Annotated in this window: 196 protein-coding genes, 1 other RNA gene, 3 pseudogenes and 5 riboswitches; of the genes and pseudogenes, 126 read left to right on the top strand and 74 right to left on the bottom strand. The window is 41.0% G+C overall.

From position 1 onward, the window contains the following. Nucleotides 1-5 precede the first annotated feature (5 nt). On the top strand, nucleotides 6-86 hold the full coding sequence (locus tag BAA9072_RS24685; RefSeq protein WP_408015236.1) for a hypothetical protein: 81 nt from the start codon (nucleotides 6-8) through the stop codon (nucleotides 84-86). A 58-nt stretch (nucleotides 87-144) separates the two neighbouring features. Here BAA9072_RS24685 and BAA9072_RS13145 read toward each other — a convergent pair whose 3' ends face one another. After that, complete coding sequence (locus tag BAA9072_RS13145; protein WP_201715138.1) at nucleotides 145-999, bottom strand: STAS domain-containing protein; 855 nt, start codon at nucleotides 997-999, stop codon at nucleotides 145-147. A gap of 252 nt (nucleotides 1,000-1,251) precedes the next feature. Here BAA9072_RS13145 and BAA9072_RS13140 point away from each other — a divergent pair, with 252 nt between their 5' ends. Further along, on the top strand, nucleotides 1,252-1,641 hold the full coding sequence (locus BAA9072_RS13140; protein ID WP_230980855.1) for a thiol-disulfide oxidoreductase DCC family protein: 390 nt from the start codon (nucleotides 1,252-1,254) through the stop codon (nucleotides 1,639-1,641). 142 nt (nucleotides 1,642-1,783) lie between these two features. On the opposite strand, the gene BAA9072_RS13135 is transcribed toward BAA9072_RS13140, so the two are convergent. The 5 genes from BAA9072_RS13135 to BAA9072_RS13115 form a co-directional block, all read right to left on the bottom strand. Further along, entirely contained in the window at nucleotides 1,784-2,191 is a 408-nt protein-coding gene (locus BAA9072_RS13135; protein WP_201715136.1) for a secondary thiamine-phosphate synthase enzyme YjbQ, read from the bottom strand. 43 nt (nucleotides 2,192-2,234) lie between these two features. Continuing rightward, nucleotides 2,235-2,765 carry a 2'-5' RNA ligase family protein gene (locus tag BAA9072_RS13130; RefSeq protein ID WP_201715135.1) on the bottom strand — a complete coding sequence of 177 codons (531 nt, stop codon included), beginning with the start codon at nucleotides 2,763-2,765 and terminating at the stop codon, nucleotides 2,235-2,237. Nucleotides 2,766-2,777: 12 nt separating this feature from the next. Further along, on the bottom strand, nucleotides 2,778-3,071 hold the full coding sequence (locus BAA9072_RS13125) for a hypothetical protein (protein ID WP_201715134.1): 294 nt from the start codon (nucleotides 3,069-3,071) through the stop codon (nucleotides 2,778-2,780). A 91-nt stretch (nucleotides 3,072-3,162) separates the two neighbouring features. Then, on the bottom strand, nucleotides 3,163-3,888 hold the full coding sequence (locus BAA9072_RS13120) for a LamB/YcsF family protein (RefSeq protein ID WP_201715133.1): 726 nt from the start codon (nucleotides 3,886-3,888) through the stop codon (nucleotides 3,163-3,165). Nucleotides 3,889-4,343: 455 nt separating this feature from the next. Then, on the bottom strand, nucleotides 4,344-4,520 hold the full coding sequence (locus tag BAA9072_RS13115) for a hypothetical protein (RefSeq protein ID WP_201715132.1): 177 nt from the start codon (nucleotides 4,518-4,520) through the stop codon (nucleotides 4,344-4,346). A 458-nt stretch (nucleotides 4,521-4,978) separates the two neighbouring features. Between BAA9072_RS13115 and BAA9072_RS13110 the strand changes: the two genes are divergently transcribed. Both BAA9072_RS13110 and BAA9072_RS13105 read left to right on the top strand, forming a co-directional pair. After that, a complete protein-coding gene (locus BAA9072_RS13110) occupies nucleotides 4,979-5,659 on the top strand; it encodes a response regulator transcription factor (RefSeq protein ID WP_201715131.1) in 681 nt (226 codons plus the stop codon). Next, entirely contained in the window at nucleotides 5,656-7,065 is a 1,410-nt protein-coding gene (locus BAA9072_RS13105; RefSeq protein ID WP_230980854.1) for a HAMP domain-containing sensor histidine kinase, read from the top strand. The genes BAA9072_RS13110 and BAA9072_RS13105 overlap by 4 nt, the downstream gene beginning before the upstream one ends. A gap of 13 nt (nucleotides 7,066-7,078) precedes the next feature. Here BAA9072_RS13105 and BAA9072_RS13100 read toward each other — a convergent pair whose 3' ends face one another. Continuing rightward, nucleotides 7,079-7,591, bottom strand: coding sequence for an Hsp20/alpha crystallin family protein (locus BAA9072_RS13100; protein ID WP_201715130.1), 513 nt, complete (start codon nucleotides 7,589-7,591; stop codon nucleotides 7,079-7,081). Between the two features lie 548 nt (nucleotides 7,592-8,139). On the opposite strand from BAA9072_RS13100, the gene BAA9072_RS13095 reads away from it, so the two are divergent. The 3 genes from BAA9072_RS13095 (at nucleotide 8,140) to BAA9072_RS13085 (ending at nucleotide 12,538) form a co-directional block, all read left to right on the top strand. Continuing rightward, complete coding sequence (locus tag BAA9072_RS13095) at nucleotides 8,140-10,986, top strand: 2-oxoglutarate dehydrogenase E1 component (RefSeq protein ID WP_201715129.1); 2,847 nt, start codon at nucleotides 8,140-8,142, stop codon at nucleotides 10,984-10,986. Between the two features lie 19 nt (nucleotides 10,987-11,005). Then, nucleotides 11,006-12,235 carry a 2-oxoglutarate dehydrogenase complex dihydrolipoyllysine-residue succinyltransferase gene (gene odhB / locus BAA9072_RS13090; RefSeq protein ID WP_201715128.1) on the top strand — a complete coding sequence of 410 codons (1,230 nt, stop codon included), beginning with the start codon at nucleotides 11,006-11,008 and terminating at the stop codon, nucleotides 12,233-12,235. A gap of 165 nt (nucleotides 12,236-12,400) precedes the next feature. Next, complete coding sequence (locus BAA9072_RS13085) at nucleotides 12,401-12,538, top strand: hypothetical protein (RefSeq protein ID WP_201715127.1); 138 nt, start codon at nucleotides 12,401-12,403, stop codon at nucleotides 12,536-12,538. Nucleotides 12,539-12,610: 72 nt separating this feature from the next. Here BAA9072_RS13085 and sda read toward each other — a convergent pair whose 3' ends face one another. Further along, a complete protein-coding gene (gene sda / locus BAA9072_RS13080; protein ID WP_201715126.1) occupies nucleotides 12,611-12,745 on the bottom strand; it encodes a sporulation histidine kinase inhibitor Sda in 135 nt (44 codons plus the stop codon). A 385-nt stretch (nucleotides 12,746-13,130) separates the two neighbouring features. Between sda and BAA9072_RS13075 the strand changes: the two genes are divergently transcribed. The 3 genes from BAA9072_RS13075 (at nucleotide 13,131) to BAA9072_RS13065 (ending at nucleotide 17,150) form a co-directional block, all read left to right on the top strand. Continuing rightward, nucleotides 13,131-14,768, top strand: coding sequence for an AMP-binding protein (locus tag BAA9072_RS13075; protein WP_201715152.1), 1,638 nt, complete (start codon nucleotides 13,131-13,133; stop codon nucleotides 14,766-14,768). 181 nt (nucleotides 14,769-14,949) lie between these two features. Beyond that, on the top strand, nucleotides 14,950-15,825 hold the full coding sequence (locus BAA9072_RS13070; protein ID WP_201715125.1) for a gamma-glutamylcyclotransferase: 876 nt from the start codon (nucleotides 14,950-14,952) through the stop codon (nucleotides 15,823-15,825). A 698-nt stretch (nucleotides 15,826-16,523) separates the two neighbouring features. Next, entirely contained in the window at nucleotides 16,524-17,150 is a 627-nt protein-coding gene (locus BAA9072_RS13065; RefSeq protein ID WP_201715124.1) for a DedA family protein, read from the top strand. A 30-nt stretch (nucleotides 17,151-17,180) separates the two neighbouring features. On the opposite strand, the gene BAA9072_RS13060 is transcribed toward BAA9072_RS13065, so the two are convergent. Next, the gene (locus BAA9072_RS13060; RefSeq protein ID WP_201715123.1) at nucleotides 17,181-17,510 is read right to left on the bottom strand and encodes a hypothetical protein; all 330 of its coding nucleotides are present in this window, start codon (nucleotides 17,508-17,510) and stop codon (nucleotides 17,181-17,183) included. Between the two features lie 314 nt (nucleotides 17,511-17,824). On the opposite strand from BAA9072_RS13060, the gene BAA9072_RS13055 reads away from it, so the two are divergent. From BAA9072_RS13055 to BAA9072_RS13040, 4 genes are all read left to right on the top strand, one after another. Then, complete coding sequence (locus tag BAA9072_RS13055; protein ID WP_201715122.1) at nucleotides 17,825-18,028, top strand: DUF6501 family protein; 204 nt, start codon at nucleotides 17,825-17,827, stop codon at nucleotides 18,026-18,028. A 456-nt stretch (nucleotides 18,029-18,484) separates the two neighbouring features. Continuing rightward, nucleotides 18,485-19,366, top strand: a complete 882-nt coding sequence (locus tag BAA9072_RS13050; RefSeq protein ID WP_201715121.1) for an AAA family ATPase — start codon at nucleotides 18,485-18,487, stop codon at nucleotides 19,364-19,366. A 10-nt stretch (nucleotides 19,367-19,376) separates the two neighbouring features. Then, nucleotides 19,377-21,296 carry a nitric oxide reductase activation protein NorD gene (locus BAA9072_RS13045; protein WP_201715120.1) on the top strand — a complete coding sequence of 640 codons (1,920 nt, stop codon included), beginning with the start codon at nucleotides 19,377-19,379 and terminating at the stop codon, nucleotides 21,294-21,296. Between the two features lie 556 nt (nucleotides 21,297-21,852). Continuing rightward, the gene (locus BAA9072_RS13040; protein WP_201715119.1) at nucleotides 21,853-23,427 is read left to right on the top strand and encodes a cation:proton antiporter; all 1,575 of its coding nucleotides are present in this window, start codon (nucleotides 21,853-21,855) and stop codon (nucleotides 23,425-23,427) included. A gap of 173 nt (nucleotides 23,428-23,600) precedes the next feature. Here BAA9072_RS13040 and BAA9072_RS13035 read toward each other — a convergent pair whose 3' ends face one another. Both BAA9072_RS13035 and BAA9072_RS13030 read right to left on the bottom strand, forming a co-directional pair. Then, entirely contained in the window at nucleotides 23,601-24,740 is a 1,140-nt protein-coding gene (locus tag BAA9072_RS13035; protein ID WP_201715118.1) for a toxic anion resistance protein, read from the bottom strand. Nucleotides 24,741-24,757: 17 nt separating this feature from the next. Beyond that, a complete protein-coding gene (locus BAA9072_RS13030; protein WP_201715117.1) occupies nucleotides 24,758-25,387 on the bottom strand; it encodes a 5-bromo-4-chloroindolyl phosphate hydrolysis family protein in 630 nt (209 codons plus the stop codon). A gap of 258 nt (nucleotides 25,388-25,645) precedes the next feature. Here BAA9072_RS13030 and BAA9072_RS13025 point away from each other — a divergent pair, with 258 nt between their 5' ends. Beyond that, nucleotides 25,646-26,824 (top strand): D-alanyl-D-alanine carboxypeptidase family protein, encoded by a 1,179-nt coding sequence (locus BAA9072_RS13025; RefSeq protein ID WP_201715116.1) that lies wholly within the window; start codon nucleotides 25,646-25,648, stop codon nucleotides 26,822-26,824. Between the two features lie 49 nt (nucleotides 26,825-26,873). On the opposite strand, the gene yidC is transcribed toward BAA9072_RS13025, so the two are convergent. The 3 genes from yidC to BAA9072_RS13010 all read right to left on the bottom strand — a co-directional run bounded on the left by yidC (nucleotide 26,874) and on the right by BAA9072_RS13010 (nucleotide 28,624). Further along, complete coding sequence (yidC, locus tag BAA9072_RS13020) at nucleotides 26,874-27,635, bottom strand: membrane protein insertase YidC (protein ID WP_201715115.1); 762 nt, start codon at nucleotides 27,633-27,635, stop codon at nucleotides 26,874-26,876. Between the two features lie 35 nt (nucleotides 27,636-27,670). Continuing rightward, nucleotides 27,671-27,952, bottom strand: coding sequence for a hypothetical protein (locus BAA9072_RS13015; protein ID WP_201715114.1), 282 nt, complete (start codon nucleotides 27,950-27,952; stop codon nucleotides 27,671-27,673). A 216-nt stretch (nucleotides 27,953-28,168) separates the two neighbouring features. Continuing rightward, complete coding sequence (locus BAA9072_RS13010) at nucleotides 28,169-28,624, bottom strand: cupredoxin domain-containing protein (RefSeq protein WP_201715113.1); 456 nt, start codon at nucleotides 28,622-28,624, stop codon at nucleotides 28,169-28,171. Nucleotides 28,625-28,788: 164 nt separating this feature from the next. Here BAA9072_RS13010 and BAA9072_RS13005 point away from each other — a divergent pair, with 164 nt between their 5' ends. After that, nucleotides 28,789-29,139: a DUF1033 family protein gene (locus tag BAA9072_RS13005; protein WP_201715112.1), complete on the top strand. Its 351-nt coding sequence runs from the start codon at nucleotides 28,789-28,791 to the stop codon at nucleotides 29,137-29,139. Between the two features lie 40 nt (nucleotides 29,140-29,179). Here BAA9072_RS13005 and BAA9072_RS13000 read toward each other — a convergent pair whose 3' ends face one another. The 3 genes from BAA9072_RS13000 to BAA9072_RS12990 are packed head-to-tail and all read right to left on the bottom strand — an operon-like array spanning nucleotide 29,180 to nucleotide 32,955. Further along, on the bottom strand, nucleotides 29,180-30,319 hold the full coding sequence (locus BAA9072_RS13000; protein WP_201715111.1) for a Ger(x)C family spore germination protein: 1,140 nt from the start codon (nucleotides 30,317-30,319) through the stop codon (nucleotides 29,180-29,182). Beyond that, entirely contained in the window at nucleotides 30,316-31,428 is a 1,113-nt protein-coding gene (locus tag BAA9072_RS12995; protein ID WP_201715110.1) for a GerAB/ArcD/ProY family transporter, read from the bottom strand. The genes BAA9072_RS13000 and BAA9072_RS12995 overlap by 4 nt, the downstream gene beginning before the upstream one ends. 12 nt (nucleotides 31,429-31,440) lie before the next feature. Next, a complete protein-coding gene (locus BAA9072_RS12990; RefSeq protein ID WP_408015235.1) occupies nucleotides 31,441-32,955 on the bottom strand; it encodes a spore germination protein in 1,515 nt (504 codons plus the stop codon). Nucleotides 32,956-33,099: 144 nt separating this feature from the next. Between BAA9072_RS12990 and BAA9072_RS12985 the strand changes: the two genes are divergently transcribed. The 4 genes from BAA9072_RS12985 to recQ all read left to right on the top strand — a co-directional run bounded on the left by BAA9072_RS12985 (nucleotide 33,100) and on the right by recQ (nucleotide 36,241). Beyond that, a complete protein-coding gene (locus BAA9072_RS12985; protein WP_201715109.1) occupies nucleotides 33,100-33,231 on the top strand; it encodes a YuzL family protein in 132 nt (43 codons plus the stop codon). Nucleotides 33,232-33,451: 220 nt separating this feature from the next. Next, nucleotides 33,452-33,667: a cold-inducible protein YdjO-related protein gene (locus tag BAA9072_RS12980; RefSeq protein WP_201715108.1), complete on the top strand. Its 216-nt coding sequence runs from the start codon at nucleotides 33,452-33,454 to the stop codon at nucleotides 33,665-33,667. 144 nt (nucleotides 33,668-33,811) lie between these two features. Further along, on the top strand, nucleotides 33,812-33,946 hold the full coding sequence (locus BAA9072_RS24525) for a hypothetical protein (RefSeq protein WP_269139952.1): 135 nt from the start codon (nucleotides 33,812-33,814) through the stop codon (nucleotides 33,944-33,946). Nucleotides 33,947-34,114: 168 nt separating this feature from the next. Next, a complete protein-coding gene (recQ, locus tag BAA9072_RS12975) occupies nucleotides 34,115-36,241 on the top strand; it encodes a DNA helicase RecQ (protein WP_201715107.1) in 2,127 nt (708 codons plus the stop codon). A 73-nt stretch (nucleotides 36,242-36,314) separates the two neighbouring features. On the opposite strand, the gene BAA9072_RS12970 is transcribed toward recQ, so the two are convergent. Then, nucleotides 36,315-37,916 carry an ABC-F family ATP-binding cassette domain-containing protein gene (locus BAA9072_RS12970; RefSeq protein WP_034758938.1) on the bottom strand — a complete coding sequence of 534 codons (1,602 nt, stop codon included), beginning with the start codon at nucleotides 37,914-37,916 and terminating at the stop codon, nucleotides 36,315-36,317. Between the two features lie 376 nt (nucleotides 37,917-38,292). Here BAA9072_RS12970 and BAA9072_RS12965 point away from each other — a divergent pair, with 376 nt between their 5' ends. From BAA9072_RS12965 to BAA9072_RS12955, 3 genes are all read left to right on the top strand, one after another. Beyond that, a complete protein-coding gene (locus BAA9072_RS12965) occupies nucleotides 38,293-38,568 on the top strand; it encodes a YkvA family protein (RefSeq protein WP_201715106.1) in 276 nt (91 codons plus the stop codon). Between the two features lie 156 nt (nucleotides 38,569-38,724). Continuing rightward, nucleotides 38,725-39,153, top strand: a complete 429-nt coding sequence (locus tag BAA9072_RS12960; RefSeq protein ID WP_201715105.1) for a DUF4395 domain-containing protein — start codon at nucleotides 38,725-38,727, stop codon at nucleotides 39,151-39,153. A 422-nt stretch (nucleotides 39,154-39,575) separates the two neighbouring features. Then, entirely contained in the window at nucleotides 39,576-41,507 is a 1,932-nt protein-coding gene (locus BAA9072_RS12955; RefSeq protein WP_201715104.1) for an endonuclease MutS2, read from the top strand. Between the two features lie 401 nt (nucleotides 41,508-41,908). On the opposite strand, the gene BAA9072_RS12950 is transcribed toward BAA9072_RS12955, so the two are convergent. Then, a complete protein-coding gene (locus BAA9072_RS12950; RefSeq protein WP_201715103.1) occupies nucleotides 41,909-42,637 on the bottom strand; it encodes a ZIP family metal transporter in 729 nt (242 codons plus the stop codon). 136 nt (nucleotides 42,638-42,773) lie between these two features. Here BAA9072_RS12950 and BAA9072_RS12945 point away from each other — a divergent pair, with 136 nt between their 5' ends. Both BAA9072_RS12945 and BAA9072_RS12940 read left to right on the top strand, forming a co-directional pair. Further along, nucleotides 42,774-43,289 (top strand): YhcN/YlaJ family sporulation lipoprotein, encoded by a 516-nt coding sequence (locus BAA9072_RS12945; protein WP_201715102.1) that lies wholly within the window; start codon nucleotides 42,774-42,776, stop codon nucleotides 43,287-43,289. 117 nt (nucleotides 43,290-43,406) lie between these two features. Further along, the gene (locus tag BAA9072_RS12940) at nucleotides 43,407-44,621 is read left to right on the top strand and encodes an MFS transporter (protein WP_201715101.1); all 1,215 of its coding nucleotides are present in this window, start codon (nucleotides 43,407-43,409) and stop codon (nucleotides 44,619-44,621) included. A 76-nt stretch (nucleotides 44,622-44,697) separates the two neighbouring features. On the opposite strand, the gene BAA9072_RS12935 is transcribed toward BAA9072_RS12940, so the two are convergent. After that, on the bottom strand, nucleotides 44,698-45,990 hold the full coding sequence (locus BAA9072_RS12935; protein WP_201715100.1) for an NCS2 family permease: 1,293 nt from the start codon (nucleotides 45,988-45,990) through the stop codon (nucleotides 44,698-44,700). 82 nt (nucleotides 45,991-46,072) lie between these two features. Then, nucleotides 46,073-46,173, bottom strand: a riboswitch (purine riboswitch). 215 nt (nucleotides 46,174-46,388) lie between these two features. On the opposite strand from BAA9072_RS12935, the gene BAA9072_RS12930 reads away from it, so the two are divergent. Next, nucleotides 46,389-47,246: a CvfB family protein gene (locus BAA9072_RS12930; RefSeq protein WP_201715099.1), complete on the top strand. Its 858-nt coding sequence runs from the start codon at nucleotides 46,389-46,391 to the stop codon at nucleotides 47,244-47,246. A gap of 184 nt (nucleotides 47,247-47,430) precedes the next feature. Here the strand turns inward: BAA9072_RS12930 and BAA9072_RS12925 are convergent, their stop codons facing one another. After that, complete coding sequence (locus BAA9072_RS12925) at nucleotides 47,431-48,660, bottom strand: MFS transporter (protein ID WP_201715098.1); 1,230 nt, start codon at nucleotides 48,658-48,660, stop codon at nucleotides 47,431-47,433. A gap of 228 nt (nucleotides 48,661-48,888) precedes the next feature. On the opposite strand from BAA9072_RS12925, the gene BAA9072_RS12920 reads away from it, so the two are divergent. Next, nucleotides 48,889-49,944: a C45 family autoproteolytic acyltransferase/hydolase gene (locus BAA9072_RS12920; RefSeq protein ID WP_201715097.1), complete on the top strand. Its 1,056-nt coding sequence runs from the start codon at nucleotides 48,889-48,891 to the stop codon at nucleotides 49,942-49,944. A gap of 100 nt (nucleotides 49,945-50,044) precedes the next feature. Here BAA9072_RS12920 and BAA9072_RS12915 read toward each other — a convergent pair whose 3' ends face one another. Next, complete coding sequence (locus BAA9072_RS12915) at nucleotides 50,045-50,566, bottom strand: glycosyl-4,4'-diaponeurosporenoate acyltransferase CrtO family protein (protein ID WP_201715096.1); 522 nt, start codon at nucleotides 50,564-50,566, stop codon at nucleotides 50,045-50,047. Beyond that, on the bottom strand, nucleotides 50,563-51,681 hold the full coding sequence (locus tag BAA9072_RS12910) for a glycosyltransferase (protein WP_201715095.1): 1,119 nt from the start codon (nucleotides 51,679-51,681) through the stop codon (nucleotides 50,563-50,565). The genes BAA9072_RS12915 and BAA9072_RS12910 overlap by 4 nt, the downstream gene beginning before the upstream one ends. 217 nt (nucleotides 51,682-51,898) lie before the next feature. Between BAA9072_RS12910 and BAA9072_RS12905 the strand changes: the two genes are divergently transcribed. After that, nucleotides 51,899-53,404, top strand: coding sequence for a phytoene desaturase family protein (locus tag BAA9072_RS12905; RefSeq protein ID WP_201715094.1), 1,506 nt, complete (start codon nucleotides 51,899-51,901; stop codon nucleotides 53,402-53,404). Between the two features lie 181 nt (nucleotides 53,405-53,585). On the opposite strand, the gene msrA is transcribed toward BAA9072_RS12905, so the two are convergent. Beyond that, nucleotides 53,586-54,119 (bottom strand): peptide-methionine (S)-S-oxide reductase MsrA, encoded by a 534-nt coding sequence (gene msrA, locus BAA9072_RS12900; protein ID WP_201715093.1) that lies wholly within the window; start codon nucleotides 54,117-54,119, stop codon nucleotides 53,586-53,588. 260 nt (nucleotides 54,120-54,379) lie between these two features. After that, a riboswitch (cobalamin riboswitch) is annotated at nucleotides 54,380-54,578 on the top strand. A gap of 135 nt (nucleotides 54,579-54,713) precedes the next feature. Between msrA and BAA9072_RS12895 the strand changes: the two genes are divergently transcribed. The 15 genes from BAA9072_RS12895 (at nucleotide 54,714) to BAA9072_RS12825 (ending at nucleotide 67,258) form a co-directional block, all read left to right on the top strand. After that, nucleotides 54,714-55,679, top strand: coding sequence for an ABC transporter substrate-binding protein (locus BAA9072_RS12895; protein ID WP_201715092.1), 966 nt, complete (start codon nucleotides 54,714-54,716; stop codon nucleotides 55,677-55,679). After that, nucleotides 55,642-56,700 carry a FecCD family ABC transporter permease gene (locus BAA9072_RS12890; RefSeq protein WP_201715091.1) on the top strand — a complete coding sequence of 353 codons (1,059 nt, stop codon included), beginning with the start codon at nucleotides 55,642-55,644 and terminating at the stop codon, nucleotides 56,698-56,700. The genes BAA9072_RS12895 and BAA9072_RS12890 overlap by 38 nt, the downstream gene beginning before the upstream one ends. Next, the gene (locus tag BAA9072_RS12885; RefSeq protein ID WP_201715090.1) at nucleotides 56,697-58,166 is read left to right on the top strand and encodes an adenosylcobinamide amidohydrolase; all 1,470 of its coding nucleotides are present in this window, start codon (nucleotides 56,697-56,699) and stop codon (nucleotides 58,164-58,166) included. The genes BAA9072_RS12890 and BAA9072_RS12885 overlap by 4 nt, the downstream gene beginning before the upstream one ends. A gap of 1 nt (nucleotide 58,167) precedes the next feature. Continuing rightward, nucleotides 58,168-58,722 (top strand): bifunctional adenosylcobinamide kinase/adenosylcobinamide-phosphate guanylyltransferase, encoded by a 555-nt coding sequence (locus BAA9072_RS12880; protein ID WP_201715089.1) that lies wholly within the window; start codon nucleotides 58,168-58,170, stop codon nucleotides 58,720-58,722. Next, nucleotides 58,719-59,507 carry an adenosylcobinamide-GDP ribazoletransferase gene (locus tag BAA9072_RS12875; RefSeq protein WP_201715088.1) on the top strand — a complete coding sequence of 263 codons (789 nt, stop codon included), beginning with the start codon at nucleotides 58,719-58,721 and terminating at the stop codon, nucleotides 59,505-59,507. Before BAA9072_RS12880 ends, BAA9072_RS12875 begins: the two co-directional genes overlap by 4 nt. Further along, nucleotides 59,465-60,094, top strand: a complete 630-nt coding sequence (locus BAA9072_RS12870) for a histidine phosphatase family protein (RefSeq protein ID WP_201715087.1) — start codon at nucleotides 59,465-59,467, stop codon at nucleotides 60,092-60,094. The genes BAA9072_RS12875 and BAA9072_RS12870 overlap by 43 nt, the downstream gene beginning before the upstream one ends. Beyond that, on the top strand, nucleotides 60,046-60,474 hold the full coding sequence (locus tag BAA9072_RS12865; protein WP_201715086.1) for a bifunctional adenosylcobinamide kinase/adenosylcobinamide-phosphate guanylyltransferase: 429 nt from the start codon (nucleotides 60,046-60,048) through the stop codon (nucleotides 60,472-60,474). Before BAA9072_RS12870 ends, BAA9072_RS12865 begins: the two co-directional genes overlap by 49 nt. 15 nt (nucleotides 60,475-60,489) lie before the next feature. Further along, the gene (locus BAA9072_RS12860; protein ID WP_201715085.1) at nucleotides 60,490-61,080 is read left to right on the top strand and encodes a cob(I)yrinic acid a,c-diamide adenosyltransferase; all 591 of its coding nucleotides are present in this window, start codon (nucleotides 60,490-60,492) and stop codon (nucleotides 61,078-61,080) included. Continuing rightward, nucleotides 61,070-61,555, top strand: a complete 486-nt coding sequence (locus BAA9072_RS12855) for an ECF transporter S component (protein ID WP_201715084.1) — start codon at nucleotides 61,070-61,072, stop codon at nucleotides 61,553-61,555. Before BAA9072_RS12860 ends, BAA9072_RS12855 begins: the two co-directional genes overlap by 11 nt. Next, the gene (locus tag BAA9072_RS12850) at nucleotides 61,552-61,719 is read left to right on the top strand and encodes a hypothetical protein (RefSeq protein WP_201715083.1); all 168 of its coding nucleotides are present in this window, start codon (nucleotides 61,552-61,554) and stop codon (nucleotides 61,717-61,719) included. Before BAA9072_RS12855 ends, BAA9072_RS12850 begins: the two co-directional genes overlap by 4 nt. An 89-nt stretch (nucleotides 61,720-61,808) precedes the next feature. Next, on the top strand, nucleotides 61,809-62,267 hold the full coding sequence (locus BAA9072_RS12845; protein ID WP_201715082.1) for a hypothetical protein: 459 nt from the start codon (nucleotides 61,809-61,811) through the stop codon (nucleotides 62,265-62,267). A 175-nt stretch (nucleotides 62,268-62,442) separates the two neighbouring features. Next, nucleotides 62,443-63,396 carry an LCP family protein gene (locus BAA9072_RS12840; protein ID WP_201715081.1) on the top strand — a complete coding sequence of 318 codons (954 nt, stop codon included), beginning with the start codon at nucleotides 62,443-62,445 and terminating at the stop codon, nucleotides 63,394-63,396. A 456-nt stretch (nucleotides 63,397-63,852) separates the two neighbouring features. Further along, nucleotides 63,853-64,698, top strand: a complete 846-nt coding sequence (proC, locus tag BAA9072_RS12835) for a pyrroline-5-carboxylate reductase (RefSeq protein WP_201715080.1) — start codon at nucleotides 63,853-63,855, stop codon at nucleotides 64,696-64,698. Between the two features lie 120 nt (nucleotides 64,699-64,818). Continuing rightward, complete coding sequence (gene proB / locus BAA9072_RS12830) at nucleotides 64,819-65,928, top strand: glutamate 5-kinase (RefSeq protein ID WP_201715079.1); 1,110 nt, start codon at nucleotides 64,819-64,821, stop codon at nucleotides 65,926-65,928. Between the two features lie 67 nt (nucleotides 65,929-65,995). Next, nucleotides 65,996-67,258 carry a glutamate-5-semialdehyde dehydrogenase gene (locus BAA9072_RS12825; RefSeq protein WP_201715078.1) on the top strand — a complete coding sequence of 421 codons (1,263 nt, stop codon included), beginning with the start codon at nucleotides 65,996-65,998 and terminating at the stop codon, nucleotides 67,256-67,258. A 58-nt stretch (nucleotides 67,259-67,316) separates the two neighbouring features. Here the strand turns inward: BAA9072_RS12825 and BAA9072_RS12820 are convergent, their stop codons facing one another. The 8 genes from BAA9072_RS12820 to BAA9072_RS12785 all read right to left on the bottom strand — a co-directional run bounded on the left by BAA9072_RS12820 (nucleotide 67,317) and on the right by BAA9072_RS12785 (nucleotide 78,314). Continuing rightward, complete coding sequence (locus BAA9072_RS12820; RefSeq protein ID WP_201715077.1) at nucleotides 67,317-68,063, bottom strand: 3'-5' exonuclease; 747 nt, start codon at nucleotides 68,061-68,063, stop codon at nucleotides 67,317-67,319. Continuing rightward, nucleotides 68,063-69,979 carry a DUF294 nucleotidyltransferase-like domain-containing protein gene (locus BAA9072_RS12815; RefSeq protein ID WP_201715076.1) on the bottom strand — a complete coding sequence of 639 codons (1,917 nt, stop codon included), beginning with the start codon at nucleotides 69,977-69,979 and terminating at the stop codon, nucleotides 68,063-68,065. The genes BAA9072_RS12820 and BAA9072_RS12815 overlap by 1 nt, the downstream gene beginning before the upstream one ends. Before the next feature lie 183 nt (nucleotides 69,980-70,162). Then, complete coding sequence (locus BAA9072_RS12810; protein WP_201715075.1) at nucleotides 70,163-72,319, bottom strand: MMPL family transporter; 2,157 nt, start codon at nucleotides 72,317-72,319, stop codon at nucleotides 70,163-70,165. A gap of 126 nt (nucleotides 72,320-72,445) precedes the next feature. Next, on the bottom strand, nucleotides 72,446-72,982 hold the full coding sequence (locus BAA9072_RS12805) for a D-glycero-alpha-D-manno-heptose-1,7-bisphosphate 7-phosphatase (RefSeq protein ID WP_201715150.1): 537 nt from the start codon (nucleotides 72,980-72,982) through the stop codon (nucleotides 72,446-72,448). Nucleotides 72,983-73,145: 163 nt separating this feature from the next. After that, nucleotides 73,146-74,339 (bottom strand): class I SAM-dependent rRNA methyltransferase, encoded by a 1,194-nt coding sequence (locus BAA9072_RS12800; RefSeq protein ID WP_201715074.1) that lies wholly within the window; start codon nucleotides 74,337-74,339, stop codon nucleotides 73,146-73,148. 120 nt (nucleotides 74,340-74,459) lie between these two features. Further along, on the bottom strand, nucleotides 74,460-75,296 hold the full coding sequence (locus BAA9072_RS12795; RefSeq protein WP_201715073.1) for an alpha/beta hydrolase: 837 nt from the start codon (nucleotides 75,294-75,296) through the stop codon (nucleotides 74,460-74,462). 223 nt (nucleotides 75,297-75,519) lie between these two features. Beyond that, nucleotides 75,520-76,752 (bottom strand): aminopeptidase, encoded by a 1,233-nt coding sequence (locus BAA9072_RS12790; protein WP_201715072.1) that lies wholly within the window; start codon nucleotides 76,750-76,752, stop codon nucleotides 75,520-75,522. Between the two features lie 305 nt (nucleotides 76,753-77,057). Continuing rightward, complete coding sequence (locus tag BAA9072_RS12785; protein WP_201715071.1) at nucleotides 77,058-78,314, bottom strand: helix-turn-helix domain-containing protein; 1,257 nt, start codon at nucleotides 78,312-78,314, stop codon at nucleotides 77,058-77,060. A gap of 225 nt (nucleotides 78,315-78,539) precedes the next feature. Here BAA9072_RS12785 and BAA9072_RS12780 point away from each other — a divergent pair, with 225 nt between their 5' ends. Next, nucleotides 78,540-79,559: a threonine aldolase family protein gene (locus BAA9072_RS12780; protein WP_201715070.1), complete on the top strand. Its 1,020-nt coding sequence runs from the start codon at nucleotides 78,540-78,542 to the stop codon at nucleotides 79,557-79,559. A gap of 66 nt (nucleotides 79,560-79,625) precedes the next feature. Here the strand turns inward: BAA9072_RS12780 and BAA9072_RS12775 are convergent, their stop codons facing one another. Further along, complete coding sequence (locus tag BAA9072_RS12775; RefSeq protein WP_201715069.1) at nucleotides 79,626-79,961, bottom strand: YckD family protein; 336 nt, start codon at nucleotides 79,959-79,961, stop codon at nucleotides 79,626-79,628. A gap of 131 nt (nucleotides 79,962-80,092) precedes the next feature. On the opposite strand from BAA9072_RS12775, the gene BAA9072_RS12770 reads away from it, so the two are divergent. The 12 genes from BAA9072_RS12770 (at nucleotide 80,093) to BAA9072_RS12715 (ending at nucleotide 90,565) form a co-directional block, all read left to right on the top strand. Beyond that, entirely contained in the window at nucleotides 80,093-80,497 is a 405-nt protein-coding gene (locus BAA9072_RS12770) for a sporulation protein (RefSeq protein WP_201715068.1), read from the top strand. A gap of 602 nt (nucleotides 80,498-81,099) precedes the next feature. Continuing rightward, a complete protein-coding gene (locus BAA9072_RS12765; RefSeq protein ID WP_201715067.1) occupies nucleotides 81,100-82,839 on the top strand; it encodes a carbon starvation CstA family protein in 1,740 nt (579 codons plus the stop codon). Nucleotides 82,840-82,919: 80 nt separating this feature from the next. After that, nucleotides 82,920-83,177 (top strand): cory-CC-star protein, encoded by a 258-nt coding sequence (locus BAA9072_RS12760; RefSeq protein ID WP_201715149.1) that lies wholly within the window; start codon nucleotides 82,920-82,922, stop codon nucleotides 83,175-83,177. A gap of 21 nt (nucleotides 83,178-83,198) precedes the next feature. After that, nucleotides 83,199-84,188, top strand: coding sequence for an ArsA family ATPase (locus BAA9072_RS12755; protein WP_230980852.1), 990 nt, complete (start codon nucleotides 83,199-83,201; stop codon nucleotides 84,186-84,188). Nucleotides 84,189-84,288: 100 nt separating this feature from the next. Continuing rightward, on the top strand, nucleotides 84,289-85,542 hold the full coding sequence (locus BAA9072_RS12750) for a M24 family metallopeptidase (protein ID WP_201715066.1): 1,254 nt from the start codon (nucleotides 84,289-84,291) through the stop codon (nucleotides 85,540-85,542). 176 nt (nucleotides 85,543-85,718) lie between these two features. Continuing rightward, nucleotides 85,719-85,979 (top strand): metal-sensitive transcriptional regulator, encoded by a 261-nt coding sequence (locus BAA9072_RS12745; protein ID WP_201715065.1) that lies wholly within the window; start codon nucleotides 85,719-85,721, stop codon nucleotides 85,977-85,979. Between the two features lie 82 nt (nucleotides 85,980-86,061). Continuing rightward, a complete protein-coding gene (locus BAA9072_RS12740; RefSeq protein ID WP_201715064.1) occupies nucleotides 86,062-86,289 on the top strand; it encodes a sulfurtransferase TusA family protein in 228 nt (75 codons plus the stop codon). 49 nt (nucleotides 86,290-86,338) lie between these two features. Continuing rightward, entirely contained in the window at nucleotides 86,339-86,818 is a 480-nt protein-coding gene (locus BAA9072_RS12735; RefSeq protein ID WP_201715063.1) for a DsrE/DsrF/DrsH-like family protein, read from the top strand. Between the two features lie 51 nt (nucleotides 86,819-86,869). Further along, entirely contained in the window at nucleotides 86,870-87,442 is a 573-nt protein-coding gene (locus BAA9072_RS12730) for a sulfurtransferase TusA family protein (protein WP_201715062.1), read from the top strand. Nucleotides 87,443-87,469: 27 nt separating this feature from the next. Continuing rightward, entirely contained in the window at nucleotides 87,470-88,597 is a 1,128-nt protein-coding gene (locus tag BAA9072_RS12725) for an MBL fold metallo-hydrolase (protein WP_201715061.1), read from the top strand. Between the two features lie 55 nt (nucleotides 88,598-88,652). After that, nucleotides 88,653-89,429, top strand: a complete 777-nt coding sequence (locus BAA9072_RS12720) for a sulfite exporter TauE/SafE family protein (RefSeq protein WP_201715060.1) — start codon at nucleotides 88,653-88,655, stop codon at nucleotides 89,427-89,429. Between the two features lie 215 nt (nucleotides 89,430-89,644). Next, nucleotides 89,645-90,565, top strand: coding sequence for a DUF1002 domain-containing protein (locus BAA9072_RS12715; protein ID WP_230980851.1), 921 nt, complete (start codon nucleotides 89,645-89,647; stop codon nucleotides 90,563-90,565). Between the two features lie 42 nt (nucleotides 90,566-90,607). Here the strand turns inward: BAA9072_RS12715 and BAA9072_RS12710 are convergent, their stop codons facing one another. Next, on the bottom strand, nucleotides 90,608-92,011 hold the full coding sequence (locus tag BAA9072_RS12710; protein WP_201715058.1) for a sensor histidine kinase: 1,404 nt from the start codon (nucleotides 92,009-92,011) through the stop codon (nucleotides 90,608-90,610). Continuing rightward, on the bottom strand, nucleotides 92,008-92,694 hold the full coding sequence (locus BAA9072_RS12705) for a response regulator transcription factor (RefSeq protein ID WP_201715057.1): 687 nt from the start codon (nucleotides 92,692-92,694) through the stop codon (nucleotides 92,008-92,010). Before BAA9072_RS12705 ends, BAA9072_RS12710 begins: the two co-directional genes overlap by 4 nt. Before the next feature lie 252 nt (nucleotides 92,695-92,946). On the opposite strand from BAA9072_RS12705, the gene BAA9072_RS12700 reads away from it, so the two are divergent. From BAA9072_RS12700 to BAA9072_RS12690, 3 genes are all read left to right on the top strand, one after another. Next, nucleotides 92,947-93,339: a hypothetical protein gene (locus BAA9072_RS12700; RefSeq protein WP_201715056.1), complete on the top strand. Its 393-nt coding sequence runs from the start codon at nucleotides 92,947-92,949 to the stop codon at nucleotides 93,337-93,339. A gap of 243 nt (nucleotides 93,340-93,582) precedes the next feature. Continuing rightward, nucleotides 93,583-94,710, top strand: a complete 1,128-nt coding sequence (locus BAA9072_RS12695) for an MBL fold metallo-hydrolase (RefSeq protein WP_408015234.1) — start codon at nucleotides 93,583-93,585, stop codon at nucleotides 94,708-94,710. Nucleotides 94,711-94,794: 84 nt separating this feature from the next. Further along, nucleotides 94,795-95,181 (top strand): YidH family protein, encoded by a 387-nt coding sequence (locus BAA9072_RS12690; protein ID WP_230980850.1) that lies wholly within the window; start codon nucleotides 94,795-94,797, stop codon nucleotides 95,179-95,181. A 47-nt stretch (nucleotides 95,182-95,228) separates the two neighbouring features. Here the strand turns inward: BAA9072_RS12690 and BAA9072_RS12685 are convergent, their stop codons facing one another. Beyond that, complete coding sequence (locus tag BAA9072_RS12685) at nucleotides 95,229-95,489, bottom strand: hypothetical protein (protein WP_201715054.1); 261 nt, start codon at nucleotides 95,487-95,489, stop codon at nucleotides 95,229-95,231. Nucleotides 95,490-95,655: 166 nt separating this feature from the next. Here BAA9072_RS12685 and BAA9072_RS12680 point away from each other — a divergent pair, with 166 nt between their 5' ends. After that, nucleotides 95,656-96,537, top strand: a complete 882-nt coding sequence (locus tag BAA9072_RS12680) for an NAD(P)-dependent oxidoreductase (RefSeq protein WP_201715053.1) — start codon at nucleotides 95,656-95,658, stop codon at nucleotides 96,535-96,537. 254 nt (nucleotides 96,538-96,791) lie between these two features. Here BAA9072_RS12680 and BAA9072_RS24520 read toward each other — a convergent pair. Beyond that, nucleotides 96,792-96,931: pseudogene (locus BAA9072_RS24520) on the bottom strand (peroxiredoxin); the annotation flags it as partial. A gap of 184 nt (nucleotides 96,932-97,115) precedes the next feature. Between BAA9072_RS24520 and BAA9072_RS12675 the strand changes: the two are divergent. Both BAA9072_RS12675 and BAA9072_RS12670 read left to right on the top strand, forming a co-directional pair. Beyond that, a complete protein-coding gene (locus BAA9072_RS12675) occupies nucleotides 97,116-97,253 on the top strand; it encodes a hypothetical protein (protein WP_201715052.1) in 138 nt (45 codons plus the stop codon). 64 nt (nucleotides 97,254-97,317) lie between these two features. Next, nucleotides 97,318-97,839, top strand: coding sequence for a type 1 glutamine amidotransferase domain-containing protein (locus tag BAA9072_RS12670; protein ID WP_201715051.1), 522 nt, complete (start codon nucleotides 97,318-97,320; stop codon nucleotides 97,837-97,839). 66 nt (nucleotides 97,840-97,905) lie between these two features. On the opposite strand, the gene BAA9072_RS12665 is transcribed toward BAA9072_RS12670, so the two are convergent. Further along, nucleotides 97,906-98,202, bottom strand: coding sequence for a phage holin family protein (locus BAA9072_RS12665; protein ID WP_201715050.1), 297 nt, complete (start codon nucleotides 98,200-98,202; stop codon nucleotides 97,906-97,908). 203 nt (nucleotides 98,203-98,405) lie between these two features. Between BAA9072_RS12665 and BAA9072_RS12660 the strand changes: the two genes are divergently transcribed. Together BAA9072_RS12660 and ssrS are read left to right on the top strand one after the other, a co-directional pair. Beyond that, nucleotides 98,406-98,843: a peptidylprolyl isomerase gene (locus tag BAA9072_RS12660; protein ID WP_113967927.1), complete on the top strand. Its 438-nt coding sequence runs from the start codon at nucleotides 98,406-98,408 to the stop codon at nucleotides 98,841-98,843. 82 nt (nucleotides 98,844-98,925) lie between these two features. Continuing rightward, nucleotides 98,926-99,114, top strand: a non-coding RNA gene (ssrS, locus tag BAA9072_RS12655) — 6S RNA. 210 nt (nucleotides 99,115-99,324) lie between these two features. Here the strand turns inward: ssrS and BAA9072_RS12650 are convergent. After that, nucleotides 99,325-99,975 carry an MtnX-like HAD-IB family phosphatase gene (locus BAA9072_RS12650; protein ID WP_201715049.1) on the bottom strand — a complete coding sequence of 217 codons (651 nt, stop codon included), beginning with the start codon at nucleotides 99,973-99,975 and terminating at the stop codon, nucleotides 99,325-99,327. Nucleotides 99,976-100,128: 153 nt separating this feature from the next. Then, nucleotides 100,129-100,422 (bottom strand): DUF948 domain-containing protein, encoded by a 294-nt coding sequence (locus BAA9072_RS12645; RefSeq protein WP_201715048.1) that lies wholly within the window; start codon nucleotides 100,420-100,422, stop codon nucleotides 100,129-100,131. Between the two features lie 152 nt (nucleotides 100,423-100,574). On the opposite strand from BAA9072_RS12645, the gene BAA9072_RS12640 reads away from it, so the two are divergent. The 4 genes from BAA9072_RS12640 (at nucleotide 100,575) to BAA9072_RS12625 (ending at nucleotide 105,495) form a co-directional block, all read left to right on the top strand. Beyond that, on the top strand, nucleotides 100,575-101,363 hold the full coding sequence (locus BAA9072_RS12640; RefSeq protein ID WP_201715146.1) for an HAD family hydrolase: 789 nt from the start codon (nucleotides 100,575-100,577) through the stop codon (nucleotides 101,361-101,363). 148 nt (nucleotides 101,364-101,511) lie between these two features. Continuing rightward, nucleotides 101,512-101,967, top strand: a complete 456-nt coding sequence (locus BAA9072_RS12635) for a CoxG family protein (RefSeq protein ID WP_201715047.1) — start codon at nucleotides 101,512-101,514, stop codon at nucleotides 101,965-101,967. Nucleotides 101,968-102,110: 143 nt separating this feature from the next. Continuing rightward, nucleotides 102,111-104,690: a DEAD/DEAH box helicase gene (locus tag BAA9072_RS12630; protein ID WP_201715046.1), complete on the top strand. Its 2,580-nt coding sequence runs from the start codon at nucleotides 102,111-102,113 to the stop codon at nucleotides 104,688-104,690. 85 nt (nucleotides 104,691-104,775) lie between these two features. Continuing rightward, on the top strand, nucleotides 104,776-105,495 hold the full coding sequence (locus tag BAA9072_RS12625) for a DsbA family oxidoreductase (protein WP_201715045.1): 720 nt from the start codon (nucleotides 104,776-104,778) through the stop codon (nucleotides 105,493-105,495). 434 nt (nucleotides 105,496-105,929) lie between these two features. Here the strand turns inward: BAA9072_RS12625 and BAA9072_RS12620 are convergent, their stop codons facing one another. Next, the gene (locus BAA9072_RS12620; RefSeq protein ID WP_201715044.1) at nucleotides 105,930-107,060 is read right to left on the bottom strand and encodes a CAP domain-containing protein; all 1,131 of its coding nucleotides are present in this window, start codon (nucleotides 107,058-107,060) and stop codon (nucleotides 105,930-105,932) included. Between the two features lie 194 nt (nucleotides 107,061-107,254). On the opposite strand from BAA9072_RS12620, the gene speD reads away from it, so the two are divergent. The 5 genes from speD to BAA9072_RS12595 all read left to right on the top strand — a co-directional run bounded on the left by speD (nucleotide 107,255) and on the right by BAA9072_RS12595 (nucleotide 111,858). After that, nucleotides 107,255-108,067 (top strand): adenosylmethionine decarboxylase, encoded by an 813-nt coding sequence (gene speD / locus BAA9072_RS12615; protein WP_201715043.1) that lies wholly within the window; start codon nucleotides 107,255-107,257, stop codon nucleotides 108,065-108,067. Nucleotides 108,068-108,213: 146 nt separating this feature from the next. Next, entirely contained in the window at nucleotides 108,214-109,011 is a 798-nt protein-coding gene (locus tag BAA9072_RS12610; protein ID WP_201715042.1) for a TIGR00266 family protein, read from the top strand. A 129-nt stretch (nucleotides 109,012-109,140) separates the two neighbouring features. Next, nucleotides 109,141-110,235, top strand: coding sequence for a PRK06851 family protein (locus tag BAA9072_RS12605; protein WP_201715041.1), 1,095 nt, complete (start codon nucleotides 109,141-109,143; stop codon nucleotides 110,233-110,235). 240 nt (nucleotides 110,236-110,475) lie between these two features. Further along, nucleotides 110,476-111,228: an exodeoxyribonuclease III gene (locus tag BAA9072_RS12600; RefSeq protein ID WP_201715040.1), complete on the top strand. Its 753-nt coding sequence runs from the start codon at nucleotides 110,476-110,478 to the stop codon at nucleotides 111,226-111,228. Nucleotides 111,229-111,270: 42 nt separating this feature from the next. Beyond that, entirely contained in the window at nucleotides 111,271-111,858 is a 588-nt protein-coding gene (locus BAA9072_RS12595; protein WP_201715039.1) for a branched-chain amino acid aminotransferase, read from the top strand. A gap of 39 nt (nucleotides 111,859-111,897) precedes the next feature. Here the strand turns inward: BAA9072_RS12595 and BAA9072_RS12590 are convergent, their stop codons facing one another. Further along, on the bottom strand, nucleotides 111,898-112,452 hold the full coding sequence (locus BAA9072_RS12590; RefSeq protein ID WP_201715038.1) for a hypothetical protein: 555 nt from the start codon (nucleotides 112,450-112,452) through the stop codon (nucleotides 111,898-111,900). Continuing rightward, nucleotides 112,442-112,774, bottom strand: a complete 333-nt coding sequence (locus BAA9072_RS24255; RefSeq protein ID WP_230980859.1) for a hypothetical protein — start codon at nucleotides 112,772-112,774, stop codon at nucleotides 112,442-112,444. Before BAA9072_RS24255 ends, BAA9072_RS12590 begins: the two co-directional genes overlap by 11 nt. On the opposite strand from BAA9072_RS24255, the gene BAA9072_RS12585 reads away from it, so the two are divergent. Continuing rightward, entirely contained in the window at nucleotides 112,689-113,465 is a 777-nt protein-coding gene (locus BAA9072_RS12585; RefSeq protein WP_230980857.1) for a phosphatidate cytidylyltransferase, read from the top strand. The genes BAA9072_RS24255 and BAA9072_RS12585 overlap by 86 nt on opposite strands. A gap of 49 nt (nucleotides 113,466-113,514) precedes the next feature. On the opposite strand, the gene BAA9072_RS12580 is transcribed toward BAA9072_RS12585, so the two are convergent. Continuing rightward, on the bottom strand, nucleotides 113,515-113,820 hold the full coding sequence (locus tag BAA9072_RS12580; protein ID WP_201715036.1) for a hypothetical protein: 306 nt from the start codon (nucleotides 113,818-113,820) through the stop codon (nucleotides 113,515-113,517). 171 nt (nucleotides 113,821-113,991) lie between these two features. Here BAA9072_RS12580 and BAA9072_RS12575 point away from each other — a divergent pair, with 171 nt between their 5' ends. The 43 genes from BAA9072_RS12575 to BAA9072_RS24510 all read left to right on the top strand — a co-directional run bounded on the left by BAA9072_RS12575 (nucleotide 113,992) and on the right by BAA9072_RS24510 (nucleotide 153,221). After that, nucleotides 113,992-114,273 carry a DUF6509 family protein gene (locus tag BAA9072_RS12575; RefSeq protein WP_201715035.1) on the top strand — a complete coding sequence of 94 codons (282 nt, stop codon included), beginning with the start codon at nucleotides 113,992-113,994 and terminating at the stop codon, nucleotides 114,271-114,273. A gap of 248 nt (nucleotides 114,274-114,521) precedes the next feature. Continuing rightward, complete coding sequence (locus BAA9072_RS12570; RefSeq protein ID WP_201715034.1) at nucleotides 114,522-114,719, top strand: hypothetical protein; 198 nt, start codon at nucleotides 114,522-114,524, stop codon at nucleotides 114,717-114,719. Nucleotides 114,720-114,829: 110 nt separating this feature from the next. Next, nucleotides 114,830-115,966 carry a sensor histidine kinase gene (locus BAA9072_RS12565; protein ID WP_201715145.1) on the top strand — a complete coding sequence of 379 codons (1,137 nt, stop codon included), beginning with the start codon at nucleotides 114,830-114,832 and terminating at the stop codon, nucleotides 115,964-115,966. Further along, the gene (locus BAA9072_RS12560; RefSeq protein ID WP_201715033.1) at nucleotides 115,963-116,562 is read left to right on the top strand and encodes a response regulator transcription factor; all 600 of its coding nucleotides are present in this window, start codon (nucleotides 115,963-115,965) and stop codon (nucleotides 116,560-116,562) included. Before BAA9072_RS12565 ends, BAA9072_RS12560 begins: the two co-directional genes overlap by 4 nt. A 261-nt stretch (nucleotides 116,563-116,823) precedes the next feature. Then, a riboswitch (TPP riboswitch) is annotated at nucleotides 116,824-116,930 on the top strand. A 116-nt stretch (nucleotides 116,931-117,046) separates the two neighbouring features. Beyond that, a complete protein-coding gene (tenA, locus tag BAA9072_RS12555; RefSeq protein ID WP_201715032.1) occupies nucleotides 117,047-117,760 on the top strand; it encodes a thiaminase II in 714 nt (237 codons plus the stop codon). After that, nucleotides 117,753-118,331 (top strand): ECF transporter S component, encoded by a 579-nt coding sequence (locus tag BAA9072_RS12550; RefSeq protein ID WP_201715031.1) that lies wholly within the window; start codon nucleotides 117,753-117,755, stop codon nucleotides 118,329-118,331. The genes tenA and BAA9072_RS12550 overlap by 8 nt, the downstream gene beginning before the upstream one ends. 14 nt (nucleotides 118,332-118,345) lie before the next feature. Further along, entirely contained in the window at nucleotides 118,346-119,779 is a 1,434-nt protein-coding gene (locus BAA9072_RS12545; protein ID WP_201715030.1) for an ABC transporter ATP-binding protein, read from the top strand. Next, a complete protein-coding gene (locus tag BAA9072_RS12540; protein ID WP_201715029.1) occupies nucleotides 119,770-120,573 on the top strand; it encodes an energy-coupling factor transporter transmembrane component T family protein in 804 nt (267 codons plus the stop codon). Before BAA9072_RS12545 ends, BAA9072_RS12540 begins: the two co-directional genes overlap by 10 nt. Beyond that, nucleotides 120,563-121,204, top strand: coding sequence for a thiamine phosphate synthase (locus BAA9072_RS12535; protein WP_201715028.1), 642 nt, complete (start codon nucleotides 120,563-120,565; stop codon nucleotides 121,202-121,204). The genes BAA9072_RS12540 and BAA9072_RS12535 overlap by 11 nt, the downstream gene beginning before the upstream one ends. After that, nucleotides 121,197-122,288, top strand: a complete 1,092-nt coding sequence (gene thiO / locus BAA9072_RS12530) for a glycine oxidase ThiO (RefSeq protein WP_230980856.1) — start codon at nucleotides 121,197-121,199, stop codon at nucleotides 122,286-122,288. Before BAA9072_RS12535 ends, thiO begins: the two co-directional genes overlap by 8 nt. 2 nt (nucleotides 122,289-122,290) lie before the next feature. Further along, nucleotides 122,291-122,494, top strand: coding sequence for a sulfur carrier protein ThiS (gene thiS, locus BAA9072_RS12525; protein WP_201715026.1), 204 nt, complete (start codon nucleotides 122,291-122,293; stop codon nucleotides 122,492-122,494). A 1-nt stretch (nucleotide 122,495) separates the two neighbouring features. After that, nucleotides 122,496-123,260, top strand: coding sequence for a thiazole synthase (locus BAA9072_RS12520; RefSeq protein ID WP_201715025.1), 765 nt, complete (start codon nucleotides 122,496-122,498; stop codon nucleotides 123,258-123,260). Further along, nucleotides 123,257-124,279, top strand: coding sequence for a thiazole biosynthesis adenylyltransferase ThiF (locus BAA9072_RS12515; RefSeq protein WP_201715024.1), 1,023 nt, complete (start codon nucleotides 123,257-123,259; stop codon nucleotides 124,277-124,279). The genes BAA9072_RS12520 and BAA9072_RS12515 overlap by 4 nt, the downstream gene beginning before the upstream one ends. Nucleotides 124,280-124,297: 18 nt before the next feature. Beyond that, entirely contained in the window at nucleotides 124,298-125,107 is an 810-nt protein-coding gene (gene thiD / locus BAA9072_RS12510) for a bifunctional hydroxymethylpyrimidine kinase/phosphomethylpyrimidine kinase (RefSeq protein WP_201715023.1), read from the top strand. Further along, nucleotides 125,104-125,748 carry a thiamine phosphate synthase gene (gene thiE, locus BAA9072_RS12505; RefSeq protein WP_201715022.1) on the top strand — a complete coding sequence of 215 codons (645 nt, stop codon included), beginning with the start codon at nucleotides 125,104-125,106 and terminating at the stop codon, nucleotides 125,746-125,748. Before thiD ends, thiE begins: the two co-directional genes overlap by 4 nt. Before the next feature lie 108 nt (nucleotides 125,749-125,856). Beyond that, on the top strand, nucleotides 125,857-127,242 hold the full coding sequence (locus BAA9072_RS12500) for an L-cystine transporter (RefSeq protein WP_201715021.1): 1,386 nt from the start codon (nucleotides 125,857-125,859) through the stop codon (nucleotides 127,240-127,242). Between the two features lie 176 nt (nucleotides 127,243-127,418). Further along, nucleotides 127,419-128,192 (top strand): SDR family oxidoreductase, encoded by a 774-nt coding sequence (locus BAA9072_RS12495; RefSeq protein ID WP_201715020.1) that lies wholly within the window; start codon nucleotides 127,419-127,421, stop codon nucleotides 128,190-128,192. Between the two features lie 33 nt (nucleotides 128,193-128,225). Next, nucleotides 128,226-129,455, top strand: a complete 1,230-nt coding sequence (locus BAA9072_RS12490; RefSeq protein ID WP_201715019.1) for an acyl-CoA dehydrogenase family protein — start codon at nucleotides 128,226-128,228, stop codon at nucleotides 129,453-129,455. Nucleotides 129,456-129,474: 19 nt separating this feature from the next. Then, nucleotides 129,475-130,224 (top strand): SDR family NAD(P)-dependent oxidoreductase, encoded by a 750-nt coding sequence (locus BAA9072_RS12485; protein WP_201715018.1) that lies wholly within the window; start codon nucleotides 129,475-129,477, stop codon nucleotides 130,222-130,224. Between the two features lie 48 nt (nucleotides 130,225-130,272). Next, a complete protein-coding gene (locus BAA9072_RS12480; RefSeq protein WP_230980849.1) occupies nucleotides 130,273-131,868 on the top strand; it encodes a long-chain-fatty-acid--CoA ligase in 1,596 nt (531 codons plus the stop codon). A 34-nt stretch (nucleotides 131,869-131,902) separates the two neighbouring features. After that, the gene (locus tag BAA9072_RS12475) at nucleotides 131,903-132,469 is read left to right on the top strand and encodes a TetR/AcrR family transcriptional regulator (protein WP_201715017.1); all 567 of its coding nucleotides are present in this window, start codon (nucleotides 131,903-131,905) and stop codon (nucleotides 132,467-132,469) included. Between the two features lie 77 nt (nucleotides 132,470-132,546). Next, on the top strand, nucleotides 132,547-132,963 hold the full coding sequence (locus BAA9072_RS12470; protein ID WP_201715016.1) for an acyl-CoA thioesterase: 417 nt from the start codon (nucleotides 132,547-132,549) through the stop codon (nucleotides 132,961-132,963). 16 nt (nucleotides 132,964-132,979) lie between these two features. Further along, nucleotides 132,980-134,056, top strand: coding sequence for a phosphotransferase family protein (locus BAA9072_RS12465; RefSeq protein WP_201715015.1), 1,077 nt, complete (start codon nucleotides 132,980-132,982; stop codon nucleotides 134,054-134,056). 17 nt (nucleotides 134,057-134,073) lie between these two features. Further along, a complete protein-coding gene (locus BAA9072_RS12460; RefSeq protein ID WP_408015233.1) occupies nucleotides 134,074-134,847 on the top strand; it encodes an enoyl-CoA hydratase/isomerase family protein in 774 nt (257 codons plus the stop codon). An 11-nt stretch (nucleotides 134,848-134,858) separates the two neighbouring features. Continuing rightward, on the top strand, nucleotides 134,859-135,833 hold the full coding sequence (locus tag BAA9072_RS12455) for a quinone oxidoreductase family protein (RefSeq protein ID WP_201715013.1): 975 nt from the start codon (nucleotides 134,859-134,861) through the stop codon (nucleotides 135,831-135,833). A gap of 24 nt (nucleotides 135,834-135,857) precedes the next feature. Then, the gene (locus BAA9072_RS12450) at nucleotides 135,858-137,033 is read left to right on the top strand and encodes an acyl-CoA dehydrogenase family protein (RefSeq protein ID WP_201715012.1); all 1,176 of its coding nucleotides are present in this window, start codon (nucleotides 135,858-135,860) and stop codon (nucleotides 137,031-137,033) included. Nucleotides 137,034-137,054: 21 nt separating this feature from the next. Then, nucleotides 137,055-137,813, top strand: a complete 759-nt coding sequence (gene fabG / locus BAA9072_RS12445) for a 3-oxoacyl-ACP reductase FabG (protein WP_201715011.1) — start codon at nucleotides 137,055-137,057, stop codon at nucleotides 137,811-137,813. Between the two features lie 23 nt (nucleotides 137,814-137,836). Continuing rightward, on the top strand, nucleotides 137,837-138,286 hold the full coding sequence (locus BAA9072_RS12440; protein WP_201715010.1) for a MaoC family dehydratase N-terminal domain-containing protein: 450 nt from the start codon (nucleotides 137,837-137,839) through the stop codon (nucleotides 138,284-138,286). Beyond that, nucleotides 138,283-138,687: a MaoC/PaaZ C-terminal domain-containing protein gene (locus BAA9072_RS12435; RefSeq protein ID WP_201715009.1), complete on the top strand. Its 405-nt coding sequence runs from the start codon at nucleotides 138,283-138,285 to the stop codon at nucleotides 138,685-138,687. The genes BAA9072_RS12440 and BAA9072_RS12435 overlap by 4 nt, the downstream gene beginning before the upstream one ends. A 192-nt stretch (nucleotides 138,688-138,879) precedes the next feature. Then, a riboswitch (SAM riboswitch) is annotated at nucleotides 138,880-138,985 on the top strand. Nucleotides 138,986-139,071: 86 nt separating this feature from the next. Further along, complete coding sequence (locus BAA9072_RS24515) at nucleotides 139,072-139,227, top strand: YezD family protein (RefSeq protein WP_330999293.1); 156 nt, start codon at nucleotides 139,072-139,074, stop codon at nucleotides 139,225-139,227. 102 nt (nucleotides 139,228-139,329) lie between these two features. After that, entirely contained in the window at nucleotides 139,330-140,028 is a 699-nt protein-coding gene (locus BAA9072_RS12425) for a phosphoadenylyl-sulfate reductase (RefSeq protein WP_201715008.1), read from the top strand. A gap of 57 nt (nucleotides 140,029-140,085) precedes the next feature. Next, the gene (locus BAA9072_RS12420; RefSeq protein ID WP_201715142.1) at nucleotides 140,086-141,108 is read left to right on the top strand and encodes an inorganic phosphate transporter; all 1,023 of its coding nucleotides are present in this window, start codon (nucleotides 140,086-140,088) and stop codon (nucleotides 141,106-141,108) included. A gap of 43 nt (nucleotides 141,109-141,151) precedes the next feature. Beyond that, the gene (sat, locus tag BAA9072_RS12415; protein ID WP_201715007.1) at nucleotides 141,152-142,297 is read left to right on the top strand and encodes a sulfate adenylyltransferase; all 1,146 of its coding nucleotides are present in this window, start codon (nucleotides 141,152-141,154) and stop codon (nucleotides 142,295-142,297) included. Between the two features lie 13 nt (nucleotides 142,298-142,310). Continuing rightward, complete coding sequence (gene cysC, locus BAA9072_RS12410; RefSeq protein ID WP_201715006.1) at nucleotides 142,311-142,913, top strand: adenylyl-sulfate kinase; 603 nt, start codon at nucleotides 142,311-142,313, stop codon at nucleotides 142,911-142,913. 12 nt (nucleotides 142,914-142,925) lie between these two features. Then, a complete protein-coding gene (locus tag BAA9072_RS12405) occupies nucleotides 142,926-144,536 on the top strand; it encodes a nitrite/sulfite reductase (RefSeq protein ID WP_201715005.1) in 1,611 nt (536 codons plus the stop codon). A gap of 13 nt (nucleotides 144,537-144,549) precedes the next feature. Further along, on the top strand, nucleotides 144,550-144,774 hold the full coding sequence (locus BAA9072_RS12400; RefSeq protein ID WP_201715004.1) for a DUF3906 family protein: 225 nt from the start codon (nucleotides 144,550-144,552) through the stop codon (nucleotides 144,772-144,774). Between the two features lie 10 nt (nucleotides 144,775-144,784). Further along, entirely contained in the window at nucleotides 144,785-145,549 is a 765-nt protein-coding gene (cobA, locus tag BAA9072_RS12395; protein WP_201715003.1) for a uroporphyrinogen-III C-methyltransferase, read from the top strand. Beyond that, nucleotides 145,550-146,305 (top strand): sirohydrochlorin chelatase, encoded by a 756-nt coding sequence (locus BAA9072_RS12390; RefSeq protein WP_201715002.1) that lies wholly within the window; start codon nucleotides 145,550-145,552, stop codon nucleotides 146,303-146,305. It abuts the gene before it with no gap. Further along, complete coding sequence (locus tag BAA9072_RS12385) at nucleotides 146,286-146,837, top strand: precorrin-2 dehydrogenase/sirohydrochlorin ferrochelatase family protein (protein ID WP_201715001.1); 552 nt, start codon at nucleotides 146,286-146,288, stop codon at nucleotides 146,835-146,837. The genes BAA9072_RS12390 and BAA9072_RS12385 overlap by 20 nt, the downstream gene beginning before the upstream one ends. Nucleotides 146,838-146,953: 116 nt before the next feature. Beyond that, nucleotides 146,954-147,055: riboswitch (purine riboswitch) on the top strand. Between the two features lie 129 nt (nucleotides 147,056-147,184). Continuing rightward, a complete protein-coding gene (locus tag BAA9072_RS12380; RefSeq protein WP_201715000.1) occupies nucleotides 147,185-147,772 on the top strand; it encodes a xanthine phosphoribosyltransferase in 588 nt (195 codons plus the stop codon). Beyond that, a complete protein-coding gene (locus BAA9072_RS12375; protein ID WP_201714999.1) occupies nucleotides 147,772-149,076 on the top strand; it encodes a nucleobase:cation symporter-2 family protein in 1,305 nt (434 codons plus the stop codon). Before BAA9072_RS12380 ends, BAA9072_RS12375 begins: the two co-directional genes overlap by 1 nt. Before the next feature lie 171 nt (nucleotides 149,077-149,247). Then, nucleotides 149,248-150,810: a long-chain-fatty-acid--CoA ligase gene (locus BAA9072_RS12370; protein ID WP_201714998.1), complete on the top strand. Its 1,563-nt coding sequence runs from the start codon at nucleotides 149,248-149,250 to the stop codon at nucleotides 150,808-150,810. A gap of 1,127 nt (nucleotides 150,811-151,937) precedes the next feature. Beyond that, complete coding sequence (locus BAA9072_RS24510; protein ID WP_201714997.1) at nucleotides 151,938-153,221, top strand: collagen-like domain-containing protein; 1,284 nt, start codon at nucleotides 151,938-151,940, stop codon at nucleotides 153,219-153,221. A 569-nt stretch (nucleotides 153,222-153,790) separates the two neighbouring features. On the opposite strand, the gene BAA9072_RS12360 is transcribed toward BAA9072_RS24510, so the two are convergent. The 12 genes from BAA9072_RS12360 to BAA9072_RS12305 all read right to left on the bottom strand — a co-directional run bounded on the left by BAA9072_RS12360 (nucleotide 153,791) and on the right by BAA9072_RS12305 (nucleotide 168,385). Next, the gene (locus BAA9072_RS12360; protein WP_230980848.1) at nucleotides 153,791-154,276 is read right to left on the bottom strand and encodes a ribonuclease H-like YkuK family protein; all 486 of its coding nucleotides are present in this window, start codon (nucleotides 154,274-154,276) and stop codon (nucleotides 153,791-153,793) included. Between the two features lie 1,215 nt (nucleotides 154,277-155,491). Further along, a complete protein-coding gene (locus BAA9072_RS12355) occupies nucleotides 155,492-155,950 on the bottom strand; it encodes a staygreen family protein (RefSeq protein WP_201714995.1) in 459 nt (152 codons plus the stop codon). A gap of 73 nt (nucleotides 155,951-156,023) precedes the next feature. Then, entirely contained in the window at nucleotides 156,024-156,788 is a 765-nt protein-coding gene (locus BAA9072_RS12350) for a hypothetical protein (RefSeq protein WP_201714994.1), read from the bottom strand. A gap of 68 nt (nucleotides 156,789-156,856) precedes the next feature. Beyond that, the gene (locus BAA9072_RS12345) at nucleotides 156,857-157,270 is read right to left on the bottom strand and encodes an SWIM zinc finger family protein (protein ID WP_201714993.1); all 414 of its coding nucleotides are present in this window, start codon (nucleotides 157,268-157,270) and stop codon (nucleotides 156,857-156,859) included. A 63-nt stretch (nucleotides 157,271-157,333) separates the two neighbouring features. Further along, nucleotides 157,334-158,758: an alanine/glycine:cation symporter family protein gene (locus tag BAA9072_RS12340; protein ID WP_201714992.1), complete on the bottom strand. Its 1,425-nt coding sequence runs from the start codon at nucleotides 158,756-158,758 to the stop codon at nucleotides 157,334-157,336. Nucleotides 158,759-159,023: 265 nt separating this feature from the next. Beyond that, nucleotides 159,024-161,462: a DNA topoisomerase IV subunit A gene (parC, locus tag BAA9072_RS12335; RefSeq protein ID WP_201714991.1), complete on the bottom strand. Its 2,439-nt coding sequence runs from the start codon at nucleotides 161,460-161,462 to the stop codon at nucleotides 159,024-159,026. A 3-nt stretch (nucleotides 161,463-161,465) separates the two neighbouring features. Next, a complete protein-coding gene (parE, locus tag BAA9072_RS12330) occupies nucleotides 161,466-163,436 on the bottom strand; it encodes a DNA topoisomerase IV subunit B (protein ID WP_330999292.1) in 1,971 nt (656 codons plus the stop codon). Between the two features lie 290 nt (nucleotides 163,437-163,726). Continuing rightward, the gene (locus BAA9072_RS12325; protein ID WP_201714990.1) at nucleotides 163,727-164,134 is read right to left on the bottom strand and encodes a CoA-binding protein; all 408 of its coding nucleotides are present in this window, start codon (nucleotides 164,132-164,134) and stop codon (nucleotides 163,727-163,729) included. A gap of 202 nt (nucleotides 164,135-164,336) precedes the next feature. Next, the gene (locus BAA9072_RS12320) at nucleotides 164,337-165,236 is read right to left on the bottom strand and encodes an ABC transporter substrate-binding protein (RefSeq protein ID WP_201714989.1); all 900 of its coding nucleotides are present in this window, start codon (nucleotides 165,234-165,236) and stop codon (nucleotides 164,337-164,339) included. Nucleotides 165,237-165,260: 24 nt separating this feature from the next. Further along, nucleotides 165,261-165,917 (bottom strand): ABC transporter permease, encoded by a 657-nt coding sequence (locus BAA9072_RS12315; protein WP_201714988.1) that lies wholly within the window; start codon nucleotides 165,915-165,917, stop codon nucleotides 165,261-165,263. Then, nucleotides 165,914-166,897, bottom strand: a complete 984-nt coding sequence (locus BAA9072_RS12310) for an ABC transporter ATP-binding protein (RefSeq protein WP_201714987.1) — start codon at nucleotides 166,895-166,897, stop codon at nucleotides 165,914-165,916. The genes BAA9072_RS12315 and BAA9072_RS12310 overlap by 4 nt, the downstream gene beginning before the upstream one ends. Nucleotides 166,898-167,086: 189 nt before the next feature. Continuing rightward, entirely contained in the window at nucleotides 167,087-168,385 is a 1,299-nt protein-coding gene (locus BAA9072_RS12305; protein ID WP_201714986.1) for a purine/pyrimidine permease, read from the bottom strand. 202 nt (nucleotides 168,386-168,587) lie between these two features. Between BAA9072_RS12305 and plsY the strand changes: the two genes are divergently transcribed. Further along, a complete protein-coding gene (gene plsY, locus BAA9072_RS12300; RefSeq protein WP_201715140.1) occupies nucleotides 168,588-169,169 on the top strand; it encodes a glycerol-3-phosphate 1-O-acyltransferase PlsY in 582 nt (193 codons plus the stop codon). Nucleotides 169,170-169,407: 238 nt separating this feature from the next. Further along, nucleotides 169,408-170,565, top strand: a complete 1,158-nt coding sequence (locus BAA9072_RS12295; RefSeq protein ID WP_201714985.1) for a CapA family protein — start codon at nucleotides 169,408-169,410, stop codon at nucleotides 170,563-170,565. Nucleotides 170,566-170,635: 70 nt separating this feature from the next. On the opposite strand, the gene BAA9072_RS12290 is transcribed toward BAA9072_RS12295, so the two are convergent. After that, a complete protein-coding gene (locus BAA9072_RS12290) occupies nucleotides 170,636-170,896 on the bottom strand; it encodes a hypothetical protein (RefSeq protein WP_201714984.1) in 261 nt (86 codons plus the stop codon). 122 nt (nucleotides 170,897-171,018) lie between these two features. Here BAA9072_RS12290 and BAA9072_RS12285 point away from each other — a divergent pair, with 122 nt between their 5' ends. Continuing rightward, nucleotides 171,019-171,309, top strand: a complete 291-nt coding sequence (locus BAA9072_RS12285; RefSeq protein ID WP_201714983.1) for a HesB/YadR/YfhF family protein — start codon at nucleotides 171,019-171,021, stop codon at nucleotides 171,307-171,309. 51 nt (nucleotides 171,310-171,360) lie between these two features. Here BAA9072_RS12285 and BAA9072_RS12280 read toward each other — a convergent pair whose 3' ends face one another. The 7 genes from BAA9072_RS12280 to acnA all read right to left on the bottom strand — a co-directional run bounded on the left by BAA9072_RS12280 (nucleotide 171,361) and on the right by acnA (nucleotide 176,676). Further along, nucleotides 171,361-171,666 (bottom strand): hypothetical protein, encoded by a 306-nt coding sequence (locus BAA9072_RS12280; RefSeq protein ID WP_201714982.1) that lies wholly within the window; start codon nucleotides 171,664-171,666, stop codon nucleotides 171,361-171,363. 75 nt (nucleotides 171,667-171,741) lie between these two features. Further along, nucleotides 171,742-172,158: an acyl-CoA thioesterase gene (locus BAA9072_RS12275; RefSeq protein WP_201714981.1), complete on the bottom strand. Its 417-nt coding sequence runs from the start codon at nucleotides 172,156-172,158 to the stop codon at nucleotides 171,742-171,744. 187 nt (nucleotides 172,159-172,345) lie between these two features. Beyond that, a complete protein-coding gene (gene tlp, locus BAA9072_RS12270) occupies nucleotides 172,346-172,576 on the bottom strand; it encodes a small acid-soluble spore protein Tlp (RefSeq protein WP_201714980.1) in 231 nt (76 codons plus the stop codon). A gap of 76 nt (nucleotides 172,577-172,652) precedes the next feature. Next, nucleotides 172,653-172,796 carry an acid-soluble spore protein N gene (locus BAA9072_RS12265; protein ID WP_201714979.1) on the bottom strand — a complete coding sequence of 48 codons (144 nt, stop codon included), beginning with the start codon at nucleotides 172,794-172,796 and terminating at the stop codon, nucleotides 172,653-172,655. A gap of 105 nt (nucleotides 172,797-172,901) precedes the next feature. Beyond that, nucleotides 172,902-173,048: an FbpB family small basic protein gene (locus BAA9072_RS12260; RefSeq protein ID WP_201714978.1), complete on the bottom strand. Its 147-nt coding sequence runs from the start codon at nucleotides 173,046-173,048 to the stop codon at nucleotides 172,902-172,904. Nucleotides 173,049-173,244: 196 nt separating this feature from the next. After that, a complete protein-coding gene (locus BAA9072_RS12255; RefSeq protein WP_201714977.1) occupies nucleotides 173,245-173,832 on the bottom strand; it encodes a peroxiredoxin family protein in 588 nt (195 codons plus the stop codon). Between the two features lie 132 nt (nucleotides 173,833-173,964). Further along, nucleotides 173,965-176,676 (bottom strand): aconitate hydratase AcnA, encoded by a 2,712-nt coding sequence (acnA, locus tag BAA9072_RS12250; RefSeq protein WP_201714976.1) that lies wholly within the window; start codon nucleotides 176,674-176,676, stop codon nucleotides 173,965-173,967. A gap of 320 nt (nucleotides 176,677-176,996) precedes the next feature. On the opposite strand from acnA, the gene sspO reads away from it, so the two are divergent. Further along, nucleotides 176,997-177,146, top strand: a complete 150-nt coding sequence (sspO, locus tag BAA9072_RS12245) for a small acid-soluble spore protein O (RefSeq protein ID WP_201714975.1) — start codon at nucleotides 176,997-176,999, stop codon at nucleotides 177,144-177,146. Nucleotides 177,147-177,291: 145 nt separating this feature from the next. Here the strand turns inward: sspO and BAA9072_RS12240 are convergent, their stop codons facing one another. Further along, nucleotides 177,292-177,549, bottom strand: coding sequence for a hypothetical protein (locus tag BAA9072_RS12240; RefSeq protein ID WP_201714974.1), 258 nt, complete (start codon nucleotides 177,547-177,549; stop codon nucleotides 177,292-177,294). Between the two features lie 117 nt (nucleotides 177,550-177,666). Between BAA9072_RS12240 and BAA9072_RS12235 the strand changes: the two genes are divergently transcribed. Beyond that, the gene (locus BAA9072_RS12235; protein ID WP_201714973.1) at nucleotides 177,667-177,804 is read left to right on the top strand and encodes a small acid-soluble spore protein P; all 138 of its coding nucleotides are present in this window, start codon (nucleotides 177,667-177,669) and stop codon (nucleotides 177,802-177,804) included. 43 nt (nucleotides 177,805-177,847) lie between these two features. Here BAA9072_RS12235 and selA read toward each other — a convergent pair whose 3' ends face one another. Next, complete coding sequence (selA, locus tag BAA9072_RS12230; protein WP_201714972.1) at nucleotides 177,848-179,251, bottom strand: L-seryl-tRNA(Sec) selenium transferase; 1,404 nt, start codon at nucleotides 179,249-179,251, stop codon at nucleotides 177,848-177,850. A 101-nt stretch (nucleotides 179,252-179,352) separates the two neighbouring features. Between selA and BAA9072_RS12225 the strand changes: the two genes are divergently transcribed. Then, nucleotides 179,353-179,745, top strand: coding sequence for an Hsp20/alpha crystallin family protein (locus tag BAA9072_RS12225; RefSeq protein WP_201714971.1), 393 nt, complete (start codon nucleotides 179,353-179,355; stop codon nucleotides 179,743-179,745). 59 nt (nucleotides 179,746-179,804) lie between these two features. Here the strand turns inward: BAA9072_RS12225 and BAA9072_RS24610 are convergent. Continuing rightward, nucleotides 179,805-179,990, bottom strand: a pseudogene (locus tag BAA9072_RS24610) (Rdx family protein); the annotation flags it as partial. A 235-nt stretch (nucleotides 179,991-180,225) separates the two neighbouring features. On the opposite strand from BAA9072_RS24610, the gene selD reads away from it, so the two are divergent. Next, nucleotides 180,226-181,278, top strand: coding sequence for a selenide, water dikinase SelD (gene selD, locus BAA9072_RS12215; protein WP_201714970.1), 1,053 nt, complete (start codon nucleotides 180,226-180,228; stop codon nucleotides 181,276-181,278). A 51-nt stretch (nucleotides 181,279-181,329) separates the two neighbouring features. Here the strand turns inward: selD and BAA9072_RS12210 are convergent, their stop codons facing one another. The 4 genes and pseudogenes from BAA9072_RS12210 to BAA9072_RS12195 all read right to left on the bottom strand — a co-directional run bounded on the left by BAA9072_RS12210 (nucleotide 181,330) and on the right by BAA9072_RS12195 (nucleotide 186,358). Next, nucleotides 181,330-183,555: an AAA domain-containing protein gene (locus BAA9072_RS12210; protein WP_201714969.1), complete on the bottom strand. Its 2,226-nt coding sequence runs from the start codon at nucleotides 183,553-183,555 to the stop codon at nucleotides 181,330-181,332. 119 nt (nucleotides 183,556-183,674) lie between these two features. Further along, the gene (locus BAA9072_RS12205; RefSeq protein WP_230980846.1) at nucleotides 183,675-184,316 is read right to left on the bottom strand and encodes a lytic transglycosylase domain-containing protein; all 642 of its coding nucleotides are present in this window, start codon (nucleotides 184,314-184,316) and stop codon (nucleotides 183,675-183,677) included. A 151-nt stretch (nucleotides 184,317-184,467) separates the two neighbouring features. Further along, a pseudogene (locus BAA9072_RS24240) lies at nucleotides 184,468-184,548 on the bottom strand (YjcZ family sporulation protein); the annotation flags it as partial. A 274-nt stretch (nucleotides 184,549-184,822) separates the two neighbouring features. Beyond that, nucleotides 184,823-186,358 carry a glycine betaine uptake BCCT transporter gene (locus tag BAA9072_RS12195; RefSeq protein ID WP_201714968.1) on the bottom strand — a complete coding sequence of 512 codons (1,536 nt, stop codon included), beginning with the start codon at nucleotides 186,356-186,358 and terminating at the stop codon, nucleotides 184,823-184,825. A gap of 589 nt (nucleotides 186,359-186,947) precedes the next feature. On the opposite strand from BAA9072_RS12195, the gene BAA9072_RS24505 reads away from it, so the two are divergent. After that, complete coding sequence (locus tag BAA9072_RS24505) at nucleotides 186,948-187,076, top strand: hypothetical protein (RefSeq protein ID WP_269139950.1); 129 nt, start codon at nucleotides 186,948-186,950, stop codon at nucleotides 187,074-187,076. A 59-nt stretch (nucleotides 187,077-187,135) separates the two neighbouring features. On the opposite strand, the gene BAA9072_RS24605 is transcribed toward BAA9072_RS24505, so the two are convergent. Both BAA9072_RS24605 and BAA9072_RS12185 read right to left on the bottom strand, forming a co-directional pair. Further along, nucleotides 187,136-187,696 (bottom strand): 3D domain-containing protein, encoded by a 561-nt coding sequence (locus tag BAA9072_RS24605; protein ID WP_201714967.1) that lies wholly within the window; start codon nucleotides 187,694-187,696, stop codon nucleotides 187,136-187,138. A 298-nt stretch (nucleotides 187,697-187,994) separates the two neighbouring features. Further along, nucleotides 187,995-188,792 carry a 3D domain-containing protein gene (locus BAA9072_RS12185; RefSeq protein WP_201714966.1) on the bottom strand — a complete coding sequence of 266 codons (798 nt, stop codon included), beginning with the start codon at nucleotides 188,790-188,792 and terminating at the stop codon, nucleotides 187,995-187,997. 394 nt (nucleotides 188,793-189,186) lie between these two features. Between BAA9072_RS12185 and BAA9072_RS12180 the strand changes: the two genes are divergently transcribed. After that, on the top strand, nucleotides 189,187-189,342 hold the full coding sequence (locus BAA9072_RS12180; protein WP_201714965.1) for a hypothetical protein: 156 nt from the start codon (nucleotides 189,187-189,189) through the stop codon (nucleotides 189,340-189,342). 48 nt (nucleotides 189,343-189,390) lie between these two features. Here the strand turns inward: BAA9072_RS12180 and BAA9072_RS12175 are convergent, their stop codons facing one another. Continuing rightward, nucleotides 189,391-190,677 carry a globin-coupled sensor protein gene (locus BAA9072_RS12175; protein WP_201714964.1) on the bottom strand — a complete coding sequence of 429 codons (1,287 nt, stop codon included), beginning with the start codon at nucleotides 190,675-190,677 and terminating at the stop codon, nucleotides 189,391-189,393. Nucleotides 190,678-190,934: the final 257 nt, after the last annotated feature.

Genomic DNA, 190,934 nt, shown 5'->3' with positions numbered 1-190,934 from the left:
AATACGTGCGCTATTACAACCAAGACCGTATCCTAGAAAAATTAGGCTACCTGACGCCCAAAGAATTTGGGGCGCAAGCAGCCTAAAGAGGTGTTTTATATGTGTCTCAAATCGCTATGTCAGTCTAGGTTTCTGGTTTTATTATTAAACGGGAAGGACCACTTCATAATGAGAGAAGCCGATGTCTTCGAGGGCTTTTTTTAAGCTTGCACTTGTCTTCAGGTCCTCGAAGGTAATACCGAGGTTCCCTAACGTATGGGCCACTTCGGGTCTGATCCCCGTTAAGACAGATTGTACTCCCATCATTTTCAGGGCATTGATGATTTGAAAAATATTATGGGAAACCATCGTGTCCATAATGGACACACCTGAAATGTCAATAAATAAATAGTCTAATTGCAGATCAGAGCTTTTCTTCAATGCTGTTTCCATGACTGATCTTGCTCTATGTGTATCGATTTCCCCGATAAGCGGAAGTATCGCAATCTTATCTGCAATCGGTACAATCGGTGCAGAAAGTTCGTCCATGGCAGTATGGATGAGGGCAAGCTGATCCTTTTGGTGAGTGCGGGATACTTCGTTTAACAAATATGCAATTTCATCGAGAATGGGATTGATCTCTTTATTTACCTGAAGCATAAGGGAGGCTGATATTTGATTATCATGCAATTGTTCACTGAAAATATCCCAAATGGCAGTACGGAATGTCGATAGAATTTTCAGGGATTCATTCAGTGGCAGGCCTTTCTCAAGAGCCACTTTCCCCACTCTTTCTGTCCATTCCCTTATTCTTTGGAATGAGGCTTCTTTATCTACAATCAAGGACTCTCCAAGAATTTCGATTAATTGCATACGCCATTCTGTGACTTGTTCCATATCCACACCCGATAACGTAAGTTGATCAGAATATTTCTGTTCCTGGTAAAGAATAACACCTTGAGCAATCTCGGATTTATGGGAGACAATTTCTTGTCCCAAATATAGTAATTCGTCTCTCATTTTCTACAGCCAACTCCTTATACTGCAAGTTAATGTAATTATTTTCGAAGTTATCTCTATTAATGGTAATCTAGTATATCATAAAACGAAGCGGATTTATACTTTTCTAATGAGAGGTACCGATCAGACCATAAGGGGCAAAGATCCAATCACAAGAGGAGAAACAGGAGAACGAGTACTCTTTATAATTCTTTTTGATTGTATTATAGTGAAAGGTAATAAATATCTGTCTAATACAAGGGTGTGATTTACTTGCGGCTCATTTTGTTTGATGGCAAATGTAATTTTTGCAATAAAAGCGTCCGTTTTATCATCGGACGCGATCCTAAAGGTGCTTTTCAATTTGCTTCGCTACAAAGTGGTATCGGTCAGGAATTATTAGAGAAGCATAACATCCCTAAAACAACGGACAGCTTGGTGTTAATCGATGATGATCATGCATACATTGAATCGACAGCTGCCCTGAAAGTATGCTCTAAGTTAAAATGGCCATGGAAGGTTTTCAGCCTGTTCCTCATTATTCCAAAACCTTTGAGAGACAGCTTATATAGACTGATTGCCAAGAATAGATATAAATGGTTTGGGAAACAGGAATCATGCATGTTGCCATCGGAAAACATTCGGGATCGATTCATAGATTGAACGCTGCCAGGCGTAAATGAATGAGATGGGAAAGGTATTAATCCAGAGGGAAGAATGACGAAAAGACCACAGGCTAACTCTGTGGTCTTTTCGATCCTTATGTGCTTATAGAGTACTTAAGGTAATGATCATTGATATTTACCTATTCACTTGGAATGGTTTTAATGGTCACTTGTCTTCTTGAACGGGGGCCATCAAATTCACAAAGATATATGCCCTGCCAAGTACCAAGTGAAAGTTCACCATTTGTAACGATGACCGTTTGGCTATGGCCGACGGTACTGGTTTTCAAATGTGCAGCTGTATTCCCTTCACCATGGAGATCTGAAGTATGATGCCATGGGTATAGTTCGTCCAATCGACGCAGGAAGTCGGTTTTCACATCAGGATCGGCGTTCTCATTTACTGTGATACCGGCAGTGGTGTGTAGTGACTGTACCACCACAAGACCTTCTTTCATTCCTGTCCGATCAATGATCTCATTTACATAATTGGTGATGTCGATCATTTCATCACGTTTTTTGGTATCAACGGATATTGTATTAATCATATGCATACCCCTTTCCATGTAAGACCTATTCGTTTATTTTCCACTAATTATCAAGGTTAAAACTTTGTCCATTAAGCGGCATCCTGCCGATGATGTTTGAAACATCGTCTACATCTATTTCTTCTACGACAACTTCCTTTACCACAGTATGAAAGACTTCCTCCCAATCCTTATACCTTTCAACTGCACGAATGTAATCCCTCTTATTGTCCAACCGTCCAAGAGTGATGTGGGGAGTGTAAGTAAAATGATGATTCCGAAAAGGTGCAAGGATACCTTTATACAATTCATCGTGCAATTGAATGATGAAGTCATTGCCATTTTTAACATTTAAGAATAAACATTCCCCTGCAAAGCCTGTTACATCCCTTAATGTAAGGCTGAATGGAGAAATACATTCTGCTACGGACTCAACGTGATCAAGAATGTCATTCTGGGAAATGCAAGAATTAAACGGAAAAACAAGTGTGATGTGAGGTGGGATCTTATCTGACAGTGGATCATAATATTTTCTGATCTCCTGGATTTTTTCTAATGAATGGAATGAAGGAAAGAGGTGAATCGCCCTTTTCATCCTTTTGCTCCTTTATTGACAAGATGATTCCCGATTTTCAATGAGTATGTAGGATTTACGTTCGAATGAAGCCCTGAAACATTTACCCTCTGTGGTTTTATAAAGAGCATGATAGACTTTTTCTCCGTTATTTGCAGTCTGAGTCTGAATGATGCCGACAATGGCCGAATCCGGTGCAACCAAATGTATGGATGATTGAATATCTGAATGCAAAAGGAGCCGCTTGTACATGTATGCGAAAATGACAAATGCTACAAGAAGGAGGAACATCCACCTTAACCCCTTTAATAGAATTGTCTTGTTCATGTATGAGCCTCCGTCTCTCGCATAAATCGGATTTTTTACTGATACTTTACTTAGGTTGGTTAAGGAACAGAGTTGTTGAAAGCCCTGATTCTTAACTTAACTTTTTAAATAACCTTTTGGCCAGGGCTAGAGCCGCTTCGTTATCTCCGTGAAGGCAAACCGTATCTGCCTGGATGGGCACGCTTTTCCCTTCGATTGAAATCACTTCTCGTTTTTCTACCATTCGAAGAACCTGTTCTTCCACCAGGTCCTCATCATGAAGGACAGAATTTGGAAGAGATCGTGGAGTTAATGATCCATCGGATTGATAAGCTCTATCTGCAAATACTTCATGAGCAACATGCAAGCCGATTGCTTCTCCAGCACTAGTGAGTTCGCTTTGAGATAGACCGAATAAAGTCAGTGCCGGGTCAAGGTCGTAAACGGCTTCTGCAATCGCTGCAGCGAGTCTGCAATCCTTGGCTGCCATATTATACAGAGCCCCATGAGGTTTTATATGTGATAGATTGCCGCCCTGAGCCTTAACAAAAGCGTGAAGTGCTCCTATTTGATATTGAATGAGAGCATAGGCCTCGTCAGGTGAGATGTGCATCATTCTCCTGCCAAATCCCTGAAGGTCCGGTAAGCCGGGGTGGGCGCCAATATTTACATTGTGCTTCATTGCATTTGCAACCGTTCGTTTCATGACAAGGGGATCACCAGCATGAAAACCGCAAGCGATATTAACAGACGTGACATAGTTCATCATTTCTTCATCTTGTCCTATGGTATATGTACCAAAACTTTCTCCTAAATCACAATTTAGATCGATTTTCATTTTTTCATCCTTTCGAGCATAAAGATGTATTGTAACATTCTGAATTCTTCTTAATCATATCATAAAATGATAGATTTGTTTTTTTTCTTCTGCACTCTTTGATGGAAATAGAGATTTTCTCATCAAATTTTAATCTTGTTTTAATAGAGTTCACTTTTTCAGACGTTACAATAAACCTTGCTTATGAATAAGGATTTATCACTCCCTAAACAGAAAGAAAGTGGGGTAGCTTTCTAATCTGTTTAAATCTTTATTATGTAAGACCCATTCTAATTTCTTTCCTTTGAAGACAAAAGCCTTGCTGAAGCTTTTGTCTTCTTTTTTATCTACTTTTAGTAATTAGTGAATGTTAGGATGATGTTTAGTAATGGATCATTTTATCTTTCTTTATTATGATTCACATTATTTGGATTCATAGAGTTGTACTTTTTCCACAGTCAGTGGATGTATCCATATTATTGAGGATGATTGAGCTTTAGTTTAATTTTATAAATCCATACTTTCATTTTCCCTTCATTTCTTTCCCTCTTAGGGGGATTTTCCATGACCTTCGTCCGTAAAAGATAATAAATCATTTCTTCCGATAGAATGAGTATCAAAAAGAAAGAAACAATTGCAATAATCCATGTCATACATATCCCTCCCTTTTCTTTCTCCATGTTTATGGATATAACTACCACTTTATGAAGAAAATAAACGTTAGATACGGGAAACTGTAAAAAATAAACGATCATGGACTCCATTTCCTGAGCAACATTTTCGGCCCTACCAGGTATTATTTCCTTAATAGAAGAGTTTTCAAATCATGGTTTTAATTGTTTATAATATTATTATGTAAACAATTAAATATCTTAATAAAAACTTACCCTATTCTCATTGTATTTTAATCATAGTGGAGGAAAATGAAAGCATTGATAAAAGGGAGGTTAGAACCATGTGGATTCGAATTATTCCTATTTTATTTTTCAGTTTTACAGCCATTACCTTAATGACATATCAAGGCATTGAAATATTCCATGCGCTGAATGATTTTATTTTCAACAAAAGTAAATTAAAATAAATGGTATTAAGCATTAGAGCAGGTGATTGAGTGAAAAGGATCCTAGTCATTGAAGATGAAAAGAATTTATCCCGATTCATTGAATTGGAACTTAAATATGAAGGATATGAAGTGGGTCTCGCCTATGACGGGAGAGAAGGTCTGAATCAGGCACTGAATGAGGAGTGGGACATCATTTTATTGGACCTTATGCTTCCTGGTTTAAACGGATTGGAAGTGTGCAGAAGGATTCGCCAGGTAAAATCGATTCCTATCCTTATGATTACGGCAAGGGACAGTGTAATGGATCGTGTATCAGGGCTTGACAGCGGGGCGGATGATTATATCGTCAAACCTTTCGCGATTGAAGAGTTGTTAGCGAGATTAAGGGCAGTGTTTAGGCGAGCAGTTAAAGATGAAGCCGTTTTGTCTCAAACCACCTTCCACTATCGCGATATCATCGTGCAAAAGGAATCCAGACAGGTGTTTAAGCTGGAGGAAGAAATTGAAGTGACGAAAAGGGAGTACGATCTCTTACTTGCCTTTTTAGAAAACAAGAATATTGTATTGACCCGTGAAGTCCTATTGAATAAAGTATGGGGTTATGACTCTGAAGTGGAAACGAATGTAGTGGATGTTTACGTGAGGTACCTAAGGAACAAAATTGATTCACCCGACGAAGAAAGCTATATCCAAACCGTACGCGGAACGGGTTATGTGATGAGGACATGATCACATTCATCAATTCTTTCAAGCCTTCTTCCCTTAAAGTGAAGTGGGCAGTTGCTGCCGGTTCGGCGATATTCCTTGCGTTTTTCTTATTCAGTTTTTTTCAATACCACGCTATCAGTAAATGGATGCTTGATGAGGAAGAAAACAATTTTGGTCGGGTCCTGGATGAGATTACCGTATTCTTTAAACAAAGGGGATCCGATATTCAGCTCCAGGACATTTATGATAGCCGGGATCTGATGAAACAAATTGCTGAAAAAGACCAGACAATACGAATATTGGATCAACAAGGTGATCAAGTATTAGAAATCAGGGGAGAGAATGAATCTGCCTTTTACGTTCCTTTTCGACCGGTCAGAGATAAATCAGTGGAACTTATAGAATCTGAAGGAAATAAAATGCTCATTGGGCGTTCACCTATCCGATCTAGCCGATTCAATGGATATGTAGAAATCATACAACCTTTGAACCGTTATGAAAACATTATGAAAAATCTATTTTGGATGATGACCATTACAGGAATTTTGGCACTGTTAATTAGTGCAGTCGTTGGTTATTTCATGGCGAAAAACTTTGTAAGGCCGTTGAATAAGCTTTCTGAAACGATGAGATCAATTGAAAGAAAAGGGTTCCACGAAAGAGTGGAGATTGTAAAGGCTCATGATGAAATCAGTGATTTGTCTCAGATTTTCAATAAGATGATGAGTCAGATTGAAAAGTCGTTTCAGCAGCAACAACAATTCGTGGAAGATGCTTCCCATGAATTGAGAACACCCATTCAGGTATTAGAAGGACATCTTGCCTTATTGAACCGATGGGGAAAAAAGGATCCAACCATCCTGGAAGAATCCTTGCAGGTGTCACTAGAGGAGCTTGAGAGAATAAAACGGCTAGTAGGTGAGTTGTTGGAACTTTCCCGTGCCGACAGGGAAACATTCGATTTGGAACATGCCAGGGCTAATGTGCAGAAAGTAGTGGATAAAGTGATGAGGGACTTTCGGTTCCTTCATCAGGAATACACATTTTCATGTTTTGATGATTTATCCCATGAAGCTGTGGTCACCATTATGCCGAGGCATTTAGAACAGATCCTGATTATCTTATTGGATAATGCAGTAAAGTATTCTGATGAACATTCGCTCATTGAAGTGAAACTAATGGACAGTCAAGATGAAGTAATCATTGAAGTCAAGGATGAGGGGATCGGAATCCCGGAAGAAGATCTTCCTAAAATATTCGACCGTTTTTATCGTGTAGATAAAGCGAGAAGCCGTGAAAAAGGTGGATATGGACTCGGGTTGGCCATCGCCTCGAAGCTGATCCAAAACTATGACGGTGACATCTCTGCCTTTAGGAATCATCCTGAAGGGACCATCATACGATTATCCCTTAAATATATCCAATAATCATCGAGACGTCTCAATATTTTTCTGAGACGTCTATTTCTGTGTACTGCATGTCAATGCTTTTAGGTATTTTTAACTCTAAGATCCCTTCTTTGTATTGAGCTACGGCACCTTTCTTCTTCACCAGACAAGGGAGTGTGATCACCTGCCTTTCTCCATTGCCTGGGATGTTTTCTATGATCGCCTGATTTGACGTGTGGAAAATTTTTAGATGTTTCATCCATTCCTCACTTGGAACGTGAAATCGGATATAGATATCTTCAAAGGTTTCAAAGACGGTGGTAGGAATGGCAGAAGAAGATCGGGGAGCTTCCTCGTGGTTGTTATTATTACCATTATTACCCATTGGATTCGTGAAGGAATGTGTCCCGTTCATCATATCATTCGGATTCATCATGCTTTCCCACCCGCCCGGGAACATTTTCTTCATCATTCCTTGTATATAGGTATCCATTTCTTTCGGGTTCATTTGGTTCATTTGATCTTTCATACCTTTATTGAAAGGGAATAAACTCCATGGGAACATGTGAACCACCTCACTTTAAACATAATTGGCCAGTTGTACCCTTCTGATTGTATCCTATGCAATGGGTGGGCGATGAGTTCATTTTGGTGACGGGAATAGAGTCGGTCAACGGAAAAATCTTCAACTATTATTCTCTAATTATCTTACTAAATAAAAAATCAAAGAAAATAACAAAAAATATTTGGTTTTTTTAGGTAACAGTAGTAAGATGGTTTATGAAAAAAGTACTGTCACAAGGCGATATAAGAAGGTGAAAGAGAAAGCGCTTAATAAAATATTATTTCAGAATAGTCGATTTACAAAAAGTGTGTCCTCTAATTTATTATGGGAATATAAGTAATTTCCATATACAAATGGCGGAAAACAAAATTTTGAGAAATTTGTTATAAAGACTTTATCTTACCACTGCACAGTGATAAAATGTCCTTGTAAGCGTTTTAATGTAATAAAAATTACTATTCTTGCATAGTGAAAATCGATGATTGAAATGTAAGAATACATGATACCCAAATTATACTAACTGGCAAAATAGTTGGAGGTTTTTCACAATGAAAAAGCAATCTGCAAAAGGGGAACCGTGGCAATCGTTTTACGGACCTAACCTGGGTTATGTAATGGAGGTTTATGAACAATTTCTTGAGGATCCATCAGATGTGGACCCTGAATTAAAGGAGTTATTCGAACAATGGGGGCCTCCTACCGTTGAGGATGTAAAAGTCATCGCGAACGCTCAGCACGGAGATTCATCATTTACATTACCAGAGCAGCCTACAGCTTTGAGTAAAATGGTGGCAGCGGTTAAATTAGCAGATAATATTCGTACATATGGTCATTTGGCTGCGGATATTAATCCCCTGAACGACCGGAATAAGGACACAAGAAGAATTGAACTTTCTGAGTTTAATCTGACCGAAGAGGATTTAAAGCAGATCCCTGTTGATTTCCTATGCCCGAATGCACCTTCTCATATTAAAGATGGTCTACAGGCGATTCAACATTTAAGGCAGGTATACACGAACAAATTAGCGTTTGAATATGCTCATGTCCATGAACTTGAAGAAAAGAACTGGTTAAGAGAAAAAATTGAGTCAGAATCCTATTTTACTCCACTATCAAAGGAAAAGAGGCTTGCTTTATTAAGGCGTCTTGCCCAGGTAGATGGATTTGAAAAATATGTTCACCGTACGTTCGTAGGTCAAAAACGCTTCTCGATAGAAGGCTTGGATACAATGGTTCCATTACTTGATGAGATGGTTCGCTATTCAGTTGAATCAGGTGCTAAAACCATCAATATCGGTATGGCACATCGAGGACGCTTAAATGTATTGGCTCATGTCATCGGGAAACCGTATGAAATGATATTTGCAGAATTTCAACACGCACCAAGCAAGGATTTGATTCCTTCTGAAGGTTCGATTGGAATCACCTTTGGATGGACAGGTGACGTCAAGTATCATTTGGGGGCAGACCGTGAAATATCCCCACAACAGTCACCAACTGCCCGAGCAAGGGTAACGCTTGCTAATAATCCAAGTCACTTAGAGGTCGTGAGCCCGATTGTGGCAGGCTACACCCGTGCAGCTCAGGAAGTACGTGAAGACAGGGGATACCCTGAGCAGTCGCCCGAAGCCTCATATGCTGTCATGATCCATGGTGATGCAGCATTCCCTGGTCAAGGAGTAGTGGCAGAAACATTAAATATGAGTCAACTGCGTGGATATAATACAGGTGGATCGATTCACCTGATTGCTAATAATATGATTGGCTTTACGACTGAAAGCCGTGATTCCCGTTCAACCAAGTATGCATCTGACACGGCAAAAGGATTCGAGGTTCCTATTGTACATGTCAATGCGGATGATCCGGAAGCATGTCTTGCTGCTGCGGTCCTCGCCTATGAATATCGTAAAACATTCGGTAAAGATTTTGTCATTGACTTAATCGGCTACCGTCGTTTTGGTCATAATGAAATGGACGAACCGATGGTGACAAATCCATTAATGTATTCTGTCATTCAGAACCATCCCAATGTGAAGAAGATGTATGCTGACAAACTCATTGCCGAAGGTGTCGTGACGGATGCAGATGTCGAAAAGATGGATGCTGAAATCGAAGAAGAATTGAAAGCAGCTTATGATAAAGTCCCTGCGAAGGACGATGATCCCGATACAGTTCTCGCTCCTCCTGAGTACGTAGCGAATGGATTGCCGGAAATCAATACCAGTGTCGACTTTGATAAGCTCGAAGGATTAAACAGCGAATTACTTGTTTGGCCAGAGGGCTTCAATGTATTCAAAAAATTAGATCGCATCCTGAAGAGGCGCAGCCAGGTATTTGAAGGAAAAGGAAAGATTGATTGGGCACATGCAGAGACTCTCGCATTTGCTAGTATCTTAAAGGATGGCACACCGATCCGATTGACTGGTCAGGACTCTGAGAGAGGAACATTTGCCCAGCGGCATCTGGTACTCCATGATGAAAAGTCCGGTGAAGAATATATTCCTTTACACAATCTGAAAGACAGTCATGCATCATTTGTTGTTCATAATAGCCCCCTTACTGAAACAGCGGTCGTCGGATATGAGTATGGATACAATGTATTCGCACCTGAAACCCTTGTTCTGTGGGAAGCACAGTTTGGCGATTTCTCGAATATGGCACAAGTGATGTTTGATCAGTTTATTTCAGCCGGTCGGGCGAAATGGGGACAAAAAACGGGTCTGGTCATGCTATTGCCACACGGTTATGAAGGACAAGGACCTGAACACTCCAGCGCTCGTCTAGAGCGATTCTTGCAGCTTGGCGGGGAATATAACTGGACAGTCGCCAATTGTTCTACAGCCGGTCAATACTTCCATATTCTAAGACGTCAGGCAGCCATTTTACAAAAAGAAGAAGTGCGGCCGTTGGTCATCATGACACCGAAGAGTTTACTGCGAAATCAGTTTGCAGCTGTCACTGCTGAAGAAATAGCAGAAGGGGAATTCCATTCTGTCCTTGAACAAAAGGGGCTTGGGGAAAAACCTGATGCTGTCGAAAGAGTTGTATTATGCAGTGGGAAAATAGCAATCGATTTAGAAGAGAAGCTTCAGGACATCGACGAAAAAGATTGGTTACACATACTTAGAATAGAAGAAATTTATCCTTTCCCTAAGCGAGATATAACGGCTATTTTAGAGCGGTATCCAAACCTTAAAGAGATCGTCTGGATCCAGGAAGAACCAAAGAATATGGGAGCATGGACATTTGCAGAATCACGGCTCCGTGACATTGCACCAGAGAGTGTGGAGGTACATTATGTCGGCCGCCGCAGACGCTCCAGTCCTTCAGAAGGTGAACCAACTGTACACAAAAAAGAACAATCACGGATTATTAACGAAGCGTTAACCCGATAAGAAAGAGGAGGACATCACAGTGGCAGAAATTAAAGTTCCAGAATTAGCAGAATCAATTACAGAAGGTACGATTGCTCAATGGCTTAAACAGCCAGGAGATTATGTCGAAAAGGGCGAGTATATCGTCGAACTTGAAACGGATAAAGTAAATGTGGAAGTCATTTCAGAAGAAGCAGGTACGATCCAGGAGCTGAAAGCCGGTGAAGGTGATACGGTTGAAGTTGGTCAAGTGATTGCCATTGTTGGTGCAGGCGGAGAAGCACAGTCCACCTCAGAAGCGAAGGAAGAAGCACCTAAACAAGAAGAAAAGGAACAAAGTACTGCGGAAGAAGCACCTGTGAAAGAGGATAAAAAGAATCGTCCAATCGCTTCGCCGGCAGCACGAAAGTTAGCTCGTGAAAAAGGCATCGACCTCTCGGAAGTACCGACAGATCCACTGGGACGTGTACGCAAGCAGGACATTGAAGCATATAGCAATAAACCAGCAGAAGCTCCTTCAAAGCCTTCAGCCGAGAAGAAGAAGGCCACTGCCAAGAAAGATGATGGAAAGCCTGTAGTTCGTGAAAAAATGTCCCGTCGTCGTCAGACGATTGCGAAACGTTTAGTCGAAGTTCAGCAAACTGCTGCCATGCTAACGACATTCAACGAAATTGATATGAGTAAAGTAATGGAGTTACGCAAACGTAAAAAGGATAAGTTCTTTGATGACCATGATGTAAGACTTGGTTTCATGAGCTTCTTTACAAAAGCCGTGGTAGCAGCACTTAAGAAATTCCCATATGTGAACGCAGAAATTGATGGGGATGAAATCGTTCTTAAGAAATTTTATGATGTCGGCGTTGCCGTGTCTACGGATGATGGATTGGTTGTCCCGATCGTACGGGATTGTGAACGCAAGAATTTTGCGGAAATTGAAGGGGAAATTATGGAACTGGCTACTAAGGCCAGGAAAAACAAATTAACTCTTGGTGATCTGCAAGGTGGTTCATTCACGATTACGAATGGTGGAGTATTTGGTTCATTACTGTCAACTCCGATTTTAAATGGACCACAAGTTGGGATTTTGGGTATGCATAAAATTCAACTTCGACCAGTAGCCATCGATAAAGACACGATGGAAAATCGTCCGATGATGTACATTGCCTTATCATATGATCATAGAATCATTGATGGGAAAGAAGCAGTTGGATTCCTTGCAATGGTGAAAGACTTACTTGAGAACCCTGAAGATTTACTCCTTGAAGGTTAAACTATACTGATTGAATAATAAGAGATGAATGTTTAGCTGATTCATACGTCCAATTATGGAATATGAATCAGCTTTTTTTCACAATTTTTCACCTGATACATAAAATGTGGATAACTTAAATAGAATTTACCTAAGGAAACTTTTGGACAATAAAGGGGTGGAAGAATGAAATCCTATCAATCAAAAAAATGGATTCAGTATTCATACTTGCTTCATAAAATGGGATTGATTGATCCTGATCAGTTTAAACAAATAGAGGGCAATCAAGAAATGCTGGAAAAGAAAAAAGACAGACTCAGCTAAACGAGTCTGTCACATAAAAAGTATATCTCAGGGGGGTGAGATATAAGCCGGAATTCTTAGTTATTTCACTCGTTAAGATTTCCTAAAAGGTTTTAATCCACGGTTACGAATTTCTTTCTTAAGAAGCATAATCCAGTCCTGATCATTCCCTTGTTTCTCAGCATCACGATAAGCTGCCACCAACTGTTCATTACTTAAGATTTTCATGACCAACCTCCCAGTGTTTAAAATATAGAATTTTCTATATTTTCTATATATTCTACATAGAAAACCCTCATTTGAAAAGAGTTTTTTCGTAAATCACTTCTAAAGTAGTATTTTTAGTTTTTTTGTAACATTTAGTTTATATGAGACGATTTTTGTCTATATAATTTAGTTATCATATATTTTCTCTGTTGAAATTTGTCAAAGATGTATCGAAGCTGTCTTTGGAATCCACAATCATAAGTATAAACTAAATAGTTTGAAAATTATAATTTTTATGATACTATACACGAGTAGGGAACTGACATTTCACCTCTTGGATTACATACATTTAATGGGTTCCAATCTTTACATGGTCTAAATAAAGGGGGAAATTCATTTGGCGGAGATTTTACACACGACAGTAGGGGATCTTCTCGAAGAAAAAGCACGAATTCAGCCTGATATTGAAGCGGTGGTCTATGCAGACAGAGGGTTAAGGTGGTCATATCACGAGTTTAATCAACTGTGCAGAAAAGCTGCAAAAGGATTGATGAATCTTGGCATTAAGAAAGGGGATCACATCGCCATTTGGGCCTCAAATACACCTGAATGGTTAGTCAGCCAGTTCTCCACTGGGAAAATGGGGGCTGTCCTGGTCACTGTGAACACTAATTATCGAACGTCTGAATTGGAATATCTACTCAAGCAGTCTGACAGTCAGACGATTATTTTGATGGAAGAATACAGGGGCGCGTCTTATATAGACATGCTTTATGAGATCTGTCCGGAATTGAAATCATCCAAGCCGGGGGAGTTAAATAGTGCTAAACTTCCTTTTTTAAAGAATGTGATTGTTTTAGGGGAGAATTCCTATCCGGGTACATATAGCTGGCAGGATATTATGGAGAGTGGGAAAGAAGTGGAAGACAAGGAGCTGGACGAAAGGCTTTCTAACCTTTCACCCCACGATGTCATCAATATGCAATATACATCGGGAACGACTGGCTTTCCAAAAGGAGTCATGCTCACCCACTCTAATATCGTAAACAATGGGTATAACATTGCCGGCTGCATGAGACTAAGTAATGAAGATCGTTTGTGCATCCCTGTTCCATTTTTTCATTGTTTCGGGTGTGTGCTGGGAGTTCTCGCATGTGTTTCTGTAGGTGCTACAATGGTGCCGTTACAGGAATTCGATCCCCGGCAGGTCCTAAAGACCGTACAGGATGAGAAATGTACCGCCCTCCATGGAGTGCCGACCATGTTCATTTCCGAGTTGAACCTACCGGATTTCGATCAATATGATCTTTCTCACCTTCGAACAGGAATCATGGCAGGTAGTAATTGCCCAATTGAAGTAATGAAAGGTGTCATGGATAAAATGGGGGCGGATGAAATTACGATTGCTTATGGCCAGACTGAGTCATCACCTGTAATCACACAAACACGTACTCATGATCCGATTGAATTAAAGGTTGAAACCGTAGGGAAATCCCTTCCGAATGTTGAAGTGAAAATTGTAGAACCTGGTTCGAATCGGGAAGTCCCTAATGGAGTCCAGGGTGAATTGTGTACACGAGGATATCATGTCATGAAAGGCTACTACAAGAATGAAGAGGCTACGAGGCTTGCAATTGAAGAGAAGGGCTGGCTCCATACAGGGGATTTGGCTGTAATGGATGAACATGGTTATTGCAGAATTACTGGTAGGCTAAAAGATATGATCATTCGAGGTGGTGAGAATATTTACCCGAGAGAGATTGAAGAGTTTCTTTATTCCCACCCAAAGGTGCTGGATGTTCAGGTCATTGGTATTCCAGATGAGGTTTATGGTGAAGAGGTCATGGCATGGATTATTCTGAAGGAAGGTCAAAGGGCGACCCCTGAAGAAATCAGAGAGTATTGCACCGGTAAGATTTCCCGACATAAAATTCCAAGATATATTGAATTTACCGATTCCTACCCAATGACTGCTTCGGGAAAAATTCAAAAATTCCGATTAAGAGAGCAAGCGAAACAAACAGCTAGTCCAAAACGAAACTAAAAAATGAAAACGTTTCCTCCAAAAGGACATTCCCATTAAGAAAGGAATGTCCTTTTTAAGCATAGTAGAATACTGGGAGTAGAGTAAAACTGAAATTTCATAGGCCATTTGATAAAATAAAGAGGTGCTGCTGTTACTATAGTTTGTAAAAAAGTATGAAAACAAAGGAAGGGGTAAAACTGTGTACGTTTTTGTCTATGGTACGTTAAGAAAACATGAAAGTAATCATATATTATTAAAGGAAGCTTCACTTCTCCGGGAACAAGCATGGGTAGAGGGAGTCCTATATGAGACAAATAGAGGCTATCCCGCCTTGAAAGAAGGTAATGGCACGGTCTATGGAGAAATCTATAAGATTAACCCCGACATTTTATCAAAGGTTGATGAACTGGAGGATTTCCTCGAAGGTAGGGGAGAAAACCTTTATATACGTAGGCTTAAACAGGTTGAGACAGATACTGGTCCTCAGGAAGCATATGTTTATTATTCCGAAAACGAATCATTATTTCAACAATACATCCCATCAGGAGACTGGAAGGTACACCAATTTCTTCAAGGGAAGCCTGAAAGAATACTTTATTTTGCATACGGCTCTTGTATGGATGATGATCGGTTTAAAAAAGCCCAAGTAGACCTGCATTTCAAGCATTGTCTTGGAGCAGGTTTATTGGAAGGATACACAATGAAGTATCTCTTTCATGTACATGATGGTGGCCGTGGAGATATCATTGAAGATGGAGGGACCATGGAAGGTGTGGTCTATGATATACCACAGGAGGCAGTCGAATACTTGTTTACGAGGGAAGGGGTCTCCCCGGGTTGGTACAGAGCAGCTTTCATTGACATCGTGATTGGAGGTAAGGCATATAAAGATGTATTGACCTTTATTGTGAAGGCAAAGAACGACGAAACATGTCCTCCCGATCATTATGCAAGGGAAATCCTTCGGGGAAGCTACCCGCATGTAAGCAAGTCCTACCATGAAAAGTTGCAAAATCAATTAATGGAAATAGGTATGACGAAAGAGCAAGTACAGAATCTCCTTAAGCCCAGTTAATGTTTTTCCCCTTTTATCCATCTTGTTTTCTTCTTAAGGCTGTAGTATTCGTAAACATTATTGCTTTTGAAGAAGCGTGCAGTGGGTGATTTCCACTCCAGGTGCTCACTTTCCGCGGGGCTGGCGGTGAAGCGGTTATTATTGCAAATGCAGACTATGAGTGTGTAGAGTGAAGGGAACTGCTCCCTTTACCACGGACGTTTCAGCCGAGACTCCACAGAAAAATTTTTAGCCCGTGGACCATAATCTTTGCGAAAGGCTCTTTTCGGATAGATTGTTGATTTTGAACAATTTGTTGCTTAAGCTCTATCAACCGGTGTTGAGGAATATAAGGGGGACTGCTTTGCTTCATCTAAAACGAACGGGGTATCGACGCCAGATCCCATCCTGCATATACGCAGTGCCCCAAGCCATTTACAGAACTTACTAGGGACAAGGGGTGATGGGAAGAGCAGAACGTTGATCACTCAATATTTAGAAAGAAGCTAGTGTTAAAAAGCAAGGTATTTATATATGACTATTTACGCATAGAAAGTTGATTGGAACGGAAGGTGCTCAACTCACGCCCCGCGGAAAGCGAGCACCCTTCGTTCCAATCAACTAGCACTCACTAATTAAAAAGCAAAATAGTTTGCGAAAACAGCCTTTCTTAAAAGACCTGGAATGCACCGATTCAATAGAGTGAAATGAGGTGTCATATGGAGTTTTTACTACAACTAGTAGACCAATATGGTTATATTGCAATGTTCCTGTTTAGTTGGGTTGTATTTTTGGGCTTCCCGGTACCAAATGAACTTGCTGCGGCATTAGCAGGGTACCTTTCTGAATGGAGACATTTTCACCCATACACCTCATTTTTCTTTATGTATTGTGGATTAATCACCTATGGAATATTTGCTTTTTTAAATGGAAGGTATGTTGGCACAAAGTTGTCTTCTCGAATGATGAATGGGAACAATGCCAAAAAACTCATAGAAAATGGAGAAATGTGGTTAATTAAATATGGCCCTTTGGCGATTTCTTTCAGCTACTTTATTCCAGGACTCCGATTATTCATGCCATACATTGCTGGGACGTCAAAAGGAATTTCCTTCTTGAAATTTCTCCTCTATGCCCTTCCATCTGCTTTCGTATGGGGATTCATCTATTTTCAGATTGGACGTTACTTTCCTAAAAGTTTTCAGGGGATTTTAGAGGAAGTCAGTATAAAAGCAGGAGTTTTCTTTGGCATTCTATTTATCGCAATGATTATATACGGGATTGTATTCACCATGAAAAAAAGCACCGCTACATCAAAATGGAAAAAAGTAAGATTTCGGAAATAGTAAAAGGCTGGTGGAAGTATGCCTTGTCCATCAGCCTTGTTCATCTATTATGATCGTAAAATACTTCCCGAACATACCCATTGCTTTCACCGTGGTTCTTGAGCCAGTCTCATCCTCATAGATTTTACCGATCGTGTTAAATAGCAAATACCCTTTCTTAATATTTGATCCGGTTTCGATTAGAGTTGTGTAAGAATCTCCCTCCAATCTTTTCGTGCATGTAATCGACTCATGACATTCGATATCATATTCATTCAGAAGCCATGTGTAAAACTGTTCTTCATTTGGCCGGTGGGCGTTCATATAAACAAACAATATGATTAAGAAGACTATTCCTATTCTGGTTAATCCTTTTTTCACTAGTATCGAACCTCTCTAAACGTTTAATCTCCTATAATATACCATATAATCGGATTGAAATGGCAGAAGTCGATTGAAATAGAGAAAAAAACTTCTTTTAATCTGTCAGTAAAACTACTTTCTTATTCCGTACCCGAAGTAGATATGTCCTTCGTAACGGCTTTGAGTCCCTCCGCATTTCAAACAACCCTTTTCTTGCGTCATAATAAACCACTCTCCTTTTTTCCTTCGATTCATATATAGATAGTAGTTGAACAAAAGCTTCTGTAAGAATATACTAATAGCATAGTTCTATACAAAAGGAGGTTATTGATGTGATCCATAAAACGTGGACGGAGCATAATACGAATAAAAAGATAAAGTGTGTACATACAGACGCAAAGAAATATACAGTTGCCAATGTCCTTACGATTGGAAAAGAGTACGAAGTGAAAAACGAGTCTGATGAATACTACTTTGTAATTGATGAAAGTGGCAAAATGGGCGGCTTCTACAAAGAATACTTTGAAGAAGTATAATTGTACTTCCAGCTGATTTCTTCCTGAATGGGGGAGAAATCAGCTTTTTTCTTATGGATTTTTTCCCAGAGATGATTGTTTTAAGGGCTTTTTTCATAAAGATTGTTGGTTTTGAACTTATTGCTTGAGCTCTATCAACCGGTGTTGGGTGAATGGTGAAGGGGACTTCATTGCGTCAGCTAATACGAACCGGGTATCGGCACGCCAGATCCCAGCCATACCTTGATTTTTTAACATGCCTAATCCCCATCCCATCACCATTCAGCACTTAAGCTGGCAGAGCCATGGCAAAATCTGTTTTTAACGCAACATCTCTGCGATGAGTGCCTTTTATAATGGCAAGATTCAAGCCTATACATAATAAATTGGCTGGAACAAAGTTGGGCAGACCCTTTGCAGTGGAAGCGCTATTACATGTAGAATGACTAGTATGTGAATTGGAAAGGATGTCAAAGTATGAATATGGAAAGAAGATTACCGGAATCGGTCACTCATATAGTAAACGAAAGGAAACAAGTATTCGCTTCTACAGTGCACCATTCATTAATTGGGGAAGGGGGCTATACAGCCAGTGAAGATTATATTATCGAGGATAGTATCATCTCCCTCTCCATAGGGAAAAACCTTCTTCTCAAAGGACCGACGGGGTCAGGTAAAACGAAACTGTCTGATACATTATCATCTATATTCTCTCAGCCGATGCACAGTATTAACTGCTCGGTTGATTTAGATGCTGAAGCCTTATTAGGTTATAAAACGATCAGTGAGAGAAATGGGAAAAACACCATTGAATTTATTGAGGGTCCTGTGATTCAAGCAATGAAAAATGGTCATCTCCTCTATATCGATGAAATCAATATGGCAAAACCTGAAACTTTACCGATTTTAAATGGTGTGTTGGATTATCGAAGAAGTATAACGAATCCCTTTACAGGAGAAGTCGTGAAAGCTGCTCCTACATTTGGTGTTGTAGCGGCCATAAATGAAGGATATGTAGGAACAGTTCCGTTAAATGAGGCGCTGAAAAATCGTTTCGTTGTTATAGATGTGCCCTATATTGAAGGAGAAACGTTAAAGAATGTCATTGAAAGTCAGAGTAAGCTGACGGATCCAAAGCTCATCAGCCAATTTGTCGACCTGTCTTCAGATTTACTGATCCAAGTTAAAAATGGCCAAATTTCGGAGGAAGCAGCTTCCATACGTGCTCTCCTTGATGCCTGTGACCTGGCTATGTACCTCCCTGCCAAGCGTGCTATACAGAGGGGAATTGTTGATAAACTCGAAGATGAACGTGAAAAAGCGGCTATTCTGAATATAGCAGAAACCTTATTTGAATGAGGGGTTTGTAATGCATCGATTTATTCAATTTAATGATGAAAACATTGATTCTTTTTTAGTGATGGAAATGGTGGATCTAACAAAGACACTTTCTAAGAAAGCGGATATGAACTTGAAGTATGGTCCATTTTCATATTTGGATTATAAAGAGGATACGGTCTATGTCAGTCATTTCTGGGATCACCGAAAAAGAAAGGAAGAAGTACATGGGTTGAAAAGTGATATTTACTTGAGGACCATCGGTAATCTCCATGAAACGGAGAATGAAGATGTAATAAAGTACATTGAAAGAGTAAAATTCACCTCCGTTCCCCGATTCGCCAAGCAGTTGTTTGTCATCGGGGAAGAAACAAGGTTAGAGGAAATTTGTAAATCCAAACGCCCGGGGACAAAGGAAGCCTTTAAAACGAGAAGGAAATTATACCGACAGCACTTTGAAGCCCAACTTAAAGTGAATTTGACGAAAAGCGTGTTTACAGATGCACTGTTCAATTCCATCTTCTTACTTCTCCATGCCCAATCCCCTTTGGAACAACCGGTGAAGATAAACGGGGACATTGACTTGGCCATGCCGTATATTCATGGACAAATCACCCGCTTTTTTGAGACCCGCTCGACTAAAGATGTAGTGAAGATAGCTATGGAAATCGTGGAAGTAGTGGATGAAATTGTACGGAAAGATATGTTAAATGAATATTTTCATTTACCTGAAGACGTTTATGAAACAGCAGAAAAGTTCAATGAAACATTTGACGATATAAAAAGAAAGGATCCACTTCTGAACCAGGATGTGCTGGAAGAAGAAAGTACGGGAGAGGAAGAGGTGATGGATGAAGAATTCCGCACCTGGCACCGTGAAACGAGTGACAAGGGAGAATCATTTTTACAATTCGATCTGGATCAAGGTTCACAATCAGACCTCATGGGAGAAGGAGTCCGTGAAGGAGATGATGGGGACCAGGCTTTGGCCATGGTACAAGGATCTGCCCAAGAGACGGAGCGGGAGCAGTACCAAAAAGTGAAAGCAGAGGAGCAGGAAAGGGATGAACCTGGAGATGGTGAGAGTGGGTACGGAAAAGACAATCGCTATGCCGTACCTCACTTTATTACTCCTACTATACCTACTTCTGAAGAGAAACTGGAATATAACCATAACAAAGGATTGATTGCTCCGTTCCAAAAAAAGTTACAGAAAATGATTGAGAAGACTTTGGAGCACAAAAGAATTCAGCCCAGAAGTGATTTGCATTTCGGCAGATTGAACAAAAAGTTATTGCGGTTCATTACGGATGATAATCCCAGATTGTTTTATAAAAAGCAGAATCCTTCTTCTGAAATTGATGCGGTATTCTCCCTATTGGTCGATTGTTCAGGTTCCATGTATGACAAAATGGATCAGACGAAGCTCGGTATCACATTATTTCATGAGTCGTTAAAATCAGTCCGGGTGCCACATGAGGTAGTCGGATTCTGGGAAGATACCAATCGTGCCACCAAGACCAGTCAGCCTAATTACATGAACCCTGTTCTGGATTTCTATTCTTCTTTGAAGCCCGGAAGCGGGTCAGAGATCATGCAACTTCAACCAGAGGAGGATAATCGGGATGGCTTTGCCATTCGGTTAATGACAGAAAGAATCCTCATGCGGAATGAAAAACAAAAATTCCTTCTGGTCTTTTCAGATGGTGAGCCTGCAGCGATGGAATACGAGCAAAATGGGATTGTTGATACCCATGAGGCAGTATTGGACGCTAGAAAACAAGGCATCGAAGTCATCAATGTCTTTTTAGCGAATGGTGAGATCGATGAAGTACAAAGGCAAACGATTCAAAATATTTATGGGAATTACAGCATCCTCGTTTCGGATGTAGAAGAACTCCCTGAAGTGTTATTCCCCTTACTTCGAAAACTCCTTTACAAAAGTATATAAAGGCCTTTTGAAAGACGTCTACTTAGCTATGTTGCAGTCGTCTTTCTTCTGTCTTTATACGGAATGCTTTTAGGTACGGGAACATTCACATAGCTGTAAAGTGGTTCCAGGGAGGGATTTATTTCCGACTTCAGTCTGAAGGAAAATCAATCATCCTTCTCATTTAGTAAATCGACTTTTCAACTAAAGTGAAAGTAACAAGTGAAAAGGAGATGGGGTCCATGAACAATATGACTGACTTCAATGTAAACATACAAGAATACCACCGAAGGAATCAGTTTATGAACCAGGAAGGATGGAAACAAAAAGCCAGCTTGAAACGGAACAGATTGTTATCCAGATTCCGAAAGATGCATTAAATGAATGATGGTTTTATTCACAGAGGAAATATCTGTATACTAAAGAAGGATGACTTTATTGATAATTATAAGGTCATTCTTTTTTGTATCTGCTAAATGTCTGATGGACAGATGACTCGTTTTGACAGAAAAGGGAAGGTTAGTAAATGAGATGATAGGGAAATAAGAAGTATTGTACAAGGGAGGAAGTGCCAGATATGCATGAGTTGGATATGCACCATATTTTTGAACTGGGCCTTATATTAGTAATGATAGCAGCGGGAATTACAGCAATTGCCAAAAAATTCAAGCAGCCTTATCCGATTGCTCTCGTCATTGTTGGAGCATTGATTGGGTTATTTAATATACCTGTTTTGGAGCCGCTTAAAGATTTCATTACAGAAGGAGAGGTCTTTAATTTCGTCATTATTACGCTATTTTTACCTGCCCTTCTGGGTGAAGCCGCTTTAAAGCTGCCATACTCCCATCTAAGGGCAAACAAAGAACCGATCATTGCCCTGGCTTTCGGGGGAACGTTGATTTCATTTCTGATCATCGGTTTTTCTGCTTATTATTTCTTTGATTTTTCGATACCGGCAGCCTTTGTATTTGGTGCGCTTATGAGTGCAACAGATCCTGTCAGTGTATTGAGCATTTTCAAAAGTGTGGGTGTAAAGAAAAGATTGGCCGTGGTCATTGAAGGAGAAAGCTTATTCAATGATGGTTTGGCCGTAGTATTGTTCAATATTTCTGCCTTTTATCTTGTATCATATATCGATGCAGGATGGGCTGGGATAGGCAGCGGAATATGGGAGTTCATCAGGGTGGTTTCATTAGGGGTGATCATCGGTGGTTCTTTGGGATATGCCTTTTCTATATTAACGAAGTATTATGATGATTACCCCCTTGAAATCATTTTTAGTGTCATTCTATTTTATGGTTCCTTCCTGCTCGCAGAAAGTGTTCATGCTTCAGGGGTCATCGCTGTCGTCATTGCAGCACTGATATTCGGGAATTTTGGAGGGAAGATCGGGATGAGTCCCACTACCAAATTGAATATCAACAGTTTTTGGGATGTTGCTGCGCTACTTGCGAATTCACTGGTTTTTCTAATGGTCGGCCTGGAAATAACAAGGATCGATTTACTGGAGAAGTGGCCATACATATTCGCTGCCATACTTGTCGTATTAGTGGCGAGGAGCATAGCCGTCTATACAAGCTTGTCTCTGATTGGCAATTTTCCGCATTTGTGGAAACACATATTGAATTGGGGAGGGTTAAAAGGGTCCCTTTCGATTGCTCTTGTACTTAGTCTCCCAAGGGACTTCCCAGGCAGGGAAGATGTGTTGATACTCGGGTTTAGTGTTGTGTTATTCAGCCTGGTAGTCCAGGGACTGACGATCAAACCTTTAATCAATGTGTTAGGCATTAAGCCTAAAGAGGAGGGTCACGAGGAATTTGAGAAATTACTTAGTCAGCTCCATCGATATGAAACAGCGATATCAGAGATACATCGTGTGAAACAGAAGCTCTATATCACTGATCCAGTTTCCAATGAACTTATCGAGACGTACAATAAAAGAATTGATATGCTCAAAGCCCAATTAGATGACTTATTTAACAGCAACCCTGTTCTTAAAGCTGAACAGCTTGCTACATTAAAAAAACATGCCTTATATGCAGAGTATGAAGCAATTGCCAAACTTGAAAAAGAAGAAATCATCAGTTCCTCCATTGCAGAGAAGGAATATGACAGCATTACTGATAATATCGTTCATAACGAGGGGAAATAGAGGGTTGTAAGAATGACATCATAATGTTCCCGCTTCACCATAAAAAAGAACCCTCCAGATTAATAATCTATGAAGGGTTCTTTTTTATTGATAAAGAATTAAGTCATGCTTCATAGGATGAAAAGGTCTCTTCTACGTTATGGCTAGTTGAAGGCCGTAGAAGTTGAGCCTGTTTATTTTCTGATCTCAATGAGCTTTTGTTTCAGGTCGTTTTCCATTGTGACCATTTCCTGTTCGGCCTGCTGCCGCTTTTGTCTGCCTTCTGCCTGTATTGCCAATGTTTCTTCAATCGTGGATATGAGGTTTTCCTGAGTTTTCTTAAGGGTGTCGATATCTATGATTCCGCGTTCATTTTCCTTTGCGGTTTCAATGCTGTTCGTTTTGAGCATTTCGGAATTTTTCAAGAGAAGCTCATTGGTTGTACGCGAAACCTGCTTTTGGGCTGCAACAGCCTTCTGTTGGTTCAGCAGGGTAAGGGCGATGGCGATTTGATTCTTCCAGAGAGGAATCGCTGTCAGGACAGAAGCTTGAATCTTTTCTGCCAAGGCCTGATTTGTATTTTGAATCAACCGGATTTGAGGGGCTGACTGGATGGTCATCTGTCTGCTTAGCTTTAAATCGTGTATGCGCTTATCTAATCGATCAAGAAACTGCATTGTGTCATTGACTTCCTGATATATAAGTTCATCATCGGTTTCCTCCGCTTTTTTCCGTAAAGAAGGGAGGAGGTTGTGCTGAATTTCATCACGTTTGATTTCAGCTGCAGCAATATACATATTTAGGGCTTGAAAGTAGTCTTTATTTTTTTCATATAATGTTTCTAGTAATCGATTATCATCCAGCAGAGTCTTCTTTGAATGCTCCAGTCTGACTGAAATCCGATCAATCTGGGATCCGATTTTTTGGTATTTAGAAAGTACCTCCTGCAGGGAGGAGGAAACTTTCCGGAATAGCTTTTTAAAAACGCCTCTTTGCTTGCTATTCAGCTCATCGGGATTCATTTGTTCTAGCTTTTTCATTAAATCACCTAACACGTCGCCGATCGGTCCGATATCACGTTTTTGGACATGATCCAACATCGAGTGGGAGAAAGTTGACAATTGAGACTGGGCTGCTGTTCCATATTTTAAAATGGCTTCATAGTCCTTGTAGTCGATTTGGGCGGCTAATTGTTTAGCTTTCTCCTGCTGTTCTTTAGGTAAACGATCAAGCAAAAGAGGGGACTTTGTTTGTTCGTTAACAGCAGGCATTTCATCTCCAAACGGATTTGAAAGCAATAAATCAAGTTCTGATTGGTCATTTCGTTGCTCCATGATAAAACCTCCGAAATTTATTTGAGATCTTTTTTGTGTGATAAATGCTGATTCGCAAATTTCAGTTCAAATTGCAAGTTATCCATGTCATTTGCCAACACTTTGTGTAAATCATTTTCCAAGGAAACCGTCAAGTCATCCAGAGTTGTACGGGTTTGTTGGAGAGAAAGGAACGTTTCTTTATTTTTACCAGGCTGAGAAGCAAGAAATGTGTACTTCTCGGTTATTTCTACGACAGAGTCTAAATGGTAGAAAAAGAAGGACTCAGCTGAAAAAAATCTCTTAGGTTCTTTTTTTACAAGTTGGTAGATTCTTCTGCTTAACCGGTTGATTTCAAGGATTTGTTTAAACGCTCCGAGTGATCTAACCTTTAACTGCTGTCTTTGAAGTCGTTTTACTTTTTCTTTCGCTTCTTTTAAATTTCTGTTTATATAACGAAATTCCTGTCCGGAAAGTCCATTTTTATTCAGCCACCATCTCTTTTGGACTGCTTTCACAATGATGAAAAAGAGTATCCCGGTACCAACCCCCGATAAGAGGGTAAGAGGGAATCCCAGGTCCAATAGGAGTAAGTAAGCGATAAAACTGCTGGTCCCTATACTGAAAGAGATGACCGATCTTATTAATAATTGCAGAAATGTATTCATTTCATCTACCCCTTAATAAAGATGCTTACCATACATACGATTAACAGTGCAAAAGGTTTCAGGTTTATACTCCTATTTTAGTGTAAAAGAATGAAAAATGGAAATCATGTCTTTAGTATGTATGAGATTCGGGGAATTTTGTCAGGAATTAACATCATTCTTTCAATTTCTTAACATTTTTCACATGGATGATTATTAGAAATCCATTTTTGGTAGAATGGGTTAGTGAGTTTAATGACAAGACAGGTGTGTGGATATATGAAAAAAGTGTTCATTGTGCTGATCTTATTTTGTTTTATTACCCCTAGCTTATCAGCACAACAAGAAAATGCAATAAAACCCAAGAGTATTTATAGCGATTCGGGTATTATTATAGATTCAAAAACCGGGAGTGTCCTCTACTCTAAAAATGGCGCAAAGCGAATGAATCCTGCAAGTATTACCAAAATTGCTACAGCGATTTACGCGATTGAGCATGCCGATCTAGATGACCCGGTAAAAATCAGTGAAAATGCAAGTAACACTGAGGGATCTACTGTTTATTTAGCTCCTGGTGAGACTTTATCTTTAAACCAGCTGCTTCAAGGGTTGATGGTAAACTCCGGGAATGATGCCGCCGTTGCCATTGCCGAGCATACAGAAGGTTCTGTAAAGCGGTTTGTCGATAAACTAAATGTTTTTCTTAAGAGGGAAGTAGGGGTTGAGAATACCCATTTTGAGAATCCCCACGGACTATATGGAGAAAAACATTATTCAACAGCGTATGACATGGCCAAAATTACAAGCTACGCATTAAAGAATAAACAATTTCAGAAATTATTCGGTATAGAATCTATTGACTGGAAGGCGGAAGGGTGGAATACAACTCTTTATAATCATCACAAGATGGTAAAGGGAGAGATTGCTTATCCTGAAGTGACGGGGGGAAAGAATGGATTTATTAATGAATCCAGACACACCCTTGTGACATCTGCAACAAATGATAAGCTGTCCATTGTGGTCGTTACTATGAAGGCCCAGTCTAAAAAAGCCATATACTCTGATACGAAAAAACTTCTTGATTATGGTTTGAATCAGTTTGAAAGAAACTATATCCCAAAGGAGACCGTCTTTCAATTGGAAGGCACGTCTTATAAACTGCAAAGAGATATTCCATTTACCCAGCCTGTTAGTGGCAAGATAATACAAAAGCTTAATCCTGATGGTGAGTTGACACTGTACAATCAGGATCATGAGAAGATGTTCTCAACCTTTTTGACACCTGTGCATGAAATACCTGTAACCCATTCTGAAGCAGTCGCTTCGAGTGAACATACAGGGATGTTATTCGGGAAGAAATGGAGTCAACAACTTTTATTTTATCCATGTATTATTTACATGGCACTGCTCATTATTGCGGGGATTTCCTTTGTCCGGATGGGATCTTTCAATAAGTAATTTTATCATTTCCTACTAAACAAAAAGGGAGCCTGTGGGCTCCCTTTTATTATTGGCTCTCCTGTTTTTCTAAAGAAGGCTGTGGGTTATATAGCATCTTACCAATCAGGGTTTGCAGGATGAGAAAAGCTCCTCCGACAGTCCAGTAAAGGGGAAGGGCAGCAGGCGCATTCAATGAGAAGATAAAGATCATAACGGGTGAAAGAAGACTCATGATCTTCATCTGTGCCTGTTGTTCTGCTGGAATATTCATCAGAGATACACGTGCTTGAGCTAAATACACGATTCCTGCAATAATGGCCATGATATGGTCCGGTTGCCCCAGATTGAACCATAGAAAAGAGTGGCTGGCTATTTCTGCAGATGACCGAATCGCATAATATAATCCTATCAGGATGGGTGTTTGAATCAATAAAGGTAAACACCCCATATTGAGGGGATTTACGCCGTTTTTTTGATAGAGCATCATCATTTCCTGCTGAAGTTTCTTTTGCTCTTCTTTATTCTTCGTTTCTTTGATCTTCTTTTGGATTGCCGTCATTTCGGGCTTGATTAAGGACATTTTCCCTTTCATATCCTGTTGATTTTTATACGTTTTAAGCATAAAAGGCAGAAGAACAAGACGGATTAGAAGGGTGATCACGATAATAGCCATTCCAAAGTTACCACCAAGGAAGGTTCCTATTTCATGAATAAGAAATGAAAATGGATTTACAAGATAATCATGAAAGAACGCTCCATCAGTTGTGGCACTTTGGCACCCGGTCAACGTGAATAATAGTAAAATGAAAATGAATGAAATTTTTTTCAATGTTTTTTTCCTCCTCTGTAAATATGTGTTCACTTTTATACATATACAGAAGAGGATTCTTCATCATTATCAGTATGATAGAATTGGAATTTCATGCAAGTTGTAAACCAGACCCTGACAGGCATAATCTCATTTTCTGCTGCCTGGGTGATAATTAGACTGCTTCCTTCAAGTTTTTTATCATAATATTGTGTATAGAGATGGAATGGAGATGGGCAACGATCCCAAATCAATGCCAAAATAAATAAAAAAACAATACTAACATGCAATGGACTTAAATAGAAATCCAATAAGTCTTGTACAATTATGAATGTCAATGGAGTAGACTCCTTTTACTATTCTAGTTGCATAAATAATAGCTGAATGATTATTTTATCATACTTAAAGTATACTGCGAAACGCGATTAGAATCTATGGTAATTGTTAATACGATTTTGTGAACAAAATGTTTCAGGATTCGTAAAAAAATAAAAAATGGTCCCTTTGTGGCAGCATACCACTATAAAGACCTTGCATTTCTATAACCAATCGGGCTAATCAACAACGATATAAGCAATCATCGGACCATTATTCTCAATGGTTTCATGCGTCTCGCAAATAAGTCTATATGTTCCTTCCTTTGAAAAGGTTACGTTCACAACCGTTTCTTTCCCTTTTTTTACAGTACCTTGAACATCCGTTCCTTCGATATAGAATGGATGTTCCATTCCATTTACTCCATAAATGCGGAGTTCAACCTCTTTTCCTTTTTCAACCACAATGGTTCCTGGGTCCCACCGGTATGCTTCAATCTCTTTGCCGTTGGCAGTTTCCGACTTGAACTCGCCCGTTACAAGCTGGATGACTTGTTTCTCACCCGATTTCTCTGATAGGGACACCGTTGGATATGAGTTTTTCAGTGATAACGACCAAATCGTACCGGCAGCAATGAAGATGATTGTCACCAATATGACAATAATTGGACCTTTTCTTAATACGATGAAATTCATAAGCTTTCCCTCCTCATATAAAAAATTCAGATAACTTTTCTATTAAACCTATGCTTGTATGGGGGGGAACTTGTCTAAAATTTAGTAAGAAGGAAAATTCAAATGTTTTTCTTTCGACGCTATTTTTTGTACAATTTGGTCAGAGAAGTAAGGAGGGTAAAGCATTGGATAATAGTTGGAGAGTTCTAACGACAAAAAGTGATGCAGAGCCTTGGTGGTTTTTTGAAGGCTGGGAAAAGGATATTATAAAGGAATTGACATTTGATAACAGGAATGAAGCAGTGGCTAGTTTTTTAATGGAATTGAGACGACTCAGTGAAAACTACCCAAAGTCAAAGACGAAGAAATTTCACTCCGTTGCATTCTGGGATCCTGAAGATATAGATTTTTGCGAAGCGTGTGATGATGATCTCCAAGTTTATTACGGATTGGTCATCTTTGAGAATGACCAGCCGATGGAAATCCAGGAAGAAGCGATCATCACCGAAATCACTAATCTCATTGAACATGCATAAGTAACAGGTCTATCCAAAATGGATAGACCTGTTACTGTCATTAATCAATAACACCTGTCCGGATGATTTTATTTTTCACTTTCACTTCGAATGTAGCCTCTTTGTATAGCTTGTCCCACTCTGCTCTTGTGACATCCTGATGCCCCCGAATACTCCTGTATTCCATTCCGAATCCAATCGGATCCGTTCCTTCTTCCTGAAGCATAAGAATCATTTCTTTTATATTCTTTTCAATATATGATCCGATTTCCCTTTCAAGTAAACGCAATGCTTTTGGTTCGGACAACTTCATTTCTTCTGACATCTCAAGCAAACGTGATTGAATATCCAAATAGACCTTGAAGGAAGGTTTCTCGTTTTTATCTGCTTCAATCTTGTAAGAGGAATTGATGCTGTCTATCATGGTATAAACCTTTTCGTCATCCTTTCTCAAATCAAGGTTAGATAAATATGGCTTTAATTTATCTCTGTGCAATTCTACTTCGACACTGCCTGCATTATAGTTCTCCATAAGGGAGCGGATATAGAAGATTTTATCTTTCTTTATTTCTTTAATAAATTTATCCCTTGTGAATAGAGCGAAGCCGTCTACTCCGATTTTCCCTTCTTTTGCTGTCAACAGGGGGAGTATGGGGTCTTTACCGACGCTTCCGTAATCGGTAATAAATTCCTGCAGGGTTGGGGAGACCAGCATTTCTGCCTCAACGTTTTGTCGCACTAAATTATACAGATAGGTTCCCCGGTTAGATGGTGTTTCTTCCATTTGATACCTCAGTACTTCTTCTGCCGTTGTATCAGCAATCGTTAAATAAACCATATTACCGATGGCAGAATCCCTTTCTAACGTATCTACTAAGTGAGCAATTCCTTTACCTGCAAGTTCCCTTCCATAAATCGCAATCCGTAATTGACCAGAGACAAGTTTATGATCCGTTTCTAAGTTTTGGGATAATCGGATTCCTTTACTGGTCTTCGATGTGCTCGACAATATTTTTTCCACATCCTCCATGGCAGGGTTGAATTGGTAGAGAACCATTGTTCCGGTGATTTTATCCTCTTCTGCCTGGTCATATCCAACGGCAGTAATCAGACCAAGCTTTTCCAAATATTTTGTTTCAACACAGCTGCTTAGGAAGATGGAAGAGAGACAAACCAATAGCAGCATGGCAATTCTATTCATACACCCACTCCCTTTTTCTTTTTCCCTAAGTATTTTAGTTTCACCAGTATAAATAAAAAACTCGGATACACAAAAGAAAGAATGAAACCCGTAGTACCAACTTTATCTGTTATGGTGTTCATGGTCAGCCGGTCTTTCACAAAGAGTGATAAGACCCAAAGGAGGATGGCAAACAGGTAGATGGACTTTTTCTGAGAAAAACGAAAGACTCTCTTCATCCCCCTGGAAGCCACCCAAAAGTATAAGCAGATGTTAGGCAGGATAACCAGCATCCAAAATGAGACGGCAATAAATTCGAACCTCTCAAGGTTAGGGATCCTTAAGATTTTGAACATAGAGAGAACTGGCCAAATGGTCTTTAATAGAGCATCTTCAGAGAAGAATCCGATGGAGACAATGGTCACCGTTGTAAAGAGAAAAGTGGAATACCCAGTACCAATGAGGGCGTATTTTAATACTTTCTTTTTTTCTTTAACATAAGGGTAGATGAATAAAACCAAATCAAAGCCTATGATCGTAAAGCTCGACTTATAAACACCCATCATAATCTCTTTGGGAGATGAGGTTAAGATAGGCTGTAGATGGTTGATGTCCATGAATTTGATTGGTGTATATATCATGAATAAGAGCCAGAATGCCAGGATAAGGCCTAAAAATGCGATACCGACAACAACTCTGATGCCTCCCAGAACACCATAAACCAGTAAAAAAAGCAGCAGAGCCATCAAAAGCCATGTCGGCATTTTCGGAAATATCCAAGCTTGGACCATTTCGATGTAATTCATCAGAATTACATAGGTGACGCTTAAGTAAAAAAGAATATATAGTAGATTAAATGCTTTACTGAGCCATTTTCCGTAGATGTCCATGTGGATACCGTATAAATCAGCACTGGCATAGGTTTCAAGCATTTTCACCATTAGATATAGCACAATGGAAACCAGAATACCTGTCATAATAACAGATATCCATGCATCCCTGTTGGCTTCCATATAAATGATTCTTGGTAAGCCCGCAATTCCTACACCGGTTTGGGCGGTATGCAAAATAAACATGATCAAAAATGCGTTAAACATTAATCGTTCTTTAGGATTTACATTAATATCCATACGTTTCACCCTCTACTCATCAACGTCTTTTTTCAATTTGGCCTTTTTCTCGGGGATGCGTCCCTTATCGATGGGATGATTGGATATGGGGCGTTTGACTAAATATTGATAGGGCAAACGAAAAAGGCTGTATTTAAAGTCAGAGAACCTGAGTGGATAGATGGGAGATAAATAGGGTCTACCCAATGTTGTAATTTTTAATAAATGAATTAAAAGAAAGCAAAAGCAGAACATGATACCAACTCCGCCATACAACCCGGCCATGACGATAATCGGGAAGCGTATGATTCTTACCGCAGTCCCGATTGCATAGCTGGGTGCTGTGAAGGAACCGAGGGCTGAGATTGCAATGATGATGATCAGGATATTACTGGTGAATCCCGCTTGGACGGAAGCTTGCCCGATGACGATCCCTCCGACGATCCCCATTGTCTGTCCAACCTTGGTTGGCAGCCTGGCTCCTGCCTCTCTTAACAGTTCTATGATGAATTCGAGTAACAAAGCCTCAAATACAGGGGGAAAGGGGACATTTGAGCGTGACTGACCAAGGGATACGAGGAGGGCAGATGGAATCACCTCATAATGGTATGTTAAGACTGCTACATAAGCCGGGGTCAAAATGATTGAAAAAAAGATGGCCACAAACCGAATTAATCTTAGGAAAGTCCCCATATTCCATCTCATATAAATATCCTCGGTTGACTCGAAGAAATTCATGAACGTTGATGGCCCGATAATCGCTGTAGGGCTGCGATCCACCAATAAGGCGATTTTTCCATGTAGAAGGGAAATGGTACACCGATCCGGCAGCTCAGTCGTAATGAACTGAGGGAAAACGGTAAATGAATTATCTTCAATCATTTGAGCTAGAACGGTTGAATCCACAATGCTGTCTACTTCAATTTCGGTAATGCGCTGTCTAAACGTATTGACGTTTTCTTCCTCAGCAATATCTTTTATGTATACCATTTGAACCTTTTTCTTGGTTCTTGATCCTACCATAAAGGTTTCGACGCATAATTTAGGATCATTAATGTTGGATCGGATCAAATTCAGGTTTTTCGTTATGGATTCTGTGAATGAAATTTTCGGTCCGAACACCAGTGATTCTGTTTCTGCCTTCTCAAGTGCCCGGGTACCCTTATCCGCCACATCCGCCAATACTCCGTGAGTATCCCCTTCTTTAAAAATATAAGCGGTCCCGTTGACAAGGTTATCCACTACATCGGTGATGGAGTTGGTTACCGTTATTTTTGCGATATTGATTGTATTTTTGATTTGGTGATAATTTAACTCTTCCGTGGCTTCTTCAATAGGTCGAATAATGCTATCCTGCATGGAGTTGGCATTGATCATATCGTCAAAATATGCCACAACGATTCTTTGATTACCTGAGGTGATAGTCCTAAATACTAAATCTTCACTGTTACTTACTAAAGTGAGCAATTCCTTATGAAAGACCTCGATATCAAAGCTGTGGGGAGATTCTTTTTCTATGTCCTTTTGCAATTCTCTTCGTCTAAACACGATTACAACACCCTAAACCATAATTTAATGATTAGGCTTCCCATGTAACCATTTCTTACTCAAGAAGATGCCTGTCTAAACGAATTAATAAATGCACATAAAAAGAACGGATGTTGGGAAAGATAGGAGAGGAGGTGAATCAAAATGAGCAAAAGGAAAAAGGATGCATCAAAGGCAGTCCTGGGCTCTTCTCAAGTGGAAGGACAAGGAACGACCAGTCAGGAAATGTCAGGTGGAGTGAAGTCTCCTTCATCCAGGAGTAAAAAGAAAAAATAAATCCATGTAAACATCCCCTTACATAATGACCAAACTTTAGCGTTGATATATTAAAATGAAGCCAAGTATGGTATAATGGAAATAATCGATGTATTTAATCTGATTATTTAACGAGCTATTATTGACCACATACTATCTGCAGCATAAATTACCACAATCATTATTTTCCTGTTAGAAAGCATAGCAAGGAAATCCTACTTACCTTAAAGGAGGACGTTCAATGGCTTTTGGTCGTAGAAATCAAGTTGAGGAAGAAATAAAAACAGAGGAAACAAAGATTTGGGCTTGTTCCGCTGAAGATTGTAAGGGCTGGATGAGAGACAACTTCAAAAGTGAAGATACCCCTAAGTGTCCGCTTTGTAAAGAAGATATGGTGACTTCCACCAAGGTGTTGCAAGTGGTGGATAATCCCCATCCTACAATAAAATCATCCTGATTGAACGTAAAGAACCAATCTTTTGATTGGTTCTTTTTTAAATCCTCCTGTAAGGACATAAGATAAAATTTCGAAAAATGATTAAACTCTTTTTTTATATTTGAATAGTATGTAATGTATTTATGTATCAAAGGAGGGATCATCATGTCCAAGAAAGAGAAAGAAGTGAATAGTACTTCCATAGAAAATGACCGAAAAGAAACTGTGTGGGACGGCTTTTGGAAGCTGTCAAAACCTGTTGACGTAAATAAAGAAGAAAAAACGGTTAAATGGTTCTGATTTACTAAGAGGCTGTACATGTGTATTCATCCACATGTACAGCCTTTTTGTCTAGCTGCAAGTTGGACTGGGCGTTTTTAAAATGGGGAAATTAAATCCTTCCTATTGGCACGTCAGGTGATCTTTAATACAATATAGGTTAAGAATGTTATTCTGGAGGGAAGATTTTTGATTGAAGAAGCAAAGCAGGTATTGAAGCAATACTTTGGTTATGATGAATTCAGGGACGGTCAAGCAAGCATTATAGAATACATATTAGCTGGGAAAAACACAGTGGGAATAATGCCAACTGGCGGAGGGAAGTCTCTTTGTTACCAGATCCCCGCACTAATGCTCGATGGTGTGACCCTAGTGATCTCTCCACTTATCTCCCTTATGAAAGACCAGGTGGATTCATTATTACATCAAGGAATTCCAGCTACCTACATTAATAGTACTCTATCCAACAGTGAAGTAGAAAGTAGAATGGAAGAGATTGCTTTAGGGGAGTACAAGCTCGTTTATATTGCTCCTGAGAGGTTGGAATCTTTTGGATTTGTGCGTTTCCTCAATACATTGCCGATCCCCCTGGTGGCTGTTGATGAAGCCCATTGTTTATCCCAATGGGGTCATGACTTCCGACCAAGCTATTTAGGGATCTACAAAGCAGTGAACCAATTACATTCACACCCTACGATCCTTGCTCTAACTGCAACCGCTACTCCACAAGTGCAATCGGATATCCTTCATCACTTACACATTCCGGATGAATATAAAGTGTTAACTGGATTTCAAAGGACAAACTTATTTTTCCAAGTGGTGAAAGGGGAAGATCGAAAGCGCTGGGTAGAAAGGTATGTACAAAAGAATCATCAGCATTCAGGCATTATTTACTGTGCTACACGCAAAGAAGTTGAAAACCTTTATTTGTTTCTGGAGAAAAAGGGATTTTCAGTCGGGAAATATCATGGTGGGCTGACCGATACAGTAAGGCAGGACCAGCAGGAAGCTTTCCTGAATGATTCCATTACCATTATGATTGCAACCAATGCATTTGGCATGGGGATCAATAAATCAAATGTACGCTTTGTGATTCATTATCAGATACCCAAAAACATGGAGGGCTATTATCAAGAGGCAGGGAGAGCAGGCCGTGATGGGGTGGACAGCGAATGTGTCTTATTATTTTCACCTCAGGATATCCAGACGCAGCGGTATATCATTGACCAGAATATCGTAAATCCGGAATTACATGAAAATGAGATGCAGAAATTACGTGATATGGTTGATTTTGTCCATACGGAAGCATGCCTGCAGAACTATATTTTAACGTATTTTGGGGAACATGCAGAAGAAGCATGCGGTCATTGCAGCAATTGCCTGGATCAGAGAGAATCTGAGGATGTAACGAAAGAGGCACAGATGGTATTATCCTGTATGATGCGGATGAATGAACGATTCGGCACTTCTCTTATCAGCGGAGTACTCACAGGGTCAAGGAATAAAAAGATTCTGGAATGGGGATTCGATCGGCTTTCCACATATGGATTAATGAAGGACCAATCACAGAAGGAGGTCGGCCTGTTCATCGATTATCTGATTTCAGAGGGAGTCATAAATGTCGAAGGGGGCAGTTTCCCGATTCTAAAGGTATCATCAAAAGGCAAAGAGGTGTTATTGGGCGATAAAAGCGTCTCAAGGAAGGTTCAGCCCACGGTTACTGCCATCATACCTAAAGAAGACGGCTTGTTCCAAACGTTACGGACTCTCCGTAAATCGATTGCAGATTCAGAGGGAGTTCCACCTTTCGTTATTTTCTCCGATAAGTCTCTTCAAGACATGTGTGTAAAGATGCCAAAAACATCCCAGGAGTTCCTTCAGGTTAGTGGGGTTGGGGAAAGTAAGATGGATCGCTATGGAGAAATCTTCATTCATGAAATCTCAGCTTATTTAGAAGAAAATCCAGCACATCAGGTGAAGGTATCCAAAACTGTTCAGAACCGAAAGACTAATAGCTCTGACACACCTTCTTATTTAGTAAGTTTTGCCTTATTCAAGGATCAAAAAGGCATCAAAGACATTGCGAAAGAGCGGGGCATGAGCACGGCAACCATTGAAAATCATATAATCCGTACTTATCAGGAAGGAGTATTGGACGATTGGGGCATTCTCTTTACGGAAGAAGAGGAAAATCTGATTGGAAAAGCTGTTGAGAAGGTAGGGACAGACCTGTTGAAGCCCATAAAAGAAGAGTTACCGAAAGAGATCAGCTATTTTCAAATTAAAGGGTATTTAGTGAAAAGCGGACAAAATTAATTGGTCGTGAAAACACATATCAAAAAAGCAGACGCCTTCTTACCAGGCATCTGCTTTTTTTATGTGTATTTCATTAAGCCTTCATGGCAGCTTTCATTTCCAGGAATTCATCGTACGTTGTTTCTTTATCGATGACCCCGTCTTCCGTGATCTCGATAATACGATTCGCGATAGTTTGAATGAACTGATGGTCATGAGATGCGAATATCATTGCACCTTTGAAGTTAATTAATCCGTTATTTAATGCAGTGATGGATTCCAGATCCAAGTGATTAGTAGGTTCATCCAACAGTAAGACATTAGATCCGCTCAGCATCATTTTAGACAGCATACAGCGAACTTTTTCTCCCCCGGAAAGAACACTTGGTTTCTTCAATACTTCTTCCCCTGAGAAAAGCATGCGACCCAAGAATCCGCGAAGGAATGTTTCACTCTCATCTTCCGGTGAGTATTGGCGTAACCAGTCCACCAGGGAAGGTTCATTTCCTTCAAAGTACTTTGAGTTTTCATTCGGGAAGTAAGCCTGGGATGTCGTAACGCCCCACTTAAATGTGCCGCTATCAGGTTCCATTTCCCCTGCAAGGATTTTGAAAAGAGTGGTCTTGGCAATTTCGTTTGCTCCGACAAGTGCGATCTTATCTTCTTTATTCAGGATAAAGGAAACATTGTTTAAGACCTTTACTCCATCTACCGTTTTTGTCAGACCTTCAACACGCAGAACATCGTTTCCGATTTCACGCTCGGGCTTGAATTGTACATATGGATAACGACGTGAGCTTGGCTTGATGTCATCCAATGAAATTTTCTCCAATGATTTTTTACGGGAAGTGGCTTGTTTCGATTTAGATGCATTTGCACTGAACCGGGCAACGAATGCCTGAAGCTCTTTAATCTTTTCTTCCTTCTTCTTATTCTGATCCTGAGCCATTTTCAGTGCTAATTGACTGGACTCATACCAGAAATCATAGTTCCCGACATACACTTGGATTTTTCCAAAGTCAAGGTCGGCAATATGTGTACATACTTTGTTTAAGAAGTGACGGTCATGTGATACAACGATGACTGTGTTCTCGAAATTGATCAAAAAGTCTTCTAACCACTGAATTGCTTGGATGTCCAAGTGGTTGGTTGGCTCGTCGAGTAACAGTACATCGGGCTTGCCGAACAGTGCTTGTGCCAATAATACCTTTACTTTTTCTCCACCTGTCAGTTCGGACATTTGTTTTGTGTGAAGATCTTCATTGATTCCCAGGCCTTTTAAAAGGATGGCAGCTTCCGATTCAGCTTCCCAACCGTTCAGCTCGGCGAATTCACCTTCTAATTCTGCTGCTCTCATACCGTCTTCATCTGAGAAATCTTCTTTCATGTAGATCGCGTCTTTTTCCTGCATAACTTCATATAAACGGGTATGCCCCATAATAACTACTTTCAGCACTTCATATTCTTCATATTCGAAATGATCCTGCTTTAAGACAGCAAGACGTTCTCCTGATCCCATGGAAACGTGACCAGTCTGCGCTTCGATTTCTCCTGAAAGAATCTTTAAAAATGTTGATTTACCAGCACCGTTTGCTCCGATAAGTCCGTAGCAATTCCCTGGATTAAACTTTATATTCACGTCTTCGAATAGCTTTCTATCACCGAAGCGTAAGCTTACATCTGATACTTGAATCATGTGTGATATACCTCCTAATACTCAATCTAAAAGATTATAACACGCGAGTATGCTAAAAAGATAGAGTGTAAGCAGGAACAATGATAAATTTACCGGGGTTTTACAATAGGAATGGGAAGGATTGAAGGGGAAAACCTAAGTATAAAGCAGGGAGTGGTTTTGTAAGGGGGGATTTTGGGCTCATTTCCCCAAGTGACTAGAGGGAGGACTCAAATGCATTTATGCTGGACCTCTATGCCATTTGGAGGCCTTTCAGCCTTGCTGAAAGGCGATGGAAACGGACGTTTCCATCGAATGAGAAAAAACTAGTAACAGAATTTTTCCCTTGATCTGTGTGCTATGATAACGTAATAAAAAAACAGACAGGTGATGACGTATGATAAAGTTTGTGAAGCGGTTGCGGTTTCTTTTTAATGTACGGAGATCGGTTCCTTTTTTGGTTGATTTTTTTCGGTCCAGGGATGTTTCGTTGGCAAAGAAGGGGTTGTCGGTGGGGGTGGTTGCCTTTTACTTCTGGCTGCCCATGGACGTGATCCCGGATGTATTTCTCATATTGGGGGTTGTGGATGATCTGGCAGTGTTTACCTTCATCCTTCAGATGATGGTGAAGATGGCTCCAGAGGAGTTGCAAAAAAGATATCATATCAGTTAAAGAAATGAAGGAATAAGCAGCCTTTTCTATCCATATTTCGAGAAACCGATAACCCGTCAAAAATGGGCAGAGTTTTCGGGTTTTTCTTTTGATTTTTTCCTTTCAATCCCATACACTATCATTACATCAATTCCAATAAGAAAGGTATGGATTAAAGTGGAGTCAGATACAGTTAATTCAGTCCCTCGGCCATTAGTTCAATTGAATCAATGGTTTATCGTTTCAACGATAGTCATTTCATGGGTCTTTCAAATAGAATTTTTCTTATTGCTTCCATTTATTGTCGGAATGACAGCCTTACTTTTTAAATACAATCCCGTCATTGAGACAGGGAGGCTATTCTTAAAGAATGAACCTTCTACTTACCCACAGGAAGACGCTGACCAACAGCAATTCAATAATATCATAGCAGTCAGCTGCTTAGGTGCCGCTATCATAAGTGCCCTGGCAGGACGTGGCACAGGGTTTTATATATTCTCAAGTATGGTTTTTGTAGCTGCATCCGTCGCTCTTGCAGGCTTCTGTATTGGTTGTTTCATTCGGTTCCAATGGAAAAGGTTTCAATATAAGCGCTCATCACAGTAACCTATTGACAATAGATGGAATACATTGTAAACTAATCTTGAATCTAAATAGTGTAAACAAAGGGAGTATGTTGTATGTTAGGTGTCGTTCTTAACTAACCGTGAAATGAATACGGACATTTTGTTGGCAGTGGCCTAAAAAACGGGCTATTGATCATGCTTATTTATCTATGCCTTCAAAATGTAGTTAAGAACAATGGTCATAGCATACTCAATCCTTTATCAGGTGAGCTGTGTCTTTGGGCACAGCTCTTTTTTTGTGCACAAATCTGTAAGTCAGGTAGTCTTTTCAAACGTTAAAATTGAAGGATTCATCTGCTTGAGTGCACTGTAATTGATGGGGTGGATTGTATACGTGTGAAAGAAGACCACAATGGACATTGTTCTTTGTGGTCTATTTTTGTTTATATGGAGGAGAAAATAATGAACGAAAAAACGATTCAAATACTGGAATTCAATACTGTAAAAGAAGAGCTGATGGGGTTTGCACTGACAGAAGAAGGAAAAAAAGAATTGTGGAATTTATTACCATCAACGAATATCCGCCAAATCCAAATGCTTCTGGATGAGGTAACGGAAGCAATACGTATCTTAGATAAAAGTGCCAGTGTACCGATTCATGCATTAGACGGAGTGGAAACCATCATGATGAATTTGAATATAGGAGTGCCTCTTAGGCCGGATCAGCTCACTGGCATATATTATTTCCTGGACGCATGTAAAAAACTTAAAAAATACATGGAGGATAAACAATGGCTTGCGCCGAGGGTATCATCATACGTCTATTCCATTGAAGAAATCCCTGATCTCCGGGAAGAGATTAATCGGTGCATTCAAAATGGCAGAGTAGATGATTATGCGAGTAAAGAGTTAGTGAGAATTCGAAAGCAATTGGGAATTCAAGAAGACCGTTTAAAGGATAAAATACAATCGATCGTAAAATCGGCAAAATACAAATCCTTTCTCCAAGAATCGATCGTGAGTCAACGAAACGGCAGGTATGTCATCCCGATTAAGAAAGAGTTCAGGGGTAAAATGAAAGGTGCCGTTTTGGATTCCTCAGCCTCGGGCTCAACTCTTTATATCGAGCCGGAGGAATTAAGTAAACAACAGGACCAGCTTTTGCTTTATAAACTTGAAGAAGATCGTGAAGTTGAGAATGTTTTATGGTCACTGACAGGGTTGGTTCAAGCTTACGAGCCACAATTAACACTTGCGGTCGAAACAATGATTCATTACGATGTTTTGTTTGCAAAAGCGAAATATAGTCGCTCCTATGATGGAGTGAAGGCTCTCGTGAATGAAGACCATCGAATACACCTGATCAATGCGATACATCCCCTTTTGGGTAAACAGGCAGTCCCACTATCAATCACGATGGGGGAAGGCTTTCATGCGTTGGTCATAACAGGGCCAAACACCGGAGGGAAAACCGTGACCATCAAAACGGTAGGGCTTCTCACCCTTATGACCCAATGCGGACTTCACATTCCGGCTGCTGAAGGAAGTGAAATCAGCTTGTATCAACAAATCCTCCTGGATATCGGGGATGGTCAAAGTCTTCAACAAAACTTAAGTACATTCAGTTCCCATATAAAAAACATTATCGACATTTTACAGGATACAAACGATCATTCCCTTGTTCTGTTGGATGAACTCGGTTCCGGTACAGACCCTTTAGAAGGAATGGGTCTGGCAACAGCCATCCTGGATCAATTATATGAAAAGGGAGCCACGATTCTTGCTACTACCCATTATAGTGAAATTAAACATTTCGCAGAAAAGCATGAGGGCTTTATGAATGGCAGTATGGAGTTTAACATCGACACATTACAGCCAACCTACAAGCTGATTGTAGGCGAGGGGGGAGAAAGCCAGGCATTCTCTATTGCTTTAAAGCTTGGGATGCATCCGGATATAATTGAGAAAGCCCATGAAATTACCTATAGAGAGAAGAAAACATACAGTTTGGGCGAGGTGGACGATCATTTGAGAAAAGAAATGGAGAAGCAGGTCATCGTAAATAAGTATAAAAAGAGGGGGTATAGGAAAGCCTTGAATGAAAACAGGTCGATTAAAACCTTTGTCAGAGGTGATAATGTCACAATTTCCCCAGACGGAGAATTTGGGATTGTTTATGAAGGTCCTGACGATACAGGGAAATACACAGTTCAAATCAAAGGGGAGAAGAGGAACGTGAATCATAAGCGACTTGGACTGTATGTGTCTGCAAAGGACTTGTATCCAGATGAATACGACTTCGATATCATCTTTAACAGCAAAGAAAATCGAAAGAAGGATAAAATCATGGGGAAGAGATTTGTAAAAGGATTGACAATTGATCATGAAAACTAAGTAAAATACGAGGCTAAAGACAAAAGTGTTTTAGTCAAAGATAAATCCGAACGATTACTCGAACTTCTTTTATGAAAATCGAAATCGTTCGGATTTTTATTATTTTAATCAAGCTTACTTAGTGTAGAAGGCTCTAGCTGTTAATTGGAGTGTCAGACGAAGACTCCTTTCGGGAAAGTAGAAAAGAGAAAGGTCTTTGACCCCGAGTCGATAAGCCAAGTAGCTGGACATCTTAAGGACAGGAGGAAGTTCCCCTTCTGCCCGAGGAAAGCGAAGTCTTGCACGGAATCGGGCAGCGGTGTAAGAAGTGATTCTATAGTCGGTTTTATATGAATTATTCGTCTTTATATTGAAGCGATTTAGTTATGTCAGCCTTTTTTCTTCAACCGTCACCTAAATCATTAGGAAATATGGGTCAATATAAAGGAAAGAATGATTCCAAAAGAAGAAAGGAAACCGACAATAGGGCCACCTTCTTCATATGCTTCCGGCATCATTGTGGAAGAGACCATGGCTAACAAACCTCCAGCTCCGAATGCTCCGATTATATAAGAAGTACTTTCAGGTGCATCTTGTAAAAATACATACCCAAGCATAGAGCTGAGTGAGGAAAGTATGACGACGCTCCCCCAAAGGTAAATGATTTTCTTTGTGCTGTATTGATCAAGCTTAAATCCAATACTGCTTGATAATGATTCAGGCAGGTTGCTGATGAAGATTGCGATGATGAATACCCACTGCATGGATTGACTTTCAATAAAGCTGACACCAATGATGATGGACTCTGGTATGGCATCCATGATAGTACCGACATATATGGCTAAACCAGAATGGCCATGGGGATTTTTTCTCGAACGCTTTCTCTCGCTCCCACCTTTTTTAGATAGGAACATTTCAAATAATGTAAAGATGAGAGCACCAAGCAAGAACATGGACATAAGGTACATCAAATCTGCTTTTCCCTCTGCCTCACTTAAGAGATCGAAGGTGGCAGATCCAATGATCAAACCTGTTCCTAGAGCCATAATAAATGCTACAACTTTTTTAGGTATATGAAGGAATATCCCCATAAATGCCCCGATCAATAGGGATAGACTGGCTATCCCTCCCCATAAAGCTGCCTGGAACATTTCCCCACCTCCCGAATTCGTTTTACAATTCGAGTTTTCCCTATTTAAGTAGAGGATTAAACATACATCGATTCACTGTATAGATTTAATGAGCAGTGGGGATAGTAAGATTGAATAAATTTTAGGAGGCAAAGAAATGAAAAAATATCTCTTGATTTCGACTATTGGATTAATGTTCATGATTACTGCCGCAGGGTGTGGTACAAGCGATAATATGAAAGAAGAAGGGCAGCAGATGAACAACCGCAATCTGGAACGTGTGAATTACAAGAATGATCAGGCGAACCGGGATTATGTGAATAACGGGACGATGAGAGAAAATTACTCACTTGCTGACAAAGAGGCAAATAAAGTGGCGGAACTTAAAGAAGTGAAGAGCGCTTATGTTCTGACAACTGATCAAAATGCATATGTTGCCGCTGTGCTTGAAGATGATAAGAATGGAACCGTTTCAAAGGAATTGGAAAAGAAAATTTCAGATCAAGTGAAAAGTCAGAATGGCAGTATTAATAATGTGTACGTGTCGACTAATCCTGATTTCGTAGACCGAATGAGAGGTTACGCCGATAAAGCTGGAAACGGGAAACCAATTGAAGGATTAGGTGAGGAAATAGCGGATATGGTCAAACGCGTATTCCCGAACAGAGGGTAGTGTTTCAATGAGAAAAGTCGAACACCGTTTCGGCTTTTTTTATTTGTCCATAGGAATTGGGTAGATTTTTCAGTATACTATTTAGAGTGACGAAATAAATTGAAGGGAGGGGTGGACGTGGAACAAGCATCTGCAAAAACTGGAGTGAATCCAACTATATACGGTATTCTATTAGCGATCAGTTCGGGTCATTTTATCAATGACACACTTCAGGCTGTAGTGCCGGCAATGTTTCCAATCATAGAGAAATCGTTGGAGTTGAGTTATATACAAATCGGGTGGATTGCTTTCTCACTCAATATGACCTCTTCTTTATTACAACCGGTTTTCGGTTATTATGCCGACATCCGTTCAAAACCGTACTTACTTCCACTCGGAATGTTGTCCAGTTTAGCAGGATTGATTGGTTTTGCCTTGTCAGGTCATTTTTTATGGATTATTGTTTCCGTATTATTTATCGGATTCGGGTCTGCCATCTTTCATCCTGAAGGATCGAGGGTCGCTTATATGGCGGCTGGAAATCGAAGAGGACTGGCTCAGTCGATTTATCAGGTAGGTGGGAATACCGGTCAGGCCCTTGCCCCGTTGATAACCGCATTTATCTTTGTCCCTTTTGGTCAAAAAGGAGCCTTGTGGTTTACAATAGTGGCCATTATTGGAATGATTGTCTTGTTTCAGGTGTCCAATTGGTATTCAGGACAGTTACGTTTCAATGAAAAGAGCAAGAATAGAAAGAGTACTGATGTAAGAAAGGCTCCTGTTCATCAGAAAATAAAATGGGCTATGGTCTTAGTCGTATTCCTTGTATTTGCAAGGTCATGGTATGGGGCAGGACTTTCGAATTATTACCAGTTTTATTTGATTGAGGACTATGGTCTTTCTATTAAAAATGCCCAGGCATATATATTTGTATTTATGTTTGCAGGGGTCATCGGAACATTTCTTGGTGGTCCGTTCGCCGATCGTTTTGGCAAGAGAAACATTATATTCTTTTCTATGATAGGCGCTGCTCCATTGACCCTGGCATTACCTTATTTACCGTTGAGCATTGTCTATCCTATTATTTTTTGTATTGGGTTTATTTTATCGTCAAGTTTTAGTGTCATCGTGGTGTATGCCCAAGAGCTATTGCCTAGTAAAATCGGGATGTTGTCCGGTTTGACCGTGGGTTTGGCTTTCGGTATGGGGGCGGTGGGCGCAGTTATTTTTGGCGGGTTGGCCGATCTTTTTACGATCCGCTTCGTGATGATCTTATGCAGCTTCCTTCCTCTACTCGGAATGATGACATTCTTCCTTCCCTCCGATGAAACAGTAAGAAGCTTTCACAAGTAGATAAAGCAAAAGGCAAAAGGACATAAAGAGGAGATACCTGAGTAATCAAAAGGTATCTCCTCATATTAAAGGCTTTTTATGAAAATGCAAAGTAAACAATGAATAATCCACAAAGGAGGTACATGATTGGATGAACTTCTTTCCATTTCTTTAAGGAAATCATCGCGAATGGATAAAGAATGAACCCTAATGCGATCCCTGTAGCGACACTGAACGTCAAAGGCATCATAATGATTGTCACAAATGAAGGTATGACCACTTCAAGACGATTCCAATTGATATGTCTTATTTCTGTAGCCATAAGTGCACCTACGATGATCAAGGCAGGTGCCGTCACCTCAGGGGTGATAACCGATAAGACGGGCGAAAAGAAGAGGGCAATGGAAAAACAAAATGCAATGACTATGGACGTGAATCCAGTTCTCCCACCAACAGCAACCCCAGCTGATGATTCCACGAATGATGCAGTAGTAGACGTTCCGAATATTGCCCCTGCCACGCCTGAAGCGGAGTCAGCCAAAAGCGCCCTTCCTGCGTTCGGAATCTGATTATCCTTCATGATTCCTGCCTGACTTGCAACGGCTATCAGTGCACCCGCTGTATCAAAGAAAGCCACAAATAGAAAGGTAAAGATAACCGCCATGATTTCAAGAGAGAAAATATCCCCTAAATGCGTAAAGACAACTCCGAAAGTCGGTTCCAGACTGGGGACATTCCCAATAATGGAGTGAGGGACGTCAATTTTCCCTGCGATCATCCCAATGATTGTGGTAGCAACCATACCGTAGAATATACCGCCTCGTATCCCTTTCACTAACATCATCATGGTAATGATAAATCCAAATACAGCAAGCAATGTGGTAGAAGAAGAAAGGTTTCCAATTGATATAAAGGTTTCAGGATTGGAGACAACCAGTCCCGCATTTTTAAAACCGATAAACGCAACGAAAAAGCCGATGCCACCGGCAATGGCAAATTTTAAATCCTGTGGGATGACATTGATGATCTTCTCCCGGATTTTCATGACACTTAAGATCATAAAAATGATTCCTGCAATAAATACGCCTGTCAGGGCAATTTCCCACGGAACTCCCATCCCGATACATACAGAAAAGGTAAAGAATGAGTTAAGACCCATGCTGGGGGCGATGCCGATCGGGAAGTTTGCAAGGAGCCCAATTAAAAGGGACCCAACAATGGCTGATAAAGCGGTAGCTGTAAATAACGCCCCTTTATCCATTCCGGCCTGACTCAGAATGATGGGATTGACAACAAGAATATAGGCCATCGAAAGGAAAGTCGTGACTCCTGCTAAAGTTTCTCTTCTATAATTTGTCCCTCTTTCAGCAAATTGAAAGAATGTTTTCATAAATAACCCTCCGAGTAGATAAAAATAAAAAAACTCCGGCAAATATATCAACCAGAGTGAATCTACAGGATAAAATAATTCCATCGGCGTTACTTTATCTTGTAGACAAGCCATTTAAGGTAGCTGGTAGAAACGTTCAAGCCATATTCTTGAACTTATACAAGGTGCATAAATATTTGTTATAATTGAATTAGAAGCATCATAACAACTCCTTTTGATACGGTCAATGGGGTTACTAAATGTTCATGAATTCTATATTTTCTAAATTGATTATTTATTGTTAAAAACGGCATACGCACTATACATCATAAACGAAAAAAGCTATATTTAGTGAATACAAACATTGAGTAGAGAAAACTTAAGTTAATACGTTAATCAATATTGGAGGAATAAATATAATGTCTTCATTAAAACCAGGTACAGTTGAGGATTTATTCGTTGATCATGAAGTGCCATACGGTTTCTTTCTGACGAATGATATCGATCGGGTACTTCTGCACCATTCTGAAATAACAGAAGAAATACAAGAGGGAGATACTGTGAAGGTATTTCTTTACCATGATAAGGATGTTCGTCTGACAGCGACCATGCGTATTCCTAAAGTGCAAGTCGGTGCATATGGATGGGCAGAAGTAGTGGATAAGCGGGAAGATCTAGGTGTTTTTGTGAATATTGGATTACCTAAGGATATTTTAGTCTCATCGGATGATCTTCCGAAATTCCTGGAGCTTTGGCCTAACCCTGGAGATCAACTATTCCTTACCTTAAATCGTGATAAGCAAGACCGTCTTTATGGAAGATTAGCCACTGAAAATATCATCGAGCAGGTGTCCAGAAGAGCAACCACTGAAATGATGAATGCTAAGGTGCAGGGACGAGTGTATCGACTGCTTAGAGTTGGAACCTTTTTCTTATCCGAGCAAGGGTATCGCTGCTTCGTTCACATGAATGAGCGTAAAGAGGAGCCCAGACTGGGGGAACTTGTTGAAGGAAGAGTCATTGATGTGAAGGATGACGGGAACTTAAATGTTTCGTTCTTACCATTAAAGCAGGATAAAATGCAGGATGATGCCGAGGTCATTCTTGAGTATCTCGAAGAACGTAATGGCGCAATTCCTTTTTGGGATAAAAGTCAGCCTGACGAAATCAAAGACCGTTTCAATATGAGTAAAGCATCCTTTAAACGAGCTCTTGGAAAACTGATGAAAGAAAATCAGGTGTATCAAGAAGAAGGTTGGACCTACTTAAAGAAATAATTTTACACAAAGAGGCTGGGACAACAGTGTTTTAGTAAAATGAAAATCCGAACGATCATTCGAAATTCTTTTATGAAAATCGAAATCGTTCGGATTTTTATTATTTTTAATAAAGCATACTATATTTTATAGGAATTGTTCGTCTTTAGAATGGATCGATTTTGCCATGTCAGAGCCTCTTTAACTACATTTTAGAGGGACTGGAATGTTCGACCTTTTGCTTTGCCTTTTTCGTTTTGACAGGCTTAATGGGTAAAAGGGTCCCCAATAATGCGATGAATGAACAACCTATGAGTACGGCGGGGTATCCTTTCAAAGCGATAGTAGATAATACACCGAACACAACGAGGTCCAAAACTGAATCCACTATGGAGAGCAGGGATATTGTCGTCGCCCGTATCCCCGACGGAATTAAATCATTGCTCAATTGGGAATAGATGGGATATCGAATTGACCGAACGAGCCTTAACAGGAAGAATGCACCTAAAACGATCCATAAAGAAGAACCGAACAAGCCTGATATCAGTAACCCTCCCACTGCCAGTAAACCAGATAGGTTCATAAGCATCATCCTGGAAAAGTGTGATGTCATCCACCCAATGGAATTCGAAGCAATATAGCCAAGGATGGCAGATACCGCATAAAAGACTCCAATCCAGTAGACAGGCACGCCTGCATTTAATAAAAGTGGTTGATCAAAGTACTGGTAAACTGCACCAGCCGGAATGAACACCAATGTTACATTCAGAAACATGAGTAATAATTGTGGTGCCTGCCATATTACACGGAGCCCACTCTTAATTTGAGAAAAAGGATTCTCTTTCTGGAAAGAATCAACTGCTGGCTGCCTGACTCCAAGGATCAAGAGCAGTTCTATTAAGTGAAAGGCCAAGCCCAGGATGATGAGCAGGTTGAATTGACTGTCTGCTAAGTCCTTCGCCAAATACGAACCGAATAGAACGGCCATCAGCATACTGATAAACGAGGCTGATTGTATCTTCCCCATTGCTCGATCCATTCGATTCTCTTCATTGGACTCCTTGAGAGAATCATAGATTAATGCTTCATCAGCACCTGAAAAAAAGGTCACACTAAACCCATTGATAAAGCTGTATAAGAAAAACATCCAAGGTTCATAAGCGAACAACAGAAGTACGATACTTAGAAACTTAAGCATGGAACCGAATAAAAAGGAATATTTTGCACCAAACCGATCTGCAAAAATTCCTGTCGGTACCTCTCCGATTAATACAGCGCCGCTCCAGAACATTAGCACGATTAATATATCAGAAGAGGTTAATCCTCTTTCAAAATAGAATAACGTTAATACTGGTTGAAGAAAACTGATTGTACCAAAAAAAGAAATCCAAAATAGCATCCGAATATTATGGGATGCGAGTGTCTGTTTCCTCATATATGTCTCCTACTTCCTGAATTTTTTACTGCATTGGAAGAAGGAGCGTCGTTTCAAGTTAAATATCCAGAACGTTCACTCCTTCTTGAAATATTGAAAGTATTTTTAATGTTTTTTGCATGATATTTCCTCCTACTATTTAATAAATTAAGTGTAGCATAAGAGTGAATGCAGGAAGAAGTTATTTATTCGACTTTATTCTTCATATGCGGAAAGGGACAAAAGTTAATGAAAAAAGTTGTATTGGATGTATTGCAGTCCAGAGGTACCTATTATGAACTTGGTCTTCAATTAGGAAGGGAACTTCGGGAATCACCACTCTATTCCCATCATTTGAAGCGTCGTAAGAAGTCATTGCGTTATTACAAAGTGAGTATGGATGAAGTGAAAAGCCTTTTTCTCGAATTTGCACCGGGCTTATGGGATGAATTAAAGGGATTATCCAACGGTTTGCAATGGACATTGGATGAAACGATACATGAATATTCAGGCTTTCAGCAGGAATGGTTCCAGTCCGGTTGTTCGTCTATGGCCAAAGATGGAATCTATGTGAGGAATTATGATTATCACCCGAAAACATATGAAGGCAGGTTGTTACTTGTACAGCCGTCAGGAGGATATGCTTCTATAGGATTTTCAGGAAGGGGGATCGGGCGTATAGACGGATTGAATGAAAAAGGGCTGGCGGTAGGGTTCCATTTTGTCAATCGAATTAAGCCAGGTGAAGGATTCGTATGCACGACGATCGCCCGGATCCTCCTTGACACATGTAAGGATGCAGACGAGGCAATTGACGTCTTACGAAGGCTGCCTCATCGTCATAGCTTTAACTACTCTTTGTACGACAGGAACGGAAAAGCCGCTGTGGTAGAGGCTTCCCCCAGGGGTATAGGGGTGTACCATCATTCAACCTTGAGTTGTACCAACCATTTTCAACTGAACCATATGAAAAAGGATAATCGTCATTATTTAAATGACTCAATAAAGAGGCTGGAAATATTACGATCCGGGCAGGAGAAGGGATTAACCATGGAGGGGGCATTCAACCTGTTTAATAATGGGGACAGCCCGATATTTAAGAAAGCGTATGATTCATGGGCAGGGACGATTCATACGTGCGTCTTTCATTGTGACACGCTCAAATGTTTAATCGGATTTGGTGAAAGTGCCTCAGGAGTTAAGTTGGACTTTCAGGATTGGATGGGGGGAGAGGATATTCCGATTCGTAAGATTTCAGGAAATTTCGATACGAAGGAGCCGTTCTTATTTATGGAGCCGGTTTAGGGACAAGTGGAGGGAACCGAGCAAATCAAGGGATTTAACGGCATATCGTGGTGGAGGATTTCCTCGGTTCTTATCTTTAAAGTTACCTATTTATATGAATTTATGTAAGTTTTGTATCATTCTCAATAATAGGTAGCTTAGAAGGTGGCATGGCTTCTTGTTTGTTAGTGGAGATAGAATGTTGTATCAAACTCAGTAATCTTATTCGATTGTAACGTTGGACAAGAATAAGAGGAAGGTTGAAAAAAATGCCGTATAAAAACATTGTCCAAGACAACGTCCCGCTGTTCAGGATGAAAAATAGGGGAGCCGGAAGCATTTGAAGCCAGTGAGATATTTCAGCCCTGTTCAACTCCCTTAAGAAAGTCTGTCTGCCAATATAGGAGGACAACCCGATTTCATTTTTTTTCACTCCTGACCGAAACCATCCTCCAGCATCCGGTAAGAGGTTCTTCCAAACCTTGATCTTCAATAGCGTATACAAATTACCATCCGACTCGCATTTTAATGGCTGGAATAATACGATAGATTTCAGCAAAATGTTATCTGAAAGTGTGGAAGTCATAAATGAAATACTCAAATGTACGCTTATCCAACCGAAAATATTTAACATCAGAGTCATTTCATCTTCTCATCCTTTCCTTTCTCAATAAATACATATCGATCCTTCCATATTGTCTTTTTTCCGAAAAAAGTGTTCCATAGGGAATGGAGGAAACACACTAAGAAAAATAGGATGTGAATTGGAAATAGGAGCGTTTCAAAGAAGCTGAAATTACCGATCCTTCTTACTATTATATATAAACACCCGCCTATAAGGCTGTATTGAATCAAGAATTGGAAGGGATCTGCCCACATCATGCCCGGTAAATGGAGGACAAGAGAATTGAGGGAAGCGATCCATATAGAGGTAAGTACCAAAAGAAATATATTTGTCGTTTTTGCTCCTGAAGCAAAGCTTTTTGACCATCCATAGAATAAATCGCCAAATCCATCCCTATACATTCTCATGGAGATGGCACCCATGCCACTTGCCGCTTCTACCGATTCCCCGCATTTCTTAGCATGTTGACTCAAGGCAAAATGCTCTACCAATTCCCCTTTGACGGCTTCGTGTCCTCCAATCCGACCATATACAGACCTTGTACAGAGAAAGAATTGACCAAATCCACCTGAAGGTTTGCATAGCCATGAAAAGAGGTGAGTGACATTGGTCGAAGCAAAAACGACTAAATGAAACATCATAGAGAGAGTTTCGAAAGCGGTTTCCATCTTATGATATGGATGAATGGTCAGTATTCCTTGGCATTGCTGCTGTTTATAGGTTTCACATATTCTAAGTATGCCTGCTTCCTCGAACCATGTATCACTATCAACAAACAGTAAGAATTCTCCCTTAGATGCCTGCGCACCATTCCAACAGGCCCATGACTTCCCGTTCCATCCGTTTGGCAGAGGAGGAGCATCGATCACCTTTGCTCCTCTTTCCTCGGCCAATTCCTTCGTCCGGTCTGATGAACCATCGTTTATTACGATGACCTCTAATGGCTGTATAAATTGCATATGAATACTGGATAACAGCTTTCCTATCGTGTTTTCTTCATTTCTTGCCGGAATGATTATCGAGCATTTTTTGACCAGGTAACTATTCCGTACATGAATGGTTTTCTTCACAATCGGGATTCTCGTAAACATTAAAATAGTCAAAATCATCGCCACAAACCACAGATACATCATTTCACCTTCTCATACAAAATTGTGTTGTATCGCCATTTTAACCATATTATTAGACTGTGATACGTTTATATGTCGAAAAGAAACCCCATGAGAAGGTATCGAATCCGATAAATAACCAAATGATGGTTTTGAAGTTGAATCAAATGGGCACAATGAAAAGCTGAATAGGGGATTCCAGTAGAAACTATCTATCTTTCTCGTAAGGAGGAAATGAAGAATGAAAAAAAAAGTAGTCATCGTTGGTGGCGGATTGGGCGGAATGTCAACAGCCATCCGTTTAGCTTCAGAGGGATACGACGTTACGATTGTTGAAAAAGGGAAACGACTTGGCGGGAAATTAAATATAAGAGAAGGAAAGGGCTTTTCCTTCGACACGGGACCGTCCATTCTTACCATGCCCTGGGTATTGGAAAAAGTGTTTGCCCATGCAAACCGCGATCTGAACGATTATATAGATATAGTCAGAGTGGAACCCGGCTTTAGGACTTTCTTCGAAGACGGGAAGGTTCTGGATGTATCTTCTGACCTTCCAACCATGTTGGATGAATTGAAGAAAACATCCCCTGAGGATTGTAATAACTTCTTTAATTATTTAAGTTACTGTGGAAAAATGTATGAGCTCACGATGAAAAGTTTTTATAAAAAGAGCATTAATGGTTTGCAGGACCTGCGAACCATGCATCCTGTGAAAGAGTTATTACAGATGGATCCAATGAAATCCATGGATGCCGCAAACCGTAAATTCCTTAAAGATAAGCATCTCCAGCAGTTATTTAATTTCTTGATCATGTATGTAGGATCTTCCCCGTACCATGCACCTGCAATCATGTCTCAGCTTACACATGTCCAGTTAGGTCTTGGAGTTCATTACGTAAAGGGAGGAATGTACAAGATTGCAGAGGCAATGGCAAAGGTATTGGACGAGCTTGGTGTGGAAGTACGCTTGAATTGTGAGGTTGAAGATATTCTCACATCAGGGAGCCGTGCAGAAGGGGTGCGCACGAAAATAGGGGAAGAGCTGATTGCGGACATTGTAGTATCGAACCTAGAGGCGATACCGTGCTACAAATCCCTTCTGGCAGATTATCATGAGTCTTCCAAGGAAGTCGATGAACTAAGCAAATATGCACCGACGGTTTCAGGACTGGTTCTGCTTCTTGGTGTCGATCGGAAGTATGAACATCTTGCCCATCATAATTTCTTCTTCAGTAAAGATCCAAAAAAAGAATTCAAGCAAATTTTTGATGAAAACAAATTAGCGGACGACCCGACGGTTTATATCGGTATTTCGTCCAAAACAGATCCAACCCAGGCACCGGAAGGGAAAGAAAACCTGTTTGTACTGACACATGTCCCTCCTTTAAAAGAGGGCGAAGATTGGACAAAGTATAAGGATTCTTATCGATTGAAAGTGCTGGATAAGTTGGAGAAAATGGGTGTTAGCAACCTAAGGAATCATATCGAATTCGAATATACTTTCACTCCAAATAATCTTCAAAGTCTATATGGGTCCAATGGGGGATCAATCTATGGCACTGTTACTGACCGAAAGCTTAACGGAGGATTTAAAATACCAAATAAGAGCAGAGTGCTTTCAAATATGTATTTTGTAGGGGGATCGACTCACCCTGGAGGCGGTGTCCCCATGGTCACATTATCAGGACAATTGACGGCAGAATTAATCCTTGATGAACAGGTGAAAGCAAGTCGGTTTATTGGATGAAAAAAACAGGTGAAGGCTGAATGAATCAGCCTTCACCTGTTTTAATGATAATCTGCTTTATAATTAATATCGTTCTCATCCTCTTCATAAGGACAGGGTTCAAAGAAATGATTTTTCTTTCAAATTGTACAATAAACCCTTTTCTAGCGGTAGCGGGAAGAAAAGAGTTTATTGCATGCTATTATTTGTTCTTCCAATGATCATCGATGAATGCATCTCGGCCAGATTGTGCACGATCTTGTTTATATTCATCGGGATTTTTTTTATAGAATTTTTGATGGTAGTCTTCTGCCGGGTAAAAAGTTGAGGCAGGCAGGATCTTGGTTACGATCGGTTTCTTGAATCGCCCGCTCTTCTCAATTAATAATTTTGTCTTTTCAGCTAATTGTTTTTGGTGTTCATTATGATAGAAGATAGCTGTTCGATACTGGTCACCGCGGTCATGGAACTGTCCGCCTTCATCAGTAGGATCGATCTGGGGCCAATAAAGCTCCAATAGTCTTTCATAAGGAAAGAGGTCGGGATCGAAAGTGATTTGAACAACTTCATAATGGCCGCTGTCTCCTGCTTTAATATCATGATAACGAGGGTTCTCCAGATGTCCACCTGAATAACCAGATACGACATCAATGATTCCCGGGAGTTCATCAAAGGGCTTCACCATGCACCAAAAACAACCACCTGCAAAGGTAGCGATTTCATTCTTTTCATTCATTTTTGCAAACCTCCTGTGCCAAATCTGCTCCTCTAAAGGAGTAAAGCAATAGCATGAACAGATTCTACCACGAAAGAAACAAAGCGACAATCATATACGCTTGGTGACTCTTCATCGGGTTGACAAAGCCTGTTAATAGACTATGATTTTTATTAATTAGCCAATAACATAGATCTCATTCTGCTATTTTCAACAAATTCATTAAAATTCATTTCTTATCTACTAGAATTTGTGTATAATTCTTTTGAACGGTCCAATTACATATGTTTTTTAGATCAGGTGAAGCTGAAGATTCGATTCTTCTTAGTTTCTTAATAGGGAAGTTGGTGTAATTCCAACGCGGTCCCGCCACTGTAAATGGGAGTGAGCTGAAAACAAGCCACTATGCGAACATGCATGGGAAGGTGTCAGCAAACAATGACCATGAGCCAGGAGACCTGCCTGATTTTTTTGCACCAAATCTACGCGGATAGAAAGGTGTAATATGCATAATCCTTGGTATAAAATCCTATTTATGCATCTTACACAACATCTCTAATCCACTGGAGATGTTTTTTTCTGTCAAAATGTAAACTTAACAGGGGGAATAAGGAAATGAAACACACATTTAAGTCATTACTTGCATTATTATTAGCCATCGTGCTCCTGACAGCATGTGGAACAATTGATGGGAATCAAGCGGACAAAAAAGAAAAGGTAGAGAATACTCAAGATCAAACAGGATATCCTTTGACACTTGAAGACGCATTGGACACTAAAGTTACCTTGGAAGAACAACCTAAGCAAATCGTTTCATTAATTCCAAGCAATACTGAAATTCTTTTCGAGCTTGGATTAAACAAGGAAATCGTCGGGGTCTCCGATTTTGATAACTATCCGAAAGAAGCAGAGGATAAAGAAAAGATCGGTGGTATGGAGTTTAACGTTGAGAAAATCGTCAGTTTAGATCCGGATTTAGTTCTTGCCCATGAATCTACAGCCAAATCAGCAGAAGAAGGTTTGAATCAGCTGAAAGATGCAGGGATTAACGTATTTATCGTCCATGACGCTAAAAGCTTTGATGAAGTATACAACACGATTACTGACATCGGAACCCTTGTCGGTAAAAAGGAACAGGCAGAATCCGTTGTTTCTGAAATGAAAGCAGATTTGAACTCCATTCAGGAAAAGGCAAAGGAAGTATCAGAAAAGAAACGGGTCTATGTGGAAGTTTCACCTTCACCTGATATTTATTCACCAGGAAAGAACACGTTCATCGATCAAATGCTGACTATGGTCAATGCTGAAAATGTCATGAAGGATCAGGAAGGTTGGGTACAAGTGAGCCAGGAAGAGGTCATTTCTTCAAACCCTGACGCGATCATTACCACATATGGTTATTACAGCGAGAATCCGAAAGAGCAGATTATGGGTAGAGAGGGATGGAAAGATGTGAATGCTGTGAAAAATGGAGATGTTCACGACGTCCATTCAGATTTAGTCACTCGTACTGGTCCAAGATTGGTTGAAGGAGTAGAGGAAATTGCAAAGTCGATCTATCCAGAGGTATTTGCAGAATAAAATAGGGGTTACGTACGGATTGTCTGGACTATTTTTAGTCATAGCCCTTCTTGCAGGTATATCCATTGGCACGATTTCGATCCCGCCAATGGATATCATTTATATCTTCGGTTCTAAATGGTTCGGATTTCATTTACCTGAAAGAATCGATCCAATGTTTACAAACATCGTGTATACCATCAGATTACCGAGAGTATTATTAGCACTGCTGGTTGGAAGCTCCTTAGCCATTGCAGGGGCTTCTTTTCAAGGGTTATTACGCAATCCATTGGCCGATCCCTATACATTGGGTGTGTCTTCAGGTGCATCGGTCGGGGCAGTCATTACATTGTTTTTTCATTGGAGCATTCCGTTCATTGGGAAGTTTACACTTCCCTTTTTAAGTATAATTTGTTCGATTATTACCGTATTTCTCGTATTATGGTTCGCCCAAAAGGTTGAAAGGACAATGAAGGTTGAAACCATTATTCTTACCGGAATCATCTTCAGCTCTTTTCTGGGCTCGCTGATTTCTTTGATGATTGCTCTCACAGGAGAAGAACTAAGGCAGATCATCGGTTGGCTTCTTGGAAGCGTATCCATGAGAGGGTGGGATTATATTGCTATTATCCTTCCTTTCTTCCTTATAGGGGTAGTACTGCTCGTATTGAACAGTAAGGAATTAAATGGAATGAGTTTCGGCGAAGAACAAGCCCAACATATTGGTATCTCAGTTCAAAAAAGGAAGCTTATCATTTTAATTGCAGGGAGCATCCTGACAGGGGCAGCAGTAGCCGTGTCGGGTACGATTGGGTTCGTTGGACTAGTCATCCCGCATTTTCTTCGAAGACTGATCGGGCATGATCATAAGCATTTGCTTCCCCTATCGGTCATTGTTGGAGGTGGTTTCCTCATTCTTGCCGACTTGCTCTCAAGAACGATCATTGCCCCGACTGAACTTCCCATCGGTGTGATAACCGCCTTGATAGGTGCTCCGATGTTTGCTTATATTCTTCTAAAGAAAAGGGGTCTTTCATCATGATCGAGGTAAATGGGATTTCAGTTGGGTACGACAATCAAAAAATCGTAGAAGACATAAGTTTTCATATTGAAAGAGGAGAATTCTTTGGAATACTTGGACCGAATGGAAGTGGGAAGACAACGTTGCTTAAAGCGATGACAGGACTTCTTCCATTAATGGACGGGTTTATCAAATTGAAGGGAAAGCCGCTTCATCAGTTTTCTTCGAGGGAATTAGCTACCCATGTCGCGGTTTTACCTCAAATCTCGACTGAAACTTTCACTTATAAAGTGAAAGAGACGGTGATGCTTGGGAGATATGCTCATCAGAAAGGTTTCTTAAAGGGTTCGACGGACCGGGATACTGAAATCGTTGATAACGTGATGGAGCAGACAGGAATCTCATCATTTCAGAACCGCTACCTACATGAATTGTCAGGTGGTGAACGTCAACGTGTGTTCCTGGCACAGGCACTTGCCCAGGAACCCAAAATTCTACTGCTGGACGAGCCTACCAATCATCTTGATTTATCGTATCAGAAGTCACTATTGGATTTAATTAAAAATCAAACAGTTAATGAAAAGTTAACGGTCGTAGCGATTTATCACGATTTAAATTTAGCGAGCCTATACTGTGACCGCTTACTGCTGTTAGATAAAGGCAAAAAAAAACTTCTCCATCATCCTGAAGAAGTCTTGAAAGAAGAACATATTGAGGAAGTGTATCGGACGAAGGTTCAAAAGCAGGCTCATCCATTGGTAGCCAAGCCACAAATGGTGATTGTACCTGAAGAAAACCGTGTAGAGAATCATACTTTAGATGAAAGATATATGACATTAAACAACGAATGCATTCATTTCGCAGCCCCTTTCCCGCTAAAATGTATGTCTTCAGGTATTATAGGGGCAGGAATCGGATGGTACTCGCATTTTATCAATCGAAGAGTACCATTTGATTACGACTGTCGGAACTATCAAAAAGATATGACGGATTTTCTGGTAAAAAAAGAACTGGACCCCACATTATCGGTTGGCATGATGACCGCTCTTCCATTGACGAATATGACATGTGAACGTTTTGAAACGGAAGGGAAATCCGTTTTCGTCGTGGTGACTGCAGGAGTTGGAAATGCCATGGACGTATCAACGAGTTATCAATACGATATTGATTTAAAGCCGGGAACGATAAATACATGGGTATTCTTAAACGGGAATTTATCTGATGAAGCATATATTGAAGCCCTTGTAACTTCCACGGAAGCGAAGGTGAGAGCGCTTCATGACATGGATATAAGGGATGGCCGAAACGGGAATCTGGCAACGGGAACACCTACAGACAGCATTCTGATTGCCTCCAGTCAAAAAGGGGAACTTGATCCCTTTGCAGGACCGATCACTCCTATCGGGAAATTGATTGGCCGAGGGGTCTATGAAGTGACTAAAAAAGCCATCCAGCGTTATCTGGAAAAAAAAGAGGAAGAGAGTTGACATGGGTAAACTATTGTTCATAACCGGAGGAGTTAGATGCGGCAAAAGCTCTTATGCTGAAAGACTTGCAGCGGAACTAAGAACATCTAATGATGTCTTGATTTATCTGGCGTGCGGAGTGAATACCGATCATGAAATGAAAGAAAGAATTTTGAAACATCGAGTGGATCGACAAACTTCTTCTGAAAACTGGACAACGATAGAACGCCCTTTGGATATTGAGGGCATCATTGATTCTATACCATCAAACTCCATAGTACTGTTGGATTGTCTAACCACTCTACTTACCAATGAAATATTCACTGCAGAAAAGATATATGGCAGTGGGGTAGAAGAAAGGGTATTTCGAGCTATTTATCAGTTAATGGATAAAGCCAAAGTGTTAATTGTTGTAAGTAATGAATTGCTCCATGATATACCATCGGAGACAGGTGATATACTCCAATTTCAGAGGACGTTGGGGAGATTACATAGAAAAATGGTGGAGAAGTCCTGTACAGCAGTGGACATGACAGTGGGAATTCCCGTTCTGAAGAAGAAAGTCCATTTGACATGATAATATTAAGAAGTTTTCTACTTAATGTCCAGTTTTTTACCATTGTTCCGGTACGTAAAGAATTCTCAGTGGGAAAAGATGAAATGAAGTGGATGGTCCGTACATTTCCAATTGTGGGTCTTTGTATAGGTGTACTTCTTTCAACTGGATATGAATTACTAAATGCATATACTCAAATGAGCACTTTGGCATTATCGTTTTATATTTGGGTGAGTCCCATCCTTTTAACGGGGGGACTTCACTTGGACGGTTATATGGATTCAAGTGACGCCTATTTCTCCTATCGGGATAAAAATAGACGGCTAAATATCATGAAGGATCCCCGGGTCGGTGCATTTGCCGTACTTTCTCTTGCGGTCTTGCTATCTTCCCGTTTTTTATTCATTTATGAAACCGTCCTCAATACTGATTCTGCAATGATTTCCATGGTACTGGTATGGATTCCTATTTTCAGCCGGATCGTCATGGGAGCAAGCCTCATTCTTATCCCATCTGCGCAAAGGTCGGGCATGGGATATAGCTTCAGTAAGCACTTAACAATGAAAGAACTAGTATGGCTTGGCGTTTATTTTTTGTTGGGTGGAGCTGCCTCCATCTTCCTGAATGGGTTAGATCTTTATGTCACTTTCATGTTAATGACCATAGTATTTTTCTTATTCGTTTATTCGAAGTCCATCAAATGGTTTGGGGGAATGACAGGTGATACTGTCGGTGCCAGCGTAGAGGGGGTGGAGTGGGTATTATGGATGACTATATGGTTTTTGCTTTTATTCGGCATGGTCTAACCGTTGAAAACGAGAAGGGGAAATATATAGGCTGGACGAACTCGGGTTTATCTTCAAGTGGTATTGAAGTGCTCAATGCTCAAAAAAAACTGTTCAAAAACTATGAAAGGTGTTATTCCAGTGACCTTAACCGTTGTTTGGAAACAGCCAAATTTATATTTCCACATACCCCACTCTTCTCGTCGCCATTGTTGAGAGAGCTGCACTTTGGTGAGTGGGAAGGATTGACCTACGAGATCCTAAAGGATGATCGAATGTATCAGGAGTGGCTAAGCGACCCATTCTCTTCTCCTCCAGGAGGGGAAGGAATGATTCAATTTAGAAAGCGGGTGGACGTTGCCTGGAAACAAATCAAAGCACATATCGATGAGGTGAAAGGTAATCGTTATGCTGTTATTACCCATGGGGGAGTCATTCGTCACCTATTGACTTCATTATCTCCAGGAAATGAGCAAAGAACCTTTTGGGATTGGGAGGTAAACCATGGAGCAGGATTCGAATTGGTTTGGAAAACGGAAGAGAATTGGAGGGATCAGGAATGTACTTTATTACAGGCGGTTCCTTTAATGGAAAGTCAAGATGGGTAAGAAATCATTTTCGCTTAAAGAATAGTCATACAGAGTGGGTTTCTTTATTCAATGAAGGTTTGGGAGAACTCCAACCATCATTACCGATTGTTGTATTGGAGGGACTTGAATATGCGGTTCGTTCAGCCCTTTTACATAAAAATGATGATGTTAGGACGGCGTTTAAAAATAGGATACAATCATTAAGGAAGTGGGAAGAAGAAGATCCTGAACGAAAAGTAATCTGGATCGGATCGGAAATAGGAAAAGGAATCGTTCCCATAGATCAATCTTCCAGGGAATGGAGAGATATGACGGGGTGGATTTATCAGGACCTTTCCGAACTATCGGAAAGAGTATGGCTGGTCTGGTACGGCTTGGCAACATCATTAAAAGGGTAAAGGAGAGAGGTTTTTATGCAGCTATATACAAGAACCGGAGACAAAGGTCAGACAAGTGTAATTGGTGGCAGGGTCGACAAGGACGATAAACGTGTTGAAGCATACGGTACATTAGATGAGGTGAATTGCTTCGTTGGTCAGGCCATTGCAGAAATGGATCATGAGCGTTTTGCCGATTTAGTGAAAGAGCTTGAAAACATCCAGCATGAACTGTTTGATTGTGGAGGGGACCTATCCAACGTCTCGAAAAAAAGAAGGTGCAAGCTACAGTCTGAATCCGTTCATGCCTTGGAAGAGAAGATTGATCGTTTGACTAAAGAAGCACCTCCCCTTGAAAAATTTATCTTGCCGGGTGGAATGAAAGCCTCTGCGAGTATTCATATTGCACGGACAGTTGCAAGAAGGGCAGAAAGATGCGTCGTATCTCTATCAAAGACCGATGAGGATTTTCCATTTGTCACATTACAATATATCAATCGCTTATCAGACTACTTCTTTGCTTTGGCACGGGTGATCAATCATCGCAGTAACGTCAGAGACGTGGAATATCTTCGAAGTGCAAATGTATTCTCCGCCGATACAGTTCAGAAGAACAATGAAAAGTAATCTGAAGACTCTCGTGTTACTATCATTATTCCTGGCTTTTTCTGCTATCGGAGGGATGGTGAAGATTCCGGCGATCATCGGAACAATCGCCCTGGACAGTATGCCTGCGTTATTAATCGCTTCTTTATACAATGGAAGGAAGGGAGCGTTGGTTGCTGGGGGTGGACATTTACTTTCAAGCCTTTATGCAGGTTTCCCCCTTGGGCCACTACATGTTTTCATTGCTGTTGAAATGGCTCTCTTTGTGTGGCTATTCGGGTATGTGTTTTCAAAAGGGAAGCACGTATTGGCAGCTATACTTTTTTTGATTGGAAACGGTATTATGGCAGCTGTACCTTTCATTTTTATCCTGAGTTCTTCATTTTACATAGCAATTGTTCCTTCCTTATTAATAGGGAGTTTCATTAATTTAACAATTGCTCACTTTTTGTATCCAGCTTTTGATTCCAGATTTCCAAAGGGGGAATTAAGTTGATCCAGCATCGAGATGTTTTATCAATTTCCATCACTGAAGAAGATGAACTGATCTTTGCGTCCGACTGCAGCGGTGGGATTGGAAGGAAATCCGCTGACATGGTCCAGGTTGACCCTGAGATCGTAGGTTATTACAGCTTTCGAGTTGCAGTGATGGAATTTTAGCTGTCGGTGCCAACCTTCTGGCTGTTCAATTATTTAATTTCACGGATGATACAGTGTGGGAAAAGTATTGCCAAGGTGTTCGAACTGGTTTGAGTGAGCTGGATATAGACGATATTCCTCTAACGGGAAGCTCTGAATCCAATATCACTCTCAAGCAGTCTGCAATCGGCATAACCTGTATCGGAAGAAGAAAGAAAAAACGAAAAAAGGTATCCCGGGAAAACCACTTATATGCTCTTATCGGAACCCCCTTATCAGGAGATGAAGTACTAGAACATGGATTATCCGTCGCACCTTTGTCTTTATTTAATAAATGTATCCATCACCCTTCCATCATCGATATTTTGCCAGTAGGGTCTAAAGGCGTTCGGCATGAATTATCACTACTTACGGGAAAGCTATTGGAAACGGGGGATGTTGACTCATATCATGATCTAGATAAATCCAGCGGACCGGCAACTTCATTCATCATTACATATAAAGCGGAAGAAGAAACCGCTATAAAGAAACTTACAGAGGGATTCTATCAATCTATTCATTTTATTTGAGAGGAACAACTAAATACTTTTAAGGATATTTGTGGTAAAATATATTTTCAGATGAGCTGGTATGGAGAAAAGTGTTAGTTTACCCAGTATTCTGTGATTGTGAATTTCAATTGAATGGAGTACTATTTCATACTATCATCGGTTATTCATGAATGTCATAAAAGTAGGTGAAGAAATGGAGTCACGATTAGATCGAAAGACCAAAAAGAAAAAACGTGGAAGAAAAGTGATTTTGGTATTATTACTCCTCATTTTTAGTTTGCTCGGTTACGCTGCTTTTCAATTTTATAGCGGTTATAAAATGGCTGGTGAAGACCAGATACAGAAAGATTATAAATTTAACGGTGTAAAAGATGAAAACGGGAAAGTTAACATCTTGTTATTAGGAGTCGATAGCAGGGGAGAAGAGAAATCAAGGACCGATACCATGATGCTCGCACAGATTGATCCAAAAACGAATGAAACCAAGCTCGTTTCGTTTATGAGAGATATTTATGCAGAAATCCCTGGTTATAAAAATTATAAACTGAATACGGCATTTTATTTAGGTGGTCCTGAATTGCTGCGCAAGACGATTAAACAGAACTTTGATTTGGATATTCAGTACTTTATGATTGTCGATTTTAAAGGTTTTGAACAGTCAGTCGACATCCTGGCACCAAAAGGAATTGAAATGGATGTTGAAAAAGCCATGTCAGAAAATATCGGTGTTTCTCTCCAACCAGGTGTCCAAAATCTGAACGGTAAGGAATTACTTGGCTATGCCAGATTCCGTCATGATAATTATGGTGACTTCGGAAGGGTAGAAAGACAGCAAAAAGTGATTGCAGCTCTTAAAGATGAAGCACTATCCATCGGAGGTGTAACAAAGCTTCCTAAGATGGCAGGATCCATTCAGCCTTATATTCAGACGAATATGAGTAAACTGGATCAAATCTCAATCGCGAAAGATATACTGCTTAGCAACAGTAGTGACATGGACAAGCTTACCCTGCCGGTAGATGGTTCATTTACGAATGGAAGTTACAGCGGAGTTGGATCGGTTCTTGAAATTGACTTCGAAGAAAATATCCAAGCTTTAAAAGAATTCCTGAGTGGGAAAAACTCACACGAAGCATCAACTGAATAAAGAAAAAATCCCGTTAAGCCATTTAGGGCATAACGGGATTTTTTGCTTTAAAGGAAAATTTGGTCGAAGCGAGCTCAGATAGGTCTTAAAGGTTTTCTCAACAAAAATCGAGTCATTTCCATTTGAAAGCCAAAAGTAAAAATTCTGATTTTACGCTCTCTCAGCCAATTTAGAGCCCTCAGGTGGAATCTGAATAACATAAATGGTAATGACAGCGCTTCCACTAGCTAATTCGGCTAATTCCTTACTACTTCCTTTATTACTCTTGATATCATTCATCAGCATGTTACGATAATAAACGTTGTGAACAAAACACACGCCAATCAAGGGTTTTGGCGACATCAACTAACCAAAACAATAAAAAACAAACTTAAACATTACATTAAATGTTCAATTGAAAACGAAAAAATGTGCTTTGAAACATCTGATATAAAATAGGAACGGGAGTGGATATGATTGTTAAAAAATAAAACGATTGCTTTTCTAGGTGCAGGAAATATGGCTGAAGCAATGATTTCAGGAACTGTACAAAGTGGAAAGATTCCAGCTAAACAAATTATTGTTTCTAATCGAAGCAATCACGGAAGACTTCAGGAAATGAAAGCTAAATATGATATTACTGCTATCATTAAAGATGAACTTTCCTTTGAAGAAATAGATATTCTCATTCTTGCAATGAAGCCAAAGGATATAGATAAAGCATTGGATTCCATTAATCATTTGGTAAGAAATGATACAGTGATCATGTCGGTACTCGCAGGAATTACGACTTCTCATATGGAAGAACAGTTGCCTGCAGGCCAGCCTGTCATCCGTGTCATGCCAAATACATCAAGCATGCTGAAGGAATCTGCAACTGCAATCAGTGCCGGTAGATTCACTTCAAGAGAAGACATGTTGAATGCAGAAGAGTTATTATCAAGCATCGGAGAAGTTTTTGTTATTGAAGAAAGTCAGATGGACATTTTCACTGGAATTGCAGGAAGCGGTCCAGCTTACTTCTATTATTTAATGGAGCATATTGAAAAAACCGGTGCCGAAGCAGGATTGGATCCTTCGCTGGCACGAAAGATTGGTGCTCAAACCATTTTCGGCGCAGCCAAAATGATGTTGGAACGGGAAGAATCTCCAAAAAAACTCAGAGAAAATGTTACATCCCCAAATGGTACTACGGCTGCAGGTCTTGATGCATTAGCACAATTCGGCGGAGGTAAGGCCATCTCAGAAGCTGTTAAGGGAGCAGAAAAGCGTTCGAAAGAAATCAGCTCTTCCTTACAGTCCAAACAATTAGTTACGAACTAATCATACTACGAAAATCTAACACCTCATATAAATTATGTTACCAACCAAACAAGAAATACTGGTTCGTCCCTGCATTTAGTTAGAGGGGCAAGGGACGGACCTTATTCTAGGAGTGATTGAATGTCCCAAGATAAGAAACGTATCGTCATTAAGATTGGAAGTAGTTCATTGACAAGCTTACATGGAGAAATGAGTCGCAGGAAGCTTGAGCGCCTTGTAGATGAGGTTGTCCGCTTAAAGGATGACGGTCATGAAGTATTGCTTGTTTCGTCAGGAGCTGTAGCTGCGGGATACCGTAAATTAGGTTGCTTGACACGCCCAAGTTCTTTACCTGAGAAACAGGCTGCAGCAGCTATTGGTCAAGGGCTATTAATAGAAGCATATTCTGATCTGTTGATTTCAAACGGATACGTGGCTTCTCAAATTTTGATCACTCGTAGTGATTTTTCTGATGAGGACCGATACAACAATGCCCGTAATACGATTAATGTCTTACTTGAAAGAGGAATCATTCCCATTGTAAATGAAAATGATACCGTAACGATCGATCGCTTAAAATTTGGAGATAATGACACACTATCTGCGAAGGTCGCAGCACTGGTGGATGCCGATCAACTCATCATTCTATCAGACATTGATGGGCTGTATGATTCAGATCCGCGGAAAAATCCAGATGCAGAGCTACTTGAAAGTGTGACTGAAATTACAGAGGATATTGAAAGCATGGCAGGAGAACCGGGAAGTTCAGTCGGTACTGGGGGAATGAGATCCAAAATTGATGCGTTTAAGATTACAATGGCATCGGGGATCCCTGCATTCCTAGGTAAATCAGGGCATGCAAATATCATTTATGATGCAGTCCAGCGTACAGCTAAAGGAACCTATTTTGAATCGACGGAAGATTCCGTCAATCTGGATTCTAAAAAGCAATGGATTGCGTTCAACTCAGGACCAGAAGGAGTCATTACCATCGATGCAGGTGCGAAAGATCGCATCTTAGAACAGAAGGAAAGCTTAACCATCGATGATATTTACGCCGTGAAAGGCCGATTTGATAAAGGTGCAGTTGTGCGTATCCTGGACAACCGCAATGAAGAAATTGGGCTCGGAATGGTCAATTATCGTTCAGGTCAACTGAAAAATCCTGCTGACATCAAACCCGATAAAATCGCAGTGGAAATAGATCAACTCGTATGTCATGTAGAAGTACCGATTCCTGTAGGAGTGTAAGTTCAGGGTTTTTCTTCCTTTAGAATATAAAATTCATAAGCTTTTCAATTTAATCAGGAGGTATTTGATGACTTTAACTATAGAAAAAACCGATGTAAAAAAACAAGCGATACTGGCTAAAAGAGCTTCTAAAACGCTTAGTATGCTGTCAACAGAACGAAAAAATAAAGCACTTCATATTCTTGCCGATCATTTAGAAGCGAAATACGAGTCCATTCTAAAACAAAACGAAAAAGATCTTGAAAGAGGTAAGGAAAAAGGATTTGAAGCGGCATTTATGGATCGCTTATCACTTTCAAAAGAACGGATTGAAGACTTTGCAAATGGTCTTCGTCAAGTAGCGGATCTGGAGGATCCGACTGGGAAAGTGGTTTCAGATTGGACATTGGAAAATCAACTACAAGTTCAAAAGGTGACTGTCCCCCTTGGTGTCATCGGAATGATCTATGAGGCACGCCCAAATGTGACAGTGGACGCGACAGGACTAGCATTGAAATCAGGTAATGCTATCATTCTGAAGGGTGGTTCGAATGCGATCACGTCGAACAAAGCAATCGTGGATGTCATGCATGAAGCCCTGGAGCAGACGGATATTCCTAAAGATGCCGTGCAATTCATCAATACAACAGACCGAGGGGCAACCAATGAATTATTTACAATGAAAGAACATATTGATGTGTTGATTCCCCGGGGTGGTGGAGCATTGATTAACGCCGTTGTCAATAATGCAACAGTTCCTGTTCTTGAGACAGGTGTTGGGAACTGTCATATTTATATTGATGAGGAAGCTGATCTTGAGAAGGCATTGAACATCATCATTAATGCCAAAACGGATCGACCTGCAGTATGTAATGCGGCTGAAACGGTTATTCTTCATGAGAAGTGGTTTAATGAGAATCAAAATGCCTTTGTCAAAAAGCTTAAAGAACATAATGTTTCCATTCACGGAGATGAAACAGTGGTAGAGGCAATTGCAGATGCCAAGCTTGCAGGGGAAGAAGATTGGGCGAACGAATATTTAAGTCTTGATATCGCCGTTAAAGTTGTGTCTTCTATAGATGAAGCCGTGGACCATATTGAACAATATGGAACCAAACATTCAGAAGCCATTGTGACGGAAAACAATGAAACAGCAAGAAAATTCATGTTGCTCGTAGATGCAGCGGCTCTCTATCATAATGCTTCAACACGCTTTACAGATGGTGGTGCGCTAGGATTCGGTGCTGAAATTGGTATTTCGACCCAGAAACTCCATGCAAGAGGACCAATGGGGCTTCCAGCGTTAACGACAGTAAAATATATGATGCATGGAACCGGACAAATCCGATAATAATAAAAAAAATCGCATGAGGAGAATCCTCATGCGATTTTTTTATTCGATTGAAAGTTTAGCCCGATTCCTGAAATAGGAAATCGTGTAAACCCCGAATCGTATGAACTTCTTTTTTATAACATAATTTCAAAAGTTTCTCGAAGATCTCTGCTGTCATAATCGCATCATTTAAAGCATGGTGACGGGCTCGATCTAGGATGTCGAATTGACTCACAAGCACATCCAAATAGCAGTCCTCTCTTCCGAGTAAGCCATTAGCCAATGAAAATGAATCGACAAATTCAGGATTGAAAGAAGGCAGCTCCCACTTATAGATCCTTTTTTGAAGAAAATTAATGTCAAAGCTTGCTGGGTGAGCGACTAGAATCGTCCCTTTACTGAACTCTAGAAAACGCTCCAATCCGATAGGTAACGTGACACCATTTAGAAAATCTTTACGTCTCAGACCTGTAAACCGTTTCGTTTCTCTTGAGACTGTCTGAAGAGGGTCGATCACCTGATAGAAAGAATCGTCCCTTTGAACTTTTCCTTCCTTGACTTTTACAGCACCTATGGAAATGATTTCATCCCCAACCTCGGGAAAAAAGCCAGTAGTTTCAAGATCAAAGATCGTAAAAGTGCAATGAAACAAATGTTTTTTTTGAAGGGTTGGTTTTTCTTCTTCAAACTGCTTAAGGGCACGGGAAAGTTTATGGTAGGATAACTTTTCTTTTTCACGCTTGACTTGGTGGCGAAAGAAAAATTGTTGCCATAAATAATACTTAAGGATTCGGTAGCCTACATTTATACCTATATTATCCATTAGACCACCCGGTTCCTGTTAAAACTGATTTCCATCACCTGCTGCAGCCGATTGGCAATCTGGATGGATTCTTTTAATTTTTGGCGATCCTCTTTCGAAAGGGTCCGCACATCGATATCATTACTTAATGGCTTTCCCTCACTAAGTTCAAGGAGATTCTGTTTCGTTCTCAAGGAAAGCAGGATATGCATAGCTGTTTTTACATTTTCTGCATCTCTTGGATGGAAGGCTTGTAACTTTTTCAATGCCTGTACCCTTTTGATCGTATTCACTTCTTTTATTCCATATTTTACAGAATGGATCCGAATCATATTGACGATTTGTAAGAGCCCTGACTTCTTTATATTGAATAAATGATTTTTCGGTTTCAGGTTCACTCTCCCCAATGGACCGACAGGAAGCTTAAAACGAAGGGCATCTTTTCGTAAGAGTTGCTGCATATTGAGGGAGCGTTTCGATTTTTCGGACAGGTAATTCCGAATTTCTTCTGCGATGGAATAGTCACCGTATATCGGACGGAAGTCATAAAACATCGTGATATTCTGAATTTCCTGTGCATCCATTTCGTGAAGCCATTCATCGATTGCCCTTTTCCAATCCGTATAGGATCTCTTCCATTTTTGCTCCTTGGCCATGATTCCCCCTGTACATTCAGGAAAACCGCAGGCAGCAAGCTTTAAATTTAATTTTTCTGTGAATGCCTGAAAATACTGATCCACTTTCTTGAAGTCTGATAAGTGATAATGATCATCGAGGATAATTCCATTATCCTGATCTGTATGGAAACCTTGCTCACTGCGCCCCTGGCTTCCCATCACAATAAAGCAATAATTGATGGGGGCTGATCCGAACCCCTCACGCCTCATTTCTTTTTCACTCAATTGAATGATTTTCCGGTGAAGCCGGTCGTTATAGTTCGAAATCACTTCACAAATATCAAACCCAAAGCTGTCCTGTGCAAGAAGGTCTTGGATGAACTGTTGAAACGTCTCACTCTTCACCGTTGCCAGCTCAACCAAATCATCATTCGTTACGGCCTTTTGAATTTTATAGGATAGATCCAGGTAATTGGAATCCTGTATATTGAGAAAGGAAGTGCTGGTGAGAATCCCCACGACGACATCATTGCGAATGATGGGGACGAAATCAACTTCTTCATGCTTGAAGTAGGAAAGGGCTTCATAAGCGAAGGACTCATCCCGAATCCAGAAAGGTTTTTCCTTCATCCAATCCTCGACCTTTTCAGAGGTACTTGGATTGGCTATGTAAGTGAGAATTTCCTTCTGCGTTAGAATTCCAAGCATTTTCTTTTCCTTATTCACTACGACCAATCCATATGTTTCATGTTCTTTCATCTTTGTGGCTGCTTCAACAATAGTTGCATTCGCTTCGATGAAAGTAGGGCGATCCATAAGAGTATGCACTTTTGTCCGAAACAGATTGATGTTTTCATCGTCGGTTTCGGTGGCAGACTTCACTTTTATTTCATCGTAAAGAGTTTTCATGCGATTGCCGATGCTTTCAAAAATGATTTTTGAAAAATCATTGTTCTTTGTCATGATTTCCAAAATCCGGTCTTTTTGGATCTTGAAAACCGTGCAATCTTCTATTGCTTGTACTGAGAAAGTCATTTGTCCGCTCGTGAGCATGATCATAATTCCAATCAAGTCGCCAGGGTAATAGAAACGGAGTGAATATTGCTTTCCGCTTGAACGATGAAGGACATTCTTCGCTAACCCTGATACGAGGAAATAGATATCAAGTTCTTCTACAGTTTCATCTTCATGAAAAAGAAATTCACCCTTCTTGAAGGTCGTGTATGTAGCTCCGGTTAAAATATAATCCAATTGTTCAGCGGACAGGACATCAAAGGGATAGTGATCCCGGATAATTTGCAATAACTCATGCTGATTCATCAAATACCTCCCGTTCCGATGCTAGTTCCATAGTACTTTAACATAGAATTCCCTATTTTGAAACGATAAAACGGACGGCATTAACAAAAAAGACACCCAGATATGGAACAGCATCAGGGTGTCTGTCATCGTAGTACTCTTGTGGTTAGATAGTCAATCAGAAATGAAATCTAAGAAAAGAGGTTACGAGGCTTTATTCGTTTTCATTTCCTGTTTATTCTTCTTAGTGAAAGGCATCCACCAGTTCCATTCTCCAAGGACCTTCATTAAAGAAGGGACTAATATCATCCGAACGATGGTTGCATCAATGAAAATAGCGATGGCAATACCTATCCCTATTTGTTTAACGGGCATCACACCTGTAAAGGCAAAGGCACCTGTTATGACGATCATGATAAGTGCCGCAGATGTAATGATCTTACTTGTTGATGTAAGACCCTCAACGGTCGAATGTGTATTGTCTCCCGTTTCTTGATAAATTTCATGAATTCTGGAGATGAGGAAAACTTCATAATCCATGCTAAGGCCGAAAACAAGGCTGAATACCAGCACCGGGAGAACGAGGGCGATATCGGATTCAGGAATTCCAAAATGTCCACCTTGGAAGATCCAGACTAATATCCCGAATGTCGATGTAAGGCTGATAATATTCATCAATATGGCTTTCAAAGGAATGAAGAAGGAGCGGAATGCTATCATCAAAATTAGATAGGTTGAGCCTAAAATAATGAATAAGCATATCCCTACTTTCTGAAAAATCTCATCAAATATTTCCTGATTGAACCTCACCTGTCCTCCGAAGAGAAGGGGCTGGGACCATTCTCTTTGACTCCATTCTTTCACCAATTCCTGAGCTTCTGTTGATGATGAATCTAAGGACAAATGCACAGGAATCAGTACTTTGTCTCCTTGAATGAATGTCTTCAATGCAGTGTCAAGCTTTTCCTTTGATTTTGGTAGTTGAAGTGCCCCGAATAATTTTTCAGGAGAGTCAATATTCGTAGCTCTGAAGATAGAATCCACCGAAGTTACAGCTGATTCCTGCCGGAAATCCACGATTAATTCATTCAGAATTTCAAACCCTTCTTTGCTGGCCCAGCCATCTTCCCGCTCTGCAATCACATACACCGTACTGCCTTCATCTGTTTTGAATGTCTTTTGAATGGTGTCCATGGCCTGACGGGATTCAAATGTATCAGGTAAAGCTTCCGTATCAGGAATGGCAAGCTTCATAGACTGTACAGGAATAATTCCAATACCTAAAACAATCAGGGAGAAGAAGGCAAGAATAACGGGTCTCTTCATAACGAAACCTGCAAATGCCCTCCATTTCCCGTGGCCATTTTTCTTCTGCTTAAGTATCCTCCATTTATTGATGGAATTCCCGAGCAGCAAGAGAACGGACGGGAGTAGGGACAGTGCAGAAACAACAGCAAGCATGACAACAACCATGCCTCCAATGGCGATGGTCTGGAATATATCGATTTCAATGAGCATCATCGCTCCTAAACCGATGAATACACAGACCGCAGAAAAAATAATCGATCTTCCCGCGGTTTTAATAGTGGTATGAATCGCTTCTGGAATGGATTTAGTAGACAATTCTTCACGATAGCGATTGATAAACAGAAGTGAAAAGTCAATGCTGAGGGCAAGACCAATCATTGGGACCACATTCAGCAGGAAAACGGAGAGATCCATGCTGCCTCCGATCAAAGTGAGGATCCCAAAGGCCGTTACGACTGTTATTGCACCGATGATAACTGGAACAATGGAGGCTACAACCGAACCGAATGCGAGTAAAAGAATAAGTAAGGCAAAAGGTAATCCGATTAGTTCTGCCCGTTTCAAATCATCCTGACTAGCTTTGTTAATATCCGAACTAATAATGGGAGCCCCCGTTAAAGATTGTCCGGGGTTTTCTTTTATGAGTTTTTCAATTTCCTTTGTTTCGTTTGAAACATCGGATTGATCGAAGGATAAAACGGCATATGCCACGTCGTCACTCTTTAATTTTTCGTCTTCTAATGGTGACTGGATAGAAGAAGTAACGTCAAGTTGTTCAATTCTTTCAAGCGTATCTTTAATCGTTGAATTAAACATTCCGGCAGATTGAGAATCCTGCTTTTCCATAAGCAGAAGAATGGATGATTCAGGAAAATCGAAGGTGCCGGTCAATACCTCATTCACCGTTACGAATTGTCCATCTGTCCTGAAACCATCCCCTCCTAATTTGGAAGGTAAATCTGTAGCAAAGTAACCCAGAACCCCCGCTAATATCATCCATAATACTATGATCCATTTATAGAAACGGGTAATCCCTTTACCAATTAGATTCATCTCATCACACTCCTTAATTGAAACTGCAAATACTATGCAGTAAGAAAGAATCACTCACTTAGTTTAATAGGTGTAGTAAGCATGTGCAATAAGAAATTGTTCAGAGCATCAATGCTTCACACATCTTTATGAATCACTGAGGTTGATGAGGAAGCGAGAAGCGGTAAGTAAATCAGGAAATATGTAATCAGCGTTAAATGTTGAAGAAGAACTGTCGTTAAGTAAGATGGTAGTGCATCCAGCTTTACGGCCGGCTACTATGTCTACTTCACGATCTCCGACCATAAAGGATTGACCAAGATCAATCGTGTATTTTTCTGCCAGTCCGATTAGCATCCCTGGTTCAGGCTTTCTGCATGTACATCCAGCCTGGGGCTTATGAGTGCAGCAGGATACTTCCTGAATGAATCCACCTTCTTTTTCAATTTCTTTCACCATAAAATCATGAATGGAGTGGAGTTTTTCATGTGAAAGATGGCCCAAACCAACGCCACCTTGATTCGTAACGACAAAAAGAAGGAAGCCGGATTGAGATAATGCTTTTATTGCTTCCGGAACACCTTCCAGGAAATAAAATTGATCTGGCCGGTTCACGAACCTTACTCTATTGGTTTTTACCTCATTGATAACACCATCGCGATCAAGGAAAACAGCTTTTTTCATCATTTATCCCCCTTATTCGATATTATTCTTCAATCGATTCTGTTGTCGTGTCGCTTCCTGCGGTTTCCGAGGAAATAATAACAGAGTATTCTGTCATTTAATTGCAATCTTGTTTTGCAGCTGGAGAGGGAACGGACCTTGAATCAGGTCCGTTCCCTAACCGTTATAGTTTACGGATAAAAGCGACTTTTAAGTAGTCACTTTGCTTGTATTGCCTTAGGGTTTTGAAATCTTCAGGAAGAGTGTATTCTTCGAGTATTTTATATTTTCCATTGGTTTCGTTGAATGCCGCTTCGATAAAGCTTTTGAATTTTTTCATATTAAAGGTACTGCAATTTGTGGATGCCACGATGGTCCCGTTCTTTTCAGTGATAGAAATCGCTTCCTTCAACAAATCTTTATAATCCTTCGCTGCACTGAATGTGTGTTTTTTTGAACGGGCAAAGCTAGGTGGATCTAATATCACCAAATCGAATAAAAGCTCTTTTTTTACAGCATATTTGAAGTATTTGAAGACATCTTCAACGATGATGTTTTGAGACTCATAATCGATTCCGTTAATGCTGAATTGTTCAATCGTTTTACTCAAGCTCCGATTAGCGAGATCAACACTTGTGGTAAGGGCGGCGCCCCCAAGGGCAGCGAAAACAGAAAACGCCCCGGTGTAGGAAAATGTATTCAATACCTGCTTACCCTTTGAGTATGTGTCACGAATCCGTTTCCTAACTTCCCGTTGATCGAGAAATACACCGACCATGGCTCCATCATTTAAATATATGGCAAATTGAACACCGTTTTCTTTCACAAGAAGGGGGAAGGAAGGTCGTGTTCCTTCAACGAAGTCATCTTCTTCCACGTATTTCCCTTCCTGAGCGAATCGTTTTTTCTGGTAAATGCCTTTGTATTCGGTCAAATCACGCAACGATTCCATCACTTCTTCATGAAACGAATAGGCCCCTTTTGAATACCATTGAATGAGATAATATCCTTCAAAGTAATCAATGGTAAAGCCTCCGAATCCGTCACCTTCACCATTAAATACTCTGAATGCCGTCGTATCGTCACTATAAAAGAAGTGAAGACGTTGATTAATGGCAGCTTGAATCTTTTTATGGATGAACTCCTTATCGATATTCTCATGTTCTTTCCAGCTTAGGAGCCAGCCGATTCCCTTATTCTGAATTCCGAAGTACCCTTTCGCAATAAAGCGACCATGGGGATCAACCAGTTTAAGGATATCGCCATCTACTACATTCTCCATTGGTGTAGTGACATTTTCTTTATTTAAAAGAGGAAACCCTTTTAGGAATTGCTGTATGTATTTCGGGCTTGCTTTCACGACTTTTTCGTTTGTCATTCTACTCATCCTAACCTATTGGTTTAGTCTTGTGTAGTATAGAACGTAAAGGGAGTTTTCGCAACAGCATAAAACATTCCCTCTAACGAATCAATCGAAGAGGGAATGTTTTATTGTTTATTATTTACTCCAAAGATAATCTCCTACAAGACGGTCAACTTTAATCGTTTCATGTAAACCGCTATGGGAAATCAATGGGTCATAGACTATTTTAGACTGAAATGGGTTATTTTCAAAAAATGATTTACTTCCTATCGCGCTTTGGACGTTTACTACATCATCACCCGAACCAGCAATAGATAATACCTTTATTTCAGAAGGGATTAAATGACGGTTGATATACAATTTCTTTAATGCACGTGATGCAGGTTTCAAATCAATAACGGCTGCACCGGTATTGATTTGATCATACGATTCTTTTGTCACACCCTGAAAAGGGGTCGCAATCGTAATGAATTTATAGGTTCTCGGGACAAAAGATTCATCATTTGTATTTTCGATGTATCGGGTTGAGGCTAAGCCACCCATAGAGTGAGCGACGATATTGACAGCAGGGACATTAAATTGATGATGCAATAGCTTCATTGCATTTTCCAGCCAAATCGCCTGTTTATCCAAGGAAGCACGATTATCTTCAAATATGACTTGAACAAGGGGGGGAGAGGTAGGGTTTTTAGGGATAGCCCCTTTGTACGTCACATTTCCTGATGAATCTACTGTGATTTCCAAGGTTTTCTGCCCCCAGCCGTGTCTGTTTTCAAAACGGTCCAACATTGTTTTGAAAGAATTATATGTACCTTTATACCCGTGCACGAAGACGGTCGGATATTTTTCCTCGGCAGTTAAGGGTTTTTCACTGGACTGTACGTTCGTGGTACGAAATATTGTATATAAAGCAAAGAAGGCGACGATGAAGAAGCCACTCCAGAAAAATGATCGTTTAGATTTTAATGACAAGAAAATCGCTCCTTTAAAAAGGTATACATCTATTGTAAGTGATTCGTGAAGTATTGAATATGTTAAAAAAGAAATTTATTTGTCATATTCTATGTAAATATTACCATTATTGGTACTATATTTCTGATTGGGGCTCGAAAGCTCAAATTAAGAGACCATAATAAAAAGGCTTAAATAATAAATTTAAGCCTTTCAATCGTTATTCTTCCTTGGAAGTCAGAAATTAAACCCAATCTCCACTTTTGAAAATCTGTTCAATCGTGCCGTCTGCTTTCTCACCGGCAATATCCAACTCAGAGGAGCCGATCATGAAGTCTACATGAACCATACTTTCGTTAAAACCTATTTCCTGTAACTGTTCAGACGTCATCGACTTGCCATCTTCAACACATACAGATAAGGCTCTCCCCAGGGCGATATGACAGGAAGCATTTTCATCAAAAAGAGTGTTATTGAAAATGATGTTTGTATTTGAAATAGGGGAGTCGTGCGGTACCAATGCGACCTCACCTAAATAGGATGCGCCTTCATCCGTTTCGAGTAAGTTTTTTAAGGTTTCATATCCTTCTTCAGCCTTGAAATCCACCACTTTCCCTTCCTTGAAGGTTAAGGAAAAATTCTTGATTAAGGTGCCGCTGTAGTTAAGAGGCTTCGTACTTGATACTACGCCGTTTACTCCATATTTAACAGGGATGGAAAACACTTCTTCTGTTGGAAGATTGGGGACAAATGGAATTCCTTTATCATTAGTGAACTGAGCACTGATCCATTTTGTCTTTGGGTGAAATTCAATGGTAAGGTCTGTTCCTGGCCCTTTATAATGAAGCCTTTTATAGTTCCCTTTATTTAAGCGGTTTGCGTTTTTATTCAGGTTATCGATATGAGTTTCCCATAATTCGACAGTATTTTCCTGATCGGTTCTGGTTGTATAAAAGATGTTCTCCCATAGTTTCGTAAACGCTTCTTCTTGAGGCAGCTCAGGGAAAACGGTTTGAGCCCATTCAACCGTTGGTATGGCCGCGATCAACCAGCTGATCTTTCCACCACCGATATAAGCTGAAAAGTCTTTCATAGCTTCAGCTGATGTCTTATTCAACATCGCGACCCGGGTTGGATCTGTATCCCTTAAAAGTGACGGATTTGGGGCTGCTAAATTTAATAACGCAACATTGTTTTCTGCCATTTCAATAAATCCTTTTGCTTTCCAGTCGGGAAACGCTTTCAATCCAGCTTCTGATGATTTCTCCAAGCGAATTTTTTTCAGGTCATCATCATAGAAATCCGTTAATACATTCAATGCCCCGGCTTCATAAGCTTTCTCTGTAACCAGGCGAACGAATTTGTACGCAGTGATAGGTGCTGAAACCATAAGCTCCTGTCCTTTTTGCAGATTTAACCCAACTTGTACGATTAGATCTGCATATTTTTCTAAGTTTTTTTCAAATGATTGATTCATTTGTGATCCCCCTTAAATATGTATTCAACATAACTATATCTCTTTTGTCAGAAAATTTCATTGATTAATAAACATTTTTATCGGAAAATTGGATTTATATGGAGGCTGAAAGCTAAAAAGGAAACCAAGCAAAAAAAATAGGACTTGCCCTATACTCGGGCCAGCCCATCAAGTGCTTATAATTTACTTGAGAACGGTGGAAATTCTTCTTCATTTGAATTGATCACTACTACGCCTGCAAAGGCCATAGCAGTGAGACTGGTGATAATCAATAATTTTTGTACCTTTTTCATCTTTTCACCTCCCTATATAGTCAGAATTTCTTCATAAATGACATTTGCTTCATTTAAATGAAATGCAGCAAGTTTATATTTTCTGACACTCTGATAATATTGTCCGAAGAATTTAGAATACTCAGCATATAATAGAAGAGAGGCGTTTTTCTTGAAGTAGGGGAGTGCATACTCCTTCATGAACTTTTCAAACCCATTAGGGAATCCCATTATAGCAAATTGATAATAGGATAATTGATAGTGTTTTTCTGGGTACCTTTCTTTTGAACTTAGTCTCAGCCCTTTAGGCAGCCAGAATTGAACATCAGAAAACTGATTCATTTTATAGTATTCTTTGACTAGAGAGAGAATAGAATAGAGTTTTCCTTCTTCGTCCGCTCCTTTTAACTCAATGCTTCTCAAATAATGCTGGATCGCGTCATCGCTTCTATTCATAAAGGATTTCAGACACCCCAGATTTTGCTCCACCTTCGATTGTAACGAGGTATACTGAATGGAGTGAGAAATGAAATTAGCCCATTCATAATGCTTCACGGCCTCTTCGTTATAACGAATTCTCCGGTAACAGATTCCCAACAGTAAATGTACCTCCGCACATCTCTTCTGGTAATATACTCCCTGAAAAATAGAAAGGGACTTTTCTCCGTAAAAAATGGCTAAACGGTACATATTTAAACGTGTCAGGACTAAACTGAATAGATAATATAAATCTGCTCTTTCTTCTTCATTTACTACATTTCCAAGAACATAATAGGTTTCAGCTTCCTTCAATTCTCCTTTTGCCTTCTCGTATTCTTCCATTAGGTAATAATAGTTACCTTTATACTTGTGATAATAAAATTTCAGCGTGTCGGTGAGTTCCTTATAATTCCCTTGAATATGGATCATGTGTTTCAAAGCGTCGGCAAGATTGTTCTGTACTAATTGAACACGGATACAAAGAATTCTATAGAACAAATGGGTCATTAAATCATCGCTTTGTTCAAGATCCCTTTGGATGACCCGGTGAGTGGAATCAGCTTCATCTGACTTATTCCAAAGTAATGCATGGTTCCATTTTTCTAGAAGCTTATTCATATGTTCAGGGTGTTCAAGCAGGTGATTCACACCCAAACGATCACATAGTAAATGTATAATATCATTCGACGGTGTCACTTGATTGTTCTCCAGTTTGGAAAGGTAAGATACCGAAATGATCCCTTTTGATAAATCTTCTTGAGTTAACTTTCGTTTGATTCTGTGAAAACGGATTCTAGAACCGATTGTCATATGATTATTCTCCTCTGACAGGGCATTCAACTCTGAACGATGGAACAGATTAATAAAATAGTAACATAAGTAAAATGAGAAAGTTTGAAATATTCCTATAATTATAATTTTTCGTGGGTACTTAGTAGGTAATTTAATTCCACGTATGTGACTTTTCTCTGAAACATTTAAGCAATTCCTTTGTTATAATGAATTCAATGAATGTATTAGAGGAGGAAACTCATTGTGATTGACTTACGAAGTGATACCGTGACAAAACCGACTGAAGAAATGAGAAGGGCAGCTTATGAAGCTGAGGTTGGCGATGATGTGTATGGTGAAGATCCAACCATTCAAAAACTTGAAAAGGAAGCCGCCAGAATTCTTGGAAAGGAAGAAGCGTTATTCGTCACAAGTGGTACCCAGGGAAACCAGATTGCCGTATTAACCCATACCCAACCGGGGAATGAAATTCTATTAGAAACAAATTCGCATATTTTTTACTATGAATCAGGAGCAGTCGCTGCTTTCGCAGGCGTTCAAACCAGAACGATCACAGGAACCAATGGAGAAATGGATCCCTATGAAATAGAAGCTGCTATTCGTACGGAGGATCAACATTTCCCGGAAACAGGCTTGATTTGTCTGGAAAACACACATAACCGTGCTGGAGGGGCGGTTGTTTCCCCTGAAAATATGCAAGCGATCCATGCCATTGCGAAGAAGCACTCTATTCCTGTGCATGTTGATGGGGCGAGGCTTTTTAATGCAGTTGCCGCTACTGGTCGAGGAGTAAGGGAGTTCACAGATCATTGTGATACGGTTCAAATATGTTTATCTAAAGGTTTGGGTGCACCGATAGGATCGATCATTGCAGGTGACCATCATTTTATCGGGAAGGCTCGAAAGTGGAGAAAGAGATTGGGTGGGGGATTGAGACAAGCCGGGGTAATTGCTGCTCCGGGATTGGTCGCCCTGACCAAAATGAGAGAACGGTTATGGGAAGACCATGAGAAAGCAAGACGTCTAAAGGAAACGCTTCAATTATGTAAAGGGGTTGAGGTCATCAATGAGGTTGATACAAATATCATAGTTGCCGATATATCCGGTACAGGTATGAAGGCAGAACAATTTGTAGATGATTTAGAGAAGAAAGGGGTATTGGCCGTGACATTTGGACCGACCCTTGTTCGATTCACTACTCATTTTGATGTAACGATGGATAATATCGAGGAGGTTTCCCGAATACTCAAAGAGAATTTTTAGTCCTTTATAATGAAGAAGGATGGTTCATGAAAGCAGGAAAGGGCAAGATGCGCCCCTCTGCCATTATTATTCCTTGTGATCAAGTTGCTTTCCATGATGCGGGTGTGGGTGCCATCTCATCATATAACCGTTTGCTTTTAGTTTTTGATGTTTGACTTCCATTATTTTTAGTACTTTATCGCCTTGTTCTTTGGAAAAGACACCGTACTCGACATATTTCTTTACAAGTTCTTTCTTTGTTGAATACATTTGTTCGTGTAATTTACCAAGCTCTGCTTTTTGATCATCTGTCAGATTCACCTTTTGCTCAGGCGTTTGTCCTGAACCTTCTGCAGAAGCCAAGGAATTGAAACCAAAGCTGATAATAAAAGCAGCTGCAATAGATATCACCATTTTTTTCATTTTTCTTCCCTCCTTTCCGAAGATTCTCTTATATTCTTTGCGAAAGTTTAGCAGAATATGTAAGAGTGGACGAATCTGATAGAGAATTGATAGTATAACAATGAAGATAAATAGAATGAGGGGGCTGAACGATGTTAAACAAATTTCTGTCGAGTATCGGGATAGGGCATGTGAAAGTAGATACCATTGTCCATACAACTGAGATTTCGCCGGGAGATGATATCAGGGGGGACGTTGTATTAGTGGGGGGAATGGCCGACCAGCCGGTAAATGAAGTTCGATTACGGCTTTTCTTTAAGTATGAGGAAGATAAAAAGGACAGTGATTTTTCCTATCATGAGAAAGATTTAGATACCATTATATTAGATAATATAGGGACCATCCAAGCTGGGGAGAAAAAAAGGATTCCTTTTGAGTTTCCTACTCAGTCAGGTCATCCTAAAACCACTGATACAGAACAAACCATATTAAGGACAACAGTGGAAATACCACAAGCGGTAGATCCGACAGACGAAGATAGCATATTTGTCCGATAATCTCCCGGAAAAAGGCTGGGACATATTTAAATCGAATCAATCATAAGACGAACCATTCATATCAAATAGTCTTAAAATCACTCGTTACACTGCTGCCCGATTCCGTGCAAGACTTTGCTTTCCCCGGACGGAAGGCGAGCCTCCTGCTGTCCTCAAGGTGTCCTGCCACAGGGCTTAGGGGCATGAGATTATAAGACAAGACTACCCAAAAAGGAAAAACTCCTTTCCAGTAGTCTCGTCTCATGCTTGTCGCCCCTGGTCAAAGCCCTTTCGCTTTTCTCCTTCCCCTCAAGGTGTCTTCGCCTTCTCACTCCAATCATCGGCTAGAACAAGCTTATTCACTAGGTATACTTTATTAAAAATAATTAAAATCCGAACAGCTTCGATTTCATAAATGAATTTCGATTGTCGTTCGGATTTTCTTTTGTCTAAAGCTCCATTCTATATGCTTCATTAGCTACCAGATTTTTGAATGTGGGGAATTAAAAGTACTAACTTCTCATTGAAATCCATAAAAACCCAATGTAGAATGTAGTAAACGCATACATTCTAAAAATTCAGAATTTTAAAGTGTGCGAATCATGTAATAAGGGAGGAATTTGATGGGTGGAATATGGTTAGCAGTCATAGGGGGTATCGTGTTTTTTGTAGGTTATAAATATTATTCGACACTTATTGCCGAGAGAGTGTACAGGCTGGATCCAAATTACGTGACACCCGCCCACCAGTTTAATGACGGGGTCGACTTCGTACCAACAAATAAATTTGTTTTGTGGGGTCACCATTTTACATCCGTTGCCGGCGCTGCTCCAATCGTGGGTCCGGCTATTGCCGTTTATTGGGGATGGCTCCCTGCTTTTCTTTGGGTAATCTTGGGTACTGTATTTGCCGCAGGTGTCCATGATTTCGGAACCCTTGTGCTTTCGGTTCGGAATAAGGGACAATCCGTCGGTTCATTAGCCAATAAACTGATAGGGAAGAGGGCTAAAGTACTTTTTCTATTCATTATTCTAATTCTGGTCTTAATGGTCAATGCCGTTTTTGCATGGGTCATTGCCAATTTATTCATTACTTTCCCAGCGAGTGTATTATCGGTGTTCATCCAGATTCCGTTGGCGATTTGGATAGGGTATTCTGTATACAAACGTAATGGAAGCATGTTATTGCCTTCAGTCGTAGCCCTTGGTGTGATGTATGCATCAGCAGTCGTCGCAAGCCGAGTCGATTTTTTGCAAATTGATCTTGTCCGCTATTTCGGAGGTCAGGAAGCGACGTCATTATTTGGCTTTAGCTCGACCAGTATGGCTTTCCTTGTATGGATCGTTATTCTGATGATTTACGTTTACATAGCCTCCATCCTTCCTGTGTGGAAGCTATTACAGCCACGTGATTATATCAATTCACATCAATTAATCGTGGGTCTTGGTTTGCTCTATCTCGGTCTATTGTTCACAAATCCTGAAATCACTGCACCTATGACCAATGGATCTGCTGATGTATCCTGGTTCCCGTTATTATTTATCACAATCGCGTGCGGTGCCATATCCGGTTTTCACGGGCTGGTCTCTTCCGGGACTTCTTCAAAGCAGCTGAATAAGGAAACAGATGCCCGATTTGTTGGTTATTTAGGAGCGGTAGGTGAAGGGGCACTTGCATTGATTGCGATCATTGCCTGTATTACCTTTTTCCCGAACGTAGAAGAATTCCAAGCGACGTACAGTGGATTTGCAGCAGCTAGCGGAGCGGGATTAGGCGTTTTCATTAAAGGGGCAGGGCAGCTTGCAACAGGTGTAGGGATTCCCGCTGATATTGCTGCTACAATTGTTTCTGTCATCATCGTAAGCTTCGCGGCCACAACATTGGATTCATCTGTTCGTCTTATGAGGTATATCATTGCAGAATTGGGAGAGGAATACAAGGTGCACTCTTTGACCAATGCCCATGTCGCGACAACCATAGCAGTGGTCTCGAGTACGGCTTTGACACTATTGCCTCAAGGTCCTAAAGGCTTTGGGTCAGGGGGATATCTTCTCTGGCCATTGTTTGGTACATCTAATCAGTTACTTGCCGGAATCAGTCTTCTCCTGATTACCATATGGCTGAAACGTCAGGGGAGAAATTACCTGGCAACTTTGATTCCAATGGTTTTCCTCATGTTTATGACACTTTGGGCAATGATCAATCAAGTTGTATTTGAATGGTCCGGAGCAGGAGAGGGGGATGGGAATATGCTCCTGTTTATCTTTGGTAGCATTATCTTGATATTCACTTTGTGGATTCTCATCACCGCAGTATCTACCTTATCTAACAAGGAAGATGACCCTTCTCAGTTTTCTGCATAATCAGGAGATAGGGGGACCTCACATCGGTTCCCCTTTTTATTCTATTATTAGGGAATGAGGGATTGAGCGTGGATACCACCATGAAGGAAAAGTTCAAAAGGATAATAGAGCTATATGATGACATGATTCGCCTTCCGCACAAGACGGAAATTGCCAGGGAATTGAGGGACGAGGAGGATTTATTCTTGTTGCTGCTCTACTCAGATATGCTTGGAATACCCAATCCAGTATTCTATTACACATTGGAACTCTATCCATACATGATTGAAAAATTTCATGATTGGCACTTACGAATGGGTATGGAACACTCTCCCCTGGATGGGGTCAGATGTTGTTAAATAGAAAGGAGAGAGAAAGACTTGTATAAATTACTGGAACAGTCCATTTTATTTGTCGGTGGAAAAGGAGGAGTCGGGAAATCAACTACTGCATCTGCACTGGCTGTCATGTTTGCAAACATGGGGGAAAGGACGTTAATTATCTCCACAGATCCAGCTCATAATTTGGGAGATATATTTCATCAGGAGATCACGGGGGACAAGACCCCATTACTGGAACATTTATGGGGGATAGAAATTAACCCTGAAACGGAAACACGACAATACATTGACGGAGTGAAAGGGAATCTTAAAGGGATGGTCAAGGCAAATATGGTGAATGAAGTCCATCGACAAATCGAGATGGCCTCTTCTGCACCAGGTGCAGAAGAGGCGGCCTTATTTGATCGGATCGTTTCAATCATTCTTGAAGAAAGAAACGATTTTGACAAGATCATCTTTGACACAGCTCCTACCGGACATACGATTCGATTATTGTCTCTTCCTGAATTGATGGGAGTATGGATGGACGGAATGCTCGAAAGAAGGAAGAAAACAAACAAAAATTATTCACAGCTTTTGAATGATGGCGAGCCGGTAGATGATCCCATATACGATGTACTTCAAAAACGCCGTGACAAGTTTTCTAAAGTAAGAGGGATACTGCTTGATCAAAAAAAGACAGGTTTTCTTTTTGTACTCATACCTGAAAGGCTGCCGATTCTTGAAACAGAAAAAGCGATTGAATTGATGTCCAAGCATTCACTGAATATAGGGGGGTTAGTTATAAATAAAGTCCTTCCGACTAAAGCAGATGGGGACTTTTTACAAAAAAGAAGAGATCAGGAAAAAGTATATTTGCATCTGATGAAAGAGAAGTTCACAACCCAAGCTTTATATCATATCCCTCTACTAGAAGAAGATATCTGTACTCTTAGTCATCTCGAAAAATTTGCAGACTATCTTCAGCAAGCAATTTATAAAAGGGAGGCTGTCTACCAGCATGGGGGTATACATAGTAAAAATGAGTGACCATTGGGGAAATTCTTCAATGGTCATTTTCATTTATGGAAGGGGAAATGTGTGAATTTGTCGAATGAGTAAAAAACAATAAAGTGAGGGAATCTTAAAAATGAAAACTGATAAAAAGTATGTACCTTCCATTCTCCCCTTAAAGAAAAGGGAGGAAACCCAAAATCGTTGGCTGTTTCACCGACTTAATACCCTTTTACCTTCCCTAATGAAAAAACACAATGTAAACATGTGGATTGTAGTTGGCAGAGAGTATAATGAAGATCCTGTCCTGAAGAGCCTTTATCCAGCTTCAGTAGACGGATCCAGGAGGTTAACGATTCTTGTGTTTTATTTAGATCGGGGACAGCACATTAAAAGGTGGGTGCTGCATCCCAATCCTAATTTTGAACCGTTTTATGAAAGAGCCTGGAATCCTCAAGAATGTGATCAATGGGAAGGTCTTAAACGACTCGTGGAAGAACTTAATCCAGATACAATCGCACTGAACTATTCAACCACGTTCGCTGCTGCTGATGGTTTGAGTCATTCTTATTATCAACATTTAAGTATGGTATTAGAGGAGCACTCACATACATTTGTGTCCGCTCAACATATCATAGTTGATTGGCTATCCATTAGAACCTCCAAGGAGTTGGTGGCTTACCCAACCATAGCCGAGCTTGGGCGAATCATTGCGGAAGAAGCGTTATCCAGTGCGGTAATACACCCAGGAATCACGACTACTGAAGATGTAGTCGATTGGATACGTCAGCGCGTCTTGGATGCAGGAATGGAAACTTCCTTTTACCCTACAGTGGATTTGCAACGTAAAGGATTGGAAATGGATCGATTAGAAGGCGAAATTATACGGTTTGGAGATATTGTTCACTTGGACTTTGGTATTCGTTATCTCGGTCTCGCAACGGATACCCAGCAATTGGCATACGTCCTCCATCCAGGGGAGGAAGAAGCTCCCGAAGGGCTTCAATCCGCACTTGAAACAGCCTTAAGGTTCGGAGATATCATCTCGGATGTAATGAAAGTCGGAAGAACAGGCAATGAGGTGTTTCACGGGGCAATGAAAAAGGCAAGAGATGAAGAAATCGAGGCGATGCTCTATTCACACCCTTTAGGGAATCACTGTCATGAAGCTGGTGCCCTAATCGGCTTATATGATCAACAAGGTGATATCCCCATTAAAGGTGACATGCCTCTTACAGCCAATACCTGCTATGCGATGGAGTACAATATCAAACAATATATTCCTGAATGGAATCAGGTCATCCCGATTTATTTAGAAGAACCAGTCGCTTTCATCCAGAATCGACTGGAGTATATGGCTAAAAGACAAACCTCATTCTATTTGATCTAAGGATGGACCACTAATGAATGAAGAACGACTGATTGCAATGACCGATTGTGATCAGTCTATTAAGTTATCCTATTTATAATTTATGTAAAAAATGAATGTTACCTCTTGACTAAATACCGATAGGGGTATATTATTGTGAATGTAGCGAAAACAATAAGCCAATTGGAGGTGTCTTGATGGAATACAATACACAACTTATGAATCGAATTAAACGGGTTGAAGGGCAGCTCCGGGGAATCGTAAGAATGATGGAGCAAGGGGAAGATTGTAAAGACGTCATCACGCAACTTTCTGCAGCAAAAACAGCTCTTGACCGTTCTGTCGGCTTAATTGTCAGTATGAATCTAGTTGAGTGCGTGAAAGATTCGCATGAAACAGGTGAAAATACAGAAGAACTAGTGAAAGAAGCAGTGAATTTATTAGTGAAGAGTCGATAAGAAAAAGAGTTGACAACTTTTTTTATATCATTTAATATACCCTTATAGGTATTTGAAAACAACATTATCAGGAGGAATTGAAATGAACGCAGATAAAATATTAGATGCAAAGGGACTTGCTTGTCCAATGCCGATCGTGAAAACCAGAAAGGCCATCAAAGAAATTGAATCCGGTCAAATCCTGGAGGTTCAAACAACAGATAAAGGTGCAAAGAGTGATCTAACAGCCTGGGCAAAATCAACAGGACACGAATTATTGGATTCAAATGAAGAAAATGATGTCTTTACATTCTGGATTAAAAAAGGATAAATTTTTTTGAGGGGGTAAATACCCCCTGCAGTAAATAGGAGGGGATACAATGTCAGAAACAAAAACAACCAATATTATTCTCTTTAGCGGAGATTACGATAAAGCGATGGCGGCGTATATCATTGCCAATGGGGCAGCCGCTTATGATCATGAAGTAACAATCTTCCACACATTCTGGGGATTGAATGCTTTAAGAAAAGAAGAAATGGTTCCGATGAAAAAAGGGTTCATGGAAAAAATGTTTGGCCGTATGATGCCCCGTGGAGCAGATAAAATGGGATTATCCAACATGAACTTCATGGGAATGGGACCAAAAATGATTAAAGGCGTCATGAAGAAGCATAATGCCATGCCTCTACCCGATTTGATCGATATTGCAAGGGAACAAGACGTCAAACTCGTTGCTTGTACCATGACAATGGATCTACTGGGTTTACACAAAGACGAGTTACTGGAAGAAATCGAATATGCTGGCGTAGCTGCTTATTTAGCAGATGCTGAAGACGGAAACGTGAACTTATTCATATAATTTTTTTTATAAACAAATATACCCTATGAGGTAATTGGAGGTCGATTTATTATGAACAGTATTGAATCAAATTTTCTTTTAGACGCAAAAGGACTCGCTTGTCCAATGCCAATCGTGAAAACCAAAAAGGCTATGAAAGACATGGAAGCAGGGCATGTGATTGAAATCCAGGCAACAGACAAGGGCTCAAAAGCAGACCTTCAAGCTTGGGCAAAGAGTTCTGGTCATGAATATTTAGGGACTATCGAAGAAGGAGAGGTACTTAAACACTTCGTACGTAAATCAAGCGGTGAAGAGGCGGTTGAGCGTATGCATGAAGCTGTAACCGATAATGAAACATTAGCAAGTAAATTAAGGGATGATGATGTCATTGTTCTGGATGTTCGGGAAAGAGCAGAGTATGCATTCAAGCATATTCCTGGTGCCATCTCAATGCCTTTAGGGGACCTTGAAAACCGCGTGGAAGAATTGAACAAAGAAAAAGACATTTATGTGGTGTGCCGTACAGGAAACAGAAGTGATATGGCAGCACAAATGTTGTTAGATAAAGGATTTCCAAATGTAATCAATGTGGTTCCTGGTATGAGCGAATGGACTGGAGACGTAGAATCTGATATTAAGTAATTCATATTTTAAGGGGGCTTATTTATAATGGCTGTTAAACCGATGAATTCTAAAGAAGTAGCACAAAAGGTAATGAACAAAGAAAATTTATTCATTTTGGATGTTCGTAATGTGGATGCCTTTGAAGATTGGAAAATTGAAGGTGAGAAATTTGAGTATTTAAATATCCCTTATTTTGATCTTTTAGATGGTGTTGAAGAAATCATGAATCAACTCCCAGAAGAAAAAGATATCCTTGTTGTCTGTGCAAAAGAAGGATCTTCCATTATGGTGGCCGATATGCTGTCTGAAGAAGGGAAGGATGTCTCTTACCTTGAAGGGGGTATGAAGGCATGGAGTGAGCATCTCGAGCCTGTTAAAGTAGGTGACTTATCAAATGGTGGTGAACTTTATCAATTCGTACGTTTAGGTAAAGGCTGTCTATCTTACATGGTTGTATCGGGTGGTGAAGCCGCAATCGTGGATGCCACTCGTATGGCAAATGTGTTCATTGATTTCGCGAAAGAAAAGTTTGCAACGATTACAAACGTATTTGATACACATTTACATGCCGATCATATTTCCGGAGGTCGTACCATTGCTGAAGCAACGGGAGCAACGTACTGGTTACCTCCTAAAGATGCTGAAGAAGTGATATTCGAATATGCTGCACTTGAAGATGGAAATACAGTCGTAATCGGAAATACAACCATTGAGATTTCCGCCCTGTATTCACCCGGACATACAATCGGTTCTACATCATTCGTCGTTGATAAGAAATATTTACTATCAGGTGACATTCTATTTGTCGATAGTATTGGGCGTCCGGATCTTGCCGGCAAAGCAGAAAATTGGGTAGGCGACTTAAGAGAGAGTCTATACAAACGCTATAAAGATCTTTCCATGGAGCTTACCGTATTACCGGCTCACTTTATGATTATCGATGAACTAAATGAAGACGGTTCAGTAGGCGAAAAGCTAGGAACACTATTTGCCAAGAATCACGGTTTAAACATTGAGAGTGAAGAAGAATTCAGAATGCTTGTTTCTGAAAATCTGCCACCTCAGCCGAATGCGTATCAGGAAATACGTGAAACAAATATGGGGAAAGTCACTCCTGATGAAGAAAAGCAGCGTGAGATGGAAATCGGGCCTAATCGTTGCGCTGTACGATAAAAAAACAACTAGTTTCTAAATAATTTCCCATTTTACGAGGACAGGAGGGGTAACAATGGATTTGGCCTTTATTTTTACAATCTTTTTAATTGGTTTTGTCGGTTCTTATATCTCAGGAATGGTAGGAATCGGCGGAAGTATCATTAAATATCCAATGCTTCTATATATTCCCCCGCTACTCGGAGTAGCCACATTTTCAGCGCATGAAGTATCAGGTATCAGTGCTGTCCAAGTGTTCTTTGCAACACTTGGTGGAGTATGGGCATATCGTAAAGGAGGCTATCTGAATAAAACACTCATTGCGTATATGGGAGTAAGTATTCTGATCGGTAGCTTCGTTGGTGGTTACGGCTCTAAATTTATGAGTGAAGCAGGGATTAACATCGTTTATGGAATTCTTGCCCTTATTGCAGCGATCATGATGTTCATTCCTAAAAAAGGAATAGATGATGTGAAATTGGAGGATGTTTCGTTTAATAAGTGGCTTGCTGCCATCCTTGCCCTCGTCGTAGGAGTCGGTGCAGGCATTGTTGGGGCGGCAGGAGCATTCCTATTGGTACCTATCATGCTGGTCGTACTGAAAATACCGACAAGAATGACGATTGCTTCCTCGCTTGCCATAACCTTGATCTCATCCATCGGATCCACAGTAGGAAAGATCTCTACTGGCCAAGTAGATTACTTGCCGGCGATGATCATGGTGGTAGCGAGTCTGATTGCTTCTCCACTCGGGGCCATGGCTGGCAAGAAAATGAACACCAAGATCCTACAAATGATCTTAGCACTATTAATCTTGGGGACTGCGATTAAAATCTGGGTGGATATAGTATAAATGGTTGCCTGGTTCTACTAATCAAGCATCTTTTCTGAAAAGAGAAGGGCAGGATGAATGAGCTGGGCATTTTTTTGTTCCCTGTAACTTTCTTTGGTTCCCTTTCGTCTATATAATTGTAGGAAATAAGACTCTAGATGGATGAATATATTCTATTGTACAAGTACAATGAATGCGTTCGATGAATTATCCATTATGAAAAAGGGAGAATGAAAATGAAAAAGCTTATTGCTATTGTCTTACTATGTTCACTTATGGTAAGCGGAATCCAGCCTGCATTTGCTGCAGATAATGATAAAGCAAGCATTAATGAAAAATTCGGACTGCCTATCGTTGTATACGGCGAAACACTTACAAGCGGGCAGAAAAAAGAAGTTCAAAAGCAATTAGGGATGGACGAAGGTACAGAAGTGGAAGAGTTTACGGCTACAGGTGAGGACCTTGTAAAATATATAGAAGGTGAGAACCGAAACGCCCGTATGTTTTCGTCTGCCATGATTACCCGAAAAGATAAAGGGGAAGGCTTGAAGGTTAATATTGTGACACCGGAGAACATTACGGAAGTAACCGATTCGATGTACTCAAACGCCCTGTTAACAGCAGGAGTTGAAAATGCTGTCGTGGATGTTGCCTCGCCAGTTAAAGTCAGCGGTCATTCCGCGCTGGTCGGCATTTATAAAGCGTATGATGTAAGCGGAGAAAAGCTGGATACAGTTCGAATGGAAGTAGCCAATGAAGAGTTGTCGGTTGCAACCAACCTAGCGAAAGAAGCCGGGATTGACAAGGAAGAAGTCAGTAAATTATTAACTGAAATCAAAAAGGAAATCGCCGAGCAGGATCCTGCGACCAAAGAAGAAGTAGAGAAGATCGTTGAAGATAAGCTCCAAGCGCTAAATATAGAATTAAGCCCGGAAGATCGTCAGTTATTGATTGATCTGTTTGAAAAAATGAGATCCCTTGATATTAACTTCGACAATGTTCAACAACAATTAGATGACTTGACGAAGGATATCCAGACGACCATCAAGGATATTGTGAACGATGAAGGATTCGGACAAAAAGTGTCTGATTTCTTTACTGGATTAATAGAGGCAATTGCAAATTTCTTTAAATCTATCAAAAATTTATTTGGATAAGCAGGAAGAAATATAAAAGACTGAGTCTGCCGACTCAGTCTTTTATATTTCAAGTAGAGGAAACGAAAGAAGCACGGTCGTTCCACATCCTTCTTTACTCTCAACAATCAAGGATCCCTTGTGCTTATGCATGATTTCTTTAGCGATGGATAAACCGAGTCCATATCCGCCTGTATCCCTTGTTCTGGACAGGTCAGATCTGAAGAAGCGTTCCCCTATTTGAGATAGGGACTCTTCAGGTATTCCGATTCCTTTATCTTGAATCTTTACTACAGCCATCCCCTCTTCTTCATAGGAGTGAATGAATATCTGACTTTTTTGAGGGGAATATTTCAATGCATTGTCCAGGATATTAAAGAATACTTGCATTACCCTGTCAGGGTCACCATTAATGATAGAATCTTCATTTAATGTATGTTTAATATCAATTTCCTTCGTTTCTGCATTAGGTTGAATCAGCATTAAGGAATCCATAATGAATTGGGAAAGTACCATCGGTTCAACATCAAGTGAAAAGGAAGCATCCTCCAATTTATTCAAATCCAACAGCTCAGTAATTAATTTCTGCATCCTTTTCGATTCTTTTTGGATAAGGTGTAAGCTTTCTTCGATTTCATCCGGATTTGTTTGAACACGGTCAGTCAATGCTTTTGCATACCCGCCTATGTACGTGAGGGGGGTACGAAGTTCATGGGCGACATTCGAAAGAAATTGCCGTTTCCGATCCTCTTGATGCTGCAGGGAGTCCACCATGCTGTTAAAGGTTAGTGCCAGTTCTGCCATTTCATCATTGGTGGTGACGTTAAGACGATCCGAGAAGTCTCCATTGGCCACTTTATTCGAGAAAGATTGCATCTCCCTCACAGGTTTGAACAAAGAGCCCAAGGAAGACTGAATGATTAAGAAAAGTACGAAATAAAACATGACTCCGGTTAATATTAAGATAGGAATCCCTTTACTGAAGACTTCTGTCATTTCAGCAAGAGGTATATAAATGAACAAATACCCCTTTAATTTATCTTTATTCATAAGAGGGAAAATGGCTCCAATCACATTTCGGTTGAACTCACCTACATATCCTTCTTTCATAAGATGATTTCCTTTAGCCAATTCACTCCTGTCTGAAGTGCTAATAAGGGGTCTTCCGTCTATTTGAAAAGGAAAGCTCTTCCGTAGATCATCAAGATCTTCAACCACGGATACTTCATAAGGGGAGATGACGTTGTACCAAAGTATCTTGTCTTTGATATTTCCGCTCACATCCCCATAATGATAGTGTGCTGCTGTCCTCTCTCCCTGATAAAGGAGAGATTCCTTCACAGTACCTATATATAGGTCTTTATAAAGGAAATGAATAAATAAAAAGGAGAACACAATCGTTAAAAATAAGCTGATTAATAATAGGAGTGAAACTTTTTTATTAAGTGTAAGCTTTAGGTTCTTCAAGATGCTCCCTCAAATTTATAGCCAAGGCCCCAGACAGTTTCAATCAAATGACCATGGCTCTTCAGTTTGAGCCTTAACGTTTTAATATGAGTATCAACTGTACGATCACTGCCTTCATAATCACTGCCCCATACTTGATCAAGGAGTTGGTCTCTTGTGTACACTCTCCCATGATTGCGTGCCAGGAATAAGAAAAGCTCATATTCCTTTAAGGTCAAGCGGGGAGAATGTTCCCCGACGGTAACGGTCCTTGATGCTGTATTAAATGATACCGGACCGAAACGCTCAATCATCGAACGGTGATTCGTTTGTATCCCGTATGATCTTCTCAGGATTGTTTCAATTCGAGCGACAAGTTCTTCAGCGTTGAACGGCTTTACCATATAATCATCGCTGCCAAGCTTAAGACCTTTTACCTTATCCAGATCGTCACCTTTAGCCGACAGGAAAATAAACGGGATTTGACTTTTCTCCCGCACTTCTTGTATTAATTGAAACCCATCCATGAATGGCATCATAATATCTACAACCATAATATCGATATTGGTTTTATTCAACTGGTCCAGTGCGGCCAATCCGTTATCAGCTTCTATACAGAAGTAATGATCTCTGTTTAAATACAGCTTGATCAGCTGTCTCATTTCTTGTTCATCATCAACGATCAGTACATTCCATTTTCTCATAATTATCACTCCCGAGTTCTTGCCATAGGTAATTGCATCAAATTTATTATAGATAAAAATAGTGAATTATTTGTGAGATTTACGATTTTTAGCATATTATTATCTTTCTTTATTTTATCATGGGGGTAAATGATTTTGAAATCAGGTCAATGTCTTCTACTTTTTCTCTAACAGGGACACATGCCCTTCCCATTTTTGTCTTTTCTAATAGGCTAATAAAGAGGAGTGACGAACATGCATGAGAGGAGTACGATGAACAGAAAGAATTTAATGAACTTATTTAACTCAGAAACAGGTTTTCCTAATCTTGGGTATGGAGGACAATATCCAGGCGGAAACAGTGGGTATCAAGGTGTTGCCCCCCAGGCCATTCTTCAAGGACAGGGGGGAGGATTTGGTTCAGCCGCGCCATTTAATTATGGCCCTTATAGCGGGACACCAGGTTATATGCCACAGGGGTATCCTGGCTCTGGTTTTCCACCGGCAGGTTATGGTCCGCCCCCATTTGGGCCGACAGGCGGCTACGGATATGGCATAAACCCGCTCGGGGCAGGACTAATTGGTCTGGGATTGGGATTTCTCGGAGGCCAGATTGTGAATACCCCATTTAAAGGTCCACATAAACGTTACTATTATTATTTATAAATAATAAAAACCGACTCTCTCCACCAGAGTCGGTTTTTATTTGAGGACAGATCTCTGCAGATGGGAACGGATCGTAACAAATATGAATGGCGGTATGCTGGCTTGGGAGGGGAAAGTTGAATAACGCCAATTTACCTGATGTCTCGATTTACGATTCTTAATACCCCGGTAGGTTTGATTTTTTGAATTTAGGATAATGTATAAACGAAGAGATAAAACTAATGTTAGGGAGGAATGTCAACTATGAAAACGACAGTAAAAGGTTTAACAGCTAAGGAACTTACCAAAAAAATCATGGAAGGGGAAAGAATATTCATTCTTGATGTTCGTCCTAAAGAAGCCTTTGATGATTGGAAAGTAGAAGGGAAGAACGTTAAGATCATTAACAAACCTTTTTCCGAATTGAAGGACAATCTTGAATCGGTTCAAGCTACATTGCCGAAAAATGAAGCGATATATGTTATATGTGCCAAAGGGAATTCTTCTACAAAAACAGCAGAAATGCTTGTTGAAGCAGGCATGAACAATATTTATTCTGTAGAAGGGGGGATGCAGGCCTGGAGTGAATATCTTGAACCCGTTAAGATTGGGGAACTCGCAGGTGGGGATATGTATCAATTTGTACGTATCGGGAAAGGATGCTTATCTTACGCCGTCGTATCTAAAGGTGAGGTTGCTTTCTTTGATCCAAGCCGTCTGCTTGAACCTTACAAAGCATTCATACAAGAACATAACCTATCCGTTAAAGCAGTACTGGATTCCCATCTACATGCGGATCATATTTCTGGCGGACGTTCTCTAAGTATTGAATGGAATTCACCGTACTATTTACCTCCGAAAGATGCAGAAGAAGTTCAGTACACATATAATGAGTTGACTGATGACACGGTCATCAAGGTAGGAGATACGAAGATTGAAGTAGTCTATTCGCCTGGTCATACAATCGGAAGTACTTCTTTCATCGTGGATCAGCATTATTTATTGACTGGTGACATTCTGTTTATCGATTCCATCGGACGACCGGATTTAGCAGGAAAAGCTGAAGATTGGGTAGGGGACTTGAGACAAACATTGTATTCCAGGTATAAAAGCCTTCAAGATGATTTAATCGTTCTCCCCGCCCACTTTATGACCATAGACGAGATGAATGAAGATGGTTCAATCTCACATCCCCTAAGTGATCTGTATAAAGATAATCATGGCTTGAATATTGACGATGAAGAGGAATTCAGAAAGACGGTTACAGAAAATCTACCTCCACAACCTAATAGCTATGAGAAGATACGTGAAACCAATATGGGGAAGATCAACCCAGAAGAAGAAGTAAAGCGTGAAATGGAAACAGGGCCGAATCGTTGCGCCATTCGTTGATGAGGCTGAAACTTTGAACATCTTTACATAAAAATGTACTCCAAGAACGAAAAGGCAAACATTACAATTGGGATGTTTGCCTTCATGAGGAAGTACCAAGGAAGTGAATTCAGTATGAATGAAACCAATGAATCAAAATATATTCAGCAGCATTTGGCGAATGAACGAACGTTTTTGGCGTGGATCCGAACCGCTATTGCCATCATCGGTATTGGTTTCTTAACAACTAGTTTACATTTTAATTCACTCCAGGGGGATCCCATTCAAGATCGGATTGCAGCCGGAATAAGTGTTGTTTCCATTTTCATAGGGTTGACGATCATTATAGGCTCGACGATCAACTATTACCGAACGAGGAAACATATTAACACCCAAACATTTGTATCAGCTGATGTCTTCATTAAAATGATGGCAGTTGTCGCTACAATCGTACTCCTATTTGTTACTGTATATTTTTTTTCATTAAATTAGAAAAAAGCTGAAAGCGAGGGAAATGGATCCCCGCATTCAGCTTTTTTTTAGTCTTGTTTCTGTTCGTTGTAGTATTGGACGGATGTCATGGCCCCTTCACTCACCATGGAATTATCTTCTATATTTGATGGATCTGGATTTCCGCCTTTATCAACTGGTAAATCTTCTTTCTTTCTTTTTTTAAATTTCGTAACCAATCCCTCTTTCATATTATGAAGCTGATTCCGTTTTTCTTTCGACGACAGCATCCATCCTAATGAACCGGCCGTTACAGTGGCACCGACAAGCAGTGTTTTATTTACTTTCATTCTTTTCTCCTCCAATCGATTATTTCGTTAGCTTATTATGTTCTTTGTTTTCCCGGCATGCATGAATTTAAACATGGTCCTCCATTTTTAAAGGACTTCAGGAGTGGACATTGTTATCATTCTCGTTGAAAATAAACTTAGATGATTTCAAGAGAGGATGAAAAAAATGAAGAAATTAACGAAACAACTTGTCATCGGTTTTATTGGTACAGGTGTAATGGGGAAAAGCATGGCTGCTCATATCCTGGGTGCCGGTTTTCCCTTAGTTGTCTATAATCGTACAAAAGAGAAGGCGATAGATCTGATACAAAGAGGTGCGAAATGGGCTGACACACCCCGGGAGGTCGCAGAAGCTTCGGATGTGGTCATTACAATCGTAGGGTACCCTTCAGATGTAGAGGGAATTTATCTTGGGGAAAATGGAATTTTACAATATATGAAACAGGGTTCCGTTGCCATTGACATGACTACTTCTTCTCCGAAATTAGCTGTAGAAATTTATGGAAAAGGCGTTGATAAGGGGATTTCCGTATTGGATGCTCCTGTTTCAGGCGGGGATATCGGAGCCAAAGAGGCCAGGCTTTCCATTATGGTTGGGGGTGAAGAGGAATCGTTCGAGGTGATCAAGCCACTCTTGGATCTCCTGGGTTCCAATGTAGTCTACCAAGGAAAAGCAGGTTCTGGTCAACATACAAAGATGTGTAATCAGATTGCTATAGCATCAAATATGATGGGGGTTACTGAAGCCCTGCTTTACGCAAAAAAATCCGGGTTGAACCCGGAAAGTGTCCTGAAGAGTATCACATCCGGGGCAGCAGGCAGCTGGTCCCTGAGCAACCTGGTCCCTCGAATGATTGATCATGATTATGCTCCAGGATTTTATATAAAGCATTTTATCAAAGACCTTAAGATAGCTCTCGATTCAGCTAAGGATATGGAACTTAGGACTCCGGGTCTTCAGTTAGCCCTTTCATTATATGAGGAGTTGGCTATGAAAGGCGAGGAGAACAGCGGTACCCAGGCGCTAATTAAATTATTGGAAGACTAATGTAAAGAGGCTGGGACATAACTAAATCTATCCATTCTAAAGACGAACAATGAGATTACGTGTTACACCGCTGCCCGGTTCCGAACAAGACTTCGCTTTCCACGGGCAGAAGGCGAGCCTTCTCGTGTCCCCAAGCTGTCCAGCTAAAGGGCTTAGGGGCTCGAAGTCATAAGTCAAGCCTACCAAAAGGCAAAAAACGCCTTTCCGGGAGACTCGTCTTATGCTTGTCGCCCCTGGTCAAAGCCCTTTCGCTATATGACCCATTTCCCCCTATATGATTCCAAGTTAACGGTATTTATTTCATTTGGGTATTATCGTATGCTTCAGCAATAAAGAGGAGGGCAGGGTCATTTGTTTGGGAACAGAAAGGAAAGGTACCAGCATCACTTCTCATTTGAGGATATCGTGAATAGAAAGGATTGTACATCAACACACCCCTTTAGAAAAAGTACTATCAACATATGCAGTGATGCGACTAAATATGATGGGGGAGGTCACCCATCTGTGATTCATACTTCTCTCTTAAATGGGAATAATAGGGGGTGATTGTACATTTTTCTGAAGATAGGGTGAATGTGGTGAAGAGAAAAAGTAATAAACTCATTAAAGTGATATACATGTTTGGTTCAGTCATGACCGTAGTAGCCTTCCTTGTCTCATATGTCCAAACCAAAACGATCATTAAAGCAATTAAGAAGTATAGCCCCTATAATTAAGGTTATCGTTTGCAATATCTTCTTGTAACTTAGACAATAGTAGTAGAAGTGAGGAGGGATACTATTGAAATTAGTAGGTAAGAAAATCATTCAATTAGTCAGTAACGATTTCGAAGATCTTGAGCTATGGTACCCGGTCCTGCGTTTACGGGAAGAAGGGGCAACCGTACATATTGTCGGCGAGAATGCCGATGAGGAATATATCGGAAAATATGGGGTGCCGATAGTTTCTGAGTTTGCCTTTAAAGATATCGACCCAAAAGATTATGACGCCATATTGGTTCCAGGAGGCTGGTCTCCAGATAAACTTCGTCGTTATGAAGAAGTTATTGCCATGGTCCAATCGATGGACGAACGAAAGAAACCGATCGGCCAAATTTGCCACGCGGGCTGGGTATTGATATCAGCCAAGATCCTACAAGGGGTCAAAGTCACCAGCACACCTGGGATAAAGGATGACATGGAAAATGCAGGAGCTACATGGGTGAATGAGCCTGTCGTTACAGATGGCCACATCGTATCAAGTCGCAGACCGCCTGATCTGCCCGATTATATGAGAGAATTTATTGAAGTGCTGACAAAATAGGGAATAATAAACAGGACTGGTCCAGGAAGCTGTGAGCAGCTTATCGAGACCAGTCCGTCCCTTTGTCTATTTCTTTTTATCTCTTTTATTACGATCATTCACCCGGGCAAAAAACGTCTGTTTCACAGATTGATGAGTGGTGATGGCAGCACCTGTAGCGATGAATCCATTTGCAATCCCGTTAAAATCAAACCCAAGGGTCCAACCGCTTGCTCCTACCCCCACCAATAATAAAATCCAAATAATCAACCAATCCGGAATATGTGGTGTTCTTTTTAATGCATACCCTAGCACCCATAGTACAGGAACGAGTACCGTGACTTGTGGATCGATGGAAATTCCGTTTAATAAGTTTTCAATCATGTCATTCACTCCCTATAATGAAAAATGACTTCTATAAAGCTTATTCCAGTATTGGGGGATTTCATGACAACCTGTATGGATATCTTTTTGCAAGAGTCGGAAGTCGTACTAAATACCAAGTGAAATTATAGCCTTTAAAGTGACATACGAATTTTTCAGTGATATTATATTGATTGACCTATATTAAAAAGGAGCTGTTATAAATGGCGAAAAAAGGATACATACAATTTCAAACAGGTGAAAAAATTGAATTTGATTTATTTCCGAATGAAGCACCTGGAACAGTAGCAAACTTTGAAAAATTAGCAAACGAAGGATTCTACAACGGTTTAAGCTTTCACCGTGTCATCCCTGGTTTCGTAAGCCAAGGCGGGTGCCCTAATGGAAATGGAATGGGAGGACCTGGTTACACAATCAAATGTGAAACCGAAGGAAATCCACATAAGCATGAGGAAGGATCATTATCAATGGCACATGCGGGTAAAGATACAGGAGGCAGCCAATTCTTTATTGTACATGAGCCACAGCCCCACCTAAATGGCGTTCATACCGTTTTTGGGAAAGTGACTTCAGGAATTGACATCGCTAAATCAATGAAAAACGGCGATGTTATGGAAAAAATGGAAGTATACGACGCATAAAGCAAGAGGGACGGACCTTTCACCAATATTATTGGTGAAAAACAATAGTTGAAATAATTCATATGATGTTGTATCATACTAATACAGGCTGCGTTGTACGTAATCATAACGAAGTTTTAACCTTTAAACTGTAATAGGGAGTTTTACATCGAAGTTGGAATGTCAAGCCTCCACGATTTGAGGACGACAGGAAACCTTCTGCAAACACCCACTTTGAGGAGTGGTGGTTTAAAACTTTCTTATATCAAATTACGGCAAATGTGGCTGCTTATATTAGTATCTCAAGTCAGTTCCCAATAGGGGGCTGGCTTTTTCTTTTTACATAACATAAAAAAAACCGAATCCCCGTATCAGGAATTCGGTCTTATGTTTATGTATCGTGGCCCCTCCCGTCCGTACATGGTTAAGTGTCCCGCAACAAGCGAATGTTCGGGAGAGGCAAAATAAGTGTATCATGCATGACTTAAATGTGCAAAGGGATTTATTTCAATACACCTTTATCAGTTAAGTAACGGTCGATGTCATGAAAATCATCTACTTCAATAAAAGGAGTACTGCGTTCCTTGAGAATGCTCTGTAGTGCTTTCATGGCAAAGGTGACATCCGCCACTTCAGCAGGGTGGCTATCCGGCTCGCTATCTCCAGCAAAATAAATTGTCTCATACTCTTCTTTTAAATCAGCGATCACTTTGAACTTATCGATGCCATAGCGTCCCGAGTAATGAGGGTGCTCGGGGTCGATATTCATATGTACATTCTTTTCTTTATAAAAGCCTTCATTAGAATACACTTTAACATTTGTGATTCCGTGTTGTTGAAGAATATGATGGATATAGTAATCTGTTCCTGCGCTGAGGATATAGAACCTTCCTCCTTGTTCCTGAACTTTATGGATGAAGGAAGTAACGTGGTCATCGATTTTGAGTGAATGGATATCCTCAATGATTTGAGTTTCATCTTGATGTATAGATGAAAAGACTGTTCGCAAGAAATCGATGTCGTTCATTTCGCCGGCCTTCCACTTTTTAAACAAGGCTTGTCCTTCTTTAAAGTATTTCTCCATGACGAGATGATAGAAGTCTTTCTTAGAAATGGTTCCATCGAAGTCTGAAACAAAAGCCCATTTTTTCATAGCGCCTCCTCCTCGTATTGGATTTAGTTGATTGTATCATAGATATAGAAGGGGGAGGAAGGAAAGAGAAATAAAGAGACTATAATATCATTATGTAAACTGATATTCGGGAATGAAAAAGCACCCTGCCAAAAGCAAGGTGCCATGGTATTACTACTTCATGCTTTTGACAAATCCTTTTAGAACATCCGGAGTACGCTTTACTTCCTGAATGGTGCCCGTGATGGTGGACTTTTTATATTCGATATCCCCTTGGATCTCTCCTTGGGTTACTTGCAGTTGAGTTGCTTCTGAAGAGATTTTATCCATCCTCGATTGAATGTTGGCAGCTGTTTGATTCATTTCATTCATAATTGGACGGGTTGTTTTGATTGTCTTTATTAATGCTGCTCCCAACATAATCAGGGCAATGACGAATAAGGCAATACTTGCATACACAATCCACATATCGATTTCACCTCGTTAAACGCTGTTTTTAGTTATATTCCCTAATTGTGTTAAAAATAACATGAGAAATTAATTTATTCTGCCGGTTTACTAATTCTCATGTAGCTAGTAATCTAAACTATAAGTTGAATACTGTAAAGGGAGAGATGAAAGTGATCAAAGCCATCATGTTTGATTTAGATGACACACTGTTATGGGATTCCAAAAGCATTGAAGAAGCCTTCAGAGCAACATGCCAATACGCATATACGAAGGCAGGAACAGATCCTCAAGTACTTGAGTTAAGTGTCCGGAAAGCTGCAAGGGAGCTTTATGCTGCCTATGATACATATGAATTTACCCAGAATATCGGAATCAATCCCTTTGAAGGGCTATGGGGGGAATTCCTGGATGAACATGATGAGAACTTCCTGAAAATGAAAGAAATTGTTCCGGAATACCGCAAAAAAGCTTGGACCATGGGCTTACATTCTTTAGGGATAACGGATCCCGTACTGGGTGAAGAATTGTCCGAGAAATTTCGGCAGGAACGAAAAGATAGACCTTATGTATATGAGGATACTTTTCGAGTGTTAAATGAAGTGGAAGGGGACTACCTGCTGTTGTTATTAACGAACGGCTCTCCACATTTACAGAATACAAAGCTTGATAAAACCCCAGAACTCCTCCCTTACTTTCAAGAAATCATCATCTCAGGGAATATCGGTAAAGGAAAGCCGGATCCAGCGATGTTCCATCATGCATTAGAGAGGCTGCAGCTTCAGAAGGAAGAAGTCATCATGATTGGAGATAACTTAAATACAGACATCCTGGGTGCTTCGAATGTAGGCATCAAAACGATTTGGATTAACAGGCGGCATCAAACACCTCAAAAGGTAGTCCCGGATTATGAAGTGAAAGAACTTCACGAAATAATCCCGATTGTCACGAACATTATATAACAACAAAGAGGCTTTGATTCGTCATGGCCTCTTAATTACTTTCATTTGTCATAATGCTCCAATTCTATTCATACTATTCACCGAGTCCCGGACGAAGGCATGAAAAGGATGGATGAGAAACGATCTAATTAAGTGAGGAGGAAATTTAATGGGAAGTGGATTCCATTATGTGAATGTCCATGCACCGCGACCAAAGGTATGGACGTTTATTCGTGATATGAATGCTTGGGCTCCACTTGTTCCCGGGTACAAGGAGCATATTATTTTTTCCGATCGTCATTCAGCATGGAAATTTGCCGTCCACTATGGGATGGTGACAAAAAAGATTCATGTGAACGTGAAGATTACAAACTGGAATGAACCATCAGAAGTGAAGTTTACATTAAAGGGAATTAACCAAAGATTCATTGGTTCAGGCTTCTTCAAAGCTGAAGAAGTAAGTACAGTCGTTACAAGAATGACGGGAAGCTTAACGATTGAATCAACCAGTCCACTGGCAAAGCTCCTTCAAAATACATTCGATAAAATGGTTGTCGACCTTACAAAGGAACTAACTTTGGCTGTTGGCAGAGCAATCGAAAGAGGGGGACGTGATCACTTATAGGCAGTTGAGCATGCATCCATTTAGTATGAAAGAACCCTTGGCTGTATGATATAATGTTGTATTTGAGCAAGAGAATTATTGTTAGATAGAAAAGAAATACATACACTAATACGTAATCCGTAAACGTAAAAAGGGGTCTTATCATGCAAAAGCTTCACATACTTCGAGAAGAAGCCATAGAAGAAACAAAACGGAAAATAAAGGATGATATCAAACTATTCCTTGAGAAAAAGGAAACGTGCCCTTCATTCCAGGACTATATAAAAGAAAGAAGCGCTTTTTTTCACCAAATATGGTTGAATATATGGTTGAACAAAGTAACCAACGATGTCCTTCGCAGTCATAAGAAAGCATTTCTGCGTGAGAAAGGTTACGATATTGAAGGTACAGATAAGAAATTGATCAATAAATTGTTCCGGAATGAAATCAGGGAATATCACTCATTTAATATCTTAAACTGGCTAAAGGAAAAACCAATTTCTGAGGAAGGTTGGAAAAAGTGCCATCAAAAGGTTCGAGAGGCATATGTTACAGTAAAAGAAGAAAAAAAGCTGGCCGTCCTTCAAAAAGAAATCCAAAAAAAGATCCTTTCATTCATTAACCATCAAACGTGGCATCTTGAAGATCATTGGTATGTTGAATTACGTTCCTTATTTGCTCATAAATGTATAAACGATATCAGAAGCAAATCAAAATACCGACCTGTTGAGCCGTATATGCTGGAGGAGAAATTAGAAGAAGAAGGCAGCTTTACAATCGGCTACTTCAAATCCGTATCTGATTTTCTGAAGGAATTCACCGGATCGATTCACAAAAAGAGCGAACATTGGGATGGGCATGTGTGGGAATATGAGACTTATTTCTATCCTTATGAGCGATTTGTCTATTATCATACCGAGCAGGTCGTTTATCGCTCTCTTTTACAGCTCATGCCCGAAGACTTAAAAAAGGATTATCATAATATATACGGGCAGGAACTTTCAGAAGAAAGGCTGAGCAGACTAAGTCATCATTTTCTGCTGACGTTAAAGTCGAAATTTTTCACTACGATTCAAGAGGAGTACATAGAGGATTTACACAAACTTGTTGATCTTCCATATGATGCCGATGTGCACCTTTCACTGTATGAAAAGGATCTCGCGAAACGGGAGGAAAGAAAGGCAGCTGAATTGGCTGAACTAAAACGAAAGCAAGAAGAAGAAAAAAGAGTATTAGAAGACATTTTTGGAAGGGAATATAGCCCCTCTTTTCGAGGTGATATTCACTATATTCTCCATATCGGTGAAACCAATACAGGGAAAACTCATCATGCGATCAGCCGTATGAAAGCAGCACGGAGCGGTATGTATTTGGCACCACTTCGTTTACTTGCCCTTGAAATATTCGATTCATTGAATGCCGACGGCGTCCCTTGCATCCTGAAAACTGGGGAAGAAGAAAAGGAAGTGCCTTTTGCAAAACATGTTTCATCAACTGTGGAAATGTTTCGTGAAAAAGATGAATATGAAGTAATTGTGATTGATGAGTCCCAAATGCTTGCCGATCAGGATAGGGGCTTTTCGTGGTATCGTGCCATTACGAAGGCGAGAGCCAAAGAGGTCCATATAATTGGAAGTGAAAACGTACGTCAGCTTCTATTGGAATTGGTCGGAGAAGGTAACGTCGAGATTCATGATTATAAAAGAGACATTCCTCTTGAGGTAGAATCAAAAGAATTTCAATTAAGACATGCTAAAAAAGGGGATGCCATTGTTTGTTTTTCGAGGAAGAAGGTGTTGGATACCGCTTCGAGGTTACAAAACAGCGGACATAAAGTCAGCATGATCTACGGAAGCATGCCTCCTGAAACAAGGAAGAAGCAGATGATGCAGTTCATCAAAGGGAAAACAAATATGATTGTTGCGACCGATGCAATCGGGATGGGGTTAAACTTACCGATACGCAGGATTGTATTCCTGGAGACGGATAAGTTTGATGGAACGAGAAGGAGAAGACTGACTTCACAAGAAGTAAAGCAGATTGCTGGTCGCGCAGGGCGAAAAGGAATCTATAATGAGGGAAAAGTGGCTTTCTCGAAGGATATAAAAGTAATGAAACAGCTCCTCGACAAGCCTGACCAATCTCTCGAGACGTTTGCCATCGCACCTACAAGTGGTGTGTTTGAACGTTTCCAACGTCATTACCATAACATGGATACGTTTTTCTCTCTTTGGGACAAGTTCGAAAGTCCATTTGGAACAGAGAAAGCTTCTCTCTATGAAGAGAGGGAGCTATATGAATTAATTCGTGAAACTGATATTGAAGCAAAGCTTTCTCTAAATGACCTGTACGGATTTCTACATCTTCCTTTCTCCAAAAAAGAAGCTCTGCTGACAGAGCAGTGGCTTGCGTGTATGCATGCAATAGTAGACGGGGAAGACTTACCGGAACCTCAGCTAAAGAATAAAAACCTTGAGCAAAAAGAAGTTTCGTATAAGGCGGTCGGTCTACATCTCTTGTTTTTATATCGTTTGGGCAGACAGACGGAGGCATACTACTGGGAAAGGATCCGTATTGAAATTGCTGATGGAGTTCACGAAAGTCTCAGGACTGAGGTGACAAGTTTAACCCATATGTGCAAACAATGTGGTAAGAAGCTTCCACCGAACTTCGGGTTCCCCATTTGTGATCGATGTCATACAGGAAGAGTAAAAAGAAGAACGAGGAGAAAGCCTTCCCATTAATAATTCATGAGCAAATCTTAAGTAAGATTGAAGGTTCTGTGATACGATCAAATACGAATTGAAAATGATGATTGAGGTGTTACAATTGAAGATTGAAGTCTGGTCTGATTATGTATGTCCATTTTGCTATATAGGAAAACGCCATTTGGAAATGGCACTCGAGAAATTCCCTCAAAGGGATAAGGTTGAGATAGAATTTAAAAGCTTTGAGCTTGATCCCGGTGCTCCAGTTCATACAGAATATAGTATTCAAGAACTACTTTCTAAAAAATATGGTACATCGATCGAGCAAGCAAAAAACATGACCGATAGCATGAGTCAGCAGGCGGCGACGGTCGGCCTTGATTTTCAATTTGATACTAATATACCGACGAATACGTTTGATGCTCACCGCCTTACTAAATATGCAAAATTAAAAGGAAAAGAAGCAGAGATGACTGAAATCCTGTTGCATGCACACTTTACCCTATCTAAACATATTGGTGACAAGGATACTCTCGTAGAATTCGCGAAACAAGCTGGACTAGATGAAAAAGAAGCTGAAACGGTTCTTTCTGGCAGTGATCACTCTCAAGAGGTTCGCATGGATGAAGACCAAGCAGGACAAATCGGTGTCCAGGGTGTACCGTTCTTTGTAATCAATCGTAAGTATGCGATATCCGGTGCACAGCCAAGTGATGTATTCTTGAATTCCATCCAAAAAGTGTGGGAAGAGGAAAGTGAAATGGCACCTCTTCAACCTCTTGGAACGGATGGTATGGCATGTGATGAAAATGGATGCGAAATCCCCCCGTCCAAGTCGTAATCTGTTGGTGTTAGAATAACGAAAAAAGCAAGCTGGAAAACTTTTTCCGCTTGCTTTTATTTCGTCCAGCTCCAGCGGCTAGAGGCTCGAGGTCTTATGCCAATCCAGCCAGGAAGGCAAAGGGCGCCTTCCCGACTGGATCGACATAAGCTTGTCGCCTCTGTTCAAGCCGCTTGCGCTTTTGTTTCGTCCAGCTCCAGCGGCTAGAGGCTCGAGGTCTTATGCCAATCCATCCAGGAAGGCAAAGGGCGCCTTCCCGGCTGGATCGACATAAGCTTGTCGCCTCTGTTCAGGCCGCTTGCGCTTTTGTTTCGTCCAGCTCCAGCGGCTAGAGGCTCGAGGTCTTATGCCAATCCAGCCAGGAAGGCAAAGGGCGCCTTCCCGGCTGGATCGACATAAGCTTGTCGCCTCTGTTCAAGCCGCTTGCGCTTTTGTTAATTACTATAAAAATTCTCTGTATAGTAAGGCTGGGATTTTTCGTTAAAAGCGACCCCGATGCCCAAATGTTCGTAGTGTGACTGCAGAATATTCTCTCTGTGACCTTTGGAATTCATTAGTCCTTCGTGGGCGAAGATGGAACTTAATTGTCCGTATGCCAGGTTTTCTCCGGCAGTACGAAAGGCTACCTGATCTTCCTCCATTCGATCAAATGGTGATTGTCCATCAAGATTCGTGTGACTGAAATAGTCCTGTTCCGCCATATCGAGACTATGTTTCCTCGCTGTGTCTCTTACTTGACTATCCCATGAGAGAACGTTCAGTCCTTTTTCTACACGAGTGGCATTGGTAAGGTCGAATAGCTGGAATTCAAACCCTTCCTTTAATTCAGAGCTTGCCTTGGTATAGAAGTTTTTCTTATTGGCTTCTAAAGTCTCGTCGATGATCTGAATGGCGGTCACGGTGTCATTTTCATGCTTATCATAAAAGACGGTCACATAGCTGCCATCGACTTTGTATACATCCTGTTCTCCGTTATTTTGCAGCTGATATAATGTCAGTCCCTTTCGAATATTCGTTAATGGCTCACCAAGTTCTTTCTGTACTACCTCTTTGGTTACGCCTATCTTAATCCCTGAATCAGAAGAGAGGAGATCTTGATTTGTGAAGAGGCCATTCACCTGTTGGTTTTGATCATAGGAGACCATTAAGAAATTTCGGTAGTTTTCATGATAGGCATACCATGAAACTCCGTATTCGTTGCTTGATTTTCTCTTTGCTTCACCGAGTTCTTCCTCGACACTTTCTTCGGAATCCCCGATTTCAATATTATAGATGGAAAATTTTTGTTCACTTGGTACTGTTAAGGTCGGCTTCTCCGCAGACTCTTCATTATTTGTGTCAGTGGGTTGTTCCAAATCCCGGAATGATTCGTCCAATTTTATTAGAAGTAGGTTAACTTTTTGATAAATTTCATCAAAGGTATCCTGTACTTTAGGGTTATTCTTCATTTCTTCAATTTTATAGAGGACTGAATCGAAGCCTGTCGCTTCTACTTTTTCTTCCCAAGCGGGTTTAGATATATAAGCAACCACAATGATTGTGATAAAAATAAATAATCGTCTCAAAGGCTAACACTCCATTCTACCTTCCATTGTATCCAAATTCATAAAGAAGTAAAAAGAGAAAGGCTTACTCACTTTATTCAGTACCCACTCTACGCCGCCTTCAATCAAAACTACCTGTTTTAGTAAGCTGGGGTCTGGGTAAGATAACTGAAAAGGCATACTCACAAATATTACATATAAGGGGAAATGCTCAAATGAAATTATCTCATGAAGAACGAATCCAGCTGCATGAATTCAATAACTTAACGAAATCATTAAGTTTTAATATGTATGATATCTGCTATACAAAGACAAGGGAAGAACGGGAAGCATATATTGAATACATTGATGAGCAGTACAACGCCGATCGACTGACGAATATCCTCACACATGTTTCGGATATTATCGGTGCACATGTGCTGAACATATCGAAGCAGGACTACGTTCCCCAGGGGGCGAGTGTGACAATCCTGGTATCGGAAGGACCGATCGTCGAAGTGCCGACGGAGCATTTTGATGAATCTCCCGGTCCGTTGCCATCCGCTGTGACAATGCATCTTGATAAGAGTCATATAACGGTCCATACTTATCCAGAGTATCACCCACATGAAGGGATTTCTACATTCAGGGCAGATATCGATGTGTCTACATGCGGGGAAATTTCTCCCCTTAAGGCATTGAACTATCTGATCCACTCCTTCGACACGGACATCATGACGATGGATTATCGGGTGAGAGGGTTTACAAGGGATATTAACGGAAGAAAGCTATTTATCGACCATGACATCAATTCGATACAGAATTACATTCCAGAAGAAATTAAGGATGAGTACGACATGATCGATGTGAATGTCTATCCGCAAAATATTTTCCATACAAAATGTAAGTTGAAGGAGTTTGATTTAAACAACTATTTATTTGGTTATACAAAGGACAGACTCGAAGATGGTGAGGTTGAAGAGATTACAGACAAGGTGAAAATGGAAATGGATGAAATCTTTTATGGTAAGAATATTTCCATGCCGTAAGATTATAGAGACCCCTTCTTAGAATAATCCGGAGAAGGGGTTTTTTAGTTTAAAATCTTACTATTATGAAAATGGATTTCAAGAAGGGAATTTCATTCCACTTGAAGAATAGGTAAATATGTTTGTAATTTGAGGAGGAATATGGAATGAATTCACATGAAATCGAATATAAATTGCACGGGGACGATATGCAGTTTGTAGAAATAGAGTTGGATCCGGGAGAAAGCGCCGTAGCTGAAGCTGGTGGTATGATGATGATGGAAGATGGAATAGGGATGGAAACAATCTTTGGTGACGGATCTCAAGGGAGCGGTACTGGAGGGTTTCTTGGAAAATTGGTTGGAGCGGGAAAGCGTATACTAACGGGTGAAAGCTTGTTTATGACCGTATTCACCAATGAAGGAATGGGTAAAAAGCATGTTTCTTTTGCAGCACCTTATCCTGGAAAAATCATTCCTGTTGATTTAAGTGAATTAGGCGGTAAGGTGATTTGTCAAAAAGATGCTTTTCTATGTGCTGCAAAGGGAGTTTCTGTTGGGATCGATTTTCAAAAGAAATTGGGAACAGGCTTCTTTGGTGGAGAAGGCTTTATCATGCAGAAGCTGGAGGGAGATGGGTTAGCCTTTCTTCATGCAGGGGGAACCATTTATAGAAGAGAGCTTCAGCCAGGGGAAGTATTACGGGTGGACACGGGTTGTTTAGTGGCCATGACGAAAGATGTGGACTACAATATCGAATATGTTGGCAAAATCAAATCTGCCTTCCTTGGTGGAGAAGGAATGTTTTTTGCTACTGTTCGAGGTCCTGGGACCGTTTGGATTCAGTCCCTTCCGTTCAGTCGTTTAGCGGAAAGAATCTATGCGAACGCTCCAGGAGGAGGCCGTTCTACTGGTGAAGGAAGTATACTTGGTGGAATCGGGGATTTTCTAAACGGGGACGATTGATTCTAAGAGAAATAGTAATAGCATTTCCATTCGTGGAAGTGCTTTTTTTGTTCATTGTTTTAGTTTGGGTATTCACCTATTTAGATCCCTCAACATATGTTTAAATAAATGATGGGAAAGGGTGATTTCGTGACAGGCAAGATTCGTCATTATTTTGCTGGAGGTAATACGGCTAAAGGTTTTTACAGTCTATATGATTCGGTGTTGGAAGGTTTGGAAAGGGTATATATACTAAAAGGCGGTCCTGGAACGGGTAAATCCTCATTGATGAAGATGATGGGGGAACGATTCCTGAATAAAGGGGTAGACGTGGATTATCTACATTGTGCTTCTGATAATCAATCCATCGATGGAGTTCTCCTTCCAGCATTTGGTGTGGGGGTGGTGGACGGGACAGCACCTCATATTATTGAACCCAAAGCACCCGGTGTAATCGATGAGTATGTGAATTTAGGATTGGCATGGGACCGGGAAGAACTGTCCCGGAACAAGGAAAATATTATGGGGTTAAATGATAAAATTGCTTCATTATTTCAGAAAGCCTATGACACCTTTGCAGCATCTCTTCGTGCACATGATGATATTGAAGAAATTTACATTTCCAATATGGACTTTGGAAGAGCGGATGAATTGACAAATGAGTTAATTTCACATTTCTTTGAAAATAAGTGCCTTTCTAAATCCTCTACAGTCAAACATCGGTTCTTAGGTGCCGCAACTCCTGATGGGGCAGTTGACTACATTCAGAATTTAACAGAAGATGTCGAAAAGCGCTTCTTTATCAAAGGACGTGCAGGTTCAGGAAAGTCAACGATGTTAAAGAAAATTGCTTTTGCCGGAGAAGAGAAGGGCTATGATATTGAAGTTTATCATTGTGGGTTTGACCCCGATAGTCTTGATATGTTAATCATCCGTGAAAAAGGAATCGCTATTTTCGATAGTACTGCACCACATGAGTACTTTCCTGATCGGGAATCTGATGAAATCATCGATATGTATGAAAGATGCATTACTCAAGGAACAGATGAAAAATTTGCTTCTGATATAGAGAGAACAACAAAAGCCTATAAGGATAAAATGAAAGAAGCGATCTCTTATCTGAATGAAGCAAAATGCCTTCGTGAACAACTTGAATCCATCTATATAAGAGCTATGGACTTTTCAAAGGTGAATACAATTAGAGAAGAGATTTATCAGGAAATAAATGAGTTTATAAAAAAGTAGCTTACAGAGTATCGAGAGAACGTAATGATTTTTATGTACAATATTAAACCGTAGATGAACCTAAAAACCATGCTCATGCATGGTTTTTATTGCGAGAAAATATCTATTAAAAACATAAGTTATACTAACATAATAAACGACAAGTGGATTTGTTATGTTAGTATAATGAACGGTAACCACAGGTTTTATGGTAGGATAATAAGGGAAAACCAAAGGCGAAAAGGAGTTAAGCAGATTACTATGAAGTTGGTATCATGGAATGTAAACGGCATTAGAGCATGTGTAAAAAAAGGCTTTTTAGATTACTTTCATGGAGTGGATGCTGATATTTTTTGCCTTCAAGAAACTAAGCTACAAGCGGGGCAAATCTCACTGGATTTAGTTGGGTATCATCAATATTGGAATTACGCGCAGCGGAAGGGATACTCTGGTACAGCGGTCTTCACGAAACAGAAACCTCTTGCTGTTTTTTATGGTTTTAATGAAGAACATATAGAACCGGAAGGGAGAGTCATTACATGCGAATTTGATTCTTTCTATTTGGTGAATGTTTATACTCTGAATTCGAAAAGGGATCTTTCAAGGATAGAGGAACGCCTTCAGTGGGAGGATACATTAAGAGAATATCTTCTGGAATTGAATCGTCATAAACCGGTTATTCTATGCGGAGACTTAAACGTCGCTCATACTGAAATCGACCTGAAAAATGATAAGTCAAACCGGGGGAATTCAGGTTTTACTGATGAAGAACGAGGGAAAATGACTTTGCTGCTAAAGGAAGGATTTGTCGATAGCTTCCGATATTTACATCCGACAAAGGATGACGCTTTCAGTTGGTGGTCGTATATGAGCAAAGTGCGCGAACGGAATATTGGCTGGAGGATCGACTATTTTATTGTGTCTAAAGTCCTTGCGGGCACTATAAAAGCTGCTGAAATACACTCTGAAATTATCGGTAGTGATCATTGTCCAGTATATTTAGAGTTAGAGTAGTACATACAAAGAGCAAAGAACGACTGATTCGGAGGGAAAAAAATGTTACGTAAAAGGTTGCAGCAATTCATTAAAGAAACAAAAGAAGAAAAAGGAGTTGTTCCTTTATTTCAGCTGGAAAGAGAATATGCTTTAAAGTACGGCTTAGTGGATGCTGATGAGATAGTCTCCACGAAAGAAGATTCTCGCTTTCAAAGTGCGTACATCGAGCGTTGTGAGAAAGAAACGGAAGAACTCACCAGTCAAGAATCAGTTGAATTTCTTAATCAGCCAATCACTTACCTGAAAGAGCACAAAAATGAGTTCGTTTTCCTTGAATCTGTTTGGTTTTCTGTAATAGGGGTGGAAGCCGTTTCTGTGGAAGTGGACGATGTGTTTGGTACTTATGATGCGATGCTTGGATTAAAGCTCCAAAAAAAATATCGGAGTCAGATTGAAGGGTACTTGGAAGAGGCTCTTCAAGGTGAATCTTCTTACGACCTATTGTTTAATGGGGAAGACGGATTATGGGATTTGAATTTCACTTTGAATAATCACCCCGATTTTCATGATGGCCTCACAATCCAATCGGTTTACGAGCTTATATATGAATTCTTGTTTCATCTTCTGCAAAACGTGGATGAGGCATAAAAAGTTCGTCCCCCTCGAATGAATGAGTTCGGGGGGATATTATTTTGCTTTTTTACGTTTGACCGGCTCATAGTCAAACAATTTCCCTTCGTACAAAAGGTGTAATTTAGGATGATTCCTGAAATCCTCCGGAGTAATCAAAGCAGGCAGTTTATCCCATAGTTGGATACCGGAACGTTGAAGGAGTTCTGCTACAAACTGAGAACAAAAGTAGGAATTGCTGAATTCGACGGGTTCATTCATGGATACCCCGAACACACCTAAAAGATTATAAAGAAATTTCTTCCGACTTCTCTTAAATACATTTAATACTCGCTTCATTTTTTCGATGTTTCGACCTGATACTTCCAATTGATAAATCACGCACGTGGTTTGAGGGTATTTGCTGTATGTTCCCTGAAAGATATCTTCTTTTACAAACCCTCCATATATGGGGTTATTAGGATGCTTCCGTCCAAAGCTGTATAGTTCATTCAGTTCACGGTCAAATGAGATCGATGCGTGGTTGTAAGGTGCCTTCGTATATTTCTTAATGGACTTTGTAAACAGTGTTCCTGTATCTGTCAGTAAAATATAAATATACTTATCCTGCATAGCTCATTCCCTCTTTTAAAGTAGTAGAAATTCCCATATGCTTAATTATACAATATAAAAACCGGTTAAATACGGTCATTTTAATAGGGGGGATGGAAATGTCATCAGCCATTTGGACTTTATTTATTATTTTTATAGGATTGGTTGTTGTCAACATCTTGTTTTTGCAGATTAAAAGAAAGCAAAGGGAAAAAGATTTTTCCAGAATCACCCTAAGGGTAAAAACATGGTGGGGTATGTTTGTGGTTTTTTGTTTGGCGACTTTGTTCAATCCAATCATATCTATGTTTTCGTTAATGGTTCTTTGCTTCTTTTCCCTCAAAGAGTATTTCTCCATGATGAAAACGCGGAAATCCGACCGGCGAATATTCTTATGGGCTTATTTATCGATTCCGATTCAGTTTTACTGGATATATATCGGATGGTATGGGATGTTCATTGTATTTATTCCAGTATACGTATTTTTACTGTTGCCCCTGCCAAGGATTTTGGGGAAGGGGACATTGGGATTTCTTCGTTCGGTCAGCTCTACTCAATGGGGGCTCATGCTCATGGTGTTTGGTTTGAGTCATCTTGCTTACTACCAGATTGCAACTCCAGTTTATGGTGCAAATATGGTGCTTTTCCTGGTTGTACTTACCCAAGTGAGTGACATCGCTCAATTTGTGACATCCATATACTTTGGAAAGCGAAAGGTGGTTCCTACATCGAATCCTTCCATTACGTGGGAAGGGTTTCTGGTGGCGATGGTGGTTACGACAGTAGTATCGTATTACACGTTCCCTTATTTGACACCACTCGATTTGAAATTCGGGATTCTCTCAGGGCTAATCATCAGCATCAGTGGTTTTGTAGGCAGTTTGACGATTTCCGTATTAAAACGGGACCTCCTCATCGGTGATCATGAAAGATTAGCTGCATTAAAAGAGAGCTACCTTAATCGCGTCGACAGCTTAGCCTATACATCACCTATCTTCTTTCACATCATTCGTTATTACTTTGACTTTATGTGAAAACAGAGAGGGACGGACCTTGAAGGTCCGTCCCTCTATCACTTTATGTTTATTCTTTCATAGGAAGCTTTTTGATTTCTTGTGTAACAACATGGGCAAGTTCATCATTCCCGAACAGGGAAAGGACCCCAAGTAGGGTGGTCTCTGGGATTTCTTCTGATTCTTCTTTAGAAACGGTCAAGTCGATTCCTTGCTGCAATGCAGGATTTTTTCCTTGATGGGGGTAAGCCCTTTGATAAAGCTCAGCGGGATTAAGATCATGATTCACACACCACTGAGCAAATACAAGGATCATCATATGCTCATCTTTCTGGTAATTTTCAATGATTTTTTCTTGCATATCTTTTGAGTTCACGAAAAATCTCTCCTTACACTTATGTCTCCCTGTATTATAGCGAAGTTCTGAGAAGAAGCCTATTCATTTCCTTTTTCAGTCTTATGAGTAATACATTTTTAAAAAGAGTGACGAAAGGTGTATAATAGGAGGATGGAAGGAAACATGTTTCCACTGAAAGGAAGATAAATAATGAATATAACCAATCACCATGCTGATGAGTTAAAAGATCCTACAGGAATTTTAAGTGGAGATCGTTATGAAGTAATGCTTGATATCGAAGTACCTGAGGACGATGAACTCTATTCAGAACAGGGTATTTACATAAAAGCCATTTTTGTTCGCGACGAGAATGGAGCAAGGATTGTACAATCCTCTATCATTGAAAGAAACACAGAGTCGTATCTGGACTTTGAACTTGAAGAAGAGGAAGAGAGTCTCATTCTTTCATACTGTCAAGAACATATCGGATAAATGATAAGAGCATCATGCCCTCCTTACAGCTATGAGGGCATGATGCTTTTTGTTAGTGAGTGTTTGTTTCTGTCAGTAAATAAGAGCCAGTCTTTATTTTAAAAACTGGTACGAAGCATTGCTTACTTTTACTTATAATTCGTTTAATAAGCTATTTATTCGGTTTTAATAAGTAATAGCATTTGATATACTTATAATAGCAAAGTGATAGCAAGTGATATCACAATGATAGAAAAGGGGGTTGAACCTTGTCGGATCAAGGAAAAATGCAACTTAATGTAAGGGTTGATAAGGAAACATCAGAGAAATTGGAAGAAATCGTAGAATACTACCAGCAGAATACAAAAGTTGGAAAAGTGTATAAAGGTGACGTCCTAACAGATATCATTCATAAATCCCATGAAATCATGGAGAAGCAAAAAAGAATACAAAACCGCAAATACTAGCATTTTTAAACCTTTTACAGTTCTTCTGTAAATGAAAAACAGAATTGTATATGTAACAATATAGGAGACTCAACCAAAATATTGAAAGTAAAAGAGGTTACAGCATGCAAATGCCGAAAAAATTGATCAAAATTCAAAGAGGGTCAGGGATTTCACCATACATATGGAGCATCATCAGTATCCTGCCTTTTTACTTCATCTTTCAGTCGTCATCTACGATTGAAATCGTAGTAGGGATCTCTTTAACGATTGCCTTTTTTATTTCTTTACGTTTTGCCTTCATCTCGAAAGATTGGCCGGTCTATTTATGGACATCGATATTGATTGCGATCTCGATCACCATGACCATTCAGTTTAATTTTATTTATTTCGCTTTTTACATTGCCTACTATAACGGGAATATAAAAAACCGGGTGGCTTTTTTGACCCTTTATATTATACATCTTGTGCTGACGACGGTCTCGATCAATTATAACTTCGTTTTACAGGATGAATTGTTCTTATCCCAGTTCCCTTTCATTCTGATTATCTGGATCAGCGTCATCTTGCTGCCGTTCAATATTTATAATCGGAATAAACAGGTTCTGCTTGAAGATCAGTTGGAAGATGCAAATAAACGCATTTCAGACCTTGTTAAACAGGAGGAGCGCCAGCGGATTGCACGTGATCTCCATGATACACTGGGGCAAAAGCTTTCTCTGATAGGCTTGAAAAGTGACTTGGCGAGAAAATTGGTGTACAAAGATCCTGAGCAGGCGCGCAGTGAATTGAAGGATGTCCAACAAACGGCGAGAACTGCTTTAAGTGAAGTAAGGACCATGGTTTCCCAGATGAGAGGGATCCGCCTGAAAGATGAAATTATCCGGATCAAGCAACTCTTAAAGGCAGCTGAAATCGAATTCCTCATGAGTGACGAGACAACACTACCTCAAGCATCACTCTTTATGGAAAATATCTTAAGTATGTGTCTAAAAGAGGCTGTAACGAATGTGGTTAAACATAGCAGTGCTTCTTACTGTGAACTCGTCATAGAAGAATCGGATAAAGAGATGACCATTGTGGTGAAAGATGACGGTGTGGGAATCGGCTGTGATTACTCACAGTCCAAAGGAAGTGGTCTGATCGGGATGAGAGAGCGGCTGGAATTTGTCAATGGTAGTCTGGATATTATTTCGGACGATGGCACCACCCTGATTATGCGGGTGCCGAAAGTAATCAAGCAGACAGACAGGGAGGGTATGGGATGATTCGAATTGTAATCGCCGAAGATCAGCGGATGCTGCTGGGAGCACTAGGCTCTTTATTGAGCCTCGAGGATGATATGGAAGTGGTAGGAAAAGCAGGCAATGGTGAAGAAGCCATCGCCCTGGTTCATGAACTGAAACCGGATATTTGCATCCTGGATATAGAAATGCCCAAAAAGACCGGCCTTGAAGCGGCAGAACAATTAAGAGGGGAGGATTGTAAGGTGATCATCCTTACTACCTTTGCCAGATCAGGTTATTTCCAGCGTGCCTTAAAAGGTGGGGTGAAGGGATATTTGTTAAAGGACAGTCCCAGTGAAGAACTGGCGAATTCGATACGACTTGTGATGGAAGGTAAGCGAATCTATGCACCAGAACTGATGGATGACGTCTACAGCGAAGAAAATCCTCTCACAGACCGGGAAAAAGAAGTATTGGAACTCGTTGCAGACGGAAAAAACACAAAAGAAATCGCAGATGAGCTCAGCCTTAAAACGGGAACAGTGCGGAACTATATTTCCACCATCCTCGACAAACTGGAAGTGAAAAACCGAATCGAAGCCATCACACAATCAAAAGAAAAAGGATGGTTTAAATAAAGAGAATGAAACAAAAGTGTTATGTCCCGGCTTTTTTCTAAAAATGGGTTGAATATTTCTTTCCGCGTGTACATTCCATATCTGGGTTTAAAATCTCGATTCCAGAAAAAAATATCATTATGAAAAATAGCTCCGTGAAACCTTTGTTAGTACGGATTATTACGTTCAGACTACAAACAAGAAGAAGGATGGTTTACTTTTTTTCGGTTGACAAGTTATATAATCATGATACGATAACATCGAAAAACAAAATTTCATAAGACGATCCACTAGGGGTGCCTTCTAAAAGGCTGAGATTAAAGTATGCTTTAAGACCCTTTGAACCTGATCTGGTTGAGACCAGCGTAGGGAAGTGGTGTTTGACGGTCACGAAAAGTCGTACTCTATCAATTGATCTCAAGCCACTTCCTGTATGCTGTTATGCATAATGGGAAGTGGCTTTTTTGTTGCCTATTCGGGTCGTCTGGAAAAGGAGGAAGAAGTTATGACATTTTCAACGTACTTAAGAAACGAAGTAAAGGAGATTTGGGAGGCAAGCTTTCAACATCCTTTTGTAAAAGGAATCGGGGATGGAACTCTTCCAATTGAGAAGTTTAGATACTACATTCTCCAGGATGCCTATTATCTCTCACACTTTTCAAAAGTACAGGCATTGGGGGCATCCAAAGCAACAGACTTACATACAACTTCCCGGATGGCAACGCATGCTGTAGGAACGAATGAAGCAGAGCTTTCACTACATGAAAATTTCTCCAGCCGATTAGGTATAACGGATGAAGAGAAGAAGCAGTTCAAACCCGCTCCTACAGCTTATGCCTACACCTCCCACATGTATCGTTCCTCACAATATGGTGGTCTGGCAGATATTTTGGCCGCCATTCTGCCTTGCTATTGGCTCTATCACGAGATAGGAGAACGGTTGAAATCGTGCAGACCAGAAGAGCCGATCTATCAGGAATGGATCGCCGCTTATGGAGGCGAGTGGTTCAAAGAGTTAGTGGTAGAACAAATCAATCGTCTTGATGATTTGGCAGAAACGATGACTGAATCTGATAAAGAAAGAATGAAAGAAAATTTTGTATTGAGCAGTATTTACGAATTCCAGTTTTGGGAGATGGCATACACACTTGAAGAATGGCCGTTTCAGCGTACCCTGACTGTAGGTGGTGGAAAGGGAAATGGTGGAATACATGTCTAAATTAAAACTGACGGATATTTTAGTAACGGTTGTCATTTCCATCATGTTCGGAATTATTTATAAGCTATGGGGACCTCTTTATAATCTATTGAAGCCATTTGGGTTACATGCGGACCAGTTCATTTATGGTATGTGGTTCATGGCAGCAATGGTGGCATTTTTGATTATTCGTAAACCGGGCGTTGCACTGCTGGCAGAAATTGCAGCATCTTCAGGGGAGTTTCTCATGGGTTCTGAGTGGGGGTTGGAGGTTCTTTTATTCGGAATCATTCAAGGTTTCTTGGCAGAGTTGATTTTCTTTGTCACAAGATACAAACGATATGACCTGTTCGTCATATGTTTTGCAGCAGTTGGATCAGCAGTTGGTTCCATCTTTATGGATTACTTTAAAGGATATATGGGTGATCTGGTTCTTTGGAATCTGTTATTATTTGTGGCTGCCAGGTTACTGGGATCTATTGTCATTGCAGGTATAGGGTCATTTTATCTGGTAAAGGCATTAGAAAGAACAGGAGCAACCAGCCTTGTAAGACGCGTGGATCAAAAAGAATACGATGCATTGAATCAGTAAGGGAGTGAAGGGCTGTGCATGTTGAAAATCTGCGCCTCAAATTTCCAGGCTCAGAAAAACTGTTGTTTAAGGATATCAGCATTTCAATCCATGAAGGGGAAAAAGTATTGTTATTAGGGCCATCAGGATGTGGGAAATCAACGCTCCTACATGCTTTATCAGGAGTGATCCCCCGGTCTATCGATGTTCCCATGAGGGCTTCCTCCATCGAAGTATCTGAATCATGGGGATATGTATTTCAAGATCCCGACTCACAATTTTGCATGCCTTTTGTGGATGAAGAATTGGCTTTTGTTCTGGAAAACCTACAAATTCACCGAGATGATATGACAGGGACCATTAACAGACTATTAGGGGAAGTCGGGCTGGAACTTAAAGATTCCCATACAAGAATCTCTGCATTATCAGGAGGCATGAAACAAAAATTGGCCATTGCCTCTGCCCTTGCATTGAAACCGGACACTCTTTTCCTGGATGAACCAACCTCGCTATTGGACGAGGAGAGTACCCAAGATGTATGGAGAACAATAAAAGAGACATGTAAAGATAAAACGTTAGTAATCGTAGAACATAAGCTCGATCAAGTTCTGGGGATCATTGACCGGATCATTCTGTTCAATGCTGATGGAGCTGTTTTGGCTGATGGTGCAAAAGAATGGATATTAAATCATTACAAAGAAACCTTGAAGCTATTAGGAGTTTGGTATCCGGGAGCGTGGCAGGATTATTTGTCATCCTGCCAACCAAGAGCGGTTCCTTCGTACGGAAAAGTGATTGTGAACTTAGAAAACTTTAAAGGCTATATGCAAAAAAAAGAGAAGATTCATATTCCCTGTGCAAAGGTTCATAAAGGGGAATGGGTTGCTATAACAGGCAGGAATGGAGCCGGTAAGTCAACGTTGCTTCACAGTTTCATGCAATTCATTCACACAAGCGGGACGTACGAATTAAATGGAAAACAGATAAAAGGAAAAAAGGTTCCACAGGAATGTGCATTTGTTTTTCAAAACCCGGAGTTCCAGTTTGTCACTCATTCTGTTTTCGATGAGGTTGCCTATGGCTACCGGTTGGAGACCATGGATGAAAAAAGTGTGAAGAAAAATGTGAATGAACTGCTTGAGCGATTCAAGCTTGATCCATTCAAGTTTCAACACCCTTATCATTTATCCATGGGGCAAAAGCGTAGATTGAGTGTCGCAGCCTCCATTGTCAGGAATGAGGAAATTCTATTACTGGATGAACCTACCTTCGGGCAAGATTCTCGGAATACTTTTGCATTGATTGAAATGCTTCAAGATTATCAAAGGGAGGGCTCTACCATTTTAATGGTGACTCATGATGAAAAGATCATCCAGCACTATGCAACCAGAGTATGGACAATAGAGGAGGGACAACTACTCCAAGATACTCAGGCAGTAGATTCAGGGAGTAAAGCATTATGGATATGACAATCAGCCATAAGGATACGTGGATGCATCATATTAATCCGACCATCAAGTTAATGACTATGACAGGCATCTTTTTGTTCTTGTTATTTGTTCATTATCTCAATTGGCTTCTTTACTTGAACTTGTTCTATTTCTTACTGCTGTGGTTATTTTCAGGATACTCAAATAGAGTGGTCCTATTGTTGGTCCTGCCATTTTTGCTTGTCTTTCTATCCACAGCGTCTTCAATGATTATGTTTGGTAAAGGAGAGACGACATGGTTGAAATGGGGTTTAATCCATATAACAGAGGAAAGTTTTTACAGGGGGATCCATATTGGATTAAGGGCATTTGCTTTCGCTATATTAGGACTATTGTTTGCTCTTACCACCCGACCCGTCCTGCTCTTTTATTCCCTCATGCAGCAAGTTGGATTAAAGCCGAAGTACGCTTATAGTTTCATGGCTGGGCTTAGATTGATTCCTATTATGGCAGAAGAATTTTATACACTGCACAATGCCATGAAAGTCAGAGGGATCCGGGAACAAAAGGGGATTAAACACCTATTCCATAAAATGCAATCTTATTCTATTCCCTTACTGGCTCAAAGTATCCGGAGGGCTCACAGAATGGCCGTGGCAATGGAAACGAAAGGATTCGATGGAAATGGACAACGGACCTATTTCTATAGGGTAGGCTTTTCCAAATATGATGGTTATTTTATCGTGAGCACCTTCCTCATGATGCTGGTCAGTTATTATACTTCTATCCATCTACCCATTTTACCGACTGGAGATGTTCGTTATGGAAAATGAGAAGAAGAGACAATTACATGTCATCTCCACAGGGAATCAATCAAGGGAAGAATTAGTGGAAATCTCAAAAATCATTCATCCTTATGTCGATATACTTCATCTTCGTGAAAAAAAGTGGACAGGTAAAGAATTGACAGAGACCATTGGTCATTTAGCAGCAGCAGGAGTTCCTTTAAGGAAACTTTGTATCAATGATCGGGCAGACATCGCCTGTATAAATAATGTAAGAGGAGTGCAACTTGGTTATCACAGCGCCCCTGTCTGCATGGTGAAGAACGTTTTTCCATCCTTGAAAATAGGAGCATCGGTGCATACGATTCAAGAAGGACAAAAGGCACATGAACAAGGAGCGGATTATCTGATATATGGAAACATTTATTCTACACCCTCGAAACCGGGGAAGATTGGAACAGGTGTTGAAAGATTAAGAGAGTTCGTTCTGAAGGTCCCTGTTCCTGTAATCGCCATCGGAGGTATTACACCCATTCGGGTAAAAGAGATTGTAAGGACTGGCGCAAAGGGTATTGCGGTGTTATCAGGGATTTTTCTTGCTAAGGATCCTCTTGAAGCAGCCCGGTCTTATTATGAAGCATTGCATAAGGAGGTGAAACAGTTTGACGACAGTGTATGACGTCTTGGTTGTCGGAGGAGGAGTGATTGGCTGCTCCATTGCTTACCAGCTGTCCAAAAGAGGAAAGAATGTATTGGTACTTGAGAAGAATCAATTGGCATCTAAGGCTTCCAAAGCTGCTGCTGGAATGCTTGGGGTACATACGGAATTAAATGGGGGAAGCCCCCTTTATAGACTGGCACAGACCAGTCGGGATATGTACCCCGTTTTGGCACAAGAACTAAAAGAAGTATCCGGTATGGATATTGAGTATGTGGAAAATGGAATGATTAAATTGGCAAGGACAGAGGCTGAAGCCCAGACTTTATTAGAAGTTGCATCAAAAACGGATGAAGTTGAGCAAGTTCAATGGATGTCGCCACCAAATCTATCAGCCTGTGAACCTTATCTATCAAAACATGTCACAGGGGGCTTATTCATTCCGCGGGATGGGAATGTCTCGGCACCAAAGCTGACAGAGTCTCTCGGGTTGGCATCAAAGAGGTTGGGTGCTGATGTCAAGGAGTATACGGACGTATATGATTTTATGATTGAAGGAAACAGGGTAATGGGGGTTCAATCGTCCATTGGTCCTTTTTACGCTTCAGAAACAATCGTGGCAGGCGGGGCGTGGAGTCAATCTTTATTAGAGAGGGTCGGCGTTACACTTCATGCTTATCCAGTCAAGGGGGAATGCTTTTCAGTGAAATACTCCAAAAAACTGGTGGAAAGAACCATATTCACTGAAGGGTGTTACATCGTGCCAAAGCCCGGTGGTCGGCTTTTGATAGGGGCAACAGAGCAACCCAACACCTTTGATGAAACCATTTCCGCAGGCGGGCTGATGGATTTAATGAATAGGGCTACAAGTATACTGCCGGAGCTTTCCTACGCCCATTGGGAAAGAGCATGGGCAGGTATTCGTCCTCAGAACCAAAAAGGACTTCCTAGAATAGGGAGGAGTGGTATATGGGAGGGACTTTCCATTGCAACTGGGCATTACCGTAATGGTATCCTTCTTGCCCCCATTACGGGAGTCCTCGTTGCCGATCTTATTGAAGGAAAAGAGAATCATCAACTACATTCATACGTGGGGAGTTTTTGAAAGTGGACTTACGGATAAATGGTCAGCAGCTGACAGTACCGGAAACAATTTTGACGATAAAAGATCTCATTCATCATTTTAAGCTGGAAAATCGAACGATTATGGTTGAACGGAATCAAGTCATTTTAAGAAGAGAAGATCATGTAAAGACCACAGTTCTAGATGGGGATACCATTGAACTGGTCCAATTTGTAGGAGGCGGTTGAGATGTTGAAAATCGGAAACTATTCATTCCATTCAAGATTATTGTTAGGCACTGGTAAATATCCTGATTTTGAGATTCAGAAGAAAGCTGTCGAAGTTTCTGGTGCGGAGATTCTTACGTTCACGGTAAGACGCATGAATATATTCGAACCCAGCCAACCTAATTTTCTCGAAAAACTGGATTTAGAGAGCTTTTCACTATTACCAAATACGGCAGGAGCAAAAACTGCCGGCGAAGCCGTTCGGCATGCACAATTAGCAAGGGCATCAGGACTTTGTGACATGATTAAAGTGGAAGTGATCGGCTGTGATAAAACATTATTGCCCGACCCCGTCGAAACCTTGAAAGCAACGGAAGAATTGATAAAAGATGGATTTACGGTGCTTCCTTATACATCCGATGATGTGGTCCTTGCCAGAAAATTGGAGGAATTGGGTGCACATGCCATCATGCCCGGTGCATCTCCGATAGGATCCGGGCAGGGCATTGTGAACCCTGTAAATCTGAGCTTCATTATCGAGCAGGCCAAGGTACCGGTCATCGTTGACGCGGGTATTGGTTCTCCTGCGGATGCGGCATTTGCCATGGAGCTCGGTGCAGATGCCGTGTTACTGAATACAGCGGTTTCATCTGCGAAAGATCCTGTTAAAATGGCCAATGCCATGAGGCTTGCCATTGAGGGAGGGCGTTTTGGATATGAAGCAGGAAGAATTCCAAAAAAGCGTTACGCAGCGGCGAGTAGCCCAATGGAGGGGATGAGTGTTTGACTGGAGAAAGATACTCAAGGCAAAAGTTGTTTTCTCCTATAGGAACAGAGGGACAGCAAAGAATAAGAGATAAGCATGTACTCGTAATCGGCGCAGGCGCATTAGGAACGGGGAACGCAGAAGCCCTGGTTCGTGCCGGTATCGGAAAGCTGACGATTGTGGATCGTGATTACGTGGAATGGAGTAATCTGCAGCGACAGCAGTTGTACAATGAGCAAGATGCGATAGGGCGTATTCCGAAGGCAATAGCTGCCAAAAGAAGACTTCAAGAGATAAATTCAACGGTTGAAATAGAAGCTCATATACTGGATATCATGCCAGAAGAGTTAGTAAACATGGCATTGGGAGTGGATCTGATTATAGACGCTACCGATAACTTTGAAACGAGAATGATCATAAATGATGTTTCTCAAAAACATTCCATTCCCTGGATCTATGGAGCATGTGTAGGGAGTTATGGTATTTCATTCACTATTCTCCCAGGGGTCACACCGTGTCTTCAATGTCTACTCGATGAAGTTCCCATAGGGGGCTTGACCTGTGATACAGCTGGGATCATCAGTCCTGCCGTCTCACAGGTGGTATCCTATCAAACGACGGAAGCATTAAAGATTTTGGTAGAAGACTATGAATCTCTTAGTCATAGGGTGGTCTCCTTTGATTTATGGAAAAATGAACATACATCATTGGACGTGGCAAGACTGAAAAGGGATGAATGCCCTTCATGTGGGGATCACAAGATTTATCCGAGTCTTAAATACGAGAATCAAACAAAAACGGCAGTCCTTTGTGGTCGGGATTCAGTTCAAATACGACCTGCGTCAAGTCACTCTGTTAATCTCTTGGGTGTAGCCACAACACTTGAGAATCAAGGAATGCAAGTGGAAAGGAACCCCTATTTGATTTCGTTTAAGGTAGATTTCCTCAGGATCGTTTTATTCTCTGATGGGCGTGCACTCGTTCATGGAACGAAAGAGATAAAGGAAGCAAAATCAATTTATCACCGTTATTTTGGTTAATATAAGGAGGGGCAGGATATGGTTCAAAAAGCGTTGACAATTGCAGGTTCGGATAGTGGTGGAGGTGCCGGAATTCAAGCAGACTTAAAAACCTTTCAGGAATTAAATGTTTATGGGATGTCTGCCATTACAGCCATAACAGCACAAAATACAAAAGGAGTGCAGGGGGTTTTCCCGATGTCCGCAATGGAAGTCTATGAACAACTGACCTCTATAGCCGATGATTTAACGCCAGAGGCTATTAAAACCGGTATGTTGGTGAATGCAGAAATTATTTCGACTGTTGCGGAATTCCTAACCACATCAAGGTGGGGAAAGCTGGTGGTGGACCCTGTGATGATTGCAAAAGGGGGGGCTTCTTTACTGGAAGAAAAGGCTGTTCAAACGTTAATCGATTGCTTAATCCCCCTTGCTTACGTCATCACTCCCAATATACCAGAAGCTGAAGCGTTGACGGATAGAGAGATACGGAATAAAGACGATTGTCAGAAAGCTGCGGAAGACCTCTTAAAGATGGGGGCAAAACATGTTGTGATAAAAGGGGGACATGAATCCCGGTCACAATCCTTGTATGCCACTGACTTACTCTATGACGGTACAAGATTTCATGAGTTTAAGAGCCCAAGAGTTTCGACGCCCCATACTCATGGAACTGGCTGTACGTTCTCTGCGGTCATCGCGGCAGAACTGTCAAAAGGACACACCGTCTATGATTCAGTTCATACTGCCAAGCAATTTATAACAGCAGCAATAACACATTCACTTGGGATTGGGAACGGACACGGACCAACGAATCATTGGGCTTATCATGCAGGTATGAAAATATGAATCTTAAAGAATCCTTACAATTGTACTTTGTGATGGGCAGTCAAAATTGCAATGAGCACCCTGCTCTTGTATTGGAAAAGGCCCTCGCAGGTGGTATTACCATGTTCCAATTTCGTGAAAAAGGGAGCCATGGTTTGAAAGGGAAGCCCTTGGTGAAGATGGCCCTTGAACTCCAACAATTGTGTCAAAAGCACAATGTTCCTTTTATCATAAATGATGATGTTGAGCTTGCTTTGTCATTAAATGCAGATGGTGTACATATAGGTCAGGAGGACGAATCAGTCGAGGTGGTACGGAAAAAAATAGGTGATAAAATAATTGGGGTCTCTGCCCATAATGTAAAGGAAGCTCAGCTTGCATCAGAGTCAGGTGCCGATTATCTTGGTGTGGGACCCATGTTTCATACCACAACAAAAAATGATTGCAGAATCGTCCAGGGTCCAAATGTGATCGAATCCATAAGAGCAATGGGAATCCGTCTCCCGTTGGTCGGTATCGGTGGAATCCATGCGGGCAATGTCAATAAAGTAATCGAAGCAGGTTCAGACGGTGTGGCTGTCATCTCTGCGATTTCAAAACAGCCGGAGCAGTCTCATTCTCTCTTTCAAGTGGTACAGGATAGTCTGATAAAATCATTTTAATTCGAAATTGATCGGACAAAGCAACATATCTTGCCCTCCCCAATCATACTATACAGTAGACCCCGGTCTAACTTGTATCATTACAACCAATAAGAGGGAGGGTTCAGAATGAATGTCTGGTTTGTTTTATTGAACATTTTGGTGTTTCTTGTTCTCATTGGTGTACTATTTCATATGCAAAGAAAAAATGTTTCGTTTTCAAAACGTGTGTTTGCGGCCCTGGGGCTGGGAATTGTATTCGGTCTCGGTTTACAGTGGGTGTATGAGGCAGGTGATGAAAGTGTCACCCAATCGATTGAATGGTTCAATATTGTTGGAACCGGTTATATTAAGCTACTTCAAATGATTGTCATGCCCCTGGTGTTTGTGTCGATCCTTTCAGCTTTTACTAAATTGAAACAATCTTCTAATCTTGGGAAAATTTCTGTGTTGATTATCGGATTGCTCGTCGGTACGACAGCTGTTGCAGCTGCAGTCGGAATTGCGACAACCGCAGCATTTGATCTGGAAGCGATCCAAATTGATCAAGGGAATGCCGAAGCGGCAAGGGGTGTCCAATTAGAGGAAAGGGCAGCGGCTTTAGAAGGTCAAAGTTATCCCCAAAAAATCCTGGAACTCCTGCCTCAGAATCCTTTCCTTGATTTGACCGGAGAAAGAGCCACGTCCACCATAGCTGTAGTGATTTTTGCAGCCTTCATTGGCATTGCCTATTTAGGGGTTCAGCGTAAGGAACCTGAAGCGGCGGAATTTTTCAAAAAAATCGTGGATTCCATCTATGCAGTCGTTATGAGAATCGTGACCCTTGTTTTGAGGCTGACGCCATTCGGAGTGCTTGCCATTATGGCAAAGACAGTTGCACTGAGTGACTTCGATGCCATTATGAAGCTGGGTGAATTTGTAGGAGCCTCCTATATCGCATTGATCATCATGTTCTTGATCCATTTAATCATGCTTACACTTACCGGCCTGAATCCTGTTACCTATATGAAAAAAGCTTTTCCTGTATTAGCGTTCGCCTTTACGTCAAGATCCAGTGCCGGAACATTACCCCTTAATATTCATACTCAAAAGAATAAATTGGGAGTGTCAGAAGGAATAGCCAACTTCTCCGGTTCATTTGGATTATCCATCGGACAAAATGGATGTGCCGGTGTATATCCTGCCATGCTTGCGGTGATGATTGCCCCAACGGTTGGGATCAATCCGTTTACTCCTTCCTTTATTTTCACACTGATTGTTGTAGTTGCCATCAGTTCCTTCGGTGTTGCCGGAGTTGGTGGTGGTGCAACATTTGCCGCTATCCTCGTCCTATCTGCCATGGATCTGCCAGTGGCGTTAGCGGGTCTTTTAATTTCGATAGAACCTTTAATCGACATGGGGCGGACAGCTGTTAATGTGAGTGGTGCGATGACATCGGGTATCATTACGAGTAAAGTAACGGGAGAACTGGATACCGGGACCTACAATAAAGATATAATTGAAACGGAAGCTTAAATATCGGGCTGGCTCATAGTACTATGAGCCAGTTTTTTTATAGTTCAACCAAAAAAGCGACAGTTCTTTAAGTGTTTATGATTGAAAATTCTGATTATATTCTTTACTATAGAATTAACATACCGACCGGTTAGTATTTTGGTGTGTGGAGACTGTATGAAACGGGAGGCAGGAATATGAATGTAATTGACTTGTTTGATCTATCTGGAAAGGTGGCACTGGTGACAGGTGGAGGCAGGGGTCTTGGGAAGCAGATCGCCACCGGATTTGCTGAAGCAGGAGCAAATGTGGTGGTCTGCTCAAGAAATGTAGAAGCATGTGATGAAGTAAAAAATGATTTAGAGGGGATGGGTGTTCAAGCTCTTTCCTTTCAATGTGATGTCACAAATCCGGAAGATGTCGAGAGGGTTGTGGATAAAACCAAAAAAGCGTTTGGGCGCATTGATATTTTGGTGAATAATAGTGGAGCTTCGTGGGGGGCACCTGCAGAGGAAATGCCTCTTGAGGCTTGGCATAAAGTCATCAACGTAAATGTGAATGGAACCTTCATTATGTCACAGGCCGTGGGAAAGCTGATGCTTGCACAACAGGACGGGAAAATCATCAACATCGCGTCCGTAGCAGGACTTCAAGGTACGGACCCAAGGTATATGGATGCCATTGGTTATAGTACAAGTAAAGCAGCTGTCATCAATTTCACGAAAGATCTGGCTGTGAAATGGGGATCTCGGGGGATCAATGTAAACGCGATCGCACCAGGCTTTTTTCCAACAAAAATGTCAAAGGGAATCCTTTCCCATGCAGGGGAAGCGATTTTAGAAGGTACACCTTTAAATCGATTGGGCAGCGAAGATGATTTAAAGGGAGCGGCTCTATACCTTGCTTCCCGTGCATCTGATTTTGTAACAGGCTCAGTCCTTGTGGTGGATGGCGGCTCATCGGCGATGTAACCAAATTATTCTCCCTAAGGAAGGATGGATGTCATGGAGTTCTCCTATTCTCCAAAAGTACAAGAATATCAAAATAAACTCTCCCGCTTCATGGAAGAGTTCGTATACCCGAATGAATCCCTTTACGAACAGCAATTAAACAGGCAGGACACCCGATGGAGTTCGGTCCCGCCCATCATGGAAGAATTAAAAACCGAAGCAAGAAAACAAGGGTTATGGAACTTATTTCTACCAGACAGTGAGTATGGGGCAGGATTAAGTAATGTGGAATATGCACCGCTTTGCGAAATCATGGGCAGGTCTTTAATCGGTCCGGAAGTGTTCAACTGCAACGCTCCGGATACCGGAAATATGGAAGTGTTAGAGCGTTACGGCACCCCTGCCCAAAAGGAGCGATACCTGATCCCCCTCCTGAATGGTGAGATCCGCTCCTGTTTCTCGATGACGGAGCCGGAAGTCGCTTCATCCGATGCTACAAATATCAAGGCAAGCATCGATAGTGACGGGGATGAATACGTTATCAATGCCAGGAAATGGTGGTCTTCCGGCGCAGGTGATCCACGGTGCAGCTTCTCTATCTTAATGGGGAAAACAGACCCTGATGCAGGACGCCATGAACAGCAATCCATGATCATCGTACCTTTGGACGCAGATGGTGTGAAAATCGAACGGATGCTTCCGGTCTTTGGATACGATCACGCTCCCCATGGGCATGGAGAAATCACCTTTACCGATGTCCGGGTGCCCTTAGAGAATATGATCTGGGCAGAAGGGAAAGGTTTTGCCATTGCTCAAGGGCGATTAGGTCCAGGCAGGATCCACCATTGCATGCGTTTGATCGGGGCAGCGGAAAGAGCACTTGAAGAATTATGTAAGCGTGTTCAAAGCAGGGAAGCATTTGGGAATACGCTCTCAAGTCAAGGCGTTGTAAAAGAATGGATCGCGGATTCTAGAATCGAAATTGAACAGGCTCGCCTTCTGACCATGAAAGCTGCTTATATGATGGACACCCGGGGGAATAAATTGGCCAAACAGGAAATCGCGATGATCAAGGTAGTGGCGCCTTCCATGGCATTACGTGTCATAGACAGGGCGATTCAGGCATTTGGGGCTGCCGGAGTATCAGGTGATCATTCCATGGCGGCGCAATGGGCGAATGCCCGTACATTACGACTTGCCGATGGACCTGATGAAGTGCACCGTGCCCAATTGGCTAAATTAGAGCTGGAAAAATATCAAAAAGCTTCTCCGGTAGAGAGCTAGGAAGAGAGAGTGATGGATTATGAGACTCGCGGGAAGGGTTTCCATCATTACCGGAGGAGGCGGTGGAATCGGACGTGCGACAGCTCTAAGATTTTCTGAAGAAGGTGCTGCCGTGGTCGTGGCAGATATGGATGAAGCGAATGGGGAAGAAACAGTAAGGCTCATTGAGGAACAAAATGGGCAGGCATTGTATATGAAGACGAATGTGAGAGAAAGTGAAAGCATACAAAGGCTCGTACATAAAACCGTCGAGCATTTCGGAAGTCTTGATATCCTGGTTAATAATGCAGGGATTGGACAGTCGGAAGTCAGGGGTGTCGATTTAGAAGAGACGGAATGGGATGATGTCCTTGATACCAACTTAAAGAGCATATTCCTTGGAATGAAATATAGCGTACCGGAACTGATGAAGAAGGGGGGAGTTATCGTGAACGTCTCGAGTCTTCTTGGGTTAAAAGGGAGAAAGTACGTATCAGCCTATAATGCGGCAAAAGGCGGAGTGGTCTTGTTGACGCAAAACGCCGCTTTGGAATATGGAAAGGATCGTATCCGGGTGAATGCTGTAGCTCCTGGTATTATCGATACGAATATCATTGAGGGGTGGAAGAAGGATGAAAGGAAATGGTCAGTTATTTCTCAGGCAAATGCCCTCAAGAGGATTGGGAGCCCGGATGAAGTGGCATCTGCGATCTTGTTTCTGGTTTCGGATGAAGCATCCTTTATCACGGGAGCCACATTATCAGTAGATGGTGGTGGGTTGATCTATTAGGGACCTTACAGTGGCATCTGAATAATCAAAAACGGAAGGAATGATTTTGTGACAACTAAATCATGGCACGCTCATTATCCTGAATCGTTTGAAACTGAAGTACCGGCAATTGATTTCTCATTACCTGATATGCTCCGACAAATCGCTTCAACGTATCCGGCACATCCCTGTATAAGCTTCTATCAAAACCGCATGACATATAGAGAACTCCAAGAAGCTGTTACATTGTTTTCTGCTTCACTTCAACAAACCGGGACGAAGAAAGGGGACCGGGTCGCCATCATGCTGCCTAACTGTCCACAATATATCATTTCGTATTATGGAATCCTTACCGTTGGTGGGATTGTCACACAGGTGAATCCGATGTCCGTTGAAAGGGAACTCATCCATTTACTTAATGACTCCGGAGCAGGGACCATCGTAGTTTTAGACCGCTTTTATCCGATCATTAAATCCATTCAGAAAGAAACAAAGGTGAATACGATCATCGTAGTCAGCTTCCAAAGTGAAAACGCCTTGTCTGACTACAATTTTAATGAATTTTTAAAAGTGGGTGGCGAAGGGGTTTCTCACATTTCAATAGAACCAGAAGATGTGGCCGTCCTTCAATACACAGGTGGAACAACCGGCGTGTCAAAGGGTGTGATGCTTACACACAGCAATATCCTTTCAAATGTCATGCAAAGTCAGAGCTTTTTCAAAGATAGCATTCAAACAGGGGAAGAAAGAAGTCTGAGTGTGATCCCCTTCTTTCACGTATTTGGAATGAATTCATGCATGAATTTTTCCATCTATTCAGCGAATGAAATGATCCTTCTGCCTCGTTTTGAACTCTCAGAAGTATTAACGACGATTAAGAAGGAGAAACCTACACTGTTTCCGGGAGTGCCGACCATGTATGTGGCGATTACCAATCACCCTGATGCCGAAGAGTACGGGATTGATTCAATCAAGATATGCAATAGCGGAAGTGCCCCCATGCCTGTTGAGCTATTAAATCAGTTCGAGAAGAAAACAGGAGCAAAGATATTGGAAGGGTATGGTTTGTCAGAAGCCTCTCCGACGACCCATTGTAATCCCGCCTTTGCAGAGAGGAAGCCTGGAACGGTCGGAATCGGCCTTCCATCTACAGATTATAAGGTAGTCGATCTGGCTACTGGTATGAAGGAAGTATCTACCGGAGACATAGGAGAACTGATTATCAAAGGTCCCCAGGTCATGAAAGGCTACTGGAATTTACCTGAAGAAACCTCCAATGCGCTTCGAGATGGGTGGCTTTATACAGGAGACATTGCCCGGATGGACGATGAAGGGTATGTATCGATTGTGGACCGCAAGAAAGATATGATCATTGCTTCAGGGTATAATGTGTATCCCCGGGAAGTGGAAGAAGTCATCTATGAACATCCAAGCGTACAGGAAGCTGTCGTGATCGGGGTACCTGACTCATATCGGGGAGAAACGGTGAAGGCGATAATCGTGCAAAAAGCAGGTGAAAAGGTGACAGAACAAGAATTGGTTAGGTTTTGCCATGGGAATATGTCTTCATTCAAGGTCCCAAGGATCATCGAATTTCGGGATGAACTCCCAAAGACCAGTGTAGGGAAGATTTTAAGAAGGGCCCTCCGGGAAAATGTGATATAATTCAGTTGATATTGGCAGATTGAGGGGACATCATATGAAAGAAAAAATGACAGAACAAGCAGTGCAGTTGTTTGATGAAAAAGGTTTTACCGTCACTTCCATTCAGGACATCGTCGAATCAATTGGGGTGACGAAAGGAACATTCTATTACTATTTTTCCAGTAAAGAAGAGCTTTTAAAGGAAATTCATGTGCGATATATAGATGGCTTATTGGCCAAACAGGAAAAGATTCTAGAAGATGACAGCAAATGTTTCCGTGAGAAACTTTTTGACATCATTCATCTTTCCATTGTGGACATCAATGAGCAGGGAGCAAGTGCCAAAGTGTTTTTCAGAGAGATGAGACACTTGAGCAATGAGAGCCTGGATCAAATCGAACCCAAACGGGATATGTACCGCTTTAATATTGAAAAGCTCTTGAAAGAAGGAAGAAAGTCCGGGGATTTCCGAAACGACTTTGACGTTTCCGTTGTAGCCTTTGGTATACTCGGTATGATGAACTGGAGTTATCAATGGTATAAGCCGGGTGGTGCGAAATCTGATAAAGAAATAGCAGGTACATTTGTCGATATGGTTTTAAAAGGGATTGAATCAGAGTAGAGGGAAAGCCGTTTCATCTTTTCCTCTACTCTGCACATACCGACCGGTTAGTATAATATGGGAAGGAAGGCGGTTACTTGGAAACCATCACGGTAAAGAGTAGATTCTGTGAAACAGACGCGTTGGGGCATATAAACAATACCACTTACTTTGTCTATTTAGAGGAAGCACGAATTAAATTCTTTCAAACAATCGGATTCGACATGGATGTGAAGGATTGGCGTTTTATTTTAGCTTCCACCAAATGTGATTTCGTATCACAAGGTTATTTCAATCAAGAACTGGAGATCACCACTTATATCTCCAGGGTCGGAACAAAAAGCTTTCAGTTAGAGCATGATATTTTATGTGCGGAAACTCATCATTTGATTGCACGAGGGAATGCGGTGATTGTTTACTTTGATTTCCAGGAACAGCGTAGTAAAGTAATCCCTGACTTGTTAAAAAAGCAGTTAAACATTCATTTTTGTTCAAAGAAAACTGAATATTCTTGAATCTGGGAGGGATAAGATGACGGAACGGGTGGAATATGAAACGGTTTCGGTCCGAAAAGGAGAAGAATTAAATGAAGCCAAATTAAAGAACTTCCTGATAGAGCACTTTTCTTATCTGCAACACGAAGAGTTGAGCATTAAACAGTTTTCTGCGGGACATTCAAATCTTACGTATTTGCTTTCAATGGGGAAATGGGAAGGGGTTTTGAGGCGTCCCCCTTTAGGGCCGGTCGCACCCAAGGCACATGATATGAAAAGAGAATTCAGAATCCTTTCAGAGATCCATCCTGTGTTTGAGGTTATGCCAAAACCATACGTATTCTCTGATGATGAAGAGATTGTCGGAAGCCCATTCTTTATCATGGAACGAAAAAGGGGTGAAGTATTTGATACATCTTTCCCCCCGCATCTAGATGTCACACCAGAGGTATGCAAAAAAATCTCGGAAGAAATGGTATCAAAATTGGTTGAGCTTCATTCCCTTGATCACACGAAAACAGCACTTCATAAAATCAGTAAACCCGAACACTTTATGGAGAGACAGGTTCACGGGTGGATCAACCGTTATGAACGTGCCAAAACGAGAGAGATTCGTGAAGTAGGGAAACTGACACAGTGGTTGATCAAAAACGTCCCTGAAAATGCGGAATCTACATTCATTCATTATGACTTTAAATTAAACAATGCGATGTTTTCAGAAGACCTGACATCGATGGTGGGATTATTTGACTGGGAGATGGCGACTGTCGGGGACCCTCTTGCAGATTTGGGTGTTGCCATGGGGTATTGGATCCAACAAGATGATCCTGAATTGTTGAAAAACGGACTAGGGAAGCCTCCAGTGACAATAATGGACGGTTTTTTTAGCAGAAGACAATTCATTGATGAATATGCCACAAGAAGCGGAAGGGACGTGAACCATATTCATTTCTATTTGTCTTTTGCCTATTTTAAGCTGGCGGTCATCGTGCAGCAAATCTATTACCGTTTTAAGACGGGGCAGACAAGCGATGCCCGATTTTCTGAGTTTGATCGGTTTGCACAATCATTAATTACCCTTGGAAATCAGACAGCATTTGATTTCAGGGAATAAAGAAGGGGATGAATACGATGCAATCACTATTAGTCGAAAAGAATGACCGGGTGTTGAATGTAACCTTAAATAGACCAGACAGCTTAAACTCCTTTGATGAGGGCATGCTTAATGGAATGATTACAGCGCTGGAAGAGGCTGAACGCAATCAGGAAATCAGGGCGATCGTGATCCGCGGTGCTGGAAGGTCATTCTCCGCCGGTGGCGACGTGAAAACGATGGGAAGTGCGACTCCAGCCCAAGTCTATGAACATATCGGAATACTAAATTCATGTATCAAAGCCATCAAGGAAATAGAAAAGCCGGTCATTGCTACCGTCCATGGTTTCGCCGCAGGTGCCGGATTTAATTTAGCCCTGGCCTGTGATGTGCTCATTGCATCGGAGAGCAGTCAATTTGCAATGAGCTTTTCTAAAGTAGGGCTCATTTCTGATGGAGGGGGTTCGTATTTTCTCCCACGGTTGATCGGTCCTCATCTTGCGAAGGAGTTCTTTTTTACAGGAGAATCTGTGTCTGCCCGGAGGATGTATGAATTAGGCGTGATCAATAGACTAGTACCGGCTGATAGATTAGAGGAAGAAACAAAGGTGTTTGCTTCTCATTTAGCTACCGGTCCAAGCAAAGCATACGGAATGATGAAAAAAATGATTGATCGTTCATTCACTACCTCCCTGGATGAAATACTGGAACAGGAAAGAATCACTCAAACTCTGATGATTTCAACGGAAGATCATTTAGAAGGAGTTTCAGCGTTTAAAGAAAAAAGAACCCCATCTTTTTCGGGGAATTAGGAGGAATAGAGATGAAAGCGATTCAATTTAAGGAGTTCGGTGGTCCCGATGTGTTGGAGAATGTAGATATTGACATTCCTTTACCCCAAGGGAGAGAGGTATTGATCCAGGTGCATGCATCTGCTGTCAATTATGCGGACACTGCCAGGCGCGAAGGGCAATATGTCGTAAAGACACGTCTCCCATACATCCCCGGTGCCGAAGTATCCGGCATTGTAAGCGAAGTCGGGGAAGGTGTGAAAAGAGTCAAAAAAGGAGATAGGGTAGTAGCCATGATGGATTCAGGAGGGTATGCAGAATTTGCACTGACAGATGAACGATCAATCATCCCCATTCCTTATGGCTTGGATTTCAAAATAGTGGCCGCAATACCCGTACAGGGTTTGAGTGCGTATCATATTTTGAAAACACTGGGAAGATTACAACAGGGTGAAACCGTCCTCATTCACGCTGCTGCAGGTGGTGTCGGGCTGCTTGCGGTTCAACTAGCAAAACGATTCGGTGCCGGTAAAGTGATCGCCACTGCCAGTACAGAAAATAAACTTCTTCTTGCAAAAGAAATGGGGGCAGATGTATTAGTTAACTATTCAGAGGATGAATGGGAGAAAAAAGTATTAGATGCTACAAGTGGAAATGGTGTGGATCTCGCATTGGAGATGGCAGGTGGTGACATTTTCTATAAAACATTAAAATGTCTCGCCCATTTCGGGAGAATGATCATTTATGGTGTAGCAAGCGGAGAGCAAAGCAGATTCTATCCATCTTCATTAATGGCCAAGAATCAGTCGGTTACCGGTTTCTTTCTTCCTCCTCTGATGAGAAATTCCGAGTTGACCAAGAAAATCCTTAACGAAATCTTTCAATATGTGGCAATTGGCGATTTAAAGGTCACAGTCGGGCACGTGTTTCCACTGGAGGAAGCAGCCAAGGTTCACTCCCTCATGCAGGGAAGGCAAACGGTAGGAAAAGTGATCCTGCAACCTTAATTTCATAAAAAAGGGGGAAGAAAGATGAACTTACGCTTATCTGATGAACAAAGGATGATTCAAAAAACCATTCGTCGATTTGTAGAGAAAGAATTGATTCCTTTAGAGAATGAAGTGCTACGAAATGAAAGGGAAGGAAAGCCCAGTCTCCCTCCAGAAAAAAGGAAAGAGTTGCAAATGAAGGCGAGAGATGCCGGATTCTGGGGCATCAACACTCCGGAGGAATACGGAGGGGCGGATCTTGGTCAAATGATGATGGCGATCGTCTATATGGAAATCTCCAAGACCTTTGTACCATTCTCCTTTGGCGGGTATGCCGATAACATTCTTTATTATGCCAACGAAGAACAGAAGAAAAACTATTTGATACCGACAATTAATGGAGACAAGAAATCATGTTTTGCCATGACAGAACCCGGTGCAGGATCCGATACCCGTAATATCCGGACTACAGCCGTGAAAGAAGGAAACGAATGGATCTTAAATGGAGAGAAAACGTTCATCACCGGTGGAAATGAAGCAGATTTTGTGATGGTCATGGCCGTGACGGATAAAGAAAAACATCGTCGTACCGGTCGTGAAGGAGTCACATGCTTCATAGCGGATCGAAGCATGGGGTGGACGTCTGAATATATCCACACAATGGGGGAATGGGGACCGGCAAGTCTTTTCTTTGATGATGTAAAAGTTCCGGAAGAGAATATTTTGGGTGAAATCGGAGGCGGCTACGATCTGGGCTTGGAATGGATCGGCTTTGCCCGCTGGATCGTAGGTGCCCAGGCGGTCGGGGCAGCAGAACGTCTTCTTCAAATGGCCATTGATTATTCTAAAGAGAGGGAGACCTTTGGAAAGCCTATTGCGGATCGACAGGCGATTCAATGGCAGATTGCTGATTCCGCCGTGGAAATTGAAGCGGCACGATGGCTCGTATTAAATGCAGCATTCACTCTGGATAAGGGGGAGGATAATCGCCATGTTGCGTCCATTGCAAAACTTTATGGATCCAATATGGGTAACCGAGTCGTTGATCGTGTCCTCCAAATTCACGGGGGGATGGGCTATACAAGAGAGCTACCCATTGAACGCTGGTATCGGGAGGCAAGGTTATGGCGCATTTATGATGGGACCGATGAAATCCAGAAACTGATCATCTCAAGGAATTTATTAAAAGGTCATGTGAAACTGGGGCAATTTGTATAATTGGATAAGGAGGCAGAAGTGATGGGAGAGAGATTCGCAGGTAAAGTGGCATTGATAACGGGTGGAAGCAGAGGAATCGGTAAAGCAATTGCGAGACTTTTTGCTGAAGAAGGAGCAAAGGTTGCTGTCATCGATGTAAATGGTGAGGCATTGCAAGAAGCAGCTGAAGAATTAAAGCAGTTTGAATTATATACAAAAGTAGCAAATGTAGTGGAATCTCAGGAAGTGGAAAATGCGATGAAGGAAGTATATGAATCATTTGGATCCCTTGATATTGTCGTCAACAATGCAGGTGTCATCAGGGATAATCTTTTATTCAAAATGACCGAGCCTGATTGGCAGGCGGTCATGGATGTGCATTTAAACGGTTCATTCAATGTAGCGAAGGCGGCTCAAACATACATGGTAAAAGAAAAGTATGGACGTATCATCAATATCTCATCCACCTCAGCACTTGGAAATCGTGGCCAGGCCAACTACGCTACAGCGAAAGCAGGTCTTCAGGGATTAACGAAGACCCTTGCCATAGAACTTGGTCCTTTCGGGATTACGACGAATGCAGTAGCACCGGGTTTTATCGAAACCGATATGACGAAAGAGACAGCGAAACGAATTGGAATTCCATTCGAGCAATTAATCGAAGCGAGTCTTCCAGGTATTCCCGTTGGGAGATGCGGGCAGCCCGAAGATATAGCGAATGCCGTGGCATTTTTTGCAGATGAACGTTCATCTTTTGTCAATGGTCAAGTCCTATACGTTTCAGGGGGACCGAAAAGCTAAAAAAAGAGAAAGAGGTGCAGGATATGTTTCAATCATATATCGGTAAGCGGTCTACTCCTGTCGAAAATTCCGTAGAAAAAGGAGCGGTTCGGAAATTTGCGGAAGCCATTGGCGACCCCCATCCCATTTATGTGGATGAAATGGCAGGAAAACACTCCTCATATGGGGGAAACATTGCACCACCCACCTTTCCAAGAGTGTTCGACTATGGAACGATCGAAGGTTTTCATTTACCCAATGTTGGCTTGATTCACGGGGAGCAATCCTTTCATTATGAAAGACCATTGAAGGTTGGGGAAAGTATTCAATGTTTCACGGAAATTAAAGACTATTATGAACGCGATGGCACGGGAGGGAAACTCGGTTTCCTTGTCATTGAAGACGTGGGTGAAGACTTAAGGGGAAAGAGGATCTTCACTTCCCAAGCAATTGTCATTATCACAGAAGAAGTTAGAAAGAGGTTGAGTACATGACAACACTTCAATCGATCGAAATAGGTGGTACACTTCCCCCGGTAGAATTGGCACCGGTAACTAGAATGGATCTGATCAAATACGCAGGAGCTTCCGGCGATTTTAACCCCATTCATACCATCGATGATGAAGCCTTGAAACTTGGCCTTCCAGGCATCATCGCTCATGGCATGTGGACGATGGGAAATGTGTCCAAACTCTTCAGCCTCCACTATGAAGAAGGGTTTATCAAAGAGTACTCGGTACGTTTTAAAGGGATGGTCATGTTGCATGATGTGATTACATTACGGGCAGTAATGGCGAAAAAAATGGCAGAGACCTTTCATTTTAACATTTTCGCAATCAATCAAGCAGAGAAAAAAGTACTTGAAGGGAAAGTAATCTTTAAAGCGTTTTATTAGTTTCAGAGAAAAAACAGCAGAATTAAATAAAACATAGCTTTCTAGAAATATGTCGTAGATTCCACCCCGATTGAATAAACATAGAGAGAAGTAGTTTTTCCAAAAATGAGTCAAAAGACATAAATCCGATCGAAAAACTCGGGTTGACTTCTTCGTGAATTATGATATTATTTAGAATATTAAAATGAATAACTCTTATCCAGAGTGGTGGAGGGATCTGGCCCTGTGAAGCCCAGCAACCTACGTATTGTAAGGTGCTAATTCCAGCAAAATGTGAAGCCATTTTGGAAGATAAGGTAACCTTACCTGAACAACTTTCCAAAATGGAAAGTTGTTTTTTTATGCATGATTGATCTGGATAAGATGAAAAATTGGGGGTATCATGTGACAAAAGAAAAGAGCCAACCAGCACAGTTTGACGTGGTCGCAGAGAAGATCCAGTCCATGCTCGAAACCATGAGTTTTGGTTCGATCACGATTATCGTTCAAGATGGAAAAGTCATTCAATTAGAGAAAAATGAAAAAGTCCGAATTAAATAAGCTGACTAGACAAACTAGAGGCGCATAACAAAGATAAAGGGACTACTATATCTTGTTATCGTCTCTTTTTATTTGGATAAGCATCAGGGAAAGGGGTTTATCATGTTAACCTATCGGACTTGGAAACAACCAGCCGTGAAATTTGAAGTGGATCCTGTTTACAAAGGAGCGTTGAATGTTCTGAAGTGGACATATGATCATTATGGTGAAAGCGTGGTATATGCATGCAGTTTTGGAATTGAAGGGATTGTACTAATCGATCTCATATCCAAGGTACAACCGCAGGCGGCCATTGTTTTCCTGGATACCGGTGTACATTTCAAGGAGACCTATGAAACGATCGAAAAGGTGAAGGAAGCCTATCCGGGTCTGACCATTCATATGAAAAAGCCTGAACTGACACTCAAGGAACAGGCAGAAGCACATGGAGATAGACTTTGGGAGAAAAATCCGAATCAATGCTGTCAAATTCGAAAACTTGACCCCCTAAAAGAAACCTTATCCAAAGGCAATGCATGGATATCGGGATTAAGAAGGGAACAATCCCCGACAAGAAGTCATGTTGAATTCCTTAATAAGGATGATAAATTTCAGTCGGTTAAAATTTGCCCACTGATCCATTGGACCTGGAAGGAAATTTGGCGATACGTCCATAAGCATAATCTTTCATATAATGCCCTTCACGACCAGGGGTATCCGAGTATAGGCTGTTTTCACTGTACAACACCTGCCTTCGACATCAATGATCTCCGCTCCGGAAGATGGAAAGGAAAAGGGAAAACAGAATGTGGCCTTCATTAACACAGGTGTTACTCTTTGCTTGAAATCACGGCTCTGATCATTAGTTTGTTCTTCGCCATGAATATTGGTGCCAGTGGAGCGGCAGCATCAATGGGAGTTGCATATGGTGCGGGAGCGATAAAGAACATCAGGACAGCATTATGGATTTGTGCCGCGGGTGTCCTGAGTGGAGCGGTCCTTGGAGGAGGAGAGGTAGTAAAGACAATTAGTTCAGGGATTATTCCTCAAAATCTATTGTCAATTAAAATCGTCATCATTATCTTGTTGTCTGCGACGATTTCATTGTTTTTGGCGAATGTAATCGGAATTCCGTTATCAACGAGTGAAGTAACGGTAGGAGCGGTTGTAGGAGTCGGCGTAGCTTATCAGATTCTTTATGTGAAGTCACTTGTTACAATCATGTCTTTTTGGGTGATTGTCCCGGTCATTGCGTTCTTTATTACATGGATTTTCGGTTTAGGTATAGTGCGACTGGAAAAGAGGGGGTATCATTTTGAAAAAAGATGGCTTGCTTACCTGCTGATCATCGCAGGGTTCTTTGAAGCTTTCTCAGCAGGGATGAATAATGTAGCAAACGCTGTCGGCCCATTGGTGGGGGCGGGACTGCTATCACCTTCACGGGGTATCTTTATAGGTGGTTTATTTGTGGCACTTGGCGCGATATTGCTGGGAAAGAAAGTTGTCGAAACCAACGGAAAGAAAATTACCCAGTACTCTAAAGCAGAAGGAATCACGATATCTTCTACAGGAGCCATTCTCGTCATGGTTAGCTCCCTGTATGGATTACCGATTCCTCTCACACAGGTCACGTCCTCTTCCATCATAGGCTTAGGTGTAGCTAAAAACGGTAAGCACATGCTGCAAAAGAAAATTGTAAAAAAAATCGTCAAAATCTGGGTGGTCTCTCCCCTGATTTCACTCAGTATTTCGTACTTTTTAGTTAAACTCTTGGTCGATAGCGACCTGTATTCGATCGTGGTCCCTATCAGCGTCATCATTGCCACAGCGGGAGCCTTGTCCCTTATGCGGGTCATTAATGAGGAAAGACGGTCTGTCCACGAAGATGGAGGGGGAATATAAACTTAATTCCGATTAAAACAATATGTTAAGGAGGATATTTTACATGAGTTTACAGCCACACGGAGGAGTATTGGTTCAATCTTATTTACCTCAAGCACCATTTGAGGACATTCAACAAGAAATCCAGCTGGATGAAATCGCGTTAAGTGATTTGGAGCTCATTGCCATTGGGGCATACAGTCCAATCGATGGATTTTTGACAGAACAGGATTATCAGAACGTGGTTGAATCATTGCGGTTAAAGAATGGATGTGTTTGGAGCATTCCCATCACCCTGCCAATTGAGAAAGATAAAGCAGGTTACTTGAAGAAAGGGATAACGAGCAGGCTGGTATATAAGGGTGAAACATATGGCCTTATTGAAATAGAGGATGTTTTTGAACCTGATAAACAAAAAGAAGCCTTTCTTGTATACGGCACGATCGACAAGGATCATCCAGGCGTACAGAAATTATTCCAGCGGGGGGACGTGTATGTCGGAGGCAAGATCACATTGCTAAAGAGACAGGCAAAACCTTTCAGTGAGTATACATTTGATCCAGCTGAAACGCGTAAATGGTTTAACAAAAAGGGGTGGAAAACGATTGTCGGTTTCCAAACTAGAAACCCTGTTCACAGGGCACACGAGTACATTCAAAAAACAGCGTTGGAAACCGTGGATGCCCTATTTTTGAATCCATTAGTCGGGGAAACAAAAGCAGACGATATTTCAGCAGATATTCGTATGGAAAGCTATGACGTCTTATTAAAGAACTATTACCCGAAAGACCGTGTATTTCTCGGAGTCTTTCCTGCTGCCATGAGATATGCCGGACCAAGGGAAGCCATCTTTCATGCATTAGTTCGAAAAAACTATGGATGTACTCATTTTATTGTCGGAAGAGATCATGCAGGCGTGGGTAGTTATTACGGAACTTATGATGCACAAAAAATCTTTGATCAGTTCAGCGAAGAAGATATCGGGATTATTCCTCTTCGCTTCGAACATAGCTTCTATTGTAAGAAATGTGAAGGAATGGCGACAACGAAGACCTGTCCTCATGGAAATGAACATCACGTCATCCTTTCAGGAACAAAAGTGAGAGGGATGCTCCGCAGTGGAGAAGTTCCTCCCTCCACATTTAGTCGACCAGAAGTGATTAAAGTCTTAATTAATGGGTTGAAACAGGAATCAAAACAATCGTCTTGAGGAGGAGCATAGATTGAGTGAAAAACAACAAAACATCGTATGGCATGAAACAGCGATTACGAAACAGGAGAGAAGGAAACATAATGGGCATCAAAGTTTCATCCTGTGGTTCACGGGGTTATCGGCATCGGGTAAATCAACTTTAGCCAATGCATTGGCTGCTTCCCTTTTTCAACAGGGAAAGCAGGTGTATGTCCTTGATGGGGACAATATCCGCCATGGATTGAATAAAGATTTAGGCTTCAATGAAGATGGTCGCAAAGAAAATATCAGGCGGATCGGGGAAGTGTCTAAACTTTTTATCGATAGCGGTCAAATCGTCCTCACAGCCTTTATTTCGCCCTACAGGGAAGACCGGAATCTCGTACGTAAATTAGTAAGACCGGAAGAATTTCTGGAAGTGTTTGTACAATGTTCTTTAGAGGAATGTGAAAAGCGTGATCCCAAAGGCTTATACAAAAAAGCCCGTAATCAGGAAATCACTCACTTCACGGGAATCAGTGCCCCATACGAAGAACCGGAAAACCCGGAGATCATTCTCAATACAGAGAAGCAATCCCTGGAAGAATGTGCCGAGTCTTTACTGCTCGTACTAAAACAAAAACAACTTATATAAGGAGAGAAAATAATGGCTTATACAAAATCATGGGAATCGAATGAGAAGCTCAATAAAACAGAAAAATGGAAGCTGGAAAAAGACGGATTGGCAATCTTCAAAGATATTCCATATTATGCAGAAAACGGGTTTGCATCCATCCCGAAAGAAGAGTGGGATAAATTCAAATGGGCAGGTCTTTACCTGCAAAGACCTAAAGAAGATGGGTATTTCATGATGAGGGTGAACGTCCCGTCCGGCATACTGAGCTATGAACAGGCACGGGAGCTTGCGGCCATTTGTAAAGAATACGGCAGGGACGTCTATGACATCACGACCCGACAGGCCATCCAGTTCCACTGGTTGAAGATCGAACAAATCCCTGATATCTTCAAACGCCTGGAGAAAGTCGGTTTATCTTCTGCAGGGGCATGCGGGGATATCACACGGAATATCGTCGGAAACCCCCTTTCCGGAATCGATCCGGATGAACTCTTCGATACAAGAGCCGTTGTAAAGGAAGTGTATGATTTCTTCCAGCATAATGAAGATTTTTCAAATTTACCGAGAAAATATAAAGTGTCGATCTCGGCGAACGTCAACAATGCAGCGAATGCCGAAATCAACTGTGTTTCTTTCCTTCCGGCGAAAAAGCAGATAGATGGGAAAGAGGAAAACGGTTTTCACCTGAAGGTCGGAGGTGGGTTGTCTTCCAGGCCACTTCTGGCACAAGAATTGGATGTATTTGTTCTTCCTCATCAAGTGAAAGACGTAACGGTTGCCCTTACGACCATTTTCCGTGATTTCGGTTATCGGGAGAAACGGCATTTAGCCCGCTTGAAATTTTTAATGGCCGACTGGGGACCAGGGAAATTCAAAGAGAAGCTGTTGGAATATGTGGATCTTCCACCGGCAGGAACCAATGCAGTAGAAGGCTGGAACGCAGGATATTTCTACGGTGTTCATCCTCAGAAACAGGAAGGTCTGAATTATGTGGGACTGAATGTTCCTGTTGGCAGACTGAATTCAGATGAAGTATATGAGCTCGCAAGGATTTCCAATAAATATGGAAATGGTGAACTCAGAAACTGTAACTCTCAGAATCTCATCATACCGAATATACCGGATGAGCATGTAGATGCTTTACTCTCTGAAAAGATCTTTGACCGGATTTCAACTAGTCCATTATCTTTCATCGGATATTCTGTATCATGCACAGGGATTGAATATTGCAATCTCGCTTTAGTGGAGACAAAGGAGCGGATGAGACAAATCGCAAATCAACTGGATCAGGAATTGTCGTTGGATGTACCAGTCAGAATCCATATGGTCGGTTGCCCGAATTCATGCGGACAGCGACAAATTGCAGATATCGGTCTACAAGGAATCAAAATGAGGACGAAAGATAAGAAAATGATTGAAGCATTTGAAATCTACGTAGGCGGTACCCTTCAGGACGGCGGGAAGTTAAATGAAAAGTTAAAAGGGAAAGTCGAAGCTTCCAATCTAGGCGAGGTCGTCAAGCAACTCTTGATTCATTTCAAACAAACAAGAGAGCAGGGGGAAACGTTTTTTGACTATATAAACCGTGTCGGTACAGCTCCCCTTCAGGAATCATTGGATCAACTGCTACAGGAAGCGTAAGGAGGCAATGAATATGAATTTGTATCGATTTGAAGTCACTGCCCGGGACTTTGTCACGATTGTCGTAATAGCAGCTGACACGGATGAGAAAGCTTTTGACCTGGTTGAAATCGAACTTGAGAAGTATTTTTTGAAGAAACCGGAAGTGGTGGACATCTCACTTTATGAAAAAAAGAGAATTCGTGGAAATGGTGCAGGATTTGTCCTGCACGAACAGGAAACAATCATTAAATCTTAGGAGGGAAACAATGGGAAAGGTATATTTAGTGGGTGCAGGTCCTGGAGATCCGGAATTGATTACGGTTAAAGCGTTGAAAATGATACAAAAAGCAGATGTCATACTTTATGACCGCTTGGTGAATAAAGAGCTCCTCTCTTATGCGAAGAAGGGTGCAGACTTAATCTACTGCGGGAAACTGCCAAACTATCATACGATGAAACAAGATACGATCAATCATTTTCTTGTGCGTTACGCTTCCAGCGGAAAACTGGTGGTGAGGTTAAAGGGGGGAGACCCCTTTATATTCGGAAGGGGTGGAGAAGAAGCGGAAGCATGTGCGAAAAAAGGGATTCCGTTTGAAATCGTCCCGGGTATCACGTCAGGAATCGCGGCGGCTGCTTATGCAGGGATTCCTGTCACTCATCGTGACACAAGTTCAAGCGTTGCCTTTGTAACGGGGCATAAACAGAACAATCAGCAGGAAGATGAAAAGTGGGAAAGCCTGTCTAAAGGAATTGATACACTTGCGATCTATATGGGTGTCAGTAACCTTCCATATATTAAGGAGAAACTTATCCAATACGGAAAGTGCAGGGATACACCTGTTGCTCTTATCCATTGGGGAACAACCGAAGTACAAAAAACGGTCACAGGTACACTGGATACAATCATTGAGATTGTGAAAGAAGAAAAAATAGAGAATCCAAGTATGATCATCGTTGGTGAAGTGGTCCGGTATCGTGAAAAGATTCAATGGTTTGAAAAGAAAATAGTCATGAGCGAGGCTTTATAGATGAAGCGGGCAGTCTTGTACGTTTGCCATGGAAGCCGTGTTGTAAAAGCTCGAGAAGAGGCGATTGCCTTTATTAAGAGGTGTCAGGATAAAGTCGATGCGGATATCCAGGAAATAAGCTTTCTGGAACTTGCCTCACCTTCCATTCAAGAAGGATTTGGCACATGCGTTGAAAAAGGCGCAACTCACGTATCAGTCGTCCCACTCCTCCTTTTGACTGCTGTTCATGCCAAAAAGGATATCCCTGTTGAAATTTCAAAATGCAGGGATGCCTATCCCCATATAAAGGTGAATTATGGTCGTCCTATTGGTGTTCACGATAACATGGCAGAAAGTGTCATAAAGAAAATAGAGGAAGCTGTGCCGATGAATTCATCTACCGCTGCTGTCTTAATTGGACGGGGAAGTACCGATCCGGATGTTTTGAGGGATTTAGATGCTATCGCTGATCTTATATATAGAAGAACTCAATTATCTGAGGTAAAGACCTGCTATTTAACGGGGGCCTCACCAAGCTTTACAGAGACCTTGGAATACTTGACACATACGGAGAAAAACGTCATCTTCATTCCATACCTTTTGTTTACAGGATTGCTCATGAAAGGGATTAAAAAGGAAATACGCCGGACTAAAAACGATCACATCTTCCTGGGGAACTATTTAGGATATGACCCCCTTGTAGAAGTAGCATTCCTGGAGCGTGTAAATGAATCACTTTGGACTAAAGGAGATTTATATGCTGCCAATCATGATTGATGTGAGGGGAAAACAAGTAACGATTGCAGGTGGAGGGAAAGTGGCTCTCCGGAAGCTCTCCGTGTTTTTAGAACACGGAGCAAAGATAACAGTCATCAGTCCGAAAGTGGTGGATCAGATCCAAGTATTATGTGAAGAAAATAAAATTTCATGGATCAAGAGAGAAGTGCTGCCGGAAGATTTAAGAAGTGCGTTCATCGTCATTGCCGCTACGAATGACCGAGATGCAAACGAACAAGTGAATGCGCACTCTGAGGAAAATCAGCTTTTATGTATAGTGGATAATGGTGATTGTGGAAATATGCAGATGGTTTCCTTTAAGCAAAGAGGGAATTTCACGATAGCTGTATCAACTGGTGGAGCAAGTCCATTCCTGGCAAAAAAACTTTCCAATCAAATTTTTCAGCCATTTGATGATTCTTTTTTTGAGAAGCTTGCGTTCATTTCCTCCAAAAGAAAAGAAATCAAGGATTCAGACTTGTCAGAGGGGGAGAAAAGAAAGCTATTAAAACAACTTTCAGAACAGCTGTAAACGGAAGGGAATATCATCCGTGGGCCCATTATACGAACAATAATTAGATAAGTGATTGTATTGTTAAGAAATGGACCTTTACAAATGAAGGAGATGCCGGTATACTATCCATTATCAAATCAATATTCGTTTTCACTCATATAATAGCGGGGATATGGCCTGCGAGTTTCTACCGGATTACCGTAAATGATTCGACTATGAGTGAGCAGTGATGAGTTCGTTAAGGGCGGACGCACTTTGCCTATCCCAAAGATCATTGTCTCACTCTGGTGTGAGTACAATGATCTTTGGGTTTTTTAGTAGATTGTATATCTTAAATCTTAAAACAGGTAAGGAGCTTCTAAACCATGAATTTATTACTAGAGAAAATTAAAAATGAGGGTATTGTCCTTTCAGAAACGGTATTAAAAGTAGATTCATTCCTGAACCATCAGGTGGATCCAGAATTAATGTTGGAAATTGGAAAAGAATTTGCGGAACGTTTTAAGGACCATGGAGTCACAAAGGTACTGACCATTGAATCATCAGGGATTGCTCCGGGAGTAATGGCTGCTCTTCAGATGAATGTTCCTCTCATATTTGCACGTAAGAGGAAATCGTTGACTCTATCAGAAGACATCCTGACTTCAAAGGTGTATTCATACACTAAGCAGGAAGAAAACACGATTTCAATCTCAAATAAGTACATACAAGAAAGTGATCGGGTATTATTAGTGGATGATTTCCTGGCGAACGGACAGGCAGCCCTTGGATTAGTGGATTTAGTGAAACAAGCAGGTGCAGAAGTAGCTGGAATCGGGATTGTTATTGAAAAGTCCTTCCAAGACGGAGGAAATCTTGTTCGTGCAACCGGTTATAAGGTAGAATCCTTAGCTGAAATAGGGTCTCTTGAAAACGGAGAAGTACAATTTAGGAAAGAGGAGGCACGAGTATAATGAAGAATCAGCCGCTTAAACTTGCATCACTCGGTATTCAGCATGTTCTTGCAATGTATGCAGGAGCGGTTATCGTACCTTTAATTGTTGGAGGAGCACTTGGACTCTCAGGAGAACAGCTTACTTACCTGGTCTCCATCGATATCTTAATGTGTGGAATCGCAACTTTGCTGCAAGTGTGGAAGAACCGTTTCTTCGGGATTGGACTGCCAGTTGTTCTGGGTTGTACGTTCACGGCGGTTGGGCCCATGATTGCCATTGGAGGTCAGTATGGGATTTCTGCTATTTATGGATCGATTCTCGTTTCAGGTCTTTTCGTTGTCGTAATCAGTAAATATTTCGGAAAGCTTGTCCGCTTCTTCCCACCTGTTGTAACGGGATCTGTCGTGACCATCATCGGGATCACACTGATCCCCGTCGCCATGAACAATATGGCTGGAGGACAGGGTAGTAGTGATTTCGGTTCGGTGGAAAATTTGTCATTAGCGTTTGGAACTTTGTTATTTATTTTATTTTTGTATAAATTCTTTACAGGGTTTGTCCGCTCTATTTCCATCTTACTCGGGTTGATGGCAGGGACTGCCGTTGCATTTGTGTTAGGGAAAGTGGACTTCAGTGCGGTTGGTGATGCGTCATGGTTCCATATGGTAAAACCATTCTACTTCGGGATGCCGACATTTGAAATTACAGCCATTCTCACCATGATCCTTGTAGCCATGGTCAGTCTGGTAGAATCAACGGGTGTTTATTTCGCTCTTGCGGATATCAGCGATAAAGAGATTTCTGAAGAAGATTTATCAAGAGGATATCGTGCTGAGGGGTTAGCCATCTTGTTGGGTGGACTATTTAACGCTTTTCCGTATACGGCGTACTCCCAGAATGTCGGGTTGGTACAGCTTTCAGGCGTGAAGCGGAATAATGTGATTTATGTCATGGGGGCTTTTCTGGTGATCCTTGGTCTTGTCCCTAAAATCGGGGCTCTCACCACGGTGATTCCTGCTTCTGTATTAGGAGGGGCGATGGTGGCCATGTTCGGTATGGTTGTGGCATACGGAATTAAAATGTTAAGTCACGTGAATTTTGCTTCACAGGAGAACTTACTGATCATCGCGTGCTCTGTTGGAATGGGACTTGGTGTAACAGCGGTTCCGGAATTGTTTGCTCAAATGCCATCCAGCATCCGTATCTTGACGGATAATGGAATTGTAGCAGGCAGTTTGACGGCGATTGGATTGAATGTATTCTTTAACGTGTTTTCAAAGCGAAAGCTGAATGTTGTGGTTAGTGAACAGAAAGCTTCCTGAATTTTCTCTGCAAAACCGTCATTTCTATTTCATATAGAGGTGACGGCTTTTTATCGTTAAAATAATTCTGAATTATCAGATATAAGAGGAGGGGATTCGTACACATGGCACGAACAGTATGGATAGGGAATGTGTAAGAAAGGATTTATCTTAATCACGAGGAGGGAAAATATGTACGCAACGACTGGATCTATTTTTGACCAAACTGTAAAGAAATATCGCGATAAGGAAGCCATTGTAGAAGAGAAGACGGGAAAGCGGTTAACATATGGACAATGGCAGGATGAAGTTCATCGTGTGGCTAATGCCCTGCAGGATGCATGTGTAAAAAAAGGGGACAGGGTTTCTACGTATCTATTTAATACATTGGAGCTAGCAAACGTATATTTTGCATGCGGGAAAATTGGTGCTGTAATCAATCCGATAAATTTCCGGCTAAAGGGAAAGGAAATACAATATATTTTAGAAGATGCAGTACCTCACGTTGTTATTTTTGAAGAATCACTCACCCATCCAATAGAGGAGATTTCAAAAAGTTTTCCTCAAACTCATTTTTGGTATGTGGGGGACAGTGCACCAGAATTTGCACATAGCTATAACGAGATAGTGAGTCCTTGTTCCACGGAATTGGCAGACATTACAGTAGAAGAAACGGACGTTTATGCCGTCATGTACACGAGCGGGACTACAGGAAGACCAAAAGGGGTGCTGCACAGACACCGGGATATGGCCGAGCAGAGCTTGATTTGTACATCGGTCATGGGAATTTCACCCAATGATATCGGACTTGTGACAGCACCCATGTTCCATTGTGCCGAGCTTCATTGCTGTTTCCTGCCACGAGTACAAGCGGGATCAAAGAATATCATTGTCCATCAATTCCAGCCACACACCGTTTTGGACGTCATACAACGTGAGAACGTATCAACGCTTTTCGCAGCACCTACCATGTGGAATATGCTCCTTCAGCATGGGGTGGAAGAGTATGACACTTCTTCACTGAGGATCGGTCTATATGGGGCTGCGCCGATGGCACCTGTTCTTGTCAGGGCTCTTCATGAAAAGATGAAGATCGACCTGATCCAGGCGTATGGTCAGACGGAAATGGGACCGGCGGTGACGTTTCTGCTTCAGGATGAACAGTTGACGAAGACAGGTTCGGCAGGACGAGCTGCTTATAATCATGAAATTCGAGTGGTAAGACCCAGTGAAAACGGTCCTTCCGAGCCAGACGATATCTGTAAACCAGGTGAAGTCGGGGAAATCATTGTCAGGGGTTCCTGCACGATGCTTGAATACTTAAATCGGAAAGAAGCATCGGAAAAAACGTTGTATAAAGGCTGGTACCATTCCAGTGACTTAGGTTATATGGATGAGGAAGGATATCTATATGTAGCTGACAGAGTGGATGATATGGTGATTTCGGGAGGAGAAAACGTTTATCCGCGTGAAGTGGAAGACGCACTGCATGTTCATGAAGATGTTTTGGATGTCGCGGTCCTCGGGAAGCCAGATGAAAAGTGGGGAGAGAAGGTTATGGCAGTTGTAGTTTCGAAAAATCCTTCTCTCACTTCAGAGGATCTTGATGTCTTTTTAAAAAATGGGGATCTGCTCTCTGATTATAAGAGGCCAAGGGAATATCTTTTTGTAGACGAACTTCCTCGAAATGCCAGTGGTAAAATCCAAAAGTTTTTATTAAGAGGAAGTGATGTGGTAAAAGAATATCGAATTTGAGATAGAATTCCATTTTGGGGTCCATAAACATTTCTGGCCATTTTTGAAAAAGGTTCCTCCAGTCCCAGGAGCAGGTAATGGCACGAATTAGATGAAAGAAAACCACCCAAGAATGTGAGAGGCAAAAATTAGAAACGGTATAAAAAATCAGAAGGCAATAAATAATTAAACCATCAATCATTCCTTAATTAATTTTGTTTGAAAAAGCTTCTGTTCGTTTACGTGACCACTGAAAAAGTAGTTAAAAATGCAGTTATTAGGGGGGCAAAATGTCTCCCTACTAGTCTATCGTGGCTTAGAAGAGAATCTGGAGTCTCGGAATTTAGATATCGTTTTTTACCTCTAAAATACTGCATTTATTCAGTGGCCAATTCGGTTACAAAAACATTTTTAAAAAAGGAACATTTGTTCTAATCGTGTGGATTAAGCACATGAGGCAGAAAATAAGAGATAGAAAAAGGAATTTAAAGAAAATGAACAGTAGTAATCGATAGAAAGTAAGATCGATACATTCCAAACATTATCTTTCATTACTTCATTGAAAACCTTTCACTCCGATAAATTCAAAAGAAAAGTTTTCCAATAATTCAGTTGAGGAAATTTAGTCGCATTATTGCCGTATAATAATAATTTGAAAATTTAGGTGAGTATCAATGTTAAAAACAAATTAAAGATCGACCTTATTTATGGTATGACAAGGAAAAAACAACTGAGTTTGCCCATCAGCCTGGAGTTTTTGTTCGCCTATTTTTCGTTAATTTTCAATTGGAATCCAATCCCCTTTTACTAAATGGTAAGAAGCAGGTAAGTCTCTTAAAACTTGATAGTTATAAGGTTTTGAGCATTTTCTAATGGGAATACATTTATACAGTATTCAAATTAATCAATAATTAATTTGGGGAATTCATAGGGGCAGAGTAATAAAAACATACAAGATAAAAACGGATATCCATTATTATTTTTTACTTATCTCTTAATCTTCATTTAATTTTCTTCCATCTTTGAATGTCTATATTGATAGAGAAATATTCCTTGATTTCCTATTGAGTTTCTTTGATTGTCCAATCAAATTGTACTTATTGGAAATATATTAATAATAGATGTTGAATTAAAAGGATGTGAAGCGTATGAGAGAGTTTACAAATAATCGTTATATAAAACTAAGGAGAAAGAAATCATATTTTAATCCTGCCCCCATTGAAGTGGATCATTTGTTTGCTCCAACTTCTTGTCAAGATTTATTTCCATATAAAAAAAATTGTTATGAGGGACCACCTGGGCCAAGAGGTCCTCGTGGGTTACGGGGAGTTCGCGGTCCAGTCGGCCCTCAGGGAGAAGCCGGTCCAGCGGGCCCACAAGGGGAACAGGGCATCCAGGGAGAAACTGGTCTAACCGGCCCGCAAGGAGAGCAGGGTCTACAAGGGCCGCAGGGTGAAATCGGTCCAGTCGGTCCTCAGGGAGAACCCGGTCCAGCGGGCCCACAAGGGGAACAGGGCATCCAGGGAGAAACTGGTCTAACCGGCCCGCAAGGAGAGCAGGGTCTACAAGGGCCGCAGGGCGAAATCGGTCCAGTCGGCCCTCAGGGAGAACCCGGTCCAACGGGCCCACAAGGGGAACAGGGCATCCAGGGAGAAACTGGTCTAACCGGCCCGCAAGGAGAGCAGGGTCTACAAGGGCCGCAGGGCGAAATCGGTCCAGTCGGCCCTCAGGGAGATCCCGGTCCAACGGGCCCACAAGGGGAACAGGGCATCCAGGGAGAAACTGGTCTAACCGGCCCACAAGGGGAACAGGGCATCCAGGGAGAAACTGGTCTAACCGGCCCGCAAGGAGAGCAGGGTCTACAAGGGCCGCAGGGTGAAATCGGTCCAGTCGGCCCTCAGGGAGAACCCGGTCCAACGGGCCCACAAGGGGAACCTGGACCTGCATTTGCCCAAGAAGGATTTTCTGCATCGTCCAGTGCGCTGGGGGTATCTTCTACCCAACAAATTTCACAATGGTCAGTCAATTCTCCCTACTACAGCAATATAAACTTCGACGCACTACAGGGGATTTATACGGTCCCTTCAGCTGGAAGGTATGCCCTGTTTGCAACGTTCAATTATCAAACAACCGCAGCGCTCTCAATCACCCTGGGTTCGAATGTCAATCCTGCTTTTATCATGCGGAGGATCAATGATAATACAGATCTGGTCTCAGGACTATTCCCGATCTTAAATGTTAATGTTGTCCTTATTTTGACATTACGGGCAGTACTGGGAAGTGGAACCGTTACATTGGCCGGAGATGTGGAATTAAATGCGGGGGACGAGATAGGATTATTTTATGAGGCGAATGGATTGAATATCTCTTTAAACATAGGGGGAGGAACAGGAGGAATGGTCTGGTCGGTTCATAAAATTGCTGAATCCTAAAATGTATAAAAATGCTTGTAGCTTTTCAGGATTTTTCAGGGGAATGGGGAGCGCGGGGGGGTGGTTCCCATGATGGTTTTGTATAAATATGGAATTTTGATTTCAGGAACTCCTCCCATCAATATTTTCGTACTATGTATGAATCCAGGTTTTGGGGGAATTGGGACCGGTAGGGCGAATGTGGTTATTTAAAGACGGACCAAAAAGGGTTAAATCATACTCACCAGAATTTTTTCTAATAAGAGAGATTTAACAACAATAAAAAAGCCATAAATAGCCTCTTATTCCACTAAAAGACCACAACCCTGCAAAGCGAATGTGAAATTTTATTTTTAAACTACCAGATTTTTTAATATTAAAGGCTTTACTGCTGAAAAAACTACCTATTTAAGGACGATTCGTTTAAAGCGATCGTCTTTTTGTATTTGCCTATTTTTTGTTACATCAACGGTGCGATCCGGTTAGATTCTTGCAGGAACTGCTGTGCATATAGCAACATTCGGATAATAGTATAGAAGAGGATAGAGATGATAAGGTTCACACCCAGCAACCAGCCATTTCCGTATTCATTATCTCTTTGTATATCGGTTGGCATAACTAGAAGCTACGAAAGCGTCAGGTTTAATTTTCGGTTCTACGCCTATGGCTTCCATCCTTGCCACCATTTCCTTTACAAATTTACTTGTTTTATTCTTCTTCCCCTTTCCAATATCAATATGCCCCTCCATTGTAAATGTAGCCCCAGCATAAATGTAAGGAAGGACGATATTAATTAACTGATTTTTTCTTTTCTCAGTGAATAACGACACTATTTCTTCTGATAATGATAACTCATATGAGATTCGCTCATGCAAATGCAGCATTTTTCTGGGGATTACCACTTTTCTTATACATGCCCATATACCCTTTCCTTCATTTAATATCACAATTCCTGTTATGAAGGTAGTGTGCGAGTGATGAACTTGAGAATCAGTTCCAACCATTAATCGATAGTGGCCATTTGGTTCTGATCGCATGAACTTCACAATATGTTCAAAAACCTTTTCGAATGACATTCCCGTTTCCTGTAGATTTTGAAATGAATAGTGATTTTCCTTACAGTTTTTCATCTTGTCAAATCACTGCTTTCTTAACCAATTTGTGAATGTAAAGATTAGTTTTTATCTATATCTTATGATGACAACTTATTATAGTGAAATGAAAATAATGCACTCAATTATGGTTTACCTGAGTCTATACATAATGAAGTGGTTTCCTGCTTGCCGTTGCTGATTGCTACAATTGCCGGGAGTGTGTTTAGTAATAGGAAAAGATTCATACAGCTTGAAGATTTACATTCATTTGTGGCTTATTTTCAGGTTATCGAACGTGTGTTCTTTATAATGGAGAAATACAATGAATAAAGGTGGTGCTTTAAATGACAAGTAAAAAGAGATGCACCATTGGAATACTTGAAATCATACAGATGTACGGAGCAACTGAAATTGGCCGGAGAGTCAATGTATCTATCAGTTATATCAATTCAGTTTTATAAAAAAGAATATGTAACAATTTAGAGAGGAAATGCAGTCAAATCATCCAAAAGTGATGATATTACGGATGTGTGGGCGGCTTGGAACAAGTTATGACAACAAAATAAAAAGTTCACTAGGAGTCTTATTTAATGAGTAGAAGGGTGTTAGTATAACTTAAGTACTTTTAATATTTTTCAGGTTTACATAATATATATTATCGGAAGTTAACTGAAATAATCAAATCCAGTCTCGTATCACAAGTATACTATTAACATTGAGACAGAATAAAAAAATAAGAACTTAACCCATTTCAAATGTTTTATACTTTGATTTAATCTATTTAGTTATCTCATCCTGACTTTCGTATTGAAACTATTTATCAAGTGGATTCAATGTTTTTATAAATGTAAATACCCATGGTTTCAGAAAAATGATTCTCTATTTCATCGTTCTATTATCTGACTATTTACTTGTTGATTTTAGGGATGAATTGCTACGATATTTGAGTCCTGATCGTTCTCCAGGCGCTGGTTTTACAAGTTCTTTATATTAGTTTACATAATATCAAAGTTACAATACTTACTGGTGTCATTCTTTTTTCAATATTAAATCATTCAATTAATTTGATTGAAACTCTTTATCCAATTGAATTCCTCCCAACGGTTCTGCCCTTCTTCTATACCTACGGCAGGCAAACACTTTACTCACAAAGAAATAAGCATAAAGAGTCCAAGTGGTCCTCTCTATGCTTGTGCATCATTTAAGCAAATATTGCCTCGGTTTACCGAAATACAGCGTTTGCTGATATTCCGGAAATATAGATTCGAAACAGATAATGATCGGTGCATCCAGGAGCCATGGATGGTAGGTGTAAAAACCTTTATCACCGTTCACTATTGCTGCTAACGCCAGTGGCAGCTCCCTTTTGAAAATCATAAATCGAACGTTGGAAAGTTGCTGATCGAATTCTCCCTCACTCACATATACTTTCCCGGTTAGTGTATATTGACCAAGGTTCCGTTTCCATTCCCCTAACACTTCGTCCCTCATTGACGGATTAATCTTCTCCAGATCAAAATGGCAGCCGATACTAAGAAACATTGCGCCTGTAGTATCGGAATGAGTCAGTGTATACTTACGGTTATCGATTGGATTGAAGATGGATGCTGGCGGTAAATACTGAACGGATAGCTTTTCTGGCTTGAAATCACTCATGTATAAGCCTCCTTTTCCTTTACAAAAATGGGCTTACAACAGAGTATGACAAGAGCCTACAAAGGTTACACTCTTAATTTTCTCTCCATTTGATTTTAATCAATTTCCATTTTTCATCTTCATAATACCAATAGGAAGTAGCTGTACCGATTCCATCAGCATGATAAGCCCCGCTAATTTGCTGGTATCCTTTTAGTCCTTTGCCGGACTTACCAAAGATTTTGGCTGGTTCAAAAAAAGCATATGGTCCCACCATTAATTCCATTGGTTCATTTAATTTCCCATCGGTATAGATTCCTAATCTATCATAATCTTCTTTCCGATCGCTTAAGTCCACTGTGTAGGATTGATTTGTATCTACAAACGTAATGGATGCTTTGTATTGATCTTCAAACTGTGCTTGAATCGTAAGTGGCTCAGGCAGCCCGATATCAACCAGTTTATTATGAGCTAATGTATGGAGAGCCATATTGTAAATCCCTCCGCTTCCCCCCGTGGCAGAGGAATACAGCATATCCTTTATTCCATCATGATTTAAATCAACGAATTGAATTTTCGGTTCATATCCGCCCTCATAATCAATTCGGATGTCACTTCCTTTGGACGTTTTAATATCTGCCCAAACTTGCTTGAGAAACAGGGCGTCAGGAGAAAATGGAATCGCCTTGAGTGTAATTGTATCCTTCTTACCATCGCCGGTTACATCTTTTTTATAAACGTTTATGGTCATTTCATTCACCGGCTGTTTTTCCTGTGGTCCTTCAGAAAAGTTTCCAGCTATGGCATGGAGTGACATTATAAAGAAAGCACCGAATGCAAATAGTAATTCTCTTCTCATGATTCTCTCTCCTTGGTTGAAAAATATTCGCTATTATTTTCTCCAAAGAAGGAAATTCTATGTAAGGATTATGGCTTTTCTTTTATATAATCCAGCACCGCTTGACGAATGAAGCTATTCTTTTCACCGAGAGTTTGAACCATTTGCACCAAGTCATCTTTGGAGAAGCTGCTAATTTCAGCTGAAAAGGAAATTGTTTCATTTTCCCTAAGCTCTTTATGATCTTGCAGGAAAAAAACAAGTGCAGCGATATGCTTACAGTAACCATTAAACGGACAGGTGCAAATGCTTTGTTCAAACTGATCCAGATAAACGATGGTATCATAATCGTCCCCTTTACCATTCACCACTCCATGAACATGGGTAGGAAATATGTCTGCATCTAGGATTCGATTTCCTCTATAGTATGTCAATCCTCTTTTCATGATGGTTTCATTTACATGAATCTCCATTTCAATCATTAATCCACTGAAATCATGCATCTTATACGCCTCCACTATGTATATTCAATAAAAAACCAACCCCTCAAGGTTGGTCTTTTCATGCTATTTCTGTTCTGTTGCCTCAGGCTTTGCTTCCCAGCTTTCAATTCCTTTTAATCCCTTAATGGAGTTGGAGTAGAAAACGGGATCTTTTCCCTGTCTTTTTTGTTCCCTATAATCCTTTAATGCTGCAATGGCAATCTTGGCAAGTAGTGTAATGGCAATCAAGTTGATGATCGCCATCAGACCCATAAATAAATCTGCCAGGCTCCATACGATATCCAATTTCACAACTGCTCCGAATATCACCATGCCGAGTACCGCCATTCGGTAGATGAAAAGTGTTACCGGACTGTATTTAATAAACTCGATATTGGTTTCCCCATAATAATAGTTTCCAATAATCGAACTGAACGCGAACAGGAATATGGCGACAGCAACAAAAGTATCTGCCCATGCCCCTACATGGAAGCTTAAGGCTGCCTGCGTCAACTGTATTCCATCGATCCCGGTTGTATATTGATCAGATAGGATGATCATGAAGGCGGTTGCCGTACAGATCAGCAATGTGTCTGTGAAGACACCAAGCGTTTGAATAAGCCCTTGTTTAACCGGATGAGTAACCCCGGCAGATGCAGCTGCGTTCGGTGCACTACCCATACCTGCTTCATTCGAGAATAAGCCTCGTTTGATCCCCATCATAATGGCTGCTCCCACTCCACCGCTTGCTACTTCCCGAATACCGAACGCATTTTCAAAAATGACGACGAACATATTTGGAAGCATCGTGATATTAGAGATGAGAATAAAGAAAGCAAGAATGAGATAGAGTACCGCCATGATTGGAACGACAATCTGGGTGACACTGGCAATACGCTTGACGCCACCGAAGATCACTAATGCTGTCAGCACAGCAAGGATGATTCCCACTGTCATACGATCGAATGAGTACGCTTCTTCCATAGCAAGTGAAATCGTATTGGACTGTACTGAGTTAAATACAAGACCAAAACAAAAGGTGATAATGACGGCGAACAGGATTCCCATCCAACGGGCATTCAATCCTTTTTCCATGTAGTAAGCAGGACCGCCACGGTATCCGTCCTTCCCGTCTTTCACTTTGTAGATTTGAGCAAGTGTACTCTCCACGAAGCTTGTTGCCCCGCCTAGTAAGGCGATCAGCCACATCCAGAATACGGCTCCCGGTCCTCCGCCTGCGATCGCGGTTGCAACACCGGCAAGGTTCCCAGTACCGACGCGAGACGCGGTACTGATTGTGAATGCCTGGAAAGAAGAGATCCCCCGCTTTCCCTCCGAAGAAATGGTCGTTTTATCAGTTAATAGTCTTCCCATTTCCCCTAAATAACGAAACTGTGCGAATCTTGTACGTAACGAGAAGTATAATCCAAGCCCGATCAATGCAACGATCAGTATGTATGACCACATATAGTCATTCAAGGTACCTACTATACTTGTTAATAACTCCATAAATGTTCCCCCTAGATGTTTTTAGATTATGACAAATAATGTATGAACCTATGTATGTTTACCCTTTAAGACACTGTTTTAATCTATCAAAAAAAAGTTATCCCTTCAACTGATAAATTCATATTGTTGAAATAATATTAATTGTTGTACAATTTTATATAGGCATTGTACAACAATAGTGAATAAACATGCTTTTTCCATTCATTTATCAGTGTATGACGTAAAAAAAACGACCAGAAATGGGAGCTGGTCGTTTTTAGAAATACTATTCTTTCGTATCAGGAAGCAGTGATTCTGTCCATGTTTCACAGATAGTGCCGCTATCTCCTTCATCAATAATGAATGAGCCATTTGAGTAGCGGTCATTTGGTCTAAGGTCTTTGATGAGTACCTCATCTGTTTTGCCCTTTTTCGTAATTAGTCCTACTTTATCTGTATCTTTTACTACTTCAATGCTCACCACTCGATGTGGATTGGACTTCAATTCCCGGAGCATGATGACACCGCGTTTGGCACGGGAGGTTTTTTCGAATTCAGCTAATTTCATTTTCTTCACGGCCCCACGCTGGGTAGCCAGGAAAATAAAGTCCTTCGCTGTATTTTTTATGATCTTACCGGATACTACAAAGTCGTCATCCTTCAGGTTAATTCCTTTCACGCCGGCTGCCCTTGGTCCCACGATGTTCGCATCTTCTTCTGCAAACCAAAGTCCATAGCTTAAGTGTGTAGCGATGAATACATCGTGTGACCCATCTGTTATGTGGACATCCACCAACTCATCGTCACCTTTAAGGTTGATCCCTACAAGAGGACGGGAGTATCGCTGTGCTTTATACTGTGGAAGCTCTGACCTCTTGATCATCCCGTTCTTAGTGACAAACAGTAAATAATGGGCTGGATCAAACTCTTTAACCGGAATCGCTTTTAGTACCTGTTCATCCCGGTCGATCGGCACGATATTCCCTACGTGCTGACCAAGATCCTTCCACCTGATATCCGGAAGTTCATGAACAGGGCAATAGATATAATTCCCTTTGTTCGTAAACACCAGGAGGACATCTGTTGTGTTCATTTCGTACTGGCCGAGAAGCCTGTCTGTTTCTTTCATGGCGAGATCCTGACCATTTGATGCAGAATAAGAACGAAGGCTGGTCCGTTTCATATAACCATCACGGGTCACGGTCACCATGACATCTTCACTTGCGATCAGAACTTCAAGATTGATCTTGATTTCTTCGATCTTTTCCTCTATTTGAGTTCGTCTGGCATCAGCAAACCGCTTTTTGATCGCTTTTAATTCTTTTTTGATCACACTGTAAAGCTTGCTTTCGCTTTCTAGGATAGCCGTTAGTTCTGCAATCGTTTTCGCCAATTCTTCCGCTTCTGCCTGCAGTGCTGTAATGTCCGTATTCGTCAAGCGGTATAGCTGTAAGCTTACAATCGCTTCTGACTGTGCTTCCGTGAATTGGAACTTCTGAATTAAGTTATCCTTAGCGTCACGTTTATCCTTCGAGGCACGGATCGTTGCTATTACCTGATCTAATATTGACAATGCTTTCATAAGACCTTCAACGATATGCTGACGGTCCCTTGCTTTATTTAGATCATGTCTGGTCCGATTGGTCACCACTTCTTTTTGATGCTGTATGTATGCATCCAACAGTTCACGAAGTCCCATCAATTTAGGACGTCGGTTATGTATGGCAACCATATTAAAATTATAGGTTATTTGAAGATCACTGTTTTTATAGAGGTAGTTTAAGACCCCTGAAGCATCTGCGTCCTTTTTCAACTCGATAACGATGCGCATCCCATCTCGATCGGTTTCATCACGGACTTCTGCAATCCCTTCCACTTTACGATCGACGCGGAATTCATCCATCTTTTTGACGAGATTCGCTTTGTTGATCTCATACGGAATTTCCGTTATGACGATTTGTTGTTTACTCCCGCGGATGTTTTCAATATCTGCTTTCCCCCGTACAACGACTTTCCCTTTTCCGGTTTCATAGGCTTTCCTGATGCCATCGACACCTTGGATGATGCCACCTGTCGGGAAGTCTGGTCCTTTTATGACCGTCATGAGGTCATCTACTGAACTCTCTGGCTTTTCCATCCGCATGATGGTTGCATCAATTACTTCACCGAGGTGATGAGGTGGGATATCTGTCGCATAACCTGCGGATATCCCTGTGGAACCGTTGACGAGTAGGTTGGGGAACCGTGACGGCAATACGGTCGGTTCACTTGATGTATCGTCAAAGTTCGGAACAAACTCCACGGTTTTTTTATCGATATCACGAAGAAGCTCCATGGAAATCGCAGAAAGGCGGGCTTCAGTGTAACGCATGGCGGCAGGTGGATCCCCGTCGACACTACCATTATTACCGTGCATTTCAACCAGGTAGTTGCGGACCTTCCAGGTTTGGCTCATACGCACCATGGCATCATACACAGATGTGTCACCATGGGGATGATAGTTACCAATAACGTTACCGACAGTTTTAGCTGATTTCCGGAACCCTTTTTCCTGGGTGTTCCCATCTACATACATGGCGTAAAGAATACGTCTTTGTACAGGTTTCAATCCGTCACGTGCATCCGGCAATGCACGCTCTTGAATGATGTATTTACTATAACGTCCAAATCGGTCGCCAAGCACCTCTTCCAGAGGTAAGTCTTGATATCTTTCTACAGTTGTCATGTATTAGCCCTCCTCTGTGACCGTAATGTTTTCGTTTTCCAGAATGCTCCCGTCTTCTTCTAATCCAAAGGCAACATTGCTTTCAATCCATTTACGGCGCGGCTCTACTTTATCCCCCATGAGTGTGGTCACCCGTCGTTCAGCTCGTGCAGCATCATCAATACGGACACGGATCAGTGCACGTGTTTCAGGGTCCATCGTCGTTTCCCACAGCTGATCGGCGTTCATTTCTCCAAGACCTTTATAACGCTGGATCATATAGCCTTTTCCAACTTTAGAAATGGCTCCTTGAAGCTCTTCATCCGTCCAAGCGTATTCAAGCTTCTGCTTCTTTCCAGTTCCTTTACTTACTTTGTAAAGAGGAGGAAGTGCAATATACACTTTCCCTGCTTCTAATAGTGGTTTCATATAGCGGTAGAAGAATGTCAGTAATAGAACCTGTATGTGAGCTCCATCTGTATCGGCATCGGTCATGATGACAATTTTGTCATAATTGATGTCGTCCACATTGAATTCTGGACCCACTCCACCTCCAATGGCATGAATAATCGTATTGATTTCTTCATTTTTGAAGATGTCCTGAAGCTTAGCTTTTTCCGTATTGATGACTTTCCCCCGAAGTGGAAGAATCGCCTGGAATTTACGATCCCGACCCTGTTTAGCAGAGCCTCCTGCTGAATCGCCCTCAACCAGGTAAAGCTCGTTACGCTGAGGGTTTCTCGATTGAGCCGGTGTTAACTTTCCGGATAGGACGGTTTCAGAGCGCTTTCGTTTCTTTCCGTTACGTGCATCTTCTCTTGCTTTGCGTGCGGCTTCACGGGCCTGAGCCGCTTTAATGGACTTCTTGATAAGAAGCGAGCTTGTATCAGGATTCTCTTCTAAGAAATAAAGAAGATGCTCTGATACGACAGCATCCACAGCGGACCGTGCTTCACTTGTTCCGAGTTTGCCTTTTGTTTGACCCTCGAACTGAAGGAGGTGCTCTGGTATACGCACGGAAACGATACTGGCCAGCCCTTCGCGAATGTCGGTTCCTTCAAGATTTTTGTCCCGATCTTTAAGAATCCCAACCTTACGGGCATATTCATTAAAGACACGAGTCATGGCCGTCTTAGCTCCGGCTTCATGTGTTCCCCCGTCTTTTGTGCGTACATTGTTTACAAAGGATAATATGTTTTCTGAAAATCCATCATTAAATTGAAAAGAAAATTCGACTTCGATAGTATGATGTTCCCCTTCAAAGAAGGCTACGTTATGAAGGACGTCTTTTTCTTCGTTCAGATATTGTACAAATGCCTGGATCCCGCTTTCGAAATGAAAGACTTCTTTCTGATCATGACGTTCATCAATGATCTCGATTTTTAACCCTTTAAGCAGGAAAGCAGACTCCCTTAGTCGTTCACAAAGTGTTTCATAGTTATAAGTGGTATTACTGAAAATCACCGGATCGGGTTTGAAATGGATACACGTACCGGATTTTTTTGTTTTTCCAATCTTCTCAAGAGTGGTCTCGGGCTTTCCACCATTAACAAAGCGCTGTTCATATTTCATACCATCTCGTTCAATCGTGACGACCAGCCATTCTGAAAGTGCGTTTACAACAGAGGCGCCGACACCATGCAGTCCGCCGCTTGTCTTATAACCGCCTTGACCAAATTTCCCACCTGCATGAAGAACGGTCAAGATGACTTCAGGTGTGGGTTTACCGAGCTTATGCATACCCGTCGGCATACCCCGTCCCTTGTCTTGAACTGAAATGCTATTATCTTTATGTATTGTAACGATAATCTCATTCCCGAAGCCTGCTAATGCTTCATCGACTGAGTTATCGACAATTTCGTAAACTAAGTGATGCAAGCCTCTAGAATCAGTAGAGCCTATATACATCCCAGGTCTCTTTCGGACGGCTTCTAAGCCTTCTAATACTTGAATGGCATCATCATTGTAATCCATGGTCTTATTCTGGTTGGCCACGAACATTCCCCTTTCAAAACTTCTCTAACCATAATAGATTGTTTCTTTGTAAGCTATTATTGGTTTTCTCTCTATTAACTATAACACAAGAACGTCTGTTCGTTTACCTGGAATTCGTCATTTCTGAGGTAAACCACTATTGCTTATTGTAGCGTTTTATTTGATTTTCGCAAATGGAATTTCCGTGAACCGATTAAAATATCCCCGTTGATCCCAGGTTTCTTCCAATCGTTTTCGTGATATGGGTACGAAAAAAACAAGCGGTAAGAGCCGCTTGTTACAAGTGAGAATTATTTGGTTAAAGCATGTTCAACCTTAATACAGCGATCCATTATAACTGTATACCCACGTTCCTTTAAAAAGCGATAAGCCTCTTCATTCACGACACCAAGCTGTGCCCAAAATACGTTTGAATCAATTTGATCAAATTCTTCCGCAATTTGCGGCAAAAATTCTGAGCGGCGAAATACATTGACGATATCAATCGTTCCATTGATTTCCTTTAGAGAGGATACAGCCTTTACTCCTAATGCCGACTCAATGGTGGGGTTTACAGGGATGATATCATATCCCTGATCCTGCATCGCCTTGGATACCATATATGATGTCCGTTCTGGATTATCGCTTAAACCAATCACTGCGATGCGTTTTGATTGGTTGAGTATGTGGCCTATTTCATGCCGGGATGGATTCTCCATAGGTGATTTCAACTCCTTCATTGATTCATAACACTTTTATTCTTCAACTGTTTCTTAAGTCCTATTCTTCTTTTATACCATATTTCCCTTCAATTTTTCAAAATTTTATAAAATTACTTAAATAAAAAGAAATGTCAGGAGGACCAGAGATGGTTTTGTGGACTCATCCCTTCTACTTCCATGCCTGACACTCCTTTCTCTCCTACTTTTCGATCAATCCTTTAGATATAAGAAAATCCCGTGCAACATCTTTTGGGTCCTGTTTATCCATATCCACTTTGGCATTCAGTTCGCTCATCTCTTCTTCCGAGATTTTGCCTGCCAACTCATTCAAAACTTCCTCTACTTCTGGATGCTCTTTCAGCACCTCTTGACGGATAATCGGTGCAGCATCATACGGTGGGAAGAATCCTTTATCGTCCTTCGTTGTTTTTAAATGATAACGTTGGATACGTCCATCTGTTGTAAAAGCAGGAATAATGTCTACATCCCCATTTTTAACCGCTTCATACATAATGTTCGGGTCAAAGCTTTCCTTCTCTTTGAATTCAAATCCGTATGCTTCAGAGAAGGCATCGTATCCGTCCCCTTCACGTTCGTAGAACTGGTGGGGTGCACCGAAACTCAAATCCTTTGAAAGTGGCACAATGTCGGAAAATGTCTTTGCATTAAAGTCCTGATCCTGTGTATAGGCAAGGGTATATGTGTTTTCAAAACCTAATGGCTTAAGCCAAGTAACATCAAACTTTTTTTCGTATCCTTTACGGACTTGTGAAAGGATTTCTTCTGCTGAAGCACCTTCCTTGGCTTGTTCTTTCAGTACAGCTTCAAGTCCTGTACCGGTATATTCCACATACACGTCGATGTCGCCTTTTTCAAGAGCGGGTGTCAGGATGGAGACCTCCCCTAGCCCTTCCTCAACTTTTACATCCAAGTCTGTTTTTTCCTTGAGGAGTTCAGCCATCATTTGAGTTAAAATAAATTGTTCTGTCCACATCTTTCCTGATACTGTGATGGTGTCTTTTCCCCCGCCATTTCCGCAACCTGCGATTACGACGGATAATACAATGAATAATATAAATGCCTGTAATTTCTTTTTCATTCTTACTCTCCTTTGAATGTCTCTTTATTTTCTTGCTTTTAAGCCTTTAGGAGTTGTCATTCGTTCAAGCTGCTTTAATAAAAAATCAAAACTCAACGCGAGTAGTGCAGCTGGAATCGCTCCGGCAAGGACGAGTGCATTATTCCACGTGGATAGTCCCCGATAAATAAGGTCCCCCAGTCCCCCTGCCCCTACAAAGGTGGCAAGTGTTGCAACACCGACAGTCAGTACTGTAGCGGTCCGGATACCCGCCATGATGAAGGGGAGGGCCAGAGGCAGCTCGACCTTGAATAGGAGCTGAGTGTTGGTCATTCCCATGCCTCTTCCTGCTTCTATAACACCTTCATCCACTCCAATGATGCCTGTATAGGTGTTTCTGAGTATGGGTAGAAGTGCATATACCGTTAAGGCGATGATGGCTGTGATACTTCCCGTGCCAAGTAATGGGATGAGGAAACCGAATAGAGCCAAACTCGGTATCGTTTGAAATACAGCGGTGATCCCGATGAAGAATTCCGCTGATTGTTTCTTCCTGGAGATGTATATCCCCAGTGGAAGCGAGATTGCAATCGCAATGAATATCGATACAAAGGATAAATATAGATGTTCCAATAATCCCGTTAAGATTGCATCTGATCGGTTTGAAATGGTATGGATGAATAGGAAAGAGAATGTATTCATACAGAGCTCGCCTCCTTATTCCCTTCTGATGCTACTGTCTGGAGAATATCACTTGATGTGAGGATCCCGATCTTCCTGTCGTCTTTTGTCACCATCAGATAAGGCTTTCCAGATGAAAGGAGCATGCCCGCCGCTTCCTGAATGGAAGCATCAAACGGTATCGATGAGTATTCGTTTTCCTCAAGCATGTTGTGAAGATGGTTCGTATCTTCCTTCATGATATCGGAAACCAGCTTAAGAGGCTTTAGAACGTTCAATCGGTTTTCACCTATGAATGCACGTACAAACTCATTGGCAGGTTTAGAGAGAAGATCCACCGGTGTTGCAATCTGTTCGATCTTACCATCCCGCATAACGGCGATCTCATCAGCGATCTTTAACGCTTCATCAATGTCATGAGTGACAAACACTATCGTTTTATGTATCGTATTTTGGATGCTTTTCAATTCATCCTGGAGTTGTTCACGACTGATTGGATCCAGGGCGCTGAACGGTTCATCCATCAGGATGATAGGTGGTTCCGCTGCAAGGGCGCGAATTACCCCAACCCGCTGCTGCTGTCCACCGCTTAATTCGAGAGGATACCTTTTCTTGTATACTTCCGGTTCCAGCCCTACCAGATTAAGAAGCTCATCCACTCGTCCCTCATATCTTTCCTTTTTCCACCCTTTTAGACGGGGGATGAGGCTGATGTTTTCTTCAATCGTCATATGAGGAAGCAGTCCGATCCGTTGAATGACATAACCGATATTTCTCCTGAGGTCGACTTCATCTGTTTCTGAAGTGTCTTTACCATTAATGAGAATCGTTCCCCCAGAAGGCGCTATAAGTCTATTGATCATTTTCATTGTAGTGGTTTTACCGCATCCGCTCGGACCGATCAAGGCAATAAGCTTACCTTCAGGAATGGTTAAGTTTATTCCCTTAATGGCTTCTGTACCATCTTCGTAGATTTTTGTAACATTTTGAAATTCAATCATTTTTCCACCTGCTTTATGTACTGAGAAATTTTACTAAACATAGAAGGGATACCCTCATTATACAAAAGGTAAACATGTTGTAAAAGAAAATGAATTTGTTCCTATAGTTTGTGATGAATGGAGGGTGGACATACAGCATGCTTACCAAAAATTCTTTACGGAAGCGGATAATAAATAAAAGCCAGCAAATTATTGTTTGCTGGCGACGGAATGACTCCTCTGTTTCTTCAGTATATATTGTTCCACTACTATACCCGTAATGGTCCCCAATATTAATCCATTGTTCAATATGGACGCAACGACAACCGGCATGTCATTAAATGCACTTGGAGGCACAAACATTGCTCCCACTCCCACAATGAGTGAGATCCCTGCTACGAAATGAATTCTTTCTACATCCTCTTCTTTTCGATATTCGAAAAGGGCAAGTCCGACCATCTTGATGAAGATAACTGTCGTTACTGCATACCCGACAGGTGCTGGAAGACTGGCAAATATGTTCATGATCTTAGGAATCAGACTGATAATCATGATGATCCCGCTGCCAATAATAAAGGGGATGATTGAATACATCCCAGTCGCAGTTACAAAACCTGCAGACCCTGAAATGGGAACTGAGCCAATCGCAGAAAATAATCCTCCGAAGAGCTGATTCAACCCTGATGCGAAGCCGCTCTTTGTGTAACGTTCATAGGTGGGTTGCCCCTTAGCTCTCATCACCTCTTCCATCACACGTATGGAAGCGATCATATTAGTTGTTAAAAGAAAGGTGATGAATATTGAGGTCACGATGACACCGGTATCAAACACAGGCGCACCAAATACGAAAACATGAGGTAATGAGAACCAGCTGTCGGAAACAGAGGTACTTTCCCCAAGCCCCATCATAATGAAGATGAGCCATCCGGCGACCAGGGCAAGAATGATGGAATATTGCTGAATCCATTTCTGCTTGTGACTGGAAAAATATAGTGCAGCAAGGATAGTCAGAACGCTGCCAATGAGGACAAGGGGTTCCATGGATTGTCCTTCATGCTGAATCCCAAACATCCCCTTGATAAAGGATCCACTTAATTGCAGAATCAACAACATTAAATAAATAAACGTGATCGCCGGCGTAAATAAGGAGGATAGCTTCTTTAAAAGACCTGTGGCGGAAAGAATGAAGAAAATCACTCCGCTGACAATCATGCCTCCCTGTAATACGGTTAAAACTTCTTCATGACTGCTATAAAGAGTTCCGGAAAACCCTGCATAGATGGCAAAAACACCCCACCACAGTCCTGCTGGTCCTTCGTTGATGGGTAGCTTATGACCAAACAATGCCTGGATAAGGCTTGCCGCACCTAAAACGAATATCGTCCGCTGAATGAATCCCGCTGTATCTGCAGGAGACAGTTGGAACAAGTCTGCAATGGCAATGGGAGCGGCAATAGATCCTGCCACCATAAAAGCTACCCATTGGAGAGCTGATAATAGTATTTGCATCTGTGTACACCTTCATTTCAACTATGTAAAGTGTGTCCATTTTAACATAATTTCCTTCATTTGAAGAGAATGAATGGGCGGTTTTTTATAGTATCATCTAGTTTTATGAACAGGTACTAATTATTTTAATGATTTTCTCCCCTTTATAGGGAAAACATGTTAAAATAAGAGCGGATTAGTTATTCTTAAAGGAGCAGTGATGATGATTTTTGCCCTTATACTCATACTTTCGTATTTATTAGGTTCTATTCCATCAGGTTTATTGATTGGTAAGACGTTTTACGGAAAGGATATCCGTGAACATGGGAGTGGGAACCTTGGTGGGACGAATACGTTCAGAACCCTTGGTGTAAAAGCTGGAATGATCGTGACCATCATGGATATTCTAAAGGGAACCCTCGCCACTCTATTACCGTTGATGTTTGCAAGTGATGTACATATGTTATTGGCCGGAGTATTTGCCGTCATTGGCCATATGTATCCTGTTTTTGCAAAATTCAAGGGGGGAAAGGCTGTGGCAACCTCAGCGGGTGTCCTCCTAGGCTACAATTACATCCTTTTTATCATACTACTGGCCGTCTTTTTTATTTGCTTGTATGCAACGAAGTATGTATCCCTTTCTTCTATGATTGCAGCGGTACTCGCCTTTACGTACTCTGTCTTCACTGAAGATATACCCCTCATCATAGTTGTAGGTATTCTGACTATTTTTGTAATTTACAGGCACCGGGCAAACATTGTACGGATTAAAAATAAAACCGAACCAAAAATTAAATGGCTTTAGTTTAAAAAGCGACCTATGCACCAGGTAACCGGATTTCCGGGGACCATGGTGCATAGGTCGTTTTTTTGTTCCTGATTGTGTATAGCCATACTTGTATATGAGAATGATGAGGTGTAATTCCCAGAAAGCTGGAGCAGCATAAATTGATAATATTCTTCAGATTTCGCTAAAAAAACTAACCGTTTCCCCTTGTTTTTTTGTAAAATGAAAGTAGTGCATAAAATAAAGGATGATGAATATGAATAAAAAAAGATTGATATCTAGTATCGTTCTCTGCATTCCATTACTCTTGTTGACTGGTTTTCTTCTAAACAAGCAGTATTCCGACTGGTCCACTCCTGCAGGAGAAGAAGAGTTAACGTCTCTTCTGCATACCACCAGGGAAGTGCAGGCATCTGGGAAATCGATCAAAGCAAGTGCTTCTATTGCTGCAATTGGAGATATCCTCATTCATGATACGGTCTACAATGATGCAAAAAAACAATCTGGATATGATTTCACACCTATGTTCTCTCCCATTAAGGACATGCTCTCTTCACCAGATTTTCTTATTGCCAATCAGGAATCAACCCCGGGTGGTGTGGAATTGGGCGTATCAAGCTATCCCCTGTTCAATAGTCCGCAGGAGGTTGTTAAAGCACTGCAGGAAGTTGGAGTGGATGCTGTGACCACTGCCAACAATCATTCATTGGATCAGGGTGAAAAAGGTCTTTTGAGTGCGATTGATTATTATGGGGAAATTTCCATGCCGTATGTTGGGGCGTTTAAAAGCCGGGAAGACCAAAGTCGTATTCGTACCTTTAATGTGAATGGAATCAAATTTGCTCTCCTGTCTTATACGTATGGTACAAACGGAATTCCTGTACCAAAGGGAAAAGAGTATTTAGTCAACTTAATAGATGAGCAAAAAATGATCAAGGAAATCCAGAAAGCCAAAAGTATGGACATCGATTTAGTGGTTATGAGCCTGCATTGGGGAAATGAGTATCAACGCTTCCCGACTGAGGAACAGCAAAGGCTTGCTAAGGTATTGACGAATAATGGTGTTGACATCATTTTCGGTCACCACCCCCATGTGCTGCAGCCGATCCAGACCTACAAAACAGATGATGGTCGGGAAGCTGTTGTCATTTATTCCCTTGGGAATTTCCTTTCTGGACAGAAAGATGATTTCAAGGATATCGGGGGAATGGTAACGGTCCAGGTAGAGAAAAAGATGAATCCTGCCGGCTCCCAAATTACCTTCCCGTCAGTTCAGTTCAAACCTACTTTTGTGTCAGAGAATCATTATAAAAACTATCGGATTTATCCTCTCGGTTTTGCCAAAGAAAATGGTATGATTGCATACACAGAAGAAGAAATGGTATCACATATGGTGGACGGAATACCTGATTGAGAAAGATAGCCTGTAGGTTATATTTAGTTTACGAAAAGAACGAGCTTCCTCCAAAGGAAAGCTCGTTCTTTTAATGTCCGCCAAAAATCAATGAATTGAAGAAAATGCCTGCAAGAGCTAAAGCCGCCAAAAAGATATTGGCTGCCAGAAAGGTCTTACGGCTGCTCTTAAAGAAAAGTGTGACCATTCCATAATAAAGGAGGGCTGAAATCACAATGAATGTCCCTGCTTCAATCTGATATTTAGCTTCATGCAATTGAATAAACGTTAAGATACTCAGTCCGGTAAATATAAATGCACCAATGTAATATAATAAAGTTTGTGTCTTCATCTATTTCATCCCTTTATGCGTATTAGTAGATGTTCCTACTTCACTATGTATATAATATGAAATGAAACCTTCTTTGTCCAGAACCACTCTGGAAAATACCTGTAGAGAAAGGAGTCTCATCAATGAACATACATATTTCAAAAGAAGCTCTTACGTGGTTTAAAAACGAAATGCTTGTTGAGGAAGGCGAACAAGTTCGTTTTTATGTACGATACGGAGGTTCCAGTCCTCTGCACGATGGTTTTTCATTAGGGGTGAACAAAGACGAACCGGTGGATCTTGGTGAACGAATCGAAATTGAAAATCGGGAGTTTTTTATTGAAGAAGGAGATTTATGGTTCTTTGATGGTCATGATTTATATGTTGAATACGACCAGAATCTTCAAGAACCATCATACGAGTACAAAAAATAACGGGCATTAAAGGCTGGCGGATGCCAGCCTTTTTTTCTTAGTGTCCGGTCCTTATTTCTTCCCGAAACGGGTAATATGCTCATGTAGGCCTTCTTTAAGGAGGATATTTTCCTGGATTTCCCCTAAAAGATCGAAATGGGGAAAGCCCTCTTTCCTTTGATGAATCCATTCCTCTTTCAACCCATACTTCTCCCCCCAACGGGACAATCGATCGAGGTTACAGCAGCCCACCTTCGTCACGGAACGTGTATCGGGAAATCGATCATCCAGCCAGTAGTGGGTAAGAAATGCAATCTCACCATTCTTCACTTGATGTTTCCATTCTCTTAGCTCTTCTTTCGTTAGTCCGAATGCCATGGCTGCCTTCCTTTCCAATCCTGTTTTTTAAAGGAGTTCAGGGATAATTCCCTGCCGGGGAGACTATATAGGATATTATTTCTTTGCTCTTTCATAGGCATCATGCCAATGAGGAAACATCTTTCGGATTGAAATGGGACGAAAGTTTTCTTGCTTCACGCACACATGTTTGGTTTGCCCGGTAATGGCAAGCTGGTTATCTCCATTATAAATTTCGTAAGCATATGTAATACGCAGCCCATCGTACTCTTCCACCCATGTTTTGATAAACGCTTTTTCCCCATAGCGAACCGGTGACTTGTAGCTTACATTCAGGTCAATGACTGGGGATAAAATCCCTTCTTTTTCTATATCAGCATATTTAAAGCCCAGGTCTTCAATCAGTTGTGTACGACCGAGCTCCATCCATACAAGGTAGTTTGCATGATATACAACCCCCATTTGATCTGTCTCTGCGTAACGCACTTCAATGGTTTTTTCTGCAATTTGCATCCTTTACACCCTCTTCAACTAATCAGTATCCATCCTTATTTTATCATAGATATACTCAGCCATAGAATTAATCGGCTTCAAAGCTTAGAGGTAATTCCATTACTAAGGTTCTATTAAATAAAAATGACCCGAACAAAAAAGGCTTAATGACAATGCCTATTTGTTCGGGTCATGGAATCTTTACCCTTTATTGATTCGTATTTGGATTTGCTTCATCTTTTATTTCATTGCGGAAAGCCTGAAGACTCTCTCTGCGACGTTCATTCTTTGCCTGGATGGACTGAAGCTGCTCTTCACTGTCGGTGCAAGCCATTGATTCTTCAGCCCGATCTATATTCTCAATTGTATGTTGAACCATACCTTGAAGCTTCTCAACATTATCACTGCGATCATCCGGATTTGGTTTATCCCATGCCATCCTGCATTCCTCCTATGTCAAAATGATAAGGGACGGACCTTTCTGGCCAATCCCACTTCAATTCTTTAGAAAAGCCTTATTCACCCTTGGTTTGGATGACTTGTGCGTGCTTACCGGATTTATCCTGCATTTGCTTCCCTTTGTTGCCGCCTGCGGCTCTCGATTTTGTCCCAATGTGGTTTGGTACAAAGTGACTCTGACTTCCTTTTGGGTTGCTCATAATACTTCCCCCCCTTACTAATATGATTACCAAAATAGCAAGGAAGAAAAGGCGTAATAATTGGCAGTAATAATTTCAGGGCAAAAAAATAAGCCTCGTAATTTCTTACTCGGCTTTACTTACAGGGCGTTTCATTTCAAGTCTGGCATCAATACGTTCTTCAATGGCGTCAATGGCATCCTGATCCAACAAGAGCTGCTGCTTGTTTTCTTTCACAAGATCTGCAAAAGATTTTTTTCTTGGTCTGCGCAATTTAATCCCCTCGCTTTCTATTGTGCTTTGTATAAGTAGTATATCCAAATGTCAGATATTTTAAACAAAGGTCACAATAGATGGCTGAGATTGATTTGGAGGCCTTTAGGAGGTTTCATGTGAGGGTCCTTCCCTCTGGCCACAGATGGTTCAAGACAAAGTTTCTATAGGGAGGTGCGTCCCTCATTTCAGTTCCTTACTTCAGGAGAGAGGTGAGAGAGTCGATATTGGTGATAGCACCGATTTGTTTGTGGGTGATGATGCCTTTTTCGTTGATGATGAAGGTGGTTGGGACGGTCAGGATGTCATAGGCATTATTAATTTTATCATTTGTATCCAATAGGATGGGAAACGTCAGACCCATTGCTTTTTGATATTCTTTGACGTTGTATTGAGGGTCGATGTTGATGGCGAGGAGTTCAACGTCTTTACCATATTTCGTGTAAAACTCTTGCATGACGGGCATTTCTTCTTTACAAGGCGGGCACCAGGTAGCCCAGAAGTTCACAATCACTTTCTTGCCTTTCAATTCTGATAATGTAATGGGTTTTCCATTTAGAGTATCAAGTTTAAAATCAATGGCCTTATCCCCCACATTTGGTCCGGGGTAGTTCTCTACAGGAGTGGTTTCAGAAACTTCTCCTTCTTCAATATCGATCAATTGGTCATAGGCTTCAGCTTGTTGAAACACGCTTTCAGAGATGGAACTGGGATCAGATTTATTCTCAATATAGAATGAGAAGACTAATAAAGTGACAAGTAAAACGCCAAAAATGGATTTCAAAGGAGTGCTCTCCTCTCAAGGAAATGATTTTACTATCATCTTATGTAGGCTTGTCTCTCTTTAGTCATGGATTTTTAAAAGGCTTGCATGAGGAATATAAAAAAGCCTCGGGACTCCCCGAGGCTTCAAATATTATGCTTGTAATTTATTACGTAGTACCATTTGTAGAATGCCGCCATGGCGGTAGTAGTCCACTTCTACATCGGAATCAAAACGAGCCAATACGTCGAATTCTGTTTTCGATCCGTCTTCAGCAATAGCTGTGACTGTTAAGATATCACGAGGTTTTACTTCATTTGTTACATTGACAGAAATCGTTTCTCTCCCTGTCAATCCTAAAGATTCGGCGCTGTCACCCTTCTTGAATTGAAGCGGGAGAACACCCATCATCACAAGGTTTGAACGGTGAATACGCTCATAGCTTTCAGCGATGACAGTCTTGATACCAAGAAGATTCGTACCTTTTGCTGCCCAGTCACGAGAAGATCCCATACCGTAATCTTTTCCTGCCAGAACAACTAATCCAGTACCGTCTTGCTGATATTTCATGCATGCATCGTACATTGGCATTACTTCATCTTCAGGCCAGTAAGTAGTGAAACCACCTTCAGTACCTGGAGCAATCTGGTTACGGATTCGGATATTTGCAAACGTACCGCGCATCATCACCTCATGGTTTCCGCGACGGGAACCGTAAGAGTTAAAGTCACGAGGCTCTACATTGTTTGCACGAAGATATTTCCCTGCGGGTGTATCTTTACCGATTGCACCTGCTGGTGAAATATGGTCAGTCGTGACGGAATCTCCAAATTTACCAACAACTCGAAGTCCGTTCAAGCCTTGGATGTCTTCAGGCGTTGTCGCAAGTCCTGTAAAGAACGTTGGATTTTGGATGTAAGTCGAATTTTCATCGAAGCTGTAAAGTGGCTCGTTACTTGTTTTAATTTCATTCCAACGCTCGTTTTCAGAGAAAACGTGCTCATATTCTCTACGGAATAATTCAGGAGTAACGGTTGATTTCACAGCATCCTTCACTTCATCCTGTGAAGGCCAGATATCTTTGAAGAAAACATCATTTCCATCTTTGTCCTTACCTAGGGATTCTTTTTGAAGATCGATGTCCACAGTCCCTGCCAGTGCATAAGCAACAACAAGAGGTGGGGAAGCAAGGTAGTTTGCTTTCACAAGCGGATGTATACGACCTTCAAAGTTACGGTTACCTGATAGGACGGATGTTAACAGTAAATCCGCATCCGATACAGCCTTTTCAATTTCAGGACGAAGTGGTCCCGAGTTACCGATACAAGTCGTACAACCATACCCGACAAGGTTGAATCCGATATCTTCCAGGTAAGAAAGAAGACCGGAATCTCTTAGGTAACCAGTTACAACTTTAGAACCCGGTGCTAGAGATGTTTTGACATAATCAGGAACATTCATTCCAAGTTCCACTGCTTTTTTCGCAACTAAACCGGCACCTAACATAACATATGGATTTGATGTGTTTGTGCAAGACGTGATGGCGGCAATTCCGATAGCACCAGTTGGCATCTCAACATCTTTACCATCTTCTGTTGTATACTTGGCGGTTTTGTTGATTTCAGATGCATCCAGCCCAAAGCCTTGAACGCCTTCTTTAGCTGTGATGGACTTATGGAAAGCTTCTTTCATATCAGAAAGAGGAATTAAATCCTGTGGACGTTTTGGTCCTGAAAGGTTTGGTTCCACTGCTGACAGATCGATTTCCACTACATCTGTGTACGTTGGTTCTTCTTTTTCCGGAGTGAAGAACATTTCATTTTTCTTTAAATATTCTTCAACCATGTTGATATGTGTTTCATCACGGCCAGTCAGACGAAGATAATCCAGTGACTCTGAATCAACCGGGAAGAATCCACACGTTGCACCGTATTCTGGAGCCATGTTGGCAATTGTTGCACGGTCAGCAAGTGGTAATGTTGCCACACCAGTACCGAAGTACTCAACAAATTTCCCTACAACACCTTTTTGACGCAGTACTTGTGTCACTTTAAGGGCTAAGTCGGTAGCAGTAGCTCCATTAGGAAGCTCACCAGTCATTTTTACCCCGATAACTTCAGGGATCGGGAAGTATGAAGGCTGACCGAGCATTCCAGCTTCTGCTTCAATACCGCCTACACCCCAGCCAAGTACACCGATACCATTGATCATCGTTGTATGAGAGTCAGTACCAACCAATGTATCAGGATATGTTTCAAAATCGCCTTCTGTTGTTTCCACAGCATGAACGACGTTTGCCAAATATTCTAAGTTTACCTGGTGAACGATACCTGTTGCAGGCGGGACAGCACGATAATTTTCAAATGCTTTTTGAGCCCAGCTAAGGAACTGATAACGTTCAGCATTGCGTTCAAATTCAAGGTCCATATTGGCTTGCAGTGCATTGGCCGTACCGTATTTATCAACCTGTACAGAGTGGTCGATTACAAGGTCAACCGGGATTTCAGGATTGATCTTTTGTGGATCTCCACCGATATCAGCCATTGCTTTACGTAGAGATGCTAAATCAACTACAGCCGGAACACCGGTGAAATCCTGAAGGATGACACGTGACGGTTTGAAAGGAACTTCTGCATCCTTTACTTCAGTGGATCCCCAGTTTGCCAGATTTTCAACATGATCTTTGTTAATCACACGTCCGTCAAATTGACGAAGTACTGATTCGAGCAATACCTTCACACTGTAAGGTAAGCGGTTAATTTTTGTTACTCCTGCTTCTTCAAGCGCTTTTAAACGATAATAATGATAACGTTTTCCTTCTAGTTCGAAAGAAGATCGTGCATTAAATACATCGTTCTTTGCCATTTCGATTCCCCCTCTAAACTACATCAAACAATAAGTCGAAAAGTTTTCGTTCTAAACGAACTTTTCTCACATTTACATCTTAATACAAGCGATTACATAAGTAAATAACAATAAAGTTATTGTTTTTGATAAGTTTTACTTATCTAAATGGATAAACTCCTTTTGGTTTCTAGAAAAATAGTGGTATAACAACATTTTCCCCCTTGTCAAATCGTGTCAGTTGACATTAAACATTATTTTGAAAAAATAAATCTGTTAGCCTTTTCCTTTAATAGACAGTCACTGATAGTGGCATTCTATCTTTATGGAGGTGTTCTACATTGGCGAAACGTAAAGCGAACCATGTTATAAATGGAATGAATGCAGCGAAAGCACAAGGCCAGGGTGCCGGTTACAATGAAGAGTATTCAAATGAACCGCTGACCGCAGCACAACGTCAGTTTAATAAAAAACGCAAAACCAATCAGTAAAAGGTGAAGGGGGGCTATGGCAGTTGTCCAGACGAGGGCGGGTATGGTCCCTTCCCTCTTTCCTCTATTCTCCCTACCCTTTTTCCACAAAAACAAAACCCATCCGGCTTAAAATTCTGCCGGGTGGGTTTTATTATGGTTACCCCTATTGTTCATTCACTTCGTTTACGATGGAAGAAAGATCGGATTTGAATTGTTGAAGTTGAGCACGTTGAGTATCTGATGCCACTTCCAGTGCATTTTCTATTTGTTGATACGCTTCATTTACTTCATTCTTCAGATGAGCCAGTTGTGACCCGTAGCTTCCTCCATCCAATACCAGTTCATGAATTGTATTCTGTACGTCGGTAACGCTTTGTTCAGCGGCTTGGTACGCTTGCTGTTTGTTTTTATGATAAGGCATGATGATCTCTCCTTGATTAGAAATTAGCTTTTTTAGTATAACCATAATCGATGAAACCCATACGTGTGAATAAACTGGTCATTAACATAGCATTATAAAGGAGAGGAGGGATGATTCATGAACAAAAACGATGGTAAAGATATGCGTAAAAATGCTCCGAAACAATCAGGACAACCGGAGCCTTTAAGTGGATCACATAAGGTGAAGAACCATAACCATACACGGCAAAAAAACAATAGTCATCACGATATGTAATATGAAAATAGGGAGTGCTGGCGCTATTTTGCCTGCACTTCTTTTAATGCATGGTTTTAAATGCTTGGACGATTACCTTCTGTTCATCCCTTGACACGACCCGCAAATCAAAAAGGACTACCCCGTCTTGAATTCTTGTAAGGATCGAGGGGCTCCCCTTTCTCAGCTTCTCATGAAGTTCCTCAGGAGAAAATGAATCATGATTGATAGAAATGGTGAATGTATCCAATTCAACTTCCGGCATCGTCCCACCTCCAATCTGACTCTTCCCTTCCACAATGGCTGATGAGTATCCACTCCCAAGTGCTTGGACCTCCTCTGCGAATTGCCGGGACTGAACCAGAATTTCTTCTTTGGTTCTGGTGATGGCTTCAATGGTTGGGTTTTTTGCTTGTTCCTCTCCTTTGATGTATTGCAGGAGAGTCATTTCAAGCGCTGCCAGTGTCATTTTGTCGACGCGGAGTACACGTGCCAGCTGATGTTTTTTTAACTGCTCGACCCATTGCTTTTTTCCTGCAATGATGCCGGCCTGAGGTCCACCTAACAATTTGTCTCCACTGAATGAGACAAGGTCCACCCCTTTGGCCAGGACTGTTTTAACAACAGGCTCATTTCCGATCCCCAAGCGGGTGAAGTTGAATAGTGCCCCGCTTCCTAAATCTTCGTAATAAAGGACACCGGGATGCAGCCTGGATAATGCCACCAGCTCATTCGTAGAAGCGGAGGCGGTAAAACCTTTCATAATGAAATTGCTTTGATGAACTTTCATAATCATGCCTGTCTCTTCTTGCACCGCTTCCTCATAGTCCCTTATATGTGTCTTGTTTGTGGTCCCTATCTCACGAAGGATAGCCCCGCTTTCTTCCATGATAGAGGAAATCCGAAATGAGCCGCCAATCTCCACCAGTTCTCCCCGTGAAACAATCACTTCTTTACGTTTGGCGAGTGAAGAAAGGATAATAAATACCGCTGCTGCATTATTATTTACAACCATGGCCTCTTCCGCCCCTGTCAACTCACAGATGAACTTCTCGGCATGACTATGTCTTGAACCCCTGACTCCATCTATAATGTTGTACTCCAGATTGCTGTAATGACAAGCTGCCGATATTACATGGTTAATCGCCTCCTTACTTAATCGCGCCCGTCCCAGATTCGTATGTAAGATGGTCCCTGTGGCATTTATGATCCTGCGAAGTGAAGGGGAAGCGAGTTTGTACACCAATTCTTCCGCTCGGGCAAAGACCTCTACAATGAATTCTTCCGATGAAGGATGAGGTCCCTCCCACTCTTTATTTAAAATGGATTTCCGATAAAATGACATCGCCTTTCTCAGGAGGTCCGTCCCTCTCTCCATCGAAAGGTTGTGACGGTGGAGGAAAGTATGGAAATGGGTGGTTTGCTGCAGTTTGTGAATGGATGGAATGTTTCTAACAAGATGATCCATAAGTTGTACCCCCTTCTTTCTTTTCCTTAATTATAACACCCTCACCATTTATATTAGAACGAATACAATATGTAAAAGACGCAGTTGGGGGTCAGAAGTGAATGAGTAAGGATAAGGAGGACTTTTATTTAGAGAACTGGGAGAAGAGTATGAAGGATTGGCTATTGGATCCTGCTACGGTACAACTAGATGAACAGGAATTTCGTGTGGATTTTCTTGATACGACTGAATCGTTCATAGTGGAAATCGAGACAGAAAATATTTGTCCCGAAGAATTGATTATTATGAAGAAAGATACTCAATTGGTGGTATCGATCGTGCTTAAAGACGAAAATAAGGTAAGAAAACGCTCCATTTGTTTTCCTTTCTGTTTAAAGCAACGAGCCATCACTTATTCCATTGAGCATCATACAATTGAAATCAATGTTCCTAAAAAGGAATGTTCCATCCCCTCATCCTTCGTGATTCGAGTTCAGGGATTGTCAAATGAATAACGGTACTTTTAAATAGAAGAAAAGGTCATTAGTTTCTGAGCTAGCGACCTTTTACGCATTTATAAGGATTCAATGATTGGAATGATCCGGTTGATATCAGGAAAAACGCCTGTATCGAGTTTGGAGTAAATCTTTTTTCCCTCTACTGTAATTTCGAATGCCCCTCCAGAAGACGGTACTAACGTCAGTTCCTTAATATCGGACCTGAAATGATTGAATAGCTGTTCCGCGAAACTCGCGGCCTTGGGTGCATAGTTTCACATCATGCAGAATTCAATCGTCATTTTCACTTTATTCATAAACATTTTCCTCCCTTCATGATAAATTGCTTTCACTGTGTGTTTTCATACTATAATAGAAAAAAGGCATGTGCAAATAATCAGATCTCTAGTCATTTTAAGTTTCTCCCCACCTCTCCTTTGCTCAATTGTATTTTTATCCTGTACAATGAGATTATTCATACATAAAGAGGTGAAGTGAATGAGTAAGGAAGAGATAATCCGCTTAACAGAACTTTCTACAAAAGCTGGCTGAGGCTGCAAACTCAGTCCTAGTGACTTGACGCAAGTTTTGCGTCAGCTACCTCCTCAACCATTTACGAAAGAATTATTAGTAGGGAACGAATCATCGGATGATGGTGGAATCTTTCAGCTCACAGATGATCTTGCCATGGTACAAACGGTGGATTATTTTACTCCGATTGTGGACGACCCTTACCAATTCGGGCAAATTGCGGCTGCGAATGCTTTGAGTGACGTGTATGCAATGGGTGGAACACCGAAAACGGTTTTAAACATTGTTGGCTTTCCCATTCAAAAGCTTGGAAGCAAGATACTTGCGGCCATCCTCCGAGGGGCACAAAGCAAAGTACTTGAAGCGGGTGCCGTGACAGTAGGGGGGCACTCCATCGACGACCAAGAGCCTAAATTTGGTCTGAGTGTGACTGGGATTGTTCATCCGAAAAAATATTGGACCAATACAGGAGCACAAGAAGGAGACGTCATTGTCTTGACAAAACCATTGGGTGTAGGGATTCTGACGACAGGGATCAAGCGTCAGGCAGTGACTTCCGCCCAGGAATCCACCGTTATCAAAGTTATGAGCATGTTAAATAAAACGGCTGCGGAAGTTCTGCAAACATTTCATCCGAATGCCGTAACAGATGTAACAGGTTTCGGATTGATGGGTCATGCATATGAAATGGCAAAAGGCAGTAACGTATCAATAGAATTCTCTTACGCATCAATCCCTCTGTTAGAAGGGACGAAAGGATTAGCAGCTCAAGGAGTCATTCCAGGTGGATCGAAAGCGAACCACACATGGCTTGAGGAAAAAGTGTATTATGATTCGAGCCTTTCACAGGAAGATCGATGGATTCTATGCGATGCGATCACTTCAGGAGGTTTGCTCGCCAGCCTGCCCATGTCAGAAGGGGAAAGATATATAGAGGAACTTCAACATCACTCCATCTCCGCCAATATCATTGGAAGCGTTCAATCGCCACAAAACTGGAGTATCTCAGTAGAAAAATAAAAAAACTGTGATCCCTTTTAGAGAACTAAGCAGTTCAAAGGGGATCACCATTCATTTTTCTTCAATCAATTTGAAGAATTGGCCGGTTATTTTTTTGGATAAAATTCTCACCTGGAAAGGGAATGGGTCCTCAATCTTTGGAAAAGAGTTAAACCAAATTACCTTTTCATCTAGTGCAATAAAGGGAATCGCTGTCATCGAATTCTTCATCACGATTTTAGACGCTGGTTGTGAAATAGTACCGTATCGACAATGGATGACCACACTCTTATCCTTTGAAGCAGATATCAATGCATTCACCAAATGTAGTGGGATATCTTTTAGGTCATGGACATTCACAATAATTTGGTTTTTAGCCGCATTAAAATCTTTCTCCAGCTTCTGATAGTCGTTGGTTCGGACCCATTTCATTTTCTTTGTAGAAGCAGGAAGTAGTGAATCGATGGTTTCCTTATGCCCTTCTTGTTGAAGGTAGGAAATGAATTGATGCACAGGTGTGGACGTATGGGTCTTTTCTTGGATAAATTGATCATTTCCAATCAGAATGAACTTCCCCCTGGCCCGGGTAATGGCAACATTGATAAGCCGATCGCTTCCCTTTCGGGTAAGTAACGTCCCAGGCTTGCCATGTGAAACTCCATCAACAAGATCAAACAGGATCATGTCATTTTCAGATCCTTGAAAGCCGTGAACCGTGGCGGCATATATATCAGCTTCGGGATCATCCCTCTTTATCAATTCATCCAGTAAAAGATTATACCATTTCCCCTGCACTCGATACGGAGTCACAATTCCGATTGAATTCAAACCATCATCCATTGCTTGGAGAATCAGTTGGATCGTAACTAAACTGGATAACGCATTCCATCTTGATCCTTTATGGGTTTCTGCCCACACCGTCCCTTCTGTCAATGAAAATAATACCGCACCATGTGAGGGAAAAGGGTTACGATTCGTGATGTCCCTACGAATCGTTTCAACTGAATGATGATCACCCACCCTTGAATGGTAAATATATTGATTGGTAAATGCTGAAATACTGGGGTGCATACGTCGCTGTTCAGGGAGTAATAAGAGATGTGGGTGATCCAACCCTTTCTCAACCGCCCCTGCCACACCGGCAGAATGGAAGATGTCTTCCTTTAACCATTTGGCTACTAGAGGATGAAAGGAAGTTGCAATGGGTGGGAGCTGTTTGAAATCTCCGCAGATGATGATCTTTTTTCCAAGGGATGCAGCGAAGGCTATTTGAGGGACATACGCCATACTCGCTTCATCTACAATCACAAGGTCGAATTCACCTTCATAAATGAGTCGATCAATGGCAGCTTTAGAAAGTGTCGTACCAATCACTTTAGCTTCAGAAACCAGTTCCCCTTCCCTTCTTTTAAACTTCTCTTTAATTTTTTGATAGTGGACCTCAAGCTGTGACAATCGTTCCGAGTCATATGCTGAATAGGTTTTGGATAACTTTTTTTTCAGCTTTTTCCTGTAAATCTCTACCTTTCCTTTTTCCTCGGATAGAGTTGGATCCTGTTGCTCCAGTAATTGAAGAATACTTAAATCCGTGACATCTGCACGATAGTTTTTTCTGCTTGCACCGTACCTAATGACTTCTCCCCGTATCCACCGGTCATGGCTGCCGAGAAAATGGTGCATTTCTTCTATTAATACATCCACTGCTGCATTACTATGAGAGAGAAGAAGCACCTTCTTTCCTTCTGAATAATGATAAGCCGCCACTCGTGCGAGTGTATAGGTCTTTCCTGTTCCCGGTGGTCCCCACAGGTACGTTACGGGATTATATTTGCTTCTGACATATGCTTCGTGCAATGGTGTTTTGTAATCAGATTCGGGATGGCTTTTATCCATGTACGGGAACATTACCTTCTGAATGCGATTTGTTTTCCCATGACGTTCCTTGGCTTCTTCCAATCGTTCCATGAGCTTCTCGAGGATTTCCCATGGCTCATGAAGGATCTGGCCAAAAGTAATGGTATCCCCAAGGAACTGATCAAACTCAAGTGTACATTCACGATCTTCTGAACTAATCACCATACCAGGGATCGAGGATTGCTTTCGCTTATATATAACGGTCCCCCCCTCCGGAAAAGAAGCAGGGTAGTGAAGGGTAAACCAATAAATATAGGCACCTTCCTCTTTTCTTATGCATCTCCCCTCTTCTATTGAAATTCCAGAGGTTTCTCGTTTTTTCAATTGTAGAATTTCCAAATCCAGAGCATTTTTCCACTCTTCTATCATATCGATTGTCTTCATTCAGATCACCTTTGCCATACATAAAAAATCAAGAACACTATCATATCAATTTATTGGGTAAGTGTATAGGAATTCAAAAAAAAGAATCGTTATTAAAAGAACGATTCTTTTTTCATCCACTACATTGGCTTTCCTTTCTGTTCCTCGTCTTTTTCCACGAATCGATCAGCATAATACAATACGTCTTCTACATATTGCTCGCTGTGATTATATGCAAACACGGCTTGTTCGATTTTCCCGTCAGCCGCACCATTTCGCGCCAGATAATTAGCGGCACTGAAAACGGCATCCTCTATTTGAAATGGATCAGCCTTACCATCCCCGTTCGCATCAATGCCATAACCACCATATTTTTCAATGACGGCAGGGTCTGTTTTTTGATCTGAAGGGATATCTCCCTTTCCTAGTCCCGAGCAACTCGGATGGGACCAGCCTACAAATGTACACGGCATAAACTGCATGTGCCCCTCTGCCCCCACAGGAGAGACGAGAGTTTTCATAGTGGAGAATTTCGTTTCAACTCTGTGGTGGGCAGCCAATAGATACCAAGGTACACCGTATTTGTCTTCTGCTGCTTTGTATATAGGTATATATTTAGATGGGATCTCTTCTTGTCCAAGCGAGGAGAGGTTATAAGAATGGCCACCATGATTGACAGCATAATAAATCGCTAAAATGATGATGGGGATGAGAACCATTTTTAGAGGTGATGATCTCTTTTTTTTACTTGACTGTTTCTTTCTGGCCTGTTTTTTTGTCATTGGGTCTGTCCTTTACATGGTTATCGATACTCCTAGTATTTTAATATGAGATAGCATTTGTGGCAATCCATTATGTATAAATAAAAAATGCCTCCGGAGCAGCGGTTTTGACATGCTGCTCCAGGGGCATCCACTCATCATCTATTTATGGTTAACAAACAAACGCTGCTCCAACGATAATTAACAGGATGAATAAAACTACGATTAACGCAAAACCACCAGCGTAGCCACCACCACCGCAGCCATATCCATATCCAGGGTATCCATATCCATACATCATCAGTCACCTCCAGTTATCTTACTACGATATTAATGTATGTAGTGGACAAAATGTAGGTTAATGAAAATCATAAAACACTAACGGATCTGATTCTGCATTTTGCATGGTTTACCCAATAAATAAAGGGTCTTTAGGTACATGGTTAAAAATAAAATGAGTAAAACGTCTAGATAAAAGGGGGTTAGACACAAACAAAGCGCCTGGAAATTCCAGACGCTTTAGTGGTTTAAATATGTTCTTTGGATTCTTTTGTTTTTTTCGGTCTTGGCTTAGGTTTAATGTATAAGCCTAGTTCCTTTTTCTCCTGGTTCAGTGACTTGTACAGTGAAACCATCATGAGTGCCATTATCACTGAGAACGGCAATGCTGCGACAATCAATGCATTCTGTAAAGCCTGTAACCCACCGCTGTATAGTAGAATTAATGCTACGGTAGACTGTGCAAGGCCCCATGTTAATTTTACATAGTTTGGTGGAGTGAGGGATCCATAAGTGGTTTGCATCCCTAAAACGAATGTAGCAGAATCAGCAGAAGTAATAAAGAATGTTCCGATCAATGTGATGGCGATAACAGAAAGGATCGTTGACCATTCAAATCCGTTAAAGACAGCGAACAGAACTTCTTCTGTTTTAAGATCCGATAAAGCTGCACCAGCTTGCTGTACCTCAATTGCGGATGTACCAAATGTAGCGAACCATATGAAGCTTACAAGAGCTGGTAAAAGTAAAACCCCTATCAAAAATTCACGGATGGTTCTCCCTCTGGAAACACGTGCGATGAAAATCCCGACAAATGGTGACCAGGATATCCACCAAGCCCAGTAGAAGATGGTCCATCCATTGATCCATGAACGATGTTCTTCATTTAATGGTGCTATTCTAAAGCTCATCGCGGCGATGTTTTGAATGTAAGCACCAATCGTATCCGTGAACATATTCAGGATCAGCAGGGTAGGTCCGATAAAGAACACTAATACAAGTAGTAATATGGCAAGTACCATATTTGTATTGGATAAGTACTTGATTCCTTTACTTAAACCTGACCACGCTGAAATCATGAACAACACCGTTACAACGCCGATGATGATAGCCTGAACGGTGAAATTATTTGGAATACCCAGCAGGTAGGAAAGTCCGCCGTTAATTTGCGCTGCTCCGAATCCAAGGGTTGTTGCTACCCCTACGACCGTGGCAAATACAGCCAAAACATCGATAATCGTTCCGAGAGGTCCATTCATTTTGTCACCAAAGATTGGTTTCAATGTGGCTGAGATTAAGCCTGGCTCATCTTTACGGAATTTATAGTAAGCAAGTGCTAAAGCAACGATTGCATAGATCCCCCATGCGTGGATCCCCCAGTGAAAGAATGTATAACGCATCGATTCCTTAATGGCCTGGTCGGTTCCCCCTTCGGCCATCGGGGGTGTCATATAGTGAGACAGCGGCTCGGCTGCCCCCCAGAATACTAAACCAATTCCCATTCCTGCACTAAACAACATGGCGAACCATGTTCCTTTTGTGTACTCAGGTTTTTCGTCCGGTTTTCCTAATCGAATCGTTCCAATGGGACTAAAGATTAAGAATACGCAGAAGATGACAATCACTGTAACTAAAATAAGATAATACCAACCAAAAGTTGAAGTGATAAAAGTTTGCATTTTTGCTGTTACGGTTTCAAATGAGTTTGGTGCAATTGCTCCATATGCAACGGCAGCAGCAACCAATACTACGGTAATCCAGAAAACATTTGATATTCTCTTCATAAAATTCTCCTTTCCATATTCTAAGTTTTTTGTTTCGTCTCTTTTCTTAACTGAAGGGGAAACGACAGTGGGATTCGAGGTGTTTTTATTAGTGGTATGTACACCTACTGCAGTGGCCTTCATGTTGAAAGAGTCTTTAGTTAATGCAAATGGGAAAATGTGCATTCTGAGGATGAGGGAATGATTACTTATTACCTATTCCCTTGTCACTCTCTTATAAAACCAACATTTGTTACCGTATCAGAAAGAAGTTTAACTTTGCAAGTAATAACCATTCATTATTTTTATTAGTCTTTGTCATTTTTTCGATTTCATTCCTTTTCTTTTGATGGAATTACCCTGTTAATCAAAACTTTTGTCATTAAGAATAATTGGAAAATAAATCGTGTTATTAGTGAACTGGGATAAAGGTATATCATTTTTTTGAGTGGTATTTTCTCTTGTATTACATAGAAGAAAAAAGAGAGATGGAATATTTTCGGAGGGGATGATGAAAAGAATGAATTGGGAATTTTAGCATGAATTAATTGGGGTATTGTCCATCTAATTGGAAAGCATAAAAGAAGAGTTTACAGAAGGAGTGAATCTAATGAAAAATAATTTTCATAAACAGCATGAAGAAGTAAAAAAATTGGCACAACAACAAATGGGTGAAGAAATCGAAATGAAATCCGTAGCTTCTTCTGCAAGAAAAGGAAAAGGTAAACAGGGAAAATAGGAACTGTCTACCCAAATAAGGATTCGAAAAAGGACGCCCTATTTCGGCGTCCTCAGCTACTACTCTTTTATGATTTTAACTTTCACATCTCTAACCCCATATTGAAGGGCATCTTTTTCTTTTTCCATATATATGTCGATGCGGTTTCCTTTTATGGCATCACCCGTATCTTCAGCACGTGCATAACCGTACCCTTCTATATATACCTTGGATCCTAATGGGATGACACTTGGATCAACAGCAATGACTCTGGCATCAGGGTTCTCTATTAAGTCTACCCCCGTCTTCGTGATACCGATACAACCGTCACAATGAGCCGTGTAAGCTGTAGCTGTGATGTTAAGTTCCTTGACAACCTTATCGTCCGACTTTGTTCCTTTCACTGCTTGTCCCCTATCTTTTTCTTCATCCACAGAAAACCCATCTTCTAACAATTGTTTGCGTGTTCCGACCTCGTCAATCGAAACGTGGTATCGATTAGCGATCTCCCAAAGAATGTCGCCTTCTTCTATATTATGATAATCATTAATAGCAGTGCTATCGCTTTCTGCAGACGCAGTAGGAAGTCCGATTGAAAGAAAAACTGTGAAGGAAATAATGGAAAATAATACTTTTTTCATCTTGTCAAATTCCTCCTTTTGTGTTTGGTTATGAAACCAACAGTTGAAATAGTAACATAGACATACCTCAGATACATAACAAACTGTTAATAAACCAATAACAATTAGATGACAAGCGTGTAATATTTCTTCTATTCAATCTAATTCAGGACACTGAACCCTATGAATTTCATAAAGAGGGAAATATTGTAGATACATAACGAGGTTTATATCGGGTGAATTTTTTTAGAAACCACTTTCCAGAAATGAAATGGACAAAAAAACCACTGAGAAGGAAAACTCAGTGGTTTTGATTCTATTATTTTGTTTCAAGGATTTTCACATTAACTGTTTTCCTGCCGAAATCAACAGCTTGATCCTTTGATGGGATGAATACATCAATACGGTTCCCCTGGATCGCTCCGCCTGTATCTTCTGCAGTTGCATAACCGTACCCTTCTACATATACTTTAGATCCAAGTGGAATGACATCAGGATCTACTGCAATTACTTTCGCATCAGGATTTTCTTTTAAATTCATTCCAGTCGCTGTAGTACCTGAGCACCCTTCACAATCAGCCGTGTAAGCAGTTGCTTCAACTGTAATTTCTTTTACCGCTTCTTCCTTGGCTGCCGGTTCGGCTTGAGCTGTTTCTGCTGCAGGCGCTTCAGCTTCTGGAGCTACTTCTGCTTCTCGTTCTGGCGCAGGGGCCTCTGCTTTCTCAGAAATATTTGCAGTAGCTGAAGATGCTTTATCGTCTAAGTTAATAACTAATTCTTGTCCAGGCACAATCAAGTCACTTTCAAGTGCATTCCAGCCTATAAGGCTGTCCACTGAAATTCCATATAAAGAAGAGATTCCCCAGAGTGTATCACCTTTTTTTACTGTATAGTATTCCTTTGAAGAAACCTGCAGTTCCTGGTCAGGATAGATTACGTGTGAACCTAAGTTATTCCATGTCATAAGTTGATCCACAGATGTTCCGTACTCTTGTGCAAGTCCCCATAATGTGTCGCCTTTTTTTACTTCTATGTCTTGTGCTGAAGCGCTAGCTCCACCAGACACTGCAAGTGTAGTAAATGCAGCCACAGAAATAATCGATTTTTTAAGTTTCATAGAAAAAATTCCTCCTTATGTAGCCAGCGATTTATTTATTTTTGCTAACAGGGAAAATACTAACATAGTAAAATCTCAATTCAATAACAGGAACTTTAACATCGTGCGTCAAGAATATTTCACCACTGTAATAGAAAGCGATTACCTGTATAAACTATCTTATTGAGGAATACTATGGAAATAAATAAAGAATTTTATTGATATAAAGGGTTTTTATGGAATGAACCGGAAAAGATTTCTACTTAGTTTAATGATGAAAAATACCGGACAGGATGACATTTCAGTAGTAATAACCTTGAGGGAAATGAGCAGATCATGGCGATTTATCCTTAACAAAAAGATCCTTTCCCTCTATAATATTGAAAGAAGGCTGGTTTTGTACTGGAGGAAGAAGATGAATAACGAAGAAGAGATGATTGTACTTTATAAAGATGATCCCGACGAAAATAGCGGTCGCTGCGAATGTGGGAACAATATTTTCAAATCACGGGTTTTGGATGGAAAGTTTTATCGGAAGTGCCAGGAATGTGGTAAAACCAAAATCGTATAATGAAAAGACAAAAAGGGAAACCGCTTAAAAACGGTTTCCCTTTCATATTTAGTTATTTATTTTGTCAATGATTGTGGAAGCGAATTGAACCAATTCATCCGTTGTATGATTGATTTTCTTGATTGCTTCTACTATATGATTTAATTCAGATTGGTTGCGTTTAAACATATCCATATAGTTTTCCATTTCCATCTGGACTGTCATGATCCCGCTTTGGACATTGCCGATTTCCCTGCGTGAGTTCTCAGTCAGGTCTGTCATATTGCGGACTCGATTTGACACTACGCCGATTTGTTTGTTGCTTTCGTTCACGAGCTGGTGAATGGACGTGCTCAATTCTTTTGAATCTTCAGCAAGCTTTCTTACCTCTGAAGCCACCACTGCAAATCCCCTGCCCTCGTTCCCTGCCCGTGCAGCTTCAATGGAAGCATTCAAGGCAAGAAGATTGGTCTGCTCAGCGATTTGCTGAATTGAGTTAGAAAGCGGCGTGATCTGTTCTGCAATGGTCTTTACACCTTGAATTTCCTTAAGTAGTGTATTGATTTGTTCTGTGATGATACCGAAGCTGTCAATCATATGATCTGTCTGAACTTTATTCATTTTAGAAAGTTGGAGAAGATTTTTGCTGCTTTTTTCAGTATTTTCAGATTCCGAACGGATATTTTCTGCCTTAGTAGCGGTTTCGTTCAGGCTTTGTTCCGTTTGGCTCAAGGATGAGCCGAGTTCTGTATTCATGTTGAGCATTTCTATTTGGAGTTCCTGGTTTGCTTGATGCAATTTTTCAAGCTCGTCCATCCTGCTCTGAATGTAGTATTCTGAGACAATGCTGGCATCTAGATGGATACCGTGATCAATCGCTACTAAAACAGATGCGAGTTTAGAAGGTTCGTTCTGATATAATTCGACAATTTTTGGGATTAAAAGATGTTGTATCGTGGTGTAAGTCGAAATAAACCAATCGATTGTAAGCCCGAAACGGTTATGGGTTTTTCCCATCCTTTCTCTCATGAAGAAATACTCATCATTTAATTCCCCTGAAAACAAGGATCGGAAATAATCGTGGAATACCGCCTTTAATCGCTCCCGGCTAGAATGATTCTCGGCAATCTCAACTAAACTGGGGTGCTTGTATAAGTGATTGAGAACCGTATCGAGCAAAGTATCAGATAATTGATCATAGACCGGGAGAATGTCTTTTAATTCCTGTAAATGGTGCTCCTGAAATTGCATATAATGTAGTCGTTCATTCAGTATCTTGTCTTTTAGGACAATGACATTTGATTCGCGAACCATTAATGGTTCCATTTTAGGTTTTCTTGAGAATAATACAGCCATTATGAAGATGCCTCCGATAAAATGTTATTTTTTGGGCGTTATGTATAAATTTTGTACAACATCAATATCTTTACTTTACCCCAACTTTTTTCCTATGACAATCTATTTGTCCGGACAAATTTAAAAACATTCTATTGCTTGATGCTATTGATATTTATCTACCTTCAAAACATCTGAACACGATGGAGAAATAATGGAGCTTACCTCTTAAACACATTACTATTGTATCAGTGGTTGTACAAAATATGTACAAAAAG

This window comes from Rossellomorea arthrocnemi (genome assembly GCF_904424705.1).
Classification (GTDB): domain Bacteria; phylum Bacillota; class Bacilli; order Bacillales; family Bacillaceae_B; genus Rossellomorea; species Rossellomorea arthrocnemi.
The sequence above is the reverse complement of the archived record's forward strand: the minus strand, read 5'-3'. Positions and strand labels throughout refer to the sequence as shown.

What these genes read in the sequence shown, in the direction of transcription:
- BAA9072_RS13145 (WP_201715138.1), bottom strand. Translation starts at nt 999, where the DNA reads ATGAGAGACGAATTACTATATTTGGGACAAGAAATTGTCTCCCATAAA.
- BAA9072_RS13135 (WP_201715136.1), bottom strand. Translation starts at nt 2,191, where the DNA reads ATGATTAATACAATATCCGTTGATACCAAAAAACGTGATGAAATGATC.
- BAA9072_RS13130 (WP_201715135.1), bottom strand. Translation starts at nt 2,765, where the DNA reads ATGAAAAGGGCGATTCACCTCTTTCCTTCATTCCATTCATTAGAAAAA.
- BAA9072_RS13125 (WP_201715134.1), bottom strand. Translation starts at nt 3,071, where the DNA reads ATGAACAAGACAATTCTATTAAAGGGGTTAAGGTGGATGTTCCTCCTT.
- BAA9072_RS13120 (WP_201715133.1), bottom strand. Translation starts at nt 3,888, where the DNA reads ATGAAAATCGATCTAAATTGTGATTTAGGAGAAAGTTTTGGTACATAT.
- BAA9072_RS13115 (WP_201715132.1), bottom strand. Translation starts at nt 4,520, where the DNA reads ATGACATGGATTATTGCAATTGTTTCTTTCTTTTTGATACTCATTCTA.
- BAA9072_RS13105 (WP_230980854.1), top strand. Translation starts at nt 5,656, where the DNA reads ATGATCACATTCATCAATTCTTTCAAGCCTTCTTCCCTTAAAGTGAAG.
- BAA9072_RS13100 (WP_201715130.1), bottom strand. Translation starts at nt 7,591, where the DNA reads ATGTTCCCATGGAGTTTATTCCCTTTCAATAAAGGTATGAAAGATCAA.
- BAA9072_RS13095 (WP_201715129.1), top strand. Translation starts at nt 8,140, where the DNA reads ATGAAAAAGCAATCTGCAAAAGGGGAACCGTGGCAATCGTTTTACGGA.
- BAA9072_RS13085 (WP_201715127.1), top strand. Translation starts at nt 12,401, where the DNA reads ATGAAATCCTATCAATCAAAAAAATGGATTCAGTATTCATACTTGCTT.
- sda (WP_201715126.1), bottom strand. Translation starts at nt 12,745, where the DNA reads ATGAAAATCTTAAGTAATGAACAGTTGGTGGCAGCTTATCGTGATGCT.
- BAA9072_RS13065 (WP_201715124.1), top strand. Translation starts at nt 16,524, where the DNA reads ATGGAGTTTTTACTACAACTAGTAGACCAATATGGTTATATTGCAATG.
- BAA9072_RS13050 (WP_201715121.1), top strand. Translation starts at nt 18,485, where the DNA reads ATGAATATGGAAAGAAGATTACCGGAATCGGTCACTCATATAGTAAAC.
- BAA9072_RS13045 (WP_201715120.1), top strand. Translation starts at nt 19,377, where the DNA reads ATGCATCGATTTATTCAATTTAATGATGAAAACATTGATTCTTTTTTA.
- BAA9072_RS13040 (WP_201715119.1), top strand. Translation starts at nt 21,853, where the DNA reads ATGCATGAGTTGGATATGCACCATATTTTTGAACTGGGCCTTATATTA.
- BAA9072_RS13035 (WP_201715118.1), bottom strand. Translation starts at nt 24,740, where the DNA reads ATGGAGCAACGAAATGACCAATCAGAACTTGATTTATTGCTTTCAAAT.
- BAA9072_RS13030 (WP_201715117.1), bottom strand. Translation starts at nt 25,387, where the DNA reads ATGAATACATTTCTGCAATTATTAATAAGATCGGTCATCTCTTTCAGT.
- BAA9072_RS13025 (WP_201715116.1), top strand. Translation starts at nt 25,646, where the DNA reads ATGAAAAAAGTGTTCATTGTGCTGATCTTATTTTGTTTTATTACCCCT.
- BAA9072_RS13010 (WP_201715113.1), bottom strand. Translation starts at nt 28,624, where the DNA reads ATGAATTTCATCGTATTAAGAAAAGGTCCAATTATTGTCATATTGGTG.
- BAA9072_RS13000 (WP_201715111.1), bottom strand. Translation starts at nt 30,319, where the DNA reads ATGAATAGAATTGCCATGCTGCTATTGGTTTGTCTCTCTTCCATCTTC.
- BAA9072_RS12995 (WP_201715110.1), bottom strand. Translation starts at nt 31,428, where the DNA reads ATGGATATTAATGTAAATCCTAAAGAACGATTAATGTTTAACGCATTT.
- BAA9072_RS12985 (WP_201715109.1), top strand. Translation starts at nt 33,100, where the DNA reads ATGAGCAAAAGGAAAAAGGATGCATCAAAGGCAGTCCTGGGCTCTTCT.
- BAA9072_RS12980 (WP_201715108.1), top strand. Translation starts at nt 33,452, where the DNA reads ATGGCTTTTGGTCGTAGAAATCAAGTTGAGGAAGAAATAAAAACAGAG.
- BAA9072_RS24525 (WP_269139952.1), top strand. Translation starts at nt 33,812, where the DNA reads ATGTCCAAGAAAGAGAAAGAAGTGAATAGTACTTCCATAGAAAATGAC.
- BAA9072_RS12970 (WP_034758938.1), bottom strand. Translation starts at nt 37,916, where the DNA reads ATGATTCAAGTATCAGATGTAAGCTTACGCTTCGGTGATAGAAAGCTA.
- BAA9072_RS12965 (WP_201715106.1), top strand. Translation starts at nt 38,293, where the DNA reads ATGATAAAGTTTGTGAAGCGGTTGCGGTTTCTTTTTAATGTACGGAGA.
- BAA9072_RS12955 (WP_201715104.1), top strand. Translation starts at nt 39,576, where the DNA reads ATGAACGAAAAAACGATTCAAATACTGGAATTCAATACTGTAAAAGAA.
- BAA9072_RS12950 (WP_201715103.1), bottom strand. Translation starts at nt 42,637, where the DNA reads ATGTTCCAGGCAGCTTTATGGGGAGGGATAGCCAGTCTATCCCTATTG.
- BAA9072_RS12945 (WP_201715102.1), top strand. Translation starts at nt 42,774, where the DNA reads ATGAAAAAATATCTCTTGATTTCGACTATTGGATTAATGTTCATGATT.
- BAA9072_RS12935 (WP_201715100.1), bottom strand. Translation starts at nt 45,990, where the DNA reads ATGAAAACATTCTTTCAATTTGCTGAAAGAGGGACAAATTATAGAAGA.
- BAA9072_RS12930 (WP_201715099.1), top strand. Translation starts at nt 46,389, where the DNA reads ATGTCTTCATTAAAACCAGGTACAGTTGAGGATTTATTCGTTGATCAT.
- BAA9072_RS12925 (WP_201715098.1), bottom strand. Translation starts at nt 48,660, where the DNA reads ATGAGGAAACAGACACTCGCATCCCATAATATTCGGATGCTATTTTGG.
- BAA9072_RS12920 (WP_201715097.1), top strand. Translation starts at nt 48,889, where the DNA reads ATGAAAAAAGTTGTATTGGATGTATTGCAGTCCAGAGGTACCTATTAT.
- BAA9072_RS12915 (WP_201715096.1), bottom strand. Translation starts at nt 50,566, where the DNA reads ATGACTCTGATGTTAAATATTTTCGGTTGGATAAGCGTACATTTGAGT.
- BAA9072_RS12910 (WP_201715095.1), bottom strand. Translation starts at nt 51,681, where the DNA reads ATGATGTATCTGTGGTTTGTGGCGATGATTTTGACTATTTTAATGTTT.
- BAA9072_RS12905 (WP_201715094.1), top strand. Translation starts at nt 51,899, where the DNA reads ATGAAAAAAAAAGTAGTCATCGTTGGTGGCGGATTGGGCGGAATGTCA.
- msrA (WP_201715093.1), bottom strand. Translation starts at nt 54,119, where the DNA reads ATGAATGAAAAGAATGAAATCGCTACCTTTGCAGGTGGTTGTTTTTGG.
- BAA9072_RS12895 (WP_201715092.1), top strand. Translation starts at nt 54,714, where the DNA reads ATGAAACACACATTTAAGTCATTACTTGCATTATTATTAGCCATCGTG.
- BAA9072_RS12885 (WP_201715090.1), top strand. Translation starts at nt 56,697, where the DNA reads ATGATCGAGGTAAATGGGATTTCAGTTGGGTACGACAATCAAAAAATC.
- BAA9072_RS12880 (WP_201715089.1), top strand. Translation starts at nt 58,168, where the DNA reads ATGGGTAAACTATTGTTCATAACCGGAGGAGTTAGATGCGGCAAAAGC.
- BAA9072_RS12875 (WP_201715088.1), top strand. Translation starts at nt 58,719, where the DNA reads ATGATAATATTAAGAAGTTTTCTACTTAATGTCCAGTTTTTTACCATT.
- BAA9072_RS12870 (WP_201715087.1), top strand. Translation starts at nt 59,465, where the DNA reads ATGGATGACTATATGGTTTTTGCTTTTATTCGGCATGGTCTAACCGTT.
- BAA9072_RS12865 (WP_201715086.1), top strand. Translation starts at nt 60,046, where the DNA reads ATGTACTTTATTACAGGCGGTTCCTTTAATGGAAAGTCAAGATGGGTA.
- BAA9072_RS12860 (WP_201715085.1), top strand. Translation starts at nt 60,490, where the DNA reads ATGCAGCTATATACAAGAACCGGAGACAAAGGTCAGACAAGTGTAATT.
- BAA9072_RS12855 (WP_201715084.1), top strand. Translation starts at nt 61,070, where the DNA reads ATGAAAAGTAATCTGAAGACTCTCGTGTTACTATCATTATTCCTGGCT.
- BAA9072_RS12840 (WP_201715081.1), top strand. Translation starts at nt 62,443, where the DNA reads ATGGAGTCACGATTAGATCGAAAGACCAAAAAGAAAAAACGTGGAAGA.
- proB (WP_201715079.1), top strand. Translation starts at nt 64,819, where the DNA reads ATGTCCCAAGATAAGAAACGTATCGTCATTAAGATTGGAAGTAGTTCA.
- BAA9072_RS12825 (WP_201715078.1), top strand. Translation starts at nt 65,996, where the DNA reads ATGACTTTAACTATAGAAAAAACCGATGTAAAAAAACAAGCGATACTG.
- BAA9072_RS12820 (WP_201715077.1), bottom strand. Translation starts at nt 68,063, where the DNA reads ATGGATAATATAGGTATAAATGTAGGCTACCGAATCCTTAAGTATTAT.
- BAA9072_RS12815 (WP_201715076.1), bottom strand. Translation starts at nt 69,979, where the DNA reads ATGAATCAGCATGAGTTATTGCAAATTATCCGGGATCACTATCCCTTT.
- BAA9072_RS12810 (WP_201715075.1), bottom strand. Translation starts at nt 72,319, where the DNA reads ATGAATCTAATTGGTAAAGGGATTACCCGTTTCTATAAATGGATCATA.
- BAA9072_RS12805 (WP_201715150.1), bottom strand. Translation starts at nt 72,982, where the DNA reads ATGAAAAAAGCTGTTTTCCTTGATCGCGATGGTGTTATCAATGAGGTA.
- BAA9072_RS12800 (WP_201715074.1), bottom strand. Translation starts at nt 74,339, where the DNA reads ATGACAAACGAAAAAGTCGTGAAAGCAAGCCCGAAATACATACAGCAA.
- BAA9072_RS12790 (WP_201715072.1), bottom strand. Translation starts at nt 76,752, where the DNA reads ATGAATCAATCATTTGAAAAAAACTTAGAAAAATATGCAGATCTAATC.
- BAA9072_RS12785 (WP_201715071.1), bottom strand. Translation starts at nt 78,314, where the DNA reads ATGACAATCGGTTCTAGAATCCGTTTTCACAGAATCAAACGAAAGTTA.
- BAA9072_RS12775 (WP_201715069.1), bottom strand. Translation starts at nt 79,961, where the DNA reads ATGAAAAAAATGGTGATATCTATTGCAGCTGCTTTTATTATCAGCTTT.
- BAA9072_RS12770 (WP_201715068.1), top strand. Translation starts at nt 80,093, where the DNA reads ATGTTAAACAAATTTCTGTCGAGTATCGGGATAGGGCATGTGAAAGTA.
- BAA9072_RS12765 (WP_201715067.1), top strand. Translation starts at nt 81,100, where the DNA reads ATGGGTGGAATATGGTTAGCAGTCATAGGGGGTATCGTGTTTTTTGTA.
- BAA9072_RS12760 (WP_201715149.1), top strand. Translation starts at nt 82,920, where the DNA reads ATGAAGGAAAAGTTCAAAAGGATAATAGAGCTATATGATGACATGATT.
- BAA9072_RS12750 (WP_201715066.1), top strand. Translation starts at nt 84,289, where the DNA reads ATGAAAACTGATAAAAAGTATGTACCTTCCATTCTCCCCTTAAAGAAA.
- BAA9072_RS12745 (WP_201715065.1), top strand. Translation starts at nt 85,719, where the DNA reads ATGGAATACAATACACAACTTATGAATCGAATTAAACGGGTTGAAGGG.
- BAA9072_RS12740 (WP_201715064.1), top strand. Translation starts at nt 86,062, where the DNA reads ATGAACGCAGATAAAATATTAGATGCAAAGGGACTTGCTTGTCCAATG.
- BAA9072_RS12735 (WP_201715063.1), top strand. Translation starts at nt 86,339, where the DNA reads ATGTCAGAAACAAAAACAACCAATATTATTCTCTTTAGCGGAGATTAC.
- BAA9072_RS12730 (WP_201715062.1), top strand. Translation starts at nt 86,870, where the DNA reads ATGAACAGTATTGAATCAAATTTTCTTTTAGACGCAAAAGGACTCGCT.
- BAA9072_RS12725 (WP_201715061.1), top strand. Translation starts at nt 87,470, where the DNA reads ATGGCTGTTAAACCGATGAATTCTAAAGAAGTAGCACAAAAGGTAATG.
- BAA9072_RS12720 (WP_201715060.1), top strand. Translation starts at nt 88,653, where the DNA reads ATGGATTTGGCCTTTATTTTTACAATCTTTTTAATTGGTTTTGTCGGT.
- BAA9072_RS12715 (WP_230980851.1), top strand. Translation starts at nt 89,645, where the DNA reads ATGAAAAAGCTTATTGCTATTGTCTTACTATGTTCACTTATGGTAAGC.
- BAA9072_RS12705 (WP_201715057.1), bottom strand. Translation starts at nt 92,694, where the DNA reads ATGAGAAAATGGAATGTACTGATCGTTGATGATGAACAAGAAATGAGA.
- BAA9072_RS12700 (WP_201715056.1), top strand. Translation starts at nt 92,947, where the DNA reads ATGAACAGAAAGAATTTAATGAACTTATTTAACTCAGAAACAGGTTTT.
- BAA9072_RS12695 (WP_408015234.1), top strand. Translation starts at nt 93,583, where the DNA reads ATGAAAACGACAGTAAAAGGTTTAACAGCTAAGGAACTTACCAAAAAA.
- BAA9072_RS12690 (WP_230980850.1), top strand. Translation starts at nt 94,795, where the DNA reads ATGAGGAAGTACCAAGGAAGTGAATTCAGTATGAATGAAACCAATGAA.
- BAA9072_RS12685 (WP_201715054.1), bottom strand. Translation starts at nt 95,489, where the DNA reads ATGAAAGTAAATAAAACACTGCTTGTCGGTGCCACTGTAACGGCCGGT.
- BAA9072_RS12680 (WP_201715053.1), top strand. Translation starts at nt 95,656, where the DNA reads ATGAAGAAATTAACGAAACAACTTGTCATCGGTTTTATTGGTACAGGT.
- BAA9072_RS12665 (WP_201715050.1), bottom strand. Translation starts at nt 98,202, where the DNA reads ATGATTGAAAACTTATTAAACGGAATTTCCATCGATCCACAAGTCACG.
- BAA9072_RS12660 (WP_113967927.1), top strand. Translation starts at nt 98,406, where the DNA reads ATGGCGAAAAAAGGATACATACAATTTCAAACAGGTGAAAAAATTGAA.
- BAA9072_RS12650 (WP_201715049.1), bottom strand. Translation starts at nt 99,975, where the DNA reads ATGAAAAAATGGGCTTTTGTTTCAGACTTCGATGGAACCATTTCTAAG.
- BAA9072_RS12645 (WP_201715048.1), bottom strand. Translation starts at nt 100,422, where the DNA reads ATGTGGATTGTGTATGCAAGTATTGCCTTATTCGTCATTGCCCTGATT.
- BAA9072_RS12635 (WP_201715047.1), top strand. Translation starts at nt 101,512, where the DNA reads ATGGGAAGTGGATTCCATTATGTGAATGTCCATGCACCGCGACCAAAG.
- BAA9072_RS12630 (WP_201715046.1), top strand. Translation starts at nt 102,111, where the DNA reads ATGCAAAAGCTTCACATACTTCGAGAAGAAGCCATAGAAGAAACAAAA.
- speD (WP_201715043.1), top strand. Translation starts at nt 107,255, where the DNA reads ATGAAATTATCTCATGAAGAACGAATCCAGCTGCATGAATTCAATAAC.
- BAA9072_RS12610 (WP_201715042.1), top strand. Translation starts at nt 108,214, where the DNA reads ATGAATTCACATGAAATCGAATATAAATTGCACGGGGACGATATGCAG.
- BAA9072_RS12600 (WP_201715040.1), top strand. Translation starts at nt 110,476, where the DNA reads ATGAAGTTGGTATCATGGAATGTAAACGGCATTAGAGCATGTGTAAAA.
- BAA9072_RS12595 (WP_201715039.1), top strand. Translation starts at nt 111,271, where the DNA reads ATGTTACGTAAAAGGTTGCAGCAATTCATTAAAGAAACAAAAGAAGAA.
- BAA9072_RS12590 (WP_201715038.1), bottom strand. Translation starts at nt 112,452, where the DNA reads ATGCAGGATAAGTATATTTATATTTTACTGACAGATACAGGAACACTG.
- BAA9072_RS12585 (WP_230980857.1), top strand. Translation starts at nt 112,689, where the DNA reads ATGTTTGTGGTTTTTTGTTTGGCGACTTTGTTCAATCCAATCATATCT.
- BAA9072_RS12575 (WP_201715035.1), top strand. Translation starts at nt 113,992, where the DNA reads ATGAATATAACCAATCACCATGCTGATGAGTTAAAAGATCCTACAGGA.
- BAA9072_RS12565 (WP_201715145.1), top strand. Translation starts at nt 114,830, where the DNA reads ATGCCGAAAAAATTGATCAAAATTCAAAGAGGGTCAGGGATTTCACCA.
- BAA9072_RS12560 (WP_201715033.1), top strand. Translation starts at nt 115,963, where the DNA reads ATGATTCGAATTGTAATCGCCGAAGATCAGCGGATGCTGCTGGGAGCA.
- tenA (WP_201715032.1), top strand. Translation starts at nt 117,047, where the DNA reads ATGACATTTTCAACGTACTTAAGAAACGAAGTAAAGGAGATTTGGGAG.
- BAA9072_RS12550 (WP_201715031.1), top strand. Translation starts at nt 117,753, where the DNA reads ATGTCTAAATTAAAACTGACGGATATTTTAGTAACGGTTGTCATTTCC.
- BAA9072_RS12540 (WP_201715029.1), top strand. Translation starts at nt 119,770, where the DNA reads ATGGATATGACAATCAGCCATAAGGATACGTGGATGCATCATATTAAT.
- BAA9072_RS12535 (WP_201715028.1), top strand. Translation starts at nt 120,563, where the DNA reads ATGGAAAATGAGAAGAAGAGACAATTACATGTCATCTCCACAGGGAAT.
- BAA9072_RS12520 (WP_201715025.1), top strand. Translation starts at nt 122,496, where the DNA reads ATGTTGAAAATCGGAAACTATTCATTCCATTCAAGATTATTGTTAGGC.
- thiD (WP_201715023.1), top strand. Translation starts at nt 124,298, where the DNA reads ATGGTTCAAAAAGCGTTGACAATTGCAGGTTCGGATAGTGGTGGAGGT.
- thiE (WP_201715022.1), top strand. Translation starts at nt 125,104, where the DNA reads ATGAATCTTAAAGAATCCTTACAATTGTACTTTGTGATGGGCAGTCAA.
- BAA9072_RS12500 (WP_201715021.1), top strand. Translation starts at nt 125,857, where the DNA reads ATGAATGTCTGGTTTGTTTTATTGAACATTTTGGTGTTTCTTGTTCTC.
- BAA9072_RS12495 (WP_201715020.1), top strand. Translation starts at nt 127,419, where the DNA reads ATGAATGTAATTGACTTGTTTGATCTATCTGGAAAGGTGGCACTGGTG.
- BAA9072_RS12490 (WP_201715019.1), top strand. Translation starts at nt 128,226, where the DNA reads ATGGAGTTCTCCTATTCTCCAAAAGTACAAGAATATCAAAATAAACTC.
- BAA9072_RS12485 (WP_201715018.1), top strand. Translation starts at nt 129,475, where the DNA reads ATGAGACTCGCGGGAAGGGTTTCCATCATTACCGGAGGAGGCGGTGGA.
- BAA9072_RS12475 (WP_201715017.1), top strand. Translation starts at nt 131,903, where the DNA reads ATGAAAGAAAAAATGACAGAACAAGCAGTGCAGTTGTTTGATGAAAAA.
- BAA9072_RS12465 (WP_201715015.1), top strand. Translation starts at nt 132,980, where the DNA reads ATGACGGAACGGGTGGAATATGAAACGGTTTCGGTCCGAAAAGGAGAA.
- BAA9072_RS12460 (WP_408015233.1), top strand. Translation starts at nt 134,074, where the DNA reads ATGCAATCACTATTAGTCGAAAAGAATGACCGGGTGTTGAATGTAACC.
- BAA9072_RS12455 (WP_201715013.1), top strand. Translation starts at nt 134,859, where the DNA reads ATGAAAGCGATTCAATTTAAGGAGTTCGGTGGTCCCGATGTGTTGGAG.
- BAA9072_RS12450 (WP_201715012.1), top strand. Translation starts at nt 135,858, where the DNA reads ATGAACTTACGCTTATCTGATGAACAAAGGATGATTCAAAAAACCATT.
- fabG (WP_201715011.1), top strand. Translation starts at nt 137,055, where the DNA reads ATGGGAGAGAGATTCGCAGGTAAAGTGGCATTGATAACGGGTGGAAGC.
- BAA9072_RS12440 (WP_201715010.1), top strand. Translation starts at nt 137,837, where the DNA reads ATGTTTCAATCATATATCGGTAAGCGGTCTACTCCTGTCGAAAATTCC.
- BAA9072_RS12435 (WP_201715009.1), top strand. Translation starts at nt 138,283, where the DNA reads ATGACAACACTTCAATCGATCGAAATAGGTGGTACACTTCCCCCGGTA.
- BAA9072_RS12425 (WP_201715008.1), top strand. Translation starts at nt 139,330, where the DNA reads ATGTTAACCTATCGGACTTGGAAACAACCAGCCGTGAAATTTGAAGTG.
- BAA9072_RS12420 (WP_201715142.1), top strand. Translation starts at nt 140,086, where the DNA reads ATGAATATTGGTGCCAGTGGAGCGGCAGCATCAATGGGAGTTGCATAT.
- sat (WP_201715007.1), top strand. Translation starts at nt 141,152, where the DNA reads ATGAGTTTACAGCCACACGGAGGAGTATTGGTTCAATCTTATTTACCT.
- BAA9072_RS12405 (WP_201715005.1), top strand. Translation starts at nt 142,926, where the DNA reads ATGGCTTATACAAAATCATGGGAATCGAATGAGAAGCTCAATAAAACA.
- BAA9072_RS12400 (WP_201715004.1), top strand. Translation starts at nt 144,550, where the DNA reads ATGAATTTGTATCGATTTGAAGTCACTGCCCGGGACTTTGTCACGATT.
- cobA (WP_201715003.1), top strand. Translation starts at nt 144,785, where the DNA reads ATGGGAAAGGTATATTTAGTGGGTGCAGGTCCTGGAGATCCGGAATTG.
- BAA9072_RS12390 (WP_201715002.1), top strand. Translation starts at nt 145,550, where the DNA reads ATGAAGCGGGCAGTCTTGTACGTTTGCCATGGAAGCCGTGTTGTAAAA.
- BAA9072_RS12385 (WP_201715001.1), top strand. Translation starts at nt 146,286, where the DNA reads ATGCTGCCAATCATGATTGATGTGAGGGGAAAACAAGTAACGATTGCA.
- BAA9072_RS12380 (WP_201715000.1), top strand. Translation starts at nt 147,185, where the DNA reads ATGAATTTATTACTAGAGAAAATTAAAAATGAGGGTATTGTCCTTTCA.
- BAA9072_RS12375 (WP_201714999.1), top strand. Translation starts at nt 147,772, where the DNA reads ATGAAGAATCAGCCGCTTAAACTTGCATCACTCGGTATTCAGCATGTT.
- BAA9072_RS12370 (WP_201714998.1), top strand. Translation starts at nt 149,248, where the DNA reads ATGTACGCAACGACTGGATCTATTTTTGACCAAACTGTAAAGAAATAT.
- BAA9072_RS24510 (WP_201714997.1), top strand. Translation starts at nt 151,938, where the DNA reads ATGAGAGAGTTTACAAATAATCGTTATATAAAACTAAGGAGAAAGAAA.
- BAA9072_RS12360 (WP_230980848.1), bottom strand. Translation starts at nt 154,276, where the DNA reads ATGTCATTCGAAAAGGTTTTTGAACATATTGTGAAGTTCATGCGATCA.
- BAA9072_RS12355 (WP_201714995.1), bottom strand. Translation starts at nt 155,950, where the DNA reads ATGAGTGATTTCAAGCCAGAAAAGCTATCCGTTCAGTATTTACCGCCA.
- BAA9072_RS12350 (WP_201714994.1), bottom strand. Translation starts at nt 156,788, where the DNA reads ATGAGAAGAGAATTACTATTTGCATTCGGTGCTTTCTTTATAATGTCA.
- BAA9072_RS12345 (WP_201714993.1), bottom strand. Translation starts at nt 157,270, where the DNA reads ATGCATGATTTCAGTGGATTAATGATTGAAATGGAGATTCATGTAAAT.
- BAA9072_RS12340 (WP_201714992.1), bottom strand. Translation starts at nt 158,758, where the DNA reads ATGGAGTTATTAACAAGTATAGTAGGTACCTTGAATGACTATATGTGG.
- parC (WP_201714991.1), bottom strand. Translation starts at nt 161,462, where the DNA reads ATGACAACTGTAGAAAGATATCAAGACTTACCTCTGGAAGAGGTGCTT.
- BAA9072_RS12325 (WP_201714990.1), bottom strand. Translation starts at nt 164,134, where the DNA reads ATGGAGAATCCATCCCGGCATGAAATAGGCCACATACTCAACCAATCA.
- BAA9072_RS12320 (WP_201714989.1), bottom strand. Translation starts at nt 165,236, where the DNA reads ATGAAAAAGAAATTACAGGCATTTATATTATTCATTGTATTATCCGTC.
- BAA9072_RS12315 (WP_201714988.1), bottom strand. Translation starts at nt 165,917, where the DNA reads ATGAATACATTCTCTTTCCTATTCATCCATACCATTTCAAACCGATCA.
- BAA9072_RS12310 (WP_201714987.1), bottom strand. Translation starts at nt 166,897, where the DNA reads ATGATTGAATTTCAAAATGTTACAAAAATCTACGAAGATGGTACAGAA.
- BAA9072_RS12305 (WP_201714986.1), bottom strand. Translation starts at nt 168,385, where the DNA reads ATGCAAATACTATTATCAGCTCTCCAATGGGTAGCTTTTATGGTGGCA.
- plsY (WP_201715140.1), top strand. Translation starts at nt 168,588, where the DNA reads ATGATTTTTGCCCTTATACTCATACTTTCGTATTTATTAGGTTCTATT.
- BAA9072_RS12295 (WP_201714985.1), top strand. Translation starts at nt 169,408, where the DNA reads ATGAATAAAAAAAGATTGATATCTAGTATCGTTCTCTGCATTCCATTA.
- BAA9072_RS12290 (WP_201714984.1), bottom strand. Translation starts at nt 170,896, where the DNA reads ATGAAGACACAAACTTTATTATATTACATTGGTGCATTTATATTTACC.
- BAA9072_RS12285 (WP_201714983.1), top strand. Translation starts at nt 171,019, where the DNA reads ATGAACATACATATTTCAAAAGAAGCTCTTACGTGGTTTAAAAACGAA.
- BAA9072_RS12280 (WP_201714982.1), bottom strand. Translation starts at nt 171,666, where the DNA reads ATGGCATTCGGACTAACGAAAGAAGAGCTAAGAGAATGGAAACATCAA.
- BAA9072_RS12275 (WP_201714981.1), bottom strand. Translation starts at nt 172,158, where the DNA reads ATGCAAATTGCAGAAAAAACCATTGAAGTGCGTTACGCAGAGACAGAT.
- tlp (WP_201714980.1), bottom strand. Translation starts at nt 172,576, where the DNA reads ATGGCATGGGATAAACCAAATCCGGATGATCGCAGTGATAATGTTGAG.
- BAA9072_RS12265 (WP_201714979.1), bottom strand. Translation starts at nt 172,796, where the DNA reads ATGAGCAACCCAAAAGGAAGTCAGAGTCACTTTGTACCAAACCACATT.
- acnA (WP_201714976.1), bottom strand. Translation starts at nt 176,676, where the DNA reads ATGGCAAAGAACGATGTATTTAATGCACGATCTTCTTTCGAACTAGAA.
- BAA9072_RS12240 (WP_201714974.1), bottom strand. Translation starts at nt 177,549, where the DNA reads ATGCCTTATCATAAAAACAAACAGCAAGCGTACCAAGCCGCTGAACAA.
- BAA9072_RS12235 (WP_201714973.1), top strand. Translation starts at nt 177,667, where the DNA reads ATGAACAAAAACGATGGTAAAGATATGCGTAAAAATGCTCCGAAACAA.
- selA (WP_201714972.1), bottom strand. Translation starts at nt 179,251, where the DNA reads ATGGATCATCTTGTTAGAAACATTCCATCCATTCACAAACTGCAGCAA.
- BAA9072_RS12225 (WP_201714971.1), top strand. Translation starts at nt 179,353, where the DNA reads ATGAGTAAGGATAAGGAGGACTTTTATTTAGAGAACTGGGAGAAGAGT.
- BAA9072_RS12210 (WP_201714969.1), bottom strand. Translation starts at nt 183,555, where the DNA reads ATGAAGACAATCGATATGATAGAAGAGTGGAAAAATGCTCTGGATTTG.
- BAA9072_RS12205 (WP_230980846.1), bottom strand. Translation starts at nt 184,316, where the DNA reads ATGACAAAAAAACAGGCCAGAAAGAAACAGTCAAGTAAAAAAAAGAGA.
- BAA9072_RS12195 (WP_201714968.1), bottom strand. Translation starts at nt 186,358, where the DNA reads ATGAAGAGAATATCAAATGTTTTCTGGATTACCGTAGTATTGGTTGCT.
- BAA9072_RS24505 (WP_269139950.1), top strand. Translation starts at nt 186,948, where the DNA reads ATGAAAAATAATTTTCATAAACAGCATGAAGAAGTAAAAAAATTGGCA.
- BAA9072_RS24605 (WP_201714967.1), bottom strand. Translation starts at nt 187,696, where the DNA reads ATGAAAAAAGTATTATTTTCCATTATTTCCTTCACAGTTTTTCTTTCA.
- BAA9072_RS12185 (WP_201714966.1), bottom strand. Translation starts at nt 188,792, where the DNA reads ATGAAACTTAAAAAATCGATTATTTCTGTGGCTGCATTTACTACACTT.
- BAA9072_RS12180 (WP_201714965.1), top strand. Translation starts at nt 189,187, where the DNA reads ATGAATAACGAAGAAGAGATGATTGTACTTTATAAAGATGATCCCGAC.
- BAA9072_RS12175 (WP_201714964.1), bottom strand. Translation starts at nt 190,677, where the DNA reads ATGGCTGTATTATTCTCAAGAAAACCTAAAATGGAACCATTAATGGTT.